Origin of the sequence: Pantoea sp. LMR881 (genome assembly GCF_027157825.1) — a bacterium.
In the GTDB taxonomy this organism is placed as follows: domain Bacteria; phylum Pseudomonadota; class Gammaproteobacteria; order Enterobacterales; family Enterobacteriaceae; genus Pantoea; species Pantoea haifensis.
This window is the reverse complement of the sequence record NZ_JAPVOK010000002.1, coordinates 2,306,447-2,537,132: the sequence shown is the minus strand read 5'-3', so window position 1 is coordinate 2,537,132 and position 230,686 is coordinate 2,306,447. Positions and strand designations below refer to the sequence as shown.

General features: G+C 51.8%; 172 protein-coding genes, 5 tRNA genes, 6 rRNA genes, 35 pseudogenes and 1 riboswitch (2 of these 219 cut by a window edge). Of the genes and pseudogenes, 97 read left to right on the top strand and 121 right to left on the bottom strand.

Features of this window, described 5'->3' with window-relative positions; genetic code table 11:
* The 3 genes in view from iolE to iolD are tightly spaced (at most 58 nt apart) and all read right to left on the bottom strand, a layout consistent with a single transcriptional unit that may run on beyond the window.
* Positions 1 to 418: the 5' end (the start) of a myo-inosose-2 dehydratase gene (gene iolE / locus O3W44_RS13700; RefSeq protein ID WP_269293501.1), read on the bottom strand. 479 nt of this gene lie to the left of the window's left edge; only the first 418 of its 897 coding nucleotides appear in the window; it begins with the start codon at positions 416 to 418; its stop codon lies beyond the left edge, outside the window.
* Positions 419 to 469: 51 nt separating this feature from the next.
* A complete protein-coding gene (locus tag O3W44_RS13695) occupies positions 470 to 1,483 on the bottom strand; it encodes a Gfo/Idh/MocA family oxidoreductase (protein WP_269293500.1) in 1,014 nt (337 codons plus the stop codon).
* A 58-nt stretch (positions 1,484 to 1,541) separates the two neighbouring features.
* The gene (gene iolD / locus O3W44_RS13690) at positions 1,542 to 3,479 is read right to left on the bottom strand and encodes a 3D-(3,5/4)-trihydroxycyclohexane-1,2-dione acylhydrolase (decyclizing) (RefSeq protein WP_269293499.1); all 1,938 of its coding nucleotides are present in this window, start codon (positions 3,477 to 3,479) and stop codon (positions 1,542 to 1,544) included.
* Positions 3,480 to 4,029: 550 nt separating this feature from the next.
* On the opposite strand from iolD, the gene O3W44_RS13685 reads away from it, so the two are divergent.
* Together O3W44_RS13685 and O3W44_RS13680 are read left to right on the top strand one after the other, a co-directional pair.
* Complete coding sequence (locus tag O3W44_RS13685; RefSeq protein WP_269293498.1) at positions 4,030 to 5,943, top strand: bifunctional 5-dehydro-2-deoxygluconokinase/5-dehydro-2-deoxyphosphogluconate aldolase; 1,914 nt, start codon at positions 4,030 to 4,032, stop codon at positions 5,941 to 5,943.
* A gap of 2,544 nt (positions 5,944 to 8,487) precedes the next feature.
* Positions 8,488 to 9,330, top strand: coding sequence for a MurR/RpiR family transcriptional regulator (locus O3W44_RS13680; RefSeq protein ID WP_269293497.1), 843 nt, complete (start codon positions 8,488 to 8,490; stop codon positions 9,328 to 9,330).
* Positions 9,331 to 9,383: 53 nt separating this feature from the next.
* On the opposite strand, the pseudogene iolB reads toward O3W44_RS13680, so the two are convergent.
* Positions 9,384 to 10,198 (bottom strand): annotated as a pseudogene (gene iolB, locus O3W44_RS13675) (5-deoxy-glucuronate isomerase).
* A 13-nt stretch (positions 10,199 to 10,211) separates the two neighbouring features.
* Positions 10,212 to 11,718, bottom strand: a pseudogene (locus tag O3W44_RS13670) (CoA-acylating methylmalonate-semialdehyde dehydrogenase).
* A 427-nt stretch (positions 11,719 to 12,145) separates the two neighbouring features.
* Between O3W44_RS13670 and O3W44_RS13665 the strand changes: the two are divergent.
* Positions 12,146 to 12,961, top strand: a complete 816-nt coding sequence (locus O3W44_RS13665; protein ID WP_269293496.1) for a TIM barrel protein — start codon at positions 12,146 to 12,148, stop codon at positions 12,959 to 12,961.
* A gap of 93 nt (positions 12,962 to 13,054) precedes the next feature.
* On the opposite strand, the gene O3W44_RS13660 is transcribed toward O3W44_RS13665, so the two are convergent.
* The gene (locus O3W44_RS13660) at positions 13,055 to 14,275 is read right to left on the bottom strand and encodes an MFS transporter (protein WP_269293495.1); all 1,221 of its coding nucleotides are present in this window, start codon (positions 14,273 to 14,275) and stop codon (positions 13,055 to 13,057) included.
* A 451-nt stretch (positions 14,276 to 14,726) separates the two neighbouring features.
* Between O3W44_RS13660 and O3W44_RS13655 the strand changes: the two genes are divergently transcribed.
* A complete protein-coding gene (locus tag O3W44_RS13655; RefSeq protein WP_269293494.1) occupies positions 14,727 to 15,782 on the top strand; it encodes an AI-2E family transporter in 1,056 nt (351 codons plus the stop codon).
* Here O3W44_RS13655 and O3W44_RS13650 read toward each other — a convergent pair.
* The gene (locus O3W44_RS13650) at positions 15,771 to 16,451 is read right to left on the bottom strand and encodes a FadR/GntR family transcriptional regulator (protein ID WP_269293493.1); all 681 of its coding nucleotides are present in this window, start codon (positions 16,449 to 16,451) and stop codon (positions 15,771 to 15,773) included. The two genes, O3W44_RS13655 and O3W44_RS13650, sit on opposite strands and share 12 nt — an antisense overlap.
* A 149-nt stretch (positions 16,452 to 16,600) precedes the next feature.
* Between O3W44_RS13650 and uxuA the strand changes: the two genes are divergently transcribed.
* On the top strand, positions 16,601 to 17,785 hold the full coding sequence (uxuA, locus tag O3W44_RS13645) for a mannonate dehydratase (RefSeq protein WP_269293492.1): 1,185 nt from the start codon (positions 16,601 to 16,603) through the stop codon (positions 17,783 to 17,785).
* 39 nt (positions 17,786 to 17,824) lie between these two features.
* Here the strand turns inward: uxuA and O3W44_RS13640 are convergent, their stop codons facing one another.
* Entirely contained in the window at positions 17,825 to 17,947 is a 123-nt protein-coding gene (locus tag O3W44_RS13640; RefSeq protein ID WP_269293491.1) for a hypothetical protein, read from the bottom strand.
* 490 nt (positions 17,948 to 18,437) lie between these two features.
* Here O3W44_RS13640 and O3W44_RS13635 point away from each other — a divergent pair, with 490 nt between their 5' ends.
* Positions 18,438 to 20,204: an EAL domain-containing protein gene (locus tag O3W44_RS13635; protein ID WP_269293490.1), complete on the top strand. Its 1,767-nt coding sequence runs from the start codon at positions 18,438 to 18,440 to the stop codon at positions 20,202 to 20,204.
* On the opposite strand, the gene O3W44_RS13630 is transcribed toward O3W44_RS13635, so the two are convergent.
* Positions 20,111 to 20,602 carry a hypothetical protein gene (locus O3W44_RS13630; RefSeq protein ID WP_269293489.1) on the bottom strand — a complete coding sequence of 164 codons (492 nt, stop codon included), beginning with the start codon at positions 20,600 to 20,602 and terminating at the stop codon, positions 20,111 to 20,113. The two genes, O3W44_RS13635 and O3W44_RS13630, sit on opposite strands and share 94 nt — an antisense overlap.
* 106 nt (positions 20,603 to 20,708) lie before the next feature.
* Positions 20,709 to 20,930, bottom strand: a complete 222-nt coding sequence (locus O3W44_RS13625) for a hypothetical protein (protein WP_269293488.1) — start codon at positions 20,928 to 20,930, stop codon at positions 20,709 to 20,711.
* A 96-nt stretch (positions 20,931 to 21,026) separates the two neighbouring features.
* Here O3W44_RS13625 and proP point away from each other — a divergent pair, with 96 nt between their 5' ends.
* Positions 21,027 to 22,532 (top strand): glycine betaine/L-proline transporter ProP, encoded by a 1,506-nt coding sequence (proP, locus tag O3W44_RS13620; protein ID WP_269293487.1) that lies wholly within the window; start codon positions 21,027 to 21,029, stop codon positions 22,530 to 22,532.
* A gap of 127 nt (positions 22,533 to 22,659) precedes the next feature.
* A complete protein-coding gene (gene hemB, locus O3W44_RS13615; RefSeq protein WP_269293486.1) occupies positions 22,660 to 23,637 on the top strand; it encodes a porphobilinogen synthase in 978 nt (325 codons plus the stop codon).
* A 136-nt stretch (positions 23,638 to 23,773) separates the two neighbouring features.
* Here the strand turns inward: hemB and O3W44_RS13610 are convergent, their stop codons facing one another.
* The 7 genes from O3W44_RS13610 to O3W44_RS13580 all read right to left on the bottom strand — a co-directional run bounded on the left by O3W44_RS13610 (position 23,774) and on the right by O3W44_RS13580 (position 29,208).
* On the bottom strand, positions 23,774 to 24,793 hold the full coding sequence (locus O3W44_RS13610) for an alpha/beta fold hydrolase (protein WP_269293485.1): 1,020 nt from the start codon (positions 24,791 to 24,793) through the stop codon (positions 23,774 to 23,776).
* A 213-nt stretch (positions 24,794 to 25,006) separates the two neighbouring features.
* Complete coding sequence (locus O3W44_RS13605) at positions 25,007 to 25,222, bottom strand: hypothetical protein (RefSeq protein ID WP_269293484.1); 216 nt, start codon at positions 25,220 to 25,222, stop codon at positions 25,007 to 25,009.
* Positions 25,223 to 25,899: 677 nt separating this feature from the next.
* Positions 25,900 to 26,682: a hypothetical protein gene (locus tag O3W44_RS13600; protein ID WP_269293483.1), complete on the bottom strand. Its 783-nt coding sequence runs from the start codon at positions 26,680 to 26,682 to the stop codon at positions 25,900 to 25,902.
* A 1-nt stretch (position 26,683) separates the two neighbouring features.
* Positions 26,684 to 26,881, bottom strand: a complete 198-nt coding sequence (locus O3W44_RS13595; protein WP_269293482.1) for a hypothetical protein — start codon at positions 26,879 to 26,881, stop codon at positions 26,684 to 26,686.
* A gap of 203 nt (positions 26,882 to 27,084) precedes the next feature.
* Positions 27,085 to 27,291 carry a hypothetical protein gene (locus O3W44_RS13590; RefSeq protein WP_269293481.1) on the bottom strand — a complete coding sequence of 69 codons (207 nt, stop codon included), beginning with the start codon at positions 27,289 to 27,291 and terminating at the stop codon, positions 27,085 to 27,087.
* A gap of 42 nt (positions 27,292 to 27,333) precedes the next feature.
* The gene (locus O3W44_RS13585) at positions 27,334 to 27,684 is read right to left on the bottom strand and encodes a hypothetical protein (RefSeq protein WP_269293480.1); all 351 of its coding nucleotides are present in this window, start codon (positions 27,682 to 27,684) and stop codon (positions 27,334 to 27,336) included.
* Between the two features lie 339 nt (positions 27,685 to 28,023).
* A complete protein-coding gene (locus O3W44_RS13580; protein ID WP_269293479.1) occupies positions 28,024 to 29,208 on the bottom strand; it encodes an NAD(P)/FAD-dependent oxidoreductase in 1,185 nt (394 codons plus the stop codon).
* 243 nt (positions 29,209 to 29,451) lie between these two features.
* On the opposite strand from O3W44_RS13580, the gene pitA reads away from it, so the two are divergent.
* Complete coding sequence (gene pitA / locus O3W44_RS13575) at positions 29,452 to 30,951, top strand: inorganic phosphate transporter PitA (RefSeq protein WP_269294439.1); 1,500 nt, start codon at positions 29,452 to 29,454, stop codon at positions 30,949 to 30,951.
* A gap of 29 nt (positions 30,952 to 30,980) precedes the next feature.
* Here pitA and uspB read toward each other — a convergent pair whose 3' ends face one another.
* The gene (gene uspB, locus O3W44_RS13570; protein WP_269293478.1) at positions 30,981 to 31,316 is read right to left on the bottom strand and encodes a universal stress protein UspB; all 336 of its coding nucleotides are present in this window, start codon (positions 31,314 to 31,316) and stop codon (positions 30,981 to 30,983) included.
* 415 nt (positions 31,317 to 31,731) lie between these two features.
* On the opposite strand from uspB, the gene uspA reads away from it, so the two are divergent.
* On the top strand, positions 31,732 to 32,169 hold the full coding sequence (uspA, locus tag O3W44_RS13565) for a universal stress protein UspA (protein ID WP_269293476.1): 438 nt from the start codon (positions 31,732 to 31,734) through the stop codon (positions 32,167 to 32,169).
* Positions 32,170 to 32,213: 44 nt separating this feature from the next.
* Here the strand turns inward: uspA and rsmJ are convergent, their stop codons facing one another.
* From rsmJ to tssD, 3 genes and pseudogenes are all read right to left on the bottom strand, one after another.
* Positions 32,214 to 32,969 (bottom strand): 16S rRNA (guanine(1516)-N(2))-methyltransferase RsmJ, encoded by a 756-nt coding sequence (gene rsmJ, locus O3W44_RS13560; RefSeq protein WP_269293474.1) that lies wholly within the window; start codon positions 32,967 to 32,969, stop codon positions 32,214 to 32,216.
* Positions 32,970 to 32,977: 8 nt separating this feature from the next.
* Positions 32,978 to 35,020, bottom strand: coding sequence for an oligopeptidase A (gene prlC / locus O3W44_RS13555; RefSeq protein ID WP_269293473.1), 2,043 nt, complete (start codon positions 35,018 to 35,020; stop codon positions 32,978 to 32,980).
* Positions 35,021 to 35,488: 468 nt separating this feature from the next.
* Positions 35,489 to 35,961: pseudogene (gene tssD, locus O3W44_RS13550) on the bottom strand (type VI secretion system tube protein TssD); the annotation flags it as partial.
* Positions 35,962 to 36,380: 419 nt separating this feature from the next.
* On the opposite strand from tssD, the gene O3W44_RS13545 reads away from it, so the two are divergent.
* Together O3W44_RS13545 and O3W44_RS13540 are read left to right on the top strand one after the other, a co-directional pair.
* Positions 36,381 to 37,223 carry a 23S rRNA (adenine(2030)-N(6))-methyltransferase RlmJ gene (locus tag O3W44_RS13545; RefSeq protein ID WP_269293472.1) on the top strand — a complete coding sequence of 281 codons (843 nt, stop codon included), beginning with the start codon at positions 36,381 to 36,383 and terminating at the stop codon, positions 37,221 to 37,223.
* Between the two features lie 105 nt (positions 37,224 to 37,328).
* A pseudogene (locus O3W44_RS13540) lies at positions 37,329 to 38,140 on the top strand (lysostaphin resistance A-like protein).
* 5 nt (positions 38,141 to 38,145) lie between these two features.
* Here the strand turns inward: O3W44_RS13540 and rnz are convergent.
* A complete protein-coding gene (rnz, locus tag O3W44_RS13535; protein ID WP_269293471.1) occupies positions 38,146 to 39,057 on the bottom strand; it encodes a ribonuclease Z in 912 nt (303 codons plus the stop codon).
* A gap of 124 nt (positions 39,058 to 39,181) precedes the next feature.
* On the opposite strand from rnz, the gene gorA reads away from it, so the two are divergent.
* Positions 39,182 to 40,534, top strand: coding sequence for a glutathione-disulfide reductase (gene gorA, locus O3W44_RS13530; RefSeq protein WP_269293470.1), 1,353 nt, complete (start codon positions 39,182 to 39,184; stop codon positions 40,532 to 40,534).
* A gap of 144 nt (positions 40,535 to 40,678) precedes the next feature.
* Here the strand turns inward: gorA and O3W44_RS13525 are convergent.
* The 4 genes and pseudogenes from O3W44_RS13525 to O3W44_RS13510 all read right to left on the bottom strand — a co-directional run bounded on the left by O3W44_RS13525 (position 40,679) and on the right by O3W44_RS13510 (position 44,721).
* Positions 40,679 to 41,574 (bottom strand): annotated as a pseudogene (locus tag O3W44_RS13525) (alpha/beta hydrolase).
* A gap of 169 nt (positions 41,575 to 41,743) precedes the next feature.
* On the bottom strand, positions 41,744 to 42,082 hold the full coding sequence (locus tag O3W44_RS13520) for a hypothetical protein (RefSeq protein ID WP_269293469.1): 339 nt from the start codon (positions 42,080 to 42,082) through the stop codon (positions 41,744 to 41,746).
* A 32-nt stretch (positions 42,083 to 42,114) separates the two neighbouring features.
* Positions 42,115 to 43,457, bottom strand: a pseudogene (locus O3W44_RS13515) (cation:proton antiporter).
* Positions 43,458 to 43,512: 55 nt separating this feature from the next.
* Positions 43,513 to 44,721: an MFS transporter gene (locus O3W44_RS13510; RefSeq protein ID WP_269293468.1), complete on the bottom strand. Its 1,209-nt coding sequence runs from the start codon at positions 44,719 to 44,721 to the stop codon at positions 43,513 to 43,515.
* 92 nt (positions 44,722 to 44,813) lie between these two features.
* Between O3W44_RS13510 and O3W44_RS13505 the strand changes: the two genes are divergently transcribed.
* Complete coding sequence (locus tag O3W44_RS13505; protein ID WP_269293467.1) at positions 44,814 to 45,746, top strand: LysR family transcriptional regulator; 933 nt, start codon at positions 44,814 to 44,816, stop codon at positions 45,744 to 45,746.
* 77 nt (positions 45,747 to 45,823) lie between these two features.
* Here O3W44_RS13505 and O3W44_RS13500 read toward each other — a convergent pair.
* The 5 genes and pseudogenes from O3W44_RS13500 to O3W44_RS13480 form a co-directional block, all read right to left on the bottom strand.
* A pseudogene (locus O3W44_RS13500) lies at positions 45,824 to 46,326 on the bottom strand (TIGR00645 family protein).
* Positions 46,327 to 46,506: 180 nt separating this feature from the next.
* Positions 46,507 to 47,670 carry an HD-GYP domain-containing protein gene (locus O3W44_RS13495; RefSeq protein WP_269293466.1) on the bottom strand — a complete coding sequence of 388 codons (1,164 nt, stop codon included), beginning with the start codon at positions 47,668 to 47,670 and terminating at the stop codon, positions 46,507 to 46,509.
* 155 nt (positions 47,671 to 47,825) lie between these two features.
* Positions 47,826 to 48,782 (bottom strand): 2-hydroxyacid dehydrogenase, encoded by a 957-nt coding sequence (locus tag O3W44_RS13490; protein ID WP_269293464.1) that lies wholly within the window; start codon positions 48,780 to 48,782, stop codon positions 47,826 to 47,828.
* Positions 48,763 to 50,154: an MFS transporter gene (locus O3W44_RS13485; RefSeq protein ID WP_269293463.1), complete on the bottom strand. Its 1,392-nt coding sequence runs from the start codon at positions 50,152 to 50,154 to the stop codon at positions 48,763 to 48,765. The genes O3W44_RS13490 and O3W44_RS13485 overlap by 20 nt, the downstream gene beginning before the upstream one ends.
* Before the next feature lie 424 nt (positions 50,155 to 50,578).
* Entirely contained in the window at positions 50,579 to 51,076 is a 498-nt protein-coding gene (locus O3W44_RS13480; protein ID WP_269293462.1) for a GNAT family N-acetyltransferase, read from the bottom strand.
* A gap of 71 nt (positions 51,077 to 51,147) precedes the next feature.
* Between O3W44_RS13480 and O3W44_RS13475 the strand changes: the two genes are divergently transcribed.
* Positions 51,148 to 52,980 carry an ABC transporter ATP-binding protein gene (locus O3W44_RS13475; protein WP_269293461.1) on the top strand — a complete coding sequence of 611 codons (1,833 nt, stop codon included), beginning with the start codon at positions 51,148 to 51,150 and terminating at the stop codon, positions 52,978 to 52,980.
* Here O3W44_RS13475 and O3W44_RS13470 read toward each other — a convergent pair.
* Positions 52,977 to 54,101, bottom strand: a complete 1,125-nt coding sequence (locus O3W44_RS13470) for a GNAT family N-acetyltransferase (RefSeq protein WP_269293460.1) — start codon at positions 54,099 to 54,101, stop codon at positions 52,977 to 52,979. The genes O3W44_RS13475 and O3W44_RS13470 overlap by 4 nt on opposite strands.
* Before the next feature lie 142 nt (positions 54,102 to 54,243).
* Between O3W44_RS13470 and O3W44_RS13465 the strand changes: the two are divergent.
* The 3 genes and pseudogenes from O3W44_RS13465 to O3W44_RS13455 all read left to right on the top strand — a co-directional run bounded on the left by O3W44_RS13465 (position 54,244) and on the right by O3W44_RS13455 (position 56,798).
* A pseudogene (locus O3W44_RS13465) lies at positions 54,244 to 55,142 on the top strand (LysR family transcriptional regulator).
* Between the two features lie 99 nt (positions 55,143 to 55,241).
* Positions 55,242 to 56,182, top strand: a pseudogene (locus tag O3W44_RS13460) (glutathione S-transferase family protein).
* Positions 56,183 to 56,192: 10 nt separating this feature from the next.
* On the top strand, positions 56,193 to 56,798 hold the full coding sequence (locus O3W44_RS13455; protein ID WP_269293459.1) for an alpha/beta hydrolase: 606 nt from the start codon (positions 56,193 to 56,195) through the stop codon (positions 56,796 to 56,798).
* Here the strand turns inward: O3W44_RS13455 and O3W44_RS13450 are convergent.
* From O3W44_RS13450 to O3W44_RS13435, 4 genes and pseudogenes are all read right to left on the bottom strand, one after another.
* Positions 56,795 to 57,609 (bottom strand): annotated as a pseudogene (locus O3W44_RS13450) (sugar phosphate isomerase/epimerase family protein). The gene O3W44_RS13455 and the pseudogene O3W44_RS13450 overlap by 4 nt on opposite strands.
* 136 nt (positions 57,610 to 57,745) lie before the next feature.
* A complete protein-coding gene (gene crcB / locus O3W44_RS13445) occupies positions 57,746 to 58,123 on the bottom strand; it encodes a fluoride efflux transporter CrcB (protein ID WP_269293458.1) in 378 nt (125 codons plus the stop codon).
* Between the two features lie 249 nt (positions 58,124 to 58,372).
* Entirely contained in the window at positions 58,373 to 58,753 is a 381-nt protein-coding gene (locus tag O3W44_RS13440; protein ID WP_269293457.1) for a hypothetical protein, read from the bottom strand.
* Positions 58,754 to 58,953: 200 nt separating this feature from the next.
* Positions 58,954 to 59,412 carry a hypothetical protein gene (locus O3W44_RS13435; protein WP_269293456.1) on the bottom strand — a complete coding sequence of 153 codons (459 nt, stop codon included), beginning with the start codon at positions 59,410 to 59,412 and terminating at the stop codon, positions 58,954 to 58,956.
* A 257-nt stretch (positions 59,413 to 59,669) separates the two neighbouring features.
* Between O3W44_RS13435 and O3W44_RS13430 the strand changes: the two genes are divergently transcribed.
* Positions 59,670 to 60,590: a nucleoside hydrolase gene (locus O3W44_RS13430; protein WP_269293455.1), complete on the top strand. Its 921-nt coding sequence runs from the start codon at positions 59,670 to 59,672 to the stop codon at positions 60,588 to 60,590.
* 29 nt (positions 60,591 to 60,619) lie between these two features.
* On the opposite strand, the gene O3W44_RS13425 is transcribed toward O3W44_RS13430, so the two are convergent.
* The gene (locus O3W44_RS13425) at positions 60,620 to 61,648 is read right to left on the bottom strand and encodes a zinc-binding alcohol dehydrogenase family protein (protein WP_269293454.1); all 1,029 of its coding nucleotides are present in this window, start codon (positions 61,646 to 61,648) and stop codon (positions 60,620 to 60,622) included.
* A 136-nt stretch (positions 61,649 to 61,784) separates the two neighbouring features.
* Here O3W44_RS13425 and O3W44_RS13420 point away from each other — a divergent pair, with 136 nt between their 5' ends.
* The gene (locus tag O3W44_RS13420; RefSeq protein WP_269293452.1) at positions 61,785 to 62,687 is read left to right on the top strand and encodes a GntR family transcriptional regulator; all 903 of its coding nucleotides are present in this window, start codon (positions 61,785 to 61,787) and stop codon (positions 62,685 to 62,687) included.
* Positions 62,688 to 62,858: 171 nt separating this feature from the next.
* Positions 62,859 to 64,208 carry an MFS transporter gene (locus O3W44_RS13415; RefSeq protein WP_269293451.1) on the top strand — a complete coding sequence of 450 codons (1,350 nt, stop codon included), beginning with the start codon at positions 62,859 to 62,861 and terminating at the stop codon, positions 64,206 to 64,208.
* A gap of 21 nt (positions 64,209 to 64,229) precedes the next feature.
* Here O3W44_RS13415 and O3W44_RS24685 read toward each other — a convergent pair.
* From O3W44_RS24685 to mntP, 5 genes and pseudogenes are all read right to left on the bottom strand, one after another.
* Positions 64,230 to 65,619, bottom strand: a pseudogene (locus O3W44_RS24685) (hypothetical protein).
* Complete coding sequence (locus O3W44_RS13400) at positions 65,612 to 66,532, bottom strand: alpha/beta fold hydrolase (RefSeq protein WP_269293448.1); 921 nt, start codon at positions 66,530 to 66,532, stop codon at positions 65,612 to 65,614. The pseudogene O3W44_RS24685 and the gene O3W44_RS13400 overlap by 8 nt, the downstream one beginning before the upstream one ends.
* A 196-nt stretch (positions 66,533 to 66,728) precedes the next feature.
* Entirely contained in the window at positions 66,729 to 67,565 is an 837-nt protein-coding gene (locus O3W44_RS13395) for a fumarylacetoacetate hydrolase family protein (protein WP_269293447.1), read from the bottom strand.
* 184 nt (positions 67,566 to 67,749) lie between these two features.
* Positions 67,750 to 67,827: a stress response protein AzuC gene (gene azuC, locus O3W44_RS24990; RefSeq protein ID WP_442954668.1), complete on the bottom strand. Its 78-nt coding sequence runs from the start codon at positions 67,825 to 67,827 to the stop codon at positions 67,750 to 67,752.
* A gap of 116 nt (positions 67,828 to 67,943) precedes the next feature.
* Positions 67,944 to 68,515: pseudogene (mntP, locus tag O3W44_RS13390) on the bottom strand (manganese efflux pump MntP).
* A 315-nt stretch (positions 68,516 to 68,830) separates the two neighbouring features.
* Here mntP and O3W44_RS13385 point away from each other — a divergent pair.
* From O3W44_RS13385 to O3W44_RS13375, 3 genes are all read left to right on the top strand, one after another.
* Positions 68,831 to 69,073, top strand: coding sequence for a DUF1158 domain-containing protein (locus O3W44_RS13385; protein ID WP_269293446.1), 243 nt, complete (start codon positions 68,831 to 68,833; stop codon positions 69,071 to 69,073).
* Positions 69,074 to 69,620: 547 nt separating this feature from the next.
* The gene (mqo, locus tag O3W44_RS13380) at positions 69,621 to 71,234 is read left to right on the top strand and encodes a malate dehydrogenase (quinone) (protein ID WP_269293445.1); all 1,614 of its coding nucleotides are present in this window, start codon (positions 69,621 to 69,623) and stop codon (positions 71,232 to 71,234) included.
* A gap of 135 nt (positions 71,235 to 71,369) precedes the next feature.
* The gene (locus tag O3W44_RS13375) at positions 71,370 to 73,754 is read left to right on the top strand and encodes a phosphoketolase family protein (protein WP_269293444.1); all 2,385 of its coding nucleotides are present in this window, start codon (positions 71,370 to 71,372) and stop codon (positions 73,752 to 73,754) included.
* On the opposite strand, the gene O3W44_RS13370 is transcribed toward O3W44_RS13375, so the two are convergent.
* Entirely contained in the window at positions 73,751 to 74,338 is a 588-nt protein-coding gene (locus O3W44_RS13370) for a LysE family translocator (protein WP_269293443.1), read from the bottom strand. The two genes, O3W44_RS13375 and O3W44_RS13370, sit on opposite strands and share 4 nt — an antisense overlap.
* 134 nt (positions 74,339 to 74,472) lie before the next feature.
* Here O3W44_RS13370 and O3W44_RS13365 point away from each other — a divergent pair, with 134 nt between their 5' ends.
* The gene (locus O3W44_RS13365) at positions 74,473 to 75,960 is read left to right on the top strand and encodes an aminotransferase-like domain-containing protein (RefSeq protein ID WP_269293442.1); all 1,488 of its coding nucleotides are present in this window, start codon (positions 74,473 to 74,475) and stop codon (positions 75,958 to 75,960) included.
* Here O3W44_RS13365 and O3W44_RS13360 read toward each other — a convergent pair.
* Positions 75,927 to 76,550, bottom strand: a complete 624-nt coding sequence (locus O3W44_RS13360) for a glutathione S-transferase family protein (protein ID WP_269293441.1) — start codon at positions 76,548 to 76,550, stop codon at positions 75,927 to 75,929. The two genes, O3W44_RS13365 and O3W44_RS13360, sit on opposite strands and share 34 nt — an antisense overlap.
* A 108-nt stretch (positions 76,551 to 76,658) precedes the next feature.
* Between O3W44_RS13360 and O3W44_RS13355 the strand changes: the two genes are divergently transcribed.
* Positions 76,659 to 77,507 (top strand): PhzF family phenazine biosynthesis protein, encoded by an 849-nt coding sequence (locus O3W44_RS13355; protein ID WP_269293440.1) that lies wholly within the window; start codon positions 76,659 to 76,661, stop codon positions 77,505 to 77,507.
* Positions 77,508 to 77,537: 30 nt separating this feature from the next.
* On the opposite strand, the pseudogene O3W44_RS13350 reads toward O3W44_RS13355, so the two are convergent.
* Positions 77,538 to 78,295, bottom strand: a pseudogene (locus O3W44_RS13350) (SDR family NAD(P)-dependent oxidoreductase).
* A 115-nt stretch (positions 78,296 to 78,410) separates the two neighbouring features.
* Here O3W44_RS13350 and O3W44_RS13345 point away from each other — a divergent pair.
* From O3W44_RS13345 to O3W44_RS13335, 3 genes are all read left to right on the top strand, one after another.
* Positions 78,411 to 79,310 carry a LysR family transcriptional regulator gene (locus O3W44_RS13345; protein ID WP_269293439.1) on the top strand — a complete coding sequence of 300 codons (900 nt, stop codon included), beginning with the start codon at positions 78,411 to 78,413 and terminating at the stop codon, positions 79,308 to 79,310.
* A gap of 45 nt (positions 79,311 to 79,355) precedes the next feature.
* On the top strand, positions 79,356 to 80,369 hold the full coding sequence (gene yhjD / locus O3W44_RS13340) for an inner membrane protein YhjD (RefSeq protein ID WP_269293438.1): 1,014 nt from the start codon (positions 79,356 to 79,358) through the stop codon (positions 80,367 to 80,369).
* 277 nt (positions 80,370 to 80,646) lie between these two features.
* Positions 80,647 to 81,978, top strand: a complete 1,332-nt coding sequence (locus O3W44_RS13335; protein ID WP_269293437.1) for an MFS transporter — start codon at positions 80,647 to 80,649, stop codon at positions 81,976 to 81,978.
* A 206-nt stretch (positions 81,979 to 82,184) separates the two neighbouring features.
* On the opposite strand, the gene ilvC is transcribed toward O3W44_RS13335, so the two are convergent.
* On the bottom strand, positions 82,185 to 83,660 hold the full coding sequence (gene ilvC / locus O3W44_RS13330) for a ketol-acid reductoisomerase (protein WP_269293436.1): 1,476 nt from the start codon (positions 83,658 to 83,660) through the stop codon (positions 82,185 to 82,187).
* A 162-nt stretch (positions 83,661 to 83,822) separates the two neighbouring features.
* Between ilvC and ilvY the strand changes: the two genes are divergently transcribed.
* On the top strand, positions 83,823 to 84,704 hold the full coding sequence (gene ilvY, locus O3W44_RS13325; RefSeq protein WP_269293435.1) for an HTH-type transcriptional activator IlvY: 882 nt from the start codon (positions 83,823 to 83,825) through the stop codon (positions 84,702 to 84,704).
* Here ilvY and ilvA read toward each other — a convergent pair.
* From ilvA to ilvL, 6 genes and pseudogenes are all read right to left on the bottom strand, one after another.
* Positions 84,705 to 86,251 (bottom strand): annotated as a pseudogene (gene ilvA, locus O3W44_RS13320) (threonine ammonia-lyase, biosynthetic).
* 3 nt (positions 86,252 to 86,254) lie between these two features.
* Positions 86,255 to 88,105: a dihydroxy-acid dehydratase gene (gene ilvD / locus O3W44_RS13315; protein ID WP_269293434.1), complete on the bottom strand. Its 1,851-nt coding sequence runs from the start codon at positions 88,103 to 88,105 to the stop codon at positions 86,255 to 86,257.
* A gap of 62 nt (positions 88,106 to 88,167) precedes the next feature.
* A complete protein-coding gene (locus O3W44_RS13310; RefSeq protein ID WP_269293433.1) occupies positions 88,168 to 89,097 on the bottom strand; it encodes a branched-chain amino acid transaminase in 930 nt (309 codons plus the stop codon).
* Between the two features lie 18 nt (positions 89,098 to 89,115).
* Positions 89,116 to 89,373, bottom strand: coding sequence for an acetolactate synthase 2 small subunit (ilvM, locus tag O3W44_RS13305; protein ID WP_269293432.1), 258 nt, complete (start codon positions 89,371 to 89,373; stop codon positions 89,116 to 89,118).
* Entirely contained in the window at positions 89,370 to 91,016 is a 1,647-nt protein-coding gene (gene ilvG, locus O3W44_RS13300) for an acetolactate synthase 2 catalytic subunit (protein ID WP_269293431.1), read from the bottom strand. The genes ilvM and ilvG overlap by 4 nt, the downstream gene beginning before the upstream one ends.
* Positions 91,017 to 91,164: 148 nt before the next feature.
* Positions 91,165 to 91,263: an ilv operon leader peptide gene (gene ilvL / locus O3W44_RS13295; protein ID WP_269293430.1), complete on the bottom strand. Its 99-nt coding sequence runs from the start codon at positions 91,261 to 91,263 to the stop codon at positions 91,165 to 91,167.
* A gap of 330 nt (positions 91,264 to 91,593) precedes the next feature.
* On the opposite strand from ilvL, the pseudogene O3W44_RS13290 reads away from it, so the two are divergent.
* Positions 91,594 to 93,105, top strand: a pseudogene (locus tag O3W44_RS13290) (YifB family Mg chelatase-like AAA ATPase); the annotation flags it as partial.
* Between the two features lie 33 nt (positions 93,106 to 93,138).
* On the opposite strand, the gene O3W44_RS13285 reads toward O3W44_RS13290, so the two are convergent.
* Positions 93,139 to 93,477, bottom strand: coding sequence for a DUF413 domain-containing protein (locus O3W44_RS13285; RefSeq protein WP_269293429.1), 339 nt, complete (start codon positions 93,475 to 93,477; stop codon positions 93,139 to 93,141).
* Between the two features lie 121 nt (positions 93,478 to 93,598).
* Here O3W44_RS13285 and hdfR point away from each other — a divergent pair, with 121 nt between their 5' ends.
* Positions 93,599 to 94,423, top strand: a complete 825-nt coding sequence (gene hdfR / locus O3W44_RS13280) for an HTH-type transcriptional regulator HdfR (protein ID WP_269293428.1) — start codon at positions 93,599 to 93,601, stop codon at positions 94,421 to 94,423.
* Positions 94,424 to 94,548: 125 nt separating this feature from the next.
* Here hdfR and O3W44_RS13275 read toward each other — a convergent pair.
* The 9 genes from O3W44_RS13275 to btuB form a co-directional block, all read right to left on the bottom strand.
* A tRNA-Trp gene (locus tag O3W44_RS13275) sits at positions 94,549 to 94,624 on the bottom strand.
* Positions 94,625 to 94,632: 8 nt separating this feature from the next.
* Positions 94,633 to 94,709, bottom strand: a tRNA-Asp gene (locus tag O3W44_RS13270).
* A 101-nt stretch (positions 94,710 to 94,810) separates the two neighbouring features.
* A 5S ribosomal RNA gene (gene rrf, locus O3W44_RS13265) occupies positions 94,811 to 94,926 on the bottom strand.
* Positions 94,927 to 95,011: 85 nt separating this feature from the next.
* A 23S ribosomal RNA gene (locus O3W44_RS13260) occupies positions 95,012 to 97,915 on the bottom strand.
* Between the two features lie 204 nt (positions 97,916 to 98,119).
* Positions 98,120 to 98,195 (bottom strand) — tRNA-Ala (locus O3W44_RS13255).
* A 105-nt stretch (positions 98,196 to 98,300) separates the two neighbouring features.
* A tRNA-Ile gene (locus O3W44_RS13250) sits at positions 98,301 to 98,377 on the bottom strand.
* 73 nt (positions 98,378 to 98,450) lie between these two features.
* Positions 98,451 to 99,993, bottom strand: a 16S ribosomal RNA gene (locus O3W44_RS13245).
* The 16S, 23S and 5S rRNA genes sit together here with 4 tRNA genes alongside, the layout of an rRNA operon.
* 402 nt (positions 99,994 to 100,395) lie before the next feature.
* A complete protein-coding gene (gene murI / locus O3W44_RS13240; protein WP_269293427.1) occupies positions 100,396 to 101,247 on the bottom strand; it encodes a glutamate racemase in 852 nt (283 codons plus the stop codon).
* Positions 101,192 to 103,069, bottom strand: coding sequence for a TonB-dependent vitamin B12 receptor BtuB (gene btuB, locus O3W44_RS13235; RefSeq protein ID WP_269293426.1), 1,878 nt, complete (start codon positions 103,067 to 103,069; stop codon positions 101,192 to 101,194). The genes murI and btuB overlap by 56 nt, the downstream gene beginning before the upstream one ends.
* A gap of 54 nt (positions 103,070 to 103,123) precedes the next feature.
* Positions 103,124 to 103,304, bottom strand: a riboswitch (cobalamin riboswitch).
* Between the two features lie 112 nt (positions 103,305 to 103,416).
* Between btuB and trmA the strand changes: the two genes are divergently transcribed.
* A complete protein-coding gene (trmA, locus tag O3W44_RS13230) occupies positions 103,417 to 104,520 on the top strand; it encodes a tRNA (uridine(54)-C5)-methyltransferase TrmA (protein ID WP_269293425.1) in 1,104 nt (367 codons plus the stop codon).
* Between the two features lie 33 nt (positions 104,521 to 104,553).
* On the opposite strand, the gene O3W44_RS13225 is transcribed toward trmA, so the two are convergent.
* On the bottom strand, positions 104,554 to 104,907 hold the full coding sequence (locus O3W44_RS13225) for a YijD family membrane protein (protein WP_269293424.1): 354 nt from the start codon (positions 104,905 to 104,907) through the stop codon (positions 104,554 to 104,556).
* Positions 104,908 to 104,924: 17 nt separating this feature from the next.
* On the bottom strand, positions 104,925 to 105,569 hold the full coding sequence (gene fabR / locus O3W44_RS13220; RefSeq protein ID WP_269293423.1) for an HTH-type transcriptional repressor FabR: 645 nt from the start codon (positions 105,567 to 105,569) through the stop codon (positions 104,925 to 104,927).
* A gap of 192 nt (positions 105,570 to 105,761) precedes the next feature.
* On the opposite strand from fabR, the gene sthA reads away from it, so the two are divergent.
* Positions 105,762 to 107,162: a Si-specific NAD(P)(+) transhydrogenase gene (gene sthA / locus O3W44_RS13215; protein ID WP_269293422.1), complete on the top strand. Its 1,401-nt coding sequence runs from the start codon at positions 105,762 to 105,764 to the stop codon at positions 107,160 to 107,162.
* Here the strand turns inward: sthA and oxyR are convergent.
* The 5 genes from oxyR to argC form a co-directional block, all read right to left on the bottom strand.
* Complete coding sequence (gene oxyR, locus O3W44_RS13210) at positions 107,145 to 108,062, bottom strand: DNA-binding transcriptional regulator OxyR (RefSeq protein ID WP_269293421.1); 918 nt, start codon at positions 108,060 to 108,062, stop codon at positions 107,145 to 107,147. The two genes, sthA and oxyR, sit on opposite strands and share 18 nt — an antisense overlap.
* A gap of 232 nt (positions 108,063 to 108,294) precedes the next feature.
* Positions 108,295 to 109,668, bottom strand: coding sequence for an argininosuccinate lyase (gene argH, locus O3W44_RS13205; protein WP_269293420.1), 1,374 nt, complete (start codon positions 109,666 to 109,668; stop codon positions 108,295 to 108,297).
* A gap of 90 nt (positions 109,669 to 109,758) precedes the next feature.
* On the bottom strand, positions 109,759 to 110,976 hold the full coding sequence (locus O3W44_RS13200; protein ID WP_269293419.1) for an argininosuccinate synthase: 1,218 nt from the start codon (positions 110,974 to 110,976) through the stop codon (positions 109,759 to 109,761).
* Between the two features lie 24 nt (positions 110,977 to 111,000).
* A complete protein-coding gene (argB, locus tag O3W44_RS13195; RefSeq protein ID WP_269293418.1) occupies positions 111,001 to 111,777 on the bottom strand; it encodes an acetylglutamate kinase in 777 nt (258 codons plus the stop codon).
* Positions 111,778 to 111,795: 18 nt separating this feature from the next.
* Positions 111,796 to 112,800, bottom strand: coding sequence for an N-acetyl-gamma-glutamyl-phosphate reductase (gene argC / locus O3W44_RS13190; RefSeq protein WP_269293417.1), 1,005 nt, complete (start codon positions 112,798 to 112,800; stop codon positions 111,796 to 111,798).
* 167 nt (positions 112,801 to 112,967) lie between these two features.
* Here argC and argE point away from each other — a divergent pair, with 167 nt between their 5' ends.
* Entirely contained in the window at positions 112,968 to 114,116 is a 1,149-nt protein-coding gene (gene argE, locus O3W44_RS13185) for an acetylornithine deacetylase (protein WP_269293416.1), read from the top strand.
* A 244-nt stretch (positions 114,117 to 114,360) separates the two neighbouring features.
* Entirely contained in the window at positions 114,361 to 117,012 is a 2,652-nt protein-coding gene (ppc, locus tag O3W44_RS13180; protein WP_269293415.1) for a phosphoenolpyruvate carboxylase, read from the top strand.
* 724 nt (positions 117,013 to 117,736) lie between these two features.
* Here ppc and metF read toward each other — a convergent pair.
* From metF to metB, 3 genes are all read right to left on the bottom strand, one after another.
* Positions 117,737 to 118,633 (bottom strand): methylenetetrahydrofolate reductase, encoded by an 897-nt coding sequence (gene metF, locus O3W44_RS13175; protein WP_269293414.1) that lies wholly within the window; start codon positions 118,631 to 118,633, stop codon positions 117,737 to 117,739.
* 212 nt (positions 118,634 to 118,845) lie between these two features.
* The gene (locus O3W44_RS13170) at positions 118,846 to 121,281 is read right to left on the bottom strand and encodes a bifunctional aspartate kinase/homoserine dehydrogenase II (protein WP_269293413.1); all 2,436 of its coding nucleotides are present in this window, start codon (positions 121,279 to 121,281) and stop codon (positions 118,846 to 118,848) included.
* Between the two features lie 2 nt (positions 121,282 to 121,283).
* Positions 121,284 to 122,444, bottom strand: a complete 1,161-nt coding sequence (gene metB, locus O3W44_RS13165) for a cystathionine gamma-synthase (protein WP_269293412.1) — start codon at positions 122,442 to 122,444, stop codon at positions 121,284 to 121,286.
* Positions 122,445 to 122,717: 273 nt separating this feature from the next.
* Between metB and metJ the strand changes: the two are divergent.
* Positions 122,718 to 123,034 (top strand): annotated as a pseudogene (metJ, locus tag O3W44_RS13160) (met regulon transcriptional regulator MetJ).
* A 75-nt stretch (positions 123,035 to 123,109) separates the two neighbouring features.
* Here the strand turns inward: metJ and rpmE are convergent.
* Entirely contained in the window at positions 123,110 to 123,325 is a 216-nt protein-coding gene (rpmE, locus tag O3W44_RS13155; protein WP_193406097.1) for a 50S ribosomal protein L31, read from the bottom strand.
* Positions 123,326 to 123,548: 223 nt separating this feature from the next.
* Between rpmE and priA the strand changes: the two genes are divergently transcribed.
* The 3 genes and pseudogenes from priA to ftsN all read left to right on the top strand — a co-directional run bounded on the left by priA (position 123,549) and on the right by ftsN (position 128,014).
* Complete coding sequence (gene priA, locus O3W44_RS13150; protein ID WP_269293410.1) at positions 123,549 to 125,744, top strand: primosomal protein N'; 2,196 nt, start codon at positions 123,549 to 123,551, stop codon at positions 125,742 to 125,744.
* A gap of 165 nt (positions 125,745 to 125,909) precedes the next feature.
* Positions 125,910 to 126,947: a DNA-binding transcriptional regulator CytR gene (gene cytR / locus O3W44_RS13145; RefSeq protein WP_269293409.1), complete on the top strand. Its 1,038-nt coding sequence runs from the start codon at positions 125,910 to 125,912 to the stop codon at positions 126,945 to 126,947.
* A gap of 153 nt (positions 126,948 to 127,100) precedes the next feature.
* Positions 127,101 to 128,014, top strand: a pseudogene (gene ftsN / locus O3W44_RS13140) (cell division protein FtsN).
* On the opposite strand, the gene O3W44_RS24985 reads toward ftsN, so the two are convergent.
* Positions 127,982 to 128,131, bottom strand: a complete 150-nt coding sequence (locus tag O3W44_RS24985) for a hypothetical protein (protein WP_442954630.1) — start codon at positions 128,129 to 128,131, stop codon at positions 127,982 to 127,984. The pseudogene ftsN and the gene O3W44_RS24985 overlap by 33 nt on opposite strands.
* Here O3W44_RS24985 and hslV point away from each other — a divergent pair.
* The 3 genes from hslV to rraA all read left to right on the top strand — a co-directional run bounded on the left by hslV (position 128,103) and on the right by rraA (position 130,625).
* On the top strand, positions 128,103 to 128,633 hold the full coding sequence (gene hslV / locus O3W44_RS13135; RefSeq protein WP_269293408.1) for an ATP-dependent protease subunit HslV: 531 nt from the start codon (positions 128,103 to 128,105) through the stop codon (positions 128,631 to 128,633). The two genes, O3W44_RS24985 and hslV, sit on opposite strands and share 29 nt — an antisense overlap.
* Before the next feature lie 10 nt (positions 128,634 to 128,643).
* Positions 128,644 to 129,981, top strand: a complete 1,338-nt coding sequence (gene hslU, locus O3W44_RS13130; RefSeq protein WP_269293407.1) for an HslU--HslV peptidase ATPase subunit — start codon at positions 128,644 to 128,646, stop codon at positions 129,979 to 129,981.
* Between the two features lie 158 nt (positions 129,982 to 130,139).
* Positions 130,140 to 130,625: a ribonuclease E activity regulator RraA gene (rraA, locus tag O3W44_RS13125; RefSeq protein ID WP_269293406.1), complete on the top strand. Its 486-nt coding sequence runs from the start codon at positions 130,140 to 130,142 to the stop codon at positions 130,623 to 130,625.
* Positions 130,626 to 130,678: 53 nt separating this feature from the next.
* On the opposite strand, the gene zapB is transcribed toward rraA, so the two are convergent.
* Positions 130,679 to 130,918: a cell division protein ZapB gene (zapB, locus tag O3W44_RS13120; protein WP_269293405.1), complete on the bottom strand. Its 240-nt coding sequence runs from the start codon at positions 130,916 to 130,918 to the stop codon at positions 130,679 to 130,681.
* Positions 130,919 to 131,324: 406 nt separating this feature from the next.
* Here zapB and O3W44_RS13115 point away from each other — a divergent pair, with 406 nt between their 5' ends.
* The 3 genes from O3W44_RS13115 to glpX all read left to right on the top strand — a co-directional run bounded on the left by O3W44_RS13115 (position 131,325) and on the right by glpX (position 134,828).
* Complete coding sequence (locus tag O3W44_RS13115) at positions 131,325 to 132,179, top strand: MIP/aquaporin family protein (RefSeq protein WP_269293404.1); 855 nt, start codon at positions 131,325 to 131,327, stop codon at positions 132,177 to 132,179.
* A gap of 29 nt (positions 132,180 to 132,208) precedes the next feature.
* Complete coding sequence (gene glpK, locus O3W44_RS13110; protein WP_269293403.1) at positions 132,209 to 133,723, top strand: glycerol kinase GlpK; 1,515 nt, start codon at positions 132,209 to 132,211, stop codon at positions 133,721 to 133,723.
* Positions 133,724 to 133,817: 94 nt separating this feature from the next.
* The gene (gene glpX / locus O3W44_RS13105; RefSeq protein WP_269293402.1) at positions 133,818 to 134,828 is read left to right on the top strand and encodes a class II fructose-bisphosphatase; all 1,011 of its coding nucleotides are present in this window, start codon (positions 133,818 to 133,820) and stop codon (positions 134,826 to 134,828) included.
* Here the strand turns inward: glpX and emrD are convergent.
* Positions 134,818 to 136,008, bottom strand: coding sequence for a multidrug efflux MFS transporter EmrD (emrD, locus tag O3W44_RS13100; protein WP_269293401.1), 1,191 nt, complete (start codon positions 136,006 to 136,008; stop codon positions 134,818 to 134,820). The two genes, glpX and emrD, sit on opposite strands and share 11 nt — an antisense overlap.
* Positions 136,009 to 136,280: 272 nt before the next feature.
* On the opposite strand from emrD, the gene fpr reads away from it, so the two are divergent.
* A complete protein-coding gene (fpr, locus tag O3W44_RS13095; RefSeq protein WP_269293400.1) occupies positions 136,281 to 137,027 on the top strand; it encodes a ferredoxin--NADP(+) reductase in 747 nt (248 codons plus the stop codon).
* On the opposite strand, the gene O3W44_RS13090 is transcribed toward fpr, so the two are convergent.
* Complete coding sequence (locus O3W44_RS13090) at positions 137,018 to 137,452, bottom strand: DUF805 domain-containing protein (protein WP_269293399.1); 435 nt, start codon at positions 137,450 to 137,452, stop codon at positions 137,018 to 137,020. The genes fpr and O3W44_RS13090 overlap by 10 nt on opposite strands.
* Positions 137,453 to 137,552: 100 nt before the next feature.
* Between O3W44_RS13090 and O3W44_RS13085 the strand changes: the two genes are divergently transcribed.
* Both O3W44_RS13085 and tpiA read left to right on the top strand, forming a co-directional pair.
* Positions 137,553 to 138,143 carry a YiiQ family protein gene (locus O3W44_RS13085; protein WP_269293398.1) on the top strand — a complete coding sequence of 197 codons (591 nt, stop codon included), beginning with the start codon at positions 137,553 to 137,555 and terminating at the stop codon, positions 138,141 to 138,143.
* A gap of 120 nt (positions 138,144 to 138,263) precedes the next feature.
* Positions 138,264 to 139,029 (top strand): annotated as a pseudogene (gene tpiA / locus O3W44_RS13080) (triose-phosphate isomerase).
* On the opposite strand, the gene O3W44_RS13075 reads toward tpiA, so the two are convergent.
* The 6 genes and pseudogenes from O3W44_RS13075 to cpxP form a co-directional block, all read right to left on the bottom strand.
* Positions 138,989 to 139,822 (bottom strand): CDP-diacylglycerol diphosphatase, encoded by an 834-nt coding sequence (locus O3W44_RS13075; RefSeq protein ID WP_269293397.1) that lies wholly within the window; start codon positions 139,820 to 139,822, stop codon positions 138,989 to 138,991. The pseudogene tpiA and the gene O3W44_RS13075 overlap by 41 nt on opposite strands.
* A 162-nt stretch (positions 139,823 to 139,984) precedes the next feature.
* Positions 139,985 to 140,974 carry a sulfate ABC transporter substrate-binding protein gene (locus O3W44_RS13070; protein ID WP_269293396.1) on the bottom strand — a complete coding sequence of 330 codons (990 nt, stop codon included), beginning with the start codon at positions 140,972 to 140,974 and terminating at the stop codon, positions 139,985 to 139,987.
* A gap of 138 nt (positions 140,975 to 141,112) precedes the next feature.
* A complete protein-coding gene (gene pfkA / locus O3W44_RS13065; protein WP_269293395.1) occupies positions 141,113 to 142,075 on the bottom strand; it encodes a 6-phosphofructokinase in 963 nt (320 codons plus the stop codon).
* Positions 142,076 to 142,281: 206 nt separating this feature from the next.
* Positions 142,282 to 143,184: a CDF family cation-efflux transporter FieF gene (fieF, locus tag O3W44_RS13060; protein ID WP_269293394.1), complete on the bottom strand. Its 903-nt coding sequence runs from the start codon at positions 143,182 to 143,184 to the stop codon at positions 142,282 to 142,284.
* Between the two features lie 236 nt (positions 143,185 to 143,420).
* Positions 143,421 to 143,584: pseudogene (locus tag O3W44_RS13055) on the bottom strand (general stress protein).
* 495 nt (positions 143,585 to 144,079) lie between these two features.
* On the bottom strand, positions 144,080 to 144,589 hold the full coding sequence (cpxP, locus tag O3W44_RS13050) for a cell-envelope stress modulator CpxP (protein ID WP_269293393.1): 510 nt from the start codon (positions 144,587 to 144,589) through the stop codon (positions 144,080 to 144,082).
* Positions 144,590 to 144,737: 148 nt separating this feature from the next.
* Between cpxP and cpxR the strand changes: the two genes are divergently transcribed.
* From cpxR to trmL, 3 genes are read left to right on the top strand one after another with little or no spacing between them, the layout of a single operon-like run.
* Entirely contained in the window at positions 144,738 to 145,436 is a 699-nt protein-coding gene (gene cpxR / locus O3W44_RS13045; RefSeq protein ID WP_269293392.1) for an envelope stress response regulator transcription factor CpxR, read from the top strand.
* The gene (gene cpxA / locus O3W44_RS13040) at positions 145,433 to 146,812 is read left to right on the top strand and encodes an envelope stress sensor histidine kinase CpxA (protein WP_269293391.1); all 1,380 of its coding nucleotides are present in this window, start codon (positions 145,433 to 145,435) and stop codon (positions 146,810 to 146,812) included. The genes cpxR and cpxA overlap by 4 nt, the downstream gene beginning before the upstream one ends.
* Before the next feature lie 34 nt (positions 146,813 to 146,846).
* Positions 146,847 to 147,320: a tRNA (uridine(34)/cytosine(34)/5-carboxymethylaminomethyluridine(34)-2'-O)-methyltransferase TrmL gene (trmL, locus tag O3W44_RS13035; RefSeq protein ID WP_269293390.1), complete on the top strand. Its 474-nt coding sequence runs from the start codon at positions 146,847 to 146,849 to the stop codon at positions 147,318 to 147,320.
* Here the strand turns inward: trmL and cysE are convergent.
* The 5 genes and pseudogenes from cysE to O3W44_RS13010 form a co-directional block, all read right to left on the bottom strand.
* A pseudogene (gene cysE, locus O3W44_RS13030) lies at positions 147,317 to 148,136 on the bottom strand (serine O-acetyltransferase). The gene trmL and the pseudogene cysE overlap by 4 nt on opposite strands.
* A 68-nt stretch (positions 148,137 to 148,204) precedes the next feature.
* Positions 148,205 to 149,221 carry an NAD(P)H-dependent glycerol-3-phosphate dehydrogenase gene (gene gpsA, locus O3W44_RS13025; protein ID WP_269293389.1) on the bottom strand — a complete coding sequence of 339 codons (1,017 nt, stop codon included), beginning with the start codon at positions 149,219 to 149,221 and terminating at the stop codon, positions 148,205 to 148,207.
* Positions 149,221 to 149,691 carry a protein-export chaperone SecB gene (gene secB / locus O3W44_RS13020; RefSeq protein WP_269293388.1) on the bottom strand — a complete coding sequence of 157 codons (471 nt, stop codon included), beginning with the start codon at positions 149,689 to 149,691 and terminating at the stop codon, positions 149,221 to 149,223. The genes gpsA and secB overlap by 1 nt, the downstream gene beginning before the upstream one ends.
* Before the next feature lie 37 nt (positions 149,692 to 149,728).
* A pseudogene (gene grxC, locus O3W44_RS13015) lies at positions 149,729 to 149,982 on the bottom strand (glutaredoxin 3).
* Positions 149,983 to 150,001: 19 nt separating this feature from the next.
* Positions 150,002 to 150,433: a rhodanese-like domain-containing protein gene (locus O3W44_RS13010; RefSeq protein ID WP_269293387.1), complete on the bottom strand. Its 432-nt coding sequence runs from the start codon at positions 150,431 to 150,433 to the stop codon at positions 150,002 to 150,004.
* A 253-nt stretch (positions 150,434 to 150,686) separates the two neighbouring features.
* On the opposite strand from O3W44_RS13010, the gene envC reads away from it, so the two are divergent.
* The 4 genes and pseudogenes from envC to O3W44_RS12990 all read left to right on the top strand — a co-directional run bounded on the left by envC (position 150,687) and on the right by O3W44_RS12990 (position 155,173).
* On the top strand, positions 150,687 to 151,988 hold the full coding sequence (envC, locus tag O3W44_RS13005; protein ID WP_269293386.1) for a murein hydrolase activator EnvC: 1,302 nt from the start codon (positions 150,687 to 150,689) through the stop codon (positions 151,986 to 151,988).
* Between the two features lie 3 nt (positions 151,989 to 151,991).
* Positions 151,992 to 152,904 (top strand): annotated as a pseudogene (locus O3W44_RS13000) (divergent polysaccharide deacetylase family protein).
* A gap of 105 nt (positions 152,905 to 153,009) precedes the next feature.
* Positions 153,010 to 154,239 (top strand): glycosyltransferase, encoded by a 1,230-nt coding sequence (locus O3W44_RS12995; protein WP_269293385.1) that lies wholly within the window; start codon positions 153,010 to 153,012, stop codon positions 154,237 to 154,239.
* Positions 154,232 to 155,173, top strand: a complete 942-nt coding sequence (locus O3W44_RS12990; protein WP_269293384.1) for a hypothetical protein — start codon at positions 154,232 to 154,234, stop codon at positions 155,171 to 155,173. Before O3W44_RS12995 ends, O3W44_RS12990 begins: the two co-directional genes overlap by 8 nt.
* Here the strand turns inward: O3W44_RS12990 and tdh are convergent.
* Positions 155,170 to 156,198 (bottom strand): L-threonine 3-dehydrogenase, encoded by a 1,029-nt coding sequence (tdh, locus tag O3W44_RS12985; RefSeq protein ID WP_269294438.1) that lies wholly within the window; start codon positions 156,196 to 156,198, stop codon positions 155,170 to 155,172. The two genes, O3W44_RS12990 and tdh, sit on opposite strands and share 4 nt — an antisense overlap.
* A gap of 10 nt (positions 156,199 to 156,208) precedes the next feature.
* Positions 156,209 to 157,403 (bottom strand): annotated as a pseudogene (gene kbl, locus O3W44_RS12980) (glycine C-acetyltransferase).
* Positions 157,404 to 157,633: 230 nt separating this feature from the next.
* Here kbl and rfaD point away from each other — a divergent pair.
* From rfaD to coaD, 14 genes and pseudogenes are all read left to right on the top strand, one after another.
* Positions 157,634 to 158,566 carry an ADP-glyceromanno-heptose 6-epimerase gene (rfaD, locus tag O3W44_RS12975; protein WP_269293383.1) on the top strand — a complete coding sequence of 311 codons (933 nt, stop codon included), beginning with the start codon at positions 157,634 to 157,636 and terminating at the stop codon, positions 158,564 to 158,566.
* 17 nt (positions 158,567 to 158,583) lie between these two features.
* Positions 158,584 to 159,642: an ADP-heptose--LPS heptosyltransferase RfaF gene (gene rfaF / locus O3W44_RS12970; RefSeq protein ID WP_269293382.1), complete on the top strand. Its 1,059-nt coding sequence runs from the start codon at positions 158,584 to 158,586 to the stop codon at positions 159,640 to 159,642.
* Positions 159,630 to 160,607, top strand: a complete 978-nt coding sequence (gene rfaC / locus O3W44_RS12965) for a lipopolysaccharide heptosyltransferase RfaC (RefSeq protein ID WP_269293381.1) — start codon at positions 159,630 to 159,632, stop codon at positions 160,605 to 160,607. Before rfaF ends, rfaC begins: the two co-directional genes overlap by 13 nt.
* Complete coding sequence (locus O3W44_RS12960) at positions 160,604 to 161,680, top strand: glycosyltransferase family 9 protein (RefSeq protein WP_269293380.1); 1,077 nt, start codon at positions 160,604 to 160,606, stop codon at positions 161,678 to 161,680. The genes rfaC and O3W44_RS12960 overlap by 4 nt, the downstream gene beginning before the upstream one ends.
* Positions 161,681 to 161,689: 9 nt before the next feature.
* Positions 161,690 to 162,682, top strand: a complete 993-nt coding sequence (locus O3W44_RS12955; RefSeq protein ID WP_269293379.1) for a glycosyltransferase family 8 protein — start codon at positions 161,690 to 161,692, stop codon at positions 162,680 to 162,682.
* A gap of 8 nt (positions 162,683 to 162,690) precedes the next feature.
* Positions 162,691 to 162,858 (top strand): hypothetical protein, encoded by a 168-nt coding sequence (locus tag O3W44_RS12950; RefSeq protein WP_269293378.1) that lies wholly within the window; start codon positions 162,691 to 162,693, stop codon positions 162,856 to 162,858.
* Between the two features lie 37 nt (positions 162,859 to 162,895).
* Positions 162,896 to 163,795: an O-antigen ligase family protein gene (locus tag O3W44_RS12945; protein WP_269293377.1), complete on the top strand. Its 900-nt coding sequence runs from the start codon at positions 162,896 to 162,898 to the stop codon at positions 163,793 to 163,795.
* On the top strand, positions 163,792 to 163,983 hold the full coding sequence (locus O3W44_RS12940) for a hypothetical protein (RefSeq protein WP_269293376.1): 192 nt from the start codon (positions 163,792 to 163,794) through the stop codon (positions 163,981 to 163,983). The genes O3W44_RS12945 and O3W44_RS12940 overlap by 4 nt, the downstream gene beginning before the upstream one ends.
* Entirely contained in the window at positions 163,976 to 164,971 is a 996-nt protein-coding gene (locus O3W44_RS12935) for a glycosyltransferase (RefSeq protein ID WP_269293375.1), read from the top strand. Before O3W44_RS12940 ends, O3W44_RS12935 begins: the two co-directional genes overlap by 8 nt.
* Before the next feature lie 73 nt (positions 164,972 to 165,044).
* Complete coding sequence (rfaQ, locus tag O3W44_RS12930) at positions 165,045 to 166,121, top strand: putative lipopolysaccharide heptosyltransferase III (protein WP_269293374.1); 1,077 nt, start codon at positions 165,045 to 165,047, stop codon at positions 166,119 to 166,121.
* Positions 166,114 to 167,246, top strand: a pseudogene (locus O3W44_RS12925) (glycosyltransferase family 4 protein). Before rfaQ ends, O3W44_RS12925 begins: the two are co-directional and overlap by 8 nt.
* 92 nt (positions 167,247 to 167,338) lie before the next feature.
* Positions 167,339 to 168,613 carry a lipid IV(A) 3-deoxy-D-manno-octulosonic acid transferase gene (gene waaA, locus O3W44_RS12920; protein WP_269293373.1) on the top strand — a complete coding sequence of 425 codons (1,275 nt, stop codon included), beginning with the start codon at positions 167,339 to 167,341 and terminating at the stop codon, positions 168,611 to 168,613.
* Positions 168,613 to 169,389 carry a glycosyltransferase family 2 protein gene (locus O3W44_RS12915; protein WP_269293372.1) on the top strand — a complete coding sequence of 259 codons (777 nt, stop codon included), beginning with the start codon at positions 168,613 to 168,615 and terminating at the stop codon, positions 169,387 to 169,389. Before waaA ends, O3W44_RS12915 begins: the two co-directional genes overlap by 1 nt.
* Positions 169,386 to 169,867 (top strand): annotated as a pseudogene (coaD, locus tag O3W44_RS12910) (pantetheine-phosphate adenylyltransferase). The gene O3W44_RS12915 and the pseudogene coaD overlap by 4 nt, the downstream one beginning before the upstream one ends.
* Here the strand turns inward: coaD and mutM are convergent.
* The 4 genes from mutM to radC form a co-directional block, all read right to left on the bottom strand.
* Complete coding sequence (gene mutM, locus O3W44_RS12905) at positions 169,864 to 170,673, bottom strand: bifunctional DNA-formamidopyrimidine glycosylase/DNA-(apurinic or apyrimidinic site) lyase (RefSeq protein WP_269293371.1); 810 nt, start codon at positions 170,671 to 170,673, stop codon at positions 169,864 to 169,866. The pseudogene coaD and the gene mutM sit on opposite strands and share 4 nt — an antisense overlap.
* A gap of 69 nt (positions 170,674 to 170,742) precedes the next feature.
* Entirely contained in the window at positions 170,743 to 170,910 is a 168-nt protein-coding gene (gene rpmG, locus O3W44_RS12900) for a 50S ribosomal protein L33 (RefSeq protein ID WP_013094893.1), read from the bottom strand.
* A gap of 11 nt (positions 170,911 to 170,921) precedes the next feature.
* Complete coding sequence (gene rpmB, locus O3W44_RS12895) at positions 170,922 to 171,158, bottom strand: 50S ribosomal protein L28 (protein ID WP_269293370.1); 237 nt, start codon at positions 171,156 to 171,158, stop codon at positions 170,922 to 170,924.
* A 240-nt stretch (positions 171,159 to 171,398) separates the two neighbouring features.
* On the bottom strand, positions 171,399 to 172,055 hold the full coding sequence (gene radC / locus O3W44_RS12890) for a RadC family protein (protein ID WP_269293369.1): 657 nt from the start codon (positions 172,053 to 172,055) through the stop codon (positions 171,399 to 171,401).
* 184 nt (positions 172,056 to 172,239) lie between these two features.
* Here radC and coaBC point away from each other — a divergent pair, with 184 nt between their 5' ends.
* The 3 genes from coaBC to slmA all read left to right on the top strand — a co-directional run bounded on the left by coaBC (position 172,240) and on the right by slmA (position 174,608).
* Positions 172,240 to 173,460 (top strand): bifunctional phosphopantothenoylcysteine decarboxylase/phosphopantothenate--cysteine ligase CoaBC, encoded by a 1,221-nt coding sequence (coaBC, locus tag O3W44_RS12885; protein WP_269293368.1) that lies wholly within the window; start codon positions 172,240 to 172,242, stop codon positions 173,458 to 173,460.
* The gene (gene dut, locus O3W44_RS12880; protein ID WP_269293367.1) at positions 173,438 to 173,896 is read left to right on the top strand and encodes a dUTP diphosphatase; all 459 of its coding nucleotides are present in this window, start codon (positions 173,438 to 173,440) and stop codon (positions 173,894 to 173,896) included. The genes coaBC and dut overlap by 23 nt, the downstream gene beginning before the upstream one ends.
* Positions 173,897 to 174,026: 130 nt before the next feature.
* Positions 174,027 to 174,608 carry a nucleoid occlusion factor SlmA gene (gene slmA / locus O3W44_RS12875; RefSeq protein ID WP_269294437.1) on the top strand — a complete coding sequence of 194 codons (582 nt, stop codon included), beginning with the start codon at positions 174,027 to 174,029 and terminating at the stop codon, positions 174,606 to 174,608.
* A gap of 29 nt (positions 174,609 to 174,637) precedes the next feature.
* Here slmA and pyrE read toward each other — a convergent pair whose 3' ends face one another.
* Together pyrE and rph are read right to left on the bottom strand one after the other, a co-directional pair.
* Complete coding sequence (pyrE, locus tag O3W44_RS12870; protein WP_269293366.1) at positions 174,638 to 175,279, bottom strand: orotate phosphoribosyltransferase; 642 nt, start codon at positions 175,277 to 175,279, stop codon at positions 174,638 to 174,640.
* A gap of 49 nt (positions 175,280 to 175,328) precedes the next feature.
* Complete coding sequence (gene rph / locus O3W44_RS12865; protein ID WP_269293365.1) at positions 175,329 to 176,045, bottom strand: ribonuclease PH; 717 nt, start codon at positions 176,043 to 176,045, stop codon at positions 175,329 to 175,331.
* A 156-nt stretch (positions 176,046 to 176,201) separates the two neighbouring features.
* Here rph and O3W44_RS12860 point away from each other — a divergent pair, with 156 nt between their 5' ends.
* On the top strand, positions 176,202 to 177,383 hold the full coding sequence (locus tag O3W44_RS12860) for a NupC/NupG family nucleoside CNT transporter (RefSeq protein WP_269293364.1): 1,182 nt from the start codon (positions 176,202 to 176,204) through the stop codon (positions 177,381 to 177,383).
* 34 nt (positions 177,384 to 177,417) lie between these two features.
* Here O3W44_RS12860 and O3W44_RS12855 read toward each other — a convergent pair.
* Positions 177,418 to 177,842, bottom strand: a pseudogene (locus O3W44_RS12855) (DUF3574 domain-containing protein).
* A gap of 155 nt (positions 177,843 to 177,997) precedes the next feature.
* Between O3W44_RS12855 and O3W44_RS12850 the strand changes: the two are divergent.
* The 7 genes from O3W44_RS12850 (at position 177,998) to O3W44_RS12820 (ending at position 184,774) form a co-directional block, all read left to right on the top strand.
* Positions 177,998 to 178,861 (top strand): YicC/YloC family endoribonuclease, encoded by an 864-nt coding sequence (locus O3W44_RS12850; RefSeq protein ID WP_269293363.1) that lies wholly within the window; start codon positions 177,998 to 178,000, stop codon positions 178,859 to 178,861.
* Positions 178,862 to 179,333: 472 nt separating this feature from the next.
* On the top strand, positions 179,334 to 180,257 hold the full coding sequence (gene lpxP / locus O3W44_RS12845) for a kdo(2)-lipid IV(A) palmitoleoyltransferase (RefSeq protein ID WP_269293362.1): 924 nt from the start codon (positions 179,334 to 179,336) through the stop codon (positions 180,255 to 180,257).
* A gap of 190 nt (positions 180,258 to 180,447) precedes the next feature.
* The gene (locus O3W44_RS12840) at positions 180,448 to 181,590 is read left to right on the top strand and encodes an alanine racemase (RefSeq protein ID WP_269293361.1); all 1,143 of its coding nucleotides are present in this window, start codon (positions 180,448 to 180,450) and stop codon (positions 181,588 to 181,590) included.
* A gap of 136 nt (positions 181,591 to 181,726) precedes the next feature.
* On the top strand, positions 181,727 to 182,122 hold the full coding sequence (locus tag O3W44_RS12835) for a polyketide cyclase (RefSeq protein WP_269293360.1): 396 nt from the start codon (positions 181,727 to 181,729) through the stop codon (positions 182,120 to 182,122).
* 433 nt (positions 182,123 to 182,555) lie between these two features.
* Positions 182,556 to 182,753 (top strand): hypothetical protein, encoded by a 198-nt coding sequence (locus tag O3W44_RS12830; protein WP_269293359.1) that lies wholly within the window; start codon positions 182,556 to 182,558, stop codon positions 182,751 to 182,753.
* Between the two features lie 149 nt (positions 182,754 to 182,902).
* Positions 182,903 to 183,547 carry an oligosaccharide flippase family protein gene (locus O3W44_RS12825; RefSeq protein WP_269293358.1) on the top strand — a complete coding sequence of 215 codons (645 nt, stop codon included), beginning with the start codon at positions 182,903 to 182,905 and terminating at the stop codon, positions 183,545 to 183,547.
* A 609-nt stretch (positions 183,548 to 184,156) separates the two neighbouring features.
* The gene (locus O3W44_RS12820; protein WP_269293357.1) at positions 184,157 to 184,774 is read left to right on the top strand and encodes a trimeric intracellular cation channel family protein; all 618 of its coding nucleotides are present in this window, start codon (positions 184,157 to 184,159) and stop codon (positions 184,772 to 184,774) included.
* Here O3W44_RS12820 and ligB read toward each other — a convergent pair.
* Positions 184,712 to 186,460: an NAD-dependent DNA ligase LigB gene (gene ligB, locus O3W44_RS12815; protein WP_269293356.1), complete on the bottom strand. Its 1,749-nt coding sequence runs from the start codon at positions 186,458 to 186,460 to the stop codon at positions 184,712 to 184,714. The two genes, O3W44_RS12820 and ligB, sit on opposite strands and share 63 nt — an antisense overlap.
* 240 nt (positions 186,461 to 186,700) lie before the next feature.
* On the opposite strand from ligB, the gene gmk reads away from it, so the two are divergent.
* The 7 genes and pseudogenes from gmk (at position 186,701) to O3W44_RS12780 (ending at position 195,815) form a co-directional block, all read left to right on the top strand.
* Positions 186,701 to 187,324 (top strand): guanylate kinase, encoded by a 624-nt coding sequence (gene gmk, locus O3W44_RS12810; RefSeq protein WP_269294436.1) that lies wholly within the window; start codon positions 186,701 to 186,703, stop codon positions 187,322 to 187,324.
* A 54-nt stretch (positions 187,325 to 187,378) separates the two neighbouring features.
* Positions 187,379 to 187,654 (top strand): DNA-directed RNA polymerase subunit omega, encoded by a 276-nt coding sequence (rpoZ, locus tag O3W44_RS12805; protein WP_003851346.1) that lies wholly within the window; start codon positions 187,379 to 187,381, stop codon positions 187,652 to 187,654.
* Between the two features lie 20 nt (positions 187,655 to 187,674).
* A complete protein-coding gene (gene spoT / locus O3W44_RS12800) occupies positions 187,675 to 189,783 on the top strand; it encodes a bifunctional GTP diphosphokinase/guanosine-3',5'-bis pyrophosphate 3'-pyrophosphohydrolase (RefSeq protein ID WP_269293355.1) in 2,109 nt (702 codons plus the stop codon).
* Positions 189,784 to 189,786: 3 nt separating this feature from the next.
* On the top strand, positions 189,787 to 190,482 hold the full coding sequence (gene trmH / locus O3W44_RS12795; RefSeq protein ID WP_269293354.1) for a tRNA (guanosine(18)-2'-O)-methyltransferase TrmH: 696 nt from the start codon (positions 189,787 to 189,789) through the stop codon (positions 190,480 to 190,482).
* Positions 190,479 to 192,557 carry an ATP-dependent DNA helicase RecG gene (recG, locus tag O3W44_RS12790; protein WP_269293353.1) on the top strand — a complete coding sequence of 693 codons (2,079 nt, stop codon included), beginning with the start codon at positions 190,479 to 190,481 and terminating at the stop codon, positions 192,555 to 192,557. The genes trmH and recG overlap by 4 nt, the downstream gene beginning before the upstream one ends.
* An 88-nt stretch (positions 192,558 to 192,645) precedes the next feature.
* A complete protein-coding gene (locus O3W44_RS12785) occupies positions 192,646 to 194,019 on the top strand; it encodes a nucleobase:cation symporter-2 family protein (RefSeq protein WP_269293352.1) in 1,374 nt (457 codons plus the stop codon).
* Positions 194,020 to 194,136: 117 nt separating this feature from the next.
* A pseudogene (locus O3W44_RS12780) lies at positions 194,137 to 195,815 on the top strand (AsmA family protein).
* Between the two features lie 29 nt (positions 195,816 to 195,844).
* Here the strand turns inward: O3W44_RS12780 and fabY are convergent.
* The 5 genes and pseudogenes from fabY to typA all read right to left on the bottom strand — a co-directional run bounded on the left by fabY (position 195,845) and on the right by typA (position 200,809).
* Positions 195,845 to 196,791, bottom strand: a pseudogene (gene fabY, locus O3W44_RS12775) (fatty acid biosynthesis protein FabY).
* A gap of 125 nt (positions 196,792 to 196,916) precedes the next feature.
* A pseudogene (gene dtd / locus O3W44_RS12770) lies at positions 196,917 to 197,287 on the bottom strand (D-aminoacyl-tRNA deacylase); the annotation flags it as partial.
* Positions 197,284 to 198,152: pseudogene (locus O3W44_RS12765) on the bottom strand (virulence factor BrkB family protein). The pseudogenes dtd and O3W44_RS12765, both read right to left, overlap by 4 nt.
* A gap of 3 nt (positions 198,153 to 198,155) precedes the next feature.
* Positions 198,156 to 198,752: a glucose-1-phosphatase gene (gene yihX, locus O3W44_RS12760; protein WP_269293351.1), complete on the bottom strand. Its 597-nt coding sequence runs from the start codon at positions 198,750 to 198,752 to the stop codon at positions 198,156 to 198,158.
* Positions 198,753 to 198,984: 232 nt separating this feature from the next.
* Positions 198,985 to 200,809: pseudogene (gene typA / locus O3W44_RS12755) on the bottom strand (ribosome-dependent GTPase TypA).
* A gap of 436 nt (positions 200,810 to 201,245) precedes the next feature.
* On the opposite strand from typA, the gene glnA reads away from it, so the two are divergent.
* The 3 genes from glnA to glnG all read left to right on the top strand — a co-directional run bounded on the left by glnA (position 201,246) and on the right by glnG (position 205,261).
* Entirely contained in the window at positions 201,246 to 202,655 is a 1,410-nt protein-coding gene (glnA, locus tag O3W44_RS12750; RefSeq protein WP_269293350.1) for a glutamate--ammonia ligase, read from the top strand.
* A 139-nt stretch (positions 202,656 to 202,794) separates the two neighbouring features.
* Complete coding sequence (glnL, locus tag O3W44_RS12745; RefSeq protein ID WP_269293349.1) at positions 202,795 to 203,844, top strand: nitrogen regulation protein NR(II); 1,050 nt, start codon at positions 202,795 to 202,797, stop codon at positions 203,842 to 203,844.
* Between the two features lie 7 nt (positions 203,845 to 203,851).
* Positions 203,852 to 205,261, top strand: coding sequence for a nitrogen regulation protein NR(I) (glnG, locus tag O3W44_RS12740; RefSeq protein WP_269293348.1), 1,410 nt, complete (start codon positions 203,852 to 203,854; stop codon positions 205,259 to 205,261).
* A gap of 47 nt (positions 205,262 to 205,308) precedes the next feature.
* Here glnG and hemN read toward each other — a convergent pair whose 3' ends face one another.
* Positions 205,309 to 206,682, bottom strand: a complete 1,374-nt coding sequence (hemN, locus tag O3W44_RS12735) for an oxygen-independent coproporphyrinogen III oxidase (protein WP_269293347.1) — start codon at positions 206,680 to 206,682, stop codon at positions 205,309 to 205,311.
* 233 nt (positions 206,683 to 206,915) lie between these two features.
* On the bottom strand, positions 206,916 to 207,437 hold the full coding sequence (gene yihI, locus O3W44_RS12730) for a Der GTPase-activating protein YihI (protein WP_269293346.1): 522 nt from the start codon (positions 207,435 to 207,437) through the stop codon (positions 206,916 to 206,918).
* Between the two features lie 552 nt (positions 207,438 to 207,989).
* On the opposite strand from yihI, the gene yihA reads away from it, so the two are divergent.
* Positions 207,990 to 208,631 carry a ribosome biogenesis GTP-binding protein YihA/YsxC gene (gene yihA, locus O3W44_RS12725; RefSeq protein WP_269293345.1) on the top strand — a complete coding sequence of 214 codons (642 nt, stop codon included), beginning with the start codon at positions 207,990 to 207,992 and terminating at the stop codon, positions 208,629 to 208,631.
* 86 nt (positions 208,632 to 208,717) lie between these two features.
* Here the strand turns inward: yihA and O3W44_RS24980 are convergent, their stop codons facing one another.
* The 5 genes and pseudogenes from O3W44_RS24980 to O3W44_RS12705 form a co-directional block, all read right to left on the bottom strand.
* Positions 208,718 to 208,765: a spot 42 RNA, inhibition of DNA synthesis gene (locus tag O3W44_RS24980; protein ID WP_071892919.1), complete on the bottom strand. Its 48-nt coding sequence runs from the start codon at positions 208,763 to 208,765 to the stop codon at positions 208,718 to 208,720.
* A gap of 284 nt (positions 208,766 to 209,049) precedes the next feature.
* The gene (gene polA / locus O3W44_RS12720) at positions 209,050 to 211,839 is read right to left on the bottom strand and encodes a DNA polymerase I (protein ID WP_269293344.1); all 2,790 of its coding nucleotides are present in this window, start codon (positions 211,837 to 211,839) and stop codon (positions 209,050 to 209,052) included.
* Between the two features lie 374 nt (positions 211,840 to 212,213).
* Positions 212,214 to 212,844 (bottom strand): annotated as a pseudogene (dsbA, locus tag O3W44_RS12715) (thiol:disulfide interchange protein DsbA).
* A 26-nt stretch (positions 212,845 to 212,870) separates the two neighbouring features.
* Positions 212,871 to 213,857: a serine/threonine protein kinase gene (locus tag O3W44_RS12710; protein ID WP_269293342.1), complete on the bottom strand. Its 987-nt coding sequence runs from the start codon at positions 213,855 to 213,857 to the stop codon at positions 212,871 to 212,873.
* Between the two features lie 55 nt (positions 213,858 to 213,912).
* On the bottom strand, positions 213,913 to 214,188 hold the full coding sequence (locus O3W44_RS12705; RefSeq protein WP_269293341.1) for a YihD family protein: 276 nt from the start codon (positions 214,186 to 214,188) through the stop codon (positions 213,913 to 213,915).
* Positions 214,189 to 214,240: 52 nt separating this feature from the next.
* Here O3W44_RS12705 and mobA point away from each other — a divergent pair, with 52 nt between their 5' ends.
* Complete coding sequence (gene mobA, locus O3W44_RS12700) at positions 214,241 to 214,807, top strand: molybdenum cofactor guanylyltransferase MobA (protein WP_269293340.1); 567 nt, start codon at positions 214,241 to 214,243, stop codon at positions 214,805 to 214,807.
* Position 214,808: 1 nt separating this feature from the next.
* Positions 214,809 to 215,315 carry a molybdopterin-guanine dinucleotide biosynthesis protein MobB gene (gene mobB, locus O3W44_RS12695; RefSeq protein WP_269293339.1) on the top strand — a complete coding sequence of 169 codons (507 nt, stop codon included), beginning with the start codon at positions 214,809 to 214,811 and terminating at the stop codon, positions 215,313 to 215,315.
* Between the two features lie 61 nt (positions 215,316 to 215,376).
* Here mobB and rrf (O3W44_RS12690) read toward each other — a convergent pair.
* From rrf (O3W44_RS12690) to O3W44_RS12675, 4 genes are all read right to left on the bottom strand, one after another.
* A 5S ribosomal RNA gene (gene rrf / locus O3W44_RS12690) occupies positions 215,377 to 215,492 on the bottom strand.
* Between the two features lie 86 nt (positions 215,493 to 215,578).
* Positions 215,579 to 218,483: ribosomal RNA gene (locus O3W44_RS12685) — 23S ribosomal RNA — on the bottom strand.
* A gap of 229 nt (positions 218,484 to 218,712) precedes the next feature.
* A tRNA-Glu gene (locus O3W44_RS12680) sits at positions 218,713 to 218,787 on the bottom strand.
* A gap of 89 nt (positions 218,788 to 218,876) precedes the next feature.
* A 16S ribosomal RNA gene (locus tag O3W44_RS12675) occupies positions 218,877 to 220,419 on the bottom strand.
* 535 nt (positions 220,420 to 220,954) lie between these two features.
* Between O3W44_RS12675 and mdtD the strand changes: the two genes are divergently transcribed.
* Positions 220,955 to 222,358 (top strand): multidrug transporter subunit MdtD, encoded by a 1,404-nt coding sequence (gene mdtD, locus O3W44_RS12670; RefSeq protein ID WP_269293338.1) that lies wholly within the window; start codon positions 220,955 to 220,957, stop codon positions 222,356 to 222,358.
* Here mdtD and rbsR read toward each other — a convergent pair.
* The 7 genes and pseudogenes from rbsR to O3W44_RS12635 form a co-directional block, all read right to left on the bottom strand.
* A complete protein-coding gene (gene rbsR / locus O3W44_RS12665; RefSeq protein ID WP_442954629.1) occupies positions 222,355 to 223,347 on the bottom strand; it encodes a ribose operon transcriptional repressor RbsR in 993 nt (330 codons plus the stop codon). The two genes, mdtD and rbsR, sit on opposite strands and share 4 nt — an antisense overlap.
* 4 nt (positions 223,348 to 223,351) lie before the next feature.
* Positions 223,352 to 224,281 carry a ribokinase gene (gene rbsK, locus O3W44_RS12660; protein ID WP_269293337.1) on the bottom strand — a complete coding sequence of 310 codons (930 nt, stop codon included), beginning with the start codon at positions 224,279 to 224,281 and terminating at the stop codon, positions 223,352 to 223,354.
* A 63-nt stretch (positions 224,282 to 224,344) separates the two neighbouring features.
* Positions 224,345 to 225,219, bottom strand: a pseudogene (gene rbsB, locus O3W44_RS12655) (ribose ABC transporter substrate-binding protein RbsB).
* Positions 225,220 to 225,245: 26 nt separating this feature from the next.
* A complete protein-coding gene (gene rbsC, locus O3W44_RS12650; protein ID WP_269293336.1) occupies positions 225,246 to 226,217 on the bottom strand; it encodes a ribose ABC transporter permease in 972 nt (323 codons plus the stop codon).
* Positions 226,214 to 227,720 (bottom strand): annotated as a pseudogene (gene rbsA, locus O3W44_RS12645) (ribose ABC transporter ATP-binding protein RbsA). Before rbsA ends, rbsC begins: the two are co-directional and overlap by 4 nt.
* A 7-nt stretch (positions 227,721 to 227,727) precedes the next feature.
* A complete protein-coding gene (rbsD, locus tag O3W44_RS12640; protein WP_269293335.1) occupies positions 227,728 to 228,147 on the bottom strand; it encodes a D-ribose pyranase in 420 nt (139 codons plus the stop codon).
* A 181-nt stretch (positions 228,148 to 228,328) separates the two neighbouring features.
* Positions 228,329 to 228,724 carry a YgiW/YdeI family stress tolerance OB fold protein gene (locus O3W44_RS12635; protein ID WP_269293334.1) on the bottom strand — a complete coding sequence of 132 codons (396 nt, stop codon included), beginning with the start codon at positions 228,722 to 228,724 and terminating at the stop codon, positions 228,329 to 228,331.
* 162 nt (positions 228,725 to 228,886) lie between these two features.
* Between O3W44_RS12635 and qseB the strand changes: the two genes are divergently transcribed.
* Both qseB and qseC read left to right on the top strand, forming a co-directional pair.
* On the top strand, positions 228,887 to 229,558 hold the full coding sequence (gene qseB / locus O3W44_RS12630; protein WP_269293333.1) for a quorum sensing response regulator transcription factor QseB: 672 nt from the start codon (positions 228,887 to 228,889) through the stop codon (positions 229,556 to 229,558).
* Positions 229,546 to 230,686, top strand: a pseudogene (gene qseC / locus O3W44_RS12625) (quorum sensing histidine kinase QseC) (it continues 232 nt past the right edge of the window). The gene qseB and the pseudogene qseC overlap by 13 nt, the downstream one beginning before the upstream one ends.

Below are 230,686 nucleotides of genomic sequence, written 5' to 3'. Positions count from 1 at the left end.
TGTAACCTTCTGCTGTCAGCTGCCACTCTTCATCGGTGAAAATCGGTTTCTGCTCTAATACCGCCAGTGTGGTTCCCTGAATACTTTTGCTCTGTTCAGAACAGCCAATGACGCGTGCGCCCATCGCATGTAAAAAGTTCATGTGATTAATGAACTCATCAATGGTTTTTGCTTTGTCGCCATTGGCAAAAAAAGTGCTGAACCAGGCGTTACAGATTTGAATGCCGCGAATATCCAGCATGGGTTTCAAAATGGCGGGATCGCGAGGATATTTGCTACCAACTTCGCTTCCTGTAAAACCGGCCAGCGCCATTTCGCTTACCGTTTGCTGGAAGGTATTTTCGCTGCCCAACTCCGGCATGTCATCATTGGTCCAGCCGATCGGCGCAATCGCCAGTTTTACGTTATCTTTGTTCATCTTGTTATCCCTGTCGACAGGGGCAGCCAGGCTGCCCACAATGAAACCGGATTATTTGCTGTAAAAAGCGGGACGCGGTGGCATTTCCACTGGCTCAATTGCACCACTGTTTTGGGCTTTGAGGCAGGCATCAGCTGCGACAGAGGCAGCAAAGCCGTCCCAGGCTGAGGGTCCGGTCAGTTCACCCGCCTTCACATCGTTGATGAACGCCTGCAGCTCAACGTCATAGGCGTCGATAAAGCGATCTTTCCAGTCGACCAGAATGGTATTCGACAGTTTGGCCTCTTTACGCATCTGCACGGAGGAAGGCTCTGGCAGCTTAGCGATGCCGGTTTCGCCAACTACCTCACATTGAATGTCGTAGCCATAGGCGCAGTTAACAAAGATTTCGACATCAATACGCACGCCTTTCTGGGTTTCGAACAGGACGATTTGTGGATCTTTCAGTCTGGCGTGGGTTTTGGACGTCACACGGGGAAAAACCACCTGCACGCTTTTGTAATCATCATTGGTCAGCCAGCGCAGCACATCCAGCTCGTGGATCAAGGTGTTGGTGATCGCCATATCAGTGGTGTAGCTTTCTGGCACGACTGGATTACGGTGTGCGCAGTGCAGCATCAGTGGCTCACCGATTTCACCGTCCGCGATCACTTTTTTCAGCGCACGATAGCCGGCATCGTAAGGACGCATGAAACCAACCTGCACCAGACGCTTACCGTGTTTGATTTCAGCATCCACCACGCGGCGGCAGCCTTCTGCGCTCAGCGCCAGCGGTTTTTCACAAAATACCGGCTTACCGGCAGCAATCGCAGCCAGCGTAAACTCTTCGTGAGTCGGGTCCCAGGCCGTCACCAATACAGCATCCACTTCTGGCGACTGAATCACCTGATGACCATCCTGATAGACTTCCGCTTCGATATTCAGCCGTTGCAGCGCCGCACGCGCGCCGTCAACATTGATGTCCGAAACGGCAACCACTTTTGCGCCCTGTAATACATTGTTGCAGCGGCGAATATGTTCCTGACCAATTGCACCTGCACCAATCACGCCAAGTTTCAAAGTCATAATTGCACCTGTAGGGTTCTTTCAGATAAGAAAAAGGGGCCGGAAACCAGCCCCGAGATTAATACTTACGTGCCTGATCCAGATGGGCGTTGAGGTTATCGGCGACACCTTGAGTGCGTTCTGAATCCGAAGCCTGCGCCACGCCTACGTGCCACCAGCTGAAATATTTGTGCACCATGGTTTTTGGCAATACTTTGATGTCGATCAGCGTGGAAACCGTCTGTTTCTGCGCATCTTCCAGTGCTGCTTTGAGCTGATCGAGGGTGGTCACGCGATAGGTTTTACAGCCGTAACCGGCAGCAATAGCGGCAAAGTCGACGGGCACAAAACCGCCATCCAGTTTGCCGCCTTCCGGGTTACGGAAGCGGAACTCAGTGGTAAAGCTGTCCATACCGTGTTCCATTTGCAGATTATTGATACAGCCGTTGGTCATGTTATCCAACAGCACAACGTTGATTTTTGCGCCTTCCTGAACAGAGGTCACCAGTTCGGAGTGCAACATCATGAAAGAGCCATCGCCGACCAGCGCATACACTTCACGCTGCGGCTGCGCCAGCTTAACGCCCAGCGCGGCATTCACTTCATAGCCCATGCAGGAATAGCCATATTCAACGTGGTACGCATTGTAATCTTTGGTGCGCCATACGCGCTGCAGATCGCCCGGCAAGCTGCCCGCTGCCGCCACAATCACTGCATTCTTTGGGAGCTGCTCGTTTAAGGTGCCCAGCACGCTGCTTTGCGTCAGCAGGGATTGCGTCAAACGATTAAATTCCGCAAATACCGCTTCGCGATCAATATGATCGGCAATTTCAGGGATAAAGCCTTCGCTGTATTCCACCTGATAAACACGCTGCGTCTCTTTGAGTAACTTACTTTGTGCCTGCTCAATCTGACTGCCCCAGTCGTTGCTGTAATTTTGTGAAGCCAGTGCACTGCTCAACGCCGTAAGACCTTCACGCGCATCCGCCAGCAACTGCACACCATCCAGCTTGTAGCTGTCGAAATTGCTGACATTGATATTGAGGAAGCTGACATCGGGGTTCTGGAAAATCCATTTCGACGCGGTAGTAAAATCGGTATACCGCGTGCCAACGCCAATGACCAAATCTGCTTCTTTAGCCAGCAGGTTGGCCGCTAAACAGCCTGTTTCACCGACGCCGCCCACGTTAAGAGGGTGATCAGAAACCAAAGTGCCTTTACCTGCCTGTGTTTCCGCAAACGGAATCTGATAGCGTTCAGCGAACTGACGCAGCGCCTCACCCGCTTCAGAATATTTCACGCCGCCCCCACAAATAATAACTGGCTTACGTTTGCGGCTAATAAGCGTTAGCGCATCTTCTAACTGTGCTGCGGTGGGTAAACGACGATCCAGACGATGCACACGTTTCTGGAAGAAATATTCTGGGTAATCCCAGGCTTCGCCCTGCACATCCTGCGGCAGAGAAAGCGTTACCGCGCCCGTTTCAGCCGGATCGGTTAAAACGCGCATCGCATTGATGCAGGCCGTCATTAATTGTTCAGGACGGCTTACGCGATCCCAGTATTTGCTCACAGCGCGGAAAGCGTCGTTGGTGCTGATACTGAGATCGTAGCTCTGCTCAATTTGTTGCAGCACCGGATCGGGTTGACGTGTAGCGAACACATCGCCCGGCAGCAGCAACAGCGGAATACGGTTAGCGGTGGCGGTGGCGGCAGCAGTAATCATGTTTGCCGCGCCTGGCCCGACGGAAGAGGTACAGGCAATGATCTGACGGCGCAAGGACTGTTTGGCAAAGCCAGTTGCCGCATGTGCCATACCCTGTTCATTACGTCCCTGATGTACCACCAGATCGCCGCTATCCTGCTCCAGCGCCTGGCCCAGGCCAAGAACGTTGCCATGTCCGAAAATAGCGAAGATGCCTTTTACAAACTTAGTTTCAACGCCATCAACATTAATATATTGATTATCAAGAAATCTAACTAACGCCTGCGCGGTAGTCAGCCTGATTGTGCCCATATGCTCTTCCTTTACATGCTGGTGGTACCTGAATTCCGGTACAACGCGTGAAGCGAAGTAAGATGTCGGAAAAGGCGACCAGGGATAATTGAAACGTGAGGCGATTATAAACAAATATTTTTTCCATAAAACATGATTACAGAAGAAACATTTCATTTTGCGAGTGAGATCAAATTTAAGGACGTAACGGGATGCTGAAAAAGGCTTTATGATCGAAAAGTGGAATATTCAGTAAGCTTAAGCCATATATAAGAAATTTCATTTCACTTCAGTAGCTTCCTTTATTTATTCAGCTACTCCTGAGATCTGCCTCACAAGCCTGAAATGGCAAGGAGCGATGTGACTCATGCCTTGTGGGTTTGTACGCTTTCCAGAGTTTTACCTGGTTCACAAAATCGCGACATACGTTTCATTTCATATTGAATTTGGAATTTTTATTCCCCATACTGCCCTCATAGCCAATCGGGCACCTTGAGACCCCGGAAGCAAAGCGCGCGATGTCGGGCTTTTCGCCGACAGTGTCTGCTTATCACAGAAGGAAACCACAGGTATGAGTACACAACAGAAGCGGCTTGATGTGATTTGTATCGGGCGCATCGCCGTCGATTTTTATGGCCAGCAGATTGGTGCACGCTTAGAAGATGTCACCTCTTTTGCCAGGTATCTCGGCGGTTCATCGGGAAATGTCGCTTACGGTACCGCCATTCAGGGGTTAAAGTCCGCCATGCTGGCACGTGTGGGTGATGAGCATAACGGTCGCTTCCTGCGTGAAGAATTGCAGCGCGTGGGCTGTAATACCGAGGGATTGATCACTGATGAGAAGCGCCTCACGGGTATGGTTATCCTCGGCATTAAAGATGAAGAGACCTTTCCGCTGATTTTCTACCGTGATAACTGCGCTGATATGGGGCTGGTGCCGGAAGATATTCAAGAAGAGTTTATTGCGTCTTCCCGCGCTGTGGCGGTGACGGGTACTCACTTATCCCATCCACAAACGCGCGAAGCTGTGTTGAAAGCGTTAAAAATCGCCAAAAGCAACGGTCTGCGCACCGCGCTGGATATCGATTATCGACCGGTATTATGGGGGCTGACCTCACTGGGTGACGGTGAAACGCGTTTCATTGAGTCCGCGCAGGTAACGCAGCAGTTACAGGAAGTGGTGCATTACTTCGATTTGATAGTAGGAACCGAAGAAGAGTTTCATATAGCCGGTGGCAGCACCGACACACTGACCGCACTGAAGAACGTGCGCCAGGCAAGTCAGGCGACACTGGTGTGCAAACGTGGCCCGTTGGGCTGCGTGGTTTTTGAAGGAGACATTCCTGATAGCTGGGAAAAGACCAGACTGCACACGGGCGTGCGCGTCGATGTGTTAAACGTGCTGGGCGCGGGCGACGCCTTTATGTCTGGCTTGTTGCGCGGCTGGCTGAACGATGAAGGCTGGGAACAGGCCTGTCGTTATGCCAATGCTTGCGGTGCGCTGGTGGTTTCTCGCCACGGCTGTGCACCCGCTATGCCAACCAAAACCGAGCTGGATGATTTCCTGAGCCGCGATACAGAGGTGAAACGTCCCGATCGCGACAGCCGATTAAATCATCTGCACCGCGTAACGACACGCAAACAGCAGTGGCCTGAGCTGTGTGTTTTTGCTTTTGATCACCGTAAACAACTCGCCGATATGGCGCGGGAAGCTGGCGTTGATGAAAGCGGGATCCCACAGTTGAAACGGTTGCTGTTAAAAGCAGCGGAAGAAGCAGCACAGGAAGCGGGCTTGCAGAACAAGAGCGGTATTCTGGCGGACACCACCTATGGTCAAAAAGCCCTGAACGCCATCACCGGAAAAAACTGGTGGATTGGTCGCCCGGTTGAGCTGCCAGGTTCACGTCCGCTACGCCTGGAGCACGGCAATATCGGCTCGCAATTAATTGACTGGCCTGCCGAACACGTCGTGAAGTGTTTGGTTTTTTACCATCCCCATGACAGCGCCGAACTGCGCAAAGAGCAGGACGATGTCATTCTCGACGTGTGGAAAGGTTGTAACAAGAGCGGCCATGAACTGCTACTGGAAGTGATTTTGCCTGAGAGCAATCCCGATCATAGTGAGTCTTATTATCTTGATATACTCAGCCATTTTTACAGCCTGGGTATCCAGCCAGACTGGTGGAAATTGCCCCCACTGTCCGCAGAAACCTGGGAGGCCATCAGCGGCCTGATCGAGCAACAGGATCCATACTGTCGCGGCATTTTGCTGTTGGGTCTGGATGCACCAGAAGAGAAGTTGAAAGCGGGCTTCGCCGCAGCTGCAAAAGCGCCCTGGGTAAAAGGCTTCGCCGTAGGCCGTACCATTTTTGGTCAACCTTCACGTCAGTGGCTGCAAGGCGAGCTGGATGATCAGGCGCTGACAGAGGTCGTGAAAAGCAACTATTTACGACTCATTGAGTACTGGCGCGCCGCGCGAGAATGAGGTGAGGGTCGGGCGCGAACCGGCGCGGGTTTCGTTCGCTGCGCGAACAGGCGCTGGTTTCGTTCGCTGCGCCAACGGGCGCTGATTTCGTTCGCTGCGCCAACGGGCGCTGAGAAGGTTTCGTTCGCTGCGCGAACAGGCACGGAGAAGGTTTCGTTCGCTGCGCCAACGGGCGCTGATTTCGTTCGCTGCGCGAACAGGCACGGGGAAGGTTTCGTTCGCTGCGCCAACGGGCGCTGATTTTGTTCGCTGCGCGAACAGGCACGGGGAAGGTTTCGTTCGCCCGGCAGCCGGGCAGTTTCATTTTCCCCGCTGCAGGCGACCGACAAGGGTTGCTGAGCGGCAACCCTTGACCCGCGCTTCCGGCCTGCCCGCCCGCCGCTCCGCGGTCCCTTCGCTCTTTCTGGATTTCTGACGGAACGGCTGAATTCACCCTCCGTGGTTCATTCCAGCCTCTTCGCGGCATCCATGCCGCTCGTCCTGAAATCCCTCATCCGCTCAGCGTGCAGGAAGGCCTCTGACAAACCCCCGCTGCACCCGCAGCTTCCGTTCTTTACAGACTTCATGGCGGTGAGTTTTTGAGTTTTGCGTTTCAAAATCTCAGACAACACCTTGTTAAGGCATTAATTCAGAAATCAAAGGCGGGGGCTGGTGGAGGCATCCGGCGCGCTGAGGAAAGAGCGCAGGCCAGGATGAGCCGACAGGACGTCGGCGAGAGGCCGGAACGCGCCAGGGACTGGCAAGTCCGGGCGGTCCGTCAGGCCGCAGCGAGAGACGAAGGTACAGCAGAGGCTGCCGGGCGCGGGGATTGTTAAGGGGCCGCGACGCCCCCTTGACACGTCCGCCTGCACGGAGGTGCTGAAACTGCCCCACGCCTGGCGGGCGGAACCTGCACAGAGTGTTACCCGCACGGCGGGTTTTGTTCGCTGCGCGAACCGGCGCTGATTTCGTTCGCTGCGCGAACCGGGCGCTGAGAAGGTTTCGTTCGCCCGGCAGCCGGGCAGTTTCATTTTCCCCGCTGCAGGCGACCGACAAGGGTTGCTGAGCGGCAACCCTTGACCCGCGCTTCCGGCCTGCCCGCCCGCCGCTCCGCGGTCCCTTCGCTCTTTCTGGATTTCTGACGGAACGGCTGAATTCACCCTCCATGGTTCATTCCAGCCTCTTCGCGGCATCCATGCCGCTCGTCCTGAAATCCCTCATCCGCTCAGCGTGCAGGAAGGCCTCTGACAACCCCCGCTGCACCCGCAGCTTCCGTTCTTTACAGACTTCATGGCGGTGAGTTTTTGCGTTTCAAAACCTCAGACAACACGAATCTGTTTTAATAAATAAAAGGATCACAGGCGGGGTTGGTGGAGGCATCCGGCGCGCTGAGGAAAGAGCGCAGGCCAGGACGAGCCGACAGGACGTCGGCGAGAGGCCGGAACGCGCCAGGGACTGGCAAGTCCGGGCGGTCCGTCAGGCCGCAGCGAGAGACGAAGGTACAGCAGAGGCTGCCGGGCGCGGGGATTGTTAAGGGGCCGCGACGCCCCTTGACACGTCCGCCTGCACGGAGGCGCTGAAACTGCCCCACGCCTGGCGGGCGGAACCCACACGGAGTGTTTACCCACACGGAGTATTTACCCGCACGGCGGGTTTTGTTCGCTGCGCGAACAGGCACGGAGAAGGTTTCGTTCGCCCGCCAGCCGGGCAGTTTCATTTTCCCCGCTGCAGGCGACCGACAAGGGTTGCTGAGCGGCAACCCTTGACCCGCGCTTCCGGCCTGCCCGCCCGCCGCTCCGCGGTCCCTTCGCTCTTTCTGGATTTCTGACGGAACGGCTGAATTCACCCTCCGTGGTTCATTCCAGCCTCTTCGCGGCATCCATGCCGCTCGTCCTGAAATCCCTCATCCGCTCAGCGTGCAGGAAGGCCTCTGACAAACCCCCGCTGCACCCGCAGCTTCCGTTCTTTACAGACTTCATGGCGGTGAGTTTTTGCGTTTCAAAACCTCAGACAACACGAATCTGTTTTAATAAATAAAAGGATCACAGGCGGGGTTGGTGGAGGCATCCGGCGCGCTGAGGAAAGAGCGCAGGCCAGGACGAGCCGACAGGACGTCGGCGAGAGGCCGGAACGCGCCAGGGACTGGCAAGTCCGGGCGGTCCGTCAGGCCGCAGCGAGAGACGAAGGTACAGCAGAGGCTGCCGGGCGCGGGGATTGTTAAGGGGCCGCGACGCCCCCTTGACACGTCCGCCTGCACGGAGGTGCTGAAACTGCCGCACGCCTGGCGGGCGGAACCCACACGGAGTATTTACCCGCACGGAGTGTGTTTACCCGCCTGGCGGGCGGAACCTGCACGGAGTGTGTTTACCCGCACGGCGGGCGGAACCCGCACGGAGTGTTTACCCGCACTGCGGGCCGGACCACCCCTACCCCTTCATTTTGTGAGGCATTTCATAATCCGATGAAATAAAGACCTCATTCGGCGCAAACAAATGAAATTTTCCATCCATCTGGTACTATAGCGTTCATTATCCAGCCAATATTCTTATTAAACGGGCAGAAGTAATGACCAACAACCCAACTCAACTTTCCCTGTTGCAGGACGATATTCGTAGCCGCTATGAAACACTTAGCAAACGTCTAAAACAGGTTGCTCGTTATATCCTTGATAACAGTAACAGCATTGCTTTCGACACTGTGGCATCCATTGCTCAACAGGCGGATGTGCCGCCCTCCACGCTGATCCGCTTTGCCAACGCCTTCGGCTTTAGCGGCTTCAATGAAATGAAACAAGTCTTTCGTCAGCATCTGATGGAAGAAACCGTTAACTACACTGAACGCGCGCGTCTGTTCCGTCAGACATCCACTGATGACAGTGCCAGCGCACCCGAAAGTCCGGCAGAGATCCTGAACGTCTTCACGATGGTCAATAGCCAGGCGTTACAGCAGTTGGCGATGCAGGTTAATCCGGACCAGCTAAATAAAGCGGTTAAGCTGCTAAACGACGCTGAAAATATTTATGTGATTGGCTTGCGTCGCTCTTTCAGTGTTGCCTCGTATCTGGTTTATGCGCTGCGTCATCTTGAGCGTCGTGCCTTTCTGATTGATGGTTTGGGTGGCATGTTCACCGAACAGCTCAGCCTGGTGAATCCTAAAGATGTGGTAATCGCGATAAGCTATTCGCCTTATGCGCGTGAATCGGTTGAGGTGGTTGAACTCGGCGCGAAGCGCGGCGCGCATCAGATTGCCATTACCGATAGTCAGGTTAGCCCACTGGCGGCGTTTAGTGATGTCTGCTTCGTGGTGCGTGAAGCGCAGGTTGATGGCTTCCGTTCTCAGGTCGCGTCATTGTGTCTGGCACAGACCCTGGCCGTTTCTCTCGCTTTAAATAACGCTACGGCTCAGTAAGTTTCAGCCCTAAAAAAGCAGCCTCGCTGGGCTGCTTTGTTAGGGCGTTTTATTTAACTGCGCGGATAGTTATCACTGTTTATCCAGGCGTGATCTTTCTCCCAGGTAAATTTCCACAGCCGTACCGGTCCTGCCATGACATTCAGGTAATAGTTGTTATAACCGGCGATAGTCGCCACCGGATGATAACCGCGCGGCACAGTGACGACATCGCGGTTATAGGGTGCCATACATTCATCCAGTGAACGATCGTCGGTGTAAACGCGCTGCATGGCGAAACCCGGTTCTGGATCAAAACGGTGATAATAAGTCTCTTCCAGACAGGTTTCGTTTTCGCTGTTTTCCTGATCGTGCTTGTGGCTCGGATAAGAACTGGTATCGCCCTCATCGGTATAAACTTCCACTACCAGCAGGCTGTCCGCTGGCTTATCATCCGGCAGGATGTTATGCACCAGGCGCTTGTTTCGGCCTTTGCCACGCTGCTCAACACCCACATCATCAGGCGAAATCAGGCGTGCCGGTAAATTGCCCTGACCCGGTGCATTACAGACTGCCAGCTCAAGATCGCTGTCAGCGCGCACTTCCACTTCGTCATTGTGCGGCACATACACCGAATAAGGCGGAATGCGTTCGAAAGGTGACATACGTTTGCCGATGCCAGGAAAATCAGCATGGCGCGTTTTCACCGATGCCAGCCCTGCGACTAACACCAGACAAAGCTCTTTATCGCCGCTGGTAAGACGCAGGGTTTCTCCTTTTTCAGCAGGTAAGCATCGAAGCCGACATAACGCCAGCCCGCGCTTTCCGGAGTGACATGCTGAATGCGGCCCTGGCTATCTGGCTGTTGCGCTTTCGAAAGTAAAGACATCCCAATCCTCCTGTTAGCCCAGCGTTGGCATACTGAATTCTGACACGGTTTGCTGACCGCTCGGCCAGCGTGCTGTGGCGGTTTTCATTCGGGTATAGAAACGCACGCCGTCCGGGCCATGCACATTGAGCGCACCGAATACTGAGCGTTTCCAGCCACCAAAGCTGTGAAAAGCCATAGGAACCGGAACCGGTACGTTGACACCGACCATGCCCGCTTCAACATCCTGTACGAATTCACGCGCGGTGTGGCCGTTGCTGGTAAAAAATGGCGCTGCCATTGCCAAATTCGTGGCTGTTGACCAGTTTTAACGCCGTTTCATAGTCTGGCGCACGCATGATGCTCAGGACCGGTCCAAAAATTTCTTCACGCCAGATCACCATGTCAGAGGTGACATGATCGAACAAGGTGCCGCCAACATAATAGCCTTCCGCATGATCTGCGACCTGATAGTTACGTCCATCTACCACCAGCTTCGCACCTTCCTGCTCACCTTTATCGATGTAGCCAAGCACTTTTTTCTGATGCGCCGCCGAAACCACAGGGCCCATCTCATTCTCTTCTGCACCTTTATTGATACCAGGCCCCACGCGCAGGGCTTTGACCAGCGGTGTCAGGCTGGCGATCAATTTGTCTGCGGTGTCATCACCAACAGCAACCACTACCGGTAATGCCATGCAGCGTTCACCTGCCGAACCAAACGCACCGCCCATAATGGCGTTAACGGTGGCTTCCAGATCGGCATCGGGCATAACAATGGCGTGGTTTTTCGCTGCGCCAAACGCCTGAACACGTTTACCGTGAGCACTGGCCGTTTTATAAATATGCTCTGCCACACCGGAAGAGCCGACGAAACTCACGGCGGCGATACGCGGATCTTTATACAGCTGTTCAGCATCTTCATTTGAACTGTGAACCACGTTAAATACGCCATCAGGCAAACCCGCTTCGGTTAACAGTTCAGCCATACGCACTGTCGCTGACGGATCCAGCGCAGGTGGCTTCAGAACAAAAGTGTTACCGCACGCCAGGGCAATGGGGAACATCCACAACGGCACCATCGCCGGGAAGTTAAACGGCGTGATGCCTGCAACAACGCCAACCGGCTGCATCAGCGAAAAGCTGTCTACGCCAGTTCCGACATTCGGCGAATATTCCCCTTTAATCAGATGCGGAATACCGCACGCAAACTCAATGACTTCGATGCCGCGCGTCAGTTCACCCAGCGCATCAGACCAGACTTTGCCGTGTTCAGAAACAATCAAGGCCGCCAGTTCATCACGGTGCTGTTCCATCAACGCTTTGAAATTAAACAGCACGCGGGCACGGCGTAATGGAGAGGTTTTTGACCATGCCGGAAACGCATTGTGTGCCACTTCAATCGCCTGGGCGACTTCATCAGCGGTACTTTGCGTCAGTTCGCGTACCACTTTGCCGGTTGCTGGATCATAAACAGGAATGGTTTCGTTGCTGGCGCTGTGGGTGATTTTACCGCCAATAAAGTTTCCTACGATATTCATGTTGTTGCCTCTTTGAAGGTTCACGTTCCCTGCAGACTGAGTGTGCTAAGCGTCACGTTGCCTGACCAGGCAAAGCCAAAAGCGTGATATGAAGCTATTACAGTGGAATAAATTTTTCAAATAATTCTTTTTGGAAAATTTTCTTTTAGCGGCACAGATCGCATTTTTTCTTCTGGCTGAAGAGATCACTGTTTAAGCTCCCGATTACCTGTGAAAAGGGGTGCTTAAGCCCGGCAATCGTGTCAGAACGGTGACGCTTCCTTCCTGCTATTTGAACGTTGAAAGCCCATCGCAAAAGTGATTCGCGAACCGAAATATGAAATTATTGCGAAGCAGATCTAATAATTAACGTTTCATTATTTCCTGACAATGAAATAAATGTTTTCTTTAATTCCATCTTACCCCTCTCTATAACAGGAGCCATAGCATGGCCATCGATCCCACTCGTTTCTGTATTAATCGCAAAATTGCCCCAGGCCTCTCGCTGGAAGCTTTCTTCCAGCTGGTACAACGGCTGGGACTGAGCAAAGTAGAACTGCGTAATGACATGCCGAGCGGCAAGGTGACAGACGATCTCTCCCACGCGCAGCTGCGTGCATTAACAGAAAAATATGATATTGAGATCGTTACCATCAATGCGCTCTATCCGTTCAATCGCGCTGATGAAGAACTGCTGGCGAAAGCGGAAGCGTTGTTAGCAGAGGCGCAAGGCATCGGGGCCAAAGCACTGGTGATGTGCCCGCTCAATGAAGGTGTGGCGATTTCGCCGGAGCAGACGCTGGAAGCGATGCAAAAACTGGCACCGCGCTTTGCGCACTACGGCATACAGGGGCTGGTTGAGCCACTGGGTTTTCCGGTGAGTTCGCTGCGATCGGCAGTGCAGGCACAGCGATTAATCCGTGATGCGCAGGTGCCCTTTAAGCTGGTACTGGATACCTTTCATCATCATCTGTATGAAAATGCTGAACAGGCGTTTCAGGCAGAGATTGATGTTAATCAGATCGGCCTGGTACACCTTTCAGGTGTAGAAGATACGCGCCCGACAGCTGAATTAACCGATGAAGAACGCATTATGCTGAGCGACAGTGATGTGCTGAATAGCGTGGCGCAGGTGAAACGACTGGAGATGCTGGGCTATAAGGGAATTTACGCCTTTGAGCCTTTCTCGTCGGAACTCAGTAACTGGACACCCACCGAAATCGAGCGTCAGATCCGTCACAGCATCGCACTGCTGCAAGCCTAATCCTCTGCGCGGAGCAAAGCCGGTGCTCCGCGTGACCTTACCCTTATCTGTGTCTCGTGACACATTTTTTGGCCTCGGTCGGAGGCCGCTTTTTTACCCTTCTTTGATCTCTGCAACAGGCTCATCGGGCTGACGACGAATCATGCGCAGCGTACAAAACAGGGCGAAACAGACCAGCAGTGCCGTCAGCAGATAAACCAGCGGGATCCCGGCATAACTCATGATAAATCCGGCAATCGGCCCGGTAATACCCAGTGACAAATCCATGAATGCCGTATAGGTTGCCAGCGCACTGCCCTGGTTTTGCTGCGGTACCACTTTTACCGCGACGACGCCGATTGCCGGAAAGACCAAAGAAAAACCTGCGCCGGTCAGGAAAGCCCCCGCTTTCGCCATCCACGGATCGAAGGCACCCGCGACCAGAAACAGGCCCACTGCTTCTACGGCCAGGCAAACGCTGGCGACCCGCAAGCCGCCATGGCGATTGATCGCATTGGGAAACAACAGGCGTGCGCCAACAAACGCGGCGCTGAACATCGTCAATGCGAAGGCTGCACCGTCCCAGCCTTTAGCCTGATAAAACAGCGTAATAAAGGTGGCGATGACGCCAAACCCTGCCGAGCCCATCGCCAGGATCAGTCCAAAGCCGGAAATTTTACCCAACACCGCCCGGAAAGGCAGCGGTCTGGCTTTGCTGCCTGTCACGGCCGGACGTGGCAGCGCCAGGCCAATAGCGGCCAGACAGATAATCACGATGATTAGCGATAACCACAGCAACCCACCCATACGGAAAATCACCACGCCAAGCGGCGCGCCTATCGCCATGGCGCCGTAGGTTACGATGCCGTTCCAGGAGATAACCCGGCCAATATGCAAAGAGCCGACGCGCGCCACGCCCCACAGTGACGTACCGGTTCCGGCGAAGCTCTGACCAATGCCAAGAATTAAACGTCCCACACACAGCAGCGCCAGACTCAATGTTGGCGTGCTGAGCGTCAGTGCCGCCAGCAAGATGCATAATCCGCTAATCAGACAGCCCACCAGGCCAAACACCACCACTTTTTTCGGCCCCCACAGATCAGCATAGCGTCCGGCATGGGGGCGGCTCAGCAGTGTGGCGAGATATTGCAGGCTGATCACTAAACCGGCCCAAAAGGCGCTGTAACCCAGCGTGTCATGGACGAAACCGGGTAACACTGCCAGCGGCAAACCAATGGTGAGATAGCTGGCAAAGTTGTACATCACAATGGAAAGGATCAGGAGGGTAATCTGAAAACTACGTGGTGCAGATCCCATTGCAGGTTGGTCTGGCATGAGTAATTGCGCTCGTGTTTGACTAAATTTTTATGCTTGAGTATTCACTATACGCCTTTTCACCCGGCGCGCATCATAACGCCTGCTAATGATGCCTGGCTGTTTATCTTTTCACCACGCCCCCTGCCGGGATGCGCCTCCACTAAACTCTAAAGAAAATAAGAGTTTGCTGGCACGCCTGAATTCAGGTTCGTGTGCTCAGCGCCAGTCTGGCTGTCAGAGGTGAGCGATACGCTGGCAGCCTTTTCTACAGCATCGGGCTGGCACTGGCAGCTGCTCTCTTTGCCAGCGTGCTCGTTTTTTTACTGCGTAATACGTGGCGAAAGGCAAAAGAGGATCATGGGGGCTGATACATCGCCGTACCGATCTTGTCGTTTCTCTGATAAATCAGGCCGTTAATTTTGCTTCAGCTACACTTTCTTCAGCCAATTTGATTATCAGGAGAGGGAATGTGAGTGAATTACAGCAGGAAAAAATTGGACAAAATATACTGATCAAACTGGCGATGCTGGTCATCATCCTCGCTGGCGTGCGGGCTGCTTCTGAAATTTTAGTGCCTTTTTTACTCTCCGCTTTTTTGGCAATCGTGCTTAATCCGCTGGTAAGCCTGTTGATGAAGCGCGGATTTCGTCGTGGGTTAGCCATTACGCTGGTGATCACGGTGATCTTCTTTGTGATGTTACTGCTGATAGCCGTGCTTGCCAGCTCAGTCAGCGAGTTCTCCGATCTTTATCCGCAGATACGTGCCACCATGGAACAAAGAATGGTGGTGGTTCAACAGCTGGCGGCGCAGTTTCATCTGAATGTTTCCACCACAACATTAGTTGAGCGATTTGATCCCAACGCAATCATGAATGTGGCCACCCTGGTGCTCACTCAGTTCTCAGGCATGATGACTAACATCTTTCTTTTGATACTGACGGTGGTATTCATGCTGTTTGAAGTGCATCACCTGCCTTACAAAATGCGTAATTCTCTGGTGAACCCCAAGATTCGCATTGCAGGTTTGCACAAGGCGTTAAAAGGGGTGACGCACTATCTGGCCCTGAAAACCGTAGTGAGTTTAATCACGGGCGCGTCAGTCTGGTTAAGCCTGTTGCTGCTGGACGTTAAGTTTGCGCTGCTGTGGGGCGTGGTGGCATTTATTCTCAACTTTATTCCTAACATCGGGCCGATTATTGCTGGTATCCCACCCGTTATTCAGGCGTTATTACTTAACACGGTGTTCGATGCCTTTATGGTAGCCGCACTGTTCGCGGCAATTCATATGGTATTTGGCAATATGCTGGAGCCACGGTTAATGGGACGCGGCCTGGGTTTATCCACGCTGGTGGTGTTTTTATCATTAATCTTTTGGGGCTGGCTGCTGGGACCAGTGGGAATGCTGCTCTCAGTACCGCTAACCAGCATTACTAAAATTCTGATGGAAACCACGCCAGGCGGCAGTCGTCTGGCGATTATGCTTGGCACCGGACGGCCTAAGCGCGTTAAAGGATTAACCAAGTAAGCGTTGCTGCACGTGTCGCAAATGATCTTCCATTGCGGTACGTGCAGCGGCTTCATCCCCTGACACAATCGCCTCAGCAATACGCTGATGATCACTGTTCATATCGTGAGCAAAAGCATTGTCAGCATAGTGGCGCTCAAGCCGTCTGAAGTGTGGACTGTTACGCTTGTTCCACAAATATTCCATCATATCGCGCAGCAGGTCATTGCCGCTCATCTCGCTGATCAGTAAGTGGAAACGTTTATCCTGCTCAAGAAACGCGGCATCATTCTCACTGAACTGCTGTAACGCGATGGTTAATGCCTGTAAATCGGCGCGCTGCTGTGCAGTGCCGTTACGTGCGGCAAAGGCAGCCAGCATGCCCTCAAAAGCCTCACGCGCCTGAAGCAAATCCTGCAGGCTAAAGCTTTCCACCGCTTTGTCGGTGCTTTGCGGTAGCAACTGCGCCACGTAAACACCGTTGCCGGTACGGATATCGACCCAGCCGGTCATTTCAAGTGCAATTAATGCTTCACGTACCGAAGAGCGGCTCACGCCGAGCTGTTTCGCCAGTTCACGCTCGGGTGGTAATAGCCCGCCAGGAACAAAATCCCCTTCTTTGATGCCGTCCATAATCGCATTAGCAATCTGACGATAGAGACGTTCCGTTTTGAGTACGGTTAGCGCCATCCTGTTCTCCTTGTCGCAAGCGGGTAGACGAAGTGCCGCAGCGATCACATTTTTTCATGCTGCGATCCCGATCACGGCCTTTACTGGGTCACTATCATACTCTTGGTCCAGCGGCCTGACCACTGGGCCAAATCACATAAGGAGTGAAAATGGAACACACTTGGCGTTGGTATGGCCCGAACGATCCGGTTTCGCTGGATGATGCGCGTCAGGCAGGCGCAACGGGCATCGTCACGGCGTTGCATCATATTGCAAATGGCGACGTCTGGCCGGTGGAAGAGATCAAAGCGCGTCAGGCATTGCTGGCGGAAAAAGGATTAGTCTGGTCGGTGGTGGAAAGCATCCCGGTGCATGAGTCCATTAAAACGCAGCGTGGCGATTATCAACGCTATATCGCTAACTATCAGCAATCGATTCGCAATCTGGCGAGCTGCGGCATCGATACGGTGTGCTACAACTTTATGCCGGTTCTCGACTGGACGCGCACCGATCTGGCCTGGGAATTACCGAATGGCGCAAAAGCATTACGCTTTGATGCGGATGCCTTCGCCGCGTTTGAACTGCATATTTTGCAACGTCCCGGCGCTGAGAAAGATTACAGCGCAGCGGAACAAGAGACAGCCAGCCGCTACTTTGCGGCGATGAGCGATGATGAAAAAGCGACGCTGGTACGCAATATCATTGCAGGTTTACCCGGTGCAGAAGAAGGCTACACGCTGGAACAATTCCGGTCACAGCTAGCGCAGTACAACGGTATCGACAAGGCCAGACTGCGTGAACACATGGCGACTTTTTTACGTGCTATCGTGCCGGTGGCGGAAGAAACAGGCATTAAGCTGGCGGTTCATCCTGATGATCCACCACGTCCAATCCTCGGCCTGCCGCGCATTATTTCTACTCAGGAAGATATGCAGTGGCTCAAAGAGACGGTGGATAGCCTGCACAACGGCTTCTGCTTCTGTACCGGTTCATACGGTGTACGCGCCGATAATGCCCTGGTTGAAATGGCCAAAACCTATGCCGATCGCATTAACTTTATTCACCTGCGCGCCACCAAACGCGAAGATAACCCCAACAGTTTCCATGAGGCGGCGCACCTTACGGGCGATGTTGATATGGTCGGTGTGATTAACGTGATTTTGGCCGAGGAGCAGCGTCGTCGTCAGGCGGGTAATCAACGTGCGATCCCTATGCGCCCCGACCACGGTCATCAGATGCTGGACGATTTGCACAAACGCACCAACCCAGGTTACTCAGCCATTGGCCGCCTGAAAGGTCTGGCGGAGCTGCGCGGCGTGGAAGTGGCGCTGCGGCAATGTTTTTTCCAGGATTGATTGTCACACTCAGCCCCGTTGCGGGGCTTTTCACGCTTACTACGCCGCACTCCATACCAAACGATCGGTCAGTGCCTCTACGTTGATCGCGTTCGGCAGCGTTTTTAACCCACTGAACAGATCCGATCCCTTCTGTACCTTAGCGATCTCTTCCGGCATCACGGCCCGAATATCACCAGAACCGTCAATGATATTGCCGTCAATATCAATCTTAACTAATGTTTCAGGACAGGCGTCATCCCACGCTTCCGTAAGCCTTAAGGCTCATCGCCCGACACCCATCACGCAGAAGAGAGGTCAATATGCTCGGGGCAGCGTGGCTTTGCAGCTAAAACCTTAGTCTGAGCACGCTTTACCCGCGTTGGCCACTCGGCGCCGCTTACGCACTGTTGCAGGGAAGATGCAGCCAGGGCTGCCATACTTCTGTCCGATCCGTGTCACCGGGAATCTGTTTGCAATACATCCTGATACGACCTTTTTTGCGCGGTGAAATGCCAAAAATTTGTCAATAAATGCAATGTCCGGTCGATAATTGACCTGACGCAGTTTTGAAAATAATCAAAACGCTACCCTGCACTGCTCGAGGACATGCTATGCTGCGCTGTCACAATAGCACCTCCTCAAAACGGATAAACATTCAGAGGATTTTGCGGTGCCGCCACTGAAACGAAAACGCGACTTCGCAAAGATAATCATTATTTTTGCCGGTGCGTTGCCATTGATTCTTGGCCTGATTCTTACAGCGATCGATGCTCGCCATACGGTCCACCAACAGCAGGCAAGTGCCGCCAGTATGCTTTTATCTCAGGCTGAGAAAATGAGTGACACCGGCTGGGACATGATTACGTCTTTGCGTCAGTATCATTATCGCCCCTGTAACGAAATTGAAGATGAGTTGCAGCGCAAAGGCACGCTGAATGCCTATTTTCGTGCCATTGGAAAAATGCAGGGCGATTCCATCACCTGCTCCTCAGCGTATGGACTGAACGCAGGCTCGTTTAGCGAAATGATTCGCCGTGAGCCGCCGATCACGGGTCGCGCCTGGTGGAGCTTGTCAATTGCCGGTACGGCTGGCGTACCCGATCGTCCTGCGGTGATATTTGTACGTCAGTTACCAGACAGTGAAGGTTTTTGGGCGATTATCGACGGTCAGTATTTAATTGATTTTATGAGCGCCATCGGCAAGTCGCATGGTTATCAACTTTCAATGCGTTTTGACAACGGCGCTCCTGTCTCTTTCGGCAACCAGGATTTAGCACAAAGCCGCTTTTTTGAGGCGCAGCCCTATCAGACAACCTCAAATCGTTACCCGATAAGCGTGAGCATTATTGCCCCCGGCTCGGAGGTATCACGCGCATGGGGTCAGGTATTGTTTATCTTTCTGCCGGTGGCGGCGGTGTTTTCCATTCTGCTGATGATACTTACCGCTAACTGGCTGCAACGCCGAATTTCATGGCGTGATGAGATTCGCCGCGCCATCAATGCTCGCCAGTTCAGGGTTCATTATCAGCCGGTTTATAACAATCAACTTCAGCGATGTACGGGCGCAGAAGCGTTAATGCGCTGGACGCTGCCCAATGGCGACGTCATTCGCCCTGATATTTTTATCAGTGCCGCCGAAGCGGAAGGGATGATTGTGCCGCTGACGCGCCATTTAATCGAACTGATCGTAGAGGATGTTCAGGCGTGGCAGGTTGAGCCGGGATTTCATCTGGCCATTAATGTTGCCGCCGAGCATTTACAGCATGCTGAGTTTGTCAGCGATATGCTGGCATTTGCTGCCCGCGTGGAGCATAAGCAGTTTACCGTTACGCTCGAATTAACCGAGCGCAGCCTGATCAAAGATGGTGATGAGGTTGCGCTCAAACTGGAGCAGTTACGCGCAGCCGGTATGAAAGTTGCCATTGATGACTTCGGTACAGGTCACTGTTCGCTCAGCTATTTACAAACATTCTCGCTGGACTATCTGAAAATCGATCGCGGCTTTATTAATGCGATCGAGTCGTTAGGCGGCGAAACGCCGGTGCTGGATGCCATTATCAACCTGAGCCTGAAATTGCGTCTGAAAGTTCTGGGTGAAGGCGTCGAAACAGCGTTACAGCTTCTTTATCTGCAACAGCGCGGCGTGGTGTTTATCCAGGGCTACTATTATGCGCGGCCAATGGACAACGCCACGCTGATCACCTGGCTAAAGAGAAAGGCCCACGGCCTATTCACGCTGAGAAAGATGATCACTCTGTGCAGCGCCCTGGGTGATGTTTGCAGTATGTATTTGCTGGGCGGATCAGATCGCATCGGCTTTATTCAGGCAAAACAAACCTGTATTTACTGCTTCAACAGCGGCGCGCGTCGTTTCATGGCGACGCGTAATGCGACTTCCACCGGATCTTCTTTGGTTATTCGCGAACAGACTGGCTGAAAAGATTGCATATTGCGTCGCTGATTAATGCGTTTCAGCGTCGGCATTAGCTGCCCAACCAGCCGCTGATACTCCTCGGTTTGCGACATGTTATTGCCGGATGCGGTTTGTAACCACTTACCAGGCTGCTGAAGCTGCTGACCGTCTTCCCTGCTCTGCTGTGACAGCCAGCCAGCCTGGAGCCAACCGTTTGCGTCCTGCAACAGATCATCAGAATGTTGCGTCAGTTGATGCAGTACCTGCTCAGTATCCTGATTACACTGGAGCCAGACGTGTGGGCGCGTGTCGACGGAAAAGGCCTGTCGATGCGCGGGCACCGCATTCATTAATTTTTTTTCTACACTGTCGAGTTGTGACAGCCAGGGATTATCGAAGGGTCGAACCGCTTTCCTTGTCATGTATCCTCCGCAGACATGAGGCGCAGAGTATTACCGAAGGTTTTAGATCTGGCAAGTTACATCTGTCTTTAAATTAACACATAAAAATAACTTACCTTTAACGTCATTACGCCGCAAAAAAAGGGGCTTTGGCGCTTGCGCAGAAAGCCATCAATCGAGAGCTACTGGCAATATTTTCCAGGGCTTTGGCATGTCTCACTTGCTCGTCAGAAATGGTCATTTTCAGCTCAAACATGACAAAGATCACACAAAAACGGTATACTCTGTCGCGTGATGCAATAATTTCAACAGGAATTATTGTGATTATGGCCAAGGGAAAACGCCCCATTAAGGCTATGCTTAAATTTCCTCAACGCAGCGGTCTGAAGGCATTTGCTCGGTTCGCGCCGTTGAGGACTTTCATGTTCTATTACAGGGTAATTCTATGAAATTGCGTAGGAAGCGTGTAAAACCGATTGGGCTTGATGACGTTACTATCATCGATGATGCCCGTTTACGTAAAGCCATCACCGCGGCCTCTTTGGGTAACGCGATGGAGTGGTTCGATTTTGGTGTGTATGGCTTTGTTGCCTACGCGTTAGGTAAAGTCTTTTTTCCGGATGCCTCACCCGGCCTTCAGATGATTGCTGCACTCGGGACTTTCTCGGTTCCCTTTCTGATTCGTCCGCTAGGCGGCTTGTTCTTTGGCATGCTGGGCGATAAATATGGTCGCCAGAAGATACTGTCAATAACCATTGTTATCATGTCGATAAGTACTTTCTGTATCGGCCTGATACCTTCTTATGCCTCCATTGGCATCTGGGCACCGATTCTGCTGTTAGTCGCAAAAATGGCGCAGGGCTTCTCAGTCGGTGGCGAATATACCGGAGCATCTATCTTCGTCGCTGAATACTCCCCTGACCGCAAACGCGGCTTTATGGGTAGCTGGCTCGACTTTGGTTCCATAGCGGGCTTTGTACTTGGCGCGGGTTTAGTTGTGCTGATCTCAACCATTATTGGTGAGGAGCGTTTCCTGTCGTGGGGCTGGCGCCTGCCGTTCTTCCTGGCACTGCCGCTCGGTATTATCGGTCTTTACCTGCGCCATGCGCTGGAAGAAACACCCGCATTCCAGCAGCATGTAGATAAGCTGGAGCAAGGCGATCGTGAAGGCCTGCGCGATGGACCGAAAGTTTCGTTCAAAGAGATTGCCACCAAACACTGGCGTAGCCTGCTGGCCTGTGTGGGACTGGTTATTGCGACCAACGTGACCTATTACATGTTGCTGACCTACATGCCGAGTTACTTATCGCATAACCTGCACTACTCGGAAGATCACGGCGTATTGATCATTATTGCCATCATGATCGGTATGCTGTTTGTTCAGCCGGTCATGGGCATGTTAAGCGACCGCTTTGGTCGCCGTCCGTTTGTGATTATTGGCAGTATTGCTCTGCTGCTTTTTGCCATTCCCGCCTTCATGATGATTAACAGCGGTGTTATCGGGCTTATCTTTGCCGGGCTGCTGCTGCTGGCGGTGATCCTCAACGCCTTCACCGGTGTGATGGCCTCTTCACTGCCCGCCATGTTCCCTACGCACATTCGTTACAGTGCATTAGCCAGCGCCTTTAATATCTCCGTGCTGATTGCCGGTCTGACGCCAACGCTTGCCGCCTGGCTGGTAGAGACCACCAGCAATCTCTACATGCCAGCTTACTATCTGATGGTCATTGCGGTAATTGGTTTGGTGACGGGCATTTACATGAAAGAGACGGCGAACAAGCCGCTGAAAGGCGCCACACCTGCCGCATCTGATTTGGCTGAAGCGCGTGAAATTCTTCAGGAGCATCACGATAGCATCGAGCAAAAAATCGAAGATATCGACGAAGAAATTGCCCGCCTCGAAGCAAAACGTAAAACCCTGGTGCAGCAGCACCCGGACATTAACGAGTAACTGCTCTCTCCCGCCGCCTGGCGGGAGATTTTTTTCTTCTTTTGCCTTAAGCCGCACACAAACCTTCATCCCTTGTTGACAAAGGGAGTAAACTATTGACACTTTTTTATACTGGTAAGCAATGATTATGTCTGATTATTCTCTTATCCAGCGCCCAAGAAGGCTGCGCTCCAGCGCGTCGATGCGCGCAATGTTTCAGGAATCCTCTCTCAGCGTGAACGATCTGGCACTGCCAATCTTCGTTGAAGAAGGTGTTGATGATTATAAAGCGATTCAGGCTATGCCTGGCGTGGTCCGTATTCCGGAAAAACGCCTCGCTTATGAGATTGAACGTATTGCTAAAGCCGGTATTCGCTCGGTTATGACGTTCGGCATTTCTCACCATCTTGATGCCACCGGCAGCGATGCATGGAATGAAAATGGCCTGGTCGCGCGTATGTCGCGTATTTGCAAAGATACCGTGCCCGAAATGATTGTGATGTCGGATACCTGTTTCTGTGAATACACCAGCCACGGCCACTGCGGCGTGCTGTGCGATCACGGTGTCGATAACGACGCGACGCTTGTCAACCTTGGCAAACAGGCTGTTGTTGCGGCAGCAGCCGGTGCTGACTTTATCGCACCTTCGGCAGCAATGGATGGTCAGGTGCAGGCGATTCGCCAGGCTCTGGACGCCGCTGGCTTTACCCAAACGGCAATTATGTCTTACTCCACCAAGTTTGCTTCGTCTTTCTACGGCCCGTTCCGTGAAGCGGCTGGCACTGCTCTGAAAGGTGACCGTAAGACTTACCAGATGAATCCCATGAACCGCCGTGAAGCGATTCGTGAATCACTGATTGATGCTGCTGAAGGCGCTGACTCGTTAATGGTTAAGCCTGCTGGCGCTTATCTTGATATCCTGCGTGATATTCGTGAACGCACTGAGCTGCCGCTGGCTGCCTACCAGGTCAGTGGTGAATACGCGATGATCAAATTTGCCGCACAGGCCGGTGCTATCGATGAACATAATGTCGTGCTGGAAAGCCTTGGTGCCATTAAGCGCGCCGGTGCCGACCTGATCTTCAGCTACTTTGCCCTCGATCTCGCTGAGCAAAAAGTGCTCTGATCCCTTCTCTGCAGAGAGCGCCTGTATCGCTACAGCCGCTCTCTTTTTCTTAGCCGCAAGGCAAACCCTGGAATAACGGGCGCTGCGATGCGTTTAAAAACGCAAAGCCTGCACAGGTGCCGCGTGCCTGATGCCTTTACTGGCGAGCCAGATCGTCAATCAGCGTCTGGTTAAACTTCGCTGGCTCTTCCATTTGCGGCGCGTGTCCCATACCAGGGAATTCAATCAGCCGTGCGCCAGGGATCTGCTTCGCCACCGCCTTCCCCAGCACGTTATAATCACCCAGCTTCGCTTTCACTTCTGGTGAGGCGATATCGCTGCCGATCGCGGTTGTATCAGACGTACCGATAAGCAAAGTGGTGGGCACTTTAAGATCTTTAAATTCGTAGTACACCGGCTGGGTAAAAATCATGTCGTAAATCAGGGCAGAGTTCCATGCCACCTTCTTATGGCCCGGCCCGTTGTTCAGCCCGGCCAGCATATCAACCCATTTGTCATATTCGGGTTTCCAGCGCCCCATATAGTAGGTGTTCTGCTCATACTTTTTGATGCCAGCGGCGCTGAGCTTTAATTCACGTTGATACCATTGATCAACGCTACGCCAGGGCGCGCCTTTGGCTTTCCAGTCTTCCAGCCCAATCGGATTCGCTAATACCAGCTTTTGCGTTTGCGCCGGATACATGAGTGCATAGCGGGTCGCCAACATACCGCCGGTGGAATGGCCGATAATTATTGCTTTCTCAACGCCCAGATGACTCAGTAGCTGATGCGTATTTTCAGCCAGTTGCTGAAAAGTGTATTGATAGTTAGCCGGCTTGGTTGAACTGCAAAATCCAATCTGATCCGGCGCAATCACACGATAACCTTTCTGGCTCAGTGCACGAATCGTCTCTTCCCACGTCGCGCCGCAGAAGTTTTTACCGTGCATCAGCACCACGGTTTGACCATTGGCATTTTGCGCAGGTTTGACATCCATGTAGCCCATACTGAGCGGCTGTTGCTGTGAGGAAAAATTAAAATGCTGCAAAGTATAAGGATACTGAAATCCTTCCAACTGCTCGCCATAGACATTGGCGGCGATAGCCGGTGCGGTGCTGAATAAAGCCAGCGAGGTGAGTATGCCAAGCGATTTCTTCAACACGTGTGTCGGGCTCATCCTGGTTTTCTCCATGCGATAAAAAGGAGTTTAAGCCTGGCACGCCGCAGTGAAAAAGGTATTGATACCCTGTGCTATGTTGATGATTTTAGGCGCTGTGCCACGTCAGCGCATGACAGTTTACTCGTCAGCTTTTTCCGGCACGGATGAAGCAGAGGGTTTACGGCAGAAAGCCGGTATTAAGAGCGGCAGAGGAAGCCGCTCTGACAGGTATCAGGCAGAATAACGCTCCAGATAGAAGCCCTTATTATCACGCGCCATGCGGATGTTATCTTCCGCATCAAATTCGGCGGCCAGCGTGAAGAACTGGTCGCTGCTGATATTCCAGGTCAGGCGCACACGTTCATAATTGCCGGAAAGACAAAGGGTACGCGCTTGCTGCAAATCCTTTGCGCTAACTTCCGCGGTCAGAGTGTCGATTAATGCCATTTACTTTTTCCTCAGTAATTTACGTAACGCTTTAATCTCTTTGGCCGACAGCGCAGGCACGTCCGCATCTGCTTTAAACGACGCCTGTTTAGTGCTGTCATTGCTATTTGTCTCGCTTTTTTGCTGCTGACTCAGCGCACTTTCCAGCAGCGTCGTGACAGTCTGACTCAGACTTGTCTGCTGCTGTTCTGCAACAGCTTTAAGTTTTTCCTTTAACGCAGGGGAATACGCAGGGTAAGGGCCGCAGTGTCACTCATAGCACTCTCCAGAGGACGTGGTGGAACCGATCAGATAAGCGAAGCATTCAAAATAATTATGAATATTATTTGCTGCAAATGATTATCACTCAATGTAATAAAAATGAAACATAAGCTTCATAATTAGATCGATGACTTTTAATGTTTTCGCGTAAAAAGGGATTCGCCGGGAATGCGCGAATCAGTGCACACGGCAGCGGAATGACATCACTGTAGGAAAAACAGGCAAATAAGCATAAAGCAGAATTAATGTTTTTAGCCCATCAGGCATAACATAATCAGATTATGCCGCTTAATATAATGACCAAACATTAAGCGGCTTAACGCAGTAAAAGGCCCGCAGGCGTGGGCAGGTTGAGGTTTGCCTTAACGCTGGCCAGCCTGCCACTGACTTTTAACAGAGTAAAACGCTGCTGCGTGTCAGGCGTGCGGGCTTTTTGTCACGCCTTGCGGATCGCCTTTTTCCAAAGCACTGGCGCTGGCCGGATCGAATAATGACAGACTCTCAATTTGATCGACCATGATGACTTTACGAAAAGCCATTGCATTTTTCGGCTCGGATGTCAGCGAAATTTCATGTTCCGCATACCATTTACTGTAATTATGCTCCACTGCCAGCTTCAGCGTTTTACTGTCGCGATAACCGCTCAGCATCGGAATGACAACGATATTGGCCGTCGTTTCATATTCGAAGGTTGCAGCATGAATCATGCCGATATAGATGCGACGTGACTTAAGCGTGATCCAGGCGAGTTCACCCTCTTCCATACATTGAAAAAGTAATTGTTCGACGCCGTTTGAGCGCGACAGCCGTTGATAAAGATCTTTTCGACCCGGCGCATTCAGTCTTGCACTGCCGGACCAGTTTGAGCGGTAAAGACAAAAAAGTATCGCAAAGGCCAGCATCACAACCACAGGTGCCTGGATGCCAAGAAAGCTCCAGTTCATGAATTCCATTTGCCATTTCAAATTAACGCCTGGAATTTCCTGAAAGGCATTAGCCAGCGAAGATATACCCAATAAAATCAGCCAGATAATGCCAGTGGCAAAGACGCCCTGCAAAACGAAGATGCAGCCATACAGCGCGACGAGAAAATAGACATCCCAGCCAAAGGAGCGACGGATCTTAAACCGACTGGAGAGATCCCGACTGGTATACCAATAGCCGCTGACCATGAGCACCATAAATATCGCTGTACCCATGTCACACCTCTTTTAGAGCATTAACATGTCGTTCAAAGTCTTCCTTTACTTCATCGCTAAGGATATTGACCGAGGCATTACCATCTTCGTCGATGATGATGCGCTCACCATCAGCAATCGTATCATTGATGTCCTTACGGGTCATGATTTGCAAAAATTTCTCTGGACTGGCAAAAACGGAAAGAACGTATTTAAACATAATGGTCACTTTTTTAGTTTAAAAGATAAGTATGTGACCGGAACTGCGTTACCGCCATGTTATTATCACTAAAATTTCTTAAATCAGATAATTATCTAGACCACTTAAATATAAATCTCTGTGTTATTACCCAGTAATAATCAGCTTGACGTGAAAATATTTTTAGCTTTCTTGAGACGTGAATTACCACGCCTCAATAAAAGCTATTTTTTGTAAAAAAGATTATAAAAAAACTCTACCAGGTAAAGTGAAATTTTTGTCAATGCTAAGAGCGTTAATATGATAATAAGCAGTTTTGAAAGGCCTGCTGGTGCCGCGTACCAACTGTCATAACCTACCCCCGCCCCTTTAAGCAGTGATGCCCCAAGAAGGGTGCTGATAAAAATCGTTATATACTTAATAATCTTCATAGCACCTCCACAGATCCCGACAGGATGTCGGGATACGCTGCTTTAACGCGAACATTGTCCACCGTAATTACCACCGGCGCTGCTATTGTTACTGCCATTGCAGGCAGAAGAAGATGTGTTTGGAGAACCTCCTCCTTTAAAGCACCCTCCCGATATAGCACCTCCCACTATTCCTAAAGCTACCCCAGGCAATCCTCCTAATAGTCCAGAAACAACGCCACCCAAAATGCCATTATTACAATTTGCTACATTTGGATCGTTGTAACGTGGGTTACCGCTTTTACCATTTGAGCGACCGCCACCACGATTGTTACCGCTGCCTGGCCCATGCTTATCAGCATAATTCCCTGCACCAGATATCTGTTCGATTTCTTCATTCGTCAATAAACGCATAATATTTCCTTATTTATGTCGTCTCTCATGGGAGAGGGCAGGAAAAATATTATCGGCAACAAAAAGGAAAATAAATAGTAAAACACTTAACACGTAATTGTATTAATACACACTTTCGTAGGCAAAAGCCTACTGGCGAGTTGAAAACATTATCATGAAGTCGCTAATCAAAAATAAAAAACACACTACTAAATCAGGGGCTTACTGTAACGCAGGAAATAAAAATCAGCGCAGAAAAATAAGATTAATTAATTTAGCGCGCGATTATTGATTAATTAGGAAAAGAAAAGGGTTTTCTTTGCTGTATTAAGTTAACCCTTCTCTGTTTTATCTTGATCGCTACAGTGCCTGCGCACACGCCCAGGCTGAACTCCAGGCCCACTGAAAGTTATAACCGCCTAACCAACCCGTTACGTCCACCACTTCGCCAATAAAGTAGAGTCCAGGCACATCACGCGCCTCCATGGTTTTGGAGGAAAGCTGGGTGGTATCAACCCCTCCCAGGGTGACTTCAGCAGTGCGATAACCTTCCGTGCCGTTTGGCTGTACACGCCACTGATGCAGCGTTTTCACCAGTTCAGCCTGTTGTTTACTGTTGAGCTGCTTCAGACTGACATCCGGCACCACCTTCATCTCTTGCAGAATTTCTACCAGCCGCTTAGGCAGCAACTTTGCCAGGCTGTTTTTCAGGCTGAGATTAGGATGGGTTTCGCGCTGCACATTGATAAAGCCATCCAGGTCATTGGCGGGCGATAAATTGATGGTAACGAATTCGCCAGGCTGCCAGTAGCTGGAAATTTGCAGCACGGCCGGGCCTGATAAACCACGATGGGTGAACAGCATCGCCTCTTTAAAGAGTGTGCCATCCTGCGCTTCAATAGAGGTATCGAGGGCGACACCTGAAAGCGTCTGAAGCTGCTCCAGTAAAGGTTTGTGTAGCGTAAACGGCACCAGCGCAGCGCGGGTTGGAAACACCCTGAGACCAAACTGTTCGGCAATCTTATAACCGAACGGCGAGGCACCCAGACCCGGCATTGATAAACCGCCGCTGGCAATCACCAGTTTTTCGGCCCGGACGGTTGCGCCATTAAGTTGCAGCGTATAGCCCGCATCGTCGCGGCTTACGCTCAGCACCTCAGTACGCAGGCGCAGCGTCACCTGCCCTTTTTCACACTCTTTCATCAGCAGGTCGACGATTTGCTGCGCTGAATCATCACAAAAGAGTTGGCCAAGCGTCTTTTCGTGCCAGGCAATGCCATGCTTATTGACCGCATCAATGAAATCCCATTGGGTATAACGCGCCAGTGCAGATTTACAAAAGTGCGGGTTATGCGACAGATAAGCTGAGGCATCTGTATAAAGATTAGTGAAATTGCAGCGGCCACCGCCTGACATCAAGATTTTCCGGCCTGGTTTTTTGCCGTTATCCAGTAACAGCACGCGGCGGCTGCGAAGGCCTGCCTGTGCGGCACAAAACAGCCCTGCGGCACCCGCGCCAATAATGATAACGTCAAACTGTTCCACTGCTAATTACCCGCTTTACCTGAAAGGCGCTGATTGTAGTGATCTGCTCATACAGACGCCAGTGTCAAAAAAATGCCGCAAATGTGTCATATTGTAAATGATTAATTTTTAAACCTTTTTGTCTTTCCACACCCGGTGAATTACAGGTTTACGACAAATTAAGGCTATATTTTCCTTTCCCATACAGCACGTTGTCGCGGATAATGCGCCGCGTTCATGTCCTCCCAAAATGGCGTAACGTTTATGCTACATCTGTTTGCTGGCCTGGATCTTAGTACCGGCCTGTTATTGGTTCTTGCCCTGCTGTTTGTATTGTTTTATGAAGCAATCAACGGCTTCCACGACACGGCCAACGCAGTTGCGACGGTCATTTATACTCGTGCCATGCGCGCCCAGCTTGCTGTGGTTATGGCCGGCGTATTCAACTTCTTTGGTGTACTGCTCGGTGGTTTGAGTGTTGCTTATGCCATTGTTCACATGCTTCCCACCGACTTGTTGTTAAATGTCGGATCGGCTCACGGTCTCGCCATGGTGTTTTCTATGCTACTGGCGGCGATCATCTGGAACCTCGGTACCTGGTATTTAGGGTTACCGGCCTCCAGCTCCCATACCCTGATCGGCGCGATTATCGGTATCGGTCTTACCAACGCATTAATGAATGGCACGTCAGTCGTTGATGCGCTTAACATTCCGAAAGTCATTAACATTTTTCTGTCATTGATTCTGTCGCCGATTGTCGGCCTGCTGATTGCGGGTGGGTTGATTTTTATCCTGCGCCGTTACTGGAGCGGTACGAAAAAACGTGCACGTATTCATATGACGCCTGCTGACCGTGAGAAGATCGATGGCAAGAAAAAGCCGCCGTTCTGGACGCGCACTGCGTTAATTATCTCCGCTATTGGGGTGAGTTATTCGCACGGCGCAAACGATGGTCAGAAAGGTATTGGCCTGATCATGCTGGTTCTGATTGGCGTTGCACCAGCAGGTTTCGTGGTGAATATGAATTCATCCGGTTACGACATTACACGTACCCGCGATGCGGTTAATCATCTTGAGCAATATTATCAGCAACACAATCAATCGCTGACGCATGTTGTTCAAATGGCGCCGCCTGCGCTGCCGACACCGGAAGAGGTGCCGTCAGGTCCGCATGAGTTCCATTGCGATAGTGCCCGGGCATTACAGGCTGTTCAGCGTGCACAAGGCTTGCTGAATAATCTACAAAGCTATGATCAACTGTCTGTTGATCAGCGTAGCCAGATGCGCCGCTTGCTGTTGTGTATCTCTGATACCGCCGACAAAGCAGCCAAGCTGCCGGAAACCAGCCCGGATGACAAACGCTTCCTCAACAAGCTGAAAGGCGATTTGTTAGGCACTATTGAGTATGCGCCTGTCTGGATTATCGTGGCGGTTGCGTTAGCACTGGGCACCGGCACCATGATTGGCTGGCGTCGTGTTGCAACCACTATCGGTGAAAAAATCGGTAAGAAGGGCATGACCTATGCGCAGGGTATGTCCGCACAGGTTACCGCTGCGTTGTCAATTGGTATTGCCAGCTATACCGGCATGCCGGTTTCTACCACGCATATCCTCTCCTCTTCTGTCGCCGGTACGATGCTGGTAGACGGCGGCGGATTACAGAGGCGAACCATTAAGAACATTGCTATGGCATGGGTATTTACTCTGCCGGTGTGTATCGTACTTTCAGGTTCGCTGTACTGGATTGCGCTAAAACTGGTGTAATTTATCAAGGGCGACATTAGTCGCCCTTTTTAATGCCAGATAGCCATCGCAATCAGGCTAATCACCACTAACCCGCACAGTGCACTGGTCAAAATAAACTGACCACGTACCCGCTCACAGCGACGAATAAACTCGTCGTCATGATGATCAAGATAACGTTTTGCCCAGATATAGCGCACCAGCCGCACCTGCTTGCTTGGCTGTCCATGAGAAGTGAAAAAACCCGCGCCATCAACGTACTGATACAGCAGCGGATCGCAACCACGTAGTACCGCTAACAATGCGCGCAGAGAAGAGAAATAGCGCGCCATATTCACAATACAAACCACACACAGAGCCCAAAAAAGCGCGATAGTGCTAATCATGTTCCCCTCCCAGTTGGAGCGGCAGAGACGAATGCAGCAGCGTAACGCTGTAAACGCTCCACAGAAATTCCCAACCACTGAATGAACCAGACGGCGATTTTGTTTTGACAAGCCTGGGCGGTCAGAGCCATGCGTAAATGACCGTCTTTTCAGTGTAGGAGAAATGTTTCATTTTTTTCCAGCGATGATTTTCGTTCGGCGCGAGCAAAAATTGCTCGCCTTTGATCTGATTCACAACCGTAGCGGTGACAGAAGCATTTGTTTACATTGGCAGCTATACTCTGAGGTATAACAACATGACATCTGCTAAATAGTTTGGTGGTGCTCATCGCCCGTTCGCGCAAAGGATTACGCTAAGCTGTGACGCGGCAGGAAGACTGGTTGCCATCCTGAATCTTGTGAAAGGAGTTATATCATGGCTTATAAACATATCCTGATTGCAGTAGACCTTTCCCCAGAAAGCCAGTTACTGGTGGATAAAGCCGTTTCGCTGGCACGTCCTTACGATGCCAAAATCTCTTTGATTCACGTTGATGTGAATTACTCCGACCTCTACACCGGTCTGATTGATGTTAATCTTGGCGATATGCAGAAGCGTATTTCGCATGAAACCCATCAGGCACTGAAAGACCTGTCAGATTCGGCAGGCTATCCCATCAGCGAAACCCTGAGTGGCAGCGGTGATCTGGCTCAGGTGTTGGTTGATGCGATTAAAAAGTATGATGTAGATATGGTGGTCTGCGGTCATCATCAGGATTTCTGGAGCAAGCTGATGTCGTCAGCGCGCCAGTTGATTAACACCGTACATATCGACATGCTGATTGTGCCGCTGCGCGATGATGAAGATGAATAGTGATGCTTTGCCTGTAAAAAAGCCGGTGTAAACCGGCTTTTTTATTATTCATTCGCTAAGGGCGTATAGATATCAAAGCGATGACTTTTCGTCACCACCGCGGATTGTGTTACCACACCTGCCAGCGGTGGCGCGTAATCAGGGCGCTTCACCACAATACGCTTTTTCGCCAGACGACGAGCCGGTTCCAGTAGCGCGTCAGCGTCTTCATCGGCACCGACCAGCGACTGAAAAACCCGCATCTCCTTTTTTACCATCGCACTTTTCTGGCGGTGCGGATACATCGGGTCGAGATACACCACATCCGGTGCGGGCGTAATATCATTTAGCGCCTGCGCACTGGCGGCATGGATTAAGGTCAGTCGCTCGCGCAGCCAGCCACCAATCTCAGCATCCTGATAGCCACGCTGTAAACCATCTTCCAGCAGTGCCGCAACCACGGGATGGCGCTCCAGCATGCGCACCCGGCAGCCCAGTGCTGCTAATACAAAGGCATCACGTCCCAGACCTGCGGTGGCATCAATCACATCCGGCAAATAACTGCCTTTGATGCCTACCGCTTTTGCAACCGCTTCGCCGCGTCCGCCGCCAAAACGCCGACGGTGCGCCATCGCGCCTGAAACAAAATCCACAAAAATGCCGCCCAGTTTTGGTTCATCACGCTTGCGTAATTCCAGATGGGTTGGCGTCTGTACCAGCGCCAGCGCAGCATCGTCGTCATGCTCTAACTGCCAACGCTGCGCTAAACGCGATAAGGCGCCGTCCCCGGCGCCTGTTTCATCGAGCAAACAGATTTTCACGTAACGCTTTATCCCTGAATGCCGTAGTGTTCCAGCATCGCATCCAGCTGAGGTTCACGACCTCGGAAGCGTTTAAACAGCTCCATTGGCTCTTCCGAGCCGCCGCGCGTCAGGATGTTGTCCAGGAATGACTGCCCGGTTTCGCGATTGAAAATACCCTCTTCTTCAAAGCGCGAATAAGCATCCGCAGCCAGCACGTCTGCCCACAGGTAGCTGTAATATCCCGCTGCATATCCGCCAGCAAAAATATGGCTAAAGGCATGAGGGAAACGGCCCCATTCCGGGCCTGGCACCACGGCGACCTGGCTTTTCACTTCACGCAACGTGTCGAGAATTTGTGCGCCTTTTTCCGGCTTAAATTCGGTATGCAGGCGGAAGTCGAACAGGCCAAACTCCAGCTGACGCAGAATAAACAGTGCTGCCTGATAATTTTTCGCCGCCAGCATTTTATCCAGCAGCTCTTTCGGCAGCGGTTCACCGGTTTCATAATGTCCCGAAATAAACGCCAGTGCATCCGGCTCCCAGCACCAGTTTTCCATAAACTGGCTAGGCAGCTCGACGGCATCCCACGGCACACCGCTAATTCCCGCCACGCCTGGGGTTTCCACGCGCGTCAGCATATGGTGCAGGCCATGACCAAACTCATGAAACAGCGTAATGACCTCATCATGGGTAAACAGAGCCGGTTTGCCTTTCACCGGACGGTTAAAGTTACAGGTGAGATACGCCACTGGCTTTTGCAGGCTGCCGTCAGCTTTACGCATCTGACCGACGCAATCATCCATCCACGCCCCGCCGCGCTTGTTTTCACGCGCGTAGAGGTCGAGATAGAAGCTACCGCGCAGCTCGCCGGTTTCATCGAACAGATCGAAGAAGCGCACATCCGGATGATAAACCTCGACATCGGTACGCTCTTTAGCGGTGATGCCGTAAATGCGCTTCACCACTTCAAACAAGCCAGCAACGGCGCGTGATTCAGGAAAATAGGGACGCAGCTGTTCATCACTGATGGTATAAAGATGCTGCTTCTGTTTCTCACCGTAGTAGGTCAGATCCCACGGATTCAGGTTGTCTACGCCGTGCTCTTGCTTTGCAAAAGCGCGCAGCTGTGCCAGCTCTTTCTCGCCCTGTGGACGGGCGCGTTTAGCCAAATCATTGAGGAAATCGATAACCTGAGACGGGTTTTCTGCCATTTTAGTGGCCAGTGATTTGTCGGCATAGGAATCAAAGCCCAACAGTTGCGCCAGCTCATGACGCAGCGCCAGCACTTCTGCCATCACTGGGCTGTTATCCCATTTACCGGCATTCGGACCCTGATCGGAAGCACGTGTTGAGTAAGCGCGATACATTTCTTCGCGCAACGCGGCATTGTCGCAATACGTCATCACCGGCAGGTAGCTTGGAATATCCAGCGTCAACAGCCAGCCTTCCTGCTCTTTGGCTTCAGCCTGCGCTTTAGCTGCCGCCATTGCGCTCTCTGGCATACCTGCCAGCTCGCTTTCGTCGGTGATGAGCTTGCTCCAGCCCATAGTGGCGTCGAGCACATTATTACTGTAAGTGGAACCCAGCTCAGAGAGACGCGCAGCGATTTCGCCATAGCGCGTCTGTTTCTCTTTCGTCAGGCCAATGCCCGACAGCTCAAAATCACGCAGCGCATTATCGACGGCTTTTTTTTGTGCTAAATCCAGCGCCGCGTAATGCTCACCCTCTTTCAGGTTGCGATACGCCTGATACAACCCCTCATGCTGGCCCACCCAGGTGCTGTACTCAGACAGCAGCGGCAGCGTTTGCTCATAAGCCTGACGCAGTTCCGGGCTGTTTTTTACCGAATTAAGGTGACTTACCGGTGAGAAAATGCGACCCAGACGATCATCAGTTTCCGCCAGAGGCTGCACTAAATTATCCCAGGTGTAAGGTGCGCCCTGCGCCACCACTTTCTCCACCATGGCACGACAGTCATTCAATACCTCAGTCACGGCAGGAACAACATGTTCAGGTTGGATAGCGGAAAAAGGCGGAAGAGTAAAAGATGTAAGAAGCGGATTGGTCATAGCGCAGTCCTTTATCAATGTATGAGGCGCGACAGGTCGCGCAATGCAATCGTATTAACATGCGGCTAAGTGTAGCGAAAATCAATGGCAGCCGGGATGAGTGCGGAAGAAACGGTCGCATAGCGATGAGAAGGGATGAAATCGTGAAGATTTCCACGGCGGGACGCACCCCGTACAGGCATGAGGCTAAAACTCGCGCTTGACGATAATGTAGCCATTGAAGCTTATTGAACACTCCGCTTCACTAACGACTAATGATGCAAGTGTAATATTATGCTTGTTCTCTTTATTAACATAATCAAACCGCACAATGATATTCATGGGATTTGCATGTAAACAGATTGTTTTCATCAAACTGATATACACCATTAAGCGTAAACGATAGCGTTCTGACATTATAAACCCAGGCCATTGCATCTCTCCTTGCGTTAATAAATGACGCACTCCTGCACCATAGCCTCTTAATGTTCTGGTTTTCCATGAATCAGTAAACTGAATATTACCATCGCAATATTTCCAGGCGATTTTCTCATACCTTAACATTACCGATTAGAGATGATTCATATTCTCCACAGACGTAACATTGTGCATGATTGGGTTAATCGAAACGACTTTACCCCTACAGGCTGCATATTGAAATATCCCTCTTCCTGTCCGGAATAATGAATGCGATACCATTCTATTTCGGCGCTTTTTAGTGTCTGCCCCGTGGCTACGGCTTTGTAAAAATAAGGACTGGAGGAATCAAATTCTTTTTCAAATTCCATCTCGCTGTGAATGCGCGTTCCGGTTAATTTGCCGGTGTGGCTGTCCGTAGGAATATTTAAACCGTGCATAAAACTGAGAAGTTCAATACTCTCTTTTCTGGCTTTGATATTCACACTGTCTTTGATATCGGCCTGGCCATCATCCTTAAGCCATAAATAAGCCGGAATGGTCATGAATGATTCCCTGTTGTTATTGCTGGTGAAAAGAGCAGCCACTGCAGGGTTGAAGAGGTGCTGTAAATTTGACTTAAGTCATCTGTGAATGTGTTTAACGGAGACAAAAAGACGTTTTGTGAGACGCATCTTATTGGTGCTTTTTGCCTTCGTTGTCAGGCGATTTATTTTATTTTTCAAAAGATTGCACGTAACGGTTACGGGTAAAAAGATAAACGCGCAAAAACAACAATCTGATCTTATGCTTTCTCCGTCCATCGGGCAGTTATCCCTGATATAATCCACCACCTTTCAAGGTTCTCATGCTTTTCCTGCATCCGTTGCTGTGCGCCGTTCTGTGGGTTAATACGTGGGGTAATAATTGTAATTTATTGATTTTAATCAATTAAAACCTTATAAATTCAACAGGATAAAGAAATATGCTCAGCTATCGCCACAGCTTTCATGCCGGCAACCACGCCGACGTGCTGAAACACACTGTTCAAAGCCTGATCATCACTGCGCTGAAAGAGAAAGAAAAACCGTTCTTCTACCTTGATACTCACGCAGGTGCGGGACGTTATCAACTGAGCGGTGAGCACGCTGAACGTACCGGCGAATATCTGGAAGGCATCGCACGCATCTGGCAGCAGCCGGATGCACCAGAATTACTGCACCCCTACTTTGATGCGATTCATGCGCTCAATCGCAATAACACGCTGCGCTATTATCCCGGTTCGCCGCTGATTGCGCGTCATTTGCTGCGCGAAGATGACAAACTGCAACTCACTGAATTGCACTCCAGCGATTATCCGCTGCTGCGCAATGAGTTCAGCAAAGACAAACGAGCACGGGTTGATCGCGCCGATGGTTATCAGCAGTTAAAAGCAAAACTGCCGCCACCGTCGCGTCGCGGTCTGATTCTGATCGATCCGCCTTACGAGATGAAAAGCGATTATCAGGCAGTAGTGAAAGGCATTCAGGAAGGTCACAAACGTTTTAGTACTGGTGTGTTCGCTTTGTGGTATCCGGTGGTATTACGTCAGCAGATTAAACATATGCTGCGCGACCTTGAAGCGACCGGCATTCGCAATATTCTTCAAATTGAACTGGCTACACGTCCTGACAGCGATCAGCGCGGCATGACCGCCTCTGGCATGATTGTCATCAACCCGCCGTGGAAGCTGGCGCAGCAAATGGAGACTCTCCTGCCGTGGCTGCATCAAAAGCTGGTTCCAGCCGGAACCGGGCACTTCAGCGTCACGCAGATCGTTGCGGAATAACGAGCGGCCTCGCAAAGTGCGTCCTTTACGCTTGCCTGAGGATGCACTCTCGCCATAGATTTAGCTGTCGCGGCGCTGGGCTGCGGGTAAAAAAGGATGTTTACCATGTGGATAATACTGGCTGGCGCGCTGGCTATACTGCCGCGCCAGCGTGTCGCATTATTTCTGCTGCTGCTTTCCACCCTGCTTGCCCTGTATCAGGGTGTTGTGACCTGGCCTGCCGTGACGCTGCTTCTTGCGCTGGCTGCTCTTGCCGCGCTGCGAAGATATATTGATGCAAACCGGTGGGTAAAAGAAATAACAGAATTGCTGCTGGTTACAGCATCAATTGGCCTGTTTTTACACGTCTTTCCCGGCTTTCATAATCCACCGCAAATCCAGGCAGTAAAAGCAGGCCCGCAAAGTCTGCCTTTCTCTTTCTATTTTAATTTCGATAAGGCATTGATCCCTTTTTTGCTGCTGGCCTGCATGCCGACGCTGTTTAAAACCGCTGCTTTTCCACCGCGTCATTATTTGTCATGGGTTGGCCTGTTTGCAGCGATGCCGCTGCTGCTTTTTCTCGCCGTTCTGCTGGGTGGACTGGGGCTTGAAACACATTTCCCCGACTGGATCGGCACCTTCATGCTGGCCAATCTGTTTTTCGTCTGCCTGGCGGAAGAAGCCTTTTTCGTGGCTACGTTCAGCATCGTTTGCGCCAGTGGGCAGGTGGCAGCAAAGCGTTACTGCTGACGTCACTGCTGTTTGGCCTGGCGCACTTTTCAGGTGGCGCACTGCTGGTGATTTTTGCCACGCTGGCTGGCGTAATTTACGGCCTCGCCTGGCACTGGAGTGGACGATTATGGGTCGCCACCGGTGTACATTTCACCTTTAATATGATGCATCTGCTGTTTTTCACCTATCCCGCGCTTCAGCACTGACTGGCTTACAGCGTAAACACGGCAAAATCCTGTGCCAGCTCGGTAGCAGGAAAAATGGACTGGCACTCTGCCAGCAGGCGCGCCATATCCTGAGGTAAATAGCGCGAGCTGAAATGTGTGGCAATCATGCGCTTAGCGCCTGCTTTTTTGGCAACCTCTGCCGCCTGAAGCGTAGTGGAGTGGCCGCGTCCGTTGGCCTTCTCCAGCATTGCCGCTTCCAGCGTGGTTTCATGCACCATTACATCGACATGTGCGGCCAGTTGTAGCGCGATATCCGTTGGCGCGGTATCGCCAAAAATCGCCAGGGTTTTACCTTTGATGGCAGGGCCAAGATAGTCGGCACCATTAATGACCCGGCCATCTTCCAGCGTAATCTTTTTGCCCTGTTTCAGTTGCTGATACCACGGCCCACGCGGCACACCTTCAGCTTTTAGTCGCGGCGCGTCAAGAAAGCCAGGCTTATCGTATTGCTCAATGCGATAGCCGTAGCATTCAATGACATGATTAAGTGGCCAGGCGGTAACGCGAAATTCACCGTCATCCAATACTAAACCCGCTTCAATTTCGACGATCTCAAGGGGGTAAGTGGTAAACGATCCACTGAGCGACAGTGCAGTTTCAATGAAGGTATTAATGCCTTTTGGGCCATAGACAGTAAATGGCTCGCTGAGACCTGCCATTGAGCGGCTGGTGAGCAAGCCGGGTAAACCAAAAATATGATCGCCATGCAAATGGGTAATGAAAATCTTATCCAGCCGCCCCGGTTTTAGCGCGCTACGCATGAACTGATGCTGAGTCGCTTCACCGCAATCAAACAGCCAGGTTTCACCGCGAATCGAACGAGTAAAGGCAATAGACGTCACATTGCGTTGCAGACTGGGCGCACCGGCACCGGTGCCTAAAAAAGTGAGATGCATGCTATGTCCCTGTTAATGGTGAAAAGTCAGAACCCTAATTACAATCATAGGTGCAAACTTTGCGTCAATTCGGCCCGCAGCGTTACACTCTATGTCAATTTTCTTGTAACCGGATGGATACTCAATGACCCGACATTATGACTACCTCGCCATTGGCGGCGGCAGTGGTGGCATCGCTTCGATTAACCGCGCAGCGATGTATGGAAAAAAATGTGCTCTGATTGAAGCCAAAGCACTGGGCGGCACCTGCGTGAATGTGGGATGCGTGCCGAAAAAAATCATGTGGCATGCTGCACAGATTGCCGAAGCCATCCATCTTTATGGTCCGGATTATGGTTTTGATACCACGGTCAACCGCTTCGACTGGGCGACGCTGGTGAAAAACCGCAGCGCCTATATCGATCGTATTCATACCTCTTATGACAACGTGCTGGGTAAGAATCTGGTTGATGTGATTAGAGGATTTGCCCGGTTTGTCGATACACACACGGTAGAAGTGAACGGTGAAATCATTACCGCCGATCACATCCTGATCGCCACAGGCGGTCGCCCGGGTCACCCTTCTGTTCCGGGTGCAGAATATGGCATCGACTCTGACGGCTTCTTTGAACTGGATGCGCTGCCAAAACGCACTGCTGTTGTGGGCGCAGGCTACATTGCGGTTGAACTGGCGGGCGTGGTTAATGCGCTGGGTTCTGAAACCCATCTGTTTGTGCGCAAACATGCACCGCTGCGTCATTTTGATCCGATGATCACCGACACGCTGGTTGAAACCATGAAGTCGGAAGGCCCAACGCTGCATACACACGCTACGCCGAAAGCGGTGGTAAAAAACGCCGATGGCAGCCTGACGCTGCAGCTGGAAGATGGCCGTGAGCAAACAGTAGATTGCCTGGTCTGGGCGATTGGACGCCAGCCCGAGACCGACAAGCTGAATATCGAAGTGACCGGCATTGAGCTGACTGAAAAAGGCCACATCAAGGTCGATAAATTCCAGAACACCAACGTTTCTGGCATTTATGCTGTCGGCGATAATACTGGCGCGGTTGAGTTAACACCGGTAGCCATTGCGGCAGGCCGTCGTCTTTCCGAGCGCCTGTTTAACAACAAACCGGACGAGCATCTGGATTTCAACAATATCCCGACGGTGGTATTCAGCCACCCGCCGATTGGCACCGTGGGCCTGACCGAACCCCAGGCGCGCGCGCAGCATGGCGATGACCAGGTGAAAATTTATACCTCTTCATTCACGGCTATGTACACCGCCGTCACGCAGCACCGTCAGCCGTGCCGCATGAAGCTGGTGTGTGTCGGTAAAGAAGAAAAGATTGTCGGCATTCATGGTATCGGATTCGGTATGGATGAAATGCTGCAAGGCTTTGCCGTCGCACTGAAAATGGGCGCGACCAAAAAGGACTTTGACAATACCGTGGCGATCCACCCAACCGCAGCGGAAGAATTTGTGACGATGCGTTAATCACACCCGTATTGATGCGTTTAACCAGGCTGCTTCGGCAGCTTTTTTGTGGCTTAAAGCATCAATATTGCTGCAATTAAAGCTGCATTATCCGGCCCTGTTCCTGAAATCTGCTGGTGCATCTGCGCGCTTTAATAGTGCAGTTTAACTGAGCCGATCCAGCCAGCGCGCATACGCCTGATCCCATAATGCGGCTGGCGTTCCCGCTTTACCGAGGCCAAAACCATGCCCCCTTTACTGATTTGGATTAGCTCTACCGGTACCCGATTGCGGCGACAGGTATCACGCATGAGTTCAGTATTGAATGGATTTGAAGTGTGATCGTCTTCCGCCTGGGCCAAAAAAGTAGGCGGATAAGCCCGCGTCACATAATTTTGTACTGACCAGCTGGCCTCATCCTGCGGTGTGGCATTTTTGCCCACCATCATCAAATGGGTTGTGGTGTGTTGATAAGGCGCTTCCAGCGTAATAACAGGATAAATCAGGCCGACACTGTCTACTTTAGGCACCACTTCATCTAATGCATCTTGCGGTGCATAGGATCGATAAGCAGGCCGTGCGGCAGCCATACCCAGCAGATGCCCGCCAGCTGAAAACCCCAACACGTGCACTTTACGTTCGAACGAGCGCACCAGGCGAATGGCGCGCTGGGCATCCTGTAGCGGTGCCAGATGCCCGGCCTGCCATTTTTCATGCGGCAGTCGATAGCTGAGCACATAAGCGGTGTAGCCATTGGCATTTAACCAGCGCGCAACCGGCCAGGCTTCTCGCCCCATACCGATCCAGCGGTAGCCGCCACCCGCTGCAATCAGCACGGCTTCACCGTTAGGATTTTCTGGCCTGAAGCGTTGTATTGCCGGGCTGACGATATTGGACCAGGAACCGTTTTTACTGACATGCAGGTTGCCCGTTGGCCCGCCACCGCCTGGTGGATCGTCCGGCCAAAGCGGAATGACTTCATCGCGAGCAAACAAACTGCCGGTGGTCATGGAAAGCGCAACGGCTCCCGTGCCGAGAATAAAGCGTCGACGCGTAATCATAATGCCTGTTGATAAAATGCCTGTATGGACAGCAAGCCGTTGCGGCTTACCGAAGTGTCAGTATGTAATGCAAGTGCAGTGCCAAACGCAGGCGATTATGTACGCACTACCCGGTTGAAATCCATAAAAAACGCGCCCCGCAGGCGCGTTTATTCTTAATCCCACTGGCTTAATCTTCTTGCTGGAACTGGGTCAGGACTGTCTGTTCGCACTGCTGCTCATTGCTACGCAGCTTCGCTCGCTCGTCGTCGCCCAGTTGCAGCCAGGCACTGGCCACTTCATTTGCGGTCTCTTCATCAAACTGCGGTTGATTCAGGGCTGATGGAGACTGGCTTTGCGCCACATAAGTTTTCATTTTTTCGACATATTGATTGGCACTGGAAACCGACTGTTCACTGCTCACAATGTGACACAGTTGGCTGGCATAGACGTTTTGTTCGTTATCATTGGCTGCCAGTGCACTGCCGGAAACCAGCATGCCCAGCAGCAGAATTTGCCGCATTTTCATTGAATACTCCTGTTATTACGGGTTAAACCAAATCAGGGATTACGTTGCCGCGCTTCGAGCCGTCTTTCACGCCAGTTAAGCAGCGGCGTTACCGTTACGCCATGAATGACAATGCTGCTCACTACCAGCGTCAACGCCATATCTACCATCAGCTCAGCCTGCTCACCTTCCATGCCGTGTACCCAGGCAAAAGCGATATAGTTGAGACTGCCGATGCCGCGAATACCCAGCCAGCCAATCAGTAGGCGTTGTACCACCGGAATGCCTGCGCGGATCGTTACCAGCCACACCGCCAGAGGGCGCACCACCACAAACAGTAGCAGACCAAGCAGTACGCCGTAGATATTCCAGTGATGCGCCAGCGTGGCGCCCAGCACCACCATCATCAAAGCGGCCAGCAAACGCTCAATGGTATCGCCAAATGAGAGCACATCACCCACCACCAGGCCCACCGATTTCACCATATTGTTGTCTTGTTCATCCATGCGCGTATTGGGGTTGACCAGAGCTTCAGCGGGTAAATCGCGCTCTTTTTCACTCATGTCATCGGGTCGGTAACGTTTGAATACCCGTAGTTCAGCACGACGCAGGCCAACACCAGCAGCAAAGGCAGCAAGGAAGCCAGATGCGCCTAACCATTGCGCCAGCGAATAACTTAGCGCAATCAAAGCTAAAGCTAAAAAGTCGTTGTGCGCAATGTCGCCGTGCGCACTGCGCAGGGAGGTGACCATCAGACCGATTAAGCGCCCCAGCGTAAAGCCCATCAGCAGACCACCGCCGATCGCCCACAACAATTCTTTGGCAGTCCAGTGCGTCAACATCGCACCATTCAGGCTTTCGCCATTAAACAGCAATAACGCCAACACCAGCAGGGGTAGCGCGGAACCGTCATTCATCCCCGCTTCACTGGAAATGGCTACGCGCAATGCATCGTCATCACGCGCGTCATTCACTGAAATCAAACTGGCCAGTACCGGATCGGTAGGCGCAACGATGGCACCAAATGCCAGCGCAAGCGGCCAGTCGAAACCCATTATCCAGTGCATCAGCACTGTCATTGCCGCCACCGTCAGTAACATCGCCGGAAAGGCTAACCGCATACCTGTACGCCAGCTCCGGGATTTGAGCGGTAAACGCAATTTTAAGCCGGTAATAAACAGCGATGCTGCCATGGTGATTTCGGTAATGTGCGCCACCAGATCGGCATGTTTAAGAATATCGATATGCAGCACGCCGAACATCCACGGGCCGCACAGCAAACCCGTGACTAAAAAATACCAAATGATGTCACCGGGCCACGGTGTATCCAACCGGCGGCCAGTGACATGAGCAGCAACAGAAAGCCTGCTGCTGCTGTCCAGGCGAGAAAATGCATAACGCTCCGTTTTAATTTGAGTTTATTTCTAATCCTGGCACATTTATTGAAGAAATCAGTTTTTAAGATGACGACTGGCGATGCGCACCGCCAGGCTTGCTGCACCCGCCAAAGTGGAAAGCGCAACGACACCATTCCAGCCCCAGTGCGCCAATGCCAGGCTGCCCAATGCGGCACCGCTCGCCATGCCGATAAACACCACGGTAAACAGCAGCGCATTAAGGCGACTGCGCGCTTCCGGTGCCAGGCCATATACCAGCGTCTGATGCGCCACCAGGGTGGCCTGCACACCTAAATCAAAACCGATGGTGCTGAGTATGATCAGGGCGAGTTGACCCGGCATGGGCAGCAGCGGCAGCAGGAACATCAGAGCGAAAGAAACGGTCACCAGGGCGGCACCCACCTGGGTAACACGAGCCGGGCCGATGCGATCCGCAACGCTGCCTGCCAGTGGAGCGGCCAGTGCACCAGCGGCCCCGGCTAAACCAAAGGCTCCTGCCACGGCGCTATCGAAATGAAAACGTTCGCTGAGCATTAATGCCAGCGTTGACCAGAAGGCGCTGAACCCAACGGATAATAAACCCTGTGCCAGGGCGGCACGACGCAGCGTTTGATGATGACGCCACAAATGCGCCAGCGACAGCAGTAAACGGGGATAACTGACTGAAGTGCCAGGCGTAAACCGGGGCAGGACTCGCCACAGCGCCAGACTAATCAGCAAGACGGCCAGTGCAGCCAGTATGTACATGGTGCGCCAGCCGAAATATTCCGCCACCACGCCGCTGACAACCCGTGACAATAAAATACCCACCAGCAAGCCGGTCATAACAGTGCCTACTGTTTTACCACGGCTGCGTTCAGGTGCCAGCGCCGCTGAAGCGGGCACAATGTCCTGCGCGACAGTCGCCGTCAAACCGGTGACGAAACTGGCAATCAGCAGTGCGTTCAACCCACCGGAAAAACCACAAAGCAGTAGTGCAGCCATGAGCAGCAGGCCCTTGATCAAAATGATCGTGCGGCGATCGTGACGATCGCCCAGCGGCGCCAGTAATAAGATACCCAGTGCATAACCCGCCTGCGTCAGCATCGGCACCATACCCACCGCGCCGACACCTGCATTGAACTGTTTGCTAATGATGTCCAGCATCGGCTGGCTGTAATAAATCGACGCTACGCTCAGTCCGGCCCCGGCGGCCAGGGTAAAAACCAGCGGGCCGGGAAGGGCTGCGCGCTGTTCCGCTTTAATGCTATTCACTGCTGACATGATCTGTTCTCCTCAATGGTTGCGTTCATTAAAGCGCAGAGCGGCTATACGCGGTAGACTGGCATCAGGCAAAACCGTTATGCGTGCTACGTATGAATAATCAAAACAGCAGTGATCGTATTGAATTAATGCAAACTTTTATCCGTATCGTTGAGAGCGGCAGTTTATCAGCCGCTGCGGCGCAGTTAGGCACAACGCAACCCACCATTAGCCGTCGGTTACAGGCGCTGGAACAGCGGCTCGGGCTAAAGCTGATTCTGCGTACGACCCATGCGTTAAAGTTAACGGATGATGGTGAACGTTGTTATGCGCAGGCGCGTCAGCTAGTCGCAACCTGGCACGCATTAGAGGATGAACTAACTGGTGCGAGCGACGAGCCGGTGGGAACACTGCGGGTACGTGCGCCGCACGCATTTGGACAGGATCAGCTCATTGCACCCTTAACGGATTATTTACGACGCTATCCGCGTCTGAATGTCGAATGGATGCTGAACGATCGCACCCCGGACTTCATGGCTGAAAATGTCGACTGTGCGATTCAGGTCGGCGCACCGGGTGACGCCTCGATAGTTGCCATTCTGTTGGCTGAAGTGCCGCGCATCGTGGTGGCCTCACCTGCATTACTGGCTCAGCACGCCCCTGTTGAACAGGTTGAACAACTGGCTGATTTACCCTGGTTGGCCCTGACCAGTTTTTACCGTAACGAGATTGCGTTGCAGCGTATTCAGGATGGCCAGCCCGTTAATCTGCCCATTCAGCCAAGGCTGAGCAGCGACAGCTTATATGCAGTGCGTAAAGCTGCCTTATCCGGTATGGGTGCGGCGATTGCTTCCGCATGGGTGGTGCAGGACGATCTGGCGCAAGGACGGCTGATTCAACTGACACCAGCGTGGCAAGCGCCACCGCTGCCCATCTGGCTGACCTATCCATGGGCGAGCTATTACCCGGCAAGGTTAAGAAAATTTTTTGAGATGATTAAAGATGTGATGCCAACGCTGGCGGGAACCCGCCCCGCGTCGGGTTAGCGTTGAGAGTTCGCGCGCTGTTTCTCGCCCTCTTGCTGTGAGAGGGCTGGGGTGGGAGCATCAGCGCGCAGAGATGATCAATGATCTTTCTTATCACCGCGCGACATATTATCCAGATAGCCCATCACAAACGCTGACAGCACGAAGGTCAGGTGAATAATCACGTACCACATGAGTTTATCGTTAGCGACATTACGCGCTTCCATAAAGACACGCAGCAGGTGAATGGAAGAAATAGCAACAATCGAGGCGGCAACCTTATTTTTCAGCGAGCCAGAGTCCATTTTTCCCAGCCAGCTCAGCTTCTCTTTGTTTTCGCCAATATCGAGTTTAGAAACAAAGTTTTCGTAGCCCGACAGCATTACCATCACCAGCAGCCCCCTACCAGCGTCATATCCACCAGTGACAGCAGCAGCAGAATCAGATCGTTTTCCGCAATGCTGAAAATGTTGGGCAACAGGTGAAAGATTTCCTGAAAAAATTTAATGGTTAGCGCCAGCAATCCCAGCGAAAGACCAATGTAAACCGGAGCCAGCAACCAGCGCGATGCATACATCAGGTTTTCGGTAAAACGTTCCATACATTCCCAATAATAATGAAAAGAGTGAGGCAGTATAACTGATGAACTGTGAAGTTATTTCAATCCATCATGAGAAATTTCAAAGGGAACAGCCGCGATAATTACCGCCGCGCTGGCTGATGCGCCAGGGCTAAAGCAGATTGCCGGGAAAAAAATGAGGCCAGTGAACAAGCCCCATGTTCAGGCCACTTCAAGTGCCCAAATGCGATTGAGATCGACGTTAACCCACAGGTTGCTGTCTTCTGCACCCACGATGCTGTCAGTACAGAAACTGTCGCCAAGGTTGACGATTTCGGGTTTGATTTCGCGCTGCGCATGCAACGACCAAAAGACATGAACCTGCGGACGAAGCAGCGATGTTTCCCCTGCCTTAACCACCAGCGCAACGCGCCCTGACGCCAGGCGCACCAGCGATCCTACGGGATAAATACCAATAGTACGCACGAAGCTATGCAATAACTGGCTGTCAAAATGCCCGCGCCAGCCCAGCATATTGTGCATCGCCTCTGCGGGCGTCCAGCCTTTGCGATAAGGCCGTGTTGAGGTCAGTGCATCATAAACATCACATACCGCAGCCATACGCGAAAAGAGCGTAATTTCTTCCCCTTTCAAGCCGTGCGGATAGCCGCTACCGTCAAATTTTTCGTGGTGATGTAACGCGATATCCAGCAAATCGTGGCCTGCCCCCGCCTCCATCAAGATTTGCGCACCAACAATGGGATGCTGGCGCATAACGGTGAGCTCTTCTTCAGTCAGCTTGCCGGGTTTATTCAGAATATCCAGCGGCACGGCCGCTTTGCCGACGTCGTGTAATAGCCCACCCATGCCAACACGACGCAGTTGCTGTGCGTTCAAACCCACTTTTCTTCCCAGCGAGATCATCAGGCCGCACACGGCCATTGAGTGCAGATAGGTGTAGTCGTCGTGATTTTTCAAACGCGCAACGCTTAACAGGGCTGAGGGTTCACGTTCAATAGAGCCGGAAATTTCATCCACCAAATCGATCATATAAGAGAGATCGATACTATTGCCGAGGCGGGCTTCGTTAAACATTGCCAGTACCTGCGGTTTACCCTGTTGGAAAATCTGCTGCGCCTGATCTAATTCCTGAAAAAACGGCGTCTTAGCAATGGCTTTTTTTTCCTGTGGTTTAAGCGGAGCCTGAACCGATTTATTGATATCGACCCAGAGCTGATGTATGCCTTCGTTGCGTAGCAGCGCGATCTGCTGTGGATCGGTGATCAGCATTTGGTTACGAATGCGTGTGTCTTTGATCCACCAAACGTCCAGTTTGTGGATAAACATTCCCGGACGGAGTTCGTCAACGGTCATCAGCTTTAACACGATATCGCTCCATAATATCTGTGGGGGGTAAGGGAATATCGGCAATGGCAGAAATTTTCTTCAGGCAGAATTGTGCAATCTGTGTGGTAGGTCCTCTGGTCATTTGCGATCTGAGATCCCTCTCTCCCACCGGAGAGAGGATGGTGCTGGCTGACTCAAACGACACGTGTTAACACGGCATCGCCTCGCGCAAAAGCCTGTAAGTTTTCAAATACCAGATCTGCCATAGCGCCCATAGTTTCCTCTGTGCTGCTGGCAATGTGTGGCGTGATCACAACATTATCGCGTTGACGCAGCGCCTCCGGGACTTGTGGCTCTTGTTCAAACACATCCAGGCCGGCGCCGGCGATCTGACCCTTTTCTAATGCCTGAATCAGTGCCTGCTCATCAACAACGCTGCCGCGCGCAATATTGATCAAATAACTTTTTGGCCCGAGCGCCTGCAAAATGTCTGCATTAATCAGATGACGGGTTGCCGCTCCGCCTGGCAATGTCAGTACCAGAAAATCAGCGCGCTGCGCCAGTGACATAATGGTCTCATGGCGCGTAAACGGCACATCGGGTCGGGAGCGCGGCGTATAGTAGTGAATGTCCATACCAAACGCCTGCGCCCGTTTCGCCACCGCCTGGCCAATGTTGCCCAGCCCGACAATGCCACACACTTTGCCCCCTATTTTACAACTCAGCGGGAAGCGCCCCTGAGTCCATTTTCCTGCACGTGTGAAGCGATCGGCTTCACTGACGCGCCGCGCCACATCCAGCAACAGCGCCATACCCAAGTCGGCTACGCAGTCATTAAGCACTTCCGGCGTGTTGGTTACGATGATGTCACGCGCGCGCGCGGCTTCGATGTCGATAGCGTCATAGCCCACGCCGTTGCTGCAAATGACTTTAAGATTCGGCAACCGTTCAATTAATGCCGCAGAGGCCCCCATCACAGCGTTGCCGCTGGTGACGATGGCATCAATTTTTGATCCGATCTCATTCAGATATGCATTCTGATCTGCCGCTTCCCACAGGCGAAAGGTTGTAAACGTAGCCTCAAGATTTGCCATCAGGCGCGGCGGCAAAAACTTCCCTTTGATCAGCACATTAAATTGCTTTGATGCCATCTTCTTTCCCCTGTTTTTTGACATTTTGATGGGTTTGCTGCTCTTCACCGACGCGTTCAATCGGCCCCATCACGAACAAGAACAACACGGCGGCGACCACACAGTGCGCCCCCACAAAGGCCAGGCCGATGCTGTAACTGCCCGTCAGGCCAACGATGATGCCGAACAGCAGCGGCGTGGTGAAACCCGCAATATTGCCCACGCCGTTAAAAATAGCGCCTGCCAGACCCACGGCTTCTTTCGGCGCGGTATCGCTAATCACGGTCCAGGTTCCTGCCCCTGCCGCCACGCCTTTGCCAAAGAAAGCAAATGACATAATGGCGATAATGCCAACGTTGCTGGGGATGATGGCGGCGAGTGTCAGGCTGGCCGCCATCAGCATGCCAACGATATAGGGCGTTTTACGCGCCCAGGAAACGCTCCAGCCGTTTGCGATCAATTTGTCAGAGATATAACCGCCGCTAATGCCGCCCAGAAAACCAAACAGCGCCGGCGCGATGGTGGCTAAACCCGCATCAAGAATGTTCATTCCACGGGCCTGCACCAGATAGATAGGGAACCAGGTAATAAAAAAATAGCTCAGCGCGATGATGCAATATTGCCCAAGATAAGCGCACCACAACATGCGGTTAGTGAGGAGCTTTTTAAAGATTGCCTTGCTCAGTGCCGGACGCTCTTTCAACGTTTTTGCGGCATCGATATCCACCAGCCCGCCACCCTCTACAATATGGCGCAGCTCGCTTTCTGATACCCCCGGATGGTTACGTGGCTCACGCATGTAGGCCGCCCAGACGAATACGGCCAGCACGCCAATTCCGCCCAGCACGAAGAAAGGCCATTCCCAGCCGTAGCGGGATACCAGCCAGCCAGAAAGCGGGGAGAAAATCGCCACAGCGAAATATTGCGCCGAACTAAACAGTGACGACGCGCGACCGCGTTCCGCACCCGGAAACCACATGATCACAACGCGCGCATTCGCGGGAAAACTGGGGGCTTCAATCAGTCCGAGTAAAAAACGCAGGCCAAACATCAGCACCAGCGCGCCAGTCATGCCGCTGGAGAACTCGCCGACAAACCCCATCGCGATAGTCGATAACGACCAAAGGGCCAGCGTAACGCCATACACTTTCTTTGCACCGAAGCGATCTAAGAACAGCCCACCTGGGATCTGGCCGATCACGTAAGCCCAACTAAACGCCGACAGGATCAATCCAAGCTGGATCGCTGACAGACCAAATTCATCTTTGATCGCCGATCCTGAGATCGACAAGATCGAGCGATCGGCATAGGCCACTACCGATAAAAACAGGATGAGACCCAAAATCCAGATGCGAACATGGGTTGTTCGGGTAACGAGTTTATCTTTCAACATGAGGTGAATTCCTTAAAAGGGGCAGCTCCATGCCGCATAGTTTTTTTCAGGAATACCGCTGAGATTCCCTTGTGAAGGAAATATAGATAGGAGCCTAACTAAAGGTCATTGTGCGTTTGGTGAGATTGTCGGACGAGTTTGGTTATAATTTTGGCGTCTGCCACAACGTGCAGTGCGGCGCAGCACATAAGCTAACAAAGCAGACAATTTTTAATGAGGAATGTGCGCCAGATCGAAGAAACCGACCAGGGTTGAAGCTATGGGGGCCAACACCGCTGAGGTCGCGCAGCACGGAATAAAAAGCAGTAAATTAAAACGTTATTAATACGTTGCCCTGAAGTCGATGATGAAACAGGCCCGCAGCAATAGGTTGAACAAGGTAAATAAACAGCCGGGGCGGTGACATCGCCGCTCCGGCTGTTTATCAGACGTTTAACAGCTTTGCCATCATCACCACGTCATACAACTTGCCTTCACGCAGTGATGCCTGACGCCGTACCCCTTCCCGCTCAAAGCCGAGACGTTCATATAAGCGCAGTGCACGGTGATTATCGTGAAACACTTCCAGTTCGATGCGCGTTACGCCCAGCCAGTTTTGTGCATAATCGGTCGCCGTGCGAATCAGACGTTCACCCACACCCCGTCCCGCATAAGTCGGATCGACACCAATGCCAAAGCTGATACAGTGGCGCGTGCGCGGTTTATTATCCACAAACAGCGTTAACTCCCCTGCCATCTGGCCGTCAATTTCAGCAATAAAAGCGACATAGCCCTCCGCATCCATTTTTATAAATTTCTTTTCCCACGTGGCTACGCTTGGATAAGGCAACTGCAGTGTCCAGGGGTAAACGTCAGGGTGACTGTACAGACGCTGGTAAGCGGCAGCATCATGCGGTTCACGTCCACGAACGGTAATTTCCATAGCGTCTCCTGTTAGCCAATCATCTTTATTGCACTAAGCTGTACTCTTCAGCGCACAGAAAGAGTGTTTCTATGTTGTATCGCCGTTTTGAACGTTTTATCAATGTTTTTCAGGATGCGCCCAGCGAAACACCGCCCGCGCAAGTGTGGCACTTTTATGCTTATTACCTGCGCCAGGTCTGGCCAAGTTTTGTCGCGCTACTGGTGGTAGGTCTGGCTTCAGCTCTGATTGAAGTGGCGCTGTTCAGCTATTTGAGCCGCATTATCGATATGGTTAACAACTCTACGCCTGCCAGCCTGTTTAGTGAAAACTGGCCCACTTTACTGTGGATGGGGTTTGTTGCCCTGATCCTGCGCCCAATATTTGTTGCGCTGCATGACATGCTGGTTCATCAAAACATCAACCCCAACATGACCAGCATGCTGAACTGGCAGCACCATAATCATTTACTGCGACAAAGCTTAAACTTCTTCCAGAACGATTTTGCCGGTCGTATCGCCCAGCGCATAATTCAAACCGGCAATGCACTCCGTGATTCGGCAGTCCAGCTGGCGGAGGCCATCTGGCATGTGCTGATTTATGTCATCACTTCGCTGGTGCTGTTTGCAGAAGTTGACTGGCGCTTAATGATACCTCTCATCATCTGGATCCTGGCTTACAGCGCCTCGTTGCGCTACTTCGTGCCGCGCGTTAAAGCGCGCTCTGTTATATCCGCCCAGGCTCGCTCGAAACTCATGGGCACAATTGTTGATGGTTATACCAATATTGCGACCATTAAACTCTTCGCACACAGTAAGTTAGAACGCAAGTACGCACGCCAGGCGATTCAGGAACTGACGGAAAAATCCCACTTTACCAGCCGTATGGTCAGTGGCATGGATATCACGCTCTCCGCGCTAAACGGCCTGCTGATCGTATCAACGTCAGGGCTGGCACTCTGGTTGTGGAGTCAGTCGCTGATCAGCGTAGGTGCCATTGCGCTGACCAGCGGGTTAGTGATTCGCCTGGTTAACATGTCTGGCTGGATCATGTGGGTTGTTAACGGCATCTTTGAAAACATTGGCATGGTGCAGGATGGCGTAACGACAATTGCCCAGCCCATTAGCGTGCAGGATGCGCCACAGGCGCAGGCACTCAAAGTGCCACACGGCAATATTCGCTTTGAAAATGTTATCTTCGATTATGGTGATGGCCGTCAGGTGATTAATCGCCTTAATCTCGACATCAGACCGGGCGAGAAGATCGGCCTGATTGGCCCGTCTGGTGCCGGGAAATCGACGCTGGTAAATCTGTTGCTGCGCCTGTATGACCTGAATGGCGGGCGCATCATGATTGATGACCAGGATATCGCGGAAGTGACGCAGGAGAGTCTGCGCAGCCAGATTGGCATGATCACACAGGATACGTCGCTGCTGCACCGTTCGATTCGTGAGAATCTGTTGTATGGCCGCCCGGATGCCAGCGAGGAGGAGTTACTCACGGCTATTCATCGCGCCCGTGCAGACGAATTTATTCCGCTGCTTTCCGATACACAAGGCCGCACCGGGCTGGATGCCCAGGTAGGTGAGCGCGGCGTCAAGCTCTCCGGTGGTCAGCGCCAGCGTGTCGCCATTGCACGTGTACTGCTAAAAGATGCGCCGATCCTGATCATGGATGAAGCGACCTCCGCGCTCGACTCGGAAGTGGAAGCGGCTATCCAGGAAAGCCTCGAATCGTTGATGGAAGGTAAAACGGTGATTGCTATTGCGCACCGCTTGTCCACCATTGCCAAAATGGATCGTTTAGTGGTGCTGCAAAAAGGTGAAATTGTTGAGATAGGTAGCCACCACGAACTGCTGGAGAAAAACGGGCTGTACGCCCGCTTGTGGCAGCATCAGACTGGGGGATTTGTCGGCGTCGATTAATCGCCTCGTCGATAAGGCAAGGCATCGCGCGCCTCATCAGCCCATGCGCGCATGCCCTCCCTTTCCTGCTGAAGAAAGTCGTCAACGGCATCACGCAATCCCGGATGCAATAAGTAATGCCATGATTGCGTAATTTGTGGCTCAAAGCCGCGCACCAGCTTGTGTTCTCCCTGCGCGCCTGCATCGAAACGCTGCAATCCTTCGGCAATCGCAAAATCCATTCCCTGATAGAAACAGGTTTCAAAGTGCAGCCGATCAAATTCAGCCAGACAGCCCCAGTAACGCCCATACAGCGTGGTACTGTCCTTCAGATAAAACGCCATTGCCGCCGGTTGCTGTTGTAGATGCGCAATCACCACATGAATATTTTGCGGCATACGCTCTGCCAGCAAGCTGAAGAAATCGCGCGTTAAATAGGGACGCTGTCCACGCACCGCGTAGGTGTTGGCGTAGCAGGTATAAACAAAGTCCCACTGATCCTCACGCAGCCGATCACCCTTATAGCCGCTAAATTCAAATCCACTCTGTAACATCTGTTCGCGCTCTTTACGCAACTGTTTACGCTTGCGCGACATCAGCGTATCGAGAAAATCCTGGAAATCACGATAGCCGCGATTGTGCCAGTGATACTGGCAGCCGAGCCGCGCCAGCCAGTCAGGTGCGTTTTCCAGCAGCAGGTTAGCCTGTGCGTCGGTAAAGTTTATGTGCGCTCCGCTCAGGCCATTTCTCAGTAGCGTGTCTGGCAAGGCGGCCAGCAGTTGCTCTGCGGCACCCGGATTGCCCAGTAAGCGTGCGCCGGTCACCGGACTATAGGGGATCGCACCGAGCCATTTTGGATAATAGCGAATACCTGCCCGCTGGCTGGCATCCGCCCATGCATGGTCAAATACATATTCGCCCCACGAATTGCGTTTGCGATAACCCGGTATCGCTGCCGTGAGCAGGCCGTTCTCGCGCCACAGCAGGTGATCGGGCTGCCAGCCCGTTTCAGCGCGCACACTGCCGCTTTCCTCAAGCGTGAGTAAAAAGGCATGGCGTAAAAAAGGCTGATCGTCAGGTAACAGCGCATCCCACTCGGCGGCAGAGACCTCTGCTAACGAAGAAAGGTGAAACAGCGACATTAACAACTCCAGACAAGAACGGGAAAGATCAGTCAAGCAGGTTTTGCTGCACAGGGAAAGCATCAGGGCACGCAATGTGAAGGCTGCGGGCCACTGGCACACGCCGTATACTCAGCAGAGATGATGACGGCCAGAGAATAAGATGGATCGACTCGATTGTGACCGAATGTTTGTGGCGGTGCTGGAAACGGGGAGCTTTTCTGCCGCGGCGATGCGACTGGGCACCAGCAGCGGCCAGGCTTCTAAACTGGTATCAAAACTGGAGCAGCAGCTTGGCGTACAGCTATTCAAACGCAGCACCCGTGCACTGTCGCCGACTGACGTCGGGCAGACCTATTATGAACGTGTAAAACATTTGCTGGAGGCTTTCGATACGCTTGACGCCACGGTGCGTGAAAGTGCCAGCACGCCCACAGGCCGCCTGAAGATAAGCGCGCCCGGTACGTTTGGTACCGCCGTGCTCTCTGCCGTACTGGTTGCCTTTGCTAAGCGTTATCCGCTGATTGAACTGGATGTGAGTTTTTCTGATCGCGCCGTGAATATTGTCGACGAAGGGTTTGATTTAGCGATTCGTATTGGCAATCTGAGTGACAGTAGTCTGATTGCGCGCAAGCTGGGCGAGGTGCATGTGCGCGTTGCCGCCGCGCCGGTCTATTTAGAACAGTTCGGCACGCCGCAGCACTGGCGTGACATCGCTCAACATCAATGTATTACGGACACCAATTTTCGCGATCCCTGGCACTGGCCGTTCGCCAGTTGTCACGGCGAAATAGTCACGATACCGATCCGGGGCCGTTTAAGATTTGCGAACACCGAGGCCTGTCTGCAAGCTGCGGTAGCCGGGTTGGGCATTGCCCGGCTACCCGGTTTTATTGCCGCTCCCGCCGTGCAGCGCGGAGACATTGTTCCGTTGCTGGAAAATTTTGAGATCCCCCGCTCGGACTGTTTGCACTCTACCCACCGGCTCGTCATCTGGCACAAAAATCACGCCTGTTAATCGATTTTTTAGTGGATCACTTTGTGCACTACCCGCTTAGCTGATTCCTTCCAAAATGGAAGGGATCATTACCGCTTTGCCCGGATTATCACCAAACGGGTCGCACGTTAAGCTGCCACTCATTATCAATGAGGAGTGATGCGATGTTAGTGAACGGTAAGTGGAGTGCAGAATGGCATCCGGTGCAGGCCACCGATAAACAAGGCGGTTTTGTCCGTCAAACCTCTTCTTTTCGTCACTGGATCAGCAGCGATGGATCAACTGAGTTCGCTGCCGAACCGGATCGTTATCATCTTTATGTGGCACTGATCTGCCCGTGGGCATCGCGGACATTAATCGCCCGCAAGCTTAAAGGATTAACATCGCTGATTAGCGTCTCCGTGGTTGAACCCCGGTTAGGCGAACAAGGCTGGCGCTTCGGTGATTATCCCGGCGCAAACCGTGACACGCTAAATAACGCTGAATACCTTTACGAACTCTATACGCGCGCGGAGGCTGGCTTCACCGGTCGCGCTACCGTTCCGGTGCTGTGGGACAAACAGAACGGCACTATCGTCAGTAACGAATCGGCTGATATTGTGCGCATGTTTAACAGCGGTTTTGGCACCCGGCAGATAACCGTATTGATCTCTATCCTGACAATTTGCGCAGCGAGATTGATGCGCTGAATGAGCAGATCTATCCGCGGCTGAACAATGGCGTCTATCGCACGGGCTTCGCCACCACGCAAATCAGTTATCAGCAGGCGTTTAACGATGTGTTTGCCCAACTGGATGAACTGGAGCAGCGACTCAGTGATGGCCGTACTTTCCTGCTGGGCGAGCGCATTACGGAAGCCGATATCCGGCTGTTTGTTACTCTGATCCGTTTCGATGCGGCTTATCATGGCTTATTTAAATGTAATCAACGTCGGCTGCGTGACTATCCGTTGCTCAATCGCTATCTGAAAAGTATGTTGTCCGTCTCTGGCATACGTGAAACGGTGAATATCGATCATATCAAACAGGGTTACTACTCTATTAAGGCGCTAAACCCAAACGGCATTGTGCCTGCGGGACCAGATATGAGTGATTACGGCTTTTAAGGAGTCAACAATGGCAAAAGCGTTGGTTGTTTTTCTGCATGGTGTAGGCAGCGATGGCGATGATCTCGCACCGATTGGACAACACTGGATGCCCTTATTGCCCGATGTTGTGTTTGCTGCCCCCAATGCACCCTACGCTTTTGAGCAGGGTTTTGGCTATCAGTGGTTTAGCCTGACGGATGTGACGGTTGAAAATCGCCCTCAACGCGTGCGTGAGGCCCGTGCCGCCTTTGATGCCACGCTCAGCGAGATGATGGCGCAGCACGACCTGGCGAATCAGTGGGAAAAATTGATTCTGGTTGGCTTCTCTCAAGGCTCGATTATGGCGCTGGATGCGCTGGCTGAGGGACGTTATCCGCTGGCAGGCGTGGTTGCCTTCTCAGGTCGCCTGGCGTTCGATGGTGCGCTGACGCCACGGCCCTATACGCCTGCACTGCTGATACATGGGCGTGCGGATGAGGTTATTCCGTGGCGTGAAAGCGAATCGGCGGCGTTGCGGCTGAAAAGTGCCGACGTGCCTACCGAAACGCTGTTTGAACCAACAACCGGCCACACCATTTCATCACAAGGTGTAATGCGCGCCGCAGCGTTTATCGCTCAGTGTTTGCAGGATTAAGACCAGTAACGATTTAGCGCACGCCACGCCTGTTGAGCAGCCTCGGCAGGCGGCAAGCGTTTTAGCGCGTCATTAAAGACTTCAATACCCACCGGTCCCTGATAGCCTGCGCTTTTCAACTTATCGACAAAATGCTCGATTTCGATAATGCCGTCGCCTGGTAATAAACGCTGATGACGCGCCATATCCATCAGCGCCTCTTTGTTCTGCGACGGTTTTTCAGCCATGTCGCATAACTGCACTTCATAAATGCGATCGGCAGGAATGCCATCCAGTTGTGACGCATCGCCACCCAGCGCACAGATGTGGAACAGGTCAATGACCAAACCGATGTTGGGCTGATCGAGCCGCTGCAAGCGTTCCCAGGCCAGGGCAAACTATTATCAACACGACACCACGCCATCGGCTCATACATGATGCGCATGTTGTAACGTGCCGCTTCGGAAGCCATCCAGCGCAAGTCATCGTCGATGCGTTCAGCGATACAATCTTCACGTGTTGTCGCCGGGGCCTGAATAGTGTCGCAGCCCAGTGCCTGAGCAATCTGGATAAACTGCCGCAGCTCTTCGCGCTTCTGAACCCGTAAGCCATCCGATGCGCCGGTAAAATCGCGCAAAACTTGCAGGTTAGTAAAACCAATCTGCTGCTGACCGGCAAACTGCGCTAACGCTGCTGCACCTTGTTCGCAGGCTTGCACATCCTCACGCCAAATTTCGACCTGGTCAAAACCTGCAGCCCGTGCCGCCTGTAATTTCTGCGCAGGCCCACCGTTTAACAGCACCAGGTTAAGGAATTTAGGGTTGTGGCTCATCAACGTGCTCCTTAATCGTCCGGAATAATCGGTGACTGTGTCTGATACTGTCGCGCCTGGTCGTGCCGCGCTTTACAGAACCTGACACAGTATCTACCTCTGAAGGGTTATTTCAAGCGCGATGTGATAAAGGGGTTTAGCCCAGCGCATTCACCAGCGCAAAACCGGCAAACGTCATCAGCAATGAACCGACAACATGGATCAGTACACTCGACATGGCCCAAAGGTATTTACCTGATTGTAGCAGCACGACAATTTCAGCAGAAAAGGTCGAAAAAGTGGTCAGGCCGCCACACAGGCCGGTGACGATCAGCAGCTTCCAGGCTTGATCAATATGCGGATGTTTAACGAACCACGCCAGCGCGGCACCAATAATGAAACCGCCCGTCAGGTTAACCATTAAGGTGCCGGGCGGCAGACTGGGGAACAGTGCGTTGAAACGTAGCGAAATTAACCAGCGTAATGAGCAACCGACTGCGCCGCCGATCATAACGGCGAAAAGAGACTTCAACATGGAACAGGCTCCTGATGGCTGTTTAAGTGCAGGGCCAGTGTGACGGGAAACATACTGCCTGACACATCCGCTCCTGCAACAAGATTACGGTTTATGTCAGGCGTCATCAGCTGCGAGTAATACCCGCAGGCGGTTGGAGATGGTGGAGCGCCCTTATCTTAAGCCGATGATAATACGATGTAATGTATAGGCTGGCAACTCAGCAAACAGAAAAATATACTTAAAAAAGAGCGGCATCCTCGGGCATTATTATTTTTCTGGCACGGCAAAATCTCTTTTTTCCCTTTGCGTTTCATTTACGCAGGCATTATTCGCAGAGAAAGATGGGCCTATAGAATAATAATCATCACTGTTAGGCATAATAAAATCAAGCTTATCTAAAAAGACATTATACTTATTTATTTTCTGAAAACTCTCATCTATCTTTTTGCTATAACTGGTTTTATCTGCACTGTGACAAGTGTTGTTCATTTTGTAATTATTCACCTGTAGGGTAAAAGACGCATGTATATTTTTAAATGAAATAATCTTGTGAGCTAATGTCGCATATTTTGGCGCATGTAGCGCCAGCTTAAAAGCAGCATTGCTGCTATTACAAAGCGTTGCCCGTAAATAATTAACTATTTGCATATCATCCTCATGCATGTGAGTGAATTACCGCAAACGCTCGCGGCAGTTCACTGATTTAAAATGTAAAAATTAAGATACCTGCCAGAATTTAATGGTAATCAAATTATCACGATCTCTTTTCATACTGATATAAGGGGCCTGATAATGCTTAATCCTGTATTTTTAGCAGCATCGAAAGCGTGTACAATAATAATTCTGCTTTATACGTTAAGGGATGATTTGGGAACATTTTCCGTCCACACTAAAACGGGTATACTTAAACCTTTCGTTAAGGCAGCATTTTCACGCATCGGCTGTTGATTTTTTATATCCGTAACATTCATTCTATTCCAGTGAACATTTTTCCACGATGAAGAAACCGTTAACTCATTAGCAAAATCATGCTTAACGTTAATTTCAGACAGGCCTTTCAAAAAAGAATCATACTTCTTTATTTCATTGGCCACTTTATTTTCTTTGGATTGCTTTAAATAAGCGCGTGACAGAGGTGAATGATGCTGCACTTTATTAAAAGATTGCAGCTTTAATTTGGCCCTACTATTTTTAGCTGAGATAATACTTTTTGCCAGATTGGCATACTTTGGTGAGTCTACGGCAAGGTTATATGCAGCAATACTACTATTACAAAGCGTTGCACGAAGGTAACTGACTATAGGCATATAATATCCTGATTTTCAAGAGTAAGTTTAACGGCATATCACTAATTACTTTATTGATTATTGAGATAATAAAATATTAAAAAACGCCTGGGACTGCCTTAATCTCAGTGGCATACTGAAATATAACAGACCGCATCACTTGTTTTACTGGTTTAAAATCAATAAGTTAAATACAAAAGGCACTGTTGCTCATTTTTTATCTTGAGTTTAAAACAGAAAAATTGATCACATATCGATAAACCTGTGGTGGAAAGCTAATGCGTACCCTGATTTTTGATACTGATATCGGTGTTGATGACGCTTTTGCGCTGGCCTATGCGGCACGCACGCAGCGTTTGCTGGGCATCACCACGGTTTTTGGCAACGTTGCTGTCGGTCAGGCGACAAAAAATGCGCGCCTGTTTTGCGAAAAAATAGCAATCAGAGTGCCGGTTTTTCGCGGTTGTTCACGCCCGCTGGCTCTCGCGCCGAGTGCACCCGCGAAGCTGCATGGTGAAGATGGTCTGGGTGATGTGTTTGAAAACCCCTACAGCGACCAGGCACCCGGCGCAGTGCAATTCATCATCGATAGCGTGCGTGCGCAGCCACATGAGATCACGTTAGTGGCGATCGGCCCGTTGACCAATATCGCCAGCGCCATTAATCAGGCGCCGGATATTGTTTCGCTGGTGAAAGAGGTGGTGATTATGGGTGGTGCGTTTGGCACCGGGGGACATTCAGGCAACGTTACGCCATTCAGCGAATTTAATATGTGGAAAGATCCCCACGCTGCCGATCAGGTGCTCTCATCAGCCCTGCCCATTGTACTGATACCTTTAGATGTCACACATAAAGTTCTGATCCGTCAGGAAGAAGTACAGCAGCTCAACCAACCGGTACTGAGCGCCATCTGCCAACCCTATCTTGCCTACAGTCTGGCAAAAGAAGGGTTTGCAGGCATGGCGCTGCATGACACCCTGACCCTGTCATGGCTCTGCATACCTGATGCCTTTACGCTGGCAGAAAGCCCGCTGCGCGTGATAACCGAAGGGATCGCCAGTGGTCAGACGGTGCGTAAACGCAGCGCGCTGGCATCACGTGAAGATGCGTTTCACGGCCTGCCTGCGCAGCGCATCGCCCTGGATGTGGATGCAGAAGCGGTGCGCACGCACTTCTTTTCTACGCTTGGCGCGGGATAATCCCTATCGCAACAGCACGCGGTGTAGCCTTAGCGGTCAAAATAGATCACGCCTTTGATAAGTTCGCGATTATTGATGACCTGCGGCTCAAAGGTTTCCGCCAACGCTGAAAAGGCAAACTCCTGATTCAGCATGATATCGGCGCGAAGCCTGCCGCTGGCCATGAGGGCGCGTACGCGATCAAAGTCTTCTCGCGTCGCATTCCGGCTGCCCATCAGCGTGGTTTCTTTTTTATGAAACTCGGTGTCCGGGATCACCAAATCGCCTTTGTGCAGGCCCACGTAAACAATGGTGCCGCCGTGACGCATCAAATTTACCGCGTTATTCATCGCTGCCGGACTGCCGGTGGCATCGATCACTTTCAGCGCCAGTCTGCCGTTGAACTGCTCACGTAGCGCGTCATAAAAACCCTCATCAGCTGGATTCAGGGCCGCCAGCCCTAACTTTTCACCAACGTGCTGGCGGCGAAACGCACTGGTATCTGCGACGACGACTTTTGCGCCATTCGCAGCCGCAATTGCTGCCACGCCAAGACCAATCGGCCCTGCACCGACCACCAGCACATGTTCATCCGCCTCGATCCCAGCGCGCCGCACCGCATGAGCACTGATGGCGAACGGCTCAATCAGCGCAGCTGCTTCAGGCGCAACATCATCTACCGCTAACAGGTTGCTGGCTGGCACGCTGAGATACTGGCAAAACCCACCATCCTGATGCACGCCGATAACTGAAATTTTCTCACAGCAGTTGGTCTTGCCACTCTGACAGGCATCGCAACGCTGACAGGAGAGATAAGGGATCAGCGCCACGCGTTGTCCCGGCTCGAAATCGCTGACATCGCTGCCGGTTGTCACGACTTCGCCGCAGAGTTCATGCCCCAGCACTCGTGGATAGCTGAAGAAAGGCTGATTGCCTGCCCATGCATGGATATCGGTGCCACAAATGCCCGCCGTGAGAATTTTAATTAACGCCTCACCTGCAGCAGGTGTTGGTGTGTCGCGCGTGGTCCAGATCATTTTTCGTGGTTCGGCAAGGAGCAAAGTTTTCATTGTCGTCATGGTGATTCTCCCGTTGTCTTGCACGCAGTTATGGCGAATCCCAGCAGAACAGCGGATTTAAGCTGCTGAAATTGTGAAGCGCGGCGATTTTTTTGGGCTTTGAATGGTTTTTAATGAATAAAAAACCGGAGGCGGTATGAGTCGAAGCCAGAATTTGCGTCACAACGTGATCAACCAAATGCTTGAAAGCATCACGCAGCGCCACATTCGTTCGCCGTTACCGCCACAGGCGGCATTAGCGGAGATGTTCAATATCAGCCGCACCACGGTGCGCCATACACTGCATTATCTGCATCAGCGGGGCGTGCTGGAAAAAGTTAACGAGACCTACGTCATTATTCGCGAGCCGACGGAAGAAGATGGGTTCAGCGCGCTGACGCCACCAATTGAGCAGCAGGCCAGCCAGTTTGAGCAGGCGTTTTTCAATATGATTAACCAGCGACAGCTTACTCCCGGCGATACCTTTAGCGAGCTGCAACTGGCGCAGCAGGTTAACGTCAGCCCGGTCGTGGTGCGTGAATTTCTGCTGCGTTTTATGCGCTATGACCTGCTGGAGCCGGTCAGACGCGGCCAGTGGAAAATGAAAAAATTCACCAAAGATTATGCTGAGAAGTTGTTTGAGCTGCGCGAGATGCTGGAAACCCACGCTCTGAGCCGCTTCCTGAATTTGCCTGCCGATGATGAACGCTGGATCCAGGCACGCGATCTGCTGGATCGTCATCGATCGATGCGCGACACCATTGCCAGCAATTATCGCCACTTTGCCGCCCTGGATAAACAGATGCACTCGCTGATTTTATCCGCCGCAAACAATCCGTTTTTTAATCAGTCACTGGAGATTATCTCGGTGATTTTTCACTCGCATTATCAATGGGATGAGAGCGATTTAAAACAGCGTAATATCGTGGCGCTGGAAGAACATATGGCCATTCTTACCGCTCTTATTGGTCGACAGGATGTGGATGCACTGTGCGCGCTGCATAACCATCTCGCCACGGCCAAAACGTCGATGGTGCGTTCGATCAGGCAGTACAATTAAAAACCGATTAAAAACCACAAAGCATTAGCTTCCGCACGAATCAGATACATCTTTGCAACATCGTCATATCTTTGCTTCTAGTCTCGACTGCAACGTCATGGCGGCCCTTTTTACCGCCACGCGACACTGACTTTCACCATAACGATAAGTACCCAGTTTCGGGAGGTTGCAATGAGCAATACATCGGTTACCGGCCGCGATACCTCGCCCAACGAGCCAGCGGGTCAGGATTACATCCCGATGCGCAGTGACGTGGTGCGTTCGCCACGCATCCGCAAAATTCAGATAACAGCCATGCTGCTGTTACTGTTCGCTGCCATCATCAACTATCTCGATCGCAGTTCGCTTTCTGTGGCTAACATGACGATACGTGAAGAGATGGGGCTGAACGCAACAGAAATTGGCGTACTGCTGTCGGCGTTCTCGCTGGCATATGGACTGGCGCAGCTACCGTGCGGCGCACTGCTGGACCGCAAAGGCCCACGCATTATGTTAGGCATTGGCATGTTCTTCTGGTCGCTGTTTCAGGCAGCGTCTGGCCCGGTGCACAATTTCACCCAGTTTGTATTAGTGCGTATCGGTCTCGGCATTGGCGAAGCCCCCATGAACCCGTGCGGCGTAAAAGTGATCAACGACTGGTTCAACATCAAAGATCGCGGCATGCCAATGGGGATGTTCAACGCCGCCTCGATGATCGGCCTGTCAGTTGCCCCGCCTATTCTTGCGGCAATGATGCTGGTTCTGGGCTGGCGCGGTATGTTCGTCACCATCGGGATTCTGGGTATTTTCCTCGCCATCGGCTGGTACATGATTTATCGCGACCGTGATAACAGCAAACTGAGCGCAGAAGAGATCCATTATCTGCAAGCAGGCAGCGTGGCCTCTCGTAAAGAACCGATCAGCTTCAAAGCGTGGCGCGGTTTGTTCAAACAGCGCACCATGTGGGGCATGATGATTGGCTTCAGCGGCATCAACTACACCGCATGGTTGTATATCGCCTGGCTGCCGGGTTATCTGCAATCAACCTATAACCTGGATCTGAAAAGCACCGGTCTGCTGGCAGCGATTCCTTTCCTGTTCGGTGCAGCAGGCATGTTGTTAAACGGTTATGTGGTCGATTCGCTGGTACGTCGCGGCTTTGATGCAGTGAAAACCCGTAAAGTATGCATCGTCAGCGGCATGGTGCTGTCAGCCGCCTTCACCGCGATTGTGACCCGCGCCACGGAAACCACCAGTGCAGTAACGCTGATCGGTATGGCGCTGTTCTGTATCCACTTCGCCGGTACTTCATGCTGGGGCCTGATCCACGCTAACGTTACGGCACGTATGACAGCATCAGTCGGCAGTATACAGAACTTTGCCAGCTTCATTTTTGCCTCATTCGCGCCGGTGATTACCGGTTGGGTTCTCGATACCACCAAATCATTTAGCCTGGCGCTGATGATTTGTGCCTGCGTGACGCTGGTGGGCGCACTGGCGTACCTGGTGCTGGTGCGTAAACCCATTACCGACGGCGATTGATCCCTCTCTGACGGCGCTGCCTCAGTTCAGCGCCGTCAATGTCACACCATACCGCACGCCGTAACGCTGAATACCCGCAATTACTTTTTCTACGTTGAGTGGCGGCGGAGGCGGCAACAGCGGCGCACGTTCGCGTAAGGCTGTATCAAATCGCGCCAGCGTAGCGAAATCACGTGGAAAACGTTCGGTATCCACACCCACGAAATCCCCCTTTTCTTTGGCAAAGTTCAACAGCTCCTGCCAGCGCGAGATCGCTGCCAGACCAATACTGTCGGTGCCGTGCGAAAACAGCATCATGTCAATATTACGGAACGGCGGCTGCTTTTCGAGGAATCGTTGCAATGTCGCCGCCGACGGTGAGGTGCAAAATATCAGCCAGAAGGGAATGGCGTGCTGGCGCATGGTGCACCACGGATCCATTAACAGAAAGCTGTCTACCGTCAGGCGCGTCGGTAAAATGCCCGCCGCCAGATACCAGTCACGATAAATTTCCGCAACAACAAAGCTAAGCGCCTCAGGATCTTCATAACGGATCTCCATCAGCCTCAGCCCCTGCGACGTCGCCAGATTTTTCAGCGGTGGGATCAGATACTCATCCAGCCCCCACTCCGCTTCCGGCACCGTGTCGGTAATGGCGGGCGGATCCCATCGTTTACGTTCAATACCATAATGCGCCAGATAGCTAGCCACGCGCGGCCCACCTTGCATATACTCTTTTTCCGTCGCGCCACCTAACGCCCCAAACTGGAAAAAGAGCGGTCGCTGGTGCGGGTGACAGGCCACTGACGTGTGCAGTGGGTAATAAACAGCGTGGCTTTCTCCGGCAGGCTCCCCATCAAAAACTCGTTAAACGCCAGGGCAACCCACGTAATTTCAGCCGGTAATAGCTCATCTGATCGAGCATCAGACGGTCCTGATTAGGATCCTGCATATGATGCACCGCCAGTTGAGGCCAGGCGGCCAAAAGAGCAGCCGCCACCTGCTTGCCCTGCTCAAATCCGGCTTGCGCATCGTCAGGATCGTTATTCAGTGCCCGCACCGGACAAAGAAAGGTTTGCGGTAGCCACGGCACACCCATTGCGGCTGCCAGATGCGTGATCGCCCCGTTTGAGGAGCCAATAAACGCCGCCGGATAGGATTGCTGCGGGTACTCACTCACCATCCACTCCGCAATGCCTTCAATATCCAGATTGCCTGCCTGGTTTTCGTTGATGCCTTCCGCCATACCGCCAATGGCATAGCCCCATTCGCGTAGCCGCGTTGGCAGCTTGTTGAGTGAAGGCAGCAGACGATCCAGCGTCGGCGACTGGCTGGGACTGTCAAAGGGACGATCGTGTAACGCATGGGCCAGTGCAACCAGCATTGCAGCGGAAGAGTCGAAGCGGGCAATACCTTTTGGCGGTTTACTCATGATGATTCTCCTGCTGAATGCGCGCCAGGAAGGGGCGAATGGCGCGACAAAAACTCCAGGGATAAACATAATGCAGCGTATGGGTGCCGCCGCGCAGGGTAATGGTTTCACCGTTGGCTAACAAGGCGGCGAGTTCCTCAAACCAGCGCGCCGGAGAGACCGGATCGCGTGAACCGCGTAACAGTAAGGTCGGTGCAGTGACGTAAATCAGGCGACGCTCAATGCGGTCGCGCATCATGGCGCGCATGGTGCCAAAAGCACGCCACAAACCCGCCTTCGCGTAATCAATTTGCGTCAGTTTTTTTGGTGAGCGATGTGCTTCCAGCCGTCCGTTGCGCCAGTCTCGCCACATCTGACGCGGCAGGCTGCGTGCATGGCGGTCAATGGTCGGGCCTTGCAACACTAATCCAGCGACCGCTTCAGGATATTTGACTGCTAATGCCGCCAGAATCTGACAGCCGAATGAGTTACCGATCCAGATGGCACGCTGAAAATGGTTGTGTTGCAGCCACAGCCACAGGGCTTCCGCCAGCTCATCAACCGAAAGTATCGGCGCTTTTGCCGGTAACGCGCTGGCCCCAAAGCCGGGCAAATCAGGGACCAGAACGTGATAATCACGACTCAGTGCCAGTGCCAGCTCTTCCATTGAGCGGCCCGACATCACCAGACCGTGGACCAATACCACCGGTAAACCGCGCGTTTCGTTCGGCGTCACGCGCGTAAAAATGCGCCAGTCGCCTATCTGCTGGTAATAACCGGCCAGGCCAGCCTGATGACTGCGTGGCGATACCGGTGGGGTTTGCCTGAGCTGTTGCCACTTTTTCATGCCCCACACCACAGCTGCCGCCCCAAGGCCAATGCCGGCCACCAGTGCCACTTGCTTGCGTCGCTTACTCTGAATCGTTCGTCTCATCCGTTGCTCCTGTTCAGACGGTGTATTTCAGTGTAGGACGGGATTTAACGGCAGGCGGGTAATCAGATTAAGGGGATAACAGATTGCAGCAGCGCGCAGCAAAAAATGCTTTACGATTCAAGGTGAGGTTAACCGCTACGGTGGCGGCTGAATCACAACCGCCTGCGTGGTTTTTTGTCCGATACGGCGCAACGTGTCAGGAAAGGGTATTCCTGAGTCGGCCAATTTTTTCAATTTCGACTTCAACAACGTCGCCGCTAAACATAAACAGCGGCGGTGTGCGCTTCTTACCGACACCACCCGGCGAGCCAGTGATAATAACGTCACCAGGCGACAGCGGACTGAATGCCGAAATATATTCAATAATCTTTGCCACCGAATGCACCATGCTGCCGGTGTTATCGTTTTGCACTTCACGATCGTTAAGAAAGGTTTTAATCGCCAGCTGCTGTGGGTCGGCAATCTCATCTGCCGTGGTCATCCACGGACCGAACCCACCGGTCTGCGGCCAGTTCTTCCCGGCGGTAAACCAGGTAAACTGCATGTCACGCACCGTGGCATCCATAAAGCAGCTGTAACCCGCCACCACATCTAACGCATCTTCTGCTGTTATCTGGTGCGCCGCTTTACCAATAATGACGGCCAGCTCGCCTTCGTAATCAAACTCCTGCGTGGTAGCTGGCTTAAGAAGCGGCTGCTCGTGTCCTGTCAGTGAATCGGCAAAACGGATAAACAGCGTTGGCGCTTCAAGGGTTTCAGCAAACTCTTTACGCTTATCCGCATAGTTCATGCCGACACAAAATACTTTACCGGGATTTTCAATGACGGGCAGGAAGCGCAGTGCTGAAAAGGCGTAATCGACGGGCATAGCACGAAACGCATTCAGATCCGCCAGTGACGAGCGGGTGAGGAAAGTTTTTAGGTCAGGAGACTCTGCACCAAAGCGCAAACCGAGATCGATCACGCCATTTTCCCGCACAATACCAAAACTTTTTCTTTCCTGGTCAGGAAGATAAAAACTGCAAAGCTGCATTACGGCCTCGTTATTATAGAATTTCGCGCGCAGGGTAACAAAAGATGAGCTGAAAATCGTACACAGTTCTGCTTATCGTAGGTTCAGGCGCTGAAAAGGATGTTGCTGGCAGGCAGGGCGGAGAGAAAGTGATAATCACCGGTCGATCCCTGACCGCGATTATCGAGGGTTTCTTGCGGGATGCTTAATTTAATGCACCCGGCGGTACGTGTTTGAAAGTCTCAACGTATGCGCGGAACACGTACTTCATAAAGCGTTTCATGTCTCACCTGATTCAAAATTTGTTGAAGAAATACGCGAAAAGTATAGCTTCCAGCCGTTTTACAGGCAATAAATTTTGAAGTAGATCACAAAACGCGGCTTTTAACTTCTCTGTGCTCAGTTGAACAACTCAAGGTGCTGTATCAGAATGGTGGAGCCTACGGCAATTAATACTAAGCCGCCCAGGATCTCGGCCCATTTTCCAAGAACCGGGCCAATGAAACGCCCAACCAGCACGCCGGTCGTGGCCATTATGGTTGTGGCTGCGCCAATAGTTAATGCGGTGGCAATGATGTTGACCTGTAAAAGGCCAGGCCGACGCCTACTGCCAGCGCATCAAGGCTGGTCGCTACGGCAGTGGTAGCCAGTACCATAAAACCGTGTCGTTGCGGTGCTTCACAGGGTTCGGCTGAGGTCTGACGAAAACCTTCCATCATCATACGTCCGCCGAGAAAGGCCAACAGGATAAAGGCAACCCAGTGATCCCACGCCATGATGTAGCGGCTGGCAGCCAGGCCGATAGCCCAGCCAATGAGTGGCGTTAAAGCTTCAATGCAGCCAAAAATCAGACCGGTACGCAATGCTTCTTTAAAACCTGGACGATGCAGCGTCGCACCTTTGCCGAGTGCAGCGGCGAAAGCATCCATGGACATACCCAAAGCAAGAATGAGCGTGGCGATAAAAGTCATGATTTCTACTGTTGCGGTAAAAAAGCCAGCGTTCACGCTGATTTCACCACACATTTTGTTCAGTAATGAAAAAGTGCGCGCAGTCTAGCACGCATCCCTGCATATAAAAAGACAGTAAAATCATGGCTTTAAGTATAGCAAAGGCTATAACTTTTCCTTTGCGCCAGGCTTTTGCGCTAAGTTAATGGTGTTAAAGCGTTTTCTCCAGCCGCTCCTGCTTCATCAAACGCCGTTTTATCCTCTTTTACCGCCTGGCATTGAACCACATGGCAGATTACCGGAAAATGCCGGGCTGAAATTGAGGAAACGCCTGTCATGAATAACCCATTTGAAACGCTCATTATCCCTGGCGGCATTTTGCTGCTTGGCTTTCTTTCTGCCCTGCTCCTGCCCGCGCCCGCGTTCGGTATCAACCTGGCCCAGCATCTCATGGAGATATTCCATTTTCAGGATCTCAGCCAGCTCTATACCGTGGTTTTTTGCGTGTGGTTTTTACTGTTAGGCGCAGTGGAATTCTTTGTCATTCGCTTTATCTGGCGTCGCTGGTTCAGCGTTTAAGCTTGCGATGAAACGCGACATCACTCGCGTCCAGCGATAACAAAGCATGATGGCTGCGCACTTGCGCAGCCTATCCAAACATCACAAATTTGTAACATTACCTTTACAGTAGCGTGATTTACATCACGTAACCAAAAAAATCTACAATTTCTCAACTCTATTTTAACACCTTAAAATCAATCACTTAAACAGACAGACCGATTTTAACGTGCATTTTCAGGCAAATTTGGTCAAATCATTCCTGTAACATTTCCCGTCACTAACTTACTGAGTTAACAATAAAAAATCACTTATACCTTGTCTGCTATGATGATTAATTCTTATGCTGAATCATTTCTGCATTTAAAAAATAAACAAATGTTTAATTCAGATGCGAGAATGTTATATTCGCAAGACAAAGCATAACGTGCAGTTAACCGTTATTACCGCTTTAACCTATACCTGAGTCTTAACCTTTGAGAGATAGCGCAACGCGCCGAAAGAAGCGTGTCTATTTCGCCTGCAAACCTGTTGAGCTTCAGGTCAACAGAAGAGGAGATGTCGCCTCATGTGCAAATCTGCTGTAAACCTTGCGCTCGCGATGAGTGCCACTGGAAAGGACACTACCCCGGCGCAGGAGCGTAAAGATGTTGATGTCTTGCTGATTGGCGCGGGCGTCATGAGTGCAACGTTAGGTGCCTGGCTACAGGATTTAGAGCCAGACTGGTCGATCGAAATGGTTGAACGTCTGGACAGCGTGGCTGAAGAGTCGTCTAACGGGTGGAATAATGCAGGCACCGGCCACGCCGCGCTGGCCGAGCTGAACTATACGCCGCAAAAGGCTGACGGCAGCATCGACATCTCTAAAGCGGTGGCGATCAATGAATCCTTTCAGATTTCACGCCAGTTTTACGCTTACCACGTACAAAAAGGCAATTTGCAGAACCCGAAAAGCTTTATTCACACCACGCCACACATGAGCTTTGTCTGGGGTGACGATAACGTCTCGTTCCTGCGCAAGCGTTTCCAGGCGTTGCAAAAAAGCACGCTGTTCCGCGGTATGGACTACTCAGAAGATGCCGGGCAGATTGCAGAGTGGATCCCGCTGGTGATGAAAGGCCGCGATCGCAGCCAGAAAGTGGCCGCGACCTGGACCGAGATGGGAACTGACGTCAATTTTGGGGAAATCACCCGTCAGTTGATCGCCTCGCTGGCGAAAAAACCCCATTTCCGCCTGCGCCTGCGTCAGGAGGTGCGTGACATCACTCGCCTGAAAGATGGCCGCTGGCAGGTAACCCTCACCTGTCTGGCAAGCGGTACGCGCCGGACGCTGACGGCGAAAACGGTGTTTATTGGTGCCGGTGGTGCCGCCCTGCCGCTGCTGCAAAAGGCGGGTATCCCGGAAGCGAACGGCTATGCAGGCTTCCCGGTCGGCGGCTCGTTCCTGGTGACTGAAAATCCGGACGTGGTGCAGCAGCACATGGCGAAGGTTTATGGCAAAGCCAGCGTGGGCGCGCCGCCGATGTCGGTGCCGCACGTTGATACGCGCGTGCTGGATGGTAAACAGGTGCTGCTATTTGGCCCGTTTGCGACCTTCTCTACCAAATTCCTTAAGCAGGGTTCACTGCTGGATATGTTCGCTTCACTGAACACCACTAATCTGCTGCCCATGATGCAGGTGGGTCTGAAGAGTTTTGACCTGGTGAAATACCTGATGGATCAGGTTTTACAGAGCGATCGTGACCGAATGGATGCGTTGCGTGCCTACGTGCCGCAGGCGAAGCAGGAAGACTGGCGTTTGGTAACAGCAGGCCAGCGCGTGCAGATCATCAAAAATGATGAGAAAGAGGGTGCCGTGTTGCGCCTCGGCACAGAAGTGGTGGCATCTGAAGATGGATCGATCTCGGCGCTATTGGGTGCATCGCCTGGCGCCTCTACTGCGGCACCCATCATGCTGGAGCTGCTGCGTAAGGTCTATCCTGAGCAGATGGCATCGCCGGAATGGCAAAATAAAATCCGTGCCGTTATTCCTTCCTGGGGCCGCAGGCTCAACGGTGACGTTGCGCTGACGGAAAAAGTGCTGGCAGAAACCAGCCGCATATTGCAGCTTGATTATGCGCCGGTTACGCCAGTGGCAGCGAACGACGAGGGCCGCGAAACCGCCCATGTCGTGGGAAAGTAACCTACTGATCCTTCTGTTAAGGCCTCGCATTGCGAGGCCTTATTATTTTCTGCCCGCCTGGTCGACTTGCCGATTCTCTATTAGGGTTAGTGATGTGCTGCAGATCATCTGCCCGCTAAATCAGGAGGAAATTGCATGTCTCAACCGACCGCCGCTGATGAACTCACCCTGCTGGATCGCTACTGGCGCGCCGCCAATTATTTGTCAGTCGGACAAATTTATCTGATGGCAAATCCGCTGTTACGTGAGCCGCTAAAACCGGAACACATCAAGCCGCGCCTGCTCGGGCACTGGGGCACCACGCCTGGACTGAACTTTATCTATGCGCACCTGAACCGCATCATTCGCCAGCGCGATCTCAATCTTATCTATATTTGTGGGCCTGGCCACGGCGGACCGGGAATGGTAGCGAACACCTGGCTGGAAGGCAGTTACAGTGAGATCTATCCGCACATCAGCCAGGATGCAGAAGGCATGCAGCGGCTGTTTAAACAATTTTCGTTTCCTGGCGGCATTCCCAGCCATGCAGCACCCGAAACGCCGGGTTCAATCAACGAAGGCGGCGAGCTGGGCTACTCACTGTCACATGCGTTTGGCGCAGCCTTCGATAATCCCGATCTGGTGGTGCCTTGCGTAATCGGTGACGGTGAAGCTGAAACCGGACCGCTGGCATCAAGCTGGCACGGCATTAAATTTCTCAATCCTGAGCGCGACGGCGCTGTGTTGCCGATTCTTCATCTCAACGGCTACAAAATTGCTAATCCCACTCTTCTCGGACGCGCCAGCGATGATGACCTGCAGCAATTGTTCAGCGGTTACGGCTATGAGCCGCTGTTTGTTGCGGGACACGAGCCAGAGAAGATGCACGTGCAGATGGCTGAAGCACTGGATAACGCTTTTGAGAAAATTGCGGCTTTTCAGCAGGCAGCACGCAGCGGTCAGCCCAGTGATGCGGTGCCGCGCTGGCCGATGATTATTCTGCGCAGCCCCAAAGGCTGGACCGGCCCGCAAACGGTGGACGGAAAAAAAGTCGAAGATTTCTGGCGAGCGCATCAGGTGCCGGTATCAGCCTGTCGCGAGAATGACGAGCATCGCAAAATTCTTGAAGAGTGGATGCGCAGCTATCAGCCTGACGATCTGTTCGATGAGCAGGGGCAGCTAAAAGCAGAACTGCGCGCGCTGATACCCCAGGGCGACAAGCGCATGGGTGCATCGCCGTTTGCTAACGGTGGCATATTGCGTCGGGAGCTGAATGTGCCCGATATCCGCGAGTTCGCTTTTGATACGCAGCACCCCGGCTCGCAACAGGCGCAGGCCACGGAACAACTTGGTCGCTACCTGAGCGCCATTTTTCAGCGCAATAAGGATAACTTCCGTCTGTTTGGCCCGGATGAAACTGCGTCGAACCGCTTAACGCCGGTGTTTGACGTAACCGGGAAAACCTGGCTTGAAGCGGTCAAACCTTACGATGAGCAGCTGGCGCGCGACGGTCGGGTGATGGAAATTCTTAGCGAGCACCAGTGTCAGGGCTGGCTGGAAGGTTATCTGTTAACCGGCCGACACGGCTTGTTTAACTGTTACGAAGCCTTTATTCATATCGTCGATTCGATGTTTAATCAGCATGCGAAATGGCTGAAAGTGACGCGCAAGCTGGGCTGGCGCAAACCAATTTCATCCCTTAACTATCTTCTTTCGTCGCATGTCTGGCGTCAGGATCACAATGGCTACAGCCATCAGGATCCCGGCTTTATCGATCACGTTGCCAATAAGAAAGCGGATATTGTTCGCATCTATTTACCGCCTGATGCCAATACGCTGCTGTGGGTGGGCGATCACTGCCTGCGTACCGGGGATCGCATCAATGTTATTGTGGCGGGCAAACAGCCTTCGCCGCAGTGGCTGGATATGGAAAGCGCCATTGCACACTGTGAAGCGGGTATGGGGGAATGGCGCTGGGCAGGCACGACACCAGAAGGCGAATCGCCCGATGTGGTGATGGCGTGCGCCGGTGATGTACCGACGATGGAAACGCTGGCGGCTGTCGATCTGCTGCGCAACTATCTGCCCGATCTGCGCATTCGCGTGGTGAACGTGGTGGATTTAATGGCGCTGCAAACGCAGGATCAGCATCCACACGGCAAATCCCATGAGGAATTTGATGCGCTGTTTACGGAAGACAAGCCAGTGATTTTTGCCTTCCACGGCTATCCCACCCTGATTCATCGCCTGACCTACCAGCGCAACAATCATCGCAACTTCCACGTGCGGGGCTTTAATGAAGAAGGCACCACCACCACGCCGTTTGATATGACCGTGCTGAACGAGCTTGATCGCTATCATCTGGCGCAGCAGGCAATTCTGCGCGTGGCGGGGCTGGCTGACCAACACCCGGAACTGCTGGATGATTTGCAGGAGCGCATCGCCGAACATCACCGCTACGTGCGTGAATATGGCGAAGATGTGCCGGAAGTACGCGACTGGCTTTGGCCATCACAGGCAGCGCCGGGCGCGCCTGATTAAGCTGCCTGAAGGGCATCCATCAACATCCACGCTGTCGTTGCCACCAGCGACAGCGCCATCAGGCTGTTGAATAGCTGGCGTTTCCAGGCAACCTGTAAGTGGCTGCGCAGGCGATCGCCGAGCGCCGCCCAGACCAGAATACAGGGCAGATTAAGCAACATAAAACCAGCCATTACTGTGAGTACGCCGCTGCTGCCGCTATAAAGCAAGGCAACATTGCTCGCCATGAGCCAGGCTTTGGGGTTGATGGCCTGGAAACAGGCACCGCCTAACAGTGTCATCGGCTGTGGTTTTGTGCGTACTTCTGGCGCACCGGCACGAAAAATTTTCCACGATAGCCAAAGCAAATAGCCACAACCCGCCAGCGTCAGCGGCAGTCGGATCGCCGCCATCCAGTGCAGCAATATTTCCAGCGCCACGCCCGCAATCACCGTTTGCACCGCACAACCGAACAAAATGCCGAACACCATCGGTAGAGTGCGGCGCATACCAAAATTCACACCAGAGGTGGCAAGCAGCAGGTTATTCGGACCGGGCGTAATAGACATCACGGTGACGTAACTGAAAAAAGAGGGATCGAGCATAATGACTTACCGGTTGATGAACAGAGCTTCATGCTACGGCGATAAAAATAATGGTAACAGAGACACAAAATTACTATTGTGATGGATACAGTTATTATTATTTTAAATTGTACCCATCCTTTCCGGAGGCTTCTGTGTCCCTTGCGTCCTCAACCGATCAGCGTCTGTATCAACAATTAGCCGATAACTTTGCCGAAGCCATTCATCAGGGCACGCTGAAACCCGGTAAACGCCTGCCTGCTATTCGTCGCGTGGCACAGTCTCACCAGGTGAGTGTGAATACGGTACTCAACGCCTGGCAATTGCTGGAAGATCGCGGTTTGATTGAAGCGCGCCCACAGTCCGGCTATTACGTGCGCGGCATGCTACCCGCCGTTACCCGTGCCGGACAACATAAAGCGCGGGTACGCGACCCCAGCAGCGAAAAGCTGGATTTAATTGATAAAGTATTTGCGGCGCAAAACCATCCTGACTACACCAACATTTCGCTGGCCTGTCCCCAGGATAGCGAACTGTTTCCGTCAACGCGCATCGCGCGTATCACGGCCTCGTTATTACGTCGGCAACCCAATCTGATAGGACGTTATGCGCTTCCACCCGGTAGTGTGTACTTACGGGAGGAGATCGCACGACGCGCCTTACATGCCGGACATTCACTCACCGCCGATGAAATTACCCTGACGCATGGCTGCATAGAGGCCCTGCAACTGGCGCTGCGTGCGGTGACACAACCGGGTGACTGCGTGGGGCTGGAGTCGCCAACCTACTTTTTCCTGTTTCCGCTGTTAGCCTCGCTTGGCCTGAAGGCGCTGGAGATCCCCACCGATCCACAGCATGGCCTGTCGCTGGATGCGTTAGAAATGCTGCTTCAGGAGAAACGTATTCAGGCACTGATTGCCATGCCGAGCGCACAGAACCCACTGGGCTACTGTATGTCGCTGGAAAACAAAAAGCGGCTGGCGAAGTTAGTGAATACGTACCAGGTTCCGCTGTTAGAAGATGGACTCTATGACGAATTGCAGTTTGACTGGCCGCTCTCGCCGGCGGTGAAAGCGTTCGATCAGCAAGGCTGGGTACTCTACTGCACCAGCTTCACCAAAACGATTGCTCCCGATTTTCGCATCGGCTGGATTGCAGCAGGCCGTTTCCATGATGCTGTCGCGCGGCTGAAAGCACTCTCTTCAATGGCAGAATCTAGCCTGCTCTCTGAAACCCTGGCGGCGTTTCTGGCGAATGGCGGCTACGATCATCATCTGCGCACGCTACGCCGCCGTTACGCTGCCAATCTTGATGAGGCTCGTGGATTAATAGCCCGTCATTTTCCGCAGGGTACGCGCGCGACGCTGCCGCGCGGTGGCTTTGTTTTCTGGGTCGAACTGCCAGGCAATGTGAATACCACAGAGATGTTTGATCGGCTATTGCAGGAACAGATTTGCGTCACGCCAGGCGCGCTCTATTCACTCAGCGAGCGTTACAATCACGCGCTGCGCCTCTCCTGCTGTTATCCGTTCGACGAACGCTATACATGGGCCATCAGGCGTGCCGGTGCTGTCGCCTGTGAACTGGCAGGCTTGCCACCAGGTCAGGATCACGGCGTGCCGTTGCGTCCCCAGACGGTATAGCCGTGGCGTTCCGTCAGGCGCTCGTAGTAAGTACGCACTGCCGGATAATCGGGGTGATCCAGCGGTGTCTCAAACCAGCGATTCACCGCAAGGCCGATCGGTATATCGGCAAGCGTAAAGTTGCGACCCGCAACGTAACGGCCCGTTTTTTCGAGCTGTTTGTTAAGAATGCTCATGGTGTGGGACCAGCCTTTGCACGCGGCTGCGAGCAGGCGCGGATCCTGATGTGCAGGCGAGTTACGCACCAGCGACATAAAAGCATAGCGCCATGAGGTGTTGAGTTCGGTGGATTGCCAGTCCATCCATTGATCGATCGGCGCACGGGCACGCGGCTGTGCTGGATAGAGCCAGTCGCCGCCATAGGCACCTGCCAGATAACGCAGAATGGCGTTGGATTCCCACAGCACCAGATCATCATCTTTAATAACGGGGATCAGTGCGTTGGGATTAAGTGCCATGAATTCAGGTGAGTGTTGCGATTTCGAACCTTCGCCCCACTCTTCGCGTTCGTAATCAAGGTCCAGCTCGTCACACAGCCATAACACTTTGCGCACATTGATTGAGGAGGCGCGTCCCAGGATTTTCAACATAAAAGGCTCTCGCGAAATCTTTAACTTATTCATAGCCCTGTTAACGGCGATAAGCAATCGCCAGGCAAAGAAAAGCCCTTTTCAGACCATAATGAGGAAGGAGTGACAATGAAGGTCGCGTTTAAGCAAGTAGATGTTTTTACATCGTCAGCCTTTAACGGCAATCCGTTAGCGGTAATCATGGATGCACAGGGACTCAGCGATGAGCAGCTCGCCGCGATTGCGCGCTGGACCAATCTGTCAGAAACCACTTTCGTCTTGCCGCCGCAGGATCCGCAGGCTGATTACCGGGTGCGTATTTTTACCGTGGAAGGTGAGTTACCTTTTGCCGGCCATCCCACACTGGGCACCGCTCATGCCCTGCTGGAAGCGGGCTGGCCAACCCAAAAACCGGGTGTCATCGTACAGGAGTGCGGTGTCGGCAACGTTACGGTGAAAATTGCGGATGAGGGTATCCTGGCGTTTGCAGCGCCAGACGCAACCCTGACGCCATTTAGCGATGCGCTGATGAGCAACGCCTTAAACAGCGATGCTTTTGATCTGACACATACCGCAACCGTTGTGGATATGGGAATCCGCTTTTTATTGGTTCCGATGGTGAATGCTGAGGCGGTGCTGGCCATTCAGCCCAATGTCAGTGACCTGCAACGCCTGCTGAAACACGCAAATGTTACCGGCGTAATGCCGTTTGGCCGCCTGCCTGAAGGCGAGGCCGAACAGTATGAAGTGCGCGGATTACTGGTTGAACAGGGCTGCCTGACGGAAGATCCGATTACAGGCAGTGCCAATGCGTGCCTGGCGCGCTATTTTGCCTCGCAGGGCCAAACTGCGGCTTATCGCGTGCGTCAGGGCACCGCGATCCAACGAGCGGGCCGTGTGCAGGTAGATTTTGACGGCGACGCTATCTGGATCGGTGGCAAAACTGTGACGGTAATTGATGGCACCATTGAGGTATAAAAAAACGGGCGACCTCTGTCGCCCGTTTGATCATATCGCTTGCCCGCCTGAGGCTTCGATGCGCTGACCGGTGATCCAGCCCGTTTCATCGCTGAGCAGTGCGCTAACCGCATCGCCAATGTCATCCGGCAGCCCAACGCGGCCCAGTGCCGTTAACGAGGCGATATGCTTATTCATTTCCGGATTATCACGCACGCGCCCGCCACCAAAATCGGTTTCAATCGCGCCCGGCGCCAGGATATTGACGCGAATACGCCGCTCACCCAACTCTTTTGCCTGATAACGTGTCAGCACTTCCATTGCGCCCTTAATTGACGCATAAGTGCCGGAGCCAGGAAGCGTAATGCGCGTCAGTCCGCTGGAGATATTCAGGATGCGCCCCCGTCCACGATAAGCGGCAGCAGCTTCTGCGTCAGGAAAAATGGCCCTTTAAAATGCACATTGATCAGGCTGTCGAACTCCTCTTCTGTTGTCTCAGCAAAAGGCTTGTAGTGACCTGTTCCGGCGTTGTTCAATAAGTAATCAAAACTGTCACGCTGCCAGCGATTTTGCAGTTCGTTTTTTACCGTGCCGATAAAATTGTCGAACTGACTGATGTCGCCGACATCCAGTGCCAGCGCCACTGCGCGACCGCCAAGCGCCTCGATCGCCTTTACAACCGCCTGTGCCTCTTCAGCCTGACTGCGGTAGGTCAATATAATATCAGTCTGCTTTGCGGCCAGTTTCAGCGCCGCATTCTTACCTAAACCTCGGCTTCCACCGGTTATTAACGCAATTTTACGACTCATTTTTGTCTCCTGTTGCAAAATTGAACACGATTTAAGGATATTCACGAATAACTGATCTATAAACGCAGAGAAATACGCAGCACTGTTTCAATTAAAACAACAATCGGTGAACAAAATGGATAAAATTCATGCAATGCAGGTGTTCGTCCGGGTGGCCGAAATGGGCAGTTTTACCCGCGCTGCAGAAAGTTTAGGCCTTCCTAAAGGAAGCGTGTCGCGGCAATTACAGGCGCTGGAAAATCAAATGGGCACGCGGCTGCTGCATCGTACGACGCGGCGCGTGCAGCTGACCCAGGATGGGCTGGTTTATTACGATCGCTGTCTGGATCTGTTGTCGATTATCGATGATATGGACAGCCTGTTTCAGCACGATCCTGCGACGTTAAGTGGCAAGCTGCGCGTTGATATGTCGGTGGCGATGGCAACGGGTTTTGTCCTGCCGCGGCTTCCTGAATTTTTACAACATTACCCCGGTATTGAACTTGAACTCAGCAGCAGCGACCGTCAGGTCGATGTGATTCGGGAAGGCTTCGACTGTGTTATCCGCGTGGGTGAGTTAAAAGATTCAGGACTGATCGCCCGTAAAATCGGCAGCTATAGCTTGATCAACTGTGCCAGCCCTGGCTACCTTTCGCGTTTTGGCATGCCTCTTCGCCTTGAAGATTTGTCGCAACATGCCATGGTGCATTACACCCAGCAGCTTGGTCAGCCTTCTGCTGGTTTCGAATATTTCGACGGTAAACAGTGCCACTTCGTACAAACCGGCGGCGTAGTCACGGTGAACAGTACCGAAACCTACCGTGCAGCTTGCCTGGCCGGACTCGGTATTATTCAGGTACCGGCAATAGGTATCCAGCCACTGCTGGAATCGGGACAGTTAGTTGAAGTCTTGCATCACTTCCCGGCAAAGCCGATGCCGATTCATCTGCTCTATCCGCATCGCCGTAACGTTGCACGTCGCGTTCGGGTGTTTATGGAGTGGTTAAGTCAGGTCTTGCAGGAGTACGTGACCTGACGGGCTATAATTTGAATTTGCTTAATAACAGGATAATGATCGTCTATGACAGACAACCCGGAAAAAACAGAGGATACGCAGCCGCAGAAGCCGCTGATTGATATTAAAACAGGTAATAAATCGGTCGATAAATCCATTGTCCGCGTGTCGCGCTTTGCGGCATGGTTTCAGGCGATTCCGGCGGTTGCGCATTTTATTCGTGCGCTGGACCGCTTTAACGATCGTTTAGGCAGTCAGTTTGGTGCAGCCATCACCTATTTTTCATTTTTATCACTGATCCCTATTCTGATGGTCTCGTTTGCCGCCGTCGGTTTTATACTGGCATCGAATCAGGATCTGCTCACTGACATCATCAATAAAATTGTCAGCAGCATCAGCGATCCTACGCTGGCAACGACCCTGAAAAATACGGTGAACACCGCAATACAGCAACGCGCGACGGTGGGAATTACCGGTTTGTTGCTGGCGCTCTATTCGGGTCTTAACTGGATGGGTAATTTACGCGAAGCGATTCGTGCACAGTCGCGTGATGTCTGGGAGCGCAAGCCAGATGAAAAAGAAAAAATCTGGAAACGCTACATCCGCGATTTTTTATCTCTCACCGGTTTGATGCTGGCGCTGATTCTGACCTTATCACTGACCTCAGTTGCGGGTTCGGCACAGGCGACCATTGTTAATGCTCTGGGGCTGGGCGGTATTGAATGGCTGCGTCCGGCGATGACCATCATTGCCACCTCCATATCCGTGTTCGCTAACTATTTGCTTTTTCTTTGGATTTTCTGGATTTTACCGCGCCACAAGCCACGGAAAAAAGCCTTGTTGCGTGGTACGTTGCTCGCAGCAATTGGCTTTGAAGTGATCAAATTTGTCATGACGCTGACACTGCCGAAGCTGGCAACATCCCCTTCCGGTGCAGCATTTGGATCGGTACTCGGCCTGATGGCATTTTTCTATTTCTTTGCGCGTCTGACGCTGTTTTGTGCCGCGTGGATCGCCACAGCAAAATATAAAGATGATCCCCGCATGTCCGAAGTGGGCAGCAAATCACGTAACGGATGATGACAAAACGTAAAAGGTAGCGGAAAATTTTCCCCCTCGGCTAATTTTCATCCGAATCACAGGATGAATTGCTGAGGGGTCACTTTAATTAAGCGGTTTTGTAGAGTATCTCGCCAAAATTAAGCCACTTCACCTTGCCATAACCCGACATTACCTCAGAGTCAGAAATTATCCTCTTTTTGCCCTGCAAAGCCTGTCGTGGCGCGGTTTTTCGCCATTGAATGACGCCATTCAGGTGCGTAAGATTCTTGGTCTCATTTACAAATAAGAAACTGTTATGCAAGCCTCCATCTCAGAATCACTCGACAAGCAACATGAGCCAACGCCGGTCAACTCGCGTAGCAAAGTGGTCGTTGCGTCGCTGGTCGGTACGGCCATCGAATTCTTCGATTTTTATATTTATGCCACTGCCGCCGTTATCGTTTTTCCGCACATCTTTTTTCCTCAAGGTGATGCTACCGTTGCCACGCTGCAATCGCTGGCCACGTTTGCCATTGCTTTTGTGGCGCGCCCAATTGGTTCCGCGCTATTTGGTCATTTCGGCGATCGCGTAGGCCGTAAAGCCACGCTGGTGGCTTCGCTGCTTACTATGGGTATTTCAACTGTGGTCATCGGCCTGTTACCGAGCTACCAAAGCATTGGCGTGATGGCACCGCTGCTGCTGGCGCTGGCGCGCTTCGGTCAGGGCCTGGGCCTTGGCGGTGAATGGGGCGGTGCCGCACTGCTGGCAACGGAAAACGCACCAGCGAAAAAACGTGCACTATACGGCTCCTTTCCGCAGCTGGGCGCGCCGATTGGCTTCTTCTTTGCTAACGGTACTTTCCTGCTGCTCTCATGGCTGCTTACCGATCAGCAGTTCATGGACTGGGGCTGGCGTGTGCCATTTGTCCTGTCTGCGGTGCTGGTACTGATTGGGTTATATGTGCGCGTATCGCTGCACGAAAGCCCGGTATTTGCCAAAGTGCAGAAAGAGAAGAAACAAGTGCGCGTGCCCATCGCAGCACTGCTCAGCAAGCATTTAACCGCCACCATCCTGGGGACGTTCATCATGCTTGCCACCTATACGCTGTTTTACATCATGACCGTTTACTCCATGAGTTACGGTACGGCACCGGCTCCGGCGGGGCTTGGCTTCTCGCGTAATAGTTTCCTGTGGATGCTGATGGTCGCGGTGATTGGCTTTGGCGTGATGGTGCCGATTGCCGGTCTGCTGGCTGACCGCTTTGGTCGCCGCAAAACCATGATCACTATTACACTGCTGATTATTCTGTTTTCGTTCATGTTTCCGATGCTGTTGGGTTCAGGCTCACAGATTTTGGTGATGGGCTTCCTGCTGCTCGGCCTGAGCATTATGGGCCTGACCTTTGGCCCAATGGGCGCGCTGTTACCTGAATTGTTCCCAACGGAAGTGCGTTATACCGGCGCCTCGTTCTCCTATAATCTGTCGTCGATTTTGGGCGCCTCTGTCGCACCCTACATCGCCACCTGGTTGAATACCCATTACGGTTTGCAGGCCGTCGGGTTCTATCTGGCAAGCATGGCGGTGTTAACACTGATCGCGCTGATCGCCTGTAAAGAGACGCGCCATCAGACGCTTTACGAAGCGTGATGTGAATGCTGTCGTGAAAAGCCTGGCTTAATGCCAGGCTTTTTTATGGGCGCGGATCTTCTGTCTCTGTCGGCGATAGCCTGGTGCCATCACCCCTCTTTTCCACCAAAGAGAGACGCTGCACTAAGCTGGCGTTGAACCAGAGCTGACAGCCATAAAAAAACCCCGGCAAGCCGGGGTTTATCTGCTGAAAATTGTGTCGCTACTTAGCCAGCAACAGCAATGCGCTTCATGTCAGTCATGTAGCCACGCAGTTTGCGACCAACCGCTTCGATTGGGTGATGACGAACCGCTTCGTTCACGTCACGCAGCTGTGCGTTATCAACCTGGGTACCTTCAACCGCGTTGCCCAAATCGCCTGGCTGCAGCGTTGTCATGAACTCTTTCAGCAGCGGCACCGCCGCAAAGGAGAACAGGTAGTTGCCGTACTCAGCGGTATCCGAGATAACCACATTCATTTCATACAGACGCTTGCGCGCAATGGTATTGGCGATCAGCGGCAGTTCATGCAGTGATTCATAGTAAGCTGACTCTTCGATGATGCCAGCGTCAACCATGGTTTCGAAGGCCAGTTCAACGCCTGCTTTCACCATTGCGACCATCACCACGCCTTTGTCGTAATATTCCTGCTCTTCGATCTTACCTTCGTACTGAGAAGCGGTTTCGAACGCAGTTTTACCGGTCTCTTCACGCCAGGTCAGCAGATTTTTGTCGTCGTTGGCCCAGTCAGCCATCATGCCAGAAGAGAACTCACCAGAGATAATGTCATCCATGTGTTTCTGGAACAGGGGTGCCATGATAGTTTTCAACTGCTCGGACAGCGCATAAGCACGCAGTTTGGCCGGATTAGACAGGCGATCCATCATCAGCGTGATACCGCCAAACTTCAGCGATTCGGTGATGGTTTCCCAGCCGAACTGAATCAGTTTTTCTGCATAGGAAGGATCAGTGCCTTCGGCCACCAGCTTGTCGAAGCACAGCAGTGAACCCGCCTGCAACATACCGCACAGAATAGTCTGCTCACCCATCAGGTCAGATTTCACTTCTGCAACGAAGGACGATTCCAGCACACCAGCGCGATCGCCGCCGGTTGCGGCTGCCCAGGCTTTAGCAATCGCCATGCCTTCACCTTTCGGATCGTTTTCCGGGTGAACCGCGATCAGCGTCGGTACGCCGAAACCACGCTTGTACTCTTCACGCACTTCAGTGCCTGGACATTTTGGCGCAACCATCACAACGGTAATGTCTTTACGGATCGTTTCACCCACTTCAACGATGTTAAAACCGTGCGAATAGCCTAATGCAGCGCCATCTTTCATCAGCGGCTGAACAGCCTGAACCACAGCAGAGTGCTGCTTGTCTGGCGTCAGGTTTACCACCAGATCCGCCTGTGGGATCAGCTCTTCATAAGTGCCCACTTTAAAACCATTATCGGTCGCTTTGCGCCAGGAAGCGCGTTTCTCAGCGATCGCTTCCGCACGCAGGGCGTAAGCGATATCCAGACCTGAATCACGCATGTTCAGGCCCTGGTTCAGACCCTGAGCACCGCAGCCAACGATGACAACTTTTTTGCCTTTCAGAAAGCTGGCACCATCAGCGAATTCATCGCGTGCCATGAAACGGCATTTACCTAACTGCGCTAACTGATTACGCAAATTCAATGTGTTGAAATAATTGGCCATGGGTACTCCAGTGAGGTTGTGTTTACTGTTTTTGTTCAGGGTCGACGCACTGTGATGCGCCGCGAATGACCCCATCATATGACAGGAAATCTGTTGCTTAAATTGATATATTAACAACGTCACGTTGCACTATTTGCAATATCACTTTAAGGCGATACGCGTATGGATTTACGAGACCTGAAACTGTTCCTTCATCTGGCTGAAAGCTGCCATTTTGGCCGCACCGCGCGCGCAATGCATGTCAGCCCTTCAACCCTCTCGCGCCAGATTCAGCGCCTTGAAGAAGATGTCGGCCATGCCTTGTTTTTGCGAGATAACCGCACCGTGACGCTGACTGAAGCGGGTGAACGCCTGCGCCAGTTCGCACAGCAAACCCTGTTGCAGTATCAGCAGTTGCGCCACGTAATGGATTTGAACGGCCCGTCGCTGAGCGGTGAACTGCGTCTGTTTTGTTCCGTGACGGCGGCTTACAGTCACTTGCCGCCGATCCTTGACCGCTTCCGCGCCGAACATCCACAGGTTGAAATTAAGCTCAATACCGGTGATGCCGCTGATGCAGTAGAAAAAGTGCAATCGGGTGATGCCGATTTGGCCATCGCCGGGCGGCCTGAAACGCTGCCTGCCAGCATTGATTTTATGCCATTGGGATTGATCCCGCTGGTGCTGATCGCGCCAGCGTTGCCCTGTGCTGTGCGTACCCAGGCCACCCAGGCGACACCGGACTGGTCGCAGGTGCCTTTTATCCTGCCGGAACAGGGACCTGCCCGACGCCGCATCGATCTCTGGTTTCGTCGCCATCGCATTCCCAATCCCCTGATTTATGCCACGGTGTCGGGCCATGAAGCGATCGTGTCCATGGTCGCCCTGGGCTGTGGCATCGCTTTATTGCCCGATGTGGTGCTGGAAAACAGCCCCGAGCCGGTACGTAATCGCGTCTTGCTGCTGGAAAATGTGGAGTCGGTAGCACCGTTCGAACTTGGCGTGTGCGTACAAAAAAAGCGGCTCGGTGAGCCGCTTATCAGTGCTTTCTGGAGTCAGTTGTAATTACTGACCGGCGAGGAAGAAACGAAACGCGGGATTATGGGTTTCGTCGTGAAAGTCGTAACCCAGGTCGGCGAGGTGTTCTTCAAAACGCGGTTCAATATCGCCCAGCTCAAACGCTGCCAGTACGCGGCCATAATCGGTGCCATGGCTGCGATAGTGAAACAGCGAAATATTCCAGTGGGTGCCGAGCGTTTGCAGGAATTTAAGCAAAGCACCCGGCGCTTCTGGGAACTCAAAGCTAAACAGGCGTTCACGCAACGGCTTGGACGGACGTCCTCCCACCATGTAGCGCACATGCAGCTTGGCCATCTCGTCATCTGACAGATCAACGACCTGATAACCGCCTTCAACCAGATGAGCGATGATCTCACTGCGCTCTTCCAGCCCGCGGGTTAAGCGCACGCCAACGAAAATGCAGGCTTTGTCGGCATCCGCATAACGGTAGTTGAACTCAGTGATCGAGCGTCCACCCAGCGTCTGACAAAACTTCAGGAAACTGCCCTGCTGTTCTGGAATCGTTACTGCCAGCAAAGCTTCACGCTGTTCACCCAGCTCGCAGCGTTCAGAAACGTAACGCAAGCCGTGAAAATTAACGTTAGCCCCGGAAAGCACATGTGCCAGTCGCTCGCCCTGGATGTCATGCTGCTGGATATACTTTTTCATCCCCGCCAGCGCCAGTGCGCCAGAGGGTTCAGCCACTGCCCGAACATCTTCAAACAGATCTTTCATGGCCGCGCAGATGGCATCACTGTCAACGGTGATGATGTCATCCAGATACTCCTGACAAAGACGGAAGGTTTCGCTACCGATGCGTTTCACCGCCACGCCTTCGGCAAACAGCCCGACGCGCGCCAGATCAACCGGATGACCCGCTTCCAGTGCCGCTTTAAGGCAGGCTGAATCTTCTGACTCAACGGCAATGACTTTGATTTGCGGCATTAGCTGTTTGATTAACACCGCCACACCCGCCGCCAGACCGCCGCCACCGACCGGCACAAATACGCGATCGATATGTGCATCCTGTTGCAGCAGCTCCATTGCCAGCGTGCCCTGTCCGGCAATCACCGCCGGATGATCAAACGGTGGAACAAAAGTGTAGCCCTGTTGCTCTGACAGCTCGATCGCTTTGGCTTTCGCCTCGTCAAAATTGGCACCGAACAGGTAAGCCTCACCGCCAAATGCGCGCACCGCATCAACCTTGATATCAGCTGTTGCCAGCGGCATCACAATCAGTGATTTGATGCCCAGCTTGCTGGCAGAAAGCGCCACGCCCTGCGCATGGTTACCGGCCGAAGCCGTCACCACACCGCGCGCTTTTTGCTCTTCATTCAGCCCGGCAATCATCGCGTAAGCGCCGCGCAGTTTGAAACTGTGCACCGGCTGGCGATCCTCGCGCTTCACTAAAATCGTGTTGCCGAGACGCGATGAAATTTTTTCCATTTTTGCAGCGGCGTAACCTGGGCAACTTCATATACCGGGGAACGCAACACCGCGCGCAAATACTCTGCGCCACAGGGCGCATCGGGTAGCGGTTGAGACTCGGCCATCAGTTAGCCTCCCAGCTTGCTCTTATCACGCACTGCGCCTTTGTCTGCGCTGGTGGCGAGGGAAGCGTAAGCGCGCAGCGCAAACGAGACTTCACGCTGACGATTAACAGGCGTGTAAGCTGCATCGCCACGCGCTGTCTGCTCTTCACGACGTGCATGCAATTCGTTATCCGGAACCGCCAGCCTGATGCCACGATTTGGAATATCGATCTCAATGGTATCGCCATCTTTTACCAGGGCGATGGTGCCGCCATTGGCAGCTTCTGGTGACGCATGACCGATAGACAATCCGGAAGTACCGCCAGAGAAACGACCATCAGTGATTAGCGCACAGCTTTTGCCAAGTCCCATGGATTTCAGGTAAGTGGTCGGATAGAGCATTTCCTGCATGCCCGGCCCACCTTTTGGCCCTTCATAGCGAATCACGACGACATCACCCGCGACAACTTTACCGCCCAGAATCGCTTCGACCGCGTCATCCTGGCTTTCGTAAACTTTGGCGGGACCGCTGAAAGTCAGGATCTCTTTGTCTACGCCAGCCGTTTTCACGATGCAGCCATCTTCAGCAATGTTGCCGTACAGCACTGCCAGGCCACCGTCCTGCGAGAAAGCAAATTCCCGTGTGCGGATACATCCTTCCTGGCGGTCATCATCCAGCGTGTCCCAACGACACTCCTGGGAAAACGCCTGTGTGGTACGGATGCCTGCCGGACCGGCGCGGAACATTTTCTTCACCGCCTCATCCTGAGTCAGCATGATATCGTACTGATCCAGTGTTTCACGCAGACTCAGACCCAGCACGTTGCGCACCTGGTTATCCAGCAGTCCGGCACGATCCAGTTCGCCCAGAATACCGATCACGCCGCCTGCGCGGTGCACATCTTCCATATGATATTTCTGGGTGCTTGGCGCAACTTTACACAGATGCGGCACTTTACGTGACAGACGATCGATGTCAGAGATATTGAAATCGATTTCGCCTTCCTGCGCGGCGGCCAGGAGATGCAGAACGGTATTAGTAGAACCGCCCATCGCAATGTCCAGCGTCATAGCATTTTCAAACGCCGCTTTGCTGGCAATACTGCGCGGCAATACGCTGTAGTCGTCCTGCTCGTAATATTTTTTCGCCAGACCAACAATGCGCTTACCAGCATTGATGAACAGTTCTTTGCGGTCTGCGTGCGTAGCCAGCAAAGAGCCGTTACCTGGCTGCGACAGGCCTAACGCTTCAGTCAGACAGTTCATTGAGTTGGCCGTGAACATGCCTGAACAGGAACCGCAGGTCGGGCAGGCGGATCGCTCAATCTGCTCGCTTTCAGCATCACTGACGTTCGGGTTGGCACCCTGAATCATCGCATCAACCAGATCCAGCTTGATGATCTTGTCAGAAAGTTTGGTTTTACCGGCTTCCATCGGGCCGCCAGAGACGAAAATCACCGGGATATTCAGGCGCAGTGACGCCATCAGCATACCGGGGGTGATTTTGTCGCAGTTAGAGATACAGACCATGGCATCAGCACAGTGTGCGTTCACCATGTACTCAACCGAGTCGGCAATCAGCTCGCGCGAAGGCAGTGAATACAGCATGCCGCCATGTCCCATGGCAATACCGTCATCCACGGCAATGGTGTTGAACTCTTTGGCTACACCACCCGCCGCTTCGATCTGCTCGGCGACCAGTTTACCAAGGTCACGCAGGTGAACGTGGCCCGGTACAAATTGGGTGAATGAGTTGACGACGGCGATAATGGGTTTGCCAAAATCGGCGTCGGTCATTCCTGTCGCGCGCCACAAGGCACGGGCACCCGCCATGTTACGGCCATGGGTGGTAGTGGCGGAACGGTACTTAGGCATGCTCTATTTACTCCAGTAAGAATAAGCTCGCGGACGTCGTATGACGCCCGCGCAATATCTGATTATGGGTTAACCGGATCTAACCAGCCCCATTTGTCTTCTGTCTCGCCAGTGAACAGGCCAAAGAATGCCTGCTGAATGCGTGCGGTAACCGGACCACGTTTGCCTTCGCCAACCTGGATGCCATCAACACTGCGTACCGGGGTGATTTCTGCCGCCGTGCCTGACATGAAGATTTCATCAGCCAGATAGAGAGATTCACGCGACAGAGTCTGCTCACGAACCTCGATTCCCATCTCTTTCGCCAGTTTAATAATGGCGTCACGCGTGATACCTGGCAGCGCAGATGAGGTGAACGGTGGCGTGAACAGAATGCCATCTTTCACTTCAAACAGGTTTTCACCAGCACCTTCAGAGATGTAGCCGTTGGTATCAAGCGCGATACCTTCCTGATAACCGTGACGGCGCGCTTCGCTGCCTACCAGCAGAGAGGACAGATAGTTACCACCCGCTTTCGCAGCCGTTGGCAGAGTGTTGGGTGCAACGCGGTTCCATGAAGAGACCATCGCGTCGATGCCCTGCTCCAGCGCCTCAGCGCCCAGGTAGGCTCCCCATGGGAAGGCCGCAATGATCACGTCGGTGGTATAGCCATCTGGCGGGTTTACGCCTAAGCCTACGTCGCCAACAAAGGCCAGCGGACGGATATAAGCACTTTTCAGTTTGTTGACGCGGATAACTTCGCGGCAAGCTTCCATCAGCTCATCAACGCTGCTGGAGATAGGGAAGCGATAGATTTTTGCAGAGTCGTGCAGACGTTGCATGTGCTCGCGATGGCGGAACACAACGGGTCCTTTGTGAGAGTCGTAGCAACGCACACCTTCGAATACGGAAGTACCATAGTGCAATGCGTGGGACATGACGCTGACCTTTGCATCTTCCCACTTAACCATCTCGCCATTGAACCAAATAAAGTCTGCTTTCTTCGTGCTCATTGTTATGTCCTTTCGCGACTATGCGCGGATTTGTTGTGTTGTCTGTTGTTGAATCTGGACGCACGCGACATCCATTAATTTGCTTAACTGCGAAGACAGTAAATCGACTGAGCGTTGGCTGGCAACGGTCATTTCAATATTAATGCTGTCAGCACTGGTTATTGACGCCATGTTCATGGAGCACACCTGAAAACCACGGTGACGGACTACGCGTAAAATGCGTTCTAATATTTCAGGGCGGAAGCGCGCTTCGATAGACAATTGATGCTGGTTCATGCGGTTTTCTCCATCATGTTTGCATTGCTGGCACCGGGTGGTACCAATGGCCAGACGTTTTCATGCTCATCTATCGCAACATGCAGGAAGTAAGGACCTTCACTGTTCAGCAGAGCATCAAGGGCGGCGTCGACCTGTTCTTTACGGGTAATACGCTGGCCGGGGATATCAAACGCACTGGCCAGCGTGAGGAAATCGGGGTTATCGGACAAATTAGTTTCGCTGTAGCGTCCATCAAAAAACAGCTGTTGCCACTGGCGTACCATGCCTAAACGTTGGTTATCCAACAGCACAATTTTTACCGGCAACTTGCCACGCTTGATGGTACCCAGCTCCTGAATATTCATCATGATCGAGCCGTCACCAGAGACGCAGATAACGGTATCCTGTGGTCGTGCAACCTGAGCACCGACAGCCGCAGGCAGACCAAAGCCCATCGTGCCTAACCCACTGGAAGTGATGAAATTTTCGGGTGCGTTAAAAGCCATATGCTGCGCAGCCCACATCTGATGCTGTCCGACATCTGTAGTAACAACGCTGTTTTCTGGCTTGCGATCGGACAACTGCTTTAACAGCAATGGCGCATAAATGGCTTCGCCCGGATGATCGTAACGCCATTCGTGCAGCGCCTTGAGCGCCTTCACCTCTTCGCGCCATGCATCAATCTGTAACGGCTGACTTAACGCAGGTAACACATGATTTAAATCGCCCTGAAGGGAGACATGGGCACGACGTAATTTATTGAGTTCAGCAGGATCGATATCCAGATGGATAACATTGGCGAGCGGGGCAAAGGTATCCAGTTTGCCTGTTACGCGGTCATCAAAGCGCGCACCAACCGCAATCAATAAATCACAACACTGCACAGCCAGGTTAGCGGCTTTGGTGCCGTGCATACCCAGCATACCCAGGTAAACCTCGCTATTTGCATCCACACTGCCTAAGCCTTTCAGGGTGGCAACGGCTGGAATGCCTGTTTCTTGTGCCAGTGCGCGTAATGCCGGTACCGCCTGCGCCATGCCCACACCACCACCCACATACAGCATCGGTTTCTTTGCCTGTGCCATCATCGCGCGTGCTTCGATGATCGCCTGGTGCGGCAGCGCCATGATCTCTTCAACTGGCTGCAGATGGGGCGTCGGCTCGCCTTTCGCAATTTGAATATCTTTAGGAATATCAACTAATACTGGGCCAGGACGGCCAGATTGAGCGATGGCAAAGGCTTCCGCCATTACCGCAGGCAAATCATCAAGTGATTCCACCAGGAAACTGTGTTTGGTGCAGGCCAGGGAAAGCCCTAACACATCAATTTCCTGAAAGGCGTCAGTACCGATGAACGCGGAGGAAACCTGGCCAGTCAGCGCCACAACGGGAACAGAATCCATCATGGCATCAGCAAGACCGGTAATCAGGTTGGTGGCGCCCGGACCGGAAGTGGCGATACAAACGCCGGTTTTACCGGTTGAGCGTGCATAGCCAATCGCCGCCATCACCGCACCTTGCTCATGCCGACACAGTAGGTGTTCCACGCCGCCGTCATAGAGCGCATCGTATACCGGCATGATTGCGCCGCCAGGATAACCAAATACGGTATCAACACCCTGCGCGCGTAAAGCCTGAACCACCCACTGTGCACCTGTCATCACTATTCTCCTGCGTCCTGACGGGAACAACAGAATTTTATGCTACTGTTCATTGTTTGTTCCTTAATGATTAGCTGATATTTTGCCTGGTCGAAAAAAACCCCCGGACCTGTCGGTGCGGGGGTTTTTCGAAGTCCGGGCTTGATTTTTAAGCCTTTCTTTCTCCAAGCGATGCCCCGCACGGTGGGTTAATAATCACCACCACGCTAATCACGACTAGGCTAATCACTTGTAGAAGGGCTTTCATTTGCTGTTCAATTCTTTTACGTGTTCGAAGTAATGCCTACAGAGTTATCATAGTTAGTGGTGTGATGACAATATTTTTCATCATCTTTTTTCGTTGCATTGATTTAAGTCAAGCGTTAACAGTTTGTAATTAAAAGAATAATTTCAGGATGATAAATATTCATCACTTTAGTGACGTAATAATCTTTTGCTGTTTTTATGCTCGCCCTCCTGATGATTTGCAAAATAAATGTACGTGAGCCGTTTTATTGGATGGCATCTCGTATACCTGCATTTTCCCTTTCGTAAGACTTACCACAATTCGACAGACTTGCGGCAACAAGGAGCAATTATGGCATTGTCTAAAGTTCTTACGCGCGCGGCTTTAGGAGTTGAGGCTCCGCTGGTCACCATTGAAGTGCATATCAGTAATGGCCTGCCAGCTTTAACATTAGTGGGCTTGCCTGAAACAACGGTTAAAGAAGCGCGCGAACGGGTGCGAAGCGCGATTATCAACAGCGGGTTTGAGTTCCCGGCGAAGCGAATTACCATCAATCTGGGGCCGGCTGATTTACCCAAAGAGGGAGGACGTTACGATCTGCCGATGGCGCTAGCCATTCTTGTCGCCTCTGAGCAGCTTCCTGCCGATAAGCTGATACATCATGAGTTTCTGGGAGAGTTAGCACTTGATGGGGCAATTTGTCGCGTACAGGGCGCAATTCCGGCAGCAATGGCGGCCCTTGCTGCGGGGCGACAGTTAATTCTCTCCGTTGAAAACCAGGCTGATGTTGGACTCATTCGGCAAGGGGCATCGTTAGTCGGTGCGCATTTACTCGACATCTGCGCCTTTTTACACAATCAAAGCGCGTTGAGCATTGCCGAGCCACAGGCAGAAAGTCTGGAAAATATCGGGGATGATTTGAGTGATATTATTGGTCAGGATCAGGGTCGACGAGCGTTAGAGATCACTGCTGCGGGCGGGCATAATTTGATGTTAATCGGACCACCCGGCACCGGCAAAACCATGCTTGCGACCCGCTTACCCGGTATTATGCCGCCTTTAAGCGATCAGGAAGCGTTAGAGTGCGCCGCGATTGCCAGCCTGGTAAACAGCGGCAATGTGCATCAACAGTGGCGTAAACGGCCTTTCAGATCGCCTCATCACAGCGCGTCTCTCTATGCGTTGATCGGCGGAGGCTCATTGCCGCGTCCTGGAGAGATTTCGCTGGCGCATAACGGCGTACTTTTCCTGGATGAGCTACCCGAATTCGATCGTAAGGTGCTGGATTCGCTACGAGAGCCGATAGAATCTGGTGAAATAGCCCTCTCGCGCGCCCGAGCGAAAGTAACCTATCCCGCGCGCTTTCAATTAATTGCCGCGCTCAATCCCAGCCCAACCGGACATTATCAGGGGCAGCACAATCGCTGTTCGCCTCAGCAAGTGTTGCGTTATCTCAGTAAGCTCTCTGGCCCCTTCCTTGATCGGTTTGATCTTTCATTAGAAGTCCCACTCCTGCCCAGCGGTATGCTGAGTCAGAAACGACAAGCGGGTGAATCATCGGCCAGGGTACGTGAGCGCGTATTGTCAGCCCGAAGAATGCAACTTACGCGGGCAGGTAAAATTAATGCTCATATGAGTAATTCAGATATTCAATGCTGGTGTGACATTCGTCAGGAGGATGCAGAGTGGCTTGAAGCTGTCTTAAATAAGCTGGGCTTATCCGTGCGAGCCTGGCAGCGAATTTTAAAGGTGGCACGCACCGTGGCTGATTTAGCGGGGGAGCAAGATATTAGCCGAAGCCATATTCAGGAAGCAGTGAGTTATCGCAGCATTGATCGTCTGATGATCTATTTGCATAAAGCCTGCAATAAAAAAGGGGCACTGGCCCCTTTTTTATTAATCGTCGCTGTCGCTGTAGTCTTCAACGGTATCCATCTGTGGTTTACCGCCAGACAAGGTGTGAAAACGCTTAGGACGCTTAATGCGTGCGGTGTATTTCGACCATACACGCTCAGCTTCCGTTTGCGGCTCACGCAGACCACGACATACTTCAATAAACAAACGTTCTTCTTCCGTTACCGGTTCACGCTTTGATAAATCCAGCTCGTTAAAAGCGAAACCGTGGCGTTCAAGAAGCTGCGCTTCTTTAATAGTAAAGTCACCGTGACGCGAAAACCCACGCGGGTAATGTTTGTTATCAAAGAACCGATTTTGTGTTGAGAAGCTTTCCGCCATGTTACACGCTCCTGATTCTCGTATGGCCGTGCTATTTATGGCGCGGAGTATTAGATAGGCTTGACAGAGTGTAAAACAAAACATTTAAATCTATACGACAAACATTTTTTGGGAGAACGCTGTGGATACGGAATTACTGAAAACTTTCCTGGAAGTGAGCAGAACTCGCCATTTCGGGCGTGCTGCAGAAGCACTTTACTTAACGCAATCTGCTGTCAGTTTTCGCATCCGTCAGTTAGAAAATCAGCTAGGTGTTAACCTTTTTACTCGCCATCGCAATAACATACGGCTGACATCTGCTGGTGAGCGTTTACTGCCCTACGCTGAAAGCTTAATGAATACCTGGCTAATGGCGAAGAAAGAAGTTTCACATACACAGCAGCATCATGAGCTCTCTATAGGAGCCAGTGCGTCACTGTGGGAGGCCTATTTAACGCCCTGGCTGCAAACGCTTTATGAAAACCGTGAGAACCTGCATTTAGAAGCGCGTGTGGCACAACGGCATCTGCTGGTAAAGCAACTGCACGAACGGCAGCTTGATCTGTTAGTGACGACGGAAGCACCTAAAATGGATGAGCTAACCAGCCAGCAAATTGGCCATATTTCGTTGGCCCTGTTCCGCGCACGTAAGACCGAGAAGCAGGAAAAGTATGATTATATAAAACTGGAATGGGGAGCTGATTTTCACCAGCATGAAAGTTATCTCTCAGGTGGGGATGATGTTCCGGTGTTGACTACAACATCAGCACATGTCACCCGTGAGTTGTTACATACTACGGGTGCCTGCGCATTTTTGCCTGATTTTTGGCATGGGCTTTATAGCGATTTGATGGTTATTCCTGATACACCGATCGCGGTTCGTCCACTTTATGCAGTCTGGCTACAAAATAGCGATCAGCAGGCACATATTCGGCAATTATTAAAGTTTCCGGTCATGGCACGTTAAAGGTTTTCTGAGTAAAAATAGCAGATAGTGAAGTGAATTAAGCCAGTTATACCATTAACTGACTTAATTTTTTGCCTGATTTTAAGCAAAAAAAACCTTTGCATAAGCAAAGGTTTTTCTTTTTCTGGCAGGGGCGGAGGGACTCGAACCCCCAACACCCGGTTTTGGAGACCGGTGCTCTACCAATTGAACTACGCCCCTAAATAGGGTGGCGGAACGGACGGGGCTCGAACCCGCGACCCCCTGCGTGACAGGCAGGTATTCTAACCAACTGAACTACCGCTCCACCGATTCTGTACTGACGTCTGCCCGCAGGCTGACTTCAGGTATTTCACCCGCTCTGCGTCACCAGAACGGTCACGACCAGAAAGCTGGTCTTAATTGGATGCCTGGCAGTTCCCTACTCTCGCATGGGGAGGCCCCACACTACCATCGGCGCTACGGCGTTTCACTTCTGAGTTCGGCATGGGGTCAGGTGGGACCACCGCGCTAGTGCCGCCAGGCAAATTCTGTCTCCGCGCCGCCCGCAGGCCGCGCAGAATTATCCGTCACAAGCTGAAAGTCTCTCAAAAACGCCTCTGGCGTTGTAAGGTTAAGCCTCACGGGTCATTAGTACCGGTTAGCTCAACGCATCGCTGCGCTTACACACCCGGCCTATCAACGTCGTCGTCTTCAACGTCCCTTCAGGACCCTCGAGGGGTCAGGGAAAACTCATCTCGGGGCAAGTTTCGTGCTTAGATGCTTTCAGCACTTATCTCTTCCGCACTTAGCTACCGGGCAGTGCCATTGGCATGACAACCCGAACACCAGCGGTGCGTTCACTCCGGTCCTCTCGTACTAGGAGCAACCCCCCTCAGTTTTCCAGCGCCCACGGCAGATAGGGACCGAACTGTCTCACGACGTTCTAAACCCAGCTCGCGTACCACTTTAAACGGCGAACAGCCGTACCCTTGGGACCTACTTCAGCCCCAGGATGTGATGAGCCGACATCGAGGTGCCAAACACCGCCGTCGATATGAACTCTTGGGCGGTATCAGCCTGTTATCCCCGGAGTACCTTTTATCCGTTGAGCGATGGCCCTTCCATTCAGAACCACCGGATCACTATGACCTGCTTTCGCACCTGCTCGCGCCGTCACGCTCGCAGTCAAGCCAGCTTATGCCATTGCACTAACCTCACGATGTCCGACCGTGATTAGCTGACCTTCGTGCTCCTCCGTTACGCTTTGGGAGGAGACCGCCCCAGTCAAACTACCCACCAGACACTGTCCGCAGCCCGGATCACGGGCCCACGTTAGAACATCAAACGTTAAAGGGTGGTATTTCAAGGTTGGCTCCACGCGGACTGGCGTCCGCGCTTCAAAGCCTCCCACCTATCCTACACATCAAGGCTCAATGTTCAGTGTCAAGCTGTAGTAAAGGTTCACGGGGTCTTTCCGTCTTGCCGCGGGTACACTGCATCTTCACAGCGAGTTCAATTTCACTGAGTCTCGGGTGGAGACAGCCTGGCCATCATTACGCCATTCGTGCAGGTCGGAACTTACCCGACAAGGAATTTCGCTACCTTAGGACCGTTATAGTTACGGCCGCCGTTTACCGGGGCTTCGATCAAGAGCTTCTCCTTGCGGATAACCCCATCAATTAACCTTCCGGCACCGGGCAGGCGTCACACCGTATACGTCCACTTTCGTGTTTGCACAGTGCTGTGTTTTTAATAAACAGTTGCAGCCAGCTGGTATCTTCGACTGGCTTCGGCTCCGGGAGCAAGTCCCCTCACCTACGCGCCAGCGTGCCTTCTCCCGAAGTTACGGCACCATTTTGCCTAGTTCCTTCACCCGAGTTCTCTCAAGCGCCTTGGTATTCTCTACCTGACCACCTGTGTCGGTTTGGGGTACGATTTCGTGTTACCTGATGCTTAGAGGCTTTTCCTGGAAGCAGGGTATCAGTCACTTCAGCTCCGTGGAGCCTCGTCGTCACGCCTCAGCCTTGATTATCCGGATTTGCCTGGATAACCAGCCTACACGCTTAAACCGGGACGACCGTCGCCCGGCTGACCTAACCTTCTCCGTCCCCCCTTCGCAGTAACACCAAGTACAGGAATATTAACCTGTTTCCCATCGACTACGCCTTTCGGCCTCGCCTTAGGGGTCGACTCACCCTGCCCCGATTAACGTTGGACAGGAACCCTTGGTCTTCCGGCGAGCGGGCTTTTCACCCGCTTTATCGTTACTTATGTCAGCATTCGCACTTCTGATACCTCCAGCGGCCCTCACGGACCACCTTCTGCGGCTTACAGAACGCTCCCCTACCCAGCAACGCAAGCGTCGCTGCCGCAGCTTCGGTGCATGGTTTAGCCCCGTTACATCTTCCGCGCAGGCCGACTCGACCAGTGAGCTATTACGCTTTCTTTAAATGATGGCTGCTTCTAAGCCAACATCCTGGCTGTCTGTGCCTTCCCACATCGTTTCCCACTTAACCATGACTTCGGGACCTTAGCTGGCGGTCTGGGTTGTTTCCCTCTTCACGACGGACGTTAGCACCCGCCGTGTGTCTCCCGTGATAACATTCTCCGGTATTCGCAGTTTGCATCGGGTTGGTAAGCCGGGATGGCCCCCTAGCCGAAACAGTGCTCTACCCCCGGAGATGAGTTCACGAGGCGCTACCTAAATAGCTTTCGGGGAGAACCAGCTATCTCCCGGTTTGATTGGCCTTTCACCCCCAGCCACAGGTCATCCGCTAATTTTTCAACATTAGTCGGTTCGGTCCTCCAGTTAGTGTTACCCAACCTTCAACCTGCCCATGGCTAGATCACCGGGTTTCGGGTCTATACCCTGCAACTTAACGCCCAGTTAAGACTCGGTTTCCCTGCGGCTCCCCTATACGGTTAACCTTGCTACAGAATATAAGTCGCTGACCCATTATACAAAAGGTACGCAGTCACACCCATAACGAAGGCTCCCACTGCTTGTACGTACACGGTTTCAGGTTCTGTTTCACTCCCCTCGCCGGGGTTCTTTTCGCCTTTCCCTCACGGTACTGGTTCACTATCGGTCAGTCAGGAGTATTTAGCCTTGGAGGATGGTCCCCCGATGTTCAGACAGGATACCACGTGTCCCGCCTTACTCATCGAGCTCACAGCTCGTGCACTTTTGTGTACGGGAGTGTCACCCTGTACCCTGCGCCTTTCCAGACGCTTCCACTAGTGCACAAGCTGATTCAGGCTCTGGGCTGCTCCCCGTTCGCTCGCCGCTACTGGGGGAATCTCGGTTGATTTCTTTTCCTCGGGGTACTTAGATGTTTCAGTTCCCCCGGTTCGCCTTGCAGCACTATGTATTCATGCTGCAATGATGCACTGAGTGCACCGGGTTTCCCCATTCGGACATCGCCGGCTGTAGCGGTTCATATCACCTTACCGGCGCTTTACGCAGATTAGCACGTCCTTCATCGCCTCTGACTGCCAGGGCATCCACCGTGTACGCTTAGTCGCTTAACCTCACAACCCACAGGCGTTTTGCAACGCTGCAGACTGCAAGCATTTGAGAGACTCGTCCGCATCGCTGTGCCATTCCCTGTTACGGAGAAATGGCGCGACGCGTCGTTTCAATTTTCAGCTTGTTCCGGATTGTTAAAGAGCAGTAAAACTTCGCAATGCACTCGAAAATGCATTCTGAAGTTTTGGGTATCAACCGCAGGTTGATGGTGGAGCTAAGCGGGATCGAACCGCTGACCTCCTGCGTGCAAGGCAGGCGCTCTCCCAGCTGAGCTATAGCCCCAAATAGGTAAAACCCGTGACCATGATTCTTCTGTAATCAGGACGTGGCGACGCCAGGCACGCTGAACTGTGCGTTCCGGGGTCACAACGAAGAGTACGCAAGAACTGGTAGGCCTGAGTGGACTTGAACCACCGACCTCACCCTTATCAGGGGTGCGCTCTAACCACCTGAGCTACAAGCCTGCCGGGGTTTTACTGCTTCTTTACTTTCTATCAGACAATCTGTGTGAGCACTTCGCGGGAAGGTATCTTCAGGTAAGGAGGTGATCCAACCGCAGGTTCCCCTACGGTTACCTTGTTACGACTTCACCCCAGTCATGAATCACAAAGTGGTAAGCGCCCTCCCGGAGGTTAAGCTACCTACTTCTTTTGCAACCCACTCCCATGGTGTGACGGGCGGTGTGTACAAGGCCCGGGAACGTATTCACCGTGGCGTTCTGATCCACGATTACTAGCGATTCCGACTTCACGGAGTCGAGTTGCAGACTCCGATCCGGACTACGACGCACTTTATGAGGTCCGCTTGCTCTCGCGAGGTCGCTTCTCTTTGTATGCGCCATTGTAGCACGTGTGTAGCCCTACTCGTAAGGGCCATGATGACTTGACGTCATCCCCACCTTCCTCCGGTTTATCACCGGCAGTCTCCTTTGAGTTCCCGACCGAATCGCTGGCAACAAAGGATAAGGGTTGCGCTCGTTGCGGGACTTAACCCAACATTTCACAACACGAGCTGACGACAGCCATGCAGCACCTGTCTCACGGTTCCCGAAGGCACTCAGGCATCTCTGCCCGATCCCGTGGATGTCAAGAGTAGGTAAGGTTCTTCGCGTTGCATCGAATTAAACCACATGCTCCACCGCTTGTGCGGGCCCCCGTCAATTCATTTGAGTTTTAACCTTGCGGCCGTACTCCCCAGGCGGTCGACTTAACGCGTTAGCTCCGGAAGCCACGCCTCAAGGGCACAACCTCCAAGTCGACATCGTTTACGGCGTGGACTACCAGGGTATCTAATCCTGTTTGCTCCCCACGCTTTCGCACCTGAGCGTCAGTCTTCGTCCAGGGGGCCGCCTTCGCCACCGGTATTCCTCCAGATCTCTACGCATTTCACCGCTACACCTGGAATTCTACCCCCCTCTACGAGACTCAAGCCTGCCAGTTTCAAATGCAGTTCCCAGGTTAAGCCCGGGGATTTCACATCTGACTTAACAGACCGCCTGCGTGCGCTTTACGCCCAGTAATTCCGATTAACGCTTGCACCCTCCGTATTACCGCGGCTGCTGGCACGGAGTTAGCCGGTGCTTCTTCTGCGGGTAACGTCAATGACGAGGCGTATTAAACCTCATCCCTTCCTCCCCGCTGAAAGTACTTTTACAACCCGAAGGCCTTCTTCATACACGCGGCATGGCTGCATCAGGCTTGCGCCCATTGTGCAATATTCCCCACTGCTGCCTCCCGTAGGAGTCTGGACCGTGTCTCAGTTCCAGTGTGGCTGGTCATCCTCTCAGACCAGCTAGGGATCGTCGCCTAGGTGGGCCGTTACCCCGCCTACTAGCTAATCCCATCTGGGTTCATCCGATGGTGTGAGGCCCGAAGGTCCCCATCTTTGGTCTTGCGACGTTATGCGGTATTAGCCACCGTTTCCAGTGGTTATCCCCCTCCATCGGGCAGATCCCCAGACATTACTCACCCGTCCGCCACTCGTCACCCAAAGAGCAAGCTCTCCTGTGCTACCGTCCGACTTGCATGTGTTAGGCCTGCCGCCAGCGTTCAATCTGAGCCATGATCAAACTCTTCAATTTAAAGTTTGATTTGCTTCAACCCGTGAAGCGATGCTCTGTGAATTAAACTTCGTAATGAATTACGTGTTCACCCAGCAGAGACTTGATATTTTTTACGTCCGGAGACGCTGATATCAATCCTGCGAGTGCCCACACAGATTGTCTGATAAATTGTTAAAGAGCAGTGCGACCAGCGGGTTAACCGTCTGTCGCGAGGTGGCGTATATTACGCTAACCTCCTTCAGAGTCAACTTCTTTTTTCGAAGTTTTTCTCCGGCGGCTCAGTCTCCTGAACCTCCCGACCCGTCATTCCGTAAGCCGGTGTGCCGTGTCAGTGGAGGCGCATTATAGGGAGTTCCTGCGGGCTGACAAGGGCTAATTTCAAATAATTTGCTGACTGCTGTTTTTTTCAACTAAAAGGCATTAAACCGCTAGTTTTTCAAGCAAAGGAAAGCCATATCGCTGCAAAACGGGTGATAATTGTACCGCTTCACCATCCAGGCGGGTGCAAAACGCTGCATTCTCCTCAGAAGAACGGACTTCAGGCGCTTCATGTTCTAACAGCCAGGCTGTCCGGCGTGCAATGGCCGCACCTGAATCAATCAGGCGCGTCCCTTCCGGTAACACACGTTGAAGCTCTTCACGCAGTAAAGGAAAATGCGTACAGCCTAGTACCACGGTGTCAGGCGGTTCAGCCATACGCAACCAGGGTTGTACGATACGCCGCACTTCTTCCAGCGCCACCTTATTACCATGCAATTTAGCTTCAGCCAGTTCCACCAACTCTGCAGAACCCAGCATTTCGATTTTGCAGGTTTTAGCAAACAGAGTGACTAACTCATGGGTATAAGAACGGCGTACTGTTGCTCGCGTAGCCAAAAGCCCCACGACGCCGTTGCGCGTCAAGCGTGCCGCAGGCTTTATTGCCGGAACCACACCGACAACCGGAAAGGCAAAGCGTTCGCGCAATGCAGGTAAAGAAATAGTACTGGCGGTATTACAGGCGATGATGACCAGAGAAAGCGGGTAACGCTGGGTAATGGCCTCAACGATTTCCACAACGCGTTCAATAATAAACGTCTCGGTTTTCTCGCCGTAAGGGAAGCCCGCATTATCAAAAGCATAAAGATAATGGAGGTCCGGCAGAAGTTGCCGAACCTCTTCATAAACGGAAAGCCCACCAACGCCAGAGTCGAATACCAACACGGTGGGACGGAGATTAGAAGCTGTAGCTGCCGCTGAAGTAATATTCTCGCCCGGGAGTTTGATAGCCATACGCTGTCTCGTAATCTTTGTCGAACAGGTTGGCAATTCTACCACGAACCGTGAGATGTGATGTGACTGGATACGACACTGCGAGATCCCATAAGCTTACACCACCTAACGTCACTCTTTTATTAGTGTTGTAATCTGTGTCGTAGCGTTCACCCAGGTATTGATAGCTGACAGACCAGTCAAAGTCATATACCGTCCAGTCGAGCTGGTATTTCAACTGCTCTTTAGCACGACGCGGCAACCATTGATCGGTTTCAGCATCACGTGCATCAAGATAATCGTATGAAAGAGTGTGGCTTACTGGCCCGGTATCAAACGAGGCCGTCGCTTCAACGCCTTTAATGCGTGCCTTGTTAACGTTGTAATAACGATTATTAGCAAAGCCAATCATGTCATCAATATCGTTACGATACCCGGAAAAACGCCAGCTTACCGGGCCGGTCAAACCGTCAAAACCGCCTTCCCACTGCTTGCTTGATTCGGGATCAAGATCGGGATTGCCATAGCCTGAGCCATACAACTGACCAAACTGCGGCGCTTTAAATGCCGTGCCGTAGTTGGCGAAAACACGATAACCTTCGATAAATTCCCAGGCGGCAGCCGTTTGCCACGTCGTATGCCAGCCAAACTGGCTGTTATTATCACCACGCAACGCGCCTTCGAGCGTTAGCTGACCAAACTGCTGCTGCGCAGTGGCATAAAGTCCGGTATTACGCTGCTCATAACCTTCGGTCAGGTAGCTTGTTCCCGGCTCGGTACTCTCTTTTTGCCAGTCAACACCACCACTTACCGTGCCGTGGCCGACCTGCAAGTTATTGCCCCATTGCAGGTTATATTGCTCGATATCGTCCAGCGTCGCCGTGCTGCTGTCATAACGACCCAGCGCCGGACTGTAATTGTAATCTTTGGTATGACTGTAACTGGCGATCAGTTGGGTAGAATAGATGCCCTGACTGAAACGCAGGCCGCCATCCCAGCTTTGGCTATATAACTGACGAGTATCAACAAAAGTATCTGGCTCAACGTAGGTTGCTGAACCGTCATAAGCGGTACGATTGTCAAATCCATAGCCACGTACAAAACCGCTGAACTGCTCACTGAATTGATGTTCCAGCGCGCCATACAATGTTTTGCTCATAAAACCATCGCGATCTTTCTGAGCCGGTGTTCCGTAGTTGTCGGGATAATTGGCAATGACATCATAGCCTTTGGTGTAGGTATAGTTACCCGCCATGGTTAATGTAGTCGCGTCACCCAGCATCTGCTGAGTCGAGCCATCATAAGACTGATAGCCATGTGAACCGACACCGGCTGTCAGCGTGGTGCCGGTTTGCGCACGACCGGTAATAATATTCACCACGCCACCTATTGCATCAGAACCGTACACAGCAGAGCGCGTCCCGCGGATATATTCAATGCGCTGTACTAATGAAACAGGAATCTGGCTGAGGTCGGACGATCCGGTAATGCCGGCCTGATTAAGACGTATACCATCAATCAGCACCAGAACATGGTTAGAACCGGTGCCGCGGATAAATAAAGAGCTGGTTTGCCCTACCCCACCGTTTTGCGCAATATCGACGCCGGGCAGTCGGCGCATGACATCCGTCAGGCTTTTTGCTTGCCAGCGATCGATATCATTACGCGTCACTACTGTGGTTGGCGCTAACACGCTCGACACTGGTTGTGCAAAACGATTAGCAGTAACAATTTGCGTATCATCATTCACCTGAGCGAAACCATTTTGCGCCCAGAGAGAGATCGCCGTTGCACTGAAAGCGCACAGCGATGCTTTGGTTTTTTCATTTTTTATAGCATCCAATAGACGAAGCAGGATGCCGCAGGCATACAATCAATAGCACGCGATGATTATACGAGTTGCGACGTCACGCCGGCAGGTCTTCGGGCTGGGAATCATAAATGGTGAAGACTTCCCATCCCGCAGGACAGTGTCTGCAATTGCAATCACCACGACATTCTTTACCGCTGCGCGTCAGCTCCAGATTCGCACTGGATTCCCTGTTAACTCAGGCTGAGACCGGCGCACGCAGTCTACGGATGGTGCCTGTAGATGTCCAGACTGCTACACATCTTATCTGCACAGCACTGGACATCAGCAAGTGAATGCCTACAATCGCCCGGCAAGCTTGCTATTAACCAGGATTGATCATGACACCCGAACATCTCCCTATTGAACAATATGACGCGCAGCTGGCCGAAAAAGTCAGTCGTTTAACCACGATGATGACACCTTTTGCTGCGCCGGAAGTGGAGGTGTTTCGCTCACCGGTCAGCCACTATCGTATGCGCGCAGAGTTTCGTCTGTGGCACGATGGCGATGATATTTATCACATCATTTTCGATCAGCAGACGCGGGAACGCATCCGCGTCGATCAGTTCCCGGCAGCCAGCGAATTGATTAATCAACTGATGCCAAAAATGATCGCAGCGATCCGTGATAACAACACGCTGCGCCATAAGCTGTTTCAGATCGATTATTTATCCACCATGAGCCAGCAGATTGTGATTTCACTGCTGTATCACCGCAAGCTGGACGAGGTCTGGCAACAAGCCGCCAGCAAATTGCGCGATGCGTTGCGGGCACAAGGTTTTGACGTACAACTCATTGGTCGCGCGACTAAAACGAAAATTTGCCTGGATCGCGACTATGTCGATGAACGCTTACCGGTTGCGGGCCGCGAAATGATCTATCGTCAGGTCGAAAACAGTTTTACCCAGCCTAATGCTGCAATGAATATTCAGATGCTGGAGTGGGCGCTGAAGGCGACGGAAGGTTCACGCGGCGATTTGCTGGAACTTTATTGCGGTAACGGTAACTTTTCACTGGCACTGGCACGCAATTTCCGCCGGGTATTGGCCACTGAAATTGCTAAACCGTCGGTGGCTTCGGCACAGTTCAATATTGAAGCCAACCAGATCGATAACGTACAAATCATTCGCATGGCAGCCGAAGAGTTTACGCAGGCAATGAATGGCGCGCGCAGCTTTAACCGTTTGCAGGGCATTGATCTGCAAAGTTATGAGTGTGAAACCATTTTTGTCGATCCACCGCGCAGCGGGCTGGATGATGAAACGGTGAAAATGGTGCAGGCTTATCCGCGCATCCTTTATATCTCCTGCAATCCACAAACGCTGTGCGACAATCTGCAAACACTGGCGCAAACTCATGACATCACGCGCCTGGCGCTGTTCGATCAGTTTCCCTATACCCATCATATGGAATGCGGCGTGTTGCTTACGCGCAAAGCCTAAAAAAACGGGAACCCAGAGGTTCCCGCTTCTACTTTATCGATTCCGTCTGCGTCTGATGCGGCTCGCGATCCAGAACACCAGCGCCACCATCAAAATGGTGGGAACAAAATTGGATCCCATATCGGGATACTCGGCGCGCACCAGCGCGCTGTACACCAGAATGCCCAACAGGAAAAACGCAGCGGCCAGCCCCGGCATACCCTCTGGCATATTACAGTTCAGATAGCGTTGATGCAGACACCATGCCGCTAAACCTAGCGCAATCAATGGAAAGATCGAAAAAGGGACAAAAGCACTAAACAGCACGGAAAATGAACCGTTAATCGCTAAACCGGTAATAAAAGCCAGTATTAGCGTGCCTTTATCGCGAGGAACCTGTTGGGTCATAGCATTATCCTTATTCATTACTCTTCGGGTTTATCCAGGGTTACCGCCAGCCGCTCTTGTTCACGGCGATACCAGTAATAGGCGCCTTTGGCAATCATGCGTAACTGCAATACCAAACGATCTTCCAGCTTGCGCCGTTGCTCAATATCGACATCCAACGCTTCCGCACCCGCGCTAAATACGATGGTCACCATCGCTTCCGCTTGCGCTTCGGTAAAGCTACGCGGCATGCGATTTTCGACCTCAAGATAATCGGCCAGTTCAGCAATAAAGTGCTGAATTTCACGCGCAACGGCGGCGCGAAAAGCAGCAGACGTGCCAGAGCGTTCACGTAGTAAAAGGCGGAATGCGTTGGGATTGTTGCCGATAAACTCCATGAACGTCGCCACAGACGTTTTGATGATGCTGCCGCCTTTGGCGATGCGCTGTCGCGCCTGGCGCATTAACTGGCGTAGCATTAATCCGCTTTCATCCACCATCGTCAACCCGAGCTCATCAACATCTTTAAAATGCCGATAAAAGGAAGTCGGTGCGATCCCGGCTTCACGCGCGACTTCACGTAAGCTTAAACTGGCAAAACTGCGTTCGGCGCTGAGCTGACTGAAAGCTGCTTCAATCAGTGTACGTCGTGTACGTTCTTTCTGTTGCGCTCTGACGCCCATTCTCTCTGCCTTTTGCGGTGTTGAAGGGGCACTATAACAAAATATTCAGCGTACATATGCGCAAACTTTGTGATCGCCTGTGAACCTCACTCTTTGTCAAACCGCGTGGAAAATCGCTGATAGAATTCAGATGTGCGCGGCGAGATGTTAGAATCCCGTTGTAAAAATGTATAAATAATAGGACGTATCGGTATGCAAAAGTCTTACGATTACGATGCCATTGTGATTGGCTCAGGACCTGGCGGCGAAGGTGCGGCGATGGGGCTGGTGAAGCAGGGAGCGCGCATCGCGGTGATTGAACGCTACCACAACATTGGCGGCGGTTGTACGCACTGGGGCACCATCCCTTCTAAAGCCCTTCGTCATGCAGTGAGTCGTATCATTGAGTTCAATCAAAACCCGCTTTACAGTGACCACACCCGACTTCTTCGCTCCTCCTTTGCCGATATTCTCAACCACACCGAAAACGTTATCAGCCAGCAAACGGCTATGCGCCAGGGCTTTTACGAACGCAACCGCTGTGAGCTTTATCAGGGCGATGCGCGTTTTGTCGATGCCAATACGGTTGAAATTGAACAACCGGATGGTTCGCGTGAGCGCCTGACAGCAGAAAAATTTGTTATCGCCTGTGGTTCTCGTCCTTATCACCCAGCAGACGTCGACTTTACCCATCCTCGTATTTACGATTCCGATTCGATTCTCAATCTGCACCACGAGCCGGGTCACGTCATTATTTATGGCGCAGGGGTCATTGGCTGTGAATATGCGTCAATTTTCCGTGGTCTGAACGTCAAGGTCGATCTGATTAACACCCGCGATCGCCTGCTGGCTTTTCTTGATCAGGAGATGTCCGACTCGCTTTCATATCACTTCTGGAACAGCGGCGTAGTGATCCGTCACAACGAAGAGTTTGAGAAGATTGAAGGTGTTAGCGACGGCGTGATCATGCACCTGAAGTCGGGCAAGAAGGTCAAAGCGGATTGCCTGCTCTATGCGAACGGTCGTACTGGTAACACCGATTCGCTGTCGCTGGAAAATGTTGGGCTGGAAGCGGATGGCCGCGGCTTGTTGAAAGTAAACAGCATGTATCAGACTGCCCAGCCGCATATCTACGCAGTGGGTGATGTTATCGGTTATCCAAGCCTGGCATCAGCGGCTTACGATCAGGGCCGTATTGCGGCGCAAGCGTTGATTAAAGGCGAGGCCTCAGCGCACTTAATTGAAGACATCCCCACCGGGATTTACACCATTCCAGAAATCAGTTCAGTGGGTAAAACTGAGCAGCAGCTAACCGCAATGAAAGTGCCTTACGAAGTGGGACGCGCCCAGTTCAAACATCTGGCGCGTGCGCAGATTGTCGGGATGAACGTGGGCAGCCTGAAGATTTTATTCCACCGTGAAACCAAAGAGATTTTAGGCATCCACTGCTTTGGCGAGCGTGCCGCTGAGATCATTCATATCGGTCAGGCCATCATGGAACAGAAAAACGGCGGCAACACGATTGAATATTTCGTGAATACCACCTTTAACTACCCCACGATGGCAGAGGCCTATCGCGTAGCCGCGTTAAATGGCTTAAACCGCCTGTTTTAACGTGCTGTCGAGATAGCCCTGCATATGCGTGCGAATTGCCTCTGCCAGTTGTTCATAACGGCTGCGCAGAGGTGAACCCGGACGATAGACTAATGCGATAGTGCGCTGCGGCACTGGCTTGTAGCACGGCAAATAGCAGACGCCATCGCGTACGCGCTCCGGTGGCACCGACAGCGCAGGTAACAAGGTAATGCCGCTGCCTGCCGCAACCATGTTACGCAGCGTTTCGAGGCTGGTTGCACGGAAATGCGTATCTTCATCCGCCCCCGCTTCAAAGCAGAAGCCCATCGCCTGATCGCGTAAACAGTGGCCATCTTCCAGCATCAGCAATTTCTCACCAGCCAGATCGGACATCGGCACGCGATCGCGATCGCGCCACGGGTGGTCCTGATAAATCGCCAGCTTCATCGGCTCATCAAACAGAGGCACTTCTATAAACGCTTCACTCTCTTTCACTAACGCCAGAATCGCGCAGTCGAGCTTGCCGCTGTCGAGTTGCGCCAACAGCTGCTGGGTTTGTGCTTCATGCAGATACATTTCCAGCTTGGGAAAGGTCTGATGCAACATCGGAATAATTTGCGGCAACAAATAGGGGCCGGTGGTTGGGATGAGACCAATATGCAGCGGGCCTGACATCGCTTCACCTTGTTGGCTCGCCATCTCTTTCAGCACTTTCACTTCACGCAATACGGTCCGCGCCTGATCCACCAGCAATAAACCGGCCTGGGTGAACAAAACTTTGCGGCTGGTACGCTCCAGCAGCATGACGCCCAGTTCATCTTCTAATTTACGAATCTGCCCGCTCAGCGTTGGCTGACTAACGTGACACGCATCCGCAGCACGGCGGAAATGACGGTGCTCAGCAAGCGAAACCAGATATTCAAGATCACGAATATTCATTGTTACCCTCCAAACCACGATAGCCCGTGGCGATAGATAGAATAGCAATGAACGATTAGCCCTATCAAGCGGCGATAGGAATAATGCACACATCAAATAAAGACTGTCACTACAGCAAAAAATCTCAGTGTCAGCAGGAAAGCTGACCCTTTGATGATGTGCCTATAAAAAAGTAATTCTGAAGCTAGAGGTTGGCGGGCATTTCCTGTGCCCGCTTTTTTTTATCTGCAATTTATACCAGACGCTGCTTCGCCTCTGTAATGGCGCGTGCAACTTGCTGCGGCGAAACGCCACCCTGCGCATTGCGCTTATCAAGGCAACTTTGCAGCGCAAGGATCGGATAAACATCTTCTTCAATCACTGCGCTAAATTGCTGTAACTGTGCCAGTGACAGTGACTCCAGCGCCACGCCCTGCTTAATCGCTTCCACCACCGCTTCCCCCACAATATGATGTGCTTCCCGGAACGGTACGCCTTTCGCGACCAGATAATCCGCCAGTTCAGTGGAGTTGGCGTAACCCTGCTCGGCGGCTTCCTGACAGCGTGGACGTTTAACCTGAATACCATCCAGCACCAGCACTGACATATGCAGGCAGTCGAGCCAGGTATCCAGCGCGTCGAACAGACCTTCTTTGTCTTCCTGCATATCTTTGTTGTACGCCAGCGGTAAACCTTTCAGTGTCATCATCATGCCGGTCAGTGCGCCCTGTACACGGCCACACTTGCCACGGATCAGCTCCAGCGCATCCGGGTTTTTCTTTTGCGGCATCAGTGATGACCCAGAAGTAACCTTGTCCGACAGCTCAATAAAACCCGCTTCACCGGTGTTGAAAAAAATCATGTCTTCAGCAAAGCGCGATAGATGCACCATGCCAATAGCGGCATCAGACAACAATTCCAGAACGTGATCGCGATCGGAAACCGTGTCCAGGCTGTTGCGCGTTGCAGAAGCAAAACCCAACCAGCCGGCTAACTGCTGGCGATCAATTTCATACGCCGTCCCCGCCAGTGCGCCACAGCCTAGTGGGCTTACGTCAAGACGTTTCAGCGTATCCTGCAAACGGCTCTCGTCACGCGCCAGCATTTCTACATAGGCCAGACACCAGTGAGCAAACGTCACCGGCTGCGCACGTTGCAGATGGGTATAGCCTGGCATTACTGCATCCTGATTGGCTTCTGCAGTGGCCACCAGCGCCTGTTGTAATTCACGGGTCGCGTCAGATAACGCTTCCACCTGCATTTTGCACCAGAGTTTCAGGTCAGTCGCGACCTGATCGTTACGGCTGCGGCCGGTGTGTAATTTTTTCCCCAGTGCACCGACTTTTTCAATCAGCTTTCCTTCAACCCAGCTGTGAATATCTTCGGCATCGCTCTGCAAAATCTGTTCGGGATTCGCGCGAACCTCTGCTAACAGCGTGTTCAGCGCGGCTTCCAGCTGCTGCTGCTCATCGCTGCTCAGTACGTTTACCGTCACTAACGCTTTGGACCAGGCGATTGAACCAATGATGTCCTGCTCCGCCAGGCGATAGTCGAAGCGCAGCGAGTCGTTAAACTGTTTGAAACGTTGATCTGCTGCCTGGGTAAACCGTCCACCCCAAAGTGCCATGTGAAATCTCCTTCAAATCGTTAAACGAAGGGCGGCATAAATGCCGCCCCTGAGGTTATGCTGTGAGGCGAGGCGCACCTCGCCTGAGAATTATTTTTTCTGCTCGTTCAGGGCGCGAATGCGTGAAGAGAGCGAGAAAAGACGGATGAAACCGCCTGCATGACGGTGATCGTAAACTTCGTCTTCGCCAAAGGTCGCAAACTCTTCTGAGTACAGGCTGTTTGCCGAACGTTTCTGCGTGGCGGTGGCCTGCCCTTTATAAAGTTGCAGCACCACTTCGCCATTCACCTCTTCGGCCAGTGATTCAGCCGCCGCCTGGATAGATTTACGCAGTGGCGCAAACCAGCGGCCATCGTAGACCACATAGGACATTTCCTGACCTAACTGCTCACGCCATTTAAAACTGTCGCGATCCAGTACCAGCTGCTCAACCGCGCGCAGGGCATTCACCATAATGGTGCCGCCTGGGGTTTCGTAGCAGCCGCGAGATTTAATACCAACCAGGCGGTTTTCCACGATATCGATACGGCCTACACCATGTTTTGCACCGATCACGTTGAGTTTTTCCAGGCACTGGAACGGGCTCAGCTTTTCACCGTTTACCGCCACAACGCGGCCTTTCTCTACGGTCACGGTCACGTTTTCTGGCTGATCGGGCGCTTCCAGGGGATCAACGGTCCAGACCCAGCAATCTTTGTTTGGCGCGTTTGACGGGCTTTCCAGCACGCCACCTTCGGTAGAAATATGCCACGCATTCTCGTCACGGCTGTAGATTTTTTCCAGCGATGCGGTGGTTGGGATGTTACGCTCTTTCAGGTAGTCCAGCAGTGCTTCACGTGAACGCAGGTTCCATTCACGCCACGGCGCCACCACTTTCAGTTGAGGAGCCAGCGCGGTGTAGGTGGTTTCGAAACGTACCTGATCGTTACCTTTACCGGTTGCACCGTGGCACAGCGCATCAGCACCAACTTTCAGCGCCAGCTCAACCTGTGCTTTAGCAATAATGGGACGCGCCATTGAGGTGCCCAGCAGGTAAGTGCCTTCATACAGCGCACCAGTTTGCAGCACCGGATAAACATAATCACTGATGAACTCTTCACGCAGATCAACGACGTGGCATTCTGATGCGCCGGACTGCAACGCTTTCTTTTCAACGCCTTCAAGATCGCTACGCTCCTGACCAATATCTGCCACGAACGCGACAACTTCACAGCCGCCGTAATTTTCTTTCAGCCATGGAATGATGGCTGAAGTATCAAGGCCACCGGAGTAAGCCAGAACGATTTTTTTGATACCTTGCGTTTGCATTTCGTAATCCTTGAATCAGAGTCGTTAAGCGAGAATCCGGGTGCCAATCGACACGCCGTTAAAAAGAGTGGGCAGTTGCTCAGCATGACGCCAGCTGGCGATATCCACCGGGCGGCCCAGCGTGCGGGCAGCATCAAGTGCTGCATGCACTTTAACAATCATGCCATCAGTAATGATGCCCTGAGCGATTAACTGCTCGGCCTTGTCTGCAGTCATCTCTTCAATACGCTGACCTTTACCGTCCAGAATGCCGCTGACATCAGACAGCAAGACGAGATCGGCACCGAGGGTGGAAGCCAGCGCGGTTGCTGCCTGATCCGCGTTGACATTCATCAGGTCGCCGCCATCAGTAATACCGATTGAGCTAACCACCGGCATATAACCAGCATCCAGCAGTGTATTCAGTAAGGCAGGGTTACCCGGCATAGCATTACCCACATGGCCGAGTTCTTCATCGAACTGAGTAACATTCACCAAACCTGCATCGCCGAGGCACAAGCCTACTGCGTTGATACCATATTTTTTCGCCCACGCCAGCAGCGTTTTATTTGCCGTACCCGCCAGTGCGCCGGTAATGATGTCGATTTGATCGGCAGGCGTGACGCGTAAGCCGTTTTTCTTTTTCACCGGCAGCGCCAGCTTTTTCATCAGGTCGTCCACCAGGCAGCCACCGCCGTGAACAATGAGCAGCGGGCGCTGATGTGTATTGCGATAAGTCAGCAGCGCGTCAAACAAACGGGCCAGCGCCTCTTCGCTGTCTAACAGCACACCGCCAAGTTTGATAATTAAAGGATTGGTCATGGCTAATTTACTCGTCCGTTAAATCAGTGACTGCGTTTCAGGGAAGCCGAAACGAATGTTTAAACACTGTACCGCCTGTGAGGCTGCGCCTTTAAGCAGATTATCTTCGGCGGCGACAACAATCAGATGCTCGCCCTGCACGGCAAAGCCGATATCACAATAGGGCAACCCTACAACCGCCTTCAGGGCAGGCACGCCTTGCTCGTAGACGCGCACCAGCGGCTTGTCGTGATAAGCATTGTGGAAGGCATCGGCAACATCGTCACGACCAATGCCTGCTTTCAGCCGGCAGGTAATCGTGGCCAAAATACCGCGCGGGAAACTGCCAAGATGCGGCGTAAAAATCACCGGCGTACCAAGATGCGCAACGATTTCCGGATGGTGACGATGAGAAAACAGTCCGTAAGGTTGCAGGCTAACTTCGCAGAAGCTGGTGCCAACATTAGCTTTACGCCCGGCACCGCTCACCCCACTGGTGGCGTTGATCACTGGCCACTGCGTTTCATTCAGCAAGCCAGCTTCCACCAGCGGTTTTAATGCCAGCTGAGCAGCCGTTGGGTAACAGCCCGGCACGGCAACCAGCTGCGCTTCTTTAATCTTCTCATGTTGCCACTCAGCCAAACCGTAAACGGCTTTATCCAGCCAGTCGCCGTGCTGATGTGTGAAACCGTAATATTGGTTATAGAACTCGCCGTCGTTGACGCGGAACGCGCCCGACAAATCAAACACCACACAGCCCGCTTTAAGAAATTCAGGAGCCAAATCGTGGCTGACTTCATGGGCCGTCGCCAGAAACACGACGTCGACTTTATCTGCCCACTCTGAAGCACTGCTCAACGGCTGTAGCGGCAGATCGACCACGCCTTTGAGCTGCGGATGCAGATCAGAGAGGCGTTTACCGGCGTCTGGGCTTTGCGCTGAAACCGCCAAAGCGGTTATGTTCATATGTGGATGGCGATTCAGGAAGGTGGCAAGCTCTACGCCAGCGTAACCACTGGCACCAACGATCAGCGTATTCAACATCAGGCTGTATACCTTATTACAGTCACACGTTCCGGGTCGCGGCCTTGCCCCGTTGCCCACGATGCCGTTTGCCGAGATTTTAAGTTCACAAGCAAGCGACGTTATTGTATTTTTATTCACTATTAATGCATGAATATTGATACATCCTAACTCAAGGACCGTCAACAGTGAAGACAAAATTACCGCCTTTTATCGAACTCTACCGCCAGTTGATCGCAACACCATCAATCAGCGCAACGGATGCTGCACTGGATCAGAGTAATGAAACTTTAATCAATTTATTGGCTGGCTGGTTTCGTGACCTCGGCTTCAGCGTAGAAGTGCAGCCGGTACCCGGCACGCGCAACAAATTCAATATGCTGGCCCGCACCGGCAACGGCGCCGGTGGCCTGCTGCTGGCAGGTCATACCGATACCGTACCCTTTGATGATGGTCGCTGGACGCGCGATCCTTTCACGCTAACCGAACACGACAACAAACTTTACGGTTTAGGCACTGCAGACATGAAAGGCTTCTTTGCTTTCATTCTTGATACGCTGCGTGATGTTGATGTGACAACGCTGAGCAAACCGCTTTACATTCTGGCTACCGCTGATGAAGAAACAACCATGGCGGGTGCTAAGTATTTTTCTGAATCCACCCAGTGGCGTCCGGACTGCGCCATCATCGGTGAACCGACATCTCTTAAGCCCGTGCGCGCCCACAAAGGCCATCTTTCCCATGCGATTCGCATCGAAGGTAAATCGGGACACTCCAGCGATCCGGCTCGTGGCGTTAACGCGATTGAGTTAATGCATGAATCTATCAGTCATTTAATGCAGTTGCGTAACACGCTGAAAGAGCGTTATCACCATGAGGGTTTCGCGATCCCTTATCCCACCATGAATTTTGGTCATATTAATGGCGGTGATGCTGCTAACCGTATTTGCGCCTGCTGCGAATTGCATATGGATATTCGTCCGCTGCCAGGCCTGACGCTGAGCGATTTAGATGAATTACTCAACGAGGCGCTGGCACCTGTAAGCGCGCGCTGGCCAGGCCGAATCAACGTGGGCGAGCTGCACCCACCCATTCCGGGATATGAGTGTCCGGCTAACCATGAACTGGTGAAAGTGGTAGAGAAATTACTGGGTACGCCAACTGAAGTGGTGAACTATTGCACCGAAGCACCGTTCATTCAGCAGCTGTGTCCAACTCTGGTGTTAGGCCCAGGCTCAATTAATCAGGCGCACCAGCCAGATGAATTTATTGATACGGCATTTATAAAGCCCACTCGTGAGCTTATCAGTCAGGTTGTACAGCATTTTTGTCACTGATTAACATCAAATGGGGCATTTCACTGCAAAAGCAGCAAAATGCCCTGTCATTCTGCGGGATTTAATGATAAGAATAACTTATCCCGCTTCGCCTTAATTAAATTCTATGAATTTCCGTTATTTAGCGGCACGTTTGCGTCAGTTTAAGTCAATTGACGAAAGGAACATTACGTGGCTAGATAAAAGACGATGTTATGCCCGGTGGGTGTAGAAGTTTAAAAGACGATGAGGGTGTCAGGGTCAAATGAACGAACAATATTCCGCAATGCGAAGTAATGTCAGTATGCTCGGCAAACTGCTCGGGGATACGATTAAGGATGCGCTTGGAGAGAACATCCTTGAGCGGGTAGAAACCATCCGCAAACTTTCCAAGTCATCCCGTGCGGGAAATGACACTCATCGCAAGGAGCTGCTCAATACGCTGCAAAATCTGTCTAATGACGAACTCCTGCCGGTTGCGCGTGCCTTTAGTCAGTTCCTCAATCTCACCAACGTCGCTGAACAGTATCAAACCATCTCTCACAACGGCGAAGGGGCGAATCATCCGGAACTGTTGAAGAAAACGTTCGAAAACCTCAAGCAGCAGAGCGATATTAGCGAAAGCGCCATCCGCGCCGCGATTGAGTCCTTATCACTGGAACTGGTTCTGACCGCTCATCCGACAGAGATTACCCGTCGTACGCTGATCCATAAACTGGTTGAAGTGAATAGCTGTCTGAAGCAGCTCGATCACAGTGATATTTCTGACTACGAACGTAACCAGATCATGCGTCGCCTGCGTCAGTTAGTGGCGCAAGCGTGGCATACCGATGAAATCCGTAAATACCGTCCAACGCCAATTGATGAAGCCAAATGGGGCTTTGCGGTGGTGGAAAACAGCCTGTGGGAAGGCGTGCCTGCTTTCCTGCGCGAACTGAACGAGCAGGTTGAAGAGTCATTTGGCATTAAGCTGCCGGTCGATTTTGTCCCGGTGCAGTTTACTTCCTGGATGGGCGGCGATCGTGATGGCAACCCAAACGTCACGGCATCGATTACCCGCCATGCCATGCAGTTGAGCCGCTGGAAAGCCGCCGATCTGTTCCTGCGCGATATTGGCGTACTGATTTCTGAACTGTCGATGTCTGAATGTAGCGATGACGTGCGTGAGTTATGTGGCGATCCAGAGGCGATTGAGCCTTACCGCATGATTTTGAAACGCATCCGTAGCCAGCTAATGACCACGCAGTCTTATCTGGAACGTCGCCTGAAAGGTGAACGCCTGCCGCGTCCGGCAGATTTACTGGTTTCCAATGACCAACTGTGGCAGCCGCTTTACACGATTTACCAGTCATTGCAGCAGTGCGGTATGGGGATTATCGCCAACGGCCAGTTGCTCGACACGCTGCGCCGCGTTAAGTGTTTTGGCGTACCGCTGGTACGTATCGACCTGCGCCAGGAAAGTACCCGCCATACCTTAGCCATTGCTGAAGTCACCCGTTATCTGGGCCTCGGCGATTACGAAAGCTGGTCAGAAGCTGACAAGCAGGCTTTCCTGATCCGCGAACTGAATTCCAAACGTCCTCTGCTGCCGCGTAGCTGGGAACCCAGCGACGATACACGTGAAGTGCTGGAAACCTGCCGCGTTGCGGCTGAAGCGCCGCAAGGCTCCATTGCTGCTTACGTGATTTCGATGGCAAAAACGCCATCCGACGTGCTGGCTGTGCATTTACTGTTAAAAGAGGCCGGTATTTCTTTTGCCATGCCGGTGGCACCACTGTTTGAAACCCTCGACGACCTGAACAACGCCAATGACGTGATGAGCCAGCTTCTCAGCATTGACTGGTATCGCGGTTTTATTCAGGGCAAACAGATGGTGATGATTGGCTATTCCGACTCGGCGAAAGATGCCGGAGTCATGGCCGCCAGTTGGGCGCAGTATCAGGCGCAGGATGCGTTGATCAAAACCTGTGAAAAAGCAGGTATTTCATTAACGCTGTTCCACGGACGCGGCGGCACCATTGGTCGTGGCGGTGCGCCTGCTCACGCGGCACTGCTGTCGCAACCTCCAGGCAGCCTGAAAGGCGGCCTGCGCGTGACGGAACAGGGTGAAATGATCCGCTTTAAGTACGGATTGCCAGAGGTCACCATCGCCAGCCTGTCGCTTTATACCGGTGCAATTCTGGAAGCCAACCTGATGCCGCCGCCAGAACCGAAAAAAGAGTGGCGCAGCATCATGGATCAGCTCTCTGCCGATTCCTGCGCTATGTATCGCGGTTACGTCCGTGAAAATCCTGATTTCGTGCCCTACTTCCGCTCGGCAACACCTGAGCAAGAGCTGGGTAAACTGCCGCTCGGCTCGCGTCCGGCGAAGCGTCGCCCCGCCGGTGGCGTTGAATCCCTGCGCGCCATCCCGTGGATTTTTGCCTGGACACAAAACCGTTTGATGCTGCCAGCCTGGCTGGGTGCCGGTGCCGCCTTACAACAGGCAATGGACGCGGGACATCAGGATCAGCTGGAAGCGATGTGTCGCGACTGGCCTTTCTTCTCTACCCGCCTCGGCATGCTTGAAATGGTGTTCTCCAAAGCTGACCTGTGGCTGGCGGAATACTACGATCAGCGTCTGGTGGATAAATCGCTGTGGCCGCTGGGCAAACAGTTACGCGATCAGTTAGATGCGGATATTAAAGCGGTATTAACCATCGCCAACGATGCACATTTAATGGCTGACCAGCCGTGGATTGCGGAGTCGATTGCCCTGCGCAACGTCTATACCGATCCGCTTAATGTTCTTCAGGCGGAGCTGCTGCATCGCTCACGCGCCCAGGAAGAGCGTGGTAACGAGCCAGATGCACGGGTTGAACAGGCGCTGATGGTAACGATTGCGGGCGTAGCCGCCGGGATGCGTAACACCGGCTAGCGGTAAAACATGCCTGGATGCAGAAGGTCATCTGTAACTGGCATCACAAGCCGAACGCAACAATAAAAGGCTCACTGAAATGAGCCTTTTATTAATATTGTTGCTTATCAATTATCTTTGCGCTCTTCATCGACTGTCACACATAAGGAAACGACTCTTCTTGTTAATTCAATGCAACCACAAAATGAGCTGGCGATAATCATAATTTTAGCGAAACCCGTCGAAAGGAAATTAAGCCAACTATTAGGCAATAACCCACAGGGAGCTAAAAAAGTCGAAGCGATTAATATACCTGGTATAACACAGGCTTCATTTAATCTTCTCTTGGTGAATATCATGAGCAGGTGCCAGTCGAGTGACAATTACTGCCAGCATTCCTTCCTGAGCCAACGCCAATCACTAAAATTAATTCTTCTGCGGGGGAATATCAATTATTACCATGAAAAGCTGAGGTCAAACACAAGAGATTAAAAACAAGACTAAATAAAAAACACATACACTCAGACTGAATTAATTACCGATGAGATTTAAGTGTTATTCTAAAACCCATTCAATCTTATATTATTAACAGTAAGCTTTACTCATTGGCGTAATATAAACGTGTTCATTAAAAACAGCATAACAGCTATTCCCAGGTTTAATTTCCTGCAAAATAAAAAAACGTTATCCCTCGCGGTGATAACGGTTTTAAAAATCTAACGGCCAGCGGCTTAGCTAAGCTGCATTACGCAGCGACTATCGGACGTACGCCTAACGTATGGCAAATCGCATAGCTCATTTCAGCGCGGTTCAGCGTATAGAAATGGAAATCTTTAACGCCTTCGCGGGACAGGATTTTCACCATATCCATAGCGATGTTGGCACCAACCATTTTGCGCGTTTCTGCGTCATCATCCAGACCGGCAAACATGGCGCTCATCCAGCCTGGCACACGCACGTTAGTCATGGTAGCGAAGCGTTGCAGTTGCTTAAAGTTAGAGACCGGCAGAATACCCGGCACAATTTCCACATCAATGCCGGTTGCCACACAGCGATCACGGAAGCGTAAGTAGCTTTCAACATCAAAGAAAAACTGGGTAATGGCACGGTTAGCACCCGCATCAATTTTACGCTTCAGGTTAATCAGATCGGCCTGCGCGCTTTTTGCTTCCGGATGCACTTCCGGATAAGCGGCGACAGAAATATCGAAATCACCGACCTCTTTGAGCAGCGACACCAGATCGCAGCCGTACATTTCAGGTTTGCCGCTGCCAGCGGGCAAATCACCACGCAGCGCCACGATGTGACGAATGCCATTATTCCAGTAATCCTGGGCGATGGTGCGTAATTCATCGCGTGTCGCATCGATACAGGTCAAATGCGGTGCCGCTTCTAAGCCAGTGCGATCTTTGATGCCTTTAATGATGCTGTGAGTGCGATCGCGCTCCCCTGAGTTAGCGCCATAGGTTACTGAAACAAATTTTGGCTTCAGGCTGCTTAAGCGATCGATAGAGTGCCACAGAGTCTCTTCCATTTCGCTGGTACGCGGCGGAAAAAATTCAAACGAGACATTAATTTGGCCGTTCAGCTCTGCCAGGTTTTGATTAAGTGCTTCGCGCTGATTGGCATGAAAGAAACTCATCCTGCTACCTCATTGATCACGTCGGTTAACTGTTGCCCCGTGAACATCCATACGTTTAGACGTCCAGATGCTCAAAATGAACGATTCTTAGCGCAGCGTCAACTTAAAAATGATTGAGAACGGTGATAAATGTTCAAACAACCTGAAAGAAATGCATTTGAGGGGGATAAAAGGATGGCAGGACAGGCGCAGTGAACGCCTGTCCACACTAACTAAAGCAGTTGAGCGAGACGATTAATATCTGACTGAATCGCCCCAGCGGTGACATCACGCCCCGCGCCAGGCCCGCGGATCACCAATGGGTTATCACGATACCAGCGGCTTTCAATCGCAAAAACATTATCGCACGGCAGCAGCGAGGCCAGAGGATGAGCCGGACGTACTGCTTCCACACCCACGCGCGCTTTGCCATTGGCATCAAAACGCGCGACGTAGCGCAGCACTAAACCCATCTCCTGCGCCGCTTCAAAACGCTGCAACATCTGCTCATTCAATTCATCGCCGTTTTCAAAGAAATGATCGACTGAACAATTTTCACAGTTGCCAGGTACCAGCGACTCAACACGCACCTGATCGGGTTCGATGTTGTAACCCGCTTCACGCGCCAGGATTATCAGCTTGCGCATCACATCCTGACCAGAAAGGTCAACGCGCGGATCGGGCTCGGTTAATCCCTGTTGCCACGCCTGATCCACCAACTCGGTAAAGGGCACCGAGCCGTCAAACTGCAAAAATAACCATGAGAGTGTGCCAGAGAAGATACCGCTAATAGCTAAAATGGTATCGCCACTGTCGCGCAAATCGCGCACCGTATAGTTAATCGGTAAACCTGCACCCACCGTCGCGTTATAGAGCCAGTGACGTCCCGTTTTAGTAAAGGCATCACGGATTTGACGCCAGGTTTGGCTGTCTGACGCGCCCGCCACTTTATTTGCACTGATGACGTGGAAACCGTGGCTGGCAAAATCAAGATATTGCTGCGCCAGCGGCGTGCTGGCAGTGACATCCAGAACGACTAAATCATCAAACGGATGCGCACGCATCCACAGGAACAGCGACTCTTCATCGCGCTCTTCCGCTTCATCATCAAAAAAGGCTAACGCACGGCTGGCGTCCAGCCCTTCATAACTCAGCAGGCTGCGACGGCTGTCTGCCACACCCGCCAGGATAAATTCAAAGCCCGTGCGTGCAGAAAGCGTTTCGTGTTCGCGTGCGAACAGCTCAAGCCAGCGTGAACCGATATTACCTTTACCAAACAGCATCAGCCCGATACGCTTTTCTGCACGAAACAGGGATTGATGCAAACCCTGCACCAGATGCTGCGTGGGGCCAACACGCAATACCGCCACAACGCTGATGTGATCTTCTGATTGCCAGATAAATTCTATCGGCTGATCTTTCATTTGCTGCCAGAAGCGGTGCGTATGCAGTGGATTGCGGGTGACGCCAGCGCCCACCAGCGCGACCAGCGCCAGCCCGTCACGCAGTTGCAGATGCCCCGGCAAGCCAGCGTCCTGTAACAGCGTGAAGGCGCTGTTCACCACTTCCGAGGTGTAGCAGAGTTGCAACAAGTAACGGTCGGGATGTACGCCGATGGCCAGTGGACGCAATTGTGCCCGCTTGAGCAATAAATCGATCTCTTTCTGCAGGAGGGCAAAATCATGTTGCTCTGGCAGCTGGATCTCAATCAGGCAGACATCGTCATGGCTGGTGACAATACGCGCACCGGTTCCCGATGCCAGCACGCGCTCAATACGTGTAGAGCCTTGCTCCGGCTGGTAACTGCAGCGTAATTGCAGATCAATATCACTGCCCGAAACGGGTTGCAGCGTGCGCGTGTGTAAAACTGGCGCAGCAAGACGCGCCAGTTCACTGGCTTCGTCGAGACGCAGCAGCGGAAGCAGGCAGGCATCAGGAACTTTGCGTGGATCAGCACTGTAAACCCCGGCAACGTCGCTCCAGATGGTGACACGCCCGACGCCTGCCAGCGCGCCAATCTGCGTAGCGGAATAGTCAGAACCGTTGCGGCCCAGCAGCACCGTTTCACCCGCTTCGTTGCGGCTGATAAATCCAGTTACAACGATGCGTTTATGCGGATGTTGCGCCAGCAGTGTTTGCAGTAGCGGCCACGATTTTCCTTCATCAACTTGTGGCTGTGCCGCGCGTTCGGCACGCAGGAAATCACGTGCGTCCAGCCAGCAAGCCTCAATGTCACGCTGGCTTAATACTGCCGCCATCAGACGTGCCGACCAGACTTCGCCATGCCCGACGACTTCGGCGTATACCGCCTCGGTAATTGTGCCATCCAGTAGCGCAGCCAGTTTTTCTAAATCGCGAATAAACGTAGCGATCATCGGTTCGGCAATGTCAGCAGGCAATAAAGCCGCGATCAGGTCGCTTTGATAGCGCCGTAAAGCCTGTTGCACCTGATGCGCCGACAGCCGATCGCTGTGGCTGAGTTTCAGCCAACTGATCAGCTGATTGGTGGTTGAACCTGCGGCCGAGACCACCATCATATCGCCCGGCTGGCTGTAATCCGCCATAATGCTGGCCACGCGCTGATAACAACGCGCATCCGCCAGGCTACTGCCACCAAATTTGTGCAACTGCTTACTGTTCGGCGTTCCCGCGCCTGCTGAAATCGTCATGCTTAACCCTCGGCTGCGATCCGGAATGCATTATCCAAATCGGCAATTAAATCTTCGTGATCCTCAATGCCGACCGAAACACGCAGCAGCGTTTCGGAAATACCTGCTGCGGCACGCGCTTCGGCAGACATGCCTGCGTGCGTCATGGTGGCAGTGTGAGAAATTAAACTTTCCACGCCGCCGAGTGATTCAGCCAGCGTGAAGAGCTGCAATGCTTTCAGGAAGCGACGCAGCAACGCTTCATCGCCATCCAGCTCAAAACTGAGCATGGCACCAAAGCCACGCTGCTGGCGTACCGCATACTCGTGACCGGCATTTTCCGCCAGCGAAGGATGATACAACTTTTTCACTAATTTCTGTTGCTTCAGGTAATCAACAATCGCCAGAGCATTACGCTGGGCGGCTGCCATGCGCGGAGCAAGAGTACGCAGGCCACGCAGTAATAAATAGCTGTCAAAAGCGGCGCCGGTTACGCCAATATTGTTTGCCCACCAGGCAAGGTCGGTAGCCAGCTGTGGATCTTTGGCTATCACTGCTCCTGCAACCACGTCTGAATGGCCGTTGAGGTATTTAGTGCAAGAGTGAATAACCAGGTCAGCGCCCAGCGCCAGCGGATTTTGTAACGCCGGGCTCAGAAAAGTGTTATCGACCACGCTAATGGCACCAGCTTCACGCGCGGCTTCACAGATAGCCGCAATATCCACTACGCGCAGCAGCGGATTGCTTGGGCTTTCAACTAACACCAGTTTGGGCTTTTCATTGAGCGCAGCCTGTAACGCTGCTTTGTCACCCTGATCGACAAATTTCACCCGATACGCGCCGCGCTTGCTCAGGCTGTCAAACAGGCGATAACTGCCGCCATAGCAGTCGTGAGGTGCCACTAACAGATCGCCAGGCTTCAGGAACACGGTTGTCACTAAATGAATTGCCGACATACCGGTATTGGTTAATACCGCACCTGCGCCACCTTCCAGTTCAGCCAGTGCGCGCTGTACTACGTCACGTGTAGGGTTGCCGCGACGTGAGTAGTCATGAGCGCGCGGCTCATTAAAGTCTAAAAAGTTATAGGTGCTGGAGAGGTGAATCGGTGGGACAACGCAGCCATATTGCTCGTCATCATTCAAACCGCTGCGAACTGCGATGGTTGCCTGTTTACGCGTCATGGTGCTAACTGTTCCTGAAGAGTGAAATAATGAGGCAACAGGATAGCACCCCGTAATTAGACGTCAATACATCTGGACATCTAAATGTCTTTGCGTATAGATTGAGCAAAATCGCAATACCCGCTAAAATTACGCGTCATCGCCTGACGTTCAACTTTGTTGCGAGAGATTACTGAACGGAGAAAACCCGCCATTTAAGGGGCCAGGCATTAAAAAAATCAGGCATAATCCGCTGATTTCCTAACATTTAACTTTTATTGATTAAGGTAACCCATGGCTGAATGGAACGGCGAATATATCAGCCCGTACGCTGAGCACGGTAAGAAGAGCGAGCAGGTTAAAAAGATTACGGTTTCTATCCCGTTGAGCGTGCTAAAGATTTTAACGGATGAGCGCACCCGCCGTCAGGTAAATAATTTGCGCCACGCCACTAATAGCGAACTGCTGTGCGAAGCCTTTTTACACGCCTTTACCGGTCAACCTCTGCCGGACGATGTTGACCTGCGTAAAGAACGCAGTGATGAAATTCCCGAGGAAGCGAAAAGATCATGCGTGATATGGGCATCGATCCTGATACCTGGGAATACTGAGTCGCCTGAAACAAAAACCCAGCCGAAGCTGGGTTTTTGTTGCCGTCGAATCGGACTGATTCGAATGCCGTAATCTTATTTTTTGCTGCCTGGCAGGCTGAAACGCTTGTTGAAGCGGTCAACACGGCCACCAGTTGCAACTTCACGCTGCTTACCGGTGTAGAACGGGTGGCACTGACCACATACGTCCAGGTTCAGTTCGTGAGTCAGCGTAGAGCGCGTATGAATCACGTTACCGCAAGTACAGTTGATGGTCACTGCTTCGTATTTTGGGTGAATACCTTGTTTCATGGAAAACCTCATATAAGGCCGTGTCGCTCTCCGTGCCAGGGATAAAACCTGCACAGCACCACACGCGATTGAACATTAAAGTAAACTTCGACCAGACTTTTCTCATCGAAGGCGGCATAGTATACAGACATCTGTAGCTTGCTGCAAATATAAGCTGATATATCCGCTCAACGCACCAGCGTGTACACTAACTTCCCGCTTATTGAACCGGAAAGAGATTGCTATGCCCGTTGTTCAGGTTGCCCTGCCCGTTCCTTTACCCCGCCTGTTTGACTATCTGCAGCCACAGGGCGCGCAGCCAGTTATTGGTGGCCGCGTGAGCGTGCCGTTTGGCAATCGAAAAATGATTGGCATTGTTGTTGCCCTGCGTGAAACCAGCGATCTGCCCGAAGCGCAGTTAAAAAAAGTCGATGAAGTGCTGGATAGCGAATCGCTGTTTCCCTCCTCGCTGTGGCGCATCCTTAACTGGGCGGCGAATTATTATCACTCTCCACTGGGCGACGTGTTGAGTCATGCCCTGCCGGTGTTACTACGTCAGGGCAAACCCGCGCAAGACAACCCGCTCTGGCAGTGGCAAATCACCGAACAGGGACGGGCGACCGCGCCAGAAAGCCTGAAGCGTGCACCAAAACAGCAGCAGGCATTAGCGGCTTTACGTCAAAAGCCGCTTTATCGCCATCAGGTAAGCGAACATGACTTAACCGATGCAGCCATGCAGGCGCTGCGGGCGAAAGGGCTATGTGAACTTTATGAGCATCAACCGCAGATGCACGACTGGCGTGAGAGCTTTGCCGTTAAGGGCGAACGCCTGCGGCTGAATACCGATCAGGCTATGGCGGTCGGCGCGATACGCGGCGAAGATGAGCACTACGCCGCCTGGCTGCTGGCAGGTATAACAGGCTCCGGTAAAACCGAAGTCTATCTTAGCGTACTGGAAAATGTGCTGGCACGCGGCAAACAGGCGCTGGTGCTAGTGCCTGAAATCGGTTTAACACCCCAAACCATTGCCCGCTTTCGCGAGCGTTTTGACGCGCCGATTGATGTATTGCACTCCGCACTTAACGACAGTGAACGTTTGGCGGTGTGGCTGCGTGCGCGACGTGGTGAAACCGCGATCATCATCGGTACGCGCTCGGCGCTGTTTACTCCACTGGCGCGGCCTGGCGTGATCATTATTGATGAAGAGCATGACAGCTCTTATAAACAGCAAGAAGGCTGGCGCTATCAGGCGCGCGATCTGGCCGTGTTTCGAGCCCATGAAGAAGATATTCCCATCGTCATGGGTTCGGCGACGCCTGCACTGGAAACGCTGCAAAACGTGCGCAATGGTAAATATCGTCAGCTCGATCTCACTAAGCGCGCCGGAAATGCAAAACCCGCGCTGCAACAGTTAATTGATTTAAAAGGCGTACAGCTGACTGGCGGCCTTGCACCGGCGCTGATGGGTAAAATGCGACAGCATTTACAGGCCAATAACCAGGTGCTGCTGTTTCTGAACCGACGTGGTTTTTCGCCTGCGCTGCTGTGCCATGACTGCGGCTGGATAGCGGAATGTCAGCGTTGCGATCGCTACTACACGCTTCATCAGCATCAGCGCCAGCTGCGCTGTCATCATTGCGACAGTCAGCGCCCGCTGCCCAATCAGTGTCCACAGTGCGGTTCAACCCACCTGATGCCGGTTGGCGTCGGCACTGAGCAGCTTGAACAGCAGCTCGACACGCTGTTTCCTGGCGTTGCAGTGTCGCGTATCGATCGCGATACCACCAGCCGAAAAGGCGCATTAGAACAGCATCTGGCGGATGTCCATCGCGGCGGAGCCCGTATTCTGGTCGGCACACAAATGCTGGCTAAAGGCCATCATTTTCCCGATGTAACGCTGGTAGCGTTGCTGGATGTCGATGGCGCCCTGTTCTCTGCTGACTTCCGTGCGGCTGAGCGGTTCGCTCAGCTTTATACGCAGGTTGCCGGGCGCGCTGGACGAGCCGGTAAGCAGGGCGAAGTATTGCTGCAAACCCACCATCCAGAACACCCCCTGCTGCAAATTTTATTGCACCAGGGTTACTTTGCTTTTGCCCAGCAAACGCTGCTGGAGCGCCAGTCCGTTTCTCTGCCTCCCTGGACCAGTCACGCGCTGTTTCGGGCTGAAGATCATGATAACCAGCAAGCCGCCGAATTTTTACAGCAGCTACGTAATTTGCTGGAAGCCAGCCCGCTTAACGATAAAGCGATGTGGCTAATGGGTCCGCTGCCTGCGTTACAGCCAAAACGCAGTGGACGCTGGCGCTGGCAGCTTTTAATTCAGCACCCTTCACGTAAGCGCCTGCAGCAATTGCTGAGCAGCACTTTGCCACTGATAACCACCTTACCGGCTGCGCGCAAAGTGAAATGGACGCTGGATATCGACCCCACCGAAAGTTAAATCACGTCAGGCTGCGAGCCAGATCGAAAAAAGTCGCATAAGTCACAATTTTTATGCAAATTAAGTAACAACCTTGCCGGGCAATCGTTAACAATGTTGCCCGGCTCGCTTTTTCAGCCAGACAAAACAAACATTCGAACGCGCTTAACGCGTCAGGAGACAGTGTTGGAGCAGAATCAACAACCGTCCGCCGCGACGATGAAAGATGTGGCGGAAAAAGCGGGCGTATCGACCGCTACCGTTTCGCGCGCGCTCATGAATCCGGAAAAAGTCTCTGCCGCAACCCGTCAGAAAGTTGAGCAGGCTGTTACTGCCGTTGGCTATGCGGCGCATGGTGCGACGCGCAATACACGCCGCGGCGAAACGCAAACCATCCTGGTGATTGTGCCCGATATTTGCGATCCCTTTTTCAGCGAAATCATTCGTGGCGTCGAAGTTACGGCGGCGCAGGAAGGCTATCTGGTGCTGATTGGCGATTGCGCCCACCAAAATCAGCAAGAAAAAACCTTTATGAATTTAATGCTGACGCGGCAAATTGACGGCATGGTGCTGCTCGGTTCTCAGTTGCCATTTGAGGCGAGCCTGGATGAACAGCGCAACCTGCCGCCCATGGTGATGGCAAATGAATTCGCGCCTGAAATGTCACTGCCTACCGTTCATATTGATAATCTGACCGCTGCCTTCAATGCGGTTAATCATCTCTTACAGTTGGGTCATAAACAGATCGCCTGCATTGCCGGTCCCGAAACCATGCCGCTTTGCCAGTACCGCTTACAAGGTTATGTACAAGCGATGCGTCGCAACGGATTAACTGTCGATCCAACTTATATTGTACGCGGCGATTTCACGTTTGAAGCTGGCGTGGCCGCGATGAAGCAACTGCTGGCCCTGGCCCAACCGCCGCAGGCACTGTTTTGCCACAGCGATATCATGGCACTCGGCGCGATAAATCAGGCAAAGCGCATGGGGTTACGTGTTCCGGAGGATCTGTCCGTCGTGGGGTTTGATGATATCGAGCTTGCACGCTACTGCGAGCCGCCGCTAACCACCGTGACACAACCGCGTTATCAGATTGGCCGGGAGGCCATGCTGTTGCTGTTAGATGAGCTACAGGGTAAACGTGTAAACAATGGCTCACGCTTGCTTGAGGCCGAGCTGGCAGTACGTGGCAGCACAGCACCAGGTAAAAAGCGTGAAAAATAAGCGCATTCACTGGCTATTTTCAGTAGATTCTTAAGGCGAACACCGCTGGTCAAAGTTCCTACCCTTAAGTAACATGGCGGACTCCTTGTCGGGCGGGTTAAAAGCAACAAAATCGCCCATTTGGCACTATTTTTGAAGGGTATCAGGACGAGAGTGGCACAAAAAGATTATGTAGGCCGCGGGCGTTCAACAGGGACGCGTCGCAAGAAAAGCCCCAGCCGTGGTAAAAAAAGTAAAGGTAGCTCGGGCATATCTAAATTAATGATTGGACTGGCGGTTGCGGTGTTGGTGACCTTTGCCGGTGGTTTATGGTTCCTTGCGCATCATAAAAAGAAGACGCGCCGGTCATTACGGATCATAAAGCCAACGGCAATGGCTTACCGCCGAAACCGGAAGAGCGTTGGAAATACATCAAAGAGCTGGAAAATCGTCAGGTCACAGTGCCAACGCCGATTGAACCATCTGCGGGTGGCGAAGTGAAATCGCAAACCCAGCTCACAGATGAACAACGTCAGTTACTGGAACAGATGCAGGCAGACATGCGTCAGCAGCCAACTCAGCTGAACGAAGTGCCGTGGAACGAGCAAACGCCTGCACAGCGCCAGGTTACGCTGCAGCATCAACAGCAGTTACAGCAAATGCAGCGTCAGCAGGAGCAGGCCCAGCAGCAGCGTCAACAGCAGTTGCAACAACAACGTCAGCAGCAGCAGTTACAGCAGCAACGTCAGCAGCAACAGCAAAATGTTCAGCGCCAGACGCAACCTGCTCCTGTAACACATGAACCGGCCACTCAACCCAAGCCACAAGAAACAGCGAAGACAAAATCTGAAAAAGCGTCATCACAGCGTTGGATGGTGCAATGTGGTTCCTTTAAAGGCACCGATCAGGCTGAATCTGTTCGTGCGGGCTTAGCCTTTGAAGGCTTTGAAAGCCGCATCACCACGGGCGGCGGCTGGAACCGTGTCGTCATTGGTCCGTATAAAGATCGTGCAACGGCTGACAGCACCTTAAAACGCTTACGCAGTTCAGGACACTCAAGCTGCATTCCGCTCGCCGTCGGGGGTTGAAACCCGACAAACTCGCCCCATATCAGTTTGCATGATACGCCGCGCCTCGTGCGCGGCGCTTTTTCCGACTGCAACAAGGGGTCTGCCCGTGACAACAATAGTAAGTGTACGACGCAACGGCCAGGTAGTGATTGGCGGTGATGGCCAGGCTACTCTCGGCAATACCGTAATGAAAGGCAACGTTAAAAAAGTGCGTCGTCTGTACAACGATAAAGTTATCGCCGGTTTCGCTGGCGGTACTGCAGATGCCTTTACCCTGTTTGAACTCTTCGAACGTAAACTTGAAATGCACCAGGGCCATTTGGTGAAAGCAGCCGTTGAGCTGGCAAAAGACTGGCGCACCGATCGTATGCTGCGCCGCCTGGAAGCTTTGCTGGCGGTAGCTGATGAGTCTGCGTCGCTGATCATCAGTGGTAATGGCGATGTGATCCAACCCGAAAACGATTTAATTGCCATCGGCTCAGGCGGCCCTTTTGCTCAGGCTGCTGCCCGTGCGCTGCTGGAAAATACCGAGCTGGGTGCTCGCGACATCGTGGAGAAATCGCTGAATATCGCCGGTGATATCTGCATCTACACTAACCACAACGTTAATTTCGAAGAATTACCGTCCAAGGCGTAAGGATTTAACCATGTCTGAGATGACTCCTCGCGAAATCGTCAGCGAACTTGATCGCTTTATTATCGGCCAGGACAGCGCAAAGCGCGCCGTGGCTATCGCGCTGCGTAACCGCTGGCGCCGTATGCAGCTCGACGAAGAGCTGCGCCATGAAGTGACGCCAAAAAATATTCTGATGATCGGCCCGACCGGTGTAGGTAAAACCGAGATTGCCCGTCGTCTGGCCAAGCTGGCTAACGCACCGTTCATTAAAGTCGAAGCCACCAAATTCACCGAAGTGGGTTATGTCGGTAAAGAAGTAGATTCTATCATTCGCGATCTGACCGATGCTGCTGTGAAAATGGTACGCATGCAGGCGATTGAAAAGAATAAGTACCGTGCCGAAGAGATGGCGGAAGAACGCATTCTGGATGTCCTGATCCCACCGGCAAAAAATAACTGGGGTCAGCCAGAGCAAAGCAACGAGCCTTCTGCGGCACGTCAGTCTTTCCGCAAGAAACTGCGCGAAGGTCAACTGGATGACAAAGAGATTGAAATTGATCTCGCGGCCACAGCACCGGGTGTTGAAATCATGGCGCCTCCTGGCATGGAAGAGATGACCAGCCAGTTGCAATCCATGTTCCAGAACCTGGGCGGTCAAAAACAGAAGCCACGCAAGCTGAAGATTAAAGAAGCGATGAAGCTGCTGGTGGAAGAAGAAGCGGCCAAGCTGGTGAATCCGGAAGAACTGAAGCAAGACGCGATCGAAGCTGTAGAGCAGCACGGTATCGTGTTTATTGATGAGATCGATAAAATTTGTAAGCGCGGCGGTCAGTCTTCTGGCGGTCCGGACGTGTCACGTGAAGGTGTGCAGCGCGATTTGCTGCCGCTGGTTGAAGGCTGCACGGTGTCAACCAAACATGGCATGGTCAAAACCGACCACATTCTGTTTATCGCTTCTGGTGCGTTCCAGGTTGCCAGCCCCTCTGATCTGATCCCGGAATTGCAGGGTCGCTTGCCAATTCGTGTTGAATTGCAGGCACTGACGGTAAATGATTTCGAGCGCATCCTGACCGAACCCAATGCCTCGGTTACCGTGCAGTACAAAGCGTTGATGAATACCGAAGGCGTGACCATCGACTTTACCGATGACGGTATTCGCCGTATTGCTGAAGCCGCATGGCAGGTTAACGAGACCACCGAAAACATCGGTGCTCGTCGTCTGCACACCGTACTGGAGCGTTTGATGGAAGACATCTCTTATGATGCCAGCGATCGCCACGGTGAATCTGTGATTATTGATGCCGACTACGTTGGCAAACATCTGGATCAGCTGGTTGCTGACGAAGACCTGAGCCGCTTTATTCTCTGATTCGTATTCCATGCGTTTACGCAAAGCCCAGCCATTTGGTTGGGCTTTTTTATTTGCATGCTGCTGATGCATCGCCCTTTTTATCCGTTGATGATTTTGCCAACAATCCGCATAAAGCGATATACTTACCGCTCCTGTGGCAAACAGACGAAACCCTTATGAAATACGATACCTCTGAACTCTGCGACATCTACCATGAAGAAGTGAACGTTGTTGAACCGCTTTTTTCAAACTTTGGTGGACGCACCTCATTTGGTGGTCAGATTACCACAGTGAAATGTTTTGAAGACAACGGCTTACTTTACGATCTGCTGGAAGAGAATGGCCGGGGTCGTGTGCTGTTAGTGGATGGCGGTGGCTCAGTGCGTCGCGCCTTAGTGGATGCGCAGCTTGCGCGTCTGGCGGCGCAAAACGAGTGGGAAGGTATCGTGGTTTACGGTTCGGTACGTCAGGTTGATGAGCTTGAAGAGCTGGAGATTGGCATTCAGGCCATCGCTGCGATTCCGGCTGGTGCTGCGGGTGAAGGCGTTGGCGAAAGCGATGTGCGCGTTAACTTCGGTGGTGTGACCTTCTTTTCGGGTGACCACTTATATGCTGACAATACAGGTATGATTTTGTCAGAAGATCCGCTGGACATCGAATAAGTCTGCCAACGAAAACGGGTGCCTGCGCACCCGTTTTTCGCATCAGCTGAGGTTTAAACCTCTTCCATTTTTCCCAGCAGCGCACGCAGGCGTTCTTGCCAGACATGCTGCTCCTCTTTCAAATGCTGATTTTCACGCATCAGCGCGTCGTGATTACCCGCCGCTTGCTGTGCGTCGTTACGCAGGCTGTTGTTCTGTTCTTTCAGTTCTTCAATTTCCATCTGCAACAGGGTGATGGTATCAATCGCCTGCTGTACTTTCGCTTCCAGTTTCTCGAACACTTCAAATGACATCTTTCTGACCTCTCCTAAATCTTGCAAGGCGTTGATGATGCCAGCTAAGCGCACGGCGCTTCAGCCAGCAACGATTTCCCGATTGTATGTAGCCTCACCGCGCAAGTCCAGTAACGCTGACCTTCCACGCTGAGTCTGTAACACTTTTCAGCCTATGCCTAAGAATCGTGCTGACGCGTTTTTGCGCGATCGCGCTCACCATTCAAGAATGCGCGAATGATGCTTAAAGAAAGCAAAAATACGCGAAAACGCGCATTTTTATGACACAGCACACAAAAATTAAGTTCGCTATTTCTCGTTTATGTTCGTTAACGATAAATTTACAACAGCCCTACATAAGAGGTGGGTGACTCATGGAATGAGAACAAAAACTGATAAAATTTAACCTCGCTTCAGGAACAACATTATGAGTCAGACAACTAACACGCTCAAAGGCCAGTGTATTGCCGAATTTATTGGGACCGGCTTGATTATTTTCTTCGGTGCAGGCTGTGTCGCTGCGCTGAAGCTCGCCGGTGCCGCATTCGGTCAGTGGGAAATCTGTATTATTTGGGGTTTAGGCGTTTCCATGGCAGCGTATCTCACCGCTGGCGTGTCTGGTGCGCACCTTAACCCTGCTATCACGCTTGCGCTTTGTCTGTTTGCTAACTTTGAAGGGCGCAAAGTGGTGCCCTATATTGTGGCGCAGATTGCGGGTGCATTTTGTGCAGCGGCGCTGGTGTATGGTTTGTACTACAGCCTGTTCTTCGATTACGAAACCAGTCATCAGATGGTGCGCGGCAGTGTCGAAAGCCTCGATTTAGCAGGCATCTTCTCAACCTATCCGAATCCACACATCAGTGTGGGTCAGGCGTTTTTAGTTGAGATGGTGATTACCGCCGTTCTGATGGCCGTCATTATGGGCCTGACCGACGACGGTAACGGTTTGCCGCGTGGCCCGCTGGCACCGCTGCTGATTGGTCTGTTGGTCGCTGTTATTGGTGGCGCAATGGGCCCGTTAACCGGCTTCGCCCTTAACCCGGCACGTGATTTCGGACCGAAGATCTTCGCATGGCTGGCAGGCTGGGGTAACGTGGCATTCACGGGTGGCCGTGATATTCCCTACTTCCTTGTGCCGATCTTTGGCCCCATCGTTGGTGCTTGTTTGGGTGCCTTTGGTTATCGCGTCCTGATTGGTCGCCATCTGCCTGGCGCAGCAAAAGAAATTGCCAGCACGACAACAGAAAAACCGGTCGCCCGCGCTCAGCAGCGTAAAGCGTAAGTTTCACCTTTATCATCAGGAAAGAATTTATGACTACTACCACCGATAAAAAATATATCGTCGCGCTCGATCAGGGCACAACCAGTTCACGTGCGGTGATACTGGATCACGACGCCAACATCGTAGCCGTATCGCAGCGCGAATTTACTCAAATCTACCCTAAAGCGGGTTGGGTTGAGCATGATCCAATGGATATCTGGGCCTCACAAAGTTCAACGCTGGTAGAAGTGCTGGCGCACGCCGACATCCGTTCCGACGAAATTGCGGCAATTGGTATCACTAACCAGCGTGAAACCGCCATCGTCTGGGATAAAGAGACCGGCAAACCGATTTATAACGCCATTGTCTGGCAGGACCCACGTACTGCGGATTACTGTAACAAGTTAAAGAAAGAGGGTCTGGAAGAGTACATCCAGCACACCACCGGTCTGGTGATTAACCCTTATTTCTCCGGTACTAAAGTAAAATGGATTCTGGATCACGTAGAAGGCGCGCGTGAACGTGCGAAACGTGGCGAACTGCTGTTTGGTACGGTTGATACCTGGCTGGTATGGAAAATGACCCAGGGCCGCGTACACATCACGGATTACACCAATGCGTCGCGCACCATGATGTTCAACATTCACAAGCTGGAATGGGATCAGCGCATGCTGGATATTCTCGATATTCCACGTGAAATGCTGCCGGAAGTGAAATCCTCTTCTGAAGTTTACGGCCAGACCAACATTGGTGGTAAAGGCGGAACACGTATTCCTATCGCGGGTATCGCCGGTGACCAGCAGGCTGCGCTGTATGGCCAGCTGTGCGTTCAGCCTGGCATGGCGAAAAACACCTATGGCACCGGCTGCTTTATGCTGATGAACACCGGTACTGAAGCGGTAACGTCAACGCATGGTCTGTTGACAACCATCGCGTGCGGTCCGCGTGGTGAAGTGAACTATGCACTGGAAGGTGCGGTATTCATCGGCGGCGCATCCATTCAGTGGCTGCGTGACGAGATGAAGCTGATCAGCGATTCGGCTGACTCTGAATACTTTGCCATGAAGGTTAAAGACACCAACGGTGTGTATATGGTGCCAGCTTTTACAGGCCTGGGTGCGCCTTACTGGGACCCGTATGCGCGCGGTGCCATCTTCGGTTTGACACGCGGTGCGAATGCTAACCACATCATCCGCGCCACGCTGGAGTCTATCGCTTACCAAACGCGTGACGTGCTGGAAGCGATGCAGAACGACGCCAACACGCGCTTGCAGGCGCTGCGTGTAGATGGTGGTGCGGTTGCCAACAACTTCCTGATGCAGTTCCAGTCTGACATTCTCGGCACGCGCGTTGAACGTCCTGAAGTACGCGAAGTCACTGCGTTGGGGTCCGCTTACCTGGCAGGACTGGCGGTTGGCTTCTGGCAGGATCTGGAAGAGGTTCGTGCCAAGTCAGTTATTGAGCGTGAATTCCGTCCAAGCCTTGAAACCACCGAGCGTAACTATCGTTATGCTGGCTGGAAAAAAGCGGTTGCTCGCGCGCAAGCGTGGGAAGAACAGGAGTAATGCTGTACCGCCCGCATCACATTGATGCGGGCCTTTTCCCCGCCCTCTCCTCGCTGTGCTACACTGCCTGCCTGTTTTTTGTCAGGTAGATGCCATGAAACGAGAACTTGCCATTGAATTTTCCCGCGTAACTGAAGCTGCCGCGCTGGCAGGTTATCACTGGTTAGGTCGTGGAGATAAAAACGCTGCCGACGGCGCCGCTGTTCACGCAATGCGTCAGGTATTAAATACGATCGATATTTCCGGTCAGATTGTAATTGGCGAAGGCGAAATCGACGAAGCGCCGATGCTCTACATTGGTGAAAACGTCGGAACCGGCAATGGCGATGCGGTAGATATTGCGGTCGACCCAATTGAAGGCACTCGCATGACCGCCATGGGCCAGGCCAATGCGCTGGCTGTGCTGGCGGTAGGCGATAAAGGCAGTTTTCTGCACGCGCCTGACATGTATATGGAAAAGCTAATCGTTGGACCCGCCGCACGTGGGCATATCAATCTTGATCTGCCGCTGGAAACGAATCTGAGAAACATCGCCGCCGCCATGAGCAAACCGCTGTCACAGCTGACGGTGTCGATTCTGGCCAAACCGCGCCACGATGCGGTCATTAAACAGCTTCAACAACTTGGCGTGCGTGTTTTCGCCTTTCCGGATGGCGATGTCGCAGCTTCAATCCTGACCTGCATGCCAGACAGTGAAGTGGATGTTCTGTATGGCATCGGTGGCGCGCCTGAAGGCGTAATCTCTGCAGCGGTGATCCGGGCACTGGATGGCGACATGCAAGGAAGGCTGCTGGCCCGTCATCAGGTAAAAGGCGACAGCGATGAGAATCGTCAGTTAGGCGAGCAGGAACTATTGCGCTGCGCTGAAATGGGGATTGAAGCGGATAAAGTCTTAATGCTGGATGCGATGGCGCGTAATGACAATGTGATTTTTGCCGCTACCGGAATCACCAGCGGCGACTTGCTAAAAGGCATTACGCGCCAGGGCAACATCGCCACCAGTGAAACCTTACTGATTCGGGGTAAATCTCGCACTATTCGCCGCATCCAGTCGATTCACTACCTCGACCGCAAAGACGCGGCGCTTCATGCTTTTATCCTGTAACCGGTTGGTTGCCGCGCTCCGGCTGACGTGAGAGCGGCAACCAGCAGAGCAGCATCACCAGCGCGGTGAAAAACATCAGCATACCCAGACTGAACTGATCGCGCTGGGGCATCAACGCTGACATCCAGGCAATCAATCCTGATCCCAGATTCTGCATACCGCCAATCAGTGCGCCTGCGCTCCCTGCCAGCCACGCATAAGGTTCCATTGCGCCAGATGTCGCCAATGGAAACAGCATGCCTGCGCCGAAGAAAAACAGCGCGGCGGGCACCAGCAATGTCCAGATGTTCATGATGCCAAACCATGCCGGAAGCCACATCAACAATCCCGCCAGCAGGCAACTGTTTACCCCGCACCACATCAGACTATGCCATGAACGCTGCTCGCGTCCGGCAAACCAGGCACCAAAAAAAGCAGCCGGAATCGGCAGAATAAACAGAATGCTCACCGTTAAACTGTTCAGGCCTAAAACGCCACCCAGCAGGACACCACAACTGGCTTCAAAGACTGCAATACCCGCCAGCGCACCAATCAGCAAAATGATATAGCGTACAAAATTTGTGTCGCTTAATAATCTGGCGTAACGCTTAAAAAAGGGCGTGACTTCAGCACTGTGCGGACGGGTTTCCGGCAACCAGCGCGCCATAGCCACTGTTACCGCCAGGCACAGTAACAGCAGAAAGGCGAAGCAGGCGTGCCAGCCAAATAGCTGGGTTAACAGCGCACCAATGACCGGTGCCAGCAGCGGACTGACCAGAATGCCCATGTTTAACAGACTGTTGGCCTGACGCAGCGCCTGACCAGAATAGAGATCGCGCGGCATCGTACGGGCCATTACGCCCGCCACGCCTGTTCCCATGCCCTGAATGGCACTGCCAAGCACCAGTACATTGAGTGAGGGCGCTAACAGGGCGGTGATCGCACCGATCATAAAGATCATCATGCCGATCAGGATCACGGGACGACGCCCAACGCTATCGGAAAGCGGACCGTAGATCAGCTGCGATCCTCCATAGGTCATCAAATAAGCCGCCATCACGCGTTGCAACGTGCCGTCGCGCACGTTAAGGGCTTCAGCCATGCTGGCCATTGCCGGAACATAAATGGTTTGTGCCATCTGACCTACGGCAACCAGTACAATCAACATCACCAGCAAAGGGCGATTTTCCAGTTTTTTCATTTTATATGTGCGAGAAAGTTGTCTAAAAAGTAAAGATAAAGCAGCCATTAATCAGGCTGTAACAGGTGACTGGCGGGCAAAATATCAGGATTCAATGACAAAGCGAGTGGCGAGTGAAAAGCAATAAACTTGCACGCGTCAAGTTTATGCACCAGCTTGTAAATGTAGCGCAACAGTTTGTCGATTAGAGCTTTTAACCCTGAGCAGGGTAGAAATCTCACCGTTCAGTCGCGAAGATATTCACACGCCTGAAAATCAACCAAGGAGTGATTATGGCCGAGTGGGTCAATGCGCAAGTAATAGAAGTAAAAAACTGGACGGACGCGCTGTTTAGCCTTCGGGTTCAGGCACCCATTGAGCACTTTACGGCAGGTCAGTTTGCCAAGCTGGCACTGGAAATCGACGGTGAGCGGGTGCAGCGTGCTTATTCCTATGTCAATGCACCTGACGATCCTCTGCTGGAGTTTTATCTGGTGACGGTACCTGAAGGCAAACTGAGTCCGCATCTGCACGCGCTGCGCCCTGGCGATCAGGTTATGCTAACCAAAGAGGCCGCTGGTTTTTTTGTGCTGGATGAAGTGCCGGACTGCAAAACGTTATGGATGCTGGCAACCGGCACCGCGATCGGCCCCTATTTGTCGATTTTGCAACAGGGCGAAGGCCTCGATCGCTTCGAAAACATTGTACTGGTGCATGCGGCGCGCTATGCCGCCGATTTAAGTTTTTTACCACTCATGCAGCAGCTTCAACAAACTTACCGTGGCAAACTTCATATCCAAACGGTGGTCAGTCGTGAAGAGATCGCGGGTTCGCTGACGGGCCGGGTGCCTGCGCTGATTGAAAATGGCGAGCTGGAGCGCGCAGTTGGGCTAACCATGGAGGCGGAAAGCAGCCACATCATGCTGTGCGGCAATCCACAAATGGTGCGTGATACCCAGCAGTTGCTGAAAGAGACGCGCGATATGCGTAAGCATCTCAAACGCAAGCCGGGTCATATGACCAGCGAACATTACTGGTGAGCCGCAGATCGGTAACGCACAGGCAACGTGGCGGTACCAAAGCGATTTTTTCCTTTGGTACCGCGAAACACACCCACATCCAGCAACAGTGCGCCAAAAATAATAAAGGGAATTGCGCGTCCAACCAGCCATGGCAGCACACCGTCTAACATGCTCCAGTTTCCTGCCACCAGCATCCACGCCACAATCAGCAGTAGCGCCCAGTAACCGCGGCGATTGCGATCGTGCAGCCGTTTGACCAACACTGCGCTGGCAGGCCAGAGCAAGCAAACCACACCAAAGGCTGCCATTTGCGTATCAAGCAGATCGTTACCGGCTAAAACAAACAACAGCGTAGTGGATACCAGCCAGACAGCCTGCCAGATCCAAAAGTCGCGTCGCCCTAACCGACCGCGATACGAGAAACACCATTGCTGTATCGTCATGCTTTATCACTCTGCGATAAATTTAAGCCGCCGCGCTTTTGACCTTGCGGATAAAAACCGTTCTAATTTGGAACTGAGTTTACTGGTTAGGATCGACAAAATGAAGAATTTGCCAGGCGCAATGTTGTTGAGTGCTGCGCTGACGGTTCCGGCATTTGCCGCCGACCCACAACCATTGGATCGGGCCGAACATATGCCCGCCGCGCCTTATCTGTTATCTGGCGCACCCACGTTTGATATGTCGATTGGCCAGTTCCGCGAGAAGTATAACGCTGCCAATCCTGCGCTTCCGCTAATGGAATACCGTGCCATCGACAATCGTGGCGACAAAAGCAACCTGACACGAGCTGCCAGCAAGATCAGTGAGACCTTATACGCATCGACTGCACTGGAACCTGGCACCGGTAAAATTAAAACGTTGCAGATTACCTGGCTTCCCTTGCCGGGGCCGGATCAGAGCGCCTCGCAAGCGAAGGCAATGGATTATATGACGGCAATGTTACGCTTTTTCGTCCCGGGTTTGACGCCTGAAGAGGGACGTGAAAAGCTGGAAGGTTTACTGAGTGACGGCAAAGGATCGCACTATTTTGCCCACAACGAAGGCGCGCTGCGCTTTGTGGTCGCTGACAACGGCGACAAGGGCTTAACCTTCGCCATTGAGCCGCTTAAACTGACGCTCGCTACCCCCTGATCGGGCGGGCAAAAATGACGAAAAGCAAAGCCATCGGCACATTTGATCTCTATACTGTCTGGCAGACAACGCTGCCTGCCGGCAGTGCTATTTCATGAATCGCGTTATGCGGAGGATAGAATGCGACATCCACTGGTTATGGGTAACTGGAAACTGAATGGTAGCAAGCAGATGACAGCCGAGTTAATCGACGGTCTGCGCAAAGAACTCTCCGGCGTTGAAGGCTGTGGCGTGGCCATTGCACCACCGACGATTTACCTCGATCAGGCAAAGCACGCTATCTCCGGTAGTCATATCGCTCTGGGTGCGCAGAACGTGGATGTGAATCTGTCTGGCGCATTCACCGGCGAAGTTTCAGCGGACATGCTGAAAGACATCGGCGCGAAATACATCATCATCGGCCACTCCGAGCGTCGTACTTATCATAAAGAGAGCGACGAATTCATCGCGAAAAAAATATGCCGTGCTGAAAGCTGCAGGTTTGACGCCTGTTCTGTGCATTGGTGAAACCGAAGCCGAGAACGAAGCCGGTAAAACGGAAGAAGTCTGTGCTCGCCAGATTGATGCCGTGCTGGAAACGCAAGGTGCAGAAGCATTTAAAGATGCTGTTATCGCTTATGAACCTGTCTGGGCTATTGGCACCGGCAAATCAGCCACCCCAGCGCAGGCGCAGGCTGTCCACAAGTTCATTCGCGATCACATCGCGAAGAAAGATGCCGCAATTGCCGAACAAGTAATCATTCAGTACGGCGGTTCCGTTAATGATAAAAATGCTGCGGAGCTGTTTACTCAACCAGACATTGATGGCGCGCTGGTTGGCGGTGCTTCACTGAAGGCAGATGCTTTCACCGTGATCGTGAAAGCCGCCGCGGCAGCAAAAGCTTAATTTGTGAATAAAGGCGGCGACTAAGCCGCCTTTTTACTGGCGGCAACATTTTACAGCTATGATCCTGCACCTCTTCCGCCGAGCCGCTGTTCAGTAACAGCCAGTTGCGCTCAATCGCCATCAGCACTAAACGCCCATCGGTTAAGCTCGCCATCGCGATTCCATATTTTCCCATCTCCCCGCGTGCCAGCGGCACTTCCGTCGCTAACCGAATAAACGGACTTTGCTGTGCCAGTTCCGCCCTGGTCAGCGTGCGCAACAGATAGCGATGCTTGCGGAGCGTGGCTGTCTGCCACTGCTCATTAAGTGAAGGTGCAAGCGTATCGAGTCGCTGACGCACGTCAGGCCGTAAGCAGGAGATATGAATGTGTAGCTGATTCTGCGTGCGGCCATACTCAGCATTGATAGCTAACGACAGCGCATTATCGTCAATGGGTGCTTTACGCCGCTGCGCCAGCGCATGGCGTTGTTGCCAGGCAAAAAGAAAATAATTCGGCGTGGTGGGATTTAGCAACGACGGACTTTCAATGCCGCTGGTTTTCGTTGTCGGGATAAGAAGATATTGCAGCGGCCCATTGATATCTTTCAGCATCGCATAGCCCTGAGCCAGCACGACACGCTGACAGGGCGCTGGCCGGCCTGTTTGCTGCAAGTTTGGCACGCACTTTTCACTGACAATCTGCCATAAAGCATCGGAATTTTTTTTGAAGTGAGCAGCCGCGATCAGCATCGCTGTAATGATTAATGCAAACAGAATAACAATCAGACTGATGACACGACGACTCGCCCGCATAGCAAAGCTTCCTCTGTCTTAACCAGTTCGCATCCTCGCCTGGCGCACGTTAAATGTCACGCCTGCTTTGTCGCCCTGAACACCCGCAATAACAGTGAAACAAAAAACCCCTACTCACCGGCTGCCCGGCTTTCAGGGTTTAGTGCAGAAAGGCTGTCGCGATTACGGCTTCATCACCTGATCATAGCTGCCGCCATCAGCAAAGTGTGCTTTTTGCGCTTGTGTCCAGCCACCGAACTTGTCGTCAATCGTGAACAGTTTTACCGGGGCAAAGGCGCTGGCAAATTTCTTCGCGATTTCAGCATCACGCGGACGGTAGTAATTCTGCGCGGCAATCGTCTGGCCTTCCGGAGAGTAGAGATATTTCAGGTATTCATCCGCAACTTTGCGTGTATCTTTGTCATCAACAACTTTATCAACCACGGAAACCGTTGGCTCTGCCAGAATCGATTCTTTCGGCGTCACGATTTCAAACTTGTCTTTGCCCAGCTTGTTCACAGCCAGATAGGCTTCGTTTTCCCAGGCAATCAGTACGTCACCAATGCCGCGTTCAACAAACGTATTGGTTGCGCCACGCGCCCCGGAATCCTGTACCTCAACGTTCTTAAATAACGCTTTTACATAAGAGAGTGCTTTAGCCTGATCGCCATTATTGTGGTCAAGCGCCCAACCCCAGGCCGCCAGATAGTTCCAGCGTGCACCGCCAGATGTTTTGGGATTTGGCGTGATAACAGACACACCCGGCTTGATCAGGTCGCTCCAGTCATGAATTCCTTTGGGATTGCCTTTACGGACCAGGAAAACAATGGTGGAAGTGTAAGGCGCGGAATTTTCCGGCAGACGCTTGATCCAGTTTTTATCGATACGTCCGCGTTCAGCAATCGCATCCACATCTGATTGCAGCGCCAGCGTGACGACATCAGCACGAATGCCATTAATGACTGAAGTGGCTTGTTTACCGGAACCGCCGTGCGACTGACGAATGACAACGTTATCACCGGTTTCCTGTTTGTAGTGCGCACTAAACGCTTTGTTGTACTGTTCATACAACTCACGGGTTGGATCATAGGAAACGTTTAATAACTGAATATCCTTCGCCAGTACGCTGGTGGATGCCAGCAAAAGGGTAAAACCGATACTCCACTTGTTCATTGCGCACTCTCCCAATGTCGTTATGGGATAAGCGTGACATAAACCATTCCAGAGCTAAAAGAATTAAAAACAAGCCAATATAACTTGAGGGAATATAGCAGGGATAAAGGGCATGCCCGATGGCACACCCTGGAGAGATTAGTAAAGCTGTTTGGCGGTATCAAGCCAGTCACGTTTAAACGGACGCTTCATGTTTTCGATCGCATCGATGATGTCGTGATGCACCATCTTTTCATTCTGAATTCCAACACAGCGACCACCGTAACCCTGCATCAGCAGTTCAATCGAATAGGCGCCCATGCGCGATGCCAGGATGCGGTCATAAGCACAGGGTGCACCACCGCGTTGAATATGGCCAAGCACCGTTGCACGTGTTTCACGTTTGGTCTCAGATTCGATAAAACGCGCCAAATCGTCGATATCGCAAATGTGCTCAGTGATCGCCACGATTGCATGCTTCTTGCCTTTCGCAATGCCCGCTTTGATTTCAGCTACCAGCTCTTCTCGCGTATACGGGATTTCTGGCAACACGATAAATTCACAGCCACCTGCAATCGCTGCAGCCAGAGTAAGATCGCCACAGTAACGCCCCATTACCTCAACAATCGAAATACGCTGATGTGAAGATGAAGTGTCACGCAAGCGGTCAATGGCTTCGACTACGGTTTCTAAAGCAGTAAAGTAGCCGATGGTATAGTCGGTGCCCGCGACATCGTTATCGATGGTGCCGGGTAAACCAATGCAAGGGAAACCCATTTCCGTCAGGCGTTTTGCGCCCATATAAGAGCCGTCACCGCCAATAACCACTAACGCATCAATACCGCGTTTTTTCATGTTTTCGATAGCAACCTGACGGATCTCTTCGTTGCGGAACTCTGGAAAACGGGCTGAGCCGAGAAAAGTACCGCCGCGATTGATCATGTCTGACACGCTATAGCGGTCAAGATTGATCATGCGATCTTCATACAACCCCAGATAGCCGTCATAGATACCAAAAACTTCCAGTCCTTCACTCAGCGCGGAACGTACAACTCCGCGAATGGCTGCGTTCATGCCAGGGGCGTCGCCGCCGCTGGTCAATACACCGATTTTTTTGATCATGACAACCTCTGGATTGTTCAAAACGAAGGGTTAATCCTGCCTGTCGGGCGCCGCTGAGTATTTTTTGCGATAAGCGCGACACGTGATGGCAGATAGTATATCAAAGGCTTGCTGCTGAATTGATTCAGGTCAGACAAGTTTTCACTATTTTTTGCAGCATTGTTAGCACCACGTCATTTTCTTTCATAATGAATTGATTATTTTAGTTAAAAACCAAATGAATCCTGACGTTCAAGCGGCACTACAGAGCAGGGGTCCTGATGGATGATGACATCCGACCCTGGAAACGCCTTTAGCAGGGCTTTTTCAACCTGATCAGCGACTCTGTGCGCCTGTACTAAAGGCAACTGATCCTCTAACTCCAGATGCAACTGAATAAATTTAGTTGGCCCGGACTGACGTGTACGCACATCATGCACACCCTGTACGCCGGGCCAGTGCGTTGCGATATAAAGAATTTTTTGCCGTTCTTCTTCCGGCAATGCACGGTCCAACAGAGCCTGAACCGCGTCATACCCCATACGAAGTGCGCTGTAGAGAATAAAAGCACCAATACCGAGTGCAAATAATGCATCAGCTCGGGCGAATCCGTATCCGCTCAACACCAGCGCGACCAGAATCGCGCTATTCATAATGACATCAGACTGGTAGTGCAGCATGTCAGCACGAATCGCCTGGCTACGCGTTTTACGTACCACCCAACGTTGAAAAGTGACCAACAAAAGAGTTGAAAACAGCGCCACGATAGTCACTATGATGCCAACAATGGGTGCGCGTAATACATTGGGTGACGCGAGGTGTTGAAGACCTGTCAGAAATAAAAACAGGGCTGAACCAGAAATAAACATGCTCTGAGCCAGTGCAGCCAGCGACTCCGCTTTACCGTGGCCAAATGTATGATCGGCATCCGCAGGTTGCAGTGCATAGCGCACCACCCATAAATTGGTCAGTGATGCGGCAATATCAACCAGTGAATCGACCAAAGCCGCCAGCAAACTCACCGAGCCGGTGTACCACCAGGCAAATATCTTGACGATCAGTAAAGCAGACGCAAGGATCGTGGCTGCTAATGCCGCGCTTTTCACTAATCGAGCATAGGTCGGTTGCATGTCAGGCTCCATATGCTGCGCTAATCGGATGCGTATCCAAAACAGGTAGGGTTAAAGTTTAACACTCGCGTTGCGGTCGCACATGAAAGTGCAATGATGATGAGGGAAGCGTGAGGTGAAATGAAGTGTGTTTTTAGCATGATGCAGATAAAAACGTGCCCCGACCTCGGAAAAAGGACGGGGCATATGGCTTATTTTCATAAGCGCCAAATTAACAGGTTCTGCCAAGATCAGGCTTAACTGCGGCCGCTGCTTTTGCCGCCTTTTTTACCTGCCTCAGAGGCTTTTTCGCGATCGTTTTTAAAGTTACCGCCGCTGCTCTGTCCGCCTTTTTGCCAGCTTCAGACGCTTTCTGCGGGTTCTCTGCGAAATTACCTGAACCACCACGATGTTCTGCCATAATTTACTCCGTTAATAGACTCATTTTGGACTACATGATGTGGTTACTGCTTCCTTTTTCCGAAACATACAGCCTTCCGTGCTGCGACAAAACTAAGTATAGAAGGCAAGCTCCCCTACGCAAGCGAAGCGTTTTATACTTAAATGATTGATTTAAATAATTAAAAAAATTAAAGCCGAATGCTAAATCATTAATTATTAATGGTTTAAATAATTTTAGAAATATTTGGTATTTAATTCACACTACTTTTAAATAAATGAAAAAAATATACAGCACATCAAGCCAGCCATAAAAAACAGAATAATTGTTTCTGTTTTAACCACATAAAACTCATCAGCAGGCCGAGCCTTTAGATTAAAGAACTAAGGAAAGCGGTTAAGACGAAGGCAAGATGATAATCAAAAAATACTACTTAAACGTTGGGCAAAAAAACCCCGCCATCATGGCGGGGAAGACAGGGATGGTGTCTATGGCAAGGAAAACAGGGATACTATGTTACTGGTTACTGCCGGTACTACTCACTGCTTGCAGTTGTGACGCAGACTGCAAATTCGATAATTCACGTAACTCATTAATCCGATGCTGATAATTCTTCTGCAACGTTGCTTGCTGCGCTGGCGTTAACAGGTGATACATCTGATTTCTTACTCGGGCCATCTGAACTTGCTGTTCTACCTGAACGCGGGCAATTTTTTCTGCCTTATCACGGATCGCCGCTTCGTTAAATGTGTCTGCAATCACCAATTCGTGCATGGCTGCGATATCATCAATACTTATCGCCGGACGTTCATGTCGAGCCTGTTGCATCAGGTCACGCATCTGTTGCCGTTGTTGTTCAGTCAACTCGATGCCATCGAACATGTGGCTTTGCGGATTTTGCGTCATACTGCCTGTCGTCAATCCGCCGTGATGCATCTCGTCAATCGTCGTCGTGTCGGCTGCTTCTGCGTTGGCGTGACTGAGAACCATCGCTGAGGCAAATACGACGGCGGTTACCTTGCGCATCGTTTACTCCAGTTCGTTCCGTTTTGCGATTCAACGAGAGCCAGTGTACGGCGAAAGCTGCAAACATCCGTCAGGGGGTGTAAAACTACGTAAAGCGATGGATTGGTGCTGTAGGAACACGGTATTTTGCCTGCGGAGGGCTACAAAAATGAATAAAATCCTGTTGGTAGATGATGACCGCGAATTAACTTCGCTTTTGAAAGAACTTTTAGAAATGGAAGGGTTTGACGTTGTGGTTGCCAGCGATGGTGAACAGGCGTTGAACCTGCTCGACAACTCAATTGATTTGCTTTTACTTGATGTCATGATGCCGAAGAAAAACGGCATCGATACTTTAAAAGAATTGCGCCAGCAGTATCAGACACCTGTGATTATGTTGACCGCACGCGGCAGCGAACTGGACCGGGTTCTTGGTCTGGAACTGGGTGCCGATGACTACTTACCGAAGCCGTTTAACGATCGTGAGCTGGTTGCGCGCATCCGTGCTATTTTGCGCCGCTCAAACTGGAGCGAACAGCAGCAGCAACATGACAACAGCTCGCCAACGCTGGAGGTGGATTGTTTGCGTCTTAATCCGGGCCGTCAGGAAGCCAGTTTTGATAATGAAACGCTGGATCTGACGGGAACCGAATTTACCCTGCTCTATCTTCTGGCTCAGCATCTCGGCCAGGTAGTTTCACGCGAGCATTTGAGTCAGGAAGTGCTGGGCAAGCGTCTAACCCCGTTTGACCGCGCTATTGATATGCATATCTCTAACCTGCGCCGTAAACTGCCAGAGCGCCGCGATGGACATCCATGGTTTAAAACCTTGCGTGGCCGCGGCTATCTGATGGTTTCGGCATCATGATTGGAAGTTTAACAACCCGTATCTTCGCCATCTTCTGGTTAACGCTGGCGTTAGTGTTGATGCTGGTGCTTATGGTGCCCAAACTCGATTCACGTCAAATGACCTCGCTGCTGGAGAGTGAACAGCGGCAAGGCATCATGATTGAGCAACACGTAGAAGCGGAACTGCTGCAGGATCCGCCCAACGATTTGATGTGGTGGCGTCGTCTTTTTCGCGCCGTGGAAAAATGGGCACCTCCAGGTCAGCGTTTGTTGTTAGTGACCAGCGAAGGTCGCGTGATTGGCGCACAGCACAACGAGATGCAAGTGATTCGTAACTTTATCGGGCAGTCCGATAATGCCGATCATCCGCAGAAGAAAAAATATGGCCGCGTAGAGTTAGTCGGGCCTTTTGCCGTACGAGACGGCGAAGATAATTACCAGCTCTATATGATTCGTCCTGCCACCAGTTCACAGCTCGATTTCGTCAACCTGCTGTTTGACCGTCCACTGCTACTGCTGATTGTCACCATGTTAATCAGCTCGCCGCTGTTATTGTGGCTGGCATGGAGCCTGGCGCGTCCGGCGCGCAAACTCAAATATGCCGCAGATGAGGTTGCGAGCGGCAACCTGCGTCAACATCCCGAACTGGAATCTGGCCCGCAGGAATTTTTGGCCGCTGGTGCCAGTTTCAACCAAATGATAAGCGCGCTGGAACGCGTGATGAATGGCCAGCAACGTTTGCTGTCAGATATTAGTCACGAGCTGCGAACACCACTGACCCGCCTACAGTTAGCAACAGCATTACTACGGCGTCGCCACGGTGAAGGTAAAGAACTTGAGCGCATAGAGACGGAAGCCCAGCGTCTGGATGGCATGATCAATGACCTGCTGGTCCTGTCGCGCACACAGCATAAAAACGCGTTGATCAGCGAAGCGATGAAGGCGAACCATTTGTGGAATGGCGTGCTGGAAGATGCCAAATTTGAAGCGGAACAGATGGGTAAAAAGCTGGATATTCCCTATCCTCCTGGCCCGTGGCCGCTTTATGGCAACCCACATGCACTGGAAAGTGCGTTAGAGAATATTGTCCGCAACGCGCTACGCTATTCGCATTCACACATCAGCGTCAGCTTTTCAGTCGATATTGCCGGCATTACAGTCCACGTCGATGATGACGGCCCAGGCGTAAGTGCTGAAGATCGTGAGCAGATTTTCCGCCCTTTCTATCGCACCGATGAAGCACGCGATCGTGAATCGGGCGGCACGGGCTTAGGATTGGCCATTGTTGATACGGCTATACAGCAACATCATGGCTGGGTGAAAGCGGATGACAGCCCGCTCGGTGGCTTGCGTCTGACCATCTGGCTACCACTCTACTCCTCTGCTCGCCAATAATTTGCTATGCTTCGGCCCTCGTTATCGGGGCCTTATGCTAAATATCGTTTTATTTGAACCAGAAATTCCACCTAATACCGGCAACATCATTCGCCTTTGCGCCAATACAGGTTTTCAGTTACACCTGATTGAGCCCCTCGGGTTTACCTGGGATGATAAGCGTCTGCGTCGTGCCGGCCTCGATTACCACGAATTTACCGCTATCAGGAAGCATACGGATTATCAGGCATTCCTTGATGCTGAACGTCCTGAGCGGCTGTTTGCTTTAACCACGAAAGGCACACCAGCACACAGCGCGGTGCAGTATCAGGCGGGAGATTATTTGCTGTTTGGTCCAGAGAGTCGTGGCTTGCCAGCTGAAATTTTAAATGCTTTACCGGCACAGCAGAAAATCAGAATTCCAATGAGAGCAGAAAGTCGCAGCATGAATTTGTCGAATGCTGTTTCAGTCGTGGTCTATGAAGCATGGCGCCAACTGGACTATGCTGGCGCGCTGCTTAAAAGCTAGATGCCGTCACCGAACTGGAAGCCTGCCAGGCTGCCGTTGAAGTGTTGATCCATATCCATTGACGGTTTTTCACTGCCGGGCTTGCCGACGATACGGGCAGGCACACCCGCCGCGGTTGTATGCGGCGGCACCGGTTGTAATACTACCGAGCCAGCACCAATTTTCGCACCACGCCCGACTTCAATGTTTCCAAGAACTTTTGCTCCGGCACCAATCATTACACCTTCGCGAATCTTTGGATGACGGTCGCCGCTGGTCTTGCCTGTTCCCCGAGCGTTACCGACTGCAGGATGGAAACATCATTCTCCACCACGGCTGTTTCGCCAATGACAATGCCGGTCGCATGGTCAAGCATGATGCCGTAACCAATCTTCGCTGCCGGATGAATATCAACGGCAAACGAGACAGAGATTTCGTTCTGCAGATAAACCGCCAGCGCACGGCGACCTTCATTCCATAGCCAGTGGCCGATTCGATAAGCCTGCAAGGCATGGAAGCCTTTGAGATAAAGCAATGGCGTTGAGTATTTATCCACCGCAGGGTCGCGCTGACGTACCGCCTGAATATCGTAAGCAGCCGACGCAATCATTGAGGATCTTCTCGGTAAGCTTCTTCAACGATTTCGCGGATAGCGATCGCTGGCATAATCGGATTAGCCAGTTTATTTGCCAGCATATAGCTCAGCGCACTGCCGAGGTTTTCATGCTTGAGCAATGTCGCATGGTAGAAGCTGGCCAGCATAGGCTCACAATCAGCCAGTGCGCGCGCTTCCGCTTTGATATGATTCCAGACCAGTTCTAACTCATCAGACGACATTGCTGTTTTCTCCCGATAAAAAAAGCGCCTGAATTGGCGCTACAGGTGATTACGCTTCGCTCCCTGCTTTAGCTGCTGCTGTTTTCGTCCTTCCTTGTACGCCCCAGCAGGCTCAATGCTGCATCTCGCGCCGGTTTTTCGCAATATAGCACCTGATAAATCTGTTCAGTGATAGGCATTTCCACGCCAACTCTTGCCGCTAATGCTTTGACTTCTTTGGTGTTTCTGTAACCTTCTACAACTTGTCCGATAATGCGTTGCGCGCTATCTACATCTTCACCTTGTCCCAGCATCATGCCAAAACGACGATTACGAGATTGATTATCGGTACAAGTCAGAACCAGATCACCTAAACCAGCCATGCCCATGAAGGTTGTAGGATCAGCGCCCAGAGCAGCGCCCAGACGACTCATTTCAGCCAGACCGCGCGTGATCAACGCAGTGCGGGCATTTGCGCCAAAACCTATGCCGTCAGAAATACCGGCACCAATAGCGATAACGTTTTTTACTGCCCCGCCCAGCTGTACGCCGATAAAGTCAGGGTTGTTATAGACGCGAAAACTTTTGCCGCAATGTAGCTTTTGCTGTAAATCATCAGCAAATTGCGCATCGGTCGACGCTAACGCAATCGCCGTCGGCAATCCTGCTGCCAACTCTTTTGCAAACGTCGGTCCTGAAATAACAGCCAGCGGAATCGACTCGCCAACAATTTCACGTGCGACATCCTGCAATAGTCGTCCGGTCTCTTTTTCCAGGCCTTTAGTTGCCCAGACAATCCGCGAGTCCGCACGCAAATGCGGTTTGATCTGGCTAAGCACATCGCCAAAAACATGGCTCGGCACTACGATGAGCAGATCACGGCTGGCAGCAATGGTTTTTACCAGGTCAGGCTCAAGAGTAAGATTGTCGGGAAAAGGCACATCAGGCAGAAAAGCGGTATTACAACGGTCAGACTGAAGTTGCGCCAGATGCGCAGGGTTGTGTCCCCACAACAAGACCGGATGGCCATTACGAGCCAACGTAATCGCCAAAGCGGTGCCGTATGAACCGGCACCGATGACGCTGATCGAAGCGTTATTAGTCATCAGGCATCCTGATGTTGTTCAGCGCCTTCTTCACCCTGTTGCTGCTGCAGATAGTTCATGAACAGCGCATCAAAGTTAACCGGCGCCAGGTTAAGCTGCGGGAAAGTACCACGTGAAACCAGGCTGGTAATGCATTCACGCGCATACGGGAACAGAATGTTCGGGCAATAGGCACCCAGGCAATGGGCCATTTGTGTACCTTCAATGCCGCTGATGGTAAAGATACCCGCCTGCTGCACTTCACATAAAAAAGCGGTTTCTTCGCCCACACTGGCAGTTACGGTCACACGCAGTACCACTTCAAAAACTTCGTCAGCCAGCTGTGAAGATGCAGTATCCAGATCCAGTTTTACGTCCGGCTCCCACTCTTTTTGAAAAACCTGCGGTGCGTTTGGCGCTTCAAAAGAGATATCTTTGGTATATACACGTTGAATCTGGAACTGCATTTCATTGGTGTTGTGTTCTGACATGTGACTAAGTCCTTTAAGTTAGAATGTTCGGCGTAAATTACGCCTTAATTAGCGGATCTAAACCTTCGCGGTCATCAAGCGCAAAAGGTCATCGCAGCCGCCAATATGCTGCGCGTCAATGAAAATCTGAGGCACAGTCGTACGACCGCTACGTTTGATCATCTCTTCGCGTTTCGCCATGTTCCCATCAATAGGAATCTCTTGAAACGATACGCCTTTCTGACTGAGCAGCGCCTTTGCCCGATGGCAATAAGGGCAAGTTGCTTTGGTGTAAACTTCAATATTCGCCATAGCTTGTACCTCAGTGAGATTATTTACCGCGTACTAACGGCAGGTTTTCACCGCTCCAGCCGCTAACGCCATCTTTTAATACAGAAACTTGAGTAAAGCCTGCAGCACTAAGGTGTGCAGCAGGTTCAGCAGCACTTTGTCCGGTTGCGCACACCACAATTATGGGCTGTGCTTTATGCTTTTCCAGTTCGGCAAAGCTGCCTTTTTTAATATCTGCCGCGGCTACGTTCAGTGCACCAGAAATGTGTCCTTTGCGATAATCGTCGCGCGAACGCACGTCTACTACTACCGCGTCCTCTTTGTTAATCAGGCGGGTTGCTTCACCGCGGCTGATTGTTTTTACCTTAGAGAACATCCCTTTAACGGTAGTTACAATCACCAGAATAAGTAAAACGACCCATGCCAGACTCAGGATGGGGTGATTGCTTGCAAACTGCATAATTTCTTGCATGAGGGGTAACGACTCCAGACCGGGCTAATAAGCTAAAACAAGGGTTCTGAGTATACCTGCGCCACTTCGCATGTACAGACGCTTAGCGGGCAGAGTTAAGATTTGTGCGCCATTTTCCAAAAAAAAGTGGCCGAATGGCAAAAATGACGTAACGCTTATCCCTGCTTTAGCCGATAACAGACACGTTTGGAAAAGGAAATGCTGATCTGGCGCGCTGGTAAGCGGCTGTTCATCGTGGAATAATCATTGGTCTATGAAGGGAAAAACAACCGTTTTACACACAAGGACCCGTCGCAACGGTGTTAACCTGCCGTTGTTCACACACTTGTCCACTCTCTCATTCGGTCTGCTTTGTGCGGGCGCGCTGTTGCTGCCTGTCGTTGCGCAAAGCGCGGAAGACAACAAATCACAGCTACAATCTATTCAGCAAAATATTGCTGAAAAAGAGAAAATTGTTAAAGCGCAAAAGCTGCAACGCAGCAAGCTGTTAGATCAGTTGCAGAGTCAGGAAAAGATCATTGCGCAAGCCAGTCGTCAGCTGCGAGAAACGCGCAACAGCCTTACCACGTTGAATAATGAAGTCAGTCAGCTTGCAGCTTCCATTACCCGCCTCGAAAAGCAGCAGACGCAGCAAGAAACGTTGCTGTCCCAGCAGCTGGACGCGGCCTTTCGTCAGGGTCAGCACAATGGCCTGCAACTGCTGTTAGGTGGCGAGGAGAGCCAGCGTAGCGAACGTATTCTGGCTTATTTTGGCTATCTGAACGATGCGCGTCAGCAGAGCATCGAGGCGCTGCAAAAAACGCGACACGATCTCAGCCAGCAGCGCAGTGCGCTGGAACAAAAACAGCAGCAGCAAAAAACGTTGTTAGCCCAGCAGCAAGGCCAGCAGGAGAAACTGCAACAGGCGAGCGCCGCACGCAAGAAAACCCTGAGCGCACTGGAAAGTTCTCTGGAAAGAGATCAGGCCGACTTAGTAGAGATGCGCCAGAACGAAAGCCGCTTGCAGGATAAGATTGCTCGCGCCGAACGTGAAGCGCGTGAGCGTGCTGCCCGGGAAGCGCGTGAAGCTGAAAAAGTGCGCCAACGTCAGGAACAGGCGAAAGCAAAAGGCTCTCGTTATCAGCCGACACAAAGCGAGCGCGAATTAATGGCGCGTACGGGAGGGCTGGGCCGTCCCGGCGGACAGGCGATGTGGCCGGTACGCGGTCGGATTGAGCACCGCTTTGGTGAGCAGTTGCAGGGCGAGTTACGCTGGAAAGGCTTAGTCATCGATGCGCCAGAAGGCACCGAAGTCAAAGCTATCGCTGATGGTCGCGTTTTGATGGCTGACTGGCTCCAGGGTTACGGTCTTGTTGTGGTGCTGGAGCACGGCAAAGGCGACATGAGTCTTTATGGCTACAACCAAAGTGCACTTGTGAGCGTAGGTGCTCAAGTGAAAGCAGGACAGCCTGTTGCTCTGGTGGGCACCAGCGGCGGCCGTGGCACGCCATCGCTCTATTTTGAAATTCGCCGCCAGGGACAGGCCGTCAATCCACTTCCGTGGTTAGGAAAATAAGTTTTGCCTCATCTTCGAAAAATTTCTGCCATTGTGAGCAGCTTGCTACTCAGCTTTGCCGCTCATGCAGGTAAGCTTTCCATTGTCATTGATGATTTTGGCTACCGTCCCACAGAAGAGAATAAAGTCTTGCAGATGCCGCCTGCGATTTCGGTTGCGGTATTGCCCAATGCGCCACATGCGCGTGATATGGCGACAAAAGCACACCAGCGCGGACATGAAGTGCTTATTCATTTACCCATGGCTCCCCTCAGTAAGCAACCGCTGGAAAAAGATACCTTAACGCCTGAGATGAGCAGTGCTGAAATTGAACGCATTATTCGTAATGCCGCCAATAACGTGCCTTACGCGGTTGGACTGAACAACCATATGGGCAGCAAAATGACGTCCAGCCTGTTTGGTATGCAAAAAGATGATGCAGGCACTTAATCAATACAATTTCTATTTCCTTGACAGCATGACTATCGGCAACAGCCAGTCTGTTCCGGCAGCGCAAGGTACGCGAGTTAAAGTATTGAAGCGTCGTGTTTTCCTTGATGACAGTCAGGATATCAACGCTATCCGCCAGCAATTTACCCGCGCCGTCAAACTGGCTCAGCGAGACGGCTACGCCATTGCGATTGGCCATCCGCATCCCAATACCGTGCGTGTACTGCAACAAATGCTGCCGACGCTGCCTGCTGACATTACATTAGTGCGGCCAAGTCAGTTGCTTAATGAGCCGTTGCGCAGCGGTCATGCTGGCAGTAAACCAGTGAATCCACCGCCAGCCAGGCCTGAGCCTCACTTCCAGCCGCCTGGTGAGTGTAAAACGCAACAGCCGCTGACGCCGGTTCCGGCCACGCGTGCGTTAGATGTCGTGGGCGAAAGCCTCCGTCAGAGTCCGCTGTTTACTACGCTGGAAAAGTTGTTTTGAATTCACTAAGCGTGCTCAGCCCACGGCTTTGCATTCAATTGCCCGCAGAAATTATTATAATTTACGCCTGTATAATGCAGGCGATACGCGGGAAAGTTGAGATGGATGACGATGAATAAACAGAAAATCCTGCTGCTGGACAACGGCAAAGAATGGGGCGGCGGCACTAACAGTATGTTAGAGCTGCTGAAACGAATCGATCGTCAAAAATTTGATATCACCTGCTGCTTTTATCATAACTATACGCGCGGCAATGGTGAGACGATAGAATCTATCCTCAATTCGCTCGATATTCAGGTGTTTTTCATTCCTCAAATCAAGCAACCACGCTGGGCAAAAATTGTTAAAGAAGCAACGCGCACTCTCTTGTTTTTTAACCGAAAGCTGAGAAAGCGGCTTATCGATCTTATTGATGAGCGTTGGCGTATTGCGCCGAACGCTCTCAAAATAAACTCACTGCTACAGCTCGGCAATTACGACACGCTTTATATGAATAACCAGCCCAGCACCAATGTGGAAGGGTATATTGCTGCACGCGGGCTGGACGTTGCAGTTGTACAGCACTGTCGTATTGATCCATTAATGGATGCACGCCTGGTTAAAATAGTTAACCACGATTGCCAGGCGGTTATTGCTGTTTCACATGGCGTAAATAAGACGTTATGCAACAGCGGTGTTCTGGCTGAACGCTGCTTTACCGTTTCCAATGCTATCGATATTCATCAGCCGCTTCCGGATCGGCTTGAAGTACGTCAGCGTTTTAAACTGTCGCCCGATACCTTTGTGTTCGGTTCAATTGGATCGCTAATCTTACGCAAATCCAACCACCATATTTTACAAGCGTTAGGCCGATTCAAGCGCGCCAATCCTGATGCGGACTGGAAAATGGTGATTGTGGGCGCGGGCCCGGAACTTCAGCCACTGTTACAACTGGCCACTGCCGAAAATATCCAAAACCAGGTGATCTTCACAGGCTTTCAAAACAACGCGCTGGAGTATCTCACCGCTTTTGATACCTTCATTTTGGCTTCACGCAGTGAGGGTTTGCCGCGCGTGGTACTGGAAGCCATGCTGGTCAACACCGCCGTTGTGGGCTCACGCGTGGTCGGCACTGCCGAATTGATCAGCCATGACGAAACCGGGTTGCTTTTTGATTATGGCAACGTGGTGCAGTTGACACAGCATTTGACCGCTCTGTGGCAGGATAATGAACTGCGTCAACGGCTGGTTGTCGCCGCTGCCAAACGTGTACGCGAACAGTACGCCATTGAATCTTATGTCAATGGCGTCGAAAACATTCTTCAAAGTGTTGTCAGGGAAAAGCAACATGCTTAACTTTTTAAATCCACGTTATCGCCACATTCGCGCCCGACATAATCTTTCCTACTCGCAGGCAGAGGCGCAGGGCAGCGTGCCTGTTACCTCGATAGTTATTCCCTGTACCGGGGCAGATTTCATCGAAGAGGCAAAGCTCAGCGCGCTGTTTGCAGAACGTTTTGCTACCCAGGCCGAAGAGATCGTGATTGTCAGTGACCAACCCGTCGCTGATTTCGGCCAGCTACCGGCAAAAACGCGCGTGGTAACGCTTGATGTGCCGCATCGTGAAGCGAGCTATCGCTACAAGCAGATTTACCGCAGCCGTCTCATCAAATTGCAGGCACCGCTTCAGGCCAAAGGCGAAGGGATTTTGATGATCGATTCCGATCTTAACCTGCTAAAAATGCCAGATATTCAGATGAAGTCAGGCCATCTCTACTCCAGCTTTCGACAGGGGAAGATGATTGCCAAACTGGAAGGTGCCGCAAACGAGGTTGTTCCGGCCTATTACAAAACCAGTATTCGCCCTTATTTAGTTGATCATGTGAATGGCGCTTATCTGGCTGCAACACGTGAAGTGTGGCAGCGCATCTCTCCGCTGTGGATGACGCTGTTTAACGATACGTGGAACCTGATGAATGACAGCCAGCCGCCGACCGATCAGTTACCACTGGCGGCGTTACTGGATATGCTGGATATCAAAACCGTTAATCTTGGTGAATGGGCAAACTGGCCTGTGTCGAAAAAGATTGGCGGCCTGGCTGCGGTTATTCCGGCCGAGGTCGTTGGTGCGCACGGGGGATTTCCGCTGTCAGAGTGGCAAAAATACCTTGAAGATCCACGTCAACCGCTGACATTCAAAGGCCAGGACTACACACGTAAAGTCCGCTACCTGACCGATGAAGAAAAAAACAGGCATAACCCTTCGGCCGCCAGCGCGGCCGAAAATTAATCCCAGCTCAACACGACTTTTCCTGAATGCCCTGAACGCATCTCATCGAAGCCCTGCTGAAAATCATCAATGTGATAGCGATGCGTAATAATGGGGGTTAAATCCAGACCAGACTGGATCAGCGCCGCCATTTTGTACCAGGTTTCAAACATTTCCCTTCCATAAATCCCTTTAATAAACAGCCCTTTGAAGATGACAAGATTCCAGTCAATGGCCATCTCGCCCGGTGGAATGCCTAATAGCGCAATGCGTCCGCCGTGATTCATCACGTCTAACAAACTGCGAAATGCTGGCGGAGCGCCTGACATTTCTAAGCCAACGTCAAAACCTTCTGTCATCCCCAGTGAGTGCATCACATCGTGAAGATCTTCCTGCGCGACGTTAACCGCGCGCGTGACGCCCATGCTGCGCGCCAGCTCTAGCCGATAGTCATTGATGTCAGTAATCACTACATTGCGCGCACCTACGTGACGACAGACGGCAGCCGCCATAATTCCAATCGGACCGGCGCCCGAAATCAGCACGTCTTCACCGACTAAATCAAACGACAGCGCAGTATGAACCGCATTGCCAAAAGGATCGAAGATAGCGGCCAGTTCATCGGAAATGTTGTCAGGGATTTTGAAAGCGTTATAGGCGGGAATAACCAGATATTCAGCGAAGCAACCCCGGCGATTTACGCCAACACCAACCGAATTGCGACATAAGTGTGTGCGCCCGGCACGGCAGTTGCGGCAGTGGCCACAGGTGATATGCCCTTCGCCAGAAACGCGATCGCCAATATTAAAACCTTTTACTTCCTGACCGATTGCGACCACTTCACCGACATATTCGTGGCCGGTAATCATCGGCACCGGAATGGTTTTGCTGGACCAGTCATCCCAGTTGTAAATATGCACATCAGTGCCGCAGATGGCTGTTTTACGAATTTTAATTAACAGATCGTTATGTCCAGGCTCAGGCACTGGCGCATCCGTCACCATCCAGATCCCTTCTTCTCTTTTCAGCTTGGCAAGTGCTTTCATCATCGACTCCTCAGGCAATCACGCCAAGCTGTTTACCGATGCGGGTGAACGCCGCAACTGCGCGCTCAAGTTGCTCCTGCGTATGCGCAGCCGATATTTGTGTACGAATGCGGGCCTGTCCTTTTGGCACTACGGGATAAAAGAAGCCTGTAACGTAAATGCCTTCCTGTTGCAGCAACTGGGCAAACTCTTGCGCCACTTTTGCTTCGCCCAGCATGACCGGAATGATGGCGTGATCTGCTCCAGCCAGAGTGAACCCAGCCGCCGTCATCTGCTCACGAAAATAGCGTGCGTTATCCCATAAACGCTGACGCAGGCCATCGCCTTCACTCAGCATCTCCAGTACGCGAATCGAAGCGGCAACAATCGCTGGCGCTAAAGAATTTGAAAAAGATAAGGACGAGAACGCTGGCGTAGCCACTCGATCACTTCAGCCCGGCCAGCGGTATAACCGCCTGACGCGCCGCCCAGTGCCTTGCCCAGAGTGCCGGTGATAATGTCGACGCGACCCATAACATCACAATATTCGTGCGTACCGCGTCCGGCGTGTCCAACAAACCCCACTGCATGTGAATCATCCACCATTACCAGCGCGGAAAACTCATCGGCAAGGTCACAAATGGCTTTTAAATTAGCGATCACGCCATCCATCGAGAACACGCCATCTGTTGCAATAATAATGTGTCTGGCCCCGTTATCGCGGGCTTCCTGCAACCGTGCACGCAGCTCCTGCATATTATTATTGGCATAGCGATAGCGTTGCGCTTTGCAGAGACGCACCCCATCAATTATCGATGCGTGGTTTAACGCATCAGAAATGATGGCATCTTCGGCCCCCAGCAGCGTTTCAAACAGGCCACCATTGGCATCAAAACAGGATGAGTAAAGGATCGCATCTTCCATGCCGAGGAAGTCAGCCAGTTTTTTTCAAGCTGCTTATGCGTGTCTTGCGTACCGCAGATAAAACGCACGGATGCCATGCCAAATCCGTGGGAATCCATCCCTTCTTTAGCCGCCTGGATCAATGCCGGATGGTTTGCTAAACCTAAATAATTGTTTGCACAGAAATTAATCACAGATGAGCCGTTAGCTACGTCAATATTAGTTTGCTGAGCCGACGTGATAATACGCTCTTGTTTGAACAAGCCTTCATGGCGTGCGTCATTCAGTTGCTGTTGTATTTGCTGATAAAATTGCGCTGACATTATTGCTCTCCTCAGAAGGCCATGGTTTGGCACATCATACTGAGCAGTCAGCAAAATCACGATAAACACGCTAACAGAATGTTAATTTTGCAGCATAGTTCACGCCCCGGCGGGTTAAGCACAAATCGTTACAGAGTCATCTGGCTGTCTGCACCCTGATGAAATGTTATGATGTCGGGCATTAGCGTGTGAAACCTCCTGTTTCACCCCTCAACGTTGAAGGTATTAACATGATTATCGTAACTGGCGGCGCAGGAATGATTGGCAGCAACATCGTCAAGGCGCTAAACGAACGCGGTCACACCGACATTCTGGTGGTAGATAATCTGAAAGACGGCACCAAGTTCGTGAATCTGGTCGATCTGGATATCGTCGATTACATGGACAAAGAAGAGTTTCTTATCAGCGTAATGGCTGGCGACGATCTCGGCCCTGTTGAAGCCGTTTTCCATGAAGGTGCCTGCTCTGCTACCACCGAGTGGGACGGCAAATACATGATGGATAACAACTATCAGTATTCAAAAGAGCTGCTGCATTTCTGTCTGGAACGCGAAATTCCTTTCCTGTATGCCTCTTCTGCTGCGACTTACGGTGGTCGTAACGATAACTTTATTGAACAACGCGAATATGAACAGCCGCTGAATGTGTATGGCTACTCAAAAATGTTGTTCGACCATTATGTGCGTCAGATTTTGCCAGAAGCGAACTCACCGGTATGTGGATTCCGTTATTTCAATGTTTACGGACCCCGTGAAGGCCACAAAGGCAGCATGGCCAGCGTCGCATTCCATTTGAATACGCAAATCAGTAATAACGAAAATCCCAAGTTGTTTGAAGGCAGTGATGACTTTAAACGTGACTTCATCCACGTTGATGATGTCGCTGCCGTTAATCTTTGGTGCTGGGAAAATGGCATATCCGGCATTTATAACTGCGGTACTGGCCGTGCGGAATCTTTCCAGGAAGTTGCTGATGCCGTGCTGAAATTCCATCAGAAAGGCCAGATCGAATACATTCCGTTCCCGGACAAATTAAAAGGACGCTATCAGGCCTATACGCAAGCCGATCTCACTAATCTGCGCGCAACGGGCTATGACAAGCCGTTTAAAACAGTCGCGCAAGGTGTGGCTGAATATATGGCCTGGCTGAACCGCAACGCATAAAGGAATCTGCACCGGCAATGAAAATTCTGGTTATCGGCCCTTCCTGGGTCGGCGATATGATGATGTCGCAAAGTCTCTATCGCACACTCAAGGCCGAGCATCCTGATGCGGTGATTGATGTGATGGCACCCGCCTGGTGCCGTCCGTTGCTGTCACGCATGCCGGAAGTGAATCAGGCACTGGCGATGCCGCTGGGACACGGCGCGTTGGAAATCGGTGAACGTCGTCGGCTGGGAAAAGCCCTGCGTGCCAGCGGTTATGATCGTGCTTACGTGCTGCCTAACTCGTTTAAATCTGCTCTTGTGCCTTTTTTCGCGGGCATTAAGCGTCGTGTTGGCTGGCGTGGCGAAATGCGTTACGGCCTGCTGAACGATCTGCGTAAGCTGGACAAAGCTGCGTTTCCGCTCATGGTTGAACGCTATGTTGCGCTGGGCTATGACACACCAGTGGTCTCCGCGCAGCAACTGCCTCAGCCGCTGTTGTGGCCGCAACTGAGCGTTGACGATCAGGAAAAAATCGAAACGGCGGCACAGTTTCAGCTCTCTGCCGATCGCCCGATCATCGGATTCTGTCCTGGCGCTGAATTTGGTCCGGCTAAACGCTGGCCCCACTATCATTATGCTGCGCTGGCGCAGCAGCTGATTAATGATGGCTATCAGGTGGTGCTGTTTGGTTCAGCAAAAGATCGCCCAACCGGTGATGAGATTATCGCCGCCCTGCCTGATGACCTGCATTCACACTGCCGTAATCTCGCGGGCGATACGCAGCTTGAGCAGGCCGTGATTTTGCTGGCCCACTGCTGTGCGGTGGTCAGCAACGATTCTGGTTTAATGCATATCGCCGCGGCGCTCAATCGTCCGCTGGTCGCGCTGTACGGGCCAAGCAGCCCAGATTTTACGCCGCCGTTAGCTAAACAGGCGCGCATTATTCGCCTGATTACCGGCTATCACAAAGTGCGTAAAGGCGATGCCGGGCATGGTTATCACCAAAGCCTGATCGATATTCAGCCCGCGCGCGTGCACCAGGAACTGACCGGGCTGTTAAGCCAGTCTCAGGAGGTGAGATGCACGTCCTGATTGTTAAAACGTCCTCAATGGGCGATGTCCTTCATTCGTTACCCGCGCTCACTGACGCGATGCAGGCTATTCCCGGCATCCGTTTCGATTGGGTGGTTGAAGAGAATTTTGCGCAAATTCCTGGCTGGCATCCCGCAGTCGATAACGTGCTGCCGGTTGCGATTCGCCGCTGGCGCAAACACTGGTTTGGCAGTCAGCAGCGTGAAGAGCGCGTGCTGTTCAAACGTGAATTGCAGTCGCGTCAGTACGATATCGTGATTGATGCGCAGGGTTTAATTAAAAGCGCGGCGCTGGTTACCCGGCTGTCGAAAGGCATCAAGCACGGACTCGACAGCCGTAGCGCACGTGAGCCGTTTGCCAGTTGGTGGTATGACAAACGCCATGAAGTCAGTAAACAACAGCACGCGGTAGAGCGGACTCGCGAACTGTTTGCTAAAAGCCTCGGTTATGAAAAGCCGCAGACGCAGGGTGATTATGCCATTGCCGGACATTTCTCCGCTGAAACCGCACACCCCTCTGCCCCTTATCTGGTTTTTCTTCACGCCACTACGCGAGACAATAAGCACTGGCCAGAAGATCACTGGCGTGAACTGATTGGCCTGCTGCAATCCTGTCACCTGCGCATTAAATTGCCCTGGGGTGCGGAACATGAACATCAGCGTGCCCAGCGTCTGGCGAGTGGTTTTGATCATGTTGAAGTCTTGCCGAAGCTGACGCTGCAAGCGGTTGCGCAACAGCTTGCAGGCGCGCATGCAGTTGTTTCAGTTGATACGGGTTTAAGCCACCTGACAGCAGCACTTGATCGCCCCAATATCACGTTATACGGGCCGACCGATCCGGGCCTGATTGGCGGTTACGGCAAGAACCAACAGGCATTGATTGCGCCTGGGCGTGATTTAGCACAGCTTCCGGCCCAGACGGTAGTTGAAAAACTTCAGGCTGTTTTAGCGGAAAACACACAATGAACTATGTGTTGATCTATTTGCTGCTGGTGCCATTCCGGACGGTAATGCGGCTGTTCTATCGTCCAACCGGCCGGAGTTTAGTGATTCAAACAGCAAAAATAGGCGACTTCATCAACATTACCCCGATGCTGCGTGCGCTGGGGAAAAGTGATGTCTTGCTCAGTAAAGCGGTTGAACCCCTTGCCCGTCACGACGATACCATTGCGCACTATTTCCTGATTGAGGAGGCTAAACGCAGCTTTTTCAGCAAAATCAGGCTGGCCTTTCAGTTAATGAACCGCTACGACAATGTTTATCTGGTTCAGCCCAACAGTGTGAATCTGTTCTTCGCGGCGCTGTGTAATGCGCCGAATAAGCAGTTTCTTCGCACGTATGTACGCAAGTCTTATCACGGCGTGTTCTACCGCAGCGCCAGTGGCATTGTCGATCACAGCAAGCTGGATTTGACGCTGGACAGCTATCTCAAGTTAATCAACCGGCAATATCGTTATAGCGATTTTCCAAAACATGCGACTTCGCCTTTATGGCAACCGCCTTCGCCGCCTGCCGTTCTGCTAGCCCCTTCTGATACCCTCAAAATTGGCATCAGTATTTCAGCGGGAAATCGCGCCAAAACCATTCCGGCCAGCGTATGGAAGCAGCTTATGGATGCGCTGTCTGACCTGCCGTGCACCTGGTATGTTTTTGGGCCGCCAGCCGAACAACCGTGGCTGGATGAACTGTTAGCCTTAACCGGGCCAAAAGAAAATATTGTCAGTTTGATCGGTGCGCTAAAGTTAGAAGAGGTTCCCTGGGCGATTGGGCAGATGGATTTTTACATCTCATCAGATTCGGGAAATGCTTATATTGCTGATGCGCAAGCCGTTCCTATAATTATGCTTTACGGGCCTTGTGAAGTCAGAGAGCAACGTCCGGTTAATAATGTCTTGTTTATCGGGCCAGAGAATGGGGCTGCATCGACGTTTGTATTCGCTACGCGTTTTCGCTTTGATCAGCCAGCAGAAGAATTATTTGGGCTGGACCTGGAAAAAATAAATAGAATAAAAGCGTTTATTCACAATAACTTAGGATAGTGAAGCGTAATGGCAATGACTCAGCTTGTAGACGCTGTTCAGCAAAGTAAACTTTTAGTCAACACGCTTTCTGACATGGACGCTTCGCCCGTGCATGTCGCCTTCGGCATTAACCATGCTTACGCACGTGGTTTAGGTATCACCCTGTTTTCTTTATTAAAAAACCATCCAGATACCGCTTTCCACGCCCATATCTTTTCTGACTCGCTGAAAGAGAGTGATATTGAAAAGTTGCAGACACTTGCGCAAGGCCACCGTATAGCTATTACGCTGCATCTTTTCAACAGCGCCTGGCTGGACACGCTGCCGGAAGTTGGGCGCTACCCTAAAAGCATTCACTACCGCTTTCTCATTCCTGAAACCGTTGCTCATTATAGCGACCGCGTTATTTATATCGATGCCGATACGCTGGTTGTCGGTGATTATTCGCCGCTGTTCACGCTTGATATTAGCCAGTACACCGTTTGTGCCTGCAACGACACGCTGCGCGCACGGCACAATCAATGCGGTAAGTTGGGCTTAACAACAGGTAATTATTTTAATTCGGGCTTCATGCTGATTAATATCCCACGCTGGTCCGGTAGTAAGACAACGGAACGGATCATGGATGTCCTGGTCAAACGAGGCGCGGAGTTTGGTTTTCCCGATCAGGATGCGTTGAATATCGTGCTGGAAAAAGAGGTCTTGATCCTGCCAGAACGCTACAACCATATCTATGACATCATTGCGAATAAGGTCTGGCATCGATTCCGCGTACCGGATGATACCGTTATGATTCACTTCACCGGTAAGTGTAAACCCTGGCATGCGTGGGGCGGCAGCGATCTTTCGCTGCTCTATTTTGATTACTATCAACGCTCACCCTGGGCGTCACAGTCACTTGATTTGCCTGAACATTATAAAGAAATGAAAAGGTTTGCTCGTATAAAATGGCATCAAAAACATTACGCTGAGAGTATCACCTGGATGTTGAACTACGTCAGACATAAGTTTTTTAATTGAGGGCAGCAATGCGCATTACCGATCTTGCTAAAAAAACCTTTACGGAATCTACACGCGCAACGCTGTTTTACTGCCTGACACTCCTTTCCATCGCCTTTTTCTTTTTTCAGGCGAAGTCTCGCGCAACGCTTACTATTTACTCACTTATCTCGCCATTGCGACCACCGGCTGGTTGATATGGCGTGATAAAAAAGTTTTTTTTACTGGATCCCGGTGCTGCTTTTACTGCTGGGACTCAGCAAATGGCTCTGGGCTACGCTGACAACGAATCATGATTTGCCGCTGATTGCTGAACATTATCGTGTCAGTGGTAAGCGAATGATATTAGGTGCATTTGTGCTTTATAGTATTCACCGTCTTAGCCCCCGGTGGAGATTTCTCCCGCGCCTGATTCAGGCTGGAACAGTGTTGCTGTGCGTTATGCTCATCGCTGCGACGGTAGTGGGTATTCACGATGTGATCACCACGGGCGAACGTCCGAAAATCAATTCGGATGCAGCCACTTCCGGTGCTTACATGTTTACGCTGCTGGCGCTGGTGACGCTTTGGTCCATCCGCAAGGCCTTTCCGCGCCACTATCCCGTGCCGTTTTTTCTGATACTGATTGTTTCTTTTATTTTATTAGGCGTCTCTGAAACCCGCTCGGCCATTCTGCTTTTTAGCCTGTTTTGTCTTGCTGCGATGATTCACCATATTGTGGTGTCACCCTGGCGTTCGCGCGTTATTTGGCTCAGCCTGTTTGCTGCCTTACTGCTGGTGGGCATGTTTAGCGCAGCCAAATATTCTGATCGCCTGTTTGATCGCGTTGAAACGGTGCAAACAGAAATTGAACAGTATCAGCAAGGCGATACCAGCACCTCGATTGGTGGTCGCGTGGGCATGTGGCAGGCGGGTCTCTGGGCGTTTATGCAGCATCCCCTGGGGCAGTCGGCAGATATGCGTAATCAGGAAGCTAAACACTGGCTTGATCGGCATCAGCCTGCCAACAACATTGCTTATTTGAATATTCAGTATCATACCCACAACGACATCGTCGAAAGTCTGTCACTGCAAGGCATCATGGGCGGCTTCGTGATGATCGCTTTTTTACCGCCTTACTGCTGGTGCCGTTGAGCGGGAAAAAACGCCACTATGAATGCTTACTGCTCGCCATTCCGGTGATCTATTTCAGTATGGGTGATTCACAGTTTTATAATCGCGAATCACCTTACTTTATTCTGTTAATTTGGGGCTATTTTGTGATGATGCGACACACTTCCGATTCGCTAATAACCAACGCGGCCAACACTTTCCATGACTGATCCGCACCAAAATCCGCTGCTCAGCATCATTACTCCGATGTATAACGCGGGCAGCATGTTTGATGAATTTATGCACGCTGTACTTGCGCAGACCCTCACCTCGCTGGAGATCATCATAGTTGATGATGGTTCAACCGATGGTTCCGGCGAACGGGCTGACGCCTACGCACAGCAGTATCCGCACGTTCATGTGATTCATCAGGAAAATGGCGGCGTATCACGAGCGCGTAATGCGGGATTAGCGATTGCGCGGGGTAAATATGTCACCTTCCCGGATGCGGATGACGCGATGAAACCAGAGATGTACCAAACGCTGGTCAGCATGGCTGAAGCTGATAGTCTGGACGCCGCACAATGTAATGCCGAGTGGTTTTTCAAAAGCACTCAACGTGTTAAACCTTTAATCCCTCTGGACAGACTACGCAGCACAGCCGTGCTTGGTGGCGCTGAGTGGTTAAGTACCGCACTGCAAACACGCCGCTATATGCACGTGGTGTGGCTGGGCATTTATCGCCGCGCAATCATTGAGGAACATCAGTTACTGTTCGAGCCAGGATTGCATCATCAGGATATTCCCTGGACTACTGAATTCATGCTGCTGGCGAAACGCGTGCGCTATACCGATGAAATTCTTTATCGCTATTACATGCATGATGCATCGATCAGTAACCGCAGACGCACCGGACAGCGCAATGTTGAGTATCAACGCCACTATTTAAAGATTGCTCGCCTGCTGGAGGAGATCAACAGGCGTTATCACGCCGTAGTAAAAATTTATCCTGCGTTTCATTATCAAATTACGCATGAGGCGCTTAGCGTGTGTCACAGCATACGCCGGGAACCTGATGCGGAAGCCCGCCAGGCGATGATTGCAGATGTTTTTTCCAGTCAAACGCATCGCCGTATGTTACGTAATGCCCGTGGCATAAAGCAGTGGTATCAATTGCTTCTTTGGCTTGGTCGCCTCTATCGCTGGCGTAACAAATAAGCGATGAGGCTGGCTTTAACCCCTTCAGGGTTTGCCCTACAATCGATTTATTAAAATGTGAGAACAATGGTTTATGGCAAGCCCGACTCCAGTAAACATCTCTCCGCACAATATTCTTTTAATCAAGCTGCGTCATCATGGCGACATGCTGCTTACTACGCCTGTTATCAATGCGCTTCGTCGACGCTACCCTCACGCCAGTATCGACGTTCTGCTTTATCAGGAGACGCGCCCGATGCTGGAAGCACACCCGGCAGTTCGCCGTCTGCACCTGATTGATCGAAAATGGAAAAATGAAGGCAGCTGGCGCAAATTCGCGCACGAACGTGCGCTGCTCGCTGATATCCGCGCTTGTCATTATGACTTAGTGATCAATCTGGCTGACCAGTGGCGGGCGGCAATGATCACGCTATTGTCCGGCGCGCCGCTGCGCATCGGGTTTGCTTATAAAAAACGCGATAATTTCGTTTGGCGACGTTGCCATAACCAGTTAGTTTCTACCGCTGACCACGGCAAACTGCATACCGTTGAACAAAACATGAGTGCGCTGGCACCGCTGGGCATTAGCCGCACCGATGCCCGTGCCTCAATGCATTACAGCGAAACCGACAAACAAAAAGTGTTGTCACTGCTGGCTGAAAACGCCGTTTCATCGCCGTTCATTGTGGTGCAACCGACGTCGCGCTGGGTATTTAAATGCTGGGAAGATGAAAAAGTGGCCGCCACTATTGATCAGCTTGCGCAAACAGGCCGCAAAGTGGTGCTGACCGCAGCGCCGGATAAAAAAGAGCTTCACATGATTGAGCATATTCAGTCGCTGTGCCAATCCTCGGATGTCGTCTCCTTTGCCGGAAAATTGTCTCTGCCGCAGCTTGCCGCACTGATCGATCAGGCTCACCTGTTTATTGGCGTCGATTCTGCGCCTATGCATATGGCGGCAGCGTTAGATACGCCGTGCATTGCGCTTTTCGGACCCACAAAGTTGCAGCACTGGCGTCCGTGGGGTGAAAACAACCAGGTTATCTGGGCTGGTGATTATGGGCCATTGCCCTCGCCCGACTCGATTGATACCAACACCGAACAACGTTTCCTTTCCGCCATTCCGGTTGAAGATGTGGTCGCCGCCGCAAGGAGCTATTTAAGTGAATAAATTACGCCTGGCGATCGTTCGTCAAAAATATCGCCCTGATGGCGGTGCCGAACGCTTTATCTCACGTGCGTTAGAAGCATTAGGCAGCGAACAACTGGAGCTGAATATTATTACCCGCAGTTGGCAAGGCACACCTAATCCTGACTGGCATCTGCACATTTGTAACCCGCCTAAACTGGGCCGCATTTCACGTGAGCGCGGCTTTGCTCATGCTGCGCGAGCCTGCTGGGAGCGGGAAAAATTTGATATTGTGCAAAGTCATGAGCGCATTGCCGGTTGTGATATTTTTCGTGCTGGTGATGGTGTGCATCGCGTCTGGCTGGAGCAGCGTGCGCGCATTGTTTCACCCTGGCAACGTTTAAGCGCCACGCTTAGTCCTTATCACCGCTATGTTTTGCGAGCGGAAGAAGAGATGTTCGAGGCACCCGCACTGAAGGCTGTTATCTGTAATTCTGAGATGGTGAAGCAAGATATTTTGCGCTGTTTCTCACTGGATGCCAGCAAAATTCATGTTATTCATAATGCTATCGACACCAGGCGTTTCCAGCCTGCCACTGAGGCTACGCGTCACGCTACCCGTCAGCAACTGAATCTGCCGGATAGCGCCACCGTGCTCATCTATGTCGGCTCCGGATTCGAGCGCAAAGGCTTAAAAGCGGCAATTGAGGCGTTAGCTAACAGCGATCGTTATCTGATCGTGGTTGGTCAGGATAAGCACTTACCGCGTTATCAACAACTGGCGAATCGTCTCAACTGCCTTGACCGTATCCGCTTTGTTGGTGTGCAACAGGATGTGCAGCCTTTTATCACGCAGCCGATGGCTTGCTGCTGCCTACGCTCTACGATCCCTTTCCAAACGTGGTCCTGGAAGCAATGGCCTGTGGCTTGCCGGTCATCACCAGCACCGGATGTGGCGGTGCAGAATTTATTACTGCTGGTCAGGAAGGATTCGTGTGTGATGCTTTAGATATCAAAGCGTTAAACCAGGCTCTCCTGGCGATCCCTGCACTTTCAGCTAATTCAGCGATGGGCGAGGCTGCGCGCCGCAGAATCGAGCCTTATAATCCGCAAAGACTGGCTCAGTCGCTTACCTCACTTTATCAACAGGTGCTGCAAACCAACTGACAAAGTGAGATGAGTGCGCTCAGGGTTTCTGATAACATGCCGCAATCTAACTTTATTGTATTTTTTGACGCCAACGTGTCGTAACGGTAACTATGACGACCATTTACACCGTATTGCTCTATCTTATACAGCCACTCATCTGGCTGCGCCTGTGGCTGCGTGGCCGTAAGGCACCGGCATATCGCAAGCGTTGGGCTGAGCGTTATGGCTATTGTGTCGGCAAAGTACAGCCTGACGGCATTGTGCTGCATTCTGTTTCCGTGGGTGAAACGTTAGCGGCTGTTCCCCTGGTACGTGCGCTGCGTCATCGCTATCCAACCCTGCCGATTACCGTAACAACCATGACGCCAACCGGCTCTGAACGTGCGCTTTCGGCTTTCGGCAAAGATGTCCATCACGTCTACCTGCCTTATGACTTACCCGGCGCCATTAATCGTTTCCTTGATACCGTCAATCCACGACTGGTCATCATTATGGAAACAGAGCTGTGGCCGAACATCATCCGCATCCTGCATCAGCGACAAATACCGCTGGTGATAGCGAATGCACGCCTGTCGGCGCGCTCAGCCAAAGGCTATCGCAAGCTGGGCAAATTTATGCGCCGGTTGCTGCAAAGCATCACGCTGATCGCTGCGCAGACCAATGAAGATGGTGACCGTTTTCTGGATCTTGGTCTGAAACGCTCGCATCTGGCGATTACCGGCAGCCTGAAATTTGATATTTCCGTTACGCCGGAACTGGCGGCCAGAGCGGTAACGCTGCGTCGCCAGTGGGCGCCGCGCCGTCCGGTATGGATTGCGACCAGCACCCATGAAGGTGAAGAAGCGATCGTACTGGATGCGCATCGTCGCCTGCTGAAGTCTTTTCCCGAGCTGCTGTTAATTTTGGTACCGCGACATCCGGAACGTTTTCAGGATGCGCAAGTGCTCACGCAAAAGCGCAACTTCAGCTTTATTCTGCGCAGCAGCGGTGAAATACCGTCCGGCTCAACTCAGGTCGTGATTGGCGATACGATGGGCGAATTAATGCTGCTCTACGGCATTGCCGATCTGGCGTTTGTCGGTGGCAGCCTGGTGGAGCGTGGCGGTCATAATCCGCTTGAACCAGCCGCACATGCGATTCCGGTACTGATGGGCCCACATATCTGGAACTTCAAGGATATTTGTAGCAAATTGCAGGAAGCACAGGGCCTGATTACGGTCACCGATGTGATTTCGCTGGAAAAAGAAGTCACTAACCTGCTGCAGGATGATGATTACCGCCGCTATTATGGCCGTCATGCGGTTGACGTTCTGCACCAGAATCAGGGTGCGTTACAGCGTCTGCTACAGTTACTCGAACCTCATTTACCCCCACGGGCCCATTAATGCCAACACGCCAACGTCTTTCGGTGGTAATGATCGCCAAAAACGAAGCGGAACTGTTGCCAGAGTCTCTCGCCTCTGTTCGCTGGGCCGACGAGATTATTGTGCTGGATTCAGGCAGTTCAGATAACAGCGTTCAGATTGCTCGTGAAGCGGGTGCTCAGGTATATCACGCTGAGAACTGGCCAGGTTATGGCAAACAACGCCAGCGGGCGCAAAGTTTTGCCAGCCATGAAATGATTTTGATGATCGATGCCGATGAGCGCGTTACGCCAGCACTGCGCGCCGCCATTGAACATGTCTTAAACGCCCCACCCAGCCCCACTGTTTACAGCCTGAGCCGCAGCAATCTGTTTCTTGGCCGCTTTATGCGCCATAGTGGTTGGTATCCGGATCGCGTGATGCGCCTGTACCCACGCACCTTAAGCTACAACGACAACCTGGTTCATGAATCACTGAATACCCAGGGAGCGCCCGTTCAGGTGCTAAAAGGCGATCTGCAACATTTAACCTGCCGCGACCTTATCGCTTTTCAGCGTAAGCAGTTAGCCTATGCTGAAGCCTGGGCACAGGAACGTTATCAGCGTGGTAAACGTTGCGGGTTAGTCTCGATTTTTAGTCACACGCTGGGCGCTTTTATAAAAACGCTGCTGCTCCGGGCCGGTTTTCTTGATGGGAAACAAGGCTGGATTCTGGCAGTCGTGAATGCGCAATATACGTTCAACAAATATTCGGCGCTTTGGGCGCTCAATCACTCCACGGCAAAAGGGCGCGTATGAGTACTAAAGCCATTTATCCCGGAACCTTTGATCCTGTCACGCTGGGCCATCTTGATATTGTTACGCGTGCGACGCAGATGTTTGATCACCTGATCGTTGCCGTTGCAGCAAGTCCAGGTAAAAAACCGATGTTCAGCCTGGATGAGCGTGTTGCGCTGGCGCAGCAGGTAACGGCACATTTGCCTAATGTTAGTGTGATCGGATTTAGCGATTTAATGGCGAATTTTGCGCGAACGCAGCAGGCTAATGTGCTGATACGGGGATTACGTGCAGTGTCTGACTTTGAATATGAGCTGCAACTGGCACACATGAACCGTCATCTGCTGCCTACGCTGGAAAGTGTGTTCCTGATGCCATCTGAAGGTTTTTCTTTGTTTCCTCTTCATTGGTAAAAGAAGTGGCGCGTCACGGCGGCGATGTCACCGCTTTTCTGCCCGCGCCAGTCCATCAGGCCTTACAGGCTAAACTCGCGAATTAACGCTGGCAATTCGGGCACCAGTAGGTGCTGCGCTGCCCGTGCTTACCGCTAACAATCGGTGTGCCACAGGCGCGGCACGGTTCTCCCGCCCGGCCATATACCTGCAATTGCTGCGCAAAGTAACCTGGCTTGCCATCACTCTGTAAGAAGTCACGTAAGGTGGTGCCGCCTTGCTCTATTGAACGCAGCAATACGGCTTTAATCGTAGTCACCAGCAGTTCAGCTTCTTCTCTGGTCAGACTCATTGTGGGTCGATCAGGCAAGATCCCGGCAGTGAACAGGGATTCGCTCGCATAAATATTGCCGACGCCGACCACCACTTTATTATCCATCAGCCACTGTTTAATTACGGTGCGCTTACCGCGCGATTTTTCATACAGGTAAGCACCATCAAACACATCGCTGAGCGGCTCCGGGCCAAGATGCGCAAGTACACTGCTGCCCGCTAAATCACTGCTCCATAGCCAGGCACCGAAGCGGCGCGGGTCGGTATAGCGCAGCACTTTGCCATTACTCATCACTAAATCAACATGGTCATGTTTGGCTGCAGGTAACTCTTCCGATAACACGCGCAGACTGCCGGACATACCAAGATGAATAATTATCCAGCCGTGTGGTAGCTCCACCAGCAGATATTTAGCACGGCGCTGAACGCTGAGAACTGGCTGATCGCTCAGCGCAAGGATTTCCTGTGAAACCGGCCAGCGCAGGCGCGCATTACGCACAATGGCGTGCAGGATAGTTTCTCCCACCAGATGCGGTTCAATACCGCGGCGACTGGTTTCCACCTCAGGTAACTCTGGCATAACCTCTCCTCAGCGTATGTCACAAACAAAAAACCCGGCCGAAGCCGGGTTTTTAGCAGAACACCAAAATTATTTAATTTTGGCTTCTTTATACATTACATGCTGACGTACAACCGGATCGAACTTTTTCAGTTCCAGTTTCTCTGGTTTAGTACGTTTGTTCTTCGTGGTGGTATAGAAGTGACCTGTACCAGCAGAGGAAACCAGCTTGATCTTCTCACGAATACCTTTAGCCATGATTCAGTTCCTTAGTACTTCTCACCACGGGCACGCAGATCGGCCAGAACCGTATCAATGCCCTTTTTATCAATAATACGCATACCTTTTACAGATACACGCAGAGTAACGAAGCGCTTCTCGCTCTCAACCCAAAAACGGTGTGAGTGCAGGTTCGGAAGGAAACGGCGTTTCGTCGCGTTCATTGCGTGGGAACGGTTGTTACCGGTCACCGGACGCTTTCCAGTTACCTGGCAGACTCGTGACATGTCTATTCTCCAAAAATCAAATCAGCTCGAGCTTTAAAAATTAGGTTTTGGCCGCCTCGTCAGGCTTGCAGCCCGCCAGGCGAGTTCCATGGAACCCGCTAAGCTGGCCTAACCGCCAAACCCGAGATTCTCAAAGGTGGCGTAGTATACGCCGCTCGGCGCAAGTGCTCAAGTCCCGAACAGATAAAGATCCCGAATGATCGTGTAAAAAGCCGCCACCTGGCACGCTTTAGCCCCTGTTTACAGCCATCCACGCTCGGCAAAAGAGACATATTCCCCATGACCAATCACCAGATGATCGAGTAAACGAATATTCATCAGGCGGCAGGCTTCGCCAATTTTAAGCGTAATATCGCAGTCTGCTTTGCTCGGCTCTGCCATGCCGGAAGGGTGATTGTGCGCCAGGATTAATGCCGCAGCATTCACTTTTAACGCCTCACGGACGATCTCGCGTGGATGAACCTCAACGCTGCTAATCGTGCCGGAAAACATCTTTTGCGCCAGCAGAACGCGATGCTGATTATCCAGAAACAGCGCCATAAAAATTTCCCGCTCCTGATGCGCCAGCAGGCTTTGAAGGTAGTGCCGTGTGATTTTAGGATTCTCCATCACACTTTCACGTGCCAGCTGGCTGGCAAAAAAACGTTTTGCCAGCTCCGCAATCGCGTGTAGCTGCGCCAGCTTAGCGTCGCCAACCCCTTTGATTTTGCTATATGCCGCTTTTTTGGCTGTCATGAGAGAGTAAAGCGAGTCGAACTCTTGCAGCAGTTGATGAGCCAGCGCCATAACGTTGTGTCCCGCCGAACCGGTGCGCAGAAAAATGGCCAGTAACTCCGCATCACTTAGTTTCTCAGCGCCCATTTGCTGTAATTTTTCCCGTGGTGACATACTTTCCATCGTCATTCTCCCTTGAGCACCCGCTATCCTGATCAATCTCATCATGCATCGCCAGCGACACGGTTACATTTTACGAGACGGCTCGCAAACCACAGGGAGTGAAAAAGGGATGACGGCGTTTTATGGTAAAGTTCATCCATTGTGTCGCATCAGAAGCGGCAGACAGCTTTGAGAGGTCAACAACATGATGGGATTAGCCGGTAAAAAGATTCTTTTAGGTGTCAGCGGCGGCATTGCAGCTTATAAAACGCCTGAGCTGGTTCGCCGTCTGCGCGATCGTGGCGCTGAAGTCCGTGTGATGATGACCGAAGGAGCAAAAGCGTTTATTACACCGCTCAGCCTACAGGCCGTTTCTGGCTATCCGGTGCTTGATGATCTGCTCGACCCAGCCGCCGAAGCCGCGATGGGCCATATTGAACTGGCTAAGTGGGCTGACTTAATCGTACTGGCTCCCGCCACAGCCGATCTCATTGCCCGCGTCACGGCAGGTATGGCGAATGATTTAGTCACAACGGCTTGTCTCGCTACCGCCGCCCCGATTGCTGTGGTTCCAGCCATGAATCAACAGATGTACCGCGCTGCCATTACGCAACAAAATCTGCAAACTTTGCATGCGCGTGGCCTGTTGGTTTGGGGCCCGGATAGCGGTAGTCAGGCCTGTGGCGATGTTGGCCCAGGTCGTATGCTCGACCCGTTGACCATTGTTGACCACGCGGTGCAGTGGGCATCACCCGTAAAGGATCTGCAACATCTCAATATTATGATTACCGCTGGACCTACCCGGGAATCGCTGGACCCGGTGCGCTACATCACTAATCACAGCTCCGGAAAAATGGGCTTTGCTATTGCATCCGCCGCAGCCCGACGCGGTGCAAACGTTACGCTGATCGCCGGGCCGGTTACGCTGCCAACGCCTGCCGATATAAAACGCATTGATGTCACCAGTGCGCTAGAGATGCAGTCGGCAGTGATGGCGGAGATAAATAAACAACATATTTTCATTGCAAGCGCAGCCGTGGCAGACTACCGGGCAGCCGAAATTGCGGCCGAAAAAATAAAAAAACAGGGCGACGATGATAACGTCACGCTCCAGTTAATAAAGAATCCCGATATTGTTGCCGGTGTCGCCGCATTGCAGAAAGGACGGCCTTTTGTGGTTGGATTTGCTGCTGAAACCCAGAATGTGGAAGAATACGCCCGGCAAAAACGGGTGCGCAAAAATCTGGACCTAATCTGCGCGAACGACGTTGCTAAAGCCGGACAAGGGTTTAACAGCGACACCAATGCTCTTCACCTTTTTTGGCAGGACGGAGAAAAACGCTTACCGCTCAACGATAAGTCACTCCTTGGCCAACAGTTATTAGACGAGATTGTCAGCCGTTATGATGAAAAAAATAGACGTTAAAATTCTTGATGCGCGTATCGGGAAGGCGTTTCCGCTGCCGACTTACGCAACCTCGGGTTCCGCTGGGTTAGATTTACGTGCCTGTATTGATGATGCCTTAGAAATCACTCCAGGTACCACGACGTTAGTGCCAACCGGCCTGGCGATTCACATTGCCGATTCGAGCCTGGCGGCCGTAATCCTGCCGCGCTCAGGCCTGGGCCATAAACACGGTATCGTTCTGGGTAATCTGGTTGGTCTGATTGATTCAGACTATCAGGGCCAGTTGATGGTATCGGTCTGGAACCGTGGTCAGGAAAGCTTCACGCTGCAACCGGGCGACCGTATGGCGCAACTGGTCTTCGTACCGGTTGTTCAGGCTGAATTCAATCTGGTGGATGAGTTTGACACCAGCTTGCGCGGTGAAGGTGGCTTTGGTCACTCAGGCCGTCAGTAACTCACGCTACCGATTCTTACTTACGCCAGCTTATTTCTCATCGCCATGAGACGCTTTCTCGTGGCAGATGCGTAGGTATTGCCTGTTTATGGTGGATTTCAGGGGTCTTTAAAATCATGGCAGAAAAAAAATCGCGAAACGGAATCGTCGCGAAGAGATTTTGCAGGCACTGGCGCAGATGCTGGAGTCAAGTGATGGCAGCCAGCGTATTACTACCGCTAAACTGGCGGCGAGTGTTGGCGTGTCTGAAGCAGCGTTATATCGCCACTTTCCCAGCAAAACGCGTATGTTCGACAGCCTGATCGAATTTATCGAAGACAGTCTGATTACCCGCATCAATCTGATCCTTAAAGATGAGAAAGAGACGATGGCGCGCCTGCGTCTTATCGTGCAACTGATCCTGGGATTTGGTGAGCGTAATCCAGGGCTGACGCGCATTTTAACCGGACATGCATTGATGTTCGAACAGGACCGTTTGCAGGGCCGTATTAATCAGCTTTTTGAGCGTATTGAAGTTCAGCTGCGACAGGTCATGCGCGAGCGCAAAATGCGTGAAGGTGAAGGCTTTCAAACTGACGATACGCTATTAGCCAGCCAGCTAATTGCACTCTGTGAAGGATTACTGGCGCGTTATGTTCGTTCTGAGTTTCGTTTCCGTCCTACTGCTGACTTTGACGCCCGCTGGCCACTCATTGCCGCCCAGCTGATTTAATAATAAGGCGGGTAACCCCCGCCTTATATTTAAATACCGTAGGCTTTTTGATAAGCGCGAACCTGCGCTAAGTGATCGGCCATTTCCGGCTTCTCTTCCAGATAGGCAATCAAATCTGTCAGCGTGATAATAGCGGTGACTGTGCATTTATAATCACGTTCCACTTCCTGAATAGCGGAGATATCACCGCGTCCACGCTCTTGACGATCCAGAGAAATCAACACGCCAGCCAGCGTTGCGTTGTGCGCACTGATAATGTCCATTGATTCACGAATGGCGGTTCCGGCGGTAATCACATCATCGACCAACATCACGCGGCCTTGCAGCGGGCTACCCACCAGCAAACCGCCCTCTCCATGGTCTTTGGCTTCTTTACGATTGAAGCAGTAAGGCACGTCGCGGTCATGATGGTCGGCCAGCGCCACAGCGGTTGTTGTGGCAATAGGAATACCTTTGTATGCCGGACCAAACAGCAAATCGAAGTCCACGCCACCATCTACCAGCGCCTGCGCGTAGAAGCGTCCCAGCAGGGCTAAATCCCGTCCACTATTAAACAGACCGGCGTTAAAGAAATAGGGACTTTTACGCCCTGACTTTAAAGTGAACTCACCAAATTTCAGCACCTGCTTGTTCAGGGCGAATTCAATAAACTGACGCTGCCAGGCTTTCATTTCTCACTCCTCAAATAAAGAAAAGGCGACTCTGTGGTCGCCTGTTACATCAATTTTCCAGTGCGGCTTTTTGCGCCTGAATTAATTCATCGATGCCGCCACGGGCCAATGCCAGCAGCGCCAGTAATTCATCATGGCTGAACGGTTCACCTTCGGCGGTGCCCTGCACCTCGATCATGCGACCATCTTCCATCATCACTACATTCATATCCGTTTCGGCAGCGGAATCTTCAACGTATTCCAAATCGCACAACGCTTCGCCGTTAACGATGCCCACAGAAATGGCCGCCACCATGCCTTTCATCGGGTTAGCTTTCAGTTTGCCGTCAGCAACCAGCTTATTAAGCGCATCGGCTAACGCCACACAGGCACCCGTGATTGATGCCGTTCGCGTACCGCCATCAGCCTGAATAACGTCACAGTCGAGCGTAATGGTGAATTCACCCAACGCTTTAAGATCGACTGCGGCGCGCAGTGAGCGGGCAATGAGACGCTGAATTTCCAGTGTACGGCCACCCTGTTTACCTTTGGCGGCTTCACGCGCCATGCGGCTGTGCGTTGAGCGCGGCAGCATGCCATATTCGGCGGTGACCCAGCCCTGGCCTTGCCCTTTAAGGAAACGCGGAACGCCTTCGTCCACCGTGGCAGTGCAGAGCACTTTGGTTTCACCGAATTCCACCAGAACGGAACCTTCAGCATGTTTGGTGTAATTGCGGGTCAATGTGACGGGGCGCACCTGCTGTGCGCTACGGCCTGCTGGACGCATGGTAATCTCCGGCTTGCTAATGATTGGCTGCGCATTATACGGACTTACTTGTCTGCTGTCTCTTGCTGCGGCCTGCCACATTGCGGGATGAAATTACTCTCCGACTGTGGCTAAATGCGCCCTCCTTTCACATGTCTCTTTTAATGAATAAAAAATATGGCAGCCATTCTTCATTTTCTGCTGGCGCTGGTGGTGATTTTTGCCCTTGCGTTGTTGGTCAGTCACGACCCTAAACAGATTCGTCTTCGTTTTATTATTCAACTGATCGTGGCAGAAGCCGCACTGGGTTGGTTTTTCCTGCACTCAGCCAGCGGCCTGGCTCTGGTGGGTTTAGTGGGGCATTTCTTCGAAAGCCTGCTGGGTTTTGCGGCACAAGGCACAGAGTTTGTTTTCGGTGGTATGCATAAACAAGGCCTCGCCTTTATTTTTCTTGGCGTGCTGTGCCCGATTGTCTTTATCTCGGCGCTGATCGGCATTTTGCAACACTGGCGCATCCTGCCGCTGCTTATTCGTCTGGTGGGAACGCTGCTGTCTAAGGTCAACGGTATGGGCAAACTGGAATCTTTTAACGCCGTCAGCACGCTGATTCTTGGCCAGTCAGAAAACTTTATCGCTTATAAAGGCATTCTCGGTGATATTCCGGCTAAACGGCTTTACACCATGGCTGCTACTGCCATGTCGACCGTATCGCTCTCTATCGTCGGCGCCTATATGTCGATGATTGATGCTAAATATGTCGTTGCGGCGCTGCTGCTTAATATGTTCAGCACCTTCATTATTCTTTCAATTATCAATCCCGGTAAGGATACGACGCAGGAAATTGTGCTGGATAAGCTGCATGAAGATCAAAGCTTCTTTGAGATGCTCGGTGAATACATCCTGGCTGGCTTCAAAGTCGCCATGATCATCTTAGCGATGCTGATTGGTTTTATTGCGTTGATTGCCGCAGTGAATGCCCTGTTCGCCGCCCTGTTTGGCTATAGCTTCCAGCAGTTGCTTGGCTATCTCTTTTATCCCTTTGCCTGGCTGATTGGTATTCCAGCCGCTGATGCATTGCAGGCGGGCAGCATTATGGCAACGAAGCTGGTCGCCAACGAATTTGTGGCAATGATTGAACTGCAAAAAGTGGCGATGAATATGAGTCCACGCGGTTTAGGCATTCTGTCAGTCTTTCTGGTTTCCTTCGCTAACTTTGCGTCAATTGGTATTGTCGCCGGTGCGATTAAAGGCCTGAACGAACAGCAGGGTAATGTGGTTTCACGCTTCGGCTGGAAACTGGTGTATGGCTCGACGCTGGTTAGTCTGCTCTCGGCGGCGTTTGCCGGACTTTTTATCTGAGCAGGACGGCGGCAAAACAGGCCGCCATTTTTATTTAAAACCCTACGCACGCTGGCGCATCGACACGCATTACGGACTCCTGACTAAAGCGTTTTTTATAGAGCGTGCGTAACTCTTCTATGGCGGCATTGCTTTGTGCATCAATACCGTGAATCAGCAACAAAGCTTTACTGTTCTCACGCACCAGTTGCCCGTTTCCCCCAGCCACTGACCTTTCGCATCATAAACCGACAAACCCTTTTTAAAGCGCGGAGTGACTTCTGTATCGATGAAATTCATCCAGTCGAGAGAGCTTACTGTGCCGCCTTGCGGTTTACTGAGCCCAAACCACAGTGTTGTTTGTATCATTACGTCACCACCGGCACAGATCGGCTGTGGTCTGGTTGGCGGTGCGGGTGGCGACTGGCAGCCTGCCAGTAACAAGGCCAGCGCAAAAGGAAAGGTAATCACGCGAAACATGCGTACTCCTCGCAAAGTGAACCAGTCGTTATCATAGGTGCCTGTTGCTCAAAGCGGAAATGATTCGTTATCTGCATTGATACGCGCTTACGCCTGTTATGCGCTCGCCTGCCTCGCTATACTTGCCCCAATCTTTCTGAAAATGAGTATCGCTTATGATCCGCAGTATGACCGCTTATGCCCGCCGCGAAGCTAAAGGCGAATGGGGCAGCGCCGCCTGGGAGCTGCGTTCTGTTAACCAACGCTATCTGGAAACTTATATCCGTTTGCCGGAGCAATTTCGCAGCCTGGAGCCGGTGATCCGCGAGCGTATTCGTCAGCGCCTGACCCGCGGCAAGATAGAGTGCAATCTGCGTTTTGACGCCGATCCCAGTGCGCAAGGCGAGTTAATGCTGAATGAAACGCTGGCCAAACAGTTGGTACAGGCAGCTAACTGGGTGAAAATGCAAAGCGATGAAGGCGCCATCAATCCAATGGATATTTTGCGCTGGCCAGGCGTAATGTCAGCGCAAGAACAAGATCTTGATGCAATCAATACCGTGTTGCTTCAGGCGCTGGACGCTGCACTGGATGATTTTATCATCGCACGCGAAACTGAAGGCACGGCACTCAAGTCACTGATTGAGCAGCGCCTGGAAGGTGTGTCACAGGAAGTCAGTAAAGTGCGCGCCCGTATGCCAGAAATACTTAAATGGCAGCGTGAACGTCTGGTGGCGAAGTTAGAAGATGCCGACGTGCAGCTTGAAAACAATCGCCTCGAACAAGAGCTGGTGATGATGGCGCAGCGTATTGATGTGGCGGAAGAGCTTGATCGCCTGGATGCGCACGTTAAAGAGACCTATAACATTCTGAAGAAAAAAGAAGCGGTAGGTCGTCGCCTTGATTTTATGATGCAGGAATTTAACCGCGAGTCGAATACGCTGGCATCAAAATCCATAAATGCTGACATCACTGCTTCCGCTATCGAATTGAAAGTACTGATTGAGCAGATGCGTGAGCAGATCCAGAATATCGAGTAAACACCTCCACTCACTGGCCCCAGCAATGGGGCTTTTTTATCGCCTTCTGCATCGTCTGTTTTTCGCCTGTCCATTGCTGCGTTCAGATCAAAGATTTCCGCTTTTGCTTACTTTAACATCTCACTGATTGTCAGTTTAAAGCCGCTTTTTCAGTGTTCCGGTAAAGAGTACGTAAGAAAAAGTGAAAATTAATTTCCAGAAAGATCTCAGGCGATAATTATTTTTGCGGTTTTCCACCTTGCGGTTTCGCTTAACTCCTTGTTAAAAGTGATTTTTGTTTTTGTCGTGTGGTTTTTTAAATCAGACAAGGCGTTATCCATGAATCTGCTCAATCCTGTAGATTCTGGAGTTTACCTTTCTTTAAACGCACTATTTGATAAAGTGCTGGTCGAATAGAGTACAGCTGTACCGCCTGGGAACTTATGGAAGTGCTTCTTATGCGATACATCCATTTATCCCATGAAGGTTGGTAATGAAAAACACCGGACAATTTAGCACCTCGTTGCTGTATCCGCGTTATTGGTTCACCTGGTTTGGCCTCGCTGTTCTTTGGCTGTTGGTCCAGCTTCCCTATCCACTCTTAATCCGCCTCGGCGCTGGTGCCGGCAAACTCTCACGTCATTTTTTACAGCGTCGTGAACGTATTACCCGTCGTAATATCGAACTTTGTTTTCCAGGCATCAGCGAAGAAGAAACAGAGCGAATGATTGCGGGTAATTTCGCCTCGCTTGGCATGGCGCTGGCTGAAACCGGCATTGCCTGGTTTTGGTCCGATCGTGCGGTAAGACGCCTTTTTAACGTTTCCGGTCTCGCTAACTTGCATTCCGCGCAAAATGAAAAGCGCGGTGTAATGCTGATTGGCGTACATTTTATGTCGCTGGAACTGGGTGGCCGCATCAGCGGTTTATGCCAGCCGATGATGGCGATGTATCGTCCGCATAACAATCGCGCGATGGAATATGTACAAACCAAAGGTCGTATGCGTTCCAATAAAGCGATGATTGACCGCCGCGATCTGCGTGGCATGGTCAATGCGCTTAAACAAGGTGAATCGGTGTGGTTCGCGCCTGATCAAGACTATGGCCCGAAGGGCAGCACTTTTGCGCCACTGTTCGCTGTAGAAAAAGCGGCTACCACTAACGGCACTTTTGTTCTTTCACGACTGGCTAAACCCGCGATGATTCCCATCGTGTTGATTCGTAATCCAGATAATGATGGCTATCAGCTGATCATTGAACCGGTGCTAGAAAATTATCCTCACAATGATGAATCTGCCGCCGCGGCTTATATGAATAAAGTGATAGAGAATCAAATCCTGCGTGCACCGGAGCAATACCTTTGGCTGCATCGGCGCTTTAAAACCCGCCCGCCAGGCGAAGCCCCTCTCTACGTCTAATCATCAAGCAGGCCTCGCGCCTGCTTTTTTCGCCTTTTGTTTCGAGACTCAGCGAAACAGGCGCTTATCTGAACTGGCTGGTCTTTGCTGGTGCGGATGTCAACCAACGTGATGGCATCGAAAGCCAACTGGCATCTGTCTAAAAATTGGTGAATGATGGCGCTTTCATAAGCTACCGCAGGAATCTCGCATGGATATGAATAGCGAAGCCAACTGGCAGCGTCCTCTTTTTGACGATCGTCTGACGCCTTATATCGAAATTGATGCACAGCGCCTCGAACACAACCTGCAGCGTATGCAGAAAAGAGCCAACGAAGCGGGCGTTGCGTTGCGCCCCCATATTAAAACGCATAAAAGTGTGTGGATTGCCCGTCGTCAGCGAGAACTGGGCGCAAAAGGAATTACTGTTTCAAAACCGAGCGAGGGTATCAGTTTTATACGGGGCGGAGAGCGCGATTTACTGCTGGCTTATCCTGTCGTACAGGCAAAGAGTATTACTGAGCTTCTACGCCAGGCGGCATATCATTGCGCAAAAATCACCCTGATTGCTGATGCGCTGCATGGCGTAACGGCAATTGCTGAAGCACAGCGTCTGCAGCCAGATTGTGAGCTGGCGGTCGCTATTAAAGTCGATGTCGGATTACACCGAGTGGGCGTCAATCCAGATAGCGATGATGCATTAATCCTCGCACAGGCATTGAAAAAAGAGAGCCTGCCATTTGCCGGTTTGGTCTCACACGCGGGGCACGCCTATGGTGCAGGAAATCTCTCTGCCATTAGCGTAATAGCCGGGCAGGAAGCTCAGCTGATGCAATCTCTGCAACACAGGCTGCATGAGGCTGGCTTCAATTTTTGTCCCGTGTCGGTGGGATCAACCCCAACTGCGCTGGCAGCGCAAGTGCCTCCTGGTATTGATGAAATCCGTCCAGGAAATTATGCGCTACTTGATCTTACTGCCTGCCGCCTGGGTTTGAGCCAGGTCGACGAGCTGGCACTCAGCGTCATCACGCGCGTGGTTGCGGTCAATGAACATTTTGCTATCGTTGATGCCGGTTCAAAAATGTTGAGCTCAGATAAGGGTCCGCACGGCACCAATGCCAGCGGTTTTGGTGTTGCCGTCGATGAGCATGGCAATACTTTCGACGTCAGTAAACTGTCAGAAGAGCATGGATTTTTGATTTATCAAGGTAATGCACCGCGCATTGGCAGCCTGTTGCGTATCTTTCCTAACCATAGCTGTGCCGTTATGGCGCAATCAGACAGTTTTGTTTTACGTCATGCTGATGGGCACGCTGAAACTGAACCGGTGTCTGCACGCGGTAACTTTAACTGATTTCACTCTACGGGCAGCGCCTGTGTCTGCCCGTACCCGATGCGAAACTGTATCTGGCCCACACTTCTGTTGGCAGAGCGTTTTACCCTCCTGCGCCCCATGCTTTAATCAATTTTTGTTCCCGTCAGGAGGTAACATGCTGTCCTCTCATACTTTAAGCATAACCATTGCCCGCAACTGGCTCGATCTTTATGAAACCATTTGGAAACCAGAATTTTTCCCAAAATGGGCGTCCGGCTTGAGCAGCAGTACACTGGAGCCTGAAGGCAATCACTGGCGAGCACGTGGGCCAGAGGGAAGCGTAAAAATTCGTTTCTCCCCTCATAATCCCTTTGGCGTAATGGATCACTGGATTGATACCGGGTCAGGCAAAGAGATTTATATGCCAATGCGGGTCATTGCTAATGAACAAGGTGCCGAGGTGTTGATCACCGTTTACCGTCAGCGCCTGATGTCTGACGAAAAATTCGCTAAAGATATTGAATGGGTTAAACGTGATCTTGCTCAACTCAATACAAAGCTTACCAAATAATTTCAATAAGTTACCTAAAAAAGACAGACTTTATTAATTGCTGGAAGATAGTAAAAAATTTATATTTTTTATCTCATCGAAAGCATAAACGTTCTCTCAGGATATGCATGACACAATGCACCATTACAGAAATTATGCTTAAGCATAAAGGCCAGAAAAATCCTGGCTTTTATGTGATGAAAAAGGCTTGTTGTGGCTGATTTAGAACTGTTTTTTTGATACTGAGATAATATCCCCTAAATTTTTAAATATTAACCTCAACAAACATTAATAAACCCCTATTTAAAAAATTAACTATTCCCATGCAAAAATTGAATCCATTATTTCCTGAGTTTGTCTTATCAGATTTTTCTCATGGTGTTAATTTAAACAAAACACGGTATAAATCGTCTCACACACAGCAATACCCATAATAACTACAGCAGGGAAAATAATGGATCGCTCAACTTATCCTTTGTTATCAGAAAAAGAGTTCGTTGAGATAGCCGGAAGGATACTGGCTGGAGAATATACAACCACAACAGGATTTATGCATGATTTGGCGCTCTTTTTGCTCACAGCAGGAGATTCAGCCATTACACGAGAAAGTGAATATTCCAGAGATATTTATTTTTTTCTGAACACCATTTAATTGAATCGATAATAACATGGCAAGCCTGGAAGGGCATTTCAGGACTTCGGCCGGAAAAATTGCACTGACTTACCGTGTAACAACAATCACAGCTTGATGTTGCACAACGTATCAATTTGCACTGGTACATGTACCATAACGAGCATAATATGGCGATACGAGAAAGAAATCTGACTGACGCAAAATGGTCTGTTCTCTCATCAATAAAAATTATTGGCATTGGCGTGCTGCAACTCTCTTTACTAGCACAAATTTTGCAGGCGAATGAATTAAACCTGCTAGCCATTGCCGTTATTGGTTTATTAGCTATCGACACACTGGCGGATCGCGGGTTCTCGAATTCGCTAATTCGACATCGCATGCTTTCCATTAACGATCTTTCCATGTTGTATTGGGGAAATGTGTTATTGGGTATTCTAATCTGTGCTGCATTGTTCCTTAGCAGCGACTTGCTGAGTAGCACCTTTAATCAGCCTGAACTGGCAGTAATGGTAGAAATGGTTTCAGTCATTTTTATTATTATTCCACAAGGCCAGCATTATCGCGCCATATTACAGCGAGAGAAACAATATACGCGCATTGCGTTTACTGAAACGTCGTCAGTATTAGCAGGCCTCGGCGTAACATTATTTACAGTTTGGTTAACACCATCGGTATTATGCGCAATTTGGGGTTACCTGGCGATGGCATCAATCAGGATGCTGATATATTGCTATTACGGTCGTTCATGGTTCCAACCTGAATACCGTTTCAACCTGAAAACATTCACTCAAATTCGCGCAAGACACGTATAACAATAAATCTGTATGGTGGGCTCTGGGCATCTGAAACGATGCGTTCGCGTGCTGTTAATCAGCACGCTTTTTTCTTTTCTGTGCTTCCCGCAATAAAACCCATGCTTCCATCTCCCAACTCCCCTTTTTTATATATCATCGGTGTGTGTAAAATGGCTTTCACTGTCGCGGTAACGCATCGATATTTTATTTAATGAAGTTTGTCCGCACTGACATTCTCTTCAATGAGCGTCCCGGTTGTTATAATTTTCAGTGCGTTTTTCACGCACCAACCTACAAAAAGTATCCCGCTCTTTTGTCCAGCCCGTGTTTTTGATTTCAACGCTTAACCACGCCAGTATGAATAGCAGACTCGTTGTAGGCATCTCTAACATTTGAACTGCCATGCTTACTTAAGTGCTATTCGTTCCCTGCTACCGGCTGAGACCATAATCGAATAAAATTACCTTATGCGAAAAAGCCTTAAAGATAAATTATCGCATTGATAATAAAAGAATTTATAAACGCAGCAATGAGCATTTTCACTTCTGTTAACTAAGGGATAGAAAATCTCAGTAGTGGTTACGCGCTTAACAACGTAGCCTTGCCACCGACTTTCTGGAGCCTGATATGTTACTTACCGTTCTCTATATTATTGGTATCACCGCCGAAGCCATGACCGGCGCACTTGCCGCTGGCCGACGCAAAATGGATCTGTTTGGTGTCATTATTATTGCTTCCGTAACGGCAATTGGCGGAGGGTCAGTACGCGATATCCTGCTGGGACATTATCCGCTCGGCTGGGTAAAACATCCCGAATACGTCATGATCGTCGCTGCTGCTGCCGTTGTGACTACCGTCGTTGCGCCATTAATGACCCATCTGCGTAAGGTATTCCTGGTGTTGGATGCGCTCGGTCTGGTGGTTTTTTCTATTATTGGTGCCCAGGTTGCTTTGAGCAGTGGGCACGCCATGATTATCGCCGCTATTAGCGCAGTGATTACCGGCGTGTTTGGCGGTGTACTACGCGACATGTTCTGTAATCGTATCCCGCTGGTGTTTCAGAAAGAGCTCTATGCTGGCATTGCCTTTGCCTCTGGCTGGATGTATATCCTGCTGTTAAAAACGCCGCTGGCACACGAAGCAGTCATTACTATTACGTTATTATTTGGTTTTCTTGCTCGCTTACTGGCGCTGCGTTTCCGTCTCGGCTTGCCTGTTTTTAATTACCCTCACCCCGAGCACTGATGGGATAGCAGGAATATTTTGCTGCTGCAAAAAAGTGATCAGTCTACGCAAATGTTCATCCTGCAACTGATGAACAATACGCTGCGCTGAGACCTTACCTACGCCGGGTAGCGTCTGCCATGTTTGTGCATCGCGTTGCAATAGGGTATCCCAGTTTTTATCGGTCAACGCATTCAAGGCCTTACGCGGTAGTGGAAGTCCCAGAGCAGCGATCCAGCGGCGCAGTGGCTGTTGTCGCGTCAGATTGAAACTATGCCAAAGCTGCTGCGCCCGCGCCGGTGAAATGCCCGCAGCCGCCGCGATCTGTTCAACGGAGAGAGTTAGCCAGGAAAATAAATGTGCCATCTCTGGAATTTCAAGCAGCCGTAGCCATGTGCTGCGCTGTACGCCGGGAATATTCAGCACTGATTTTTGACTCAGCCAGCTCAGCCTCGCTAATAGCTGTCTTTGACACTCTGCCTCCAGATAATAACAACTGGTTGGCGTAAAGCGTTCCTCATCAGGTATGAGTGGATAGTGACGCTCTTTCACTCGCCAGATAACACGCTCCAGACGAGGAATACCTTGTCCTGCCAGACTGATCGTAATCTGGTCGCCTGCAATAATATCGTGCTCACGCCAGCTACGTAACGACCCCAGGTTTACCCGCCTGACCGTTTTATCATCCAACTGAACCGGTTGTAGGTTGAGCACCACACTAATCTTGCCGGTTCGCCCGATTGAAAAATTGACTGATAAAACTTCTGTGCTGGCTTCAGGCGGCTGATATTTCCAGGCAGCAGCCCAGTGTCCTTCTCCGGGTAACCAGTTTTTTCCTGCCGGGCGGGAAGCCTGGTGAATAACCACCCCATCAGTCACGAAAGGAAGCGGCGCACGAAACCAACGTTCACGCCAGCCAGCAACGTCCTCCTCATCTTTGACGCTTTTACTCCACTCTCCGGCCAGACCAAATCCCCATTGCGTCAGTTGATGCAGCTGAGCGGCCATATCAGCAGGCCCGTCTGGCCAGCCCCAAATAAACACGCCAATATGAGGTAATAACGGACTTGTTTGCTTACTCATCATCGCACCCGCAACCTGCGCTCGCGCATTTTTACCGCCCGCGCGGGCCTGATAATGACCGTTCATCATCAAAAACAGCTCACCTTGCAGAACCACTTCATTTTGTTTGCTTTCGATAGTGAGGGGTATGGCGGGAATACCCGCCGCCTTTTTCAACCACTCTTCACCGCGCAAACCATCACCGCGGCTGATCAGTGAAACCAGTTTGCCGTGGCGATAAACCAGCGTTACCGCTACGCCATCAACTTTGGGCTGTACCCAGAGGTCATCACGGCTCTGCATCCAGTAAGCCACAGCCAGTTTATTGGGCAGTTTTTTTACCCCCGTATGCGCGACGGGATGTAACTGCTCACCACCGGAAGGTAAGTGCGGCTCATCATCCAGGGCGGCTGTTCTGAAGCAGTGCAGCCATTGCGTAAGCCGCAGTTGCAGGCTGTCATAATCTGTATCCGCAATCTGGCTACTGCCTTGTTGGTAGTAAGCATTATCCCAGTGTCGTAATTGCTGTTGCAGCTGATTAATTTCGTTATCAGCACGCTGAGGTGTCCAGGGGGGACACACCGCGCCTTTTGCCTGACAGAGCGTTGCCAGCAGAGCCAAAACTATCGCGAATATCCCTTTCATCTTTACTCTCCTGATGATTTTGGGTCATTCCACCCTTTTATCTTTAATTCAACCAGTTACGTTTGTGAAAGATGGAAGGTACTCTGCAAGCGTTTTTTCAGCGTTACATTGTTCAACACCTTTTTGCGCCCCGCTGCGCAAAAGTTTTCCTCCTGCCGCTGCGCAAACGCTGCGTGCACGCGGGAAGCTGTGTATACTGTGCAGGAAATCGACTCCGCTATTATTCAATTCAAAAAAACCATGGCTCAAGGCACGCTCTATATTGTTTCCGCCCCCAGTGGCGCAGGTAAATCCAGCCTGATTCAGGCACTGTTGAAGACACAGCCGCTTTACGATACACAGGTGTCAGTTTCTCATACCACTCGCGGTATGCGTCCGGGCGAAGCGCACGGTGAGCACTACTATTTTGTTGAAAAGCATGAATTTGAGCAGATGATTGCCGACGATGCTTTTCTCGAACATGCGAAAGTTTTCGACAACTATTACGGGACTTCGCGTAAAGCAATTGAGCAGGTTCTTGCTACCGGCGTGGATGTATTTCTTGATATTGACTGGCAAGGCGCGCAGCAAATTCGCGCAAAAATGCCTAACGCACGCAGTATCTTTGTATTGCCTCCATCGAAAGATGAGCTGGACCGCCGCCTACGTGGCCGAGGTCAGGATAGTGAAGAGGTGATTACGCGCCGTATGGCACAGGCGGTGGCTGAAATGAGCCATTACGCCGAATACGACTATTTAATTGTGAATGATGATTTTGATCTGGCGTTGTCCGATCTTAAAACCATTATTCGTGCAGAGCGTCTGCGTATGGCCCGTCAAAAGGCGCGCCATGATGCTTTAATCAGCAAACTATTGGCAGTCTGAATACAGTTTCAGTATGATGCCCAGTCATTTCTTCATCTGTGGAGTAGCACACCTATGGCACGCGTAACCGTTCAGGACGCAGTAGAAAAAGTTGGTAATCGTTTTGACCTGGTGTTGGTCGCTGCACGTCGTGCACGTCAGATGCAGGTAGGCGGCAAAGATCCGCTGGTTCCGGAAGAGAACGATAAACCAACCGTTATCGCACTGCGCGAAATCGAAGAAGGTTTGGTCACGAATCAGATTTTAGATGTCCGTGACCGTCAGGAGCAGCAAGAGCAGGAAGCCGCTGAATTACAAGCCGTTACCGCTATCGCTGAAGGCCGTCGTTAACAGCAAGCTGCAGGTCACCCTTGTATCTGTTTGAAAGCCTCAATCAACTGATTGAAAAATACTTGCCAGAGGAGCAAATCAAGCGCCTCCAGCAAGCATACCTTGTTGCACGTGATGCCCACGAGGGACAGACACGCTCCAGCGGCGAGCCTTATATCACCCATCCGGTTGCTGTAGCCTGTATTCTGGCTGAAATGAAGCTCGACCATGAAACACTCATGGCCGCGCTGCTTCATGATGTTATTGAAGATACGCCTGCAACTTATCAGGATATGGAACAGCTCTTCGGTAAGAGCGTTGCCGAGCTGGTGGAAGGCGTTTCGAAGCTGGATAAGCTGAAGTTCCGCGACAAGAAAGAGGCGCAGGCAGAGAACTTCCGCAAGATGATAATGGCGATGGTGCAGGATATCCGCGTCATTCTCATCAAGCTGGCTGACCGCACCCACAACATGCGCACGCTGGGCTCATTACGTCCGGATAAACGTCGCCGCATCGCGCTGGAAACCCTGGAGATTTACAGCCCGCTGGCCCACCGTCTGGGTATTCATCACCTTAAAACCGAACTGGAAGAATTGGGTTTCGAAGCCCTGTATCCGAATCGCTATCGGGTGATTAAAGAGGTAGTCAAAGCGGCGCGCGGTAACCGTAAAGAGATGATCCAGAAAATCCTTTCTGAGATCGATGGCCGTTTGCAGGAAGCCGGCATTCCCTGCCGGGTTAGCGGTCGCGAAAAGCATCTTTATTCGATCTACCGCAAAATGCACCTGAAAGAGCAGCGTTTTCACTCGATCATGGATATTTACGCTTTCCGCGTTATCGTGAAAGATTTGGATACCTGTTATCGCGTACTGGGTCAGATGCACAGTTTGTATAAACCGCGTCCGGGCCGCGTTAAAGATTATATCGCCATCCCCAAAGCTAACGGCTATCAGTCGCTGCACACTTCGATGATCGGCCCACACGGCGTACCGGTTGAGGTGCAGATCCGTACCGAAGATATGGATCAGATGGCAGAAATGGGGGTCGCCGCGCACTGGGCTTATAAACAGGCGGGCGAAAGTGGCACCACCGCGCAAATCCGCGCTCAGCGTTGGCTGCAAAGCCTGCTGGAGTTGCAACAAAGCGCAGGCAGTTCGTTTGAATTTATTGAGAGCGTGAAGTCAGATCTGTTCCCGGATGAGATCTACGTTTTCACGCCAGAAGGCCGTATTGTCGAACTTCCCACCGGTGCGACACCCGTGGACTTCGCGTATGCAGTGCATACCGATATCGGCCATGCCTGTGTTGGCGCTCGCGTCGATCGTCAACCTTATCCGCTCTCACAGCCGTTGAGTAGCGGTCAAACCATCGAAATCATCACTGCGCCAGGCGCTCGCCCTAATGCGGCCTGGCTTAACTTTGTCGTCAGCTCAAAAGCGCGTGCGAAGATTCGTCAATTACTGAAGAACCTTAAGCGTGAAGATTCCGTGAATCTGGGACGTCGTTTGTTGAGTCATGCGTTGGGCGGCAGTCGTAAGCTGGCAGAAGTGCCTGTTGAGAACATCAAGCATGAGCTTGATCGGATGAAACTCACCTCACTGGACGATCTGCTGGCAGAAATCGGCCTCGGCAATGCTATGAGCGTGGTGGTGGCGAAAAATCTGACGCAGTCAGGTACGACACCGTTAACCAACAGCAAACGTGGTAAAAAATTGCCCATCAAAGGTGCCGATGGCGTATTGATCACCTTTGCTAAATGTTGCCGCCCCATTCCTGGCGACCCGATTGTGGCTCACGTCAGTCCAGGTAAGGGCTTAGTGGTTCACCACGAGTCTTGTCGAAATATTCGCGGCTACCAGAAAGAGCCAGAAAAATTCATGCCGGTAGAGTGGGATAAAGTGACCGAGCAGGAATTTGTTGCTGAGATTAAAGTCGATATGTTTAACCATCAGGGTGCGCTGGCAAACCTGACAGCAGCAATTAACACCGCCGGTTCAAATATTCAGAGCCTGAATACGGAAGAGCGTGATGGCCGCGTTTATAGCGCCTTTATCCGCCTGACCGCGCGCGATCGCGTCCATCTGGCTAATATCATGCGGAAAATTCGTGTGATGCCGGACGTAATCAAAGTTCACCGTAACCGTAATTAGTTAATGAACGCTCAACGTTTTGCTCGTATTCAGGAGATGCTGGCCTTGCGCCAGCACGATCTCACCGTCTGCATGGAGCAGGTGCATAAACCGCACAACGTCTCTGCGGTTATACGCACTGCCGATGCGGTGGGTATTCATGCTGTTCACGCCGTCTGGCCGAGCCAGCGTATGCGCACCCAGGTCTCCTCTTCTGCGGGCAGTAATAGCTGGGTAAAAGTCGTCACGCATCGCAATATCGGCGAAGCCGTAAAACATCTTAAAGCGCAAAAGATGCAGGTACTGGCCACGCACCTTTCTGACAGCGCAGTCGATTTTCGTGAAATCGATTATACCCGGCCCACCTGTATTCTGATGGGCCAGGAAAAAACAGGGATTACTGATGAAGCCCTGGCGCTGGCCGATCAGGACATCATTATTCCAATGGTGGGCATGGTGCAATCGCTTAACGTCTCCGTGGCTTCGGCGCTTATTTTGTATGAAGCGCAGCGTCAGCGGCAAAATGCCGGGCTGTATCAGCGTAAACACAGCTTGCTCGATGAGAATGAGCAGCAGCGGTTGCTGTTTGAAGGCGGTTATCCGGTACTGGCTCGCGTGGCTAATCAGAAAGGTCTGCCCTATCCTCACATCAATGCGCGAGGCGAAGTCGAAGCTGATGCCGACTGGTGGGCAACCATGCAAGCTAAAGGTAAAAAATGAAAGGCCGCCTGCTGGATGCCATCCCGCTCAGTACCCTGACCGGCGTAGGCGCCAGCCAGGCGGCAAAGCTGGCCAAAATCGGCCTGCATACTATTCAGGATCTGTTGCTGCATCTGCCGCTGCGCTACGAAGACCGCACCCAACTCTACGCCATTAACGATCTCCTGCCAGGCATCTGGGCTACGGTAGAAGGCGAAGTGCTGCACACCGATGTCACCTTTGGCCGCCGAAAAATGATGGTCTGCCAGATTAGTGATGGCAGCGGCGTACTGACGATGCGCTTTTTCAACTTTAACGCCGGAATGAAAAATGCGCTCGCGCCAGGCCGTCGCGTCACCGCTTATGGTGAAATTAAACGAGGCCAGCGCGGTGCCGAAATTATCCATCCTGAATACCGTATCCAGGGCGAAAACAGCAACGTCACACTGGAAGAGACGCTGACGCCGGTTTATCCCACGACCGAAGGCGTTCGTCAGGCAACGCTGCGTAATCTGACCGATCAGGCGCTGACGTTACTCGATAACTGCCCGATTGCCGAACTGCTGCCCCAGGCGTTACGTGGTGGGCTCATCAGCCTGCCTGATGCGTTGCGTACGCTGCATCGCCCTCCGCCAGATTTAAAGCTGAGTGAACTGGAAACCGGGCGGCATCCCGCTCAGCGTCGTTTAATTCTCGAAGAACTGCTGGCACATAATCTCAGCATGCTGGCGGTACGCGCGGGTGCACAGCGTTATTACGCCTTACCGATGCCTGCACGTCATACCTTAAGCGATAAATTGCTGGCGGCACTGCCCTTTACGCCAACCAATGCGCAAAAGCGGGTCGTCGCTGAGATTGAAAAAGACCTGGCAAATGATTTCCCGATGATGCGGCTGGTGCAGGGTGACGTAGGATCTGGCAAAACGCTGGTTGCGGCGTTAGCCGCGCTCAACGTCATTGCTTACGGCAAGCAGGTGGCGCTGATGGCACCTACCGAACTGCTGGCAGAGCAGCATGCTAATAATTTCCGTCAGTGGTTTGCGCCCCTTGGCATTGAGGTTGGCTGGCTGGCGGGTAAACAGAAAGGCAAAGCGCGTCTGGCGCAGCAAGACGCAATTGCCCGTGGCGACGTCGCAATGGTGGTTGGTACCCATGCACTGTTTCAGGAGCAGGTGCAGTTTAACGGCCTGGCATTGGTGATTATTGATGAGCAGCACCGTTTTGGTGTGCATCAACGTCTGGCGTTATGGGAAAAAGGTGAAGAGCAAGGTTTTCATCCTCATCAGTTGATCATGACCGCTACGCCGATTCCCCGCACGCTGGCGATGACCGCTTATGCCGATCTTGATACATCAACCATTGATGAGTTGCCGCCAGGTCGCACACCAGTAACAACCGTCGCGATCCCAGACAGTCGCCGCGACGATATCATTGCCCGGGTTGACCATGCCTGCCGTGAAGGTCGTCAGGCTTACTGGGTCTGTACGCTTATTGAGGAATCAGAGCTGTTAGAAGCGCAGGCTGCAGAAGCAAGCTGGGAAGCCCTGAAAAATGCATTGCCGGATTTGAACATCGGTTTAGTGCATGGCCGCATGAAGCCCGCTGAGAAACAGGCTGTGATGCAAGCATTCAAAGCCAACGAGCTTCAACTGCTGGTGGCTACCACGGTCATCGAAGTAGGTGTTGACGTGCCCAATGCCAGCCTGATGATTATCGAAAACCCGGAGCGTCTTGGTCTGGCACAGCTTCATCAATTGCGAGGCCGTGTCGGACGTGGGGCGGTAGCTTCGCATTGCGTACTGTTGTATAAAGCGCCGCTCAGCAAAACAGCGCAAAAACGCTTACAGGTACTGCGTGACAGCAATGACGGCTTTGTTATTGCACAGTACGATTTGGAAATTCGCGGTCCTGGTGAGCTGCTGGGCACGCGGCAAACCGGTAATGCTGAATTCAAAGTGGCAGATTTACTGCGCGATCAGGCGATGGTACCGGAAGTGCAGCGTGTGGCACGCCACATCCACCAGCATTATCCCGAACAAGCCAGCGCCCTGATCGAACGCTGGCTGCCGGAAAACGCTCGCTATACCAACGTCTGACTGGCTTTTTTATTGCTGTTGGGCAAACGTTTGCTTTTGCCTTGCGGATGATTACAATCGCCACACTATTTTCTGGGAACAGCAAAAGATGTCCACCAATCCGCAGCAAAGCCAACTTTCCGCTCATCATAGTGAATTAATTTATCGTCTCGAAGATCGCCCACCGCTGCCGCAAACGCTGTTTGCTGCTTGCCAGCATTTGCTGGCGATGTTTGTTGCGGTAATTACGCCCGCCTTGCTGATTTGTCAGGCGCTCGGCCTGCCAGCGCAAGATACGCAGCACATCATTAGCATGTCGCTGTTTGCTTCAGGTGTGGCATCCATTTTACAGATAAAAACCTGGGGACCCGTTGGCTCCGGTTTATTGTCGATCCAGGGCACCAGTTTTAATTTCGTGACGCCACTCATCATGGGTGGCATGGCGTTGAAAAATGGCGGAGCCGATGTGCCTACCATGATGGCTGCGCTGTTCGGTACGTTAATGATCGCTTCCTGTACGGAAATGGTGCTGTCGCGCGTGTTGCATCTGGCGCGTCGTATTATTACGCCGCTGGTCTCCGGCATCGTTGTGATGATTATTGGGCTATCGCTGATTCAGGTTGGCTTAACCTCGATTGGTGGCGGCTTTGCCGCGATGAACGATCACAGCTTTGGCGCGCCGAAAAACCTGTTACTTGCTGGTGCCGTGTTGTTAGTGATCATTTTGCTTAACAGGCAAAAAAATCCTTACCTGCGGGTGGCTTCGCTGGTTATTGCGATGGCGGCAGGTTATTTGCTTGCCTGGGCGCTTGATATGTTGCCCCAAACCGCTGCACCAGGCGATCAGCCGCTGGTTGCCGTGCCTTCTCCGCTCTATTACGGCCTTGGCTTTGACTGGAATCTGCTGATTCCGCTGATGCTGGTGTTTATGGTGACGTCGCTGGAAACTATTGGTGACATCACCGCTACCTCTGACGTTTCTGAGCAACCGGTGAGCGGGCCGCTTTATATGAAGCGTCTGAAAGGCGGCGTGCTGGCAAATGGCCTCAACTCTTTTGTGTCGGCGCTGTTTAATACTTTCCCTAACTCCTGCTTTGGTCAGAATAATGGTGTTATTCAGTTAACTGGCGTAGCCAGCCGCTACGTTGGTTTTGTCGTCGCGCTGATGTTAATCGTGCTGGGTCTGTTTCCGGCGGTGAGCGGTTTTGTGCAGCATATTCCAGAACCGGTACTTGGCGGTGCAACGATTGTGATGTTTGGTACTATTGCTGCTTCTGGCGTGCGTATTGTGTCGCGTGAGCCACTTAACCGTCGCGCCATTATGATTATTGCGCTGTCGCTTGCGGTCGGTCTTGGCGTTTCACAACAGCCGCTGATCCTACAATTTGCACCTGACTGGCTGAAAACCCTGCTTTCTTCAGGCATCGCAGCCGGTGGTATCACGGCAATTGTATTGAACCTGATCTTTCCTCAAGAAAAGTAATCCCGGGGCAGGCTACGGCCTGCCTGCTATTTATTCGGATTTACATCCAGGCTGTTGAGCTGTAACGGTAATTCAGGCATAACAACCTCTGACCGGATTTAAATCGGGATGGATGCGATGAAATTTATTGGAAAGTTTTTCCTTACCTTAGTGTTATTGCTGCTTTTCGGCCTGGTGATTGTGTATGTCCTGCTGCAAACGCAGTGGGGTGCGGGCTGGTTTAGCCGTTGGGTGAGCGATAAAACGGACTGGCATCTTTCTCTGCGCAAGATTGAGCACAACTTTTCCTCCCCTCTCATCTCATACTGGATGATTTTAGCTTTGGGCATGATGGTCAGCCCGCGATATTAGTGGCAAAAAAGGTCGATCTGGGCCTGGCGCTGGTGCAATTTAGTCACCCTCTACATTTCAGCAGCATTGAGTTACGTGACGGTGAAGTGAATCTGGCGAACCTGGCCCCCAACAGCGCGCTACCCATTCAGGCTAATCGCTTGCAGCTAAACAATATGCGCATTGATAATCCGAAAAGTATGCTGCCGCTATTTGCTCAACAGGTTAATGGCGGCATCGTGCCGTGGAAGCCAACCTCCAGCGATATGCTTGGACACGATGCTCAGTTCCAGATGAGTGCCGGCAGCATGACGCTGAACGGCGTACCTGGCGACAATGTTTTGATTCAGGGCAGCGTGACGCAAGACCGGATGTTATTTAGCAATATCGGTGCGGATTTAGCACGAGGTTCAATGACCGGCAACGGTGAGCGCGATGCTCAGGGTAACTGGAAAATTAATCAGCTACGCCTTAATGATATTCGCCTGCAAACAACTCATAGCCTGAGCGACTTTTTGCGCCCGATACAAAATGTGCCTTCGATTGCTATCACTCGTCTGGATATGACCGATGCGCGTTTGCAAGGTCCGGACTGGGCTGTTACCGATCTCGATCTGACGCTAAAAAATCTTCACTGGCAGGGCGACGACTGGCAAAGCCAGGATGGCTCACTGGCAATGAATGCAGGTAACTTCATTAACGGTCGTTTTGAGCTAAACGATCCGATCATCAATATGGATTTTTCTCCCCAGGGCGTGACGCTGACGCAATTCAGTTCACGCTGGGCCAATGGCGTTATTCGTGCTGATGGCAACTGGACACGCAGCGATAAACATCTGATGTTGAATAATCTGGCCGTTGCCGGGTTGGAATATACCCTGCCTGAGAACTGGCGCGATCGCTGGCAGAGCGCATTACCCGCCTGGCTGGATAGCGTATCGGTGACGCGTTTCACCTCTAACCGCAACCTGATTATTGATATTAATCCAGCCTTCCCTTTTCAGATGACTTCGCTCGATGGCAGCGGTGAAAATCTTTTACTGGCACGCCAGCATCAGTGGGGAATATGGTCGGGCAAGATGACTCTGAATGCCGCTGAAGCAACGTTCAACCGTACCGATTTACGCCATCCTTCGCTAACAATCAGCGCCAGCGATCAGCATATTCAGGTGACAGAAATGAGTGCCTTTAATGGCAAAGGTTTGCTGGAAGGAACGGCCAGTATTGGTCAGCAGCCGGACCGCCCGCTCACACTCGATCTTACGGGACGTGCTGTACCGGTTAATGTGTTGCAAAACTGGGGCTGGCCTGTTTTGCCACTGAGCGGCGACAGTAATCTGCACTTGCAGTTGAACGCGGCAATAAAAGCAGGTTCACCGCTGCGACCTACGGTAACAGGGAATTTATCGGTGACAACCGACAGCCAGCAATTACAGCAAACCATGCAGGCAGGCCAGGTAAGATAGAACAAAGGGCCATTGCTGGCCCTTTTGCTTTAATTGATACGAGCGCCCGATCCGCCCTCTTCCAGTGGCCCATCAGGATCGACTGGCAGAACGATATAGACACCTTCAAATACCGCACCGCGTTTTTCATCGCCAAACAGCTCAACTTCCAGTTGCACACGCGCTTTACGACCACGAGCCAGGCGATCAAGATCGCCACTCAGCGAACCCAAATCAGCAATAGCACCAGGGCGTCCGCTGATCGGCTGGCTGTAACGAATATGCGCATCCGCGAGAATAATGGTGCCGCCTAAATGCCGTTCACGTAACAGTAGCCAGATCAATCCCCAGCCCGTTAACGTTGCCAGCGAAAACAGGCTGCCGGCAAACAGGGTGTGGTGTGGATTCTGGTTGCCAGTCTCTGGCATGGTGGTAATAAATTTCTGCCCGGTGTATTGCAGGATACGCACACCCATTTTCTCGCTGAGCGGAATGTGTTCGTACCACGCCTGTTGTAACTGCCCGCACCAGTCAGCACGATGCAAAATATCATCCAGCGTCACAACCGGTTTGATCATCAAAAAATGGCGCACCGGCGTCGTCTGGGGGCAGTAATTTCACCCTGATTGACGTACCCCAGCTTGGCAAAAAACGCCACGGCATCTTCACGTGCGCTACAGGTCACGCGTTTGACACCCTCTTGCCGCGCAACGGATTCCAGCGTCATCGCCACCAGTGTGCCCAGGCCTTTGCCCTGCACAGAAGGATGAACCGCCAGGAAACGAATAGCCGCTTCATTATCTGCATTAATATATAGCCTGCCGATAGCGACTGGCTTGCCATGTTCATCCACGACCATTTGATGGTGCGCTAAAGCATCCCAGGCATCACGTTCCGATCCTTGTGGCTGGCGCAGCGGTTTTCTGAGCATTTCCCAGCGAAACTGATAATACATATCCAGTTCTTCCGCCGTTTGGGGCACGCGAAGATGATACATATAATGATTCTCTCGTTCGGAGCTTGCGTGGCTGTTCCCTTGCCGCTCGGCTAACGACCTCACACCTGCAACCAGAATGTTACAGGGCCATCATTCACCAGCGCGACCTGCATATCAGCAGCGAAACGTCCGTTTGCCGTAGTGATATCCTGCTTGCGACAGCTGTCACTAAAATACTCATACAGCCGTTCAGCTTCAGCCGGTTCAGCCCCCCGGAAAATGACGGGCGCATGCCTTTTTGCGTATCTGCCGCCAGCGTAAACTGCGAAACCACCAGCACGCTGCCGCCTGCTTGTTTGACGTTCAGGTTCATTTTGCCCTGCTCATCACTGAAAATGCGATAACCTAATACGCGTTCTGCGAGACGCTCCGCGCGCTTTTCGTCGTCACCTTTCTCAACGCCTAATAAGATCAGTAAACCGGTGCCAATTTCTCCAGTAACAATCTGATCGACGGTGACGCTGGCATGTTTCACACGTTGGATCAAAGCAATCATGTTTCCTCTTGTTTTTTTCTCTGATGTGCTTGTTTTAGCTGCCGATAGTCGTCAAGGGTGGCGGTAATTTCAGCACCTAACAATACAATGCACCAGGTCCAGTAAACCCACAGAAACAGGATTGGGATCACGGCTAACACACCGTAAATCAACTGGTACGAAGGAAACATCGTAACATACAGCGCAAATCCTTTTTACCCAGCTCAAAAAGCAGACCCGCAACTAATGCACCAACTAATGCATCTCGCGGCGGCACGCGCCGGGTCGGCACAATGCTGTATAACAACCAAAATGCAATGCATGACAGCAGCAAAGGAAAAACACGCAGCAGCTGATCGATAAGACTGGTCACGCCAGTGACATTGATCCAGCGTAGCGACAGTAAATAGGAACTGATCGCCAGGCTGGCACCAGCCAACAGCGGCCCGAGCGTCAGGATCATCCAGTAGACAGCAAACGAATAAACCAGCGGTCGCTTTTTATGGCTGCGCCAAATGGTATTGAATGCTGTGTCTACTGAATGCATCAACAACAGCGCAGTGACGATCAGCCCTACTGCGCCGACTGCCGTCATACGGTTTACGTTAGCAACGAACTGCTCAAGATAACGCTGCAGCGTATTACCTGCTGCAGGCATAAAATTAGTAAAGATAAAGTTTTTGAGCTGAACGCTGATGTCAGAAAACACAGGAAAGGCTGCAAATAACGCAAACACTACCGCAATCAATGGCACCAGCGCCAACAACGAGACGTAGGCTAAATTACCCGCCTGCGTCGTCATATTATCTTCGTCGATGCGTTTCCAAAGCAGTTTGAGCCACAGCCAAAACGCATGAAGCCCTGGACGGAATTGTCGAGACATCATGGTTTATGGATGACTCGCAAACCAGCCCGGTACGGTTTTACGGTCAGTGACCAACACGCTTTCAATGCCCAGCGCGCGTGCCGCTTCGATATTCTGCTCGTTATCATCAAAAAACACCGCCTGATCGGCACTGACGCCTTCACTCTCCAGCACGTGTTGATAGATGCGCGCCTCTGGTTTGCGCTTGCCCAACTCCTGCGACAGGTAAAGCTTATCTGCCGCCTGTTGCACGTCGGGATATTGCGTCGGCCAAAAAGCACAATGCAGCTTATTAGTGTTAGACAAAATCACGACGCGATGGCCTTCAGCCCGTAGCGAGTTCATCAACGCCAGCATATCAGCCCGCACGCCGACAAAAACCGCCTGCCAGCCCGCAGTAAATTGCTCATAGCTTAAGGCGATTTCAAGCTTCTCACACAGTGCGACCGCAAACGCTTCATCGCTAATCTCACCGCGTTCATGTTGTTCAAACTCTTCATCCATGTGGAAGTGACTTTGCAGTGATGCCAGCGGCACACGGCTAAGGTCACTCCAGACGCCTAATACGCGGTTAAAATCGATATCAATAATTACGTTGCCTAAATCGAATATGTACAGCATGGTGCCTCCTTCTGTTCCCTGGATTATTCACTCTAGCGGCAAAAGCTGAGGCTGAACAGGCAAGGCCGTCGAGAAAGATAAGAAGTGGAAGATTGAGCAACAAAGTCCTCGCCCGGCAGTGCGCGGGCCAGGTCACCGTGAGTGAGGGAGGCATAAGAACGGTGAAAATCAGATAATGGCAGGCAAAAAAAAGCCCCGTTAAACGGGGCTTTTATCAAATGACCGTAGCAGATTAAATATCTTTGCTACCGCGTGAAGCACGCTTACGGTCGTTTTCAGTCAGGTGACGCTTACGGATACGTACCGACTGTGGCGTAACTTCAACCAGTTCGTCATCATCGATGAACTCAATTGCCTGCTCAAGCGTCATCTTGATTGGCGGAACCAGAGTCGTGGCTTCGTCAGTACCGGAAGCACGCATGTTGGTCAGTTTCTTACCGGTCAGACAGTTTACTGTCAGGTCGTTAGAACGGCTGTGAATACCGATAATCTGGCCTTCATATACTTCAGCACCGTGACCCAGGAAGAGCTTACCGCGATCCTGCAGGCTGAACAGAGCAAACGCAACGGCTTTACCCTGACCGTTGGAGATCAGTACGCCATTCTGACGCTGGCCCACTTCGCCTGGACGGATGTCGTCGTAGTGGCTGAAGGTGGAGTACAGCAGACCCGTACCGGAAGTCATGGTCATGAACTCGTTACGGAAGCCGATCAGGCCACGGCTTGGGATCACGTAGTCGAGACGTACGCGGCCTTTGCCATCTGGATCCATGTTTTTCAGATCGCCTTTACGCTCACCCATGGCTTGCATGACTGAACCCTGGTGCGTTTCTTCGATATCCAGCGTCACGTTTTCGAACGGCTCTTGTTTACGGCCATCTATCTCACGGAAGATAACTTTCGGACGTGATACCGCCAGTTCGAAACCTTCACGACGCATATTTTCAATCAGTACGGACAGGTGCAGTTCACCACGACCCGATACGCGGAAAGCGTCAGCATCTTCGGTTTCTTCAACACGCAGCGCAACGTTATGAACCAGCTCTTTGTTCAGACGCTCAAGGGATCTGACGAGAGGTCACATATTTACCTTCTTTACCGCAGAACGGCGAGGTATTAACGTTGAAGAACATGGTTACGGTTGGCTCATCAACGCTCAATGCTGGCAGCGCCTGAACATTCTGCGGATCACAGATTGTGTCAGAGATGTTCAGTTCGCCCAGGCCGGTGATAGCGATGATGTCGCCTGCTTCAGCCAGATCGGTATCAATACGCTCCAGACCCAGGTGGCCCAGCACTTTACCGACTTTACCGTTACGCGTTTTACCTTCGCTATCAACGATGGTGACCTGCTGGTTCGGCTTCACTTTACCGCGCTTGATGCGGCCGATACCGATAACGCCCAGATAGTTGTTGTAGTCGAGCTGAGAAATTTGCATCTGCAGCGGGGCTTCAACTTCAACCTGTGGTGGAGAAACGTGGTCAACGATCGCCTGATACAGTGCAGTCATGTCGCTGCCCATATCGGCGTGGTCCAGACCCGCAATGCCCTGCAGCGCAGAAGCATAGATGATCGGGAAATCGAGCTGCTCGTCAGTGGCGTCGAGGTTGACGAACAGGTCAAACACCTGATCAACAACCCAATCCGGACGTGCGCCAGGACGGTCAATCTTGTTGATAACCACAATCGGCTTCAGACCATGCGCGAACGCTTTTTTGGTCACGAAGCGGGTTTGCGGCATAGGGCCATCCATCGCATCTACAACCAGCAGCACCGAATCCACCATGGACATGACGCGCTCTACTTCACCACCGAAGTCGGCGTGTCCTGGGGTATCAACGATGTTGATACGGTAGTCGTTCCATTTAATGGCGGTGTTTTTTGCGAGGATGGTAATCCCACGCTCTTTCTCCAAATCATTGGAGTCCATCACGCGCTCGGTAGCTTCGGTACGGGCGTCAAAAGTACCGGATTGTTGCAGCAGTTTGTCAACCAGGGTGGTCTTTCCATGGTCAACGTGCGCGATGATGGCGATGTTACGCAAATTTTCGATCACAGCTTTGCCTCAGGCATTAGAAATAGCGCGCTATTGTACACGGATTAAGCGGAAGACTGAACACGATCACACTTTTCACTGAAAGTTTATTGCATTGCCGGAAATTCGCACTGTTCCCGGTGCAGAAAATGCACTAAGTTGGTCCTGTGCACCAATTTAGTGCCATAATTCACCTTCAAAGCACCATTTTAGTGCATCATGACCATCCTGGTGCAGCTGCAGAACGATAACAGGGCGCATGGTAGCGCGATTTAACGTTCAAAAATAAAGTTGGCACAGAATTCGCTTTGTACTACTTAAGCGAAAACGACAGTTAGAAACGGTTGAAGAGCTTGCCGAGATTCAGTTGGTTCGGGATGGTTGTAACAAGAGACGCATTCCAGGCAACGAAGTTCTCTCACCATGTAGACAATGACCATTTCCGGGAGAGTTGAGTATGTCCGCTGAACACGTTCTCTCGATGATGAACGAGCACGAAGTTAAGTTTGTTGACCTGCGTTTTACCGACACTAAAGGTAAAGAACAGCACGTTACTATCCCTGCTCACCAGGTTAACGCTGACTTCTTCGAAGAAGGCAAAATGTTCGATGGCTCCTCCATCGGTGGCTGGAAAGGCATTAACGAATCAGACATGGTGCTGATGCCTGACGCAACAACTGCGGTCATGGATCCCTTCTTCGAAGATTCTACGCTGATCATCCGCTGTGACATTCTCGAGCCAGGCACCATGCAGGGCTACGATCGTGACCCGCGTTCAATCGCCAAGCGCGCTGAAGATTTCCTGCGTTCTTCTGGCATCGCGGATACCGTGCTGTTCGGACCTGAGCCAGAATTCTTCCTGTTCGATGATATCCGTTTCGGCTCTTCTACTTCCGGCTCACACGTTGCTATTGATGACATCGAAGCAGCATGGAACACCGGCAAAGAATACGAAGGCGGCAACAAAGGTCACCGTCCAGGTCTGAAAGGCGGTTACTTCCCGGTTCCACCAGTCGATTCATCTCAGGACATCCGTTCTGCAATGTGTCTGACCATGGAGCAAATGGGCCTGGTGGTAGAAGCACATCACCACGAAGTCGCAACAGCAGGTCAGAACGAAGTGGCGACCCGCTTCAACACCATGACCAAAAAAGCGGACGAAATTCAGATCTATAAGTATGTTGTGCACAATGTTGCTCACGCTTACGGTAAAACCGCAACCTTCATGCCTAAACCAATGTTTGGCGACAACGGTTCAGGTATGCACTGCCACATGTCTCTGTCTAAAGGCGGCGTAAACCTGTTCTCTGGCGACAAGTACGGCGGCCTGTCTGAAATGGCGCTGTTCTACATTGGCGGTATCATCAAGCACGCGAAAGCAATCAACGCCCTGGCGAACCCGACCACCAACTCTTATAAGCGTCTGGTTCCAGGTTACGAAGCGCCGGTTATGCTGGCTTATTCTGCGCGTAACCGCTCTGCTTCAATCCGTATCCCGGTTGTTGCCAGCCCGAAAGCACGTCGTATTGAAGCTCGCTTCCCGGATCCAGCGGCTAACCCATACCTGGCGTTTACTGCTCTGCTGATGGCAGGTCTTGACGGTATCATCAACAAGATCCACCCTGGCGATGCAATGGACAAAAACCTGTATGACCTGCCGCCGGAAGAAGAAGCTGAGATTCCAAAAGTTGCTGGCTCCCTGGAAGAAGCACTGAACGCTCTGAACGAAGACCGCGAGTTCCTGACCCGTGGTGGCGTATTCACTGACGACACCATCGATGCCTACATCGAACTGCGTAAGTCTGAAAACGACCGTGTTCGCATGACGCCGCACCCGGTAGAGTTTGAGCTGTACTACAGCGTTTAATAAGTTTTAGGTTTTTTGTTGCCGTGGAAACTTTCAGCCCATCTTCGGATGGGCTTTTTTCTCCGCGAATTCATCGTTCATTCGCCTGAAAGTCGGCTTAAAGATCACAATGCACTAAATTTGTGCAGAGGAACGCTGTATGGCAACTGGCTCTCTGCCCGATGCGGGGCAGATTCTCAATTCCTTAATCAACAGTATTTTGTTGGTGGATAACGAACTGGTTATTCATTACGCCAACCCGGCGGCGCAGCAATTACTGGCGCAAAGCTCACGTAAATTGTTCGGCACGCCGTTACCTGAATTAACCGGCTACTTTTCGCTGAATGTTGAGGTGATGCGTGAGAGTCTTGAGGCTGGCCAGGGATTTACCGACAGTGAAGTGACGCTGGTTGTGGATGGCCGCGCGCATATCATGTCACTGACGGCACAACGTTTGCCTGATGGTTTTATCCTGATGGAAATGGCGCCAATGGATAATCAACGTCGTCTCAGTCAGGAACAATTGCAGCATGCCCAGCAAGTGGCCGCCCGGGATTTAGTGCGCGGTTTAGCGCATGAAATTAAAAACCCGCTTGGAGGCCTGCGCGGTGCTGCACAACTGTTATCACGCGCGCTGCCCGATCCGTCGCTCAATGAATACACCAAAGTCATTATTGAGCAAGCGGACCGGTTACGTAATTTAGTGGATCGCCTGCTAGGGCCGCAGCAACCCGGTATGCACATTACTCAGAGCATTCATCAGGTAGCTGAACGCGTGGTAAATCTGGTGTCGATGGAGCTGCCAGATAATGTCTCGCTGGTGCGCGATTACGATCCCAGCCTGCCTGAACTGCCGCACGACCCCGATCAAATTGAACAAGTTTTACTGAACATTGTGCGTAACGCTTTACAGGCGTTAGGTGAAGAAGGCGGCACAATCGTTATTCGCACCCGCACGGCGTTTCAACTAACGCTGCACGGCACGCGTTATCGTTTGGTGGCACGCATCGATATTGAAGATAACGGCCCGGGTATTCCTGCTCAACTGCAGGACACGCTGTTTTACCCCATGGTGAGCGGACGTGAAGGTGGCACGGGTTTAGGTCTTTCCATTGCCCGTAGCCTGATCGATCAGCATTCAGGAAAAATAGAATTTAACAGTTGGCCGGGTCATACCGAATTCTCGGTTTACTTGCCTATTCGCCAGTGAGGTTTCTATGCAACGAGGGATAGTCTGGATCGTCGATGACGATAGCTCCATCCGCTGGGTGCTTGAACGCGCGCTCACTGGAGCCGGTTTGAGCTGTGCAACCTTTGACAGTGCTAACGAGGTGCTGGATGCGCTATCGACCAAAACCCCAGATGTTTTACTGTCAGATATTCGCATGCCTGGCATGGACGGTCTGGCGCTGCTGAAACAGATTAAACAGCGTCATCCAATGCTGCCGGTCATCATTATGACTGCGCATTCTGATTTAGACGCAGCGGTAAGTGCTTACCAGCAAGGTGCGTTCGATTACCTGCCAAAACCCTTTGATATTGATGAAGCGGTTGCGCTGGTTGAGCGCGCGATTAGTCACTATCAGGAGCAACAACAGCCACGTAATCAACCGGTTAGCGGGCCGACAACCGATATTATCGGTGAAGCACCCGCAATGCAGGATGTGTTCCGCATCATTGGTCGCCTGTCGCGCTCATCAATTAGTGTATTGATTAACGGCGAGTCAGGAACCGGTAAAGAGTTGGTTGCGCACGCGCTGCATCGCCATAGCCCACGAGCGAAGTCACCGTTTATCGCCCTGAACATGGCGGCCATTCCCAAAGATTTGATCGAGTCTGAGCTGTTTGGTCATGAAAAAGGGGCATTTACCGGCGCTAATCAAATTCGTCAGGGGCGTTTTGAGCAGGCCGACGGCGGCACGCTGTTTTTAGATGAAATTGGTGATATGCCGCTGGATGTACAGACCCGCTTACTGCGCGTTTTGGCTGACGGTCAGTTTTATCGGGTTGGCGGCTATGCCCCAGTGAAAGTAGACGTACGCATTATCGCGGCTACACACCAAAATCTGGAGCTGCGCGTACAGGAGGGCAAATTCCGTGAGGATCTGTTCCATCGCCTGAATGTGATCCGCGTACATCTGCCGCCATTGCGGGAACGTCGTGAGGATATTCCTCGTCTGGCGCGTTATTTCTTACAGATTGCTGCACGTGAACTGGGTGTTGAAGCGAAAATTTTGCATCCTGAAACCGAAACGGCGCTGACGCGTTTGCACTGGTCCGGGAATGTGCGTCAGTTAGAGAATACCTGCCGCTGGTTAACGGTGATGGCGGCCGGTCAGGAAGTGCTGATTCAGGATCTACCCGCCGAACTGTTTGAATCCAGTACGCCGGAAAACCCTGTGCAATCTTTGCCTGACAGCTGGGCAACGCTGCTGGCGCAATGGGCCGATCGCGCGTTGCGTTCCGGTCATCAGAACCTGCTGTCAGAAGCGCAGCCAGAGATGGAGCGCACACTGCTTACGACTGCGCTGCGTCATACGCAAGGCCACAAGCAGGAAGCGGCGCGTTTGCTGGGTTGGGGGCGTAATACCCTGACCCGTAAACTGAAAGAGCTTGGCATGGAATAGCATTGATAATACCGGGCTGGCGTCGTAACACGAGCCAGCCCGGTATGTCAGATAACGCGCGAAAACTGTTGCTGGCGCGCTTTCTGCCGCAAATAACGATCGAAGCACATACAAATATTACGAATCAGTAAGCGCCCTACGCCCGTCACCTGCAGCCCTGTTGCGCTGTGTACCACCAGCCCATCGGCAATTAACGGTTTGAGTAACGCTAAATCCTCTGCGAAATAGTCGCTGAAGCAAATATTCCATTGGCTTTCTATCGCATTAAAATCCAGCGCAAAATGGCAAATCAGCATTTTTATGACCTCGCGGCGCAGGCAGTCATCTTCACTGAGCGTCAAACCACGCCATAAACCGTTGCCGCTGCTTGTCACGCTGCTGTACCACGTCTTAAGATCTTTCTGGCTCTGCGCATAGCTGTCGCCAATCATGCTAATTGCCGAGACGCCCAGCCCCAACAGATCACTATCGCCCTGGGTGGTGTAGCCCTGAAAATTACGATGCAGCAAGCCCTCACGCTGTGCTACTGCCAGCTCATCCTGAGGCCTGGCGAAATGATCCATGCCGATGAACTGATAGCCATGCTGCGTCAGCGTAGCAATGGTTTCCTGAAGGATTTGCAGCTTTTGCCGGGCGGAAGGCAGCTCATCCTCTTTAATTTTGCGCTGTGCGGCGAACAGGGCTGGCAAATGCGCATAATTGAAAACGCTCAGACGATCGGGATTAAGCTTAATCACGCGCTTTAAGGTATAGGCGAAGCTGTCAGGTGTCTGAAGCGGCAAGCCGTAGATCAGATCGATGCTGGTTGAGCGAAAACCTTGCTGACGCGCTCTCGCCATCAGCGCGAAAATAACGTCTTCATCCTGTTCGCGGTTAACGCGCTGCTGCACCGCTTTATTAAAATCCTGCACGCCCATGCTCAGCCGGTTAAAGCCAAGTGAGCGCAAATGATCGATAACATCCAGCGTGATTTCTCGCGGATCAACTTCTATCGACATTTCCGCATCATCTGACACGTCGAAATGCTGCTTCAGTAGCGTAACCAAACGGGTAATTTGCGCTTTATTAAGAAAAGTAGGCGTGCCGCCACCCCAGTGCAACTGCGTTACGCGGCGCTGGCGAAACAAAAGTGCGCGTTGACGTATCTCCTGCTCCAGCACATCCAGATAGCGATCGGCTTTATGCAACTGCCGCGTCACAACTTTATTGCAGCCGCAGAAATAACAAAGACGATGACAAAACGGGATATGAACATAAAGAGATAAAGCACGATCGGGGTAACGCGCTACAGCGTGCTGGAAATCATTCTCTGTGTAGGTTTCGCTGAACTCCAGCGCAGTGGGATAGGAGGTATAGCGCGGACCGGCGTAATTGTATTTTTCGATTAAGCTCTGATCCCACTCAATCTGCTGCGATGACATGCTCACTCCTTCCGGTGACGTCGTCTTAGAGAAGGCCGCGATGCAGAAGAGGAAAAAGGTGAGCGGGTTGGGACCCGACGTATACGTTGCTTCAGACGCGACAGGCGTCGTAGTTTAATCAATAACCACAACAGATAACACGTCAGCAACAGCGCGAAAATTGATCCAGGCCAAAACATTGTTGTTTACCTGTTTAATACGGCATGCGTTTGCACGCATGCCGATCGAAAAGCTTAGTTGCCCTTCAGCAGGCGATACATATCTTCTTCAGCCTGCTCATCTTCGTCATCATCCATAGCGATGCCTAATTGCTCCATCAACTCATCGATGCGATCAAGGGCTGCATCCAGCCAGCCTTGATCTTCAGCTGTCAGCGTTTCGCCATTTTCAAGGCGATCGAGCAACTCATCCAGACGGGGATCATTTTCCAGCTTCGCCAGCTCCTCTTCAGGGCTGAGGCGGACTTTTTCAGCCACGGGTTTTGTCGGTGCTTTTTTCACTTTTGCTGGTGCGGTTTGGCCTTCAGCAATCAACGCTATAGGTTTTTTACTGCCAATGCGTGGATCTTTCGCTTTAGGACTCTGGCGCCCGCTTTTGCTGTTCTGAGTTTCAGGATTCGCACGGCTGCCTGACGCATGGCCGCGATGTTTTTTCTCTCGCTTGCGATCGCGTGCTTCCATATTTATTTCTTCACGCGATTTGCGTTTGGCCCTGGCGGCAGGTTTGCCGTTCGCAGCTCGTGCAGGTTGCTTCATAGTATTTAGTCTCGGCGTTTTTTATTCAGTATAGAATTGCGGCGAAATCTAGCAGAAAGCAGACAAAGAAAAAAGGCGACAGCTCAAGCTGTCGCCTTATTTCATACCTTCCAGAGAAGGAATTACATTATAAATCCTTTTGGCCCATAACATCCCGGTTTATCCCGTGCCAGCTCGACTCCTGAGCGTTTCCCTTTCCATGCCTGGCCGCATTCCATGACCATTTCCACTCCAGTGCTCTTTATCATCCTGATATCCCTGAGCGCATCCTCCTGATGGGTGCTACCATGCACTGCTGAATAATGTAGACCAATTGATAAAACCCTCAAGCCAGACCTGGCATTAATTTTTACGCAAACAGCAATCTTCTGGCGTAACTAACTGAATAAAAATGTTTTTTTATTTTTACTTTTACTATAAAAAGATGACATTACTGGCAGTATTTATGGCTGATCGCTTACAAAATTGTGAGAAATGACGTCGTTGAGCACTTTAGCGCCATAATGCGTATAATCAGCGCCATTGCCTTTACGCGTATTCTGGAGTGTTACCTTGTCTGAACTTAATTATCACGTTACCCGCTTTGTGCTGAGCGCCCCTGACATTCGTCATCTGCCCTCTGATACGGGGATTGAAGTCGCTTTTGCGGGACGCTCCAATGCCGGTAAATCAAGCGCGCTAAATACACTTACCAACCAAAAAAGTCTGGCTCGCACCAGTAAGACGCCTGGCCGTACTCAGTTGATCAACCTTTTTGAAGTGGCTGAAGGTAAGCGTCTGGTTGATTTACCCGGTTACGGCTATGCCGAAGTACCGGAAGAGATGAAGCTAAAATGGCAGCGCGCACTTGGCGAATATTTACAAAAACGTCAGGCGCTGAAAGGCCTGGTTGTCCTGATGGATATTCGCCATCCATTAAAAGATCTCGATCAGCAGATGATTCAGTGGGCCGTGGAAAGTGAAATTCCCGTGCTGTTATTGCTGACAAAAGCCGACAAACTCGCCTCGGGTGCACGAAAAGCGCAGCTAAATATGGTGCGTGAAGCTTCACTGGCCTTTATGGGCGATGTTCAGGTGGAGATGTTTTCGTCGCTGAATAAGCTGGGCGTCGATAAAGTGCGACACAAACTGGACAGCTGGTTTAATGATCTGGAACCGGCACGTGACAGCAAAGATAACGACGCTGTTGTGTAACTACAGCGTTGCGAGCTGATGCGTTAACAGCAGAAAAAGCCCAATAAAAAACGCCCCAGTCATATAATGACTGGGGCGGCTAATATTCAGCCAAATCCGATTACGTGAAGTAAAAGGTCTGAAAGATAGAACATCTTACCTCTGTACCCTACGCCTTGAACTTTACCTGATTTTTTGTGGACGACAAAGCGTTTTTTGTTGCTTACTTACATGAAAAAGCGGTTTTTTTACCGAGCGCGTCACAAAAACAGAGCGACGTTGTAGTTTAATTACTAAAAAGTGCTTAGTCGATAAGTAGTTAGTGCGCCTACTGTTTACCCGGTCAATTCAGCACGGGCTGAACCGATTAGGTAAACAATAAACTTATGGTTTCAGACTGGCCGATGACGGGCAGGTGGCATCGGCCCGCGTGTTATGTTTAGTGGGCTTGATCCCAGTTATCGCCCACACCAATTTCCACCAGCAGTGGTACATCCAGCTGCATGCTGCCTTCCATTAACGTGCGGATCTGCTGACTGGCTGAATCAATCACATCAGCATTAATCTCAAACACCAGTTCATCGTGTACCTGCATGATCATTTTCACAGCATCGTTGTTCTGCTGCTCCAGCCAGTCATCAACGGCAATCATTGCGCGCTTGATGATGTCTGCGGCAGTGCCTTGCATCGGTGCGTTAATCGCAGCACGTTCCGCTGCTTTGCGTCGCATGGCATTGCTGGATTTAATATCCGGCAACCACAAGCGGCGACCATCCAGGGTTTCAACATAGCCCTTTTCTGCCGCCTGTTGGCGGGTATTCTCCATGTAGCGCAACACGCCAGGATAACGTTCAAAGTAAAGATCCATATACTTTTTCGCTTCGCCTGCACCAATGTTGAGCTGGCGGGACAGACCAAATGCGCTCATGCCATAAATCAGACCAAAGTTGATCGCTTTTGCGCTGCGGCGCTGTTCACCGCTCACTTTGTCCAGCGCCACACCAAATACTTCTGAAGCCGTTGCACGGTGAATGTCTTCTCCATGGGCGAATGCATCCAGCAGGCCTTTATCTTGTGACAGATGCGCCATGATGCGCAGTTCGATTTGAGAATAGTCAGCCGCTACAATGCGGTTCCCTCTGGCAGCAATGAATGCCTGACGAATACGTCGGCCTTCATCATTACGTACAGGAATATTCTGCAGATTGGGATCGGTAGACGAGAGGCGGCCTGTGGCTGTCACTGCCTGATGATAGGAAGTATGAACGCGACCGCTGAGTGGATTAATCATCTGCGGCAGCTTGTCGGTATAGGTCGATTTCAGTTTAGACAGGCCACGATGTTCCAAAATGACTTTGGGCAGTGGATAATCTAATGCCAGCTCCGCTAACACTTCTTCACTGGTCGAAGGCGCGCCGCCCGGCGTTTTTTTCGTCGGTTTTATGCCTTGCTTTTCAAACAAAATGACCTGTAACTGTTTTGTAGAAGAGAGATTGAAAGGCTCTCCCGCCAGCTCATGCGCTTTTTGTTCCAGCTCAGCCAGCCGCGTCGTCAGCTCTTTTGAGTGTTGTGCCAAAATGTTTTGGTCAATGAGTACGCCATTACGTTCGATGCGTGAAATGACTGTCAGTAACGGCACTTCGATATGCTCAAAAATGTTTTTCGGGCCCGCTTCTTTTTCAATTTCTGGCCACATCTTCAGATGCAACTGCAGCGTGACATCAGCATCTTCAGCAGCGTAATGCGCCGCCTGCTCTAGCGCGATCTGATTAAAGGTGAGCTGGTTTTTACCTTTACCGGCGATTTCTTCAAACGTCACGGTCTTGTGATTCAACCAGCGTGCCGCGAGGCTATCCATATCGTGTTTGCCAATCACGCTATTGAGGATGTAAGACTCCAGCATCGTGTCAAACTTAATGCCCGCCAGTTCAATATCGTAATTCTTTAACACGCCACGATCATACTTCAGGTTTTGGCCGACCTTAAAGGCTGTTTCATCTTCCAGCAGCGGCTTTAATTGTTCCAGTACCGCTTTGCGATCAAGCTGTTCTGGCGCATCCAGATAGTCATGTGCCACCGGAAGGTAAGCCGCTTCGCCAGGCGCAACCGCAAAACTAATACCGATGATGTTAGCACTCAGCGTATCAAGCGAATCGGTTTCCAGATCAAAAGCAAAAACGTCGCTGTTTTTGAGTTTGTCTAACCAACTTTCAAACGTTTGTTGATCAAGAATGGTGACGTAGCCGTCAGCGGAAAGCACACTTGACGCTTCAGCCTGTTGCGGAATCGGTTCTTCTGAGACGACTTTCTGTGCCTGTTGATTGCTCTTTTTGCCCTGTAGCCATTTTCCATCTTGCAGGTCTGCTAACCAGCGTTTGAACTCATAACGACTAAACAGCGTATGTAACGCAGTGACATCAGGTTCACTTACTGTGAGCGCCTCACACGGCAAATCGAGCTTAACATCCGTTTTAATGGTGGCCAGTTGATAAGAGAGAAAAGCCACATCACGGTTTTGTTCCAGCTTAGCCGCCATGGTTTTGGCACCGCGGAATGAAAGCCCGGCGACATTGTCCAGATTGTCATAAATTGAATGCATGCCGCCTAAACCTTGTAACAGCGCCTGCGCCGTTTTCTCACCGACGCCAGGCACACCCGGAATGTTATCTGAGCTGTCCCCCATCATGGCAAGAAAATCGATGATTAATGATGGCGGTACACCATACTTTTGTTCGACCTCTTCCGGGCCCAGAATAGTATTGGTCATGGTATTGATAAGCGTAATGCCAGGCGTCACCAGCTGCGCCATATCTTTATCGCCTGTACTGATTAACACCGGACGGCCTTTTGACTCCGCTTCCAGTGCTAACGTACCGATAACATCATCCGCTTCGACACCACTTACTGCCAGTAAAGGCAATCCCATCGCTTTAACCATTTCATGCAGCGGTTCGATTTGAGCACGGAGATCATCAGGCATCGGTGGGCGATGAGATTTATAGTGTTCAAACAGTTCGTCTCGGAATGTTTTGCCCTTGGCGTCAAAAACCACAGCAACATGGCTTGGATTGTATTGGTTTAGCAGGCTTTTAAGCATATTAAGCACGCCGTACATAGCACCCGTTGGCTCACCTGCACTGTTAGTCAGCGGCGGAAAAGCGTGATACGCGCGGTAAAGGTAAGATGAGCCATCAACCAGAATCAGGGGATTTTCTGCTATTTGCGCCATAAGTCTGTCTATTCTTCGTTGCCGTGGATTGGCCTATAAGGATGCCACAGCTTGAGAAGAATGTTGAATTAAGGCTAAGATCTTCACGCTTTTTTAATGAGTCTGGCATAGCGATCGCAAAGATCATGCTGTGGATAAGTTTGTGCGTAAAAATTCTAACGTCTTGTTATTTACATTAAAAAACATTCACACTTATCACTAAATCATTTAATAACAAAAGGTTAAGTAAAATCCGTGACTCGATCGCGATTTTTAATTACGCGATCCCTTGTGTGGATATTAAATTTATGCCCTGGCGTGTGGGGCGTTGATCTGGAGTTTTTCACCAAAAAAAACGCCAGCTAATCTGGCGTTTTGCTTTATATCGACTGAAATTACTTTTTATCGACCAGGAATTTTACGACGTTTGCATAGTCTGCTACGAAGTTATCCATCGAGCTGGTATCCAGGCCGCCATTATTGACCATATATTTGCCATTGATAAACATGGCAGGCACACCCTGAAGATTCATATCCGCAGCGGCTTTTTTGCTGCTGAGCAACCAGGGCTTTTACGGCAAAGCTGTTCCAGGCTGCATCATATTCTTCAGATGAGATGCCTGCCGCCTGAATAAAAGTCTCTTTCAGACTGGCTGCGTCGGTAATAGTTTGAGATTTTTGGATGCCATCAAAAACAGGCGCGGTGACTTTATCTTCGACACCTAATGCCATCGCAACGGCCCAGGAATGCGTTACGACCGGGCCAAGATCTCCGCCAAGAAAATCGACGTGATATTTCACGACTTTTACATCTGCTGGCAGGTTCTTTTTCACGGCATCACTAACGTGATAAACATGTTCAAACTGATAGCAGTGTGGGCAGAAAAAGGAGAAGAACTCCATCACCTGAGGCTCACCTGCAACCGGCTTCTGCAAACTCACGTACTGTTTTCCGTCGGTGAATTGTGCAGCAGATGCGCTAAACGCCAGCACTAAACCAATCAGTGCAAACCAAATCTTTTTCATCGTGAAAAATTCTCCTGACTTCTTCATTAAAATTGCGGAGTAAGCTGCAAAGGGGGTTCCTGTAACAGTTTCTCCTGCTCGGTAAATTGCGAAATCTGTCTGCGCCAGAAATCTTCATCGGTCATCCAGGGAAAAGCGCGTGGAAAGGCGGGATCCTGCCAACGCCGCACAATCCAGGCCAGATAATAAACCATGCGCATCGCCCGTAAAGGCTCAATCAGTGACAATTCATGAATATCAAACTCACTGAATTCACTATAAGCCTCCAGTAAAATATCCCATTGAATACGCTGTTCCTGGCGATCACCATTGATCAGCATCCAGAGATCCTGAACAGCCGGCCCATTGCGCGCATCATCCAAATCGACAAACAGAGGGCCGTCACGCCACAAAATATTACCTGGATGGCAATCGCCATGTAATCGCAGCGGATGCCACGCGTTATGCCAGCGTTGTTGCAGCGTATCACCCAGCTTATCAACAGCCTGTAATAGCGCAGCTTTGAGCTTAGCAGGCACTAAGTTTGTCTGTTCCAGCGTCAGCCGGGGCTGATGGAGATACTCATCCATCCCCATTGTTGGACGGTGTTTAAACAGCGATTTGCGTCCGGTTTGATGAATGCGCCCTAAAAAACGGCCTACCCATTCCAGCTGCTCTTCGTTATCGGTTTCATATTGCCGCCCGCCTGAGCTGGGAAAGACAGCAAAAAAGAAGCCTGAATATGTTTTTAGGGTGTGGCCTTGCAGTTTAAGAGGTGCGGCAACAGGCACTTCATCAGCCTGTAAGTCAGTTGCAAACAGATGCTCTTCCTCAATTTGTTCTGCTCGCCACCGTTGTGGCCGATAAAATTTTGCTACGTAACGTCGTTTTTCATCGTCACTAAACTGATAAACACGATTCTCATAGCTGTTCAGGGCTGTCAGCCCCGATTCGACACGAATTCCCGCATCCCAAAGCGCATCAAGGATCATGTCGGGATTCAGCGTCTGGAAGTTAAATGCGGCTTCGCTCATCCATATACCTGTTCATTACTCATGTAAGCCGTTGCTGTTAGTTAGCAAGGATACCTTACTCACCCTCTTTTATGACACCGCGAGCACGCAGTAATGCTGTTTTAAAATCGGCTTCGTAATCTTTCTTTAAACCCGGAATTTCATCATCTTTAGCTGAATCACGCATTTTCAAATGGTAAATCAATACGTCATCCGTTAATTCACTTAATGGGCCACTGAAACCAGACTCCTGCGCCAGTTTCTGTAAAAATGTCACCAGATTAAGATCAGGCTCTTTTTGCCAGGCGGGTTGTAGCAGTTCAATCAATTCGTTCAGGCGATGGCATTTCATCTTTTCTTCCTCGAAATATAATTAATCGAAAGCCAAAAGTGAGGGCATCTTCATGACAGGATTAACCGGCGTCATTTTGGCTGGCGGTCAAGGCCGTCGCATGGGCGGTCACGATAAAGGATTATTGCTGCTCGACGGAAAGCCGCTTTACCAGCATGTTCTTCTGCGACTCAGTCCGCAAGTAGACATTGTTATGATTAGCGCCAACCGTAATATTGATCGCTATCAGATGAGCGGCTGTCAGGTAATACAAGACTCTGTACCTGATTACCCTGGGCCTCTGGGTGGCATATTGAGTGCGCTTAAGGTTATCTCCAGTGAGTGGGCCGTTTTTTGCGCTTGCGATACGCCAGCCGTTCCTCTTGATTACGTGCAGCAGTTAATGCAGCGAAAAGGTGAGGCATCCGCTGTCTGGGTGCGTTCACAAACACGAGATCATCCGACATTAGCCCTTATTCATCGAAAGGTAGCGGTTGCACTCGAAGCGTATTTACAACGTGGCGAGCGCCGTTTAATGCAATTCTTGCTTGAGCAAGGTGGTCACGCCGTGCAACTTAATGACGATGAATCCGCGTTTCGTAACGTTAATTCACCGCAAGATCTGATTAGGGGTTTTTGATATGACGTTACCCTTACTTGCTATTGCCGCCTGGAGCGGTACGGGAAAAACCACGCTGCTGGAAAAGGTTATTCCTTTGCTAAAGTCGCGCGGCGTTCGCGTGGGTTTAATTAAGCATACGCATCATCTAATGGATATCGACACGCCAGGTAAAGACAGTTATGTGTTAAGGAAAGCAGGTGCCGCACAGGTGATGGTCGCCAGCTCACAGCGTTGGGCATTGATGTGTGAAACACCTCTGGCGGAACCGGTTGATTTGCACCAGTTGGTCAGTCGTATGGATGCCGCTGAGCTGGATTTAGTTTTGGTTGAAGGTTTTAAAGGTGAAGCGGTACCTAAAATAGTGTTGTGGCGTGCGGGTGTTAAAGGTGAGATAGCGGAGTTGCTGGATCAGCATGTGATTGCTGTAGCCAGTGATCGATGTTTACAGCTGGAATTGCCCGTTTTAGATCTGAATCAACCTGCTGTTATTGCTGATTTTATTAAGAACTGGCTTGCGCTGCGTTGAAAGCACTTTTCTGCAGACGTAAAAAAGCCCCCTGCAGACGCAGGGGCCTTTTCTGTTGGATGCCTGGCAGTTCCCTACTCTCGCATGGGGAGACCCCACACTACCATCGGCGCTACGGCGTTTCACTTCTGAGTTCGGCATGGGGTCAGGTGGGACCACCGCGCTAGTGCCGCCAGGCAAATTCTGTCTCCGCGCCGCCCGCAGGGCCGCGCAGAATTATCCGTCACAAGCTGAAAGTCTCTCAAAAACGCCTCTGGCGTTGTAAGGTTAAGCCTCACGGGTCATTAGTACCGGTTAGCTCAACGCATCGCTGCGCTTACACACCCGGCCTATCAACGTCGTCGTCTTCAACGTCCCTTCAGGACCCTCGAGGGGTCAGGGAAAACTCATCTCGGGGCAAGTTTCGTGCTTAGATGCTTTCAGCACTTATCTCTTCCGCACTTAGCTACCGGGCAGTGCCATTGGCATGACAACCCGAACACCAGCGGTGCGTTCACTCCGGTCCTCTCGTACTAGGAGCAACCCCCCTCAGTTTTCCAGCGCCCACGGCAGATAGGGACCGAACTGTCTCACGACGTTCTAAACCCAGCTCGCGTACCACTTTAAACGGCGAACAGCCGTACCCTTGGGACCTACTTCAGCCCCAGGATGTGATGAGCCGACATCGAGGTGCCAAACACCGCCGTCGATATGAACTCTTGGGCGGTATCAGCCTGTTATCCCCGGAGTACCTTTTATCCGTTGAGCGATGGCCCTTCCATTCAGAACCACCGGATCACTATGACCTGCTTTCGCACCTGCTCGCGCCGTCACGCTCGCAGTCAAGCCAGCTTATGCCATTGCACTAACCTCACGATGTCCGACCGTGATTAGCTGACCTTCGTGCTCCTCCGTTACGCTTTGGGAGGAGACCGCCCCAGTCAAACTACCCACCAGACACTGTCCGCAGCCCGGATCACGGGCCCACGTTAGAACATCAAACGTTAAAGGGTGGTATTTCAAGGTTGGCTCCACGCGGACTGGCGTCCGCGCTTCAAAGCCTCCCACCTATCCTACACATCAAGGCTCAATGTTCAGTGTCAAGCTGTAGTAAAGGTTCACGGGGTCTTTCCGTCTTGCCGCGGGTACACTGCATCTTCACAGCGAGTTCAATTTCACTGAGTCTCGGGTGGAGACAGCCTGGCCATCATTACGCCATTCGTGCAGGTCGGAACTTACCCGACAAGGAATTTCGCTACCTTAGGACCGTTATAGTTACGGCCGCCGTTTACCGGGGCTTCGATCAAGAGCTTCTCCTTACGGATAACCCCATCAATTAACCTTCCGGCACCGGGCAGGCGTCACACCGTATACGTCCACTTTCGTGTTTGCACAGTGCTGTGTTTTTAATAAACAGTTGCAGCCAGCTGGTATCTTCGACTGGCTTCGGCTCCGGGAGCAAGTCCCTTCACCTACGCGCCAGCGTGCCTTCTCCCGAAGTTACGGCACCATTTTGCCTAGTTCCTTCACCCGAGTTCTCTCAAGCGCCTTGGTATTCTCTACCTGACCACCTGTGTCGGTTTGGGGTACGATTTCGTGTTACCTGATGCTTAGAGGCTTTTCCTGGAAGCAGGGTATCAGTCACTTCAGCTCCGTGGAGCCTCGTCGTCACGCCTCAGCCTTGATTATCCGGATTTGCCTGGATAACCAGCCTACACGCTTAAACCGGGACGACCGTCGCCCGGCTGACCTAACCTTCTCCGTCCCCCCTTCGCAGTAACACCAAGTACAGGAATATTAACCTGTTTCCCATCGACTACGCCTTTCGGCCTCGCCTTAGGGGTCGACTCACCCTGCCCCGATTAACGTTGGACAGGAACCCTTGGTCTTCCGGCGAGCGGGCTTTTCACCCGCTTTATCGTTACTTATGTCAGCATTCGCACTTCTGATACCTCCAGCAGCCCTCACGGACCACCTTCTGCGGCTTACAGAACGCTCCCCTACCCAGCAACGCATGGCGTCGCTGCCGCAGCTTCGGTGCATGGTTTAGCCCCGTTACATCTTCCGCGCAGGCCGACTCGACCAGTGAGCTATTACGCTTTCTTTAAATGATGGCTGCTTCTAAGCCAACATCCTGGCTGTCTGTGCCTTCCCACATCGTTTCCCACTTAACCATGACTTCGGGACCTTAGCTGGCGGTCTGGGTTGTTTCCCTCTTCACGACGGACGTTAGCACCCGCCGTGTGTCTCCCGTGATAACATTCTCCGGTATTCGCAGTTTGCATCGGGTTGGTAAGCCGGGATGGCCCCCTAGCCGAAACAGTGCTCTACCCCCGGAGATGAGTTCACGAGGCGCTACCTAAATAGCTTTCGGGGAGAACCAGCTATCTCCCGGTTTGATTGGCCTTTCACCCCCAGCCACAGGTCATCCGCTAATTTTTCAACATTAGTCGGTTCGGTCCTCCAGTTAGTGTTACCCAACCTTCAACCTGCCCATGGCTAGATCACCGGGTTTCGGGTCTATACCCTGCAACTTAACGCCCAGTTAAGACTCGGTTTCCCTGCGGCTCCCCTATACGGTTAACCTTGCTACAGAATATAAGTCGCTGACCCATTATACAAAAGGTACGCAGTCACACCATAAACAAGGCTCCCACTGCTTGTACGTACACGGTTTCAGGTTCTGTTTCACTCCCCTCGCCGGGGTTCTTTTCGCCTTTCCCTCACGGTACTGGTTCACTATCGGTCAGTCAGGAGTATTTAGCCTTGGAGGATGGTCCCCCGATGTTCAGACAGGATACCACGTGTCCCGCCTTACTCATCGAGCTCACAGCTCGTGCACTTTTGTGTACGGGAGTGTCACCCTGTACCCTGCGCCTTTCCAGACGCTTCCACTAGTGCACAAGCTGATTCAGGCTCTGGGCTGCTCCCCGTTCGCTCGCCGCTACTGGGGGAATCTCGGTTGATTTCTTTTCCTCGGGGTACTTAGATGTTTCAGTTCCCCCCGGTTCGCCTTGCAGCACTATGTATTCATGCTGCAATGATGCACTGAGTGCACCGGGTTTCCCCATTCGGACATCGCCGGCTGTAGCGGTTCATATCACCTTACCGGCGCTTTACGCAGATTAGCACGTCCTTCATCGCCTCTGACTGCCAGGGCATCCACCGTGTACGCTTAGTCGCTTAACCTCACAACCCACAGGCGTTTTGCAACGCTGCAGACTGCAAGCATTTGAGAGACTCGTCCGCATCGCTGTGCCACTCCCTGTTACGGAGAAATGGCGCGACGCGTCGTTTCAATTTTCAGCTTGTTCCGGATTGTTAAAGAGCAAATATCTCAAACGTGATGCGGTCATCAGCTGACCAAATCAGTTTTGAGATACTGAGCAGCGACACCTTTCACCTGTCACCAAGCAAGTGGCGTCCCCTAGGGGATTCGAACCCCTGTTGCCGCCGTGAAAGGGCGGAGTCCTAACCGCTAGACGAAGGGGACACGTCAGTGTCACGACTTCGCAGCCGTCTTGCTCATTACTTTTCTATCAGACAATCTGTGTGAGCACTTCGCGGGAAGGAATCTTCAGGTAAGGAGGTGATCCAACCGCAGGTTCCCCTACGGTTACCTTGTTACGACTTCACCCCAGTCATGAATCACAAAGTGGTAAGCGCCCTCCCGGAGGTTAAGCTACCTACTTCTTTTGCAACCCACTCCCATGGTGTGACGGGCGGTGTGTACAAGGCCCGGGAACGTATTCACCGTGGCGTTCTGATCCACGATTACTAGCGATTCCGACTTCACGGAGTCGAGTTGCAGACTCCGATCCGGACTACGACGCACTTTATGAGGTCCGCTTGCTCTCGCGAGGTCGCTTCTCTTTGTATGCGCCATTGTAGCACGTGTGTAGCCCTACTCGTAAGGGCCATGATGACTTGACGTCATCCCCACCTTCCTCCGGTTTATCACCGGCAGTCTCCTTTGAGTTCCCGACCGAATCGCTGGCAACAAAGGATAAGGGTTGCGCTCGTTGCGGGACTTAACCCAACATTTCACAACACGAGCTGACGACAGCCATGCAGCACCTGTCTCACGGTTCCCGAAGGCACTCAGGCATCTCTGCCCGATCCCGTGGATGTCAAGAGTAGGTAAGGTTCTTCGCGTTGCATCGAATTAAACCACATGCTCCACCGCTTGTGCGGGCCCCCGTCAATTCATTTGAGTTTTAACCTTGCGGCCGTACTCCCCAGGCGGTCGACTTAACGCGTTAGCTCCGGAAGCCACGCCTCAAGGGCACAACCTCCAAGTCGACATCGTTTACGGCGTGGACTACCAGGGTATCTAATCCTGTTTGCTCCCCACGCTTTCGCACCTGAGCGTCAGTCTTCGTCCAGGGGGCCGCCTTCGCCACCGGTATTCCTCCAGATCTCTACGCATTTCACCGCTACACCTGGAATTCTACCCCCCTCTACGAGACTCAAGCCTGCCAGTTTCAAATGCAGTTCCCAGGTTAAGCCCGGGGATTTCACATCTGACTTAACAGACCGCCTGCGTGCGCTTTACGCCCAGTAATTCCGATTAACGCTTGCACCCTCCGTATTACCGCGGCTGCTGGCACGGAGTTAGCCGGTGCTTCTTCTGCGGGTAACGTCAATGACGAGGCGTATTAAACCTCATCCCTTCCTCCCCGCTGAAAGTACTTTTACAACCCGAAGGCCTTCTTCATACACGCGGCATGGCTGCATCAGGCTTGCGCCCATTGTGCAATATTCCCCACTGCTGCCTCCCGTAGGAGTCTGGACCGTGTCTCAGTTCCAGTGTGGCTGGTCATCCTCTCAGACCAGCTAGGGATCGTCGCCTAGGTGGGCCGTTACCCCGCCTACTAGCTAATCCCATCTGGGTTCATCCGATGGTGTGAGGCCCGAAGGTCCCCCACTTTGGTCTTGCGACGTTATGCGGTATTAGCCACCGTTTCCAGTGGTTATCCCCCTCCATCGGGCAGATCCCCAGACATTACTCACCCGTCCGCCACTCGTCACCCAAAGAGCAAGCTCTCCTGTGCTACCGTCCGACTTGCATGTGTTAGGCCTGCCGCCAGCGTTCAATCTGAGCCATGATCAAACTCTTCAATTTAAAGTTTGATTTGCTTCAACCCGTGAAGCGATGCTCTGTGAATTAAACTTCGTAATGAATTACGTGTTCACCCAGCAGAGACTTGATATTTTTTACGTCCGGAGACGCTGATATCAATCCTGCGAGTGCCCACACAGATTGTCTGATAAATTGTTAAAGAGCGGTGCGACCAGCGGGTTAACCGTCTGTCGCGAGGTGGCGTATATTACGCTAACCTCCTTCAGAGTCAACTTCTTTTTTCGAAGTTTTTTCTCCGGCGGCTCAGTCTCCTGAACCTCCCGACCCGTCATTCCGTAAGCCGGTGTGCCGTGTCAGTGGAGGCGCATTATAGGGAGTTCCTGCGGGCTGACAAGGGGTAATATCAAATAATTTTACTGACCGTTTCTTTTTTAATCTATCGCTGTAAAAGCAGCCATTTCCCGATGGAATAACGCACAAAAAAGCACGGTTAGAGACCAAAAGGCGCTCACCGCGTGCTGTGCCCAATGCTATTCTTTTCTTTCTTATACCGGATAACCTCTAAAAAGGACGCTCAATGATCCGATCCGCGCGCAGTATGGCCGGTCTGCCATGGATTGCTGCCATGGCGTTTTTCATGCAGGCACTGGATGCCACCATTCTTAATACCGCTCTACCCGCTATCGCCACCAGCCTTGAACGTTCTCCACTTGCCATGCAGTCAGCCATTATTAGCTACACGCTAACTGTCGCCATGCTAATTCCTGTCAGCGGCTGGCTTGCCGACAGATATGGCACGCGAAAAGTGTTTATCGCCGCCGTTTCACTGTTTACTTTAGGTTCGTTAGCCTGCGCCCTGTCACAGACACTTTCTGTGCTGGTGATGTCACGCATCATTCAGGGCATCGGCGGCGCAATGATGATGCCTGTCGCACGTCTTGCTCTGCTGCGTGCTTATCCCCGTAGCGAGCTGCTACCGGTACTTAACTTTGTCACTATGCCGGGTTTAGTCGGGCCTATTTTAGGCCCGTTACTGGGCGGCCTGATGGTGACTTACGCAAGCTGGCACTGGATCTTCCTGATTAACATTCCCATCGGCATTCTCGGCATTTTCTATGCACGTAAATATATGCCGGATTTCACCACGCCTAAGCGTCGCTTCGACTTTCTGGGGTTTGTGCTATTTGGCGTTGGGCTGGTGATGATTTCGATTGGCATCGAACTGTTTGGTGAGCGCATCGTTTCTGCCTGGCTGGCAGCCGGGGTGTTATTCACCGGCGTGATGTTGCTTCTTCTTTATATAGCCCATGCGCGTCGCCATCCTTCACCTCTGATCAATTTACCGATGTTCAAAACTCGCACTTTTTCGGTGGGTATCATTGGCAATATTGCGTCGCGCCTTGGAACGGGATGCGTTCCTTTTCTCATGCCGTTAATGCTCCAGGTCGGTTTTGGTTATTCCGCTATTATCGCTGGCTGCATGATGGCACCCACGGCAATCGGCTCCATTCTGGCTAAGTCAACGGTAACGCAACTGCTACGCTGGTTTGGTTATCGCCACGTTCTGGTCGGCATTACGGTGATTATTGGTATTCTGATTGCAACCTTTGCCCTTCAGTCGCCCGCTGAGAGCGTCATCATCTTATTAATACCGCTTTTTGTTCTCGGCATGGCGATGTCAACGCAGTTCACGGCAATGAACACCATTACCCTGGCCGATTTAGATGATGATAACGCCAGCGGTGGAAACAGTGTGCTGGCCGTTACGCAACAGTTGGCGATCAGTTTTGGGGTCGCGGTCAGTGCTGCAGTGCTGCGCTTCTATCAAGCGTTTGAAACCAGCACTGTGGAACAGTTTCATGCCACGTTCCTGACCATGGGTGTGGTCACGGTGTTGTCAGCACTGACATTCATGATGTTGCGTCATGGTGATGGCCGCAACCTGATTACCAATCGCGATAAAAAGAAGAAAGCTGCTTAAGCAGAACCACGTATGACCAATTCCGGCGTCAGGACCAGCGTTTGCGGGCTGGCGTCGGGATCGCTCAGACGATGTATTAAAGTATCAATTGCCAGTTCGCCCAGTTCATCTTTAGGTTGGTGAACGGTGGTTAGCGGAGGCGACAGATAACGCGCCAGCTCGATATCGTCGTATCCCATCACCGCCACATCGTGCGGAATGGTAAGTCCTTCCTGAAACAAGGCGTGATAAACACCCACTGCCATTGCATCATTGCTGGTGAAAACAGCTTGCGGCGGTGTATCCAGCGCCAGCAATTCAATCATCGCGTTATAGCCACCCCGGAATTCAAAATCACCGTTCACTACGTATCCCGGCAGTATCGGCAAACCGTTTTTAGCCATGGCATTTTGATATCCCTCAAGGCGCATACGTGCCGGCGTTTTATCGAGCGGCCCGGCAATACAGGCAATACGTGTATATCCGCTGTCGATTAAATGCTGTGTCGCCAGCTCGCCGCCCAGTAACGCATTGTCCTGAATGATGTCACCGCGCTCTTCAAAAGGTGCCCAGTCCATCATGACGGTAGGAATAGAAGGGTAGCGATTCAGAATATCCGCTGAGGGCAGATGGCTCTCTGTACACATGATCAGCAAACCATCAACACGCTTTTGCAGCAGCGTTTCCAGGCTGCGATTCATGCGTTCTTCATCACCAGCCGTGTTGCACAGGATCAGGCTGTAGCCCCGTTCGTAACAGCTATCTTCAACGCCACGCACAACTTCTGCATAAAAGGGGTTACTGCTTGCGGTAAGCAGCATGCCAATAGTGTGCGTTTGGTTGATTTTCAAACTGCGCGCCAGTGCTGATGGTGCGTAGTTTAATTCACGGATTGCCAGTTCAACTTTTTCTCGCACGCCATCGCTAACAAAACGATTGTTATTAATGACGTGAGAAACCGTTGAGGTTGAGACGCCCGCTTTGCGAGCGACATCTTTCATGGTGGCCAAGCGATTAATCCTGCTGTTGCATAAAATCATCAATTTCTGCACGCCAGGGTACAGAAGGCTGCGCGCCGGGTCGTGTAACCGCAATCGCGGCGGCGGCATGGGCAAATCGTACCGCGTCGTCTATTGCTTTACCTTCCAGGCGTGCGGTAATAAACGCGCCATTAAACGTATCACCGGCTGCGATGGTATCCACAGCTTTTACGCTAAATCCGGCAATACGCTGACCCTGCCCCTGTTCACTTAGCCATACGCCACGCCGTCCCAGAGTAATTAAAACCGTTGCAATACCTTTGGCATGTAGCACCTCAGCCGCACGCGCGGCATCTTCATCACTGTTCACCGCAATACCCGTCAGGATTTCCGCTTCCGTTTCGTTTGGCGTGATGATATCGACCCGTGATAACAGCGCATCTGACAATTTCGTTGCCGGGGCGGGATTCAGGATCACCTGGGTTTGATGCCGGCGAGCAATTTTCGCCGCCGCCAGCACGCTTTCCAGAGGCGACTCCAGCTGCATAAGCAGCGCGTCAGCGTCGGCAATCAGCTGTTGATGGCGCTCAACGTAATCCACCGTTAATGACGCATTCGCGCCGGGATAGATGCCGATATTATTCTCACCTTCACCATTAACGAAGATCATTGCCACGCCCGTTGACTCATTTTCAATACGTTCAACAGAGGTTACGTCAATGTTGTCCTGCGCTAACTGCTGGCGGATGCGCTCCCCCATGTCGTCGGCACCAACACAGGCGATAAAGGCGATATCAGCCCCGGCACGCCCCGCGGCAACCGCCTGATTAGCGCCTTTGCCACCAAACGCAATTTGATACTGCTTCCCGATCACCGTTTCGCCGGGACGAGGAAAGTGCGCCAAATTAAGAATATGGTCTGCATTGATACTGCCGAGAACAGTCAGCTTTGCGTTTTTGCTCATTGGGAGAGTCCAGAAAGAGTGCGCCACCCTGGAAAGTGGCGCAATGCCCTGCTTTACTTTGATTTATTGGGTAACCAGTTTCAGGTCAACCGGATTCACGGCCTGCACTTTTTGATTTTTCAGCACTTTATCAGCGGTTTCCACGCCAATCATGCCAATTTTATCGGGCATCTGGGCAACGGTCGCTGACAGTTTTCCTGCTTCAACGGCTTTCACGCCATCTGCGGTGCCGTCAAAGCCCACCACGATAACATCGGTTTTACCCGCTGTTTGCAGCGCGCGCAGTGCGCCAAGCGCCATTTCGTCATTTTGCGCAAACACTGCCTGCACATCAGGATGGGCCTGCAGCAGGTTCTGCATGACATTCAAACCTTTAGTACGATCAAAGTCTGCGGGCTGGCTGGCAAGAATCTGGAATTTGTGGGCATCAGCGGCCTGTTTGAAGCCTTCACCACGCTCACGCGCTGCAGAGGTGCCCGCAATGCCCTGTAATTCGATAATTTTAGCGTTTTCACCGACTTTCTTCGCGATATAGTCGCCCGCCATTTTACCGCCAAAACGGTTGTCCGACGCCACGTGACTAACCACTGCGCCTTGTGCTGCAACACGGTCGAGGGTAATCACCGGAATCTTCGCCTGGTTTGCCATTTTCACTGCATTGCCTACCGCATCAGAATCGGTTGGGTTGATCAGCAATAATTTAGTGCCGCGTACCGTCAAATCCTGCACATTAGCCAGCTCTTTTGCTGGGTTGTTCTGCGAATCCAGCACTACAAGGTTGTAACCCAGTTTATCCGCTTCTTTTTGCGCACCCTCTTTTAATGAAACAAAAAGGGGTTATTGAGGGTAGAAACAACCAGCGCGATGGTCTCTTTTGCCATTGCGCTGGCGCTCAGCGTAGCGCCAAGAATGACGGCCAATGCGGTCAACTTTTTCATCATTTCATCCTGTGTAAAGGTCAGAGTTATTTACTGCTTTTATTATCCACCAGCACCGCCAGCAGGATTACCACCGCTTTTACGATCATCTGGTAGTACGAAGAAACACCCATCAGGTTGAGGCCGTTATTCAGGAAGCCGAGAATCAATGCCCCAATCAGCGTTCCCATAATGCGCCCCTTACCGCCCGCCAGGCTGGTTCCGCCCAGCACCACCGCAGCGATAGCGTCAAGTTCATAACCGGTGCCGGCAGTGGGCTGTGCTGAAGAGAGTCGTGCAACTTCAATTGTTCCAGCCAGGGCCGCCAGCATGCCGCTCAGCGCATAGACGATCACCTTCACCCGATTGACATTAATGCCGGATAAGCGCGTTGCGGCCTCATTGCCGCCCAGCGCATAAATGTAGCGACCCAAACGGGTGTGATGCAGCATGTACCAGGCCAGCAAAAAGACGCCTGCCATCAACCACACCGGCGTTGGAATACCCAGCGGACGACCAATACCGAACCAGCCGAACAGATCGGCATTGTCGTTAAAGCCGGTATTGATCGGGCTGCCGTCGGTATACACCATGGTGACGCCGCGCAGCAGTAGCATCATGACCAGCGTGGCGATGAACGCCTGCACTTTGCCGCGTGCAATAATCGTCCCCGTTAGTGCGCCAATTGCCGCGCCTAAGGCCAGCGAGGCCGCAACGGCTACCAGAGCATTCACTTCCAGCCCCACCAGCGATGCCGCTACCGCACCGGTTAGCGCCAGTAATGAGCCGACGGAAAGGTCGATGCCGGACGTCAGAATAACCAGCGTCATGCCTACCGCCATAATGGCGTTGACCGAGGTTTGTTGCAGAATGTTGAACAGGTTAGCGACGGTAAAAAAATTCGGGCTTTGGCTGGCGACAACGGCGATCAGTACGATCAGCGCAATCAGCGATTTTTGCTCCATCAGCCAGGCTTTGCTGAACCAGCGACGGCTGGAAGGTAACGTTTGGGTACTCATACGACTAATTCCTCGCTGTGTTGCTTACCTACGGCTGCCGCCATCAGGCTCTCCTGCGTGGCATGTTCACGGTTAAACTCACCGCTTAAGCGGCCTTCGTGCATCACCAGAATGCGATCGCTCATGCCTAATACTTCAGGCATTTCCGACGACACCAGAATGATGCTGAGCCCTTCAGCCTTGAATTGATTGATTAACTGATAAATCTCTTTTTTGCACCGACATCAACGCCACGTGTCGGTTCGTCAAGGATCAGCACATTCGGGCGTGTCATCAAACCGCGCGCAATCGCCACTTTTTGTTGATTTCCGCCAGATAGCAGGCCAATGGGCTGTTCCATGGAGGGGGTTTTGACGTTGAACAGGCGGATAAAGTCGCCCACGGCCAGTTGCTCTGCGGCGTGCTTGAGGTTGCCAGCGCCGTGGCTGAAGTAACGTAAAGCGGTTAGCGACATGTTCTCTTTACTGACATGCCCAGCACCAGGCCGTCGCGCTTACGATCTTCTGAGATATAGACGATGCCGTTTGCCAGGCCGTCCTGTGGCGAACGCGTAACAATTTCTCGTTCGCCTAACCACACTTTTCCTTCGCTGCGTGGCAGTGCACCGTACAGCACCTTCATGAGTTCGGTTCGGCCCGCGCCCATCAAACCGGACACGCCCAGAATTTCACCTTTACGCAGGCAAAAACTGACGTTATGTACGCCCGGCCCACTGAGATTTTCGACTTTCAGGCGCACATCGCCTGGTGCCTGTTCGAGGTGCGGATACTGATCTTCCAGTTTTCGCCCCACCATCATTTCGATCAGGCTCTCTTCTGTCAGATCGCTAACGGCGCGTTCAGCAATAAACTGACCGTCGCGAAACACCGTAACATCATCACAAATTTCAAAAATCTCTTTCATGCGATGCGAGATATAAACGATGCCGCAGCCCTGCGCTTTGAGTTCTTTGATGACATGAAACAGCGACAGCGTTTCGGTATCAGTCAGCGCATCTGTCGGCTCATCCATAATGATGACCTGCGATTTAAAGCTCAGAACTTTAGCAATCTCGACCATTTGCTGATCGCCAATTGACAGATCGCCTACCAGCTTGTGACTGTTAAACCGCAAATTGAGTCGTTTCAGTAATGCGTCCGCTTCGGCGTACATTCGCTTCCAGTCGATGCGACCCATGCGGTTTACAAATTCACGTCCAAGAAAAATGTTCTCTGCCACGCTAAGCTGTGGGATCAGGTTGAGTTCCTGATGGATGATGCCAATGCCCGCTTCTTGCGACGCTTTCGGCCCGCTAAATGTCGTTTCGTTACCCAGCCACCGTAGCGATCCGGCATCCCGGCTGTAGATACCGGTCAGCACTTTCATCATGGTTGATTTGCCTGCGCCGTTTTCACCCACCAGCGCCATCACACGTCCGGGATAAACCGCCAGCGATGCGCCTTTCAGTGCTTTTACGCCCGGAAACGATTTCTCGATTTCTGTGAGTTGCAATAAAGGTTGCATAACGGCCTCAGAAAGTGACACCGGCGCTCAGGATGACATTCGCAAACGGAGAGCACTCCCCGCTGCGAATGACCGCCTGACTACGCTGAGTGTGTTGTTTGAACTGCTCATGGCTGGTGTAACTTACGGCAATGGTATTTCCCTGGTGCTGTTGCAAGGCTTCGAGCACAGCGATCAGTGCGCTGTGGAGCTGCGGATTGTGCAGCTTAATCTCCTCCGCAATCAGGGCACTCTCAACCTGCATCTCCAGCGCGACAGCATTGACCACCTGTATAAAATCGGGCGTACCTGGGGTAAGCGCCAAATCGATGCGCTGTGGCCCAGCCGGAATCGGCAAGCCAGCATCGGCTATGGTAAGCGTATCCGTGTGTCCCAGACGGGCAATCACAAAGGAGAGTTCAGCGTTTAACAAGCGACCTTTTTTCATCTATTCACTCCACAGCGAAACGTTTCGCTGACAGCAGTGTATGAAAAGCCGTTATCAACTCAATCGTGTAGTAAAAGAAATGTGATCGTTATCGAAACGTTTCGCGCTTAGCGGGAGGGATTTGAGTTAAGCGTGACGTGAAAGAAAAGCAGGACCACCGTAGCGGTCCTGAAGAGAAGGATTAAGGCAGTTTCTTAACGTGTTTGACGTCCAGTTCGATGCTGTTGAAATCTTTATCCAGCTCACCGGTCAGCTCAACACGGTCTTTAGGCGAAATAGTCTGGCCATTCCAGCGTTTATGGTCAATCTCCACTGTCATCGTGCCGGTTTGATCGCGGAACTGATAATCTTCGTCCCCCGTCTGCTTTTCCAGCTGGCCTCGTACCGTGATCCAGCTGTCATCTTTCATCTCTTCAGCCTGCTTTACGGTCACGACGCTGGTGCTGTCAGCATTAAATCCACCCTGTTGCACCTGCGTTTTCGGTGCGTCGGGATCAATAAATCCACCTTGCTGAGCGGCAAAAACCGGGGCGGACGCCAACATGACAATAGCTAACAGTGCAGCTTGCTTTTTCATACTTTCACCTCTTTTTATGAACCTGTTTCCGTTTTGCTGTACCCAGTTAAACACAGAGTTCTTAACGGGATCTTAAGGCGAAAAAAGAGCATTTTTTTGTGAAAGCCGCTGTACAAGCCGCGTCGTGCTTCGTATAACTCGCTTTCACTGAAGGGAAAATCGATGCGCATTTTATTAATAGAAGACGATCGCTTAATTGGCGACGGCATTAAAGCGGGGCTCAGTAAACTGGGTTTCAGTGTCGACTGGTTTATCTCTGGCGAAGCGGGGTATCAGGCATTAGAGGCTGCGCCCTGGGATGCAGTGATCCTTGACCTCTCTCTGCCAGAACGCGACGGACTGGATATTTTACGTCAGTGGCGTCAGCAGGGACACGACGTGCCGGTTTTAATTCTCACAGCACGTGATGCGCTTGATCAGCGAGTGGAAGGTTTGCAACTGGGCGCAGATGATTATCTGTGCAAACCCTTTGCGTTAACCGAAGTGGCGGCACGTTTACAGGCGCTCATTCGACGACGTCATGGCCAACTGCAACCCGAACTTCGCCATGGCAATGTAGTACTTGTACCCGGTAACCACAGCGTGATGGTGGCTGGCACCGCTGTAGAATTAAAAAGCCGCGAACTGGCGCTGCTTGAACTGTTTATGCGCAGCCCTGGCCGGGTGCTGACGCGCAGCCAGTTAGAGGAAAAGCTGTATAACTGGGACGCGGATGTCTCCAGCAACGCGGTAGAAGTTCACATTCATCACCTGCGTAAAAAACTCGGAAGCCGTTTTATTCGTACCGTTCACGGCGTAGGTTATACGCTGGGAGAGGTGGCATGCGATCAATGAGCCTGTTTCTACGCCTGGGTATTGGTGTCGTTTTGCTGCTGGGCATTTGCTGGGGCAGTGCCAGCCTGGGCGCATGGTATAAAACGCGCGAAACGCTCAACGAATTATTTGATACGCAGCAAATGTTGCTGGCTAAGCGCCTGCTCAGCCTGGATTTTACTACGCTGGATAATGTTTCACTGCCAAAAACCAGGCAGTTGCTGCGCCATCATCGCGGCGATCAGGACGACGATGCGCTGGCTTTTGCGGTCTTTAGCCGCGAGGGCAAACACGTACTGGACGATGGTGATAACGGCAAAAATTTACCGTTTGAAGCGGAGTATCAAGGTTTTCACGATACTCATCTAAACGGCGACGACGATCCGTGGCGGGTTGTCTGGCTTACTACGCCAGATAAACAGTTTCGCGTCGTGGTCGGCCAGGAGTGGGAATATCGTGATGATATGACCAGAGATTTAGTGAATGCCAGCGTCATGCCGTGGCTGATCGCGCTGCCTTTTATGTTAATTCTGCTGACTGGATTAGTCTGGTATGAGCTGCGCCCGTTGAAACAGCTGGCGCAAAAACTGACGCAGCGCGCGCCTGATGATGATACGCCCTTACAGACCGGGCGCGTACCGAAAGAGGTACAGCCTCTCATCATTGCGTTAAATGGATTATTCCATCGCATTAACGCCATGATGCAACGTGAACGGCGCTTTACGTCTGATGCCGCTCACGAGCTGCGCAGTCCACTGGCGGCGCTGCAGGTGCAGAGTGAAGTCATTCAACTCGCCACCGATGATGAGGTCATGCGTACCCATGCGCTTCATCAACTGGATGCGGGGATCTCGCGGGCTACGCGGCTGGTTGATCAGCTACTGACACTTTCCCGCGTTGAAGCGGATGATGCCCGCCACGCTTTTAAAACGGTTGACTTGCAGCGAACCTTACAGGAAACGCTTGCTGCCCAATCCCCCTGGCTGATAAAGCCGGTGTGTCATTACGTCTACACGCCCAGGCCAGACCGCTGATCCATGGACATCCGCTGCTGCTCTCATTGCTGGTGCGCAATCTACTCGATAACGCGATTCGCTATACGCCATCGGGCAGTGACGTTGATGTCTGGCTGGAGGCCAACGCTTTGCA

Excerpts from the sequence above, each read along its gene's own strand:
- O3W44_RS13695 (WP_269293500.1), bottom strand. The coding sequence starts at position 1,483 with ATGACTTTGAAACTTGGCGTGATTGGTGCAGGTGCAATTGGTCAGGAA.
- iolD (WP_269293499.1), bottom strand. The coding sequence starts at position 3,479 with ATGGGCACAATCAGGCTGACTACCGCGCAGGCGTTAGTTAGATTTCTT.
- O3W44_RS13685 (WP_269293498.1), top strand. The coding sequence starts at position 4,030 with ATGAGTACACAACAGAAGCGGCTTGATGTGATTTGTATCGGGCGCATC.
- O3W44_RS13680 (WP_269293497.1), top strand. The coding sequence starts at position 8,488 with ATGACCAACAACCCAACTCAACTTTCCCTGTTGCAGGACGATATTCGT.
- O3W44_RS13665 (WP_269293496.1), top strand. The coding sequence starts at position 12,146 with ATGGCCATCGATCCCACTCGTTTCTGTATTAATCGCAAAATTGCCCCA.
- O3W44_RS13660 (WP_269293495.1), bottom strand. The coding sequence starts at position 14,275 with ATGCCAGACCAACCTGCAATGGGATCTGCACCACGTAGTTTTCAGATT.
- O3W44_RS13650 (WP_269293493.1), bottom strand. The coding sequence starts at position 16,451 with ATGGCGCTAACCGTACTCAAAACGGAACGTCTCTATCGTCAGATTGCT.
- uxuA (WP_269293492.1), top strand. The coding sequence starts at position 16,601 with ATGGAACACACTTGGCGTTGGTATGGCCCGAACGATCCGGTTTCGCTG.
- O3W44_RS13630 (WP_269293489.1), bottom strand. The coding sequence starts at position 20,602 with ATGACAAGGAAAGCGGTTCGACCCTTCGATAATCCCTGGCTGTCACAA.
- O3W44_RS13625 (WP_269293488.1), bottom strand. The coding sequence starts at position 20,930 with ATGGGGCGTTTTCCCTTGGCCATAATCACAATAATTCCTGTTGAAATT.
- proP (WP_269293487.1), top strand. The coding sequence starts at position 21,027 with ATGAAATTGCGTAGGAAGCGTGTAAAACCGATTGGGCTTGATGACGTT.
- hemB (WP_269293486.1), top strand. The coding sequence starts at position 22,660 with ATGTCTGATTATTCTCTTATCCAGCGCCCAAGAAGGCTGCGCTCCAGC.
- O3W44_RS13610 (WP_269293485.1), bottom strand. The coding sequence starts at position 24,793 with ATGAGCCCGACACACGTGTTGAAGAAATCGCTTGGCATACTCACCTCG.
- O3W44_RS13605 (WP_269293484.1), bottom strand. The coding sequence starts at position 25,222 with ATGGCATTAATCGACACTCTGACCGCGGAAGTTAGCGCAAAGGATTTG.
- O3W44_RS13600 (WP_269293483.1), bottom strand. The coding sequence starts at position 26,682 with ATGGGTACAGCGATATTTATGGTGCTCATGGTCAGCGGCTATTGGTAT.
- O3W44_RS13595 (WP_269293482.1), bottom strand. The coding sequence starts at position 26,881 with ATGTTTAAATACGTTCTTTCCGTTTTTGCCAGTCCAGAGAAATTTTTG.
- O3W44_RS13590 (WP_269293481.1), bottom strand. The coding sequence starts at position 27,291 with ATGAAGATTATTAAGTATATAACGATTTTTATCAGCACCCTTCTTGGG.
- O3W44_RS13585 (WP_269293480.1), bottom strand. The coding sequence starts at position 27,684 with ATGCGTTTATTGACGAATGAAGAAATCGAACAGATATCTGGTGCAGGG.
- pitA (WP_269294439.1), top strand. The coding sequence starts at position 29,452 with ATGCTACATCTGTTTGCTGGCCTGGATCTTAGTACCGGCCTGTTATTG.
- uspB (WP_269293478.1), bottom strand. The coding sequence starts at position 31,316 with ATGATTAGCACTATCGCGCTTTTTTGGGCTCTGTGTGTGGTTTGTATT.
- uspA (WP_269293476.1), top strand. The coding sequence starts at position 31,732 with ATGGCTTATAAACATATCCTGATTGCAGTAGACCTTTCCCCAGAAAGC.
- prlC (WP_269293473.1), bottom strand. The coding sequence starts at position 35,020 with ATGACCAATCCGCTTCTTACATCTTTTACTCTTCCGCCTTTTTCCGCT.
- O3W44_RS13545 (WP_269293472.1), top strand. The coding sequence starts at position 36,381 with ATGCTCAGCTATCGCCACAGCTTTCATGCCGGCAACCACGCCGACGTG.
- rnz (WP_269293471.1), bottom strand. The coding sequence starts at position 39,057 with ATGCATCTCACTTTTTTAGGCACCGGTGCCGGTGCGCCCAGTCTGCAA.
- gorA (WP_269293470.1), top strand. The coding sequence starts at position 39,182 with ATGACCCGACATTATGACTACCTCGCCATTGGCGGCGGCAGTGGTGGC.
- O3W44_RS13520 (WP_269293469.1), bottom strand. The coding sequence starts at position 42,082 with ATGAAAATGCGGCAAATTCTGCTGCTGGGCATGCTGGTTTCCGGCAGT.
- O3W44_RS13510 (WP_269293468.1), bottom strand. The coding sequence starts at position 44,721 with ATGTCAGCAGTGAATAGCATTAAAGCGGAACAGCGCGCAGCCCTTCCC.
- O3W44_RS13505 (WP_269293467.1), top strand. The coding sequence starts at position 44,814 with ATGAATAATCAAAACAGCAGTGATCGTATTGAATTAATGCAAACTTTT.
- O3W44_RS13490 (WP_269293464.1), bottom strand. The coding sequence starts at position 48,782 with ATGGCATCAAAGCAATTTAATGTGCTGATCAAAGGGAAGTTTTTGCCG.
- O3W44_RS13485 (WP_269293463.1), bottom strand. The coding sequence starts at position 50,154 with ATGTTGAAAGATAAACTCGTTACCCGAACAACCCATGTTCGCATCTGG.
- O3W44_RS13480 (WP_269293462.1), bottom strand. The coding sequence starts at position 51,076 with ATGGAAATTACCGTTCGTGGACGTGAACCGCATGATGCTGCCGCTTAC.
- O3W44_RS13475 (WP_269293461.1), top strand. The coding sequence starts at position 51,148 with ATGTTGTATCGCCGTTTTGAACGTTTTATCAATGTTTTTCAGGATGCG.
- O3W44_RS13470 (WP_269293460.1), bottom strand. The coding sequence starts at position 54,101 with ATGTCGCTGTTTCACCTTTCTTCGTTAGCAGAGGTCTCTGCCGCCGAG.
- O3W44_RS13455 (WP_269293459.1), top strand. The coding sequence starts at position 56,193 with ATGGCAAAAGCGTTGGTTGTTTTTCTGCATGGTGTAGGCAGCGATGGC.
- crcB (WP_269293458.1), bottom strand. The coding sequence starts at position 58,123 with ATGTTGAAGTCTCTTTTCGCCGTTATGATCGGCGGCGCAGTCGGTTGC.
- O3W44_RS13440 (WP_269293457.1), bottom strand. The coding sequence starts at position 58,753 with ATGCAAATAGTTAATTATTTACGGGCAACGCTTTGTAATAGCAGCAAT.
- O3W44_RS13435 (WP_269293456.1), bottom strand. The coding sequence starts at position 59,412 with ATGCCTATAGTCAGTTACCTTCGTGCAACGCTTTGTAATAGTAGTATT.
- O3W44_RS13430 (WP_269293455.1), top strand. The coding sequence starts at position 59,670 with ATGCGTACCCTGATTTTTGATACTGATATCGGTGTTGATGACGCTTTT.
- O3W44_RS13425 (WP_269293454.1), bottom strand. The coding sequence starts at position 61,648 with ATGACGACAATGAAAACTTTGCTCCTTGCCGAACCACGAAAAATGATC.
- O3W44_RS13420 (WP_269293452.1), top strand. The coding sequence starts at position 61,785 with ATGAGTCGAAGCCAGAATTTGCGTCACAACGTGATCAACCAAATGCTT.
- O3W44_RS13415 (WP_269293451.1), top strand. The coding sequence starts at position 62,859 with ATGAGCAATACATCGGTTACCGGCCGCGATACCTCGCCCAACGAGCCA.
- O3W44_RS13400 (WP_269293448.1), bottom strand. The coding sequence starts at position 66,532 with ATGAGACGAACGATTCAGAGTAAGCGACGCAAGCAAGTGGCACTGGTG.
- O3W44_RS13395 (WP_269293447.1), bottom strand. The coding sequence starts at position 67,565 with ATGCAGCTTTGCAGTTTTTATCTTCCTGACCAGGAAAGAAAAAGTTTT.
- azuC (WP_442954668.1), bottom strand. The coding sequence starts at position 67,827 with ATGAAACGCTTTATGAAGTACGTGTTCCGCGCATACGTTGAGACTTTC.
- O3W44_RS13385 (WP_269293446.1), top strand. The coding sequence starts at position 68,831 with ATGAATAACCCATTTGAAACGCTCATTATCCCTGGCGGCATTTTGCTG.
- mqo (WP_269293445.1), top strand. The coding sequence starts at position 69,621 with ATGTGCAAATCTGCTGTAAACCTTGCGCTCGCGATGAGTGCCACTGGA.
- O3W44_RS13375 (WP_269293444.1), top strand. The coding sequence starts at position 71,370 with ATGTCTCAACCGACCGCCGCTGATGAACTCACCCTGCTGGATCGCTAC.
- O3W44_RS13370 (WP_269293443.1), bottom strand. The coding sequence starts at position 74,338 with ATGCTCGATCCCTCTTTTTTCAGTTACGTCACCGTGATGTCTATTACG.
- O3W44_RS13360 (WP_269293441.1), bottom strand. The coding sequence starts at position 76,550 with ATGTTGAAAATCCTGGGACGCGCCTCCTCAATCAATGTGCGCAAAGTG.
- O3W44_RS13355 (WP_269293440.1), top strand. The coding sequence starts at position 76,659 with ATGAAGGTCGCGTTTAAGCAAGTAGATGTTTTTACATCGTCAGCCTTT.
- O3W44_RS13345 (WP_269293439.1), top strand. The coding sequence starts at position 78,411 with ATGGATAAAATTCATGCAATGCAGGTGTTCGTCCGGGTGGCCGAAATG.
- yhjD (WP_269293438.1), top strand. The coding sequence starts at position 79,356 with ATGACAGACAACCCGGAAAAAACAGAGGATACGCAGCCGCAGAAGCCG.
- O3W44_RS13335 (WP_269293437.1), top strand. The coding sequence starts at position 80,647 with ATGCAAGCCTCCATCTCAGAATCACTCGACAAGCAACATGAGCCAACG.
- ilvC (WP_269293436.1), bottom strand. The coding sequence starts at position 83,660 with ATGGCCAATTATTTCAACACATTGAATTTGCGTAATCAGTTAGCGCAG.
- ilvY (WP_269293435.1), top strand. The coding sequence starts at position 83,823 with ATGGATTTACGAGACCTGAAACTGTTCCTTCATCTGGCTGAAAGCTGC.
- ilvD (WP_269293434.1), bottom strand. The coding sequence starts at position 88,105 with ATGCCTAAGTACCGTTCCGCCACTACCACCCATGGCCGTAACATGGCG.
- O3W44_RS13310 (WP_269293433.1), bottom strand. The coding sequence starts at position 89,097 with ATGAGCACGAAGAAAGCAGACTTTATTTGGTTCAATGGCGAGATGGTT.
- ilvM (WP_269293432.1), bottom strand. The coding sequence starts at position 89,373 with ATGAACCAGCATCAATTGTCTATCGAAGCGCGCTTCCGCCCTGAAATA.
- ilvG (WP_269293431.1), bottom strand. The coding sequence starts at position 91,016 with ATGACAGGTGCACAGTGGGTGGTTCAGGCTTTACGCGCGCAGGGTGTT.
- ilvL (WP_269293430.1), bottom strand. The coding sequence starts at position 91,263 with ATGAAAGCCCTTCTACAAGTGATTAGCCTAGTCGTGATTAGCGTGGTG.
- O3W44_RS13285 (WP_269293429.1), bottom strand. The coding sequence starts at position 93,477 with ATGGCGGAAAGCTTCTCAACACAAAATCGGTTCTTTGATAACAAACAT.
- murI (WP_269293427.1), bottom strand. The coding sequence starts at position 101,247 with ATGGCTATCAAACTCCCGGGCGAGAATATTACTTCAGCGGCAGCTACA.
- trmA (WP_269293425.1), top strand. The coding sequence starts at position 103,417 with ATGACACCCGAACATCTCCCTATTGAACAATATGACGCGCAGCTGGCC.
- O3W44_RS13225 (WP_269293424.1), bottom strand. The coding sequence starts at position 104,907 with ATGACCCAACAGGTTCCTCGCGATAAAGGCACGCTAATACTGGCTTTT.
- fabR (WP_269293423.1), bottom strand. The coding sequence starts at position 105,569 with ATGGGCGTCAGAGCGCAACAGAAAGAACGTACACGACGTACACTGATT.
- sthA (WP_269293422.1), top strand. The coding sequence starts at position 105,762 with ATGCAAAAGTCTTACGATTACGATGCCATTGTGATTGGCTCAGGACCT.
- oxyR (WP_269293421.1), bottom strand. The coding sequence starts at position 108,062 with ATGAATATTCGTGATCTTGAATATCTGGTTTCGCTTGCTGAGCACCGT.
- argH (WP_269293420.1), bottom strand. The coding sequence starts at position 109,668 with ATGGCACTTTGGGGTGGACGGTTTACCCAGGCAGCAGATCAACGTTTC.
- O3W44_RS13200 (WP_269293419.1), bottom strand. The coding sequence starts at position 110,976 with ATGCAAACGCAAGGTATCAAAAAAATCGTTCTGGCTTACTCCGGTGGC.
- argB (WP_269293418.1), bottom strand. The coding sequence starts at position 111,777 with ATGACCAATCCTTTAATTATCAAACTTGGCGGTGTGCTGTTAGACAGC.
- argC (WP_269293417.1), bottom strand. The coding sequence starts at position 112,800 with ATGTTGAATACGCTGATCGTTGGTGCCAGTGGTTACGCTGGCGTAGAG.
- ppc (WP_269293415.1), top strand. The coding sequence starts at position 114,361 with ATGAACGAACAATATTCCGCAATGCGAAGTAATGTCAGTATGCTCGGC.
- metF (WP_269293414.1), bottom strand. The coding sequence starts at position 118,633 with ATGAGTTTCTTTCATGCCAATCAGCGCGAAGCACTTAATCAAAACCTG.
- O3W44_RS13170 (WP_269293413.1), bottom strand. The coding sequence starts at position 121,281 with ATGACGATTTCAGCAGGCGCGGGAACGCCGAACAGTAAGCAGTTGCAC.
- metB (WP_269293412.1), bottom strand. The coding sequence starts at position 122,444 with ATGACGCGTAAACAGGCAACCATCGCAGTTCGCAGCGGTTTGAATGAT.
- rpmE (WP_193406097.1), bottom strand. The coding sequence starts at position 123,325 with ATGAAACAAGGTATTCACCCAAAATACGAAGCAGTGACCATCAACTGT.
- priA (WP_269293410.1), top strand. The coding sequence starts at position 123,549 with ATGCCCGTTGTTCAGGTTGCCCTGCCCGTTCCTTTACCCCGCCTGTTT.
- hslU (WP_269293407.1), top strand. The coding sequence starts at position 128,644 with ATGTCTGAGATGACTCCTCGCGAAATCGTCAGCGAACTTGATCGCTTT.
- rraA (WP_269293406.1), top strand. The coding sequence starts at position 130,140 with ATGAAATACGATACCTCTGAACTCTGCGACATCTACCATGAAGAAGTG.
- zapB (WP_269293405.1), bottom strand. The coding sequence starts at position 130,918 with ATGTCATTTGAAGTGTTCGAGAAACTGGAAGCGAAAGTACAGCAGGCG.
- O3W44_RS13115 (WP_269293404.1), top strand. The coding sequence starts at position 131,325 with ATGAGTCAGACAACTAACACGCTCAAAGGCCAGTGTATTGCCGAATTT.
- glpK (WP_269293403.1), top strand. The coding sequence starts at position 132,209 with ATGACTACTACCACCGATAAAAAATATATCGTCGCGCTCGATCAGGGC.
- glpX (WP_269293402.1), top strand. The coding sequence starts at position 133,818 with ATGAAACGAGAACTTGCCATTGAATTTTCCCGCGTAACTGAAGCTGCC.
- emrD (WP_269293401.1), bottom strand. The coding sequence starts at position 136,008 with ATGAAAAAACTGGAAAATCGCCCTTTGCTGGTGATGTTGATTGTACTG.
- fpr (WP_269293400.1), top strand. The coding sequence starts at position 136,281 with ATGGCCGAGTGGGTCAATGCGCAAGTAATAGAAGTAAAAAACTGGACG.
- O3W44_RS13090 (WP_269293399.1), bottom strand. The coding sequence starts at position 137,452 with ATGACGATACAGCAATGGTGTTTCTCGTATCGCGGTCGGTTAGGGCGA.
- O3W44_RS13085 (WP_269293398.1), top strand. The coding sequence starts at position 137,553 with ATGAAGAATTTGCCAGGCGCAATGTTGTTGAGTGCTGCGCTGACGGTT.
- O3W44_RS13075 (WP_269293397.1), bottom strand. The coding sequence starts at position 139,822 with ATGCGGGCGAGTCGTCGTGTCATCAGTCTGATTGTTATTCTGTTTGCA.
- O3W44_RS13070 (WP_269293396.1), bottom strand. The coding sequence starts at position 140,974 with ATGAACAAGTGGAGTATCGGTTTTACCCTTTTGCTGGCATCCACCAGC.
- pfkA (WP_269293395.1), bottom strand. The coding sequence starts at position 142,075 with ATGATCAAAAAAATCGGTGTATTGACCAGCGGCGGCGACGCCCCTGGC.
- fieF (WP_269293394.1), bottom strand. The coding sequence starts at position 143,184 with ATGCAACCGACCTATGCTCGATTAGTGAAAAGCGCGGCATTAGCAGCC.
- cpxP (WP_269293393.1), bottom strand. The coding sequence starts at position 144,589 with ATGCGCAAGGTAACCGCCGTCGTATTTGCCTCAGCGATGGTTCTCAGT.
- cpxR (WP_269293392.1), top strand. The coding sequence starts at position 144,738 with ATGAATAAAATCCTGTTGGTAGATGATGACCGCGAATTAACTTCGCTT.
- cpxA (WP_269293391.1), top strand. The coding sequence starts at position 145,433 with ATGATTGGAAGTTTAACAACCCGTATCTTCGCCATCTTCTGGTTAACG.
- trmL (WP_269293390.1), top strand. The coding sequence starts at position 146,847 with ATGCTAAATATCGTTTTATTTGAACCAGAAATTCCACCTAATACCGGC.
- gpsA (WP_269293389.1), bottom strand. The coding sequence starts at position 149,221 with ATGACTAATAACGCTTCGATCAGCGTCATCGGTGCCGGTTCATACGGC.
- secB (WP_269293388.1), bottom strand. The coding sequence starts at position 149,691 with ATGTCAGAACACAACACCAATGAAATGCAGTTCCAGATTCAACGTGTA.
- O3W44_RS13010 (WP_269293387.1), bottom strand. The coding sequence starts at position 150,433 with ATGCAAGAAATTATGCAGTTTGCAAGCAATCACCCCATCCTGAGTCTG.
- envC (WP_269293386.1), top strand. The coding sequence starts at position 150,687 with ATGAAGGGAAAAACAACCGTTTTACACACAAGGACCCGTCGCAACGGT.
- O3W44_RS12995 (WP_269293385.1), top strand. The coding sequence starts at position 153,010 with ATGACGATGAATAAACAGAAAATCCTGCTGCTGGACAACGGCAAAGAA.
- O3W44_RS12990 (WP_269293384.1), top strand. The coding sequence starts at position 154,232 with ATGCTTAACTTTTTAAATCCACGTTATCGCCACATTCGCGCCCGACAT.
- tdh (WP_269294438.1), bottom strand. The coding sequence starts at position 156,198 with ATGAAAGCACTTGCCAAGCTGAAAAGAGAAGAAGGGATCTGGATGGTG.
- rfaD (WP_269293383.1), top strand. The coding sequence starts at position 157,634 with ATGATTATCGTAACTGGCGGCGCAGGAATGATTGGCAGCAACATCGTC.
- rfaF (WP_269293382.1), top strand. The coding sequence starts at position 158,584 with ATGAAAATTCTGGTTATCGGCCCTTCCTGGGTCGGCGATATGATGATG.
- rfaC (WP_269293381.1), top strand. The coding sequence starts at position 159,630 with ATGCACGTCCTGATTGTTAAAACGTCCTCAATGGGCGATGTCCTTCAT.
- O3W44_RS12960 (WP_269293380.1), top strand. The coding sequence starts at position 160,604 with ATGAACTATGTGTTGATCTATTTGCTGCTGGTGCCATTCCGGACGGTA.
- O3W44_RS12955 (WP_269293379.1), top strand. The coding sequence starts at position 161,690 with ATGGCAATGACTCAGCTTGTAGACGCTGTTCAGCAAAGTAAACTTTTA.
- O3W44_RS12950 (WP_269293378.1), top strand. The coding sequence starts at position 162,691 with ATGCGCATTACCGATCTTGCTAAAAAAACCTTTACGGAATCTACACGC.
- O3W44_RS12935 (WP_269293375.1), top strand. The coding sequence starts at position 163,976 with ATGACTGATCCGCACCAAAATCCGCTGCTCAGCATCATTACTCCGATG.
- rfaQ (WP_269293374.1), top strand. The coding sequence starts at position 165,045 with ATGGCAAGCCCGACTCCAGTAAACATCTCTCCGCACAATATTCTTTTA.
- waaA (WP_269293373.1), top strand. The coding sequence starts at position 167,339 with ATGACGACCATTTACACCGTATTGCTCTATCTTATACAGCCACTCATC.
- O3W44_RS12915 (WP_269293372.1), top strand. The coding sequence starts at position 168,613 with ATGCCAACACGCCAACGTCTTTCGGTGGTAATGATCGCCAAAAACGAA.
- mutM (WP_269293371.1), bottom strand. The coding sequence starts at position 170,673 with ATGCCAGAGTTACCTGAGGTGGAAACCAGTCGCCGCGGTATTGAACCG.
- rpmG (WP_013094893.1), bottom strand. The coding sequence starts at position 170,910 with ATGGCTAAAGGTATTCGTGAGAAGATCAAGCTGGTTTCCTCTGCTGGT.
- rpmB (WP_269293370.1), bottom strand. The coding sequence starts at position 171,158 with ATGTCACGAGTCTGCCAGGTAACTGGAAAGCGTCCGGTGACCGGTAAC.
- radC (WP_269293369.1), bottom strand. The coding sequence starts at position 172,055 with ATGGAAAGTATGTCACCACGGGAAAAATTACAGCAAATGGGCGCTGAG.
- coaBC (WP_269293368.1), top strand. The coding sequence starts at position 172,240 with ATGATGGGATTAGCCGGTAAAAAGATTCTTTTAGGTGTCAGCGGCGGC.
- dut (WP_269293367.1), top strand. The coding sequence starts at position 173,438 with ATGATGAAAAAAATAGACGTTAAAATTCTTGATGCGCGTATCGGGAAG.
- pyrE (WP_269293366.1), bottom strand. The coding sequence starts at position 175,279 with ATGAAAGCCTGGCAGCGTCAGTTTATTGAATTCGCCCTGAACAAGCAG.
- rph (WP_269293365.1), bottom strand. The coding sequence starts at position 176,045 with ATGCGTCCAGCAGGCCGTAGCGCACAGCAGGTGCGCCCCGTCACATTG.
- O3W44_RS12860 (WP_269293364.1), top strand. The coding sequence starts at position 176,202 with ATGGCAGCCATTCTTCATTTTCTGCTGGCGCTGGTGGTGATTTTTGCC.
- O3W44_RS12850 (WP_269293363.1), top strand. The coding sequence starts at position 177,998 with ATGATCCGCAGTATGACCGCTTATGCCCGCCGCGAAGCTAAAGGCGAA.
- lpxP (WP_269293362.1), top strand. The coding sequence starts at position 179,334 with ATGAAAAACACCGGACAATTTAGCACCTCGTTGCTGTATCCGCGTTAT.
- O3W44_RS12840 (WP_269293361.1), top strand. The coding sequence starts at position 180,448 with ATGGATATGAATAGCGAAGCCAACTGGCAGCGTCCTCTTTTTGACGAT.
- O3W44_RS12835 (WP_269293360.1), top strand. The coding sequence starts at position 181,727 with ATGCTGTCCTCTCATACTTTAAGCATAACCATTGCCCGCAACTGGCTC.
- O3W44_RS12830 (WP_269293359.1), top strand. The coding sequence starts at position 182,556 with ATGGATCGCTCAACTTATCCTTTGTTATCAGAAAAAGAGTTCGTTGAG.
- O3W44_RS12825 (WP_269293358.1), top strand. The coding sequence starts at position 182,903 with ATGGCGATACGAGAAAGAAATCTGACTGACGCAAAATGGTCTGTTCTC.
- O3W44_RS12820 (WP_269293357.1), top strand. The coding sequence starts at position 184,157 with ATGTTACTTACCGTTCTCTATATTATTGGTATCACCGCCGAAGCCATG.
- ligB (WP_269293356.1), bottom strand. The coding sequence starts at position 186,460 with ATGAAAGGGATATTCGCGATAGTTTTGGCTCTGCTGGCAACGCTCTGT.
- gmk (WP_269294436.1), top strand. The coding sequence starts at position 186,701 with ATGGCTCAAGGCACGCTCTATATTGTTTCCGCCCCCAGTGGCGCAGGT.
- rpoZ (WP_003851346.1), top strand. The coding sequence starts at position 187,379 with ATGGCACGCGTAACCGTTCAGGACGCAGTAGAAAAAGTTGGTAATCGT.
- trmH (WP_269293354.1), top strand. The coding sequence starts at position 189,787 with ATGAACGCTCAACGTTTTGCTCGTATTCAGGAGATGCTGGCCTTGCGC.
- recG (WP_269293353.1), top strand. The coding sequence starts at position 190,479 with ATGAAAGGCCGCCTGCTGGATGCCATCCCGCTCAGTACCCTGACCGGC.
- O3W44_RS12785 (WP_269293352.1), top strand. The coding sequence starts at position 192,646 with ATGTCCACCAATCCGCAGCAAAGCCAACTTTCCGCTCATCATAGTGAA.
- yihX (WP_269293351.1), bottom strand. The coding sequence starts at position 198,752 with ATGCTGTACATATTCGATTTAGGCAACGTAATTATTGATATCGATTTT.
- glnA (WP_269293350.1), top strand. The coding sequence starts at position 201,246 with ATGTCCGCTGAACACGTTCTCTCGATGATGAACGAGCACGAAGTTAAG.
- glnL (WP_269293349.1), top strand. The coding sequence starts at position 202,795 with ATGGCAACTGGCTCTCTGCCCGATGCGGGGCAGATTCTCAATTCCTTA.
- glnG (WP_269293348.1), top strand. The coding sequence starts at position 203,852 with ATGCAACGAGGGATAGTCTGGATCGTCGATGACGATAGCTCCATCCGC.
- hemN (WP_269293347.1), bottom strand. The coding sequence starts at position 206,682 with ATGTCATCGCAGCAGATTGAGTGGGATCAGAGCTTAATCGAAAAATAC.
- yihI (WP_269293346.1), bottom strand. The coding sequence starts at position 207,437 with ATGAAGCAACCTGCACGAGCTGCGAACGGCAAACCTGCCGCCAGGGCC.
- polA (WP_269293344.1), bottom strand. The coding sequence starts at position 211,839 with ATGGCGCAAATAGCAGAAAATCCCCTGATTCTGGTTGATGGCTCATCT.
- O3W44_RS12710 (WP_269293342.1), bottom strand. The coding sequence starts at position 213,857 with ATGAGCGAAGCCGCATTTAACTTCCAGACGCTGAATCCCGACATGATC.
- O3W44_RS12705 (WP_269293341.1), bottom strand. The coding sequence starts at position 214,188 with ATGAAATGCCATCGCCTGAACGAATTGATTGAACTGCTACAACCCGCC.
- mobA (WP_269293340.1), top strand. The coding sequence starts at position 214,241 with ATGACAGGATTAACCGGCGTCATTTTGGCTGGCGGTCAAGGCCGTCGC.
- mobB (WP_269293339.1), top strand. The coding sequence starts at position 214,809 with ATGACGTTACCCTTACTTGCTATTGCCGCCTGGAGCGGTACGGGAAAA.
- mdtD (WP_269293338.1), top strand. The coding sequence starts at position 220,955 with ATGATCCGATCCGCGCGCAGTATGGCCGGTCTGCCATGGATTGCTGCC.
- rbsK (WP_269293337.1), bottom strand. The coding sequence starts at position 224,281 with ATGAGCAAAAACGCAAAGCTGACTGTTCTCGGCAGTATCAATGCAGAC.
- rbsC (WP_269293336.1), bottom strand. The coding sequence starts at position 226,217 with ATGAGTACCCAAACGTTACCTTCCAGCCGTCGCTGGTTCAGCAAAGCC.
- rbsD (WP_269293335.1), bottom strand. The coding sequence starts at position 228,147 with ATGAAAAAAGGTCGCTTGTTAAACGCTGAACTCTCCTTTGTGATTGCC.
- O3W44_RS12635 (WP_269293334.1), bottom strand. The coding sequence starts at position 228,724 with ATGAAAAAGCAAGCTGCACTGTTAGCTATTGTCATGTTGGCGTCCGCC.
- qseB (WP_269293333.1), top strand. The coding sequence starts at position 228,887 with ATGCGCATTTTATTAATAGAAGACGATCGCTTAATTGGCGACGGCATT.